This is a genomic window from Peribacillus frigoritolerans (assembly GCF_040250305.1).
Taxonomy (GTDB): domain Bacteria; phylum Bacillota; class Bacilli; order Bacillales; family DSM-1321; genus Peribacillus.
The window spans coordinates 2,591,444-2,822,129 of the sequence record NZ_CP158190.1; the positions used below are offsets into that span (position 1 = coordinate 2,591,444).

The following is a 230,686-nucleotide window of genomic DNA, read 5'->3' on the forward strand; positions in this document are numbered from 1 at the left end:
ATCATTGCGCTAACCAATAGAAAAAGCACAAATAATTATTGCCCTATTATTGAACAAGCAGGGAAGGAGAGCTTCGGAATCTCACCATTACCTTTGCAAAAGCCAATTCTAAACGGTTCCTAATTTGTTTCTTACCATTTCCATTACTTATTATTGAATGCAATACCCAATAATGCAGAAAGCCTTTTATTCTTTTTTAAATTTAATTTTGCACCAGACCTGAATTTGTCCATACGTATAATTCCCTTTTTGCATAAACTGGTAAATATATAATCGAAGGAGGAATATACTTGAGAAAGAAACTCTTAACGACGAGCTCGGACGGTTTGATGGAGGATTCATATCCCTACCAGTTGTATCAAAAGGCAAAAAAGTTTGGAATTTGGAATCCCCAAGATATCAATTTCTCACAGGATCAAGAGGACTGGAAAACACTATCTGTTAAAGATAAAGAATGGGTGCTGAAACTTCTCGCGCAATTTCAAGGAGGGGAAGAGGCGGTTACTCTCGACTTACTCCCATTGCTTAGGGTGATTGCGAGAGAAGGTAGATTGGAAGAGGAGATGTTCCTTACAACCTTTTTATGTGATGAAGCTAAACATACTGAATTCTTTCGGCTGGTGTTAAATGCTATTGGTGAAAAAGGCGATCTTGCTCACTTGCATTCTGAATCCTATCGTAAGTTTTTTTATGAAATTCTCCCCGAAACAATGGAACGGCTTTGGCATGGACAAACCCCTGAGGTAATAGCTGACGCAGCTACAGTGTACAATATGTTTGCTGAAGGAGTTTTGGCGGAAACTGGATATAAATCATTTTACGATGGACTGAAAATTATGGATAAAATGCCCGGACTTTTAGAGGGCATTGACCACTTAAAGAAAGATGAATCAAGACATATTGCATATGGAACATTTCTTCTTCAGCGCTTGATTTGTGAACATCCTCATCTTTTTGACAGGGTGGTTAAGAAGCTTGAGGAATTGGCACCACTTGCTATCTCCTTAAATGCAGAGGGCGTTATTGGAAATGGGGAAAAAGCAAAGGAATATCATTCTGATATTAAGAAATACTCAGAAAAACAGTTAATGGTAAGAATTGAAATCCTTGCACGGGCGAAGGGACAGACAATCGAAGAAATTTATCGATCTACTGGAGGAAACTCAAAACCATAAAAAGGATTAGAATAACAGAGTTAGAAGTCACCAGTCACTATGATTGGTGATTTTTTTAATAAAATTATCATTTTTTTACTTTTAATGAAAAAAATACAAAAACATTATTTTTTGTGCTATAATTTGTGTTTTTTCCCAATTAAAATTTGAAAGGGAGATGGACAAATCTGTTAATCGTTTTTTAGTTTAACTATTATTAGTAGGAGTGTTCACGTTTAGTAGTATTAATATTTCTTTTGCAGAAGAAGCAGATTGGGCAGAGTTTGAGAGCTTGAAATCATTAGATACCATTGAATTTTATGGATTAATTCAAGGAGAAGCCGCATTCGAAAAGGGTACAACAAGTGAAGTTATATATAATCCCATGTATGAAGATGGAACAACATTGGATGTAAAGTAGTGGACCACTAAAGACAAAGACTCTAATCAAGTTCAGGTTCATTATGCTAAGAGTTATGATTCAAATATTAGCACTAAGGATACATCAACAAAAAACCATAGGGTTGTAATTAACAAAACTAAATCATCTAGGAGTACTCAATATCCCTTATCCTTTAAAAACTAGGAGTGAAGAAAATGAATATAAAAAAAAACCAAAAGTTCGTACAGTTAGACGTAAGGAATTGGGATAATACTGAATTAGTAGAAAGTTTATATGAGATTTGCGAGACTAGTAAAGAGTATGAAAATGATGAAGTAGAGGTTCATCAGGTTGTGGACTTAGGAAAACTTAAAAACGAGTGGAGATATTTAATCATTCTAAATATTTCACAAGACTTGGATAACCTAGGTGCACCAGTAGACCATTATTAAAATTTAAATAGAAAATTATAGCTTAAGACCACCAGTCAGTTAAGATTGGTGGTTTTACTCTGTTTGAACTAATTCAAATTACATCTTCAATATTCAAGGTATTCACAAATGTTGATCAATATTGCTATACCGGAGCGTGAAGGAGTTTAACAATCAAGCGGTTAGTGGTGCAGATCAAGTCTATTACAAACATAGTGCTGATCCGGTTGGAGGCCCAAGATACACAAGATAACCTTAACTAGTATAAGAAAAATAAAAAATAGGCAGTCTCAAAGACCGCCATTTTCGGGATATTACACAAGTACAGTGTGACTCTATAGAGAGGTCCCGATTCACAAATGATCATATTTTCTTGTGACTCGGGCTATCATCAACTTTTATTAATGATTTTATCAATTAGTACTTGTAAATCATCCGGCCTGTGAAACTCAATCGGCGAGACACCTTTATCGAATTCTATTGTATTGGATTCTATCATCAATACATACTTCCCATTAATCTTTCCTAAATGGATGGTATCCCTGAAATCAGCAAGCCATCCTTTAACAGATGTACTGCCAAGCTTCATGCGCAGTTCAGCTTCAGGTGTATGCTCGACAATCTGGGCTGTGGCTTCGACGACTTGGTGGGTTTCAAGACTTTCCTGGATTTCGCGTTTATCGCTTGTTTCCCAGATTTCCAGGTCCTGTTCGAATTTTTGCAGTTCGTCACTGTTTTCTTGAATTGAGCGGATACATGTTCATGAACCATGTGGATGACTTGGTTTTTCATGATTTCAGGCATCGATTCGCCATATTCGACGAATTTCAAGAAGTCCTCGAAGTAGCGGGCATGTGAAGCCTGGTGGATTTTCAGTTCGCCTTCTTCGACCATACCTTCTTCGGGCATGTATGGGAGAGAAGTCTTCATACCGTGATATTATTGAGTTTTATTTTTTGCTGGTCACGAAATTGGTCACAGATTGAGCACTTTATCAATTTCAACTGCAACACTCTTCTGCATGTTAGAGGACGCATGACTGTATATGTCCAAAGTCGTTCCGATCTCAGCATGTCCGAGACGTTCGCTAATTAGCTAAACGTTCACATTTTGCTGAATAAGTAATGTAGCATGAGAGTGTCTTGTAGCTGAATGAAATTTTGTTTTAGGTAAACCAACTTTTTCGGTCAAATTATAAAACTATTTTCTAAAATTACGTGGGATAATCGGTTTTCCATTTCGGGTACAAATTACTAAATCATTATCGTGATATTTCTCACCTAGCAATCGAGCCGACGATGGACAATATGCGTTTCAATATGACACAACTGCATCGATGGCAAACCTGTTTAAATTAATTTCTTTTAATAAGGATATTTTCGGAATTAGTAAGGATAGCACGAAAGTTACATTGGAAGGAATGACGGATTTAGGTGTACAACTTAAATCCACAAATGGTTTTGCTTCCCTGTTTAGTGCAAATGGAAATGTGTCAATATTAGCACCAAATGGGAATGCAGATATATCTTCTAAAACTAGATTAACTGTTGATGCACCATACACGGAAATTAAAAATTGTATGAAACTCATTCCTGCACCAGCAGCTAGCGCGGTGAATAATTCTTTATATATTGATAGCACGTCTGGTTTACTGAAGTTCAAGGATATAAATGGAGTTATTAAGACAATTAATTTATCATGAAAGGAGTAAAAGAATGGTTAAAAAGAATAACAAAAATACCAAGGAAGTTGAAAAACTTTTACTTTTAAATGAAAAAATAAACCAAGATAATAAAATAGAGAACCAAAAAATATTTGTTGGAGGAACATTGAATAAAATGAAAAACAAGTGAAATATTTCCTGGGTGGAGTTAAAATATGTTATGAGTAATCACTTTGCCTAGGAGATGAATGAATGGAAAAGAAAGAAGAACTTATATATATTGCTACTAATCCTGATGCCTATCTTAACACAACAGGAAAAACACTGGATTCCAGGTTAGAAAAAATCGAAATGAATGAAAGCCAAGAAAAAGAAATAAAGAAAGAACAAAGTTTAAGAGTAATTAGGGAAAAAGGATTATCTTTATTTGGAGCTGTTGGAGATGTAGTATCTACTGTTCTAAATTGGAATGAAGAGGTCAATAAAAACTTAACTGAAGCAAAGCAAATGATTTTATTAGAGCAATATTTTAATAAAATGGACGAACAAGAAAAAGCCGTAAATATGCTTAAAGATTTTTTGAAAAACTCGCAAGGAAATACACTTTTTAATAAGATTCTGAGAATAATAGATGATTCTCCACCAGATCCAGAATTAACAGAGCATTTCTCAACAGTACTGAAACGAATTGTAGAAGAAGGCAATTTTGAGGAACTATTTGAGAAACATAGATATGCATTAGGACAACTAGAAAGATTAACTCCGCAAGCGATAACTATAATATCTGATTACGAAAATTGGCCACTATTACATTTAAGAACATCTATACAATTTGGTTCTAAAATTACATCAGATTTTTATTCAGAATTTACTCAGGCATATAGTCAATTAAGAGGGATTTCAGATGAAAATAAATTTAGAAGAATTCAACACTCAGTGATTGAAATACAAAGATTAGGTTTAATGGAAGCACATAGTATAGGGAATGAACAACATAAGTGTGAATTGACTATTATAGGAAGAGAATTATTAGTTTATATTACCTAACAGGAACATACCTCGAGGTTAAAGAACTTCCAAATTAGTTTTCTTTAGGTTTAGATAAATTTTAAAAATATATCTTAATAAAAAAACTATCTGGGTTTTTATGGTATGATAATTAAGTCACTCCTCCTTAGTTTTGTATTACCTTATACAATATAAAATATGGAGGTTTTATTATGAGTAATAATCATTTTGATCAAACTGTGGATCGGTTGCTTGTTGATCTTAGTCAAATAATGACGGAATATGACCAAAAAAATTTACGAATATTGATTGGAAGCTACATGAAATATATCAGTAAATTTCATGGTCAATCGTATAATTCTAGGTATTATTTTGACGCAATGAAAGTTGATCATATTAAGCATCGTATTCTAGCTGATTATTATATAATGAAATGAGTGACAAAGCTGACTATCTTTTAGGTAGTCAGCTTTTTTAAAATGTTTTAATTGCTGTCTAGTTGGAACAAAATGTGCGGTAGGAACTTACTTAGAAAATTCTTATAACAGATAAAGGGGTATCCGTTATAATGAAAATAAACTGTCGGAGGTGATAAAAATGATTGAAGTGATAGTTGATCATTCCTATGAAGATGATTACCATAGTATTGCTCAGATAAATGTAAATTTAGCAGATGATAACGAAAACAAAAGGGTTTCTAAAGTTCTGGCTGATAATAATAACTTTGGTAGAGAAATTTTCATCTCAGGTGGAGATGTAATGGGCTTTTTAAGTAATGCCTTAAACATTGACCAAAAATATATTGACATCGCGATCGAAGAAATAGATCTGTATTAAAGCTATTTGGAACGAAATTTGCGGTTAGCACTTCTTAAATGAAGTGCTTTTTTTATGGATAAACAGGGAAAAGGGTTTAAATGTAGAATATTAATTATAGTGAGGTGGAATTGTGGCAGAATTTTTGAGTACATTTGTATTTATTTTACCTGGTATTATGGCTTACTTCTGGTTGCAGGCATTCGGGCTTACCCCTTCTGTAAAACATACTGCACCAGAGCTATCAGGGATAGCAGCTTTATTATGGCTTCCTGTGAGTTTTGGTACACTGTTAGTATTAAATGTCTGGGGAGCGATATTTGAAAATGGTCCTTTATCAGTAAAAAGAGTATGGACAGTTGAAAATTTAAATACTGCAACATCAGATATTCAGTATTTAGTATTATTTTTATTTTTAAGTTTTATAGTAAGCTTTTTAATTTGTTCGTTTTGGAGTTTATGGGGAAACAATATACTCCATTGGGTGATTAATAAAGTTAGAAAGTCCAGAAAGATAGCACCATTATCTTCAAGTACATCAGTTTGGGAAGAATTTTTCATTAAAGTTAATGAGAATGAAAAAGAGAAAGAAGCTGTCTATATTGTTTATAAAATTGATAAACCTGAGGAAAAGATTATAGGTTCTATGGCGAAAGCTTCAAGACCCTTAGAAACCGATAAAGGACTTGTATTGGAGAAAACAAATGAATGGAAAGAATCAATTAACGAACATTATGATTATGAGGTTAAAAGAGTTTTTGTTGACACCAAATCAGGAATGGTTATTGAAGAGATAGATCATAGGAATCTAAAAGATAAAGCCATTCCTGAAGATAGTCAATGAAAGCCTATATCTTCTTAGGCGGTGGGGATACTATTTTGCCGTCTACAGATCCATTAATTCCTCCACCTGGAGCTTTTCCAGTTAGTTTAATTGGGGATGTAGATCCTACTTGTTTTTTACTCATGTGATTCATCCTTCCTGATTTCTTTTAAAAAAGAAAATTGAACAATTAGTGCTCACTGAAAATAATCATTAATTATTTTTTTGTTGTTGGAGGAGAAGGTGGGGATACAATCTTACCCTCTATAGATCTGGTTTCAGTAGATGATTTATTAATACCTATGATAATTTCCTCCTTTGAAAAAATTGATATGTAACCTTTATTTATAATTCGACAAAAGGAATGATTGTCCTTTTTTCTTTTTAGAAGGATACGAACAATGAGATAACTTGTGTGTTACTTAAAGCTAAATAGCAATACAATTCAAGTCGTCCCAAAAGGGCGGCTTTTTACTCTGGATTTAAGATACTAGACATACAGTTAGGTATTAGTGAGAGCACCTGCAGAATAGGAGGACTTGGGAATGGAAAGTTAGCATACTAAATAAAAGGAGGCATTTTTTAGACAAGGTTCTTTAAAAAAATTATATTTTTTGAGATGCCATGTTATAGTAAATTATAACTATATGGTAAAAGAGGTAAAGTATGAAAAATTGTCCATTTTGCGGAGCTGAAAAAATTACCGAAAACGCAGTTTATTGTTCTCAATGTGAAATTAAATTAAGGATGATTTAAATAACGATAGTCATCCTGTAATTAAATTTATAAAAATTAAACCGGAAAAATTAGATGAAATAATTCCTGTTAATTTTAGTGATCCACTTTTTAAAACTATTGATGAGATTAATGATCTTGCACAAACTTTTGAATTATTAAATGAGGATATCAAAGAGATTTTTATCGAATTATTAGAATTAGAAATGAAAAAAACTGATAAAGAATTGGATAGAAAAGTTATTTTCAATATTGATGAATACTTTTTATTATTGGTAAGATACGATAACTTGCAATATATAAAATGGGCCTTGATGAACGTTGACATTGAGTTACAGATTTATAAACATTATCAAGGCAGGCGTAAAGAATTATATCCACAACTTAGAACTACAAAAAATAATAATGAGAAAAAAGATACTTTTTCAAACAATATTTTAGAAATAGCAGATTTAGCTTTAAGTTTAACTTCACCTGTAGGAGCTATGAAATATATTGTGAAAAAAGCAAAAGAACGAAGTTAATAAGTAAGAAATTCCTAAGTCGTCCTATTTAAAGGGCGGCTTTTTATTATGCGATGAAAGGGGTGTATTGGATTGGAAACAGAAATATTTAATTTATTTTTAAAACAGGGTGGATACACAGTCTTATTCGTATGGTTACTATGGACAACGATGAAAACTAACAAAGAACGGGAAGCGAATTATCAATCTGTAATTGAAAAGAATCAGGACGTAATTGAAACACAAGCTCAAGCATTCTCAACATTGGCTCAAGATGTAAATGAAATTAAACAAATTATTGTACAGGATAATAAATAACCAGGGAGGAATACAAAATGAATGAATTCGTTATTTCAAGTGGACAAGCTAAAGTAGTCCGTGGTGCAAGTGGGTATCTAGACGAAGTATATGAAGCTAGGAAGGTAGTACCGAAAGTTGATGAATATCTGAAAGACCTAGAATGTAAAGTACATACATTTAATGATGATACGTCAAAAACTCAACGAGATAATATAAATACAATAGTTAAATATCACAATGGCAAAAGTCGGGATTTAGATGTATCTGTACATTTTAATGCGGGTACAAAGGAAACAGGAGGTACTGAGGTACTTTATTATGGTGACGGAAATAAGGCATTTGCTGCAAAAGTTTCAAAAGCTATTGCAGATGCACTTGGAATTAAAGATCGTGGTGCTAAAAAGAGAACTGATTTAGGATTTTTAAAAGGGACAACTAAACCTGCAATTTTGATTGAAGTGTGCTTTGTTGATACTAAGTCTAATGCAGATGCTTACAAAAAGAATTTCGATAAGGTGTGTAGGGCGATTGCAGAGACGTTATCAGGCAAGAAGTTGAATGAACAAGCTAAACCAGTTGAAAAGAAAAGTGTTTTACATAAGGTTCAAGTAGGTGCTTTTTCTGATGAGAAGAATTCTGCTAAGTTAGCCGCAGAGCTAAAGAAAAAAGGATATTCAGTAAATATCGTAAAAGGATAGAATTATAGCCCTTCTCATAATCGAGAGGGGCTTTTTGTTTCTTTATTAATAGGAAATTTAATACTAAGGTTCTATTAGTCTTCAATTACATTAATACTTAATTTAACTTTCTTTCCTTTAAACTCGTCTAACAATTCACTTAATATGTTTGTTGGAGTAATTCCCTGGATTGCATCTTTTTTATTTTCATACACTCCAAAATCATCCCTTTCTCCTCCCAACCATCCTATTATTTCTAAACGTGGAGCATATCTTCTAACAAGTTCTTGATAAGTTCTATCATAATTCTCTTTAAACTGCTCCATAGTTATTTCTTTCCTATAAGCTTGATCAATGAAAGGCTGCATGTCTTCTCTAAATTCATCCCAACCATTTAAAGGTATTTTCATTTTAATTACCCACTCCTTTTTAAAGCAACCAATTTATTTCTTTCTTTTCTGTTCAACAGCCATCTGACATTCTAATATTCTTTCCGGAGTTAAATCTTCAATAACGTCTACTAGATAATCGAAAAGCAAAATGACTTTCAGCGATATAGGTAAAGTGCCAAAATTTGTGTGACCGCCATGTAATATAGCATGGCGACTAATATCGTTACCTAATTCTTCTCCATGTCGGAAAGATACTAAAATATTTGAGTTATAATAATCAAATATTACCTTGTCAAAACCCAAACTGCTCATACTTTCATGTTTCAATAAATGCTCTAAAAGTATTTGTTGAATGTTTCCATTTACATACCCAGTAATTTTAAAAGCATCTACGATAAGTCCTTCATACTGAGAGATAATTCCCAGAACAGATAAATGATACATTCCTTGATTGTGAGATCTAACTACATTTCTTAAAATTTGAATTCTTTTATCAAGAAATGGTTTACCTTCCCACTTTATCAGCATTTCATAGACAGCAGTAGCATCATAATTCCATGCCATAAATTCATCAATATATTCCACTACTTGTTTCTTATCATCAATGAAATCTCTAATAATAATTCTCATCTGTCTAATATCAACATCATAGTGAGGGGGATATCCTAATTCAACAATTGTAGCCTGAAATATTTCCATATCTTCCTCAGTTTGTTTAATCCCTTTGCGTATCTTTTCAAAAGTATCTTGAATTTTATACTGTGGAATTACAGATTTCATAATTTGGTCAACATTTCCAACGGCTATTGCACTTTCTCGTATTTCTCTAAATACAGGAGGTATTATGTCTTTGGTTGAATACGCAAGATCTATAGAATGTTTAATTAATTTATTTTGTTTTTCAATTGCTGCAATTAGTGGATTTTTATATGGTTTAATTTTCACAATTTATCTCCTATTTTAATTTAGTTGAAATGAATTTAATTCCCTTTCTAGAATTTAAAGGTAAATAAATCTATACTTTTGAAGATTAACAGTTATAGATATGTTTTGTAAATCCATTTTATTTTTTCAGCTTCAACGATCCACCATTCGATTGAATTACATTGTTAATAGGTTTAGGTTTGATTTGTAGTGTCGATTCACCTGACTACTTTCTATGAATTCAGATATGGAAGGGGATTGATAAATTTCAAGCTTAGTACTTTTTACTGCATATCAAGTAGGGGTAATAATTAGGATAGAAGGGAATACCTTTTTATCTGGCTTTTGCCAAGGTTCATCTTTCCAATCGCCCGTATCATAATAATCTTCATAAAGATCAATTTTCTTTTGCATGACTTCTTTTGTATACACATTCCGTTGAACTTCGATAAATATGGGATTAAACCAAATAGAAAAAATGTCGGGTTCAATTGTTCCTTTGTCACCATATTTAGGCTCTATCATGAGGTTTTTGGTTTCCCTATGTGCTTTCATTTCAATAACTGTATCTACAAGTTCAAGGAAGTGGGGGATTTTAGTTGAGTCTGGTTTAATATTGCAGTCGAGTTGAAGTAAACGTATGGAGAGTGAAGAGTGCTGCATTTGATAAAGTTATCCCTTGTTAAACGCTTTAAAACGCTATTACATGAATTTATAGGATTCTTAAGGTGCTTAAAGTGTAATTCAACTATCTGGTTTCTGGACATCATTCTGAATTGTCTCAAGTCATTAATAATAGCTTTATCCCTTTGGTTCACTATCGAACACCTCATCTAATGAAAATTCATTTACCTTTCGATCTGCGACATCTTCAAGAGTGCTTGTACCTACGAGAAAGGGGAAATTTATTTACAATGGTAGAATATGTCGTATTTTTTGGACTTGTCATAACAGGGTTTGTCTTTCTAGGTTTGGACATGCGAAGAAGTAAAGGAGTTAAAGTGGATCATTACATCCCCCCATACTTTGTGGAATTAGATAAATGTCAAAGTCCAATTGAGAAGAGGGTATTAAAAGCTTTATGGATGAGGGATTATAAACCAACTACACAGTATCCAATAAGAAGATATAGAATTGATGTGGCATTTCCAGAATATCGATTAGCCATTGAATGTGATGGTAAAGAATTTCACTCAAGCAAAAAAGCTAAAGCACACGACAGGAAGCGAGATGCATACTTAAGATCAATTGGATGGAAAACGCTGCGATTTAGTGGAAGTGCCATCAATGGTAATATGAGCAAGGTGATAACTCGAATTGAATCTGAAATCCAAAAGAAATGCTCAAGTGGATGCCATTCGGAGGAGTAATATGACAAAAAGTAAAGTAGAAACAATTGAATACGTCAACAAAAACGGTGAGTTAGTTAAAGCAAAGATAAGTGATTATGATGAAATTGCATATTATAAAGACTTTAATGAAAAGGGTAAAATAGTTACTCGAAAGATTATTGATACTGAAGAATTCACATATATAGAAGGAATTGGAATAGCAACGGAAGAAGGTAGCTTGGATATGGAGAAGTTAATTAAAACACTGTTACAGGAAAAATACCTACGTTATCTTTAAAAGGGAAATTTTTCACTTCATTTTTTTGACTAAAGTAAGAACAAATGTTCTGTAATGTATTTATAGAATGAATGGAGATGTTCTTATGTCTATAAAAGATCGTGGAAAGCTTAAATGGCAACCTGCTTTGATGCTGCCTGAATACGTTAAATTATTAATTGACGTAAATAAGGATTATTACCGTCAAGTAAAGCCAATATTAGATGAGTACCAGTTAGAGGAGTTTGAGAACAAGATACATACCGCAATGGAGTTTGCTTCACCTGTAAAGTTTACTGTTTGGGAAGATGGTTTTGATTGGGAGTATGTTGGGATGATACATAGGTTAGATCCATTCACAAAGGCGATATATTTGGAGCTGGAAAATGAGAAGGGACATATTATTAAGGTGAAGTTTGAAGACCTTGTTGCGGTAGAAGTAATGGAGTGAAAAAATGGCTAAAGCAAAACCAAAAAGAAAACTGTGGATTAAGAGTAGAACATTCCTAAATGAATTTACAGTAGATGAATACTTGAAAAAAGAAGTGAAGTTAATCTTAGCTAAATATACAAAATGAATAAAACTCACCAGTCTATAACGATTGGTGAGTTTTTATTTTCTATAATTTTACTCGTTGCTATTTTCATAGAGAATTTAGTGAAATGTGAATAGAAGATGTTTGTTTGGAGATTATTATATAGGACGGGAGAGTGATAATTGGTTGGATAAAAAGTCAAAGAAAATAAATCTTAATGATGTTGATATGACCGATGTAGAAGTTGTCTCAACGGAGAATATCGATATCAATGAATATTTCAGAAAGAAGCTTCTCGAGTGTATAGCCAAAGAAGAAAGTAGGCTGTTTTTGTATAAGGAAAAGAATAAATAAAATAGTTTAATTGAAAGGACTATTCTAATGTGAAAAAGAGTAAACCAAGAAAAGAACTGCGAGGAAATGGCTATTTGTAAATGAACTTAACTACGTATTAATGGCTAAGGCGTATACGGAACTATACTTTAGTTTTACTAAAGGTGGATCTGGAGATGTAGAATTCGACAAATTAGGCACGATAGCTTTATTTTCTGCATTGGCAAATGATGAAGAAGGGAAACAAAAGGAATTAGATAAAATGAGAGCTCACGTTAAAAGACTTAAGAATGAAAAAAGAAATAGATAAAGTCTTGTCGTGGTCATCTAGTTTACCCTCTGCATGCAGAGTACCGATAAAAAGGGAAGCAAACAAAACATAGTCCCGAAATACACCATCCATGTAGTATTTGGGGACTACTTGACGTTTACCTTTATAGCGAATTTACTTAAAATAAGGAACCTTTTTCAAAGCCACACAAACTGGAACGGCAACGATAATTCCTAATATATTTTGAACGAGATCTCCAGGTATCGAAGCTAAAGGTGCAATCCAATTACCGTATAGAATCCCTTCACCAATATAATAAACAGCTATCATAAATGGAATGGAAACGATTGTTGCTATTACATTGAAAGCAATGCTAGTACCGTTGCGACCCTTTGACCAAGCGATTTTACCAACTATATATCCTTGCAAACCACGCGCCACAATGGTGATAGGAGCCCACAATGTCCACCCTCCAACTATATCAAATAACCCCATTCCTATCGCACCAGCAAGAGCTGCTTTTTTAGGACCAAATAAAATAGATGCAATAAAAAGCATAGCTGTTCCTAGATGAACTAACCCTCCATTTGCGGCAATTGGCAGTTTAATATTCAAAAAGAAAGTAGATAGGAACACAAGTGCAATCAACATTGCGGTAATAATTAAATCCATAGTTTTTTGACTTGACCTTGAATAACTTTGTGTATTTTGCATATCTGTAAACCTTCCTAACTAGAATTTTCCTATGATTTTAGCAAAAGACTGGTGTCTATAAAAGTGTCAATTTATTAAAAAACTATGAGGTCAGTTGATAAAAAATACAGATATTATACGTATTGAAAAGAGAGAGGAGATGACTGTTTTTAGCTGATTTATGATAAGATAAATAAAGTTTAAAGTGGATAGGCCATATGGAGGTTATTATGAAAAAAGTTGCTGTACTACAGGATTTATCATCTTTTGGAAAATGTTCATTAACAGCTGCAATTCCGGTTCTTTCGGTCATGGGCGTGCAGGCATGCCCTTTACCAACGGCCATATTGACTGCGCAAACCGGATATCCAAGTTTTTTTTGTGAAGATTTTACATCCAAAATGAAATACTTCATAGAAGAATGGAGCAAGCTTAATGTAACCTTTGATGGAATCTATACCGGCTTCGTTACTGGTGAAGAGCAAATTAATAATATTTTCCATTTTTTAGATAAATTTTATACAAAAGAAACCATTTTACTTGTTGATCCAGTAATGGGGGATATAGGAGAAGTCTATAAACTTTTTACCGATGAATTACTGGTACTTATGAGAGAACTGGTGAAGCGTGCAGATGTCATTACACCAAATGTTACAGAGTGCTGTTTATTAACCGGATTGTCTTATGAAAAGCTGCATAGCTATTCAAACAAAGAGGACTATATTAAAGCGATAGAAGAAGCAGGGAATATGTTGCAGCAAGAAACGGGAGCTCAGGTTATCATCACTGGAATGAATCCACCGTCAGCAGATTCAGAGAAGCAGTTTATCGGAAATATGTATTTGGACGGAAGTAGAACCTTTTATAGTGCGACGCAGTATAACGGTGAAAGCTATTCAGGTACTGGTGATTTATTTGCATCTGTGATTATGGGAAGCATGATGCGTGGAGAGAACCTAGAAAAATCCGTACAGCTCGCAGTGGCATTCCTGACAGAGGCTATCAATGATTCCTCCTTGGAGCAAATTCCTAAAGTAGAAGGAGTTAACTTCGAAAAATATTTACGAATGTTATTATGAATGCTTTAAAAAATGGAAAAAATAGAGTAACAAAAGCTCGGCTTTTTGACTAACCGAGCTTTTTGTATAAATCAAATAGTACTTATATTTTGCCGAGTATTGTAAAAAATCACTTAAATAATAAGGAAACTTTCTATTTACCTAACAACAGCCAGTATTTATGTTCGTTAAAGTTTGAAAATATTTAACTTCCATAGACCTTTACAAAGATGAAGAAAAATTACTTGAAGAAAAAACAATATTATCTACAATCGAGGAATTAGAAGCTCTATTTCCTGATAAGGATAGATCAGAAATAATAAAGAAAATGCGTCAAACAAATGCGAAAATATCTCAGTTTTCGATGAAGCAGATGACTACATGGATTACAGTTCAATGTTTTTATAAAAACATTGCGATCTCGTAACATTTAAAAGTAGGAGAAAAGATGAAAAGTTAGGACTCCATTCTAAACGAGTGGGGTTTTTATAATTTACAGAGAAAAAATAAACGCTTGCTTAAAATGAGAAAAAAATAAAACTACTAACGTAAGTTAGTAGCTAGATATAAGAGTATTAATAGTATTTTAAGGTCGAAAATTGATCACATAACTGCTCACATTTTTGCTCACAAATCATCAACTTTTATTTATGATTTTTTCAATTAGAACTTGCAAATCATCCGGCTTATGAAACTCAATCGGCGAGACACCTTTATCGAACTCTATCGTATCGGATTCTATCATCAATACATACTTCCCATTAATCTTTCCTAAATGGATGCTATCGCCAAAATCGGCTAACAGTCCTTTGACGGATGTACTGCCTAGCTTCATTCGCATTTCGGCTTCAGGTGTATGCTCGACAATCTGGGCTGTGGCTTCGACGACCTGGTGGGTTTCAAGGCGTTCCTGAATTTCCCGTTTATCACTCGTTTCCCAGATTTCCAGGTCCTGTTCGAATTTGTGCAGTTCGTCACTGTTATCTTCGAATTGAGCGGATACATGTTCATGGACCATATGGATGACCTGATTTTTCATGATTTCCGGCATCGATTCGCCATATTCGACGAACTTCAAGAAGTCCTCGAAGTAGCGGGCATGTGAGGCCTGATGGATTTTCAGTTCGCCTTCTTCGACCATTCCTTCTTCGGGCATGTATGGGTATTGAATGGATTTCATATTTTTAGTGGTGATTGCCATTTCAACGTGCCTAATCAAGGTCCGTTCATCCGAAATGGAAGCAACTTTCGGCTCGAAATCACATTTTAATAAGAAAACGAATGGTTCATCAAGATATTTCGTTAATTTTGCCGATGCGATTATGAAGACACCGCCACGGACAGCACTTGTATCAATATAAGAGCGCGTAAATTGTTCATTTTCCTCTTGGAATTCTTGTTTTGTTTTTGCATAACGAACACGGTTAAATACATTGTAATTAGGGTTGGAATCAAGTGCATGTCCTTCTTCGACAATAAAAGAACCGATTTTCGTCGGTATTTGTTCAGTTTTTGGATGACGGTCGACTTTCCGTTTGGAAATCTTCATCAATTCCCCATCCAAAAAATCCTTTAGAGGACTTTCTTCGTATTCTTCAGTATCAAGAGTTTGGAAATGTTTAAAACGCTTATCAGCCTGATCGCCTTTTCCTTCGACTTGGATTAAATAAAAAGACAGATAGGTAATCGCAAAATCCATCAATGTCACCTTCTTCAATTATTAAGCATGATTCCCGTACTTTTTTTAAGACTTAATAAGTATAGTTATGTACTTTGATTCCGTCAAACTATTGGTACATGAATGATTAGCATAATTTTGGTGTATTATTTCATAATAATACATAGAAGAAAATAAATAATGATTCTTTATAGAATTAAAAAATTAGAACGTTTACAAGATAAATTAATGGAATACTTCAGTAGCTCGCTTTATCAATATTAAAATAATGAATTGTTAATTATATATTGTTAATAATGTATAATTCTGTTGGGTAATAGAGATTTAATTCTAAAAAAGATTAAAAAAAACAGAATTTTACAATAATAAATCATTGACGATAAAAAGGTTAATACGTATAATTTAAAAATCAGATAATTCAGGAATTGCAGAAATTTGTCGAAATTTCTTCGATATAAATTGTAAGTGAAATTATTTGTCTATAGTTTTCAGAATAGTTTATGTAATTACGGAGGAGAGAACATGAGTATTTTTAGAAAGAAGTCCATTGAGGACTTGTTGAAAAACGCAGGTTCCGGCGGTAGGGGATTGAAACGGGAACTGGGAGCATGGGATTTAACGATGCTAGGAATTGGAGCGATTATTGGGACAGGCATTTTTGTTCTAACAGGCACTGGTGCAGTGAATGCTGGTCCTGCACTTTCATTATCGTTCGTCATTGCTGGTCTTGCCTGTTTATTCGCTGCACTTTCTTATGCAGAATTTGCAGCTTCCGTGCCGGTATCAGGTTCGACTTATACGTATGCTTATGCAACTTTAGGTGAATTCGCCGCTTGGATAATCGGCTGGGATTTAATCCTTGAATACTTATTGGCTGTCAGTGCCGTATCGGCGGGGTGGTCGGGCTATTTCCAATCATTTTTAAGTGGATTCGGAATTAACTTTCCGAAAGTATTGACGGCAGCACCGGGTTCGGTCGAAGGTATTACGACTTATATGAACTTACCAGCCTTTTTGATAGTCATGGCGATTACCTTTTTGATATCCATAGGTACGAAACAAACGACTAGAATCAATAATATAATGGTCGTTATTAAAGTGTTGGTAGTCTTGTTGTTCATCGTTTCTTCTATATATTATGTGAAACCGGAAAACTGGCAGCCATTCATGCCATTTGGAATCGATGGGGTATTTTCAACTGCCGCATTAATGTTCTTTGCCTTCATCGGCTTTGATGCAGTTGCATCAGCGGCTGAAGAAACAAGAAATCCAGGTAGGAATTTACCACGGGGAATTCTCGGTTCATTATTCATTTGTGTAGTGCTATATATGGCGGTAAGTTTGATCATGACAGGTGTGGTACCGTATGCACAATTCAGTAAGGCTCTTGACCACCCGATTTCTTTGGTCTTGCAAAGCGCAGGACAAAATTGGGTTGCAGGTATCATCGATCTAGGTGCCTTCCTCGGAATGACAACGGTAATCTTGGTTATGTTGTATGGACAAACCCGAATCATGTTTGCGATGTCACGAGATGGGCTGATGCCTAAATCCTTATCAAAACTTCATAAAAAATATAAAACACCATATGCGGCTTCATGGATATTCGGTTTGATAGCGGCCTTATTGGGGGCATTCATACCGCTTGGTGAATTGGCTGAGCTGGTCAACATTGGAACATTGACTGCGTTTACGATGATTTCCATTGCGGTCATCGTGTTACGGAAAACAAGACCTGATATGAAACGTGCTTTTTATTGTCCGGCTGTACCGCTCGTTCCAGGTCTGGCAATCGTTTTTTGCGTATTCTTGATGGTTCAGCTAGGGAGTCATACATGGATAAGGTTTTTGATCTGGATGGCTATCGGAGTAGTCATTTACTTCACTTATTCCCGTAAGCACTCGAATCTTAACCAGCAGGAAAATGAACATTGAAAAAGACACTCTCTGGAGTGTCTTTTTTTATTTGGACATAAATAGTTCATAAGTCTTGTGTTTAAGAAGAAAATTTATCAAAGTGAATTAAGATTAACAGACTTTATGTCGAAATAGTATATATGGGTAGAAAAAATTGGAGGCAATTCAATCATGAAAAGAATATGGAGAAGTAAACAAAAGATAGATTCGATAGACTATATGCAATATAAGGAGCACGTCGGTATCAATATCAGCGAATATCCGAGCGTATTGAATCAAGTGGAAATGATTCATTTGACGATGGGGGATTTGTGCATAATTCGTTCTTTACAGGAAGAAGTGAAGAAACATTTGACCCAAATAGTAGGGAATTTCTATAAAAATCTAGAAAATGAACCCTCATTAATGAAAATCATATCAGACAATAGTTCTGTTGATAGGTTGAAAAAGACACTGCATCGTCATATGTACGAAATGTTTAGCGGGAACATTGATGATACGTATATTAAACAACGTTATATTATCGCACAAGTACATGTGCGAATTGGATTGCAGCCAAAATGGTATATGAGTGCTTTTCAGGATTTATTGCAGTCATTAATCATTCATGTAATTTCGAATATAAAGAATATAGAGCAATATCAAGAAAACATTCTGGCTGTCACTAAAATTTTTAATCTGGAGCAGCAAATAGTTTTAGAGGCATATGAACTTGAAAATGAGAAGATTCGCCAAAAAAACCTAGCAGAAAAAGAAACGATTAAACTGCAGGTCAATCATAATGCAGAGGAATTGGCAGCAATCAGTGAAGAGACTAGTTCAGCAACTCAATTAATGGCAAATAAGGTAGTCGAAATTCACGATTTCACTCAAAAGGGCTCAGAGATTGCGATACATGCAGAGGGAAAATCAAAAGAGGGAGTCGAACTGTTACAGGGATTAGAGAAAAGATTGGTAAAAACGCAGGAGCAAATGACGATCATCTCAAAAGATATGGAACAGCTATCCAATACTTCAAAGGAAATTGAACGAATTGTCACAATCATCACTTCAATTGCAGAGCAAACGAATTTGTTGGCATTGAACGCAGCGATTGAAGCGGCAAGAGCTGGTGAAAATGGTAAAGGATTTGCGGTTGTGGCTGGTGAGGTAAGGAAGCTGTCGGAAAATACCAAGGACTCAGTTTCGGAAGTAGTGAAACTGGTTAATGGAATTGCTCATTTTACCAATGTCATGAACACGTCAATTTCCATGGTTAGCGGGGAAATTACTAAAGGAACGAAACAAGGAAAAGAAACTGGCATATTTTTTACTGATATAGCAAAGGCCATGCTTTCTGTTAAAGAGCAGAATATTAAGATCACCAAGGAAATGACAGAGCTGAATGATATATTCGACGAAATTAATGAAGCATTCAATCAAGTGGCCGTTTCCTCGGATCAATTGACTCAAATGACGATGAACTTGTAATGAAGTTCAACATTTTTGTAAGAACGGCTTTATGGGGCTTATTCGTATTTTAATAAACAACTCGATAGAATATTTCTGAATAAACCCCCAAGCGGTTTATAGAATAAGAACATGCTTTGAAAAGATTAGAATCAATTCCAAGGGATGCGGTTAATAGGCTGCTCAATAATTCACTTGATATAAAATAAGTTTAATGTTATATTAATAAAGCGATGAGCTAATTTGTGTAAGTCGAAGAACATGCTTTTAGCTAAACGTCGGGATGTGGCCTGACGGTTCTGCGCCACAAACGCATCAAAGACGCCTGCTGCGTGCAGGCGTCTTTTTCATTTTATCGATTCTTTTCTTGCAGCTTGTACGTCATCCTTGAATTCCTCTTGTATTTCTTCTGTTATTCCCTTGGTTGCATCCTTAAACTCCCTAAGCGAAGTGCCGACTGCCCGTCCGATTTGAGGTAGCTTGTTCGGTCCAAAAACAATTAAAGCTAAAAGAAGGATTAAAATTAAACCGGGAAAGCCAATGTTTGAAAGCATAACTAGTCACTCCAATCAATTCTATTATTTAATATTATAGACTCCTTCCATGTATTTGCAAATGTTATTTAGGATATATTATAGAGTTCAGCAACCGATGATTCGCACAAGACAACGCTTTCAATCCCGTCCAATTTTATCTTGCACATTCTATCTAAAAATATTACTTACCCGAGTATGCTATTACTTAATAAGATACCAATGAAAGTGGGGGACGGTAACAGAGATCAGAGTGCAGCAGTTAATTTTGACGTTTGGGCATGAATAATTTGGCTTCACCTGCTTAATGTGGAACATGAAATTTTTTTATTGTCCGGAATGATTAAACTTGCATGATTGAAGATATTTCGGTATTATAACTATACAAGCTGCGTTGTTCGTAATGATAATTAAGTTTTAACCTTTAAGCTGTAATAGGGAGTTTTATATCGAAACAGGAATGTTATGCCTCGTCACTGACTTGGACAACAGGATTGCTTCTGCAAACACCCACTTTGAGGAGTGGTGGTTTAAAACTTTCTTACTTGAATACGGCAATGGCGGCTTCCTACTTTACTAATTAGAAACCAGTTCCGATAAGGGACTGGTTTTTTGTTGTTTTTACGCATGTTCAAAACTTGTAATTAACGATAGCATTAGAAAACATATTAAGACTTTATGATAAATATGTGAAAGTTTTTATTGAAATATCAGATAATTAGCATTTATAATAACAATTAGATAACTAAGTTCACTATTTGTATAAAAATATGTGAGTCGAATATTTTTTAAATGATTACGTAAGCGCTATCATTTGGATGGAATTACTGCAGTCACCTAGAGAGGAGAAAATTTTATGGCTAAAATTAATACGACCGAGGTAATTAGCAACAGTAAATTTAACCGCTTTCATTTTGGATTGCTGGCATGGTGTTTTATCATTATCCTTTTTGACGGCTATGACCTTGTCGTTTACGGTACGGTCGTCCCGTTATTGACGGAGGAATGGAACCTTACTTCCGTGGAAGCGGGGGCTATGGGCAGCTACGGTCTATTTGGAATGTTGTTCGGGGCGATCTTCTTTGGTACATTAGCAGATCGGATTGGCAGAAAAAACGTAATCGCGATTACACTCATTTTATTTAGTTTATTTACGCTTTTATGTGGATTTGCGGATACGCCTACGATGTTTTCAACTTTCCGATTTCTAGCGGGATTAGGGCTTGGGGGCATCATGCCGAACGTCATTGCCTTATTGACTGATTATGCACCGAAAACGATGCGGAGCATGGTCGTTTCAATCGTATTATGCGGTTACTCATTCGGAGGGATGCTTGCTCCGATACTGGGTATCCTGGTTATGCCGACACTAGGTTGGGAATCAATATTCTGGTTTGCAGGAATACCATTGTTATTTTTACCCTTCATGATGAAGCGTTTACCAGAGGCTTCGACGCATCTGATCAGAATTAACAAAAAGGAAGAACTGATCAGAATATTATCCAAGGTAAGTCCGGAAAGTAAATTCGACATAAGGGACGAACTTGTGGAAGTGAAAAAAACAGAAGCCAATATGCCGATTATTGGATTGTTTAAGGATTCCCGTGCCCTAAGCACATTGATGTTCTGGATCGCCTTTTTCATGTGCCTATTGATGGTATATGGATTGAATACATGGCTTCCAAAGCTAATGATCGAGGCAGGGTATGCGCTGAATTCAAGCTTAGGTTTCTTGATCGTCCTTCAAGGGGGCGCTATCGTAGGCACGCTTATCATCGCTAAACTTTGTGATCGTTATGGATCCAAGAAAATGCTTGTACCGATGTATGCGCTTGGGGCTGTCAGTCTGACGCTATTGGGAATGGGCGGAAGCTCTTTTGTCATTTACACATTGGTAGCGATTGCAGGAGCCTGTACCATTGGTGCCCAAAACCTTGTACAAGCCTATGTTTCCCAGTACTATCCACCAAATATTAGATCGACTGCACTAGGGGTGGCATCTGGAATCGGAAGGATTGGCGGTATGCTCGGTCCCATACTCGGCGGATTTTTATTATCCATCTCGCTACCCATCCAATTGAATTTCATAGCCTTCGCCATTCCGGGTCTCATTGCTGCGGTTGCCTTATCATTCGTTCCAGTGAAAATGGCTTATTATAAACATGATCATTCCGAACCAACTGAAGAAATGACGGTAGAATCCAATAAAATGAACGTCTTGTGAACTAAATGCATGAAATGCAGTGCTGGGATACCAACGCTGTCATTTCATGCCTATTTGTTTTATTGGCCTTTTTTGTCATAGTAATGAAATTGCAAATTGACAAGAGATAGCGTAAAGATTTTCCAGGGCTTGACCTATTCTTGAGAAAAGTTGCTTAAATGTTCATAATTTCGCAATACGAGTCACTCTTAATATAAAGAATAAATGTTAGAATGATGATATGGATAATTAATTCCTCCTTGAAGTGGAGCGAACTATACATTAATCTCATCTTTTGTGAGGAGTCATTACTTTGAAAATTTTAAAACATGTAATTTTTTGGTTAAGCATTATAGGGACATTATTCTCTATGATTTATTTCTTTGTAGCGGACATTCCGTTATACGTTAAATTGTTAGGCGGAGCCATCATCCTTTATCTCGGTTATGATCTTATAACAGAATCAAGGAAAAGAAAGCGTAAAGAAGCCTTGGACGCTTAATCCTTATACTCATTAAAAGCCCTCTTTAATTAAGAGGTTTTTTTTGTTGATTAAAACGGCTAATCGACTTTGAATATTGACAATATTCTAAAAACTAAGTTAATATATAGTGAACTAAGTTCTATATACGTATAATTAGTATTTGTGATCTGTTGTCATTAAATGTTAGCTCGAACAAAAAAGAGAATTCCTTAAGACTATGTCAAAAGGAATAGCAGAAAGAGGGGAAGGAAATGCGCACGATCCAAGTGTCTGAAATGATGGATGAACAAAAATTTAACCGTTTTCATTTACAGATTTTATTATGCTGTATCTTTATCATCATCTGTGACGGGTATGATATGTTCATGCTTGGGACAATCCTGCCATCTTTGATGGCGGAGTGGAGGGTAACTGCTGTAGAGGCAGGGTTATTCAGCAGCTATGCTTTGTTTGGAATGATGATAGGAGCGTTGGTCTTTTGGACCGCTTGCCGATAAATCCGGCAGAAAGAAAGTCATATTGATTTGTACGATCATTTTTTCCGTATTTACATTTACTTCAGGTTTCGCCGATAATCCAACATCTTTTGGAATACAGCGTTTTATTGCAGGACTAGGCTTGGGAGGAGTCATGCCTAATCTAATTGCAATCATTACTGAATATGCCCCTAAAAAACTTAGAAGTACCCTGGTAGCAATCATGTTCAGCGGGCACGCTCTAGGGGGAGTTGTCGCATCACTGGGAGCGATGTACCTGATTCCGAACGTTGGTTGGCGGGCAGTGGTTTGGCTCGGTGCACTCCCATTAATAACCATGCCAATATTATATAAATTGTTGCCAGAGTCAATAAATTTTTTCATAACAAATAATAAAAAAAGCAAATTGGTGGACGTTCTGAATCAAGTGAATGTAGACGGGCAATACACGATGAAAGATCATTATGTCCTTCAGGAGCAACTCAAAAGTGAAATGAAAGGGTTTTCAGTTAAACAGTTATTCAAAAATGGGAGGACTTTAAGCACGCTCATGTTCTGGATCGCATTTTTCATGTGTTTGTTCGTAATGTATGGTTTGAGTACATGGCTTCCAAAGATCATGGGTGAGGCAGGATATGAATTAGGTTCAAGTCTGACATTCTTAGTCGTATTGAACCTTGGAGCGGTTTTGGGAGCGATCGTTGGAGGCAAGCTTGCAGACAGATATGGTTCCAAGAGGATTCTGGTTACTTTCTTGGTCATTGGATTCATTACCCTTACGATGCTGAGCTTCAAGCCAAGCATGATCATGCTTTATATACTGATTGCTATTGCAGGAGGTACGACAACAGGAACACAAATCGTAACGAATGCATATGTATCCCAGTATTATCCGAATGAAATCCGTTCTACAGGTGTCGGCTGGGCATTGGGTATCGGCAGAATTGGCGGAATACTCGCTCCTACTTTCTGTGGGGTTCTGCTAGATATGAAGTTGTCATTGCAAATCAATTTTTTAGCTTTTGCCATACCATGCATCATTGCAGCAATGGCGATTTGGTTCATACAGAATAACTTCAGCAATATGACGGCAAACAGGCAGGAAAAGAAATTGATAGAATGTAAATGTTCAAATAAAGACCCCAAACAACAAGTTGAGATCTTGGTAAAAGAATTAAAGGGCCTTATGCCCTTTAATTCTTTTACTGTCTAGGGCCCCATATAATGACTGAAACCCCGACCAAACAGATTAAAGCTCCAATCCAATCATATAAATCGGGGGTTTTCTTATCGATGCCCCATCCCCATAAAACCGATAAAACGATGAAAATCCCGCCATATGCAGCATATACACGTCCAAAGGTAGGGAACGTTTGGAAAGTTGCAATGATGCCATATAACACCAACCCAAAACCTCCGGCTAAACCTAGATAAATGGATTTACCTTCTCTTAACCAAAGCCAAATAAGGTAACCGCCGCCAATTTCAGCTAGACCAGCCATAAGGAATATTACGGTAGTAACTAACATATATGTATACCTCTCTTCCTGGTTGAAATTTTATCATATATGAAACTGTAAATGACATACTTTACAGAGTTATTACTAATTGAAAGTTAACTGGAGCATCACCGTTAAGGCATGAAAATGATCTTTAAAAAGTTATTATTAAAAGGTTGTTTGTGCTGATAGTTAAACAGTTTAGCTTAAAAAATGCCAAATTTATTTTTTGACTCTAACTTGGATTGCAATACAGATGCAAAGGGTACTATACCTAAATAGGAATATAGTAATTTAGTTGAGGAGTTGCAGCCATGAAAACCCGAACATTTGCATACATGTTAGCGCTATTTCATTCAAGTATTGTCGGCCTATCTTTCTTATTCACGAAAATGGCGATTGCAGAATCGAATCCGCTGGATACTTTGGCGTTCCGATTTTCCGTTTCTTTCGTCATCATTTTATTCCTGGTTGCCGTTAAAGTCATTAAGGTGAATTATTCCTGGGAGTCGGTTAAACATCTTGTTCCGTTATCTTTGTTATTCCCAACTCTTTTCTTTGCCTTTCAAACTTTCGGACTTAAGTATTCACAATCCACTGATGCTGGAATTCTGTCTGCCGTCACCCCGATTCTAACATTGATGATAGCTGGATATTTCCTTAAGGAAAAAACATCTTTATATCAAAAACTTTCGATTGTCTTGTCGGTAGTTGGGGTCATATTTATTTTTGTGATGAAAGGGAGTACAATCAATTTTTCCGACATGCTAGGGATGGTGTTGATCCTGCTATCCTGTATTGCAACTGCATGTTATACCACGATGACCCGTTCCCTTGCCAATGACTATACACCAGGTGAAATGACCTTTTTCATGATGGGAACAGGCTTTGTCATTTTTAACGTGGCTGCGCTCTTCACCCACTTAAAACAAGGAACGATGCCGGAATTCTTTACACCATGGTCGAGCATTGAATTCATCAGCTCCATTTTGTATTTGGGAATATTGGCTTCATTGGTCACTTCGTTATTATCCAATACGATCTTATCAAAAATCAAAGCGTCCCAAATGAGTGTGTTTGCAAATCTTTCCACTATAGTAACGATTGCAGCAGGAGCTCTCATACTAAATGAAAAGATTACAATCTACGATATATTGGGTTCGATACTAATCATTTTAGGTGTGGTAGGCACGAATTATTTTGGAGTGAAGAAAGAGCATTCAATAAAAGTGAAACTTGAGTATAATGAAGGGAAAATGTGAATGTATGAAAATGGTCCATCCCATTAGGAATGGACCATTTAGTTAAACTGAAATGAGTTGTCTACAGTTTTTTAATGGCTGTACAATTTAGCCGTTGATTTCCGCTCCAGGCACTCGCTTTCCGCGGTCGGGGAGCCTCCTCGGCTTTCACCTGCGGGGTCTCCCTTGGACGCGCTTTTTCCGCAGGAGTCTCGCACCTTCCTCTCCAATCAACTTAGATATAACATTTAGATAGCAACCATTCCTGAGGAAAGGTATGGTTTTGGGTCAGTTGGTTAGGGAACATTATTTGAAAAGATACGTTTTCCGCACCCTTTTTTTCTACAAATGGAATGGTCCATCCCATTTGGGATGGACCATTTCATTTCCACCATCTTGTTTGAGGGAAATCCGTTGAACCTATCACTACAGGTTCGCCTATTTGAGGTGTGCAGATCTCGACGCCAAGATCATTGGCCGCTTTTGTTACCCGTTCTATCGGATCTGTCCAGTCATGAAAAGACAATGTGAAACCAGCCCAATGAATGGGGAGCATCCGTTTTCCTTGTACATCGATATGTGCTTGAACAGTTTCTTCTGGAATCATATGGATGGTTGACCAGCGTTCATCATATTGGCCGCATTCCATTAAAGTCATATCAAAAGGCCCGAATTTTTCGCCGATTTCTTTAAAATGGCTGCCATATCCACTATCTCCGCTGAAAAATACCTTTTCTTGTTTGCCTTTAATTACCCAAGAACACCAAAGTGTCGTATTGCCATCTCGTAAACTTCTTCCAGAAAAATGCCTTGCAGGCGTACAGACAAATTGCAAATCCATGAATGAAACCTCATCCCACCAATTATGTTCCTGAATCAGCTCTTGTTTAACGCCCCATCTTTCTAGGTGTCCGCCGACACCGAGTGGGACAATGAACTGACTGACCTTATCTTTTAATTTCTTTATCGAGAAATAATCCAAATGATCGTAGTGATCATGTGAGAGCAGGACGGCATCGATAGGAGGCAGCATATCCATATCAATAGGCAGCTCCCCGCTAAAACGCTTGTTCCCGAACCATGGAAAGGGAGTGGGTGCTTTGCCAAACATGGGATCCACTAAAATGGTTTTCCCATCTATCTCCAACAGTAATGCAGAATGACCAAACCAGGTGATTTTATTGGAATTCATAGATCCAGGTTCTTTTGTTCCAATTACGATTGGCTGGTCTGGCCTCCTTTTTGGATTAGGTTTTATGAAATCACGTAAAATCGAACCAGTATGCTTAAGACTCATCGCTTGACTGGCTGGAATCTGATTTTGGAATTTACCCTTGGAAAAATTTTCTTTTGTAGTGAAACTTCTCACTTTTTCTTTGTTTGTCCGTCTTCCAAGTGGAGGATAGAGGTTTAGGAAAAGTAATAATATTATAAAAGAAGAAATGAGGATCTTAATAATTTTCATCATGATAGCTTCCTCCCATATTAATCATGCCTTTTTGTTAGAACATATCATATCACAGAATATATAAAGTTATTTACTATGATGTCCCACAAGAAAAATGATTAAAATATACCTTTCTGAAAAAAAGGGCAATGGATGCTGAAACATATGATTCATTTACTGTAAACCCACATTGGGAGGAGTGTTTTTCAGCTAGTGAAAACTTCTGGCAAGTGTTTAAGTTTCACCCGTCTTAGGCAGGGAATAGAGGTATATATAATGAATAATATAGAGAGCGGGATATGGAATGTAGCAGCTGAAGGGTAGGGTGATAAATCGATTGTTAATGTTTTTCAGAGTCTTTGTATGGGTAGTATTTATTGCTTTATTAGCTTATGTCATACTTTCTTGGAAATATAAGGACAAGGTAAGTAAAAGGATTGAAGCGATTCGAAAAACCTGGTATATCATTTTTATACTGGGAGCTTTGATTTACTGGAATTTCTATCCGATGAGCATTTTTAATGAGTGGAAAAATTTCTTGATTATGGCTATCGTATTCATCCTGATTGATATGTTTGTGTTCTTGAGCATGTATATATCGAAGATTGGCGATAACGAGCTGTCCTATGCAACAAAAGCGGTTGCGGAGAGTGACAAACTTTTAACGGATAATAGGGAAAAGGTCAAAAATATGTTTCATCTCCTAAAGAAAGAAGGAATACCTGAGTATTATCAATCAAATAAGGAATACTTGGCTTATTTGAGCATACTCCTTCAAGCGTATGCAGCTAAGGAAGGGATGAACGTGAAAATCCTTCCTTTCAAAACGGAACAGGACAAGCAATTGGTGATAAATGGGCATCCGAACTTGAATGGCAGTACCATCCGTGCTACATTGGAAAGAGAAGATACGTATTATAATGATGAAGAAAAAATGGCTTTGCAGCCTGTAAGCATTTTGATGGAACCCTATATCCTTGACGTTAAATCGGAAAGCTTCGTTTCAGAAGTCGATTGTTTATTAATAGCATTATTAATCATGATGTTCGATATGGTCATAAAACAAAAACCAGGTGGTGAGGATAAATGAGCATTTATGATAAAGCCGGCAATGATGTGTCAGTTGCTGTAATCAAACCACAGGTAAAAATACCCGATGTAGGTTTAAGTCCCCACACTAAAAAAGTGATGAAACAGAACGAACGCATTATCCTGAAACAAAAAGAAAAAGCTGCACGCTTCAGCCGGTTAAAAAATGTTTTATAAGAGGGAAGGGGTTTTTCCTTTCCTTATGATATTTAATGGAAAACCCGCATATACTATTCAAAATCAAAGTATAGGAAGGGTCTTTCAGAAAATGAACAAAAAACCCGAGAGAGTTAACATCCCGAACCCCTCCGCTTCACCATCCGAAAAACGGATACATAAGGGAAATGCTGATCTGCTCAAGCTTTTGCAAAGGCTGAAAGCTAAACGTTGGATTTTTTTAAGGTAAAAGAAAGCCAGTCTCTAAGGAGAACTGGTTTTTTTATTTTTAAGATAATCACTGCGGGTGGAAGTATTGAATATTCTTACGGCCGGATTTCTTAGCCATATACATGGAACGGTCCGCTTTTTTCAAAAGTGAGTCCATTTCCGTACCATGATGAGGATAAAAGCTTATCCCTATGCTGGCTGATACAAAATGATCAATTCCATTAATGGTAATCGGCATGGTGGATAAACGGTTCAATATTAATTCCGCGTTTTGCTGAGTGCTTTTCATTAAATCCTCACAATGAGCTGTATGTAACAATACAATGAATTCATCACCACCAATTCGAGCCACATGACTGCCTTCGGGAACGGTTTGCAAAAAACATTCGGCTGCCTTTTTAATAACGTCATCACCAGTATCATGACCATAGGAATCATTAAAAATTTTAAAATGATCAAGATCGATGTAAAGAAGGGCCATTTCATCGTTTGATTTATCTATATGATAATCAAAATAATTATAAATGAAGTTCCGATTATAAAGACCTGACAATGGATCCCTGATAATCCCTTTTTCAAGATTGATGGTATGACTAATCAAAGCTGCCAAAGACTTAATGAGGATCAGATCATATTCTTTAAATTCATGAGGTTTAATGTCGAATGCACATAATGTTCCAATGATTTCACCCTCATTAATAAGGGGAGCTCCCATAAAACACCCATTCCCTATAAACTTCGTTGCGGGGTGGACACTAGTCAATTCATGGTCCACTAAATTAGGAATAACGAGTGGTTCCAATCCATTCTCAGCAACTAATTTGCAATAAACCATATTATAAGGAAGGATGTCACCTTCACAAATTAACTTTGCATTTCTATTGAAGGATTTGATCATGAAACTATGTATGGGATTCAATATAGAAACGAAGAATGTATTGACCTCAATGGTTTGACCTAATAGAGCTAATACTTCTTTAGCGATGGAATCGAAATTCTTATAATAGTTGATATCTTGCTGAATCATTCTCAGGCTCCTCATTTATTAATAGTCTTTTTAGATTTCCGGATTAATTCTCATATTGAACGCCTAGGACACAAAAGCGGAATCTCAATACCGTGACAGTTGTCCGAATTTCCACTAAACTTAATTTAGGGGATGGATTCGTTTTATGGATGAATAATGTTATCGAGAAAGTTTAAAAATTGACCTTTACTTTATTTTCGGCTTTTTTTTAATATCATTAAATTTTTATTTGCCTGATTACAAAATAGCTAAACCTATGTATCCATTTCTGGATTACCGGGATGGGCATAAACCATAAAGTCCAAGTCAATGATCAGTCTATTCTTCATGGATTATACTGTAAATGAAATGGTAAGAGTAACTCTCGATGTACATATTTGATAGCTTTTTCATATTTACCTTGGAAGTAAAGCATCTTGGCATTTCTTCACCTTCTCATGATAACAGAACACTTGAATTTAAATAGATAAAACGAATGTACCCGCGCTCATTTTAAACAAAAATTTGGGGAGGATAAAAGGAAGTAATAAAGTACATATTGGATAATTCAAAAGGGGATCATTATGGGAAAATTAGAAAGTATATATCCTATTGCGATTGAGAATACAAAGGAAAAAATAATCCAGGATATGGATTTTTATTTAGAGAATCAAGAGACAATGCCTTCTTATTCAGCATATATATCAGACAGGACGACCTTTATTGAGCAAATTTGGATAAATGTTTGGATAAATAAAGCGTCAAATGATGTGCCAAGAAAGGAAAAAAAGGCGTTTTTAAGCGAAAGGGGTTTTGTAACGGAAGGTTCAGATCATAAGCTGATCAATAGCATGTTCCGGAACGAATTAAAGAAGTATCGCCCGTTTGATGGCTTAACATGGATTAAAAAAACCTTTGCTGACAATCAAGAAGAGTGGGAAAAGAGATATAAAAATGCAAGGGAAAAATTCTTTAGGCGACAAGAAGAACAGCGGCTTGCCAAGCAGCGTTGGAAGATACGCGCGAGGCTTCAAGAAGAGGCCAATACATTTTTCGAAAATAACTCCCTTTTATTATATTTACATGTCAGGTATTATATTGCCGGTATATTGACAAAAGATCTTAAGAATAAGCCTAAATTCCAATATGTCGATCCATACTTACTTGAAGAACAATTGGTGGAAGAGGGGGGCTTTCAAGCAGCCGAATACCTAATGGTCACTGATTTTTTTGAAGAGCTTACAGGAGATATTCACTCGTTAGTCGGTTGGGGAAGGAACCGTTATGAATATGAAAATTACTTCTTCAGGTATGAAAGATTAGTTTCGGATTTCATAATGAAATTAGCCCCTGACAAATACTTGAACCATCTATCTGCTGCACTGCATCATGATTTTTTGGAGTCATATGGGGAAAGGCTGACGGTTGATGCCCTTCAAGGTATACTAAGCGATGAATTGGCCGATTTGTCTCAGTCCTGTTTTGATGAACTTCAGGAAGAATACCTTTCTGATTTACTGAAGCTTGAAGGAATTCCTTTTAATGAAACATTGCACGAAGAAATATACGAAAAAGACGTGGAGAACAGAGAGAGAAGAAAAGCTGAAGTATTGGCAGAGCAAGCCAGGAAGCGGGCAGAAGAGCAAAGGATGATCGATGATATCATCGGTAAGGCGTATACTCCATCATTAGGGAAAAAAGTTCGATATGTTTTGCATATAGGAGAGACAAATACCGGGAAAACGCATAAGGCCCTGGAAAAAATGAAAGAAGCGGAAAGCGGTTTGTATTTAGCTCCCCTTAGACTGCTGGCCCTTGAAGTGTTTGATAAATTAAATGCTGACGGTGTACCTTGCTCATTAAAAACCGGTGAAGAAGAAAAGGCAGTGGTGGGTGCTAAACATGTCTCCAGCACCGTTGAAATGTTTCATGAAAAAGACTACCATGAAGTAATCGTCATAGATGAAGCCCAAATGATTGCCGATAAAGATCGAGGCTTTTCATGGTTTAGGGCAATCACGCAAGCTAATGCGAAAGAAGTACACATAATCGGGAGCAATAATATCAAAATGATGCTTCTGAACCTTCTGAATGAAGCTGATTTGGAACTCCACGAATACAGACGGGAAATACCGCTTGAGGTAGAACAAAAGGAGTTTGGACTGAAGTATACGAAAAAAGGGGATGCGCTTATTTGTTTTTCGAGAAGGCAGGTACTCGAAACCGCTTCCCGGCTAAAAGAGAGTGGACATAATGTCAGCATGATATACGGAAGTATGCCTCCTGAAAATAGGAAACGGCAAATAGAGCTATTCAATCGCGGTGAAACATCAGTTGTCGTTGCCACCGATGCAATTGGAATGGGATTGAACTTGCCAATACGCCGTATCGTCTTTCTTGAAAATGAAAAATTCGACGGGACACGAAGAAGAAGGTTGACTTCTCAAGAAATCAAACAAATCGCAGGCCGGGCGGGTAGAAAGGGTATTTATGACACTGGAAAGGTAGCATTTACAGCAGATATCAAAATCATGAATAAGTTGCTGGAACAAGTAGATGAGCCAGTTCAAACCTTCACAATCGCCCCAACCTCTGCTGTATTTGAACGTTTTCAAAAATATTACCGGAACCTAGGGACATTTTTCGAAATGTGGGAGAGGTTTGAGCCCCCTAAAGGCACGAAAAAGGCATCGCTATCCGAAGAAAGGGAGCTTTACGAACTAATACGGGATACTGAAATCGAAGCGCGTTTTTCTTTAATGGATTTATATGGTTTCCTGCATATTCCTTTTTCGGCAAAAGAACCAAGTCTTATCAGACAGTGGCTGGAAACGGTCGAAGCGATTGCCGAGAACAGTGACCTTCCTGAACCGGTCATCAAGACAAGGAATCTGGAGGAATTGGAGTTATCTTATAAAGCGATAGGTCTTCATCTATTATTTTTATATCGGATGGGTAAACGGACCGAAGCTGTTTATTGGGAGCGTATCCGTGAAGAAATCAGTGATGGCGTTCATGATCAGTTAAAAGACGAAATGTTGAATTATCAAAAAAAATGCAAGCGCTGTGGAAAAAGGCTGCCGGATGACTCGCGTTTTCAAATATGTGACGCTTGTTATCATAGAGGGCTTAGGAAGACGCACAGATTCAATTAAACGAATTCTTTCGATAGTAATAACCCGAATAAAATGCACCTTGGTGCTTCATTCGGGTTATTAGTGGTTGTCTAAATCACTTAGTCGTTTGTTTCGATTTAGAAATAATTGCTGTTTGCTGCTTCATTCGTTTATCAGCTTTCTTATCATGCACCACTAAGAGTGCATGAATTAAACCAGGGACATAAAAAAATAGTGTGAGGACCAAATTAAGCACAGACTGAACGGGTTTACCGGCTAATAATACGGCTAATGGAGGGAAAATAATCGCAATTAAATAAAGAATGGTGAACACTCTCCAATATATTGATTTTTATCTACTATTACGGTTTGACTTTTATTCTAAAACAAATGCTTGTTTTACTGATGATACCTCTTGCTATCGCCTTGATAAATATATGCTTGAAAGCCGGATTCATACCAACTGAGCCTTCCTCAAAGAAGCAGTCTTTTACCCCTCATAATGGCAGGAGAGGGCTATGGCTAATGATCGTTTTTCCCTGCAGCGGTCAATGTACCGCCACTTTTTGTGTTAGAATAATCAGAATACTAACTGATGAAGGCGGGAGATTTATGAAAAAAAAGATAGGCTGTTTGCATGCTCACTATACAAATATAGAATACATAGAAGCCGCATTCTCGAAATACGATATTGAATGGCTTCATTTTGTTGATCCGGGATTGATGCATCGGGTGTCATCTGATGCAACTTTTAACAATTCGGATGCTCAAAAAAGGGTAAAAGAACAGGTCGAATGGATTGCCGAATGTAAAGTGGATGCCATTCTTATAACTTGTACAAACTACATCGCCTTTTTAAACGAAGAACAACTATCCTTACCTATGCCTATCATTAAAATCGATGAACCATATTTTGAGCAAATTTGCCAATTACAGCAACCGCAAATGATTTTATTCACGAACCCAGCAACTGTTGAAGGAACAGTCAAACGATTAAAAGCCCATGCTGAAAAATATGGGGCTGTGGATTATGAAGTTATCATTATCGATAATGCCTTTGAATTGATTATGCAGGGATTGGGAGAGAGATATAACCAGGAAATCATGAACTGCCTATACCAGTTTAATAACGAAGAAAGACCGCTGTCGGTGGCTCAATTATCAATGGTCGAAGCAGCTATGAGATATGAGCTTGAGACAGGAAAGACAGTTTTAAATCCATTGCATGCATTAGTGGATTACATGATCGATCAACTGGAACTAAGGTCATTGAAAGTTGAATAAAGGATTTCTGGTATCACATATAACGTAAATTCAAAAATATGTGTTTGTATATAATAGGAAAGAAAAATTCCCTGCATGATCAGGTTAAATCCCGATGCAGGGATTTTTTTTATTATGCCTTTGTACGGATTTGTTCACGGATGTTTTCAAGCTCTTCAAGGGATAGATCCGTCAGGGAATTTTTTATTTCTTCTTCGACCCGTTTTCGATCAAGCTCCCTATATTCGCTCCACCAATCCCGAAGCCCTTCGGTGTTTTCGAGAAGATACTCTATATCAATTTCTTCTTGCTCATCATCTGATAAATATCGCATGACCGCACCTAATAATCGATTGAGTTTGTCTATTTCGCTTTCCTTATCAGGTGAAGCCGGGGTATCTTTCACTTCTAAATCATCTTTAGCAGGAACATTCCGAGGTGTCATAATATCCTCCTGTTTTTAATACTAGTGTGCCTAAAAAAAGGGGTTTCAATATATGCTTTTGGTATTTTAAAAATTTTATCTTTTAAAATATTTATTGCCATTAAAAAAATTTCAACATATACCTCGCTAGAATATATTTAATATATCATCATCCCTTAATAGATTTAATAGAAGAATGGGTAGGTAAGAGGGAAGATTAATCAAAGGAATAGCTTATTGCTATTCCCTACATCAAGCGACTAATTTTCTGCATTCTTCTGCGCATCTCAAGCATGCCTCAGCACATTTTTGACAATGTTCATGATCGTGTTTTTTACATTCGTTTCCGCAGCTTTCACAAATCTTGGCACACACTTCAGCCAACTCTGAAATAAACGGTGTTCCTCTTGCTATCGCCTGTTCTAAATAAGAGCAAATATCCGCACATTCCCGATCCAAGCGAATGCATTCCACCATCATGTTTACATGATCTTCTTTTAAGCATGCGTCGTAGCAATGATTACACGCGGACATACAATCATTTAAAGTTTGGATAACAGATGAATAATTCTCATGTGGCATGAACAAATTCCCTCCTAAATATGGTCTCTCCCTTACTATTAACCTTTAAACTTCTAGGAAAAAGGTTCTTTAAAACCGACCGGACAGAGTGATGTACTTTAGGGAATGATTGGAAGGGACAGTGCATAAATTTAAATGAAGGGAGTGGATATATGAAAATGTTTATTAAATTAAGTGTGGCCAGTGTCTCCGGAGCTGTCGTGTATTTGATATATAATGTCAACCAAACGCTGCGTAAAGGAATGGGAACACTTGAAGAAACAAATAAAACACTGGAAGAGGTAAGGAATGCAGTACATGGATTGACGCAAGAGTCCAAACAATTGATCCACTTTGCCAATCAAATTACTGCGGATGTAAAAGGGAAGATGGAAAATGTCGATCCATTGCTAGAATCCGCTCAAGATGTTGGGGAAATGATTCATAATGTAACCAATTCCATGAAAGAAGCCAGTTTGGAAGGCCGCCACAAGGAATTATCCGCTCCGACAGCTCCTTTGATTCGAACTGAAGCTGAGGGGGTTCAAATCAAAATCAAGTAGTACCATTTAACTTTAAAAACAGGCACCCCGGGATCCACTAACATATTTGAAGCAATTGATTCTACTATTTAATTTAGAGGGGGAGCTTTATCTTGATTATTGAATATAGTGTAGCTGCGATCGCCTTAGCCTTCATTTGGTTGGTCGTATTTTTAATCAGTACCCTTCAAAAGGGAATGGTCACGATAGGAGAAGCCAATCAAACCTTGGCTGAAGTGAGAAATGCCATCCACGATCTATCCGGCGAATCGAAACAACTATTGCAAACTGCAAATGAAATCACCGACGATGTAAAAACTAAAATGAAAACGGTTGAACCATTATTGGATTCTGCCCAGGATGTTGGTGAAGCGATACATTCAGTTACAGACTCTGTTAAAAAAGCCACTAACGGTTTTCGTACAGAGTTTTCCCCGAAAAAAATCAATGCCATCAAACCCAAAAGCCAATTTAGATAAAAAGAAAATATTAAAAATGCGAAAGACACTACCGGGAATTGGAGTGTCTTTTTTGATGGTATGTAAATGAGCCGTACTTCTTAAGCTTCATATGGATATCGTGCGTGGTTTATATCTATAACACCCATTTATCTCATACAGATATCTTAACACCCTGTATGAGAATATGGAACAAACATAAAATTTTTTGTGGGTTTTAGGACAAGCACTTATTTATCTGTCTTGTCGCCTGCAGCATGACCGGATGCTTTTGAGTCATTGGAATGTTTGACGCCTTTACTTACATATGGTTTGGCGCTTTTTTTCTTATTGGCACTTGTTTTCCAACGATTCCAGCCCTTCTTGCCCGTTCCTGTGCCGGTACCTTTACCAGTTCCGCTCTTAGCCTTAGCTTTACTCATGAAATCACTCCATTACTATTGTATGGTTAGTTTAAACCATTTTACTTGATTATTACCCAAGTATGTTGAAATATACAGTAACGAAGATGATATGTACAGGGAAAGGCTCAATTTTTTTAAACTAAATCTTTATATACTAATAACAGCAAGAGATTTTGCTTTGGTTTTGCCTCACTTTATCGATATCGATCTTGATTTCGTCAGTAAGATGCTTATGCCGATTTTTTTGCAAATGGTCAAGTAGTGCATGAAAGTTAATAATACAGCGCCTGTATTCATTCCTAAAATGATTCCTCCCATATTAAGAGAAGCCTGAGACCCTAGGATATACATCATTAAAAACGCAACAATATGGGACCATACGGTATGGATGAAAGCATCCTTCACTAAACCAAGGCCGATGAGATAGGCTTGCATGGGAATGACAAAAAAATGAAAAAGGAAATAAGGACATAATAACTTTAAATAGTATGCGGCAGATGTTGAAGAAAAAAAGAGGGAGGTCAAAGGTTCCGCAAAGAAATATATGAAGATCACAGCCGGAACTCCATACAGTACGGTGAAAGACATCGATTTTTGCAATAAAACCCTCAATTTTTCCTTATCCTGCCTCTTGTAAGCATTCGAAACATTCGGAATGAGCATGATCATTAAGGAATGTGCGATAAAGGCTGGGAAGAAGCCGATCGTCATCGCTACTCCAGTGAGCATTCCAAAATGCTCTGTAGCCACTACCGCACCGAATCCTGCAGATAGAAGGGCGGTGTGGATCAAAAAAGGTTGGATCGCATTTGTTATCGCATGAAAGATCCTTAACCCCATGGTGGGCAGCGAAACCGCCAATAACTTTTGCCGGGCATGTTTACCGGTTGTCCGTGAGTTTGTACCGCGCCTCATGATTCGCATTTGAAGAACCAAAAGGTTGATCAAGTATAGAAAAACGAGGAACTCACTGCCAATCAAAACAAAAAAGGCCATCAACAATGACTTTTCCTGGTTAAAATGAAATAAGTCAAAGATGAGGAAAAGCAAGCCGAATTGAATGATATCCTTTAAAAAGTTGGAAAAGGCAATTTTCCCCATTTGCTGAACACCCATGAAATAGCCTCTTGCAATCGACGAAAAGGCAACTATTGGGATCAATGTGATGAGCAGCCATTTAATATAGGGATGGTATTTGTCCATTATGGATGAGAAGGAAAGTATGAAAGGCATGACTACACACATTACCAATACGACGACTGCAGCCATTTTAAGTGCATGAATGATAAGATTATAATGCATTGCCTGTTTATTTTCCGCAACGAATTTTGAAATAGAAATATGTAATTCAAGGCTGGCGATCACATATATCAAAAAGAAAATTGGCAATATCGACATATAAAGCCCCATGCCCTCTTCGTGTAATTCCCTGGCTAGGAGCATGTTCACTAAAAATTCGATACATTCACCAAAAAACGCTGCAACAATCAAAATGAGCGTTCCTTTATAAAAAGACTTCATGTTGGTCCACTCCTAACAAGGTGTTTGTATAAAGATATGAGACATGCCATGGAATATTCATGAGGAACTGCATATCCTGGCGATACAAAATGCGGTTATGCCTAGGGCAATCCTTATTAATCGCTGTTGAAAGATAAAAAATTAAATCATGGTAAAGGTGGGAAAGTGGATGAAATCGATTGGTTACACTCATTTCTAATGGGGGATCCTTACCCAAACAATCTTCATCAAAAGGCTTCATACGGGTGATATTCCAAACAAGGGCAATTTTTTATGTCATTTTCCTCTTCAAAAGTGTCATATGAATCATGAATATATGAATGGGACATGAATTTCGCTTTGAAATTCATGCTTTATTTTGCTATCCTTTAGCAGAGGGGATGATCAATATGAAATTCACATCTATTAGTCAATCAAATATAGATGAATTGTGCATTGCGTTTGAAAGTTGTCTTACGAAACATGACATTGCATTTAAATATGTAGATATGAAGGAAGATAACGGAATCATATCGTTTATTTTTTGTGATGACCCGGAAAATGCGAGATCGGTCGACATGGAAAGTGAACGCTTCATTGGATTGGATACCGATTACATAGCCAAGGAAATTTTAGAGCCAATCCTGCCTAAATTAAAAGAATTTGCACAATATAAAATCATCGATTAAGATGATTTTTTTGTTTTGATATTTGTTTTTATTGCCTAGATGGAGCTGAAAATTTAGCTTCCTATTATATGCGTAATTTTACAGGGAATAGTTTGGGGAACTAAAAAGCTGGAAGGGAAAAGGAAGGTTTCTTACAGTGGATTACCATTACCTAGCTATTTAAGGAAATGGTGATTAAATAAAAGAAATACCCTGGGTGTGATAACATCCAGGGTATTTCTTCTTTGAAAAGCAATCTTAATGGATTGTAAAGATTGCTTTTCACCACTTACTCTACTCCGCGGAATTCTGGATCAAATGACCATTTTTTTACCGGCATTTAATTCAACTTCCTGCTTGGGAGTTTCTATTTTCTTGATTTTCTTCACTCTAAAGTGATAAACCGCATAACATCCAAGGAAGAATGCTCCCCCGCAATAAAGAGCCATTCGCTGCTCAGGAACAAATGCTAAACTGATCATGACGATGCAGTTTGTTATTAATGCAAGTATAGGGATGAATGGGTATAGCGGAACTTTAAATTTCAGATCTTCTATCTTTCCGCCTTGGCGGGTATAGGATCTTCTAAAAGCAAGAAGACTAGCCGATATGGCAATCCAGCCAATTTGTGCACCTAACCCTGCAAGGGAGAGAAGAAAGACAAATATTGTGTCTGCAGCTACTACACTTGAAAGTAATGATAAACCGGCAATCGCCAGGGTGATGAGCAGGGCATTGAGCGGAATCCCTCTCTTATTCACCAAACCGAGCTTCGGACTTGCCATACCTTCCCTTGAAAGCGAGTAGAGCATACGTGTCGCAGCATAAAGACCGGAGTTCGCCACTGACAATAGTGCTGTAAGAATGATGAAGTTCATGATGTCAGCTGCATACGGAACTCCGATACTATCAAGTACAACAACGAATGGACTTTCTGAGATACCGGCTTTTTCCCTTGGGATCATCGCCGAAAGTACAGTGACAGAAAGAACAAAGAAGAAAAGGGTTCTCCAAACGGTTTGTTTGATGGATTTTGGTATGACCTTTTCCGGGTTTTCACTTTCTCCAGCGGCTATTCCGATTAATTCAGTGCCCTGGAAGGAAAAGTTTACTGTAATCATTGTGATTAGCAGGGCCGATATCCCATTGGGGAAAAGACCCTCAGCGAAAAAGTTAGAGAAAAATGGAGCTTCTTGTCCACCTTTCATATCAATCATACCAAACATAGCAGCACCGCCAACGATGATGAAAAGAATGATGGCCAATACTTTTATGCTGGAAAAAACAAACTCCGATTCGCCAAATGCCTTTGCTGATAAGGCGTTCAGTGAAAAGATGAGAAAAGCAAAGATTGCGCACCACATCCAAACGGGTGATTCAGGAAACCATCTTTGCATTAGCTGTCCTGCTGCCAGAAACTCTAAGGCAACTGTAACGGCCCAACCTAACCAGTATAGCCATCCGATGGCAAATCCGGTTCCAGGACCGATGAACTTAGTCGCATATGTCTGAAACGAACCGGATACAGGCATGGCAACTGATAGTTCACCAAGGCAAAGCATCGTTAAATACATGATGAAGCCGCCGACTATGTAAGAGAGGATAGCACCGAAGGCTCCTGCTTCATGAATGGTATAGCCTGAACCGATGAAAAAGCCCGTACCAATACATCCCCCTATTGAAATCATAAATAAATGTCTTGCTTTCATGCTCCGTTTTAATTCATTTGGTTGATTTTCTGCTGTTTTCATTGAAAAACTCCTTTACCTGATGGGTGCAAACGGTTTCATTTATGTTGGGACGTTATTAGGGAATTTGTGTTTTTACAAGTCTAATAGCTTTGATTCTGATTCTTAGATGATGTCGAATTCCCTCCGAAAAGAGATTACTTCTGCATTAAAGAAGCATGAGTCAATGAACATAGGTACCTATGCAGAATTAATTTCGAAAGCGCCGCTTAATAAAGAAAGAGAAGCCAAGCGTCAGGAAACTAGGGATGTAAATTGATTCATGTCGATCATCCGCTAATGGGAAGAAGCTCATAAAAGAAGTATGGGCTTTTCCCATGGAGCATCACTTTAACGAACTCTCTATATTTCTATCAAAAACATAGAGTCCGATTATTTAACATGAGCCAATAAATCAGGAGAGATATGATCTTCCGCTCCATATAGTAATTTTTCCCCAAGCAATGAGCCCATTAATGCGACAGCAACTTCAGCCGTTTTATTATGCTCGTCCAATATTGGGTTTATCTCAACAAACTCTGCTGATGTAATGATATTAGCTTCAGCTAGCATTTCCATGGCAAGATGGCTTTCACGGTAACTAATGCCTCCCATTACAGGCGTTCCGACCCCTGGTGCATCATCTGGATCAAGACCATCAAGATCAAGTGATAAATGGACAAGGTCCGTACGTTCTTTCAGGTAGGCAATCGATTCTTCCATCACTTTTGTCATACCCATTCTATCAATCTCATGCATAGTATAGACTTTAATTCCTTTTTCCCTGATTAACTCTTTTTCACCTTGGTCTAAAGAACGGGCACCAATGATGACAATATTCTCTGGTTTGACTTTTGGAGAATATCCGCCAATTTTAGTCAGTGCAGGGTGGCCAAGGCCCAAACTTACTGCTAAGGACATACCATGTATGTTTCCTGATGGTGATGTTTCGGCAGTATTTAAATCTCCATGTGCATCATACCATATTACTCCTAAGTTTTCAGTATGCTTCGCTAAACCGGCTAATGTCCCGATAGCAATGCTGTGATCTCCCCCTAAAACTAAAGGAAAACGATTTGCTTGGATGACTTCATCCACTTTTTGACTCAATTTTTCATTACCTTCTGCTACGTCCTGCAGATTCTTCAAATTTGTGTCACTATCACTTTGTGCTCTTTCCTGTATTTCTACTTTAATATCACCTTCATCACGGACAGTATAGCCAATGTTTTCAAGTCTTTCACTCAATCCTGCATATCTGATGGCACTAGGCCCCATATCCACTCCTCTTCTAGTTTGACCAAGATCCATTGGCACACCAATGATTGAAATTTCCTTTTTCATATGTAATTCCTCCTTCGATTTTTCTACCCTAGTATAAGGGTAAAAGGAGTGATGACTCAACTCGACATTTTTTTGAATATTTATACGATTGAGAAAAGGGTGAAAGTCCTGGGGTAAAATTCCTATTATTGATTTTTTATGAACATAATATATTACCTTAAGGGGTATTAGTGACAATGGATGAATCCTTGTAAAAACTGCAATTGTTGAGATTTTTATCCCAGGAATGGAAGTGATAGCGCTACCAATCAGAATCTTTCGCTAAGGATGATTCAGAAGATATTGAATATAATTTACTAGATACATTTATTCAGGAAATGGGGCAGTTACACCTATAATGCATGGAAGGATTTTTCATTTTTATATGGAATATATAAAAAAAAACTAAAAATATTTAGTTGCATTTAAAATATCATGACTTTTTTTCATCTAAAACACTGAGTACTTTGTATTTAGACGCAGTTTTGAACTAGGAGGTATTCATGTTGAATAGCAATGAGAGACAGAGTGGAAAAATGGAATCGAACCAAAAAAATGAGAGCCTTAAGTATTTATCGTACCGCTGGTCAAGCAAAATTAATAATTTTTTGGTTCTTTGCATATATGAGCAAAACAATCAATATCATGATTTCAATAATAAATTCAAAACACACAAATTAAAAAATTCAAAGGGGTTTCTAACCTTTAAAGATGGATTGAACAATAAAAGTTTTGTTATTTGGGAACAAGCATATAAAGAGAATGAAGAGCTATTTGCCAAGCTGAGGTTAACGGCGAGAAACGAAACATTGTCACATATTGCCCAACATGTCGTATTCTATCTATTAAGTGAATATGAAAGGGTTTCTACAAAAAAACATGCTATTTTAAAAGATAAACATTTAATGGAAGATTCAATTTACCAAATGGAAAAAAAATTAAAAAATGAAACTTTTTTGGCTGAGAGATCGGTTTGGGAGGAATTTTACAGCTGGTTTAGACTGCTAGTAAAAGAATGGGTCCTTGAAGAAATAGCCTTATCAATAGGTGTTAATGAAATGGAAAGACTTGATGATCAAGCATTAAATAAGTTATTTTACGATCATCTCACAAAACATTTTACTGAAAACACTGGATTTTTATCGAGAGTAACAGATATCGTTAATGAATATATTAAAGAGTGGATCGATAAAATCATGATTGAATTTAATATTGAAAACAATACCATCGAAAAGATAGAAAACCTGCTATGTTTTAAGAGGGATTTTCAAACATCAGATTTATTATTATCCACAATGAGGGATTTCGCTTTCAACTTTACCGTCCAAGATCATTTGCTTGTTATGAATAGTGCTCCATATCAGTCGGTTAGAGATGCAATTTATAAAAAAAATTTCGAAATCATTGGAAACATTCCTTGGCCTGCAACACCAATATTAAAGGGGAATACAGAAGGTTTCATACAAATAATCCCTTTTGGTAACGATCATAAAACCTATGGGCAGACGAATGTGAAAGAAGCTTGGAACCGAGTCCACTCTTTATCTGATGTGGATGTAGATGTTTTTGATGCTCTTTGCAGCCTTTTCCTGTCAAAGGCTGCTCATAATGAGGAAACAGTGGAAATTTATTTAAATGACCTCCTTTCAATTCGAGGATTAAAGCCAAAACTTGGTGGGTTTGGGCGTCGGGGTGGTTACGAGGCCAAACAGCGTGCTCAAATTTTGAAATCGCTTACAAATATACAAAGCATATGGATTAACATTAACAAAGCTACCATCTATGATAAAGGTAAGCCTGTTCAGACAAAGCTACAAGGGAGGACGTTTATCTTTAAAGATCGTAATGGCGTGGAATATGATATATCAGAAGAAGCATGCAGGAAAAAGATAACGTTCACGATCGATAAGGTTTTCGCCAAATATCTTAATGGTTCTGCAAGACAAGTTGCCTTACTTTCAATAAAAGCACTTCAATATAATCCATATAGGCAAATTCGGGAAAAACGGCTTACAAGATATTTAAGCTGGCGTTGGAGGACCCAAGCAAGAAAAGGAGACTTTTTACAACCGAATAAAACCAGTACCCTATTGGAATCGATCGGTGAAAAATTAAATGACCGAACACCATCGCGTACTAGGGAACGTTTCGAGAAAGCTTTGGATGTTCTACTAGATGACGGCGTAATTGCATCATGGCATTATGAAAAGTGGGATGAATCCATAGCCGATTATAAAGGATGGGCCAGTATTTGGCTGAATTCGATGATATTAATAGAACCGCCTGATATCATAAAAGAGCAATATCGCTCCATAGAAAAAAAACAAAGATCTCACACTGACAATCGTCTTGCAAAGCAAGACCCAGCTAACCTGAAGAACAGTAATCATATTGGTGAGCAAATAAGAATCACAAGAAAAAAACTTAGCCTCTCCTTATATCAATTAGCAGAAGAGCTGGAGATATCAGCCCCATATGTCAGTAACATTGAGAGAGGGATGAAAATTCCATCCTCTAAAATTCAAACGAAAATGAAGAAATGGCTGGAAAAACAGAAACATATTAATTGATCATGAACAAATTAACCCTATTCCTTTATCAGGAAGAGGGTTGTTTGTGTTGCCATATACATAAAAAGCAGTGGCGTTTATCTTGTTCCAATGTCGGGGCTATCAATGTAAGAAGTCGGGGTCATCCAGAACACATATTTTTCATACTATTCTTTTGACCCTGCTGTATAAGAGAATTTTCGTCTATTAAAAATAATTAACTGCCTAATGTTTTAAATGAATTTAACAAACTATGATTTTTCAGGATATTAACGCCCTCCATGTAAGATTAGTTCAAAGATATCTTTTTAATGTAGGAGGGAAGATTCATGATAGAAAACCAACATTTAAACAATTCCCATGAAACTCTTGAGCCGTTATTCAATCCAAGATCCATCGCAATCCTAGGTGCCTCCAAGAGTGAATACAAAATCGGGAATTTACAGGTCAAAGCTCTTTTGGAGGGTCATTTTAAGGGAGAGATTTACCCGATCAATCGCAATGCAAAAGAGATTGAAGGGATAAAGTGCTATGAATCATTGTCAGATGTTCCGTATGAAATTGATTTAGCCATTTTTTGCCTTGGGGCGGAGCAAGTGCAGCAAGGTTTAGAGGAATGTGCTCAAAAGAAAGTGAAGGCAGCCATCATTTTTGCTGCTGGTTTTTCGGAAACAGGAAAAGAAGGCATTAAGCAACAGGAATTGCTAACCGATATTGCAAGAAAGAATGGAATACGGATAGTGGGCCCCAACTGTGTTGGATTAGTGAATTTGTCGAATGGTTTGATTGGCACTTTTTCCCCTGCCATTCTATCAGTGCCCTTTAATGACCAAAGAGGGGTAGGATATGTCTCCCAAAGCGGTGCATTTGGTGTTTTGACCTATATGGCAGCAGCTCAGAATGGATTGAGCTTCAACTACTTCGTGAGTGTAGGAAATGAAATGGAAACTGAATTCTCGGATGTAATTGAATATATGATCCATGATTCCAAAACAAGTGTGATAAGCGGCTACTTGGAAGGAGCAAAAAATCCGGATAAATTACGAAGCCTGGCAAAAGAGGCATTGGATAGTAATAAACCCATAATTGTAATGAAAACCGGGAGGAGTTTGGCCGGAAGCAGAGCTGCTGCTTCTCATACAGGATCACTTGCGGGATCGGATAAAGTATATGATGCCTTTTTTAAACAAGCTGGCATCGTAAGGGCCGACGATTATGAGGATATCATATCTTTTTCAAAGCTATTCCTATCAAAGAAGCTTCCAAATGGACGCAATACGGTAATCATCACTAGTTCTGGCGGGAGGGGGATAAATGAAGCGGATCGCTGTGAATCATACGGACTTACCATCAACCCACTCAGCTTAAAGACAACAACAGAAATCAAACGTAATATACCTGCATATGCAAGCGCTTCCAACCCTGTGGATTTAACAGCGGCCGCCTCTGTTTCCAATCCTGAGTTATTCCTTGCGCCATTGCGGGCACTTGTGGAAGATCCGGATGTCGATAACATCATTTTTACGGAATTTCCTTTTAATTGGACTGCCGAGCACCCTTTGCTTCAAGAGTTTATTGAAATTTGCAGAAGCTCAGATAAATTTGTATTCATTACAACTTTTCCATTAGATGGCATGACACTCCCGCCTGCTACCGCTGAGCTCGTGAAAAATGGCATACCAGTCATTCCAGGAAACCTTAATCCGATAAGAGGGTTGGCGAAACTAGTTGAATACAGTGAATTTTATCGAAAAAATCTTGAATCTCAAGTTTCTGATAGTACAAAGAAAATAGAGAAACAAAGCTTACAGGACATGCTGAAGCCCGGTGCTACATTAAGTGAATCAGAAGCCAGTCTGGTTTTGGAACGATACGGGATTGCTGCCACGAAGCGTTTTATAACTGAAAATGAAAACGATGCAGTACAATTCGCTAACAGTATCGGTTATCCGGTTGTGTTAAAGGTCGATTCGCCGGATATCCCACATAAGACGGAAGCGGATGCGATTCGATTGAATGTAAGGACTGAACTTGAGGTCAGGAAAGCTTTCACAGATATTAAGCGCAATGCACTAAATTATAAACCTGAGGCTACAATAAACGGCGTTTCCGTTCAGGAAATGTTACCTGATGGAGTGGAAATCATTGTTGGAGCAAGTGATGATCCCGTATTTGGACCGGTTATCATGTTTGGTCTTGGGGGAATATTTGTTGAGATTTACAAAGATATTTCGTTTAGAATTGCTCCGCTGTCAAGACAAGATGCACTTGAAATGATTGAAGAAATCAAGGGGAAGGACATTTTAACGGGAGCACGCGGGAAAGCACCAGTTGATATCGAAGCCATCATTGATGTGTTATTAAAGGTTTCCGCGCTAGTTACAGATTATAAAGATTCCATCGACGAATTGGATATTAATCCTTTGCTGGTATATGAAAACGGTATCAAGGCAGCTGATGCCATGATTGTTGTAAAAAATAATGTGAAAGATAATACCGTTATTAGGGGGTAGAGAGCAATGGAACTCGATCATTTGAATGGTTTAACTGGAGCTGAATTTATATTTGAAGTCGAAAAGAGGCATATCCGTCAATTTGCTGAGGCGATTGGTGATTTTAATCCCTTATATATGGATGAAGAATTTGCTGCGAAAACTTCATATGGTGGCATTATAGCACCGCCAACCTTCCCGATTGCCATTGGTCAGGATAGCGGCGAAAGCCTTGACTTGGGCCTGGAACAAAGGAGAATGCTGCATGGTGAACAGGAGTTTATTTATTCCCGCCCCATTAGACCAGGGGATAGGTTGTACTGTCAGATGAAAGTTGCAAATGTATACGAACGGGAAGGAAGAAAAGGAACGATGCAGTTCTTGGTACTTGATACAGAAATGAAAGATGAGTCAGGTGAAATGGTGGTCATAAGCCGAACAAATATCATTTATCGGCCCATCAAGAGTGATCATGCTCCTGTTTGAAAAAACATGCTCATAGTTCATGGCATTAAAGTATCAATATCAAATTCTAGCAAACTGCAAACAGGAGGAATCAGGGATGTTGAAATATGAAAATTTACATGAAGGGCAAAGACTTGAATCTTTCATCAAGCCACCTGTAACCAAGGTTCAACTTGTTAAATACGCCGGTGCTTCAGGAGATTTCAATCCATTGCATACAGATGATGCATTTGCACAAGAAATTGGCATGAATGGTGTGATTGCTCATGGAATGCTGGTAATGGGGTTTCTTGGTGAATATGTAATGAAACTGGCTGGTGATCATGCTGTACCAGCAAACTTTAAAATGAGATTTGGTGCTGTAACCGTACCAGGAGATCGACTCACGTGTTCTGCTTTTGTGAAAAGTTTATATGAAGAAAGAGGTCAACGCTTTGTAAGGCTGGACCTTATTGCTGAAAAGGAACCAGAGCAAATTGTGGGTTCAGGTGAAGTCGTTTTACAGATTAAATAAAGTTATCAAGTTATCAAATAGGAGGGTTTATTATGGAAAGCATTAAAAATCGCTATGCCATTGTCGGTGTAGGGGAAAGTGAGCGTTCTAAGAATTCCGGTACAACCCCGTTACATTTGGCGTTGGACGCTGCTCGAGCTGCATTGAATGATGCTGGGCTTCAAGCGAAAGAAATTGATGGGTTCATGAGCTATTCGGAAAACGATTCTTGTACATCTCATCAATTAGCAACATATTTAGGGGTCCGTCCCAAATATGTTAAGGATATTTTGGGCGGGGGAAGCAGTACCGAAATGCTGATAGCTGACGCTGTTGGATTAATCGAATCAGGTCAATTGAATACGGTGTTGATTTATCGTTCCATGAATGGACGCTCAGGGGTAAGGATGGGTGGAGGCGGATGGGATGTGAATATGCTTCAAACAGCCATAGAAGGCGGAAGCTTCATCATTCCTTACGGTGCTGGCAGTCCTGCTCAGTGGTTCGGACTTTTTGCGACGCGACATATGCATGAAACCGGGCTGACAGAGGAACATCTAGGGCATGTCTGTTTAGCTTTTTACGAACATGCTCAAAGGAATCCTAAAGCTTACTTTTATGGTAAACCACTAACGATGGAGGAATATCTTAAAACGCCCTATTTAAGCTATCCATTTAAAAAACATGATTTCTGCCTGGAGTCCGATGAAGCAAATGCAATCATTGTCACTTCAGCAGAACGAGCTGAAGGATGCAAGTCCAGACCGGTATACATCATGGGTTTATCTGCTAGGCAGTGTGTGTCCCATGCACATTATTGGAATGATTTAACCGAAGTGGCTGCTGACTATGTCGCGCCTGAGGTATATAAAATGGCTGGAGTAAAACCTGAAGATATTGACGTTGCATCCATATATGACTGTTATAGCTGGGTTGTACTTCGGCAGCTGGAGGCTTATGGATTTGCTCCGCGTGGAGAGGTCGGTAACTTTGTAGCCGAAGGAAACTTGCGGATCGGTGGGAAATTACCTTCGAATACCGCAGGAGGAATGTTATCGGAAGGATATACACATGGAATGAATAACGTATTGGAAATCGTTCGTCAAGTTCGCCATGAATACAAAGGAACCGTTCGTCAAGTTGAAAATTGTGAAATTGGAATCTGTACTGGCTGGGCTGGACCTGATATGGCCGGTGCCATGATTTTAAGAAATTAGGAGGGGACAAAATGGGATACCAAAAACCTATTCCGCTAAAAACACAGGATAATAGACCATATTGGGATGGCGCAGATCGTCATGAACTGATTCTTCAAAAATGCAATAGCTGTCATCAATATTCCCACCCTCCCGGTCCGAGCTGTGCAAAATGTGGCAGTTCTGAACTTAGCTGGGAAAGCCAAGGCAGCGATATTAACGGTAAAGTCTATTCATATATCGTTTCCTATCGACCCTTTTTACCTGGATTCCAGGATGATTTACCGCTCGTAATTGCCATAGTCGAATTAGAAATGTTGCCCCAGGTCAAGTTAATCGGAAATATTTTGCAATGTTCACCAGAGGATATTGAAGTGGGTATGCCAGTAAAGATGGTTTGGATGGAAATTGCGGATGAACGGTCACTGCCGCAATGGATTCAGTTATAGAAGTGTAATTTGCAAGCATTAAAGGAGGAAAGTATCTATGGATTTTTCGTTTACAACCAAGGAAGAAGAATTCCGTCTTGAATTGAGGGCGTGGCTTGAAGGAAATTTACCTGAAGGTTGGCTTGAAGGAATCAGTAATGTTTCAAAAGATGAAGGTGAGTATGCCGTTTCCCTCAGGAATTGGCAAAGGAAATTATATGAAGGTGGCTGGGCAGCGATTGCCTGGCCCAAAAAATACGGCGGACGAGAAGCGACGTTGATGGAGGAAATAGTTTATCAACAGGAAATGGTTAGAGTAAAGGCTCCGGCGCTTGTGAATTATGTAGGCATCCATATGGTGGGACCCACTCTAATGCAGATTGGAACGGACGAACAAAAAGCAAAATATATCCAAAAAATTCTCACAGGAGAGGAAGTATGGTGTCAAGGATATTCCGAACCGAATGCTGGATCTGATTTATCCGCCATTCAAACAAGTGCCGTAAAGGATGGAGATCGGTGGATCATTAATGGTCAGAAGGTTTGGACAAGCTTTGGACACTTAGCTGATCGATGCTTTTTACTGGCTCGGACGAATCGTTTTGATAAAAAGCATAAAGGGATAACGGTTTTCCTATTGGATATGAATCAGCCGGGGGTGGAAACAAGGCCCATCATTCAAATGGATGGTCAGCATGATTTTAATGAAGTCTATCTGAATGATGCGATTGCATACGATGCTGAAATAGTTGGGGAGGTAGATGAAGGCTGGAAAGTTACGATTGCATTGCTTATGCATGAAAGAACGGGAATCGGAGCGCAAGTTTTTACATTGGAGCAACAATTTAATGAACTTGTAGGGTTAGCTAAAGAATTGAAAGAAGATGATAAGCCATTGTTGGGCAATCCGCTTGTTCGTCATACAATGGTAGATTTATATACTCGCTCCCGGGGTTCACTTTTGAACTATTATCGTAATCTAACTAAGACATTAAAAAACGGTCATCCTGGTGCAGAAGGTTCAATGGATAAATTGATGGTAAGTGAACTTACCAAGGAGCTGTTGTCCCAATCTATTTCATTACAAGGACATAAGGGCGTTCTATGGAAAGAAGATGCAATCTCCTCCAACTCATATTGGCAGGATAATTATCTTTATTCTTTTGGACAAACAATTGGAGGTGGAACGAGCGAAATTCAAAAGAACACTATTGGGGAAAGAATTCTAGGTTTACCAAAAGATATGGGACGTTAAGATGAAACGGGGGGAATAAAGGTGGATTTTTCTTTAAATCAAGAACAAGAAATGTTTCGCGGATATGTCCGGAAATATTTAGATGGTGCCGGGCAAACAAAAACGGCCCGTGCATACATAGAGGGTGAAACTGGATCTCTAAGGGCCTTATTATCGGGGCTTGCCGAATTAGGATGTACAAGCATCAATATATCGGAAGACTACGGGGGAATGGGCTTGGGTCCCCTTGATTTAATACCTGTACTTGAAGAAACCGGCCGTTCTTTATTGCCGGGTTTATACTTAGAAACGAATGCACTAGCTGTGCCATTATTAGAGAAATTCGGTACGGAAGAACAAAAAGGTAGGTATTTAGCAGAAATTGCGGCCGGTACAAAAACATTCTCACTAGCTTGGTTAGAACCAGGTGGAAGTTACGGTCCTTTTGGGATTAACTTGGAGGCAAGATCCCTAAACGGTCAGTTGATATTAAGTGGAGTGAAAACAATGGTTCCCGATGCTGAGTTGGCTGATCATTATATAGTGTTAGTCCGCACAGGCAAAGGTAACCGAAATGAAGGGATTACATTAGTTATCGTCGATCGAAATGAAACGAATTTGACGCTTGAAAGCCAGAAAAACATTGATGAAACCCGACAATTGTCAGCATTGGCTTTCAATGATGTTGAAATTCCCATGGGTCAGGTACTTGGGGCAATGCATCAAGGATGGGATGCCCTCCAAGAAGGATTACTCTCTTTCAATGCAGCTCTCTCCGCAGTAATTGTCGGGTGTATGGAGAAAGTGGTAGAAATGGCAGCAGAGTATGCGAAGATTCGTGAACAATTTGGTCAGCCCATAGGAAGATTCCAAGCGATTAAACATAGAATCGTCGATATGAAAATGGATCTCGAAACAGCTAGATCTTTAGCTTATTATGCTAACTGGGCTTTGGAAAGCGGGGCAGAAGATCGTGTTCAAGCCATTTCCTGCGCACGAATATTTGCCACGAAAGCATTCGTACGAATTTCGTCAGACAATATTCAGATTCATGGTGGAATTGGGTTTACAGAAGAAATTGATTGTCACCTTTTTGTTAAGCGTGCAAGGTTCTATGAGAATTATTTGGGAAGTACTGAACAATATTACAAACAGGCCGCTACGGCATTAGGTTGGTAGAAAAGCAGAAAGGGCTACTCTCATGTATTACTAATCCGAAGGGTGGAGATGAACGTTGGAAATTTCATATAAAGTGAAAGAGTACCAGAATATGATTAATGGCGATCTGGTTCCAGCTTCTTCCGGGAAGCGGATTGAGAGCCACGATCCGTCAACAGGCAGGGTTTGGGCAACCATTCCTTGCAGTATGGCCCAGGATGCCGAAGCGGCGGTAGAAGCAGCCCGAAGTGCTTTTGCCGATTGGTCCTCGAGGCCAGCTATGGATCGGGCAGCTTACCTGAGGAAAATAGGTGACTTAGTCATAAAGCATGGTAAAGAGCTAGCTGAGTTGGAATCAAGAGACAATGGTTGGGTGATCAGGGAAACGAGCCACGGCCTCATTCCCAGCTTAGCAAGCCTTTGGTATGATGCAGCAGGTGCAACAATTATTGGAAGTAAGGGTGATACTGTCCAATTGGGACCTTCAAGTGTAGGTTATTCATTGAGGGAACCTTTAGGGGTAGTAGTAGGAATCCTTCCATGGAACTCACCGCTTTTCACTTTTACCATTAAAGCGGCTTATGCGATTGCAGCAGGAAATGCTGTCATTATCAAACCATCTGAATTGGCTTCTATCGCTTCACTACGATATGGAGACCTGATTAATGAAATCCTCCCGCCAGGAATCCTGAATGTCGTATCAGGAACTGGAGCGGAAGTGGGGGATACTCTAGTAAGCCATCCAGATGTGAACAAAATCAGCCTGACCGGTTCTGGAGGAACGGCAAGGGCGATAGCACAATCGACCGCACGAAACCCTAAGCCCATGATTTTGGAGCTTGGCGGGAAATCGCCAAACATAGTCTTTGCGGATGCAAACCTTGAAAAAGCAGCACAAGGAGTGACAAACTATGGGATATTTAGCGGCAACGCAGGCCAACTATGTGTAGGCGGATCGAGGATTCTAATTCAAAGGTCCATATTCGATGAAATGATCATTAGGATGAAAGAAGTGATAGAACAACAAATTCAACTGGGTGATCCAATGAATCCAGCCACTTCAATGGGACCGATCGCTAACGCTGTTCAATATGAAAAAGTCCTCTCATATATAGAATTAGGCCAAAAGGAAGGAGGGGAAATCATCATCGGTGGCCGTCATGGAGGTGTTAGCCTATTACCTGATGAACCCAATTTAGCTGATGGCTATTGGGTTGAGCCAACACTGATCAAGGTCAATAGTAATTCTCTCCGTATCTGTCAAGAAGAAATCTTCGGTCCGGTAGCGACCGTTATCCCCTTTGATACGGAAGAGGAAGCCCTCACCATAGCTAATGACAGTGATTTTGGTTTAGGAGCTGGAATATGGACCTCGAATTTGGATCGGGCACACCGGATGGTCCGTAAACTGGAATCGGGTAATGTGTGGGTGAACTTGTTTCGCAGGGTGGGACCTGAACTCCCATTCGGAGGCCAAAAAAGCAGTGGATTTGGAACGGATACCATTCTTGAATATACCCGTGAAAAGACCGTTTATATGGAAATAGGATGAGTTCTTATGAGATTAGCAGGGAATTCACTGTAAATAGTGGACTGGGGGTTCTGTAAATGGCACAAGATTCTAAAGGCATTTTTTATGGATGGTATGTTGTGTTGTGTGGCTTTTTCATAATGTTCGCAGGTTTCTCGATAATAAATTCCCTGCATAGTTTGTTCATGGTCCCGGTTACAGAGGATTTAGGAATAAGCAGAACCACTTTTTCCATTGCACTTTCCATTGCTGGCCTTGGAGTGGCTGTTGCTTCTCCGATCATGGGTAAATTACTCGCTAAAGGGAATATGAAATTGATCATGTCAATTTGCGTAGTAATTGCCGGAGCAGGATTCATGTCATACTCGCTTGCCAACTCAGCTGTATATTTTAGTATCATAGGCTTTGTAATTGGCATCTGTGTTGCAGGCTTTTCCAATATTCCCATATCAATCATGTTAACCAATTGGTTTTATGAGAAAAAAGGAAAGGCCATGGGTTTGGCATTTGCGGGATCGGGAATTGGGGCAGCAGTACTCAGTCCGATCATTACAAATTTAATCTCAAATTATGGTTGGAGAACGGCCTACGTAATAGCAGGGATACTGATAATTGTCTTAACATTACCCTTGGTTCTTCTATTTGCAAAGAAAAGTCCCGCAGAAAAGGGCCTTGTTCCATTGGGCTCTGACAAAATGGAAATGGCCGAAACTAATGTGGAATCTGAACAGAATGGCTTAACGATGGGGGAAGCAAAGAAGACAGCGATGTTTTGGATTTTCGTACTTGGAATCGTTTGTTTTGCATTAGTCGCTGGCGGGGTGCAAATGCATATCCCGGCATACTTGATCGATATAGGGCATCCAGCCATTTTTGCTGGCACCATTTTTGGAATACTATCTTTGGCAAATACGGTTGGAAAATTGATTTTAGGAGCTGTTTTGGATAAGTACGGTACGGCAGGAGGCGCCATTTATGTAGGCGCTTGCATGACGATTGCTATGGCAGCGCTATTGTTAGCTAAGACACAGGCATTCGCATTCTTATTCGCCATCGCCTTTGGCTTTAGCATTGTGATATCCACTCTAGGGCCTCCCTTCATGACAAATGATATCTTTGGAAAGAAGGACTTCGGCTCCATCTTTGGCATAGTGCAAGTTTTTTTTGTGGCGGCAGGCTCATTGGGTGTGATCGTTTCGGGTGTAATCTATGATTTGACAGAAAGCTATCGTGCAGCTTGGATCTTCTTTCTTTGCTTATTCATCTTCAGCATGGTTTGTGTACTAGCGGCAAATGGCATGAAAAAAAAGACGATCAGAAGAATCAAAAATATTTCCGACCAAAAAATTGGATAGTTTGCCAGAGATAAAAAACAAATGGAAGGGGGTATTTTCCGTAAATAAAACCGGGTAAAGAGCGGCAGTCTAGATTGCTGCTCTTTACCTTATTGTTAAAATTTTTCATTCCATTCTTCATCTTCAAGTGGCACACCATTGGTACTAATATATTCTACAATCATATTTCCATGTTTAAGAACTCTATCTTTTTTTAGTGAATTGATAATTTCGGTAAAGCGGTCTTCATCTGCGTCCTGTTTCTTACGTGAAAGGGTAATCCGTATGGTTGGGGAAACATCGTAATCTTTATAGCTGGCTGGTTTATTCGGATCAATTTTCAATTCTTTCCCGACACCCTCATCAAACACCAAGAGTAATTGATTATAATCGCCTATTTCTTCTTGAATCTCCTCCCAATCTTCCTTCTCTGTAATATCTCCCAGTTCCTTTGATATCAACACGTCACCCAGTTCCTTTTCAACATAAGGCCTGATTTCTTTTTCTGCATCATCTTGCCATTTATCAGATAGGAATGTATCCTCCATTTCCCCTGTTTCATCATTAAAGAAAACTAGAAAATGAGTCCCATATTTTTCATGTTTCACTTTAGCTGCGTATTCAAAATAGCCCCAATTCCCCATGTTATCGTATAAGACATCATATATTTCGGTTTCTTCATCAAAAGTTTTCTCTAAATATCGTTCAGCTTGATCCCGGACTTTCTTTTCTTCATCAGGATCTGCTTTCATACTCTGTGTGAATGAAAACATAAGGATCATCACACCGGCCAAGATGATTAAAAAAACACCTAGTAAAGTCAGTAAAACCTTTTTTGTTTTGCTCAAGTAACACCCTCCTGTTATCTCTTTTACATCTCAATAATTACCATATTATTCTAACATTTTTATCGCTTATTTTACTATGCGAAATCTAAATTACCTGACCTCCAAAATAGCGGGATACTTTGTTACAATATATAAATGGTTAGTACCCTAAAGGGAGAGATCAACTTGGAAACCTATCAAAGAAAAATGAATCATAATCGGGATGAATACAGAAAGTTGCGATGGAAACAGCATCGTCTACAAGTTACAGGGTTATTCGATGCCGTTTTTTCGAAAAAAGCGTTCGTTGATAAAGTGGCTATCGTTGGTGCAGGCAATTGCGATGATTTGGATTTAGAATATTTGGCAACTAAATGCAACTTCATATATTTATTTGATATTGATATGGAAAGTATGGAAAAGGGTACGGCGAATTTGCCTGAATGGACCCGGGAGAAAATTCAACTTGTTGCAATCGATGTAACAGGCCTCGATAAAGTGGATTTTGATCACCACCTATCTTCCATGCTGAATCGTGGTGAAACGGCAAAGGGAATTATCCAATATTTAAAGGAAACCGAAAATCGGTTAGGTCAGCTTTCTGAAAGGGTTTTTGCTAATTATTATAATGATTTTGATATCATGGCAACTTCCGCCATTTATACGCAACTATTTTATAATTGGGCCAAGGAACTGCTTTCTGATCATGCAAACCTCTATCAGAAAAAAGACGCAGAAGAGCTGAAAAATGGAATTTTAGATCTAAGGGATGAAATCGTTCGTACAATGAATCACTCTATATCTAAATGTACCAAGCAGAATGGATTCTGTATTACATGGTCTGATATCTTAAAAATCGAACCTGAGTATATGGATACCATTAATGAAGGGCTGAATGCCATCTTTGCCTTGGCCTCGAACGTGGGATATGGGGCTGCATTGATAGGGATGAAAACGTTTATTGAAAAAGTGGATAAAAGCGAATTAAGCCTTCGCTACTGGACATGGGATTTTAATGCAAACAAACAGTATTTGACCATTGGTATTATCGGGAGATTGAATGGGTTGTAAATTGAAAAATGGAAGGATAGATAAGCATATCAGCAGCTATCTATCCTTTTTTTGATCGGTTATAGTCCCTTATCCTTTAGGCGTGATAAAAAGGGGGCTTGGCCAGGAAACCATAGGAAATAAGACATAATTATATAAAAGGTATAAAAAAACGATGAAATTTTTGACTATTTGTCTAATGATTTCACTAACTGGTGTGGATATAATGAATCTGTTAAAAACAGAATATTCCGATTAGTAGAAGCGGGGAAAGCAAAGGTAGAGGAAGGTGTAATGAGGGTGACCAATAAAGAAAGGGGTGTTTTGTTTGAAAGCAGATATTGTGTTCATAAACGGCGAGGTCATAACCGTAAATCAAAAAAGTGAAGTCGCAGAAGCCCTGGCAATTAAAGGTGATCGTATTTCGGCAGTCGGAACGAATCAGGAAATCAAGGTATTTATCGGAGAGGAAACAAATGTGATTGATTTGCAGGGAAAGTCATTACTTCCTGGGTTTATAGATTCTCATATTCATCTAATATTGTACGGTGTCAATCAATTGGCAGTAAGTTGTAAAGCTGAACATATCAAATCTGTAGAAGATTTGTTAATCGATCTGAAGGAGAAAGCTTTGACGATCCCTAAAGGTGAATGGATTCGTGCCTGGGGCTTCAATGAGACTGCTGTGAAAGAAAAACGTTATCCTACAATAGCAGAATTGGATGCTATTTCAACAGACCATCCCATTATCGTAACCCGTACATGCAGCCATATTAGTGTGGTGAATAGCAGGGCCTTAGAGATTGCCGGAATAGATGAGAACTCAGAGAATCCAACTGGAGGGATCATTGAAAAGGATAGGGAGGGGAGAATTACAGGCAAACTCATTGAAACGGCAAATATGATAATGGCCGATAGAGCAAGTTATTCTGAGAGTGAACTGTTGAAAGCAGTGAAAATAGCATCTGAGCATTTCATCGCAGCAGGAATAACAAGCATTCATGAAGCAGGTGCTCATGGTCCTGAAAGTTTCCGTTTAATGCAGCAGGCCATAAAAAATAAGGATATTCGTGTCCGTATCTATGCGATGGTCGGTTCATTGAATAATTCTCATGAATTTGTAAATAAAATGATGGATTCGGGAATGATAACCGGAACTGGGGACGAAAGATTCAAAATCGGACCAGCCAAATTGTTTACGGATGGCAGCAGTACCGGTCCGACAATTGCTACCCGTGAGCCCTATTCGAGTGATCCAGGTTATTCCGGAATTCTTTATTATAAAGAAGAGGAAATCTATCAAGTATTAGGTCAAGCACATAAAAAAGGCTATCAGATCACAGTCCATGCCCAAGGGGACAAAGCGATAGAGATGTATTTAAATTGCGTGGAAAAGGCTTTGAACGAATCGCCAAGAAAAGATCATAGACATAGGATCGAGCATGCCGGAATATCTTCTCCAGATTTACAAATGAGGATGAAAGAACTTGAAATCATCCCAATCCCCAACCCCCCATTTCCTTATGAATTCGGTGATATATATATTGAACATTACGGCAATAGGGTCAACCACATGTACGCCGCCCGTGATTTTATTGATAATGGGATCTTGGCCGCAGGCGGTTCCGATGCTCCGGTTACTGATCACGACCCTTTATTAGGCATACACGTTGCTGTTAATAGAACAAGCAGGTCAGGTACGAAAATAGGTACGGTTCAATCTATTAGCGTTTTGGAAGCCATTAAACTATACACATGGAATGGCGCGTTTGCGAGTTTCGATGAAGATGTCAAAGGCAGCCTGGAGGCTGGTAAGCTGGCCGATCTAGTAGTTTTGAATGATAGTATATTGAAAGTGGATTCCCAAAATATCAAGGATTTGAAAGTTGAATCAACGATTCTGAATGGGGAGATTCTTTATCATAGGGAAACATTGGTAGAAATATAATCTAGTGTAACTACTCTAAAACATCAAGAACTTCACTTTCATTTTTTTGGCTTAAGCGAACGTAATTGGGATTTAGCAAGTTATTAAAAAAGGGGGATATTCGCTATGAAAAAGCAAAAATTATTAATTAATGGTGAGAGGCTGAGTCGTACGCTAGAGAAATTTGCTGATTTTGGACGAACAGAAAACAACGGAGTCACACGGCTATCCCTTTCCGAAGAAGATCGATTAGTCCGTGATTACTTTTGCGCTTGCTGTAAAGAATTGGGTATGACCATTAAGGTTGATGATATGGGGAATATTTACGCTACTTTGGCGGGACTTGAAAATAAACCTCCTATTGTAATGGGATCACATATGGATACCGTAAAAAAGGGCGGTCGGTTTGATGGTATCTTGGGTGTAGCTGCAGGCTTGGAAGTCGTGCGGACTCTGGTGGAAAATAATATCCAACCTAAAATTCCGGTAATGATCGTCAATTTTACGAACGAAGAGGGAGCCAGGTTTGAACCTTCCATGATGTCGTCGGGAGTTCTTTCAGGTAAATTCGAAAAATCCATCATGCTGCAAAAGACGGATAGTGAAGGAACCACTTTCAAGAGTGCTTTGAATGCCATTGGATATGCAGGGGATAAAGAGTCTCGTTTAAAAGAAGCGACTGCATTTCTAGAGTTGCATATTGAACAAGGGCCCATTCTTGAACGTGAATCACTCACGATCGGTGTCGTTGAATGTGTCCTTGGTATGGTGTGCTATGAGATAGAAGTTACAGGCGAATCCGATCATGCAGGAACCACTCCGATGAATATGAGAAAAGATGCTTTCTTCACTGCGAATAGCTTGATTATGGAGGCTCGTCAGAAGCTAGGCATGCTTGATGACGATTTGGTTTTTACGATGGGAAGGGTAAATGTGTTTCCTAATATCCATACGGTGATCCCTAATAAAGTGGTATTTTCGCTAGAAGCGAGACATAAGGATTCCAAAGTCATCGAAAAGGTGGAGGAAGTCATTAAAAGCCTTATAACTACAGGTTCAGAAGACGGCTGCGACATCCAAGCGAAAAAATTGTGGGACAGGGATACCGTTTGGTTCGACAAATCCATTTGCAATTTGATTGAGCAATCGACCAATTATCTAGGCCTACCTTATAAAAGAATGGTAAGCGGTGCAGGACATGATGCACAGTTTATTGCTAGTTATATACCTACTGCCATGGTTTTCGTCCCAAGCATCAACGGTAAAAGCCATTGTGAAGAGGAACTTACTAGTTGGGAAGATTGTGAAAAAGGCGTCAATGTAATACTGGAAACGGTCCTTGCCATCCAGTCATCTTAAGACAAATATATGGTTGGTTGAAAGCAGGTAATGAAAGTAAACAAAGGGTGCTATCAAACCATCAGTTTAGTATGAAAGTCAGCTTGACTGATGGTGATGCATCCGTGTAAGGAACCTAAAAGGGGGAGGGTATAATTTGGATGCTATTAAGCTATTACTTTTTGTTCCATTTATAGGGTTTTTAGGTTTTTTGCCATACGCAAATAAAATAGAACCGTACATATTGGGGATGCCTTTTTTGTTATTTTGGGTTGCATTTTGGATGGTGATGGCATCGATTATCTTAATGATTGTCTATAAGTTCGATCCTGATAATAAAGGGAGCGATTCTGAATGAATATCTCATTACTCATCATTTCCATCTTCTTGGTTCTAGCACTTTATTTAGGGATAAAAGCAAGAAAAGGGAAGGATATGGATATGGAGCAATTCGCCGTAGGGGGCAGGGGCTTCGGTACATTCTTCATTTTTCTCTTAATAGCAGGTGAAATTTATACAACTTTTACATTCCTGGGCGGAAGTGGGTGGGCTTACTCGAAAGGTGCCGCTGCTTATTATGTTCCCGCCTATATTTTCTTAGCTTACGTCCTATCATATTGGCTCGTCCCTAAAATATGGAGATATTCAAAACGTCATTCCATTATCTCTCAGCCAGAGTATTTTGCGTCTAAATATAAAAGCAGGTCAATGGGAATGATCGTTGCTGTATTGGGAAGCTTAGCCCTCGTGCCGTACATAGTCATTCAGCTCAAAGGATTAGGTATCATTGTTTCCGAAGCATCTTACGGAGCCATTTCACCAGTTGCTGCAAGTGTGATCGGTGCTGTGGTTGTAACTACCTATGTGATGATTTCAGGCATTCATGGTTCGGCATGGACAGCCATACTGAAAGATTTCATGATTTTGGTGGTTGTTATCTTTTTAGGGATTTACATTCCAGTTCATTACTTCGGAGGCATACAGCCAATGTTCGAGACCGTGCAGGCTGCTAAACCGGAAATGTTGGTTTTAGCAGATCAGGGATTGAGTCAGTCCTGGTTTGTGTCCACCGTTTTGCTCAATGCCCTAGGATTTTATTTGCTGCCACAAACATTCATGGTCGTTTTATCGTCCAATGGGGAAAGGACCCTTCGCAAAAATGCGATTGCGTTACCGTTATACACATTGTTATTGCTTTTCGTTTTTTTCATTGGGTTTACAGCCATCATGGGAATCCCGGGTTTGCAAGGAGCTGATGGGGATCTCTCACTTTTAAGGCTGGCGATTCAAACATTCGATCCATGGGTGATAGGGGTTATCGGAGCTGCAGGTTTATTGACGGCGCTTGTACCGGCTTCAGTCATGCTAATGGCTGCATCGGTAGGTCTGACAAATAGCTTTTTTAAAGTTTTGGTCCCTGCTGCGACTGAAACACATCAATTGATTGTCTCAAGGATCATTATTATTGGTATCTCAATCATTGCTTTAATTGTAACTGTTACAGGCGGCGAGGCTTTAGCCATCTTGAATATCATGTCATACAGTTTAATTACGCAACTGGCACCTTCCTTGTTTTGCAGTTTGCCAAAAACCAATATTATCAATAAGTATGGTGCGATGGCAGGTATATTGGCAGGTGTCCTGATTGTTTTATATTCGACAATTGCAGATGTGAAGGTTGCTACATTCCTGCCAAATACCCCGCATGTAATTAATGATATCAGTACAGGCGTCATAGCTTTGTTGATTAATATACTAGTAACATTCATTGTAAGTGCACTGACTAAACATATCTCCATGCAACAGACCGAAATGAATGATCTGGATAAGATATCCTGATTTCTTTAAAACAAGGCTTATGGAAGTACTGACTGGAAGAACAGATAAAGCATGATTTGGGAGGGCTTTTGTGAAAATTAAAATAACGGCTTGTCAATTTCGTGTAGAAAAGGTGTCAACTTTCAATGAATTTCAGGAACAAGTAGAAGACTTGATCAGCCAAGTTCCCGAAGACTCGGATTATATCATTTTTCCTGAACTGTTGACCATCGGGTTATCAGCGGCCTTTGGAGAACAGGATGCTTCGTCCGTTACCAGGATTGATGAATATACCAATCAATACAAAGATCTTTTCAAGTCACTTTCAAGAAAAAGAAAACAGGTCATCATTGCCGGCACGCATCTGGAACGACGCGGAAAAGAATACTTCAATATTGCATATATTTTTGATAAAGACGGATCAGTCGTAGAGCATAAAAAAACTCATATCTTTCCTGCTGAAGCGAATTGGCATACTTCTGAAGGTGATGAACTGAAAGTTTATTCCATCGGTCCGGTTAAGATAGGAATAGCGGTATGTTATGAAGCGGAGATACCTGAAATTTCAAGGATATTATCAGTGAACGGGGCCGATATCATTTTTTGCCCATCATACACATTTACAGAGGCTGGTTTTTGGCGAGTTCGCCATTGCGCTCATGCGCGTGCAATCGAGAATCAGGTATATTTTGTTCATTGCCCCACTGTTGGTGAACCAGGGTCACCCCTGCCGAACGGGTATGGGAGCGCCAGTATTCTTAGCCCCTGTGACAGCGCTTGGCCAGCAAATGGAATAATAGCCGAGGCGGTAATGAATGAACATACAATCATAACCGGTACAGTCGATATGGACGAGCTTTATGAGAATCGAAAAAGTGGTGCAGCAACCACTTTCAAGGATCGCAATCGCCGAAAAGAGTTGTATGCGAAATATAAGCCGTATGAAGGGCTGAAATGATCTGTTGGATCCCGAACCATAGTCCGAATAAAGTGCGAGGTAGGTCGAATAAATTCGTGAACGGCCGAATAAAGTGCGGGATAGGTCGAATAAATTCGTCAACGGTCGAATAAAGTGCGAGGTAGGTCGAATAAATTCATGACGGCCGAATAAAGTGCGGGGTAGGTCGAATTAATTCATGACGGCCGAATAAAGTGCGAGGTAGGTCGAATTAATTCATGACGGCCGAATAAAGTGCGGGGTAGGTCGAATAAATTCGTGAACGGCCGAATAAAGTGCGGGGTAGGTCGAATAAATTCATGAACGGCCGAATAAAGTGCGGGATAGGTCGAATTAATTCATGAACGGCCGAATAAAGTGCGGGGTAGGTCGAATTAATTCATGACGGCCGAATAAAGTGCGAGGTAGGTCGAATTAATTCATGAACGGCCGAATAAAGTGCGGGGTAGGTCGAATAAATTCATGAACGGTCGAATAAAGTGCGGGGTAGGTCGAAAAAGGACCCCTGAACATTAACAATACCTAGTATCTTTCGTGATTTTTCCCGTTAGATGGGCGTATTAGTTATAGAACTTATCTATTCTCTTGCCGAAGGAATCGAGAATTGACTTAATATACGAAATATATTGTCAAATGCTTGCTGTATATATTAAAATATATTTAACCATTTCATATTGTAATAATATAGATGTCACCCTATTTATACCTGTTATGATGTCTGTAATGGCAGGAGGCACAACAATCATGTTTGAACAGAATACAGTATATATAGTTGGCGAATCGAAGGCACCGTCCAATAATCCAATTACACAGCAATTCAACTGCTTTTTTATCGGGTTCGTCATTAATCGTGATACACATGAAATAGTGGATGCGGAATGCTCGACCACGATATCGATTACATCACGCTTCATTCAATCCATGTTAGTTGGTAAATCCATTCTTCGGCCCGATGAATTGGAGACAGAAATTGAGCAACGGTATTTTGGTTCATCTCAGAAAGCACTGACCGTCGCCCTAAGAAATGCCAGCATCAAATATCAGCAACTTTATAAGTTATAGCTGCTTCTTTTGTCAGTCGCAATTGAAATCCAGCTGTTAAAGAGTGTGTACGTGCTCTTTGGCAGCTGGATTTTTCTATTTAGCTCCATGCAATAGTTAATAGATGAGTGTGAATAAAATGGAAATTACCTTTTGTTATAAAATTTAAGGAGGTATGGAATATGATTCAAGATGGTGTGATGTTTGTCTGTTTTTTATTGGCATTTACTGCAGTGATTGCCGTAGCGGAAAAAAAGATAGGAGGAAAGTTCTTCAAGTATGTTCCTGGGATTGTCCTTATTTATATTGGAGCGGCTCTGATGAAAACATTCGGGGTCTTTTCAGATAGTGAGTCAGTTGAAAGTGCATATACCACCATACGGGGGCTCCTGCTGCCTGCCATGTTGATGCTTATGCTTTTGCAATGCGATATGCGGAAAATCATCAGGCTTGGACCAAAGATGCTGTTAACTTTTTTTGCGGCTTCATTCAGCATTATTGGAGGGTTCACTCTTACTTACGTTTTAATGAATGGCTTCTATGCGGAAGGAACTTGGAAGGCATTCTCGGCTTTAAGCGCAAGCTGGACAGGGGGCTCTGCCAATATGGTGATCTTGCAAGGCATACTCGATGTGCCGGAAAATATTTTTGGTTATGCGTTGATCATGGATACAGTCAATTATTCCATTTGGGTCATGTTCTTGTTTTGGCTGGTGCCTCTTGCTGGAAAATTCAATATTTGGACTAAAGCGGATACATCTTACATTGATCAAATGACTTCCGAGCTTGAAGCGGGGGAAACCGCCAAGACGGAATTTGGATTTGTGGAATTGATTGGTTTCTTGGCGCTGGCTTTAATTATTTCAGTAGGGGCAACCAAAATTGGGGAGAGACTGCCGGTACTCGGTGCCGCTGTGAATGGAACCACTTGGACGATCATCATCGCTTCGACCGTAGGATTAATTCTGGCTGTCACGAAGGTTGGACGTATTGCCGGTTCCATGGAAATTTCCAAAGTCATGCTTTATATCGTCATTGGTTTAATTGCTTCCCATGCCGATTTTTCACAGCTGTTTCAAGCACCTGTGTATATTATTTCCGGCTTTATGATTCTATTCTTTCATGGATTGATCATGGTCATTTTGGCCAAAATCTTTAAGTTGGATCTATTTACAATGGGAGTTGCTTCTTTGGCCAACATAGGGGGCGTGGCATCAGCCCCTATATTGGCAGGTGCATTCAACCGGGCGCTAATACCGGTCGGGATATTGATGGCAGTACTTGGCAGTCTTCTGGGCACCTATTTTGGAATTCTTACATCATATATACTCTCAAGCTTTTAAGGAAGGGTTGTTAATATGAAGATTGAAAGTTTACAAGTATCAGTGGATACCTTGCCACTTATCAAGCCATTCAAGACTGCATTACGCACCGCAATGGAAATTGAAAACATCATGGTTTCCGTAAAGTTGGAGGATGGAACGGAAGGCTTGGGGGCTGCAGCCCCTACGGTTGCCATCACAGGTGACTCTACAAAAGGAATCATGACGGTCATTGAGGAAGTGATCACACCACATCTAATTGGCCGTGACATCGAGAATATAAATGCATTGTCTCAACTGATCCAACAATCCTGTGTAGGTAACACAAGTGCAAAAGCTGCTGTTGAAATCGCTTTGTACGACGCAGTCAGCAAACGATGGCAGCTCCCTTTATATCAATATCTTGGCGGTAAATCGAATGTCCTTAAAAATGATATGACAATCAGCGTTGGTGAACCCGAAGAAATGGCAAAGGCGGCATTGTCTCTCATTGATTGCGGATTTACTACGATGAAGATAAAACTGGGGAAAGATTGGGAGAGTGATGTGGAGCGGGTTGCCTGCATTCGTGCTGCTGTTGGCAACCAGGTTATGATCAGGATTGATGCAAATCAAGGGTGGACAACAAAACAAGCGATTTCCATCATTCATGAACTCGAGGAAAGAAAGCTGAATGTTGATTTGGTGGAACAGCCCGTCAAAGCCCATGATATCGAAGGATTGAAAGAAATAAAGAGGTCTGTCCAAGTGCCGATCATGGCCGATGAAAGTTTGTTTTCCCCTCGTGACGCCATGAAACTCCTGAATGAACATGCTGTCGATCTCCTTAATATTAAATTAATGAAAACAGGTGGAATTAGACGTGCTCTCCAAATTGCCGATATGGCAGAAGCAGCCGGGGTGGAATGCATGATTGGGAGTATGATGGAATCATCCGTGAGTGTAGCGGCCGCGGCTCATCTGGCAACCGCCCATCCAAATATAACGAAGATTGATTTAGATGCCCCATTATGGATTAAGAATGAGCCATTTGAAGGTATTCAATTTATGAAAGATCAACTGCTAATTTCCGATAAACCTGGACTGGGAGTCAAGAGGAAATCCTCTTATACTCAATAAAAACAAATTTGAAAGGGTGATTATTTTGAAAAGGTTAACCGTTTTTGTGCTATCTTTATTTGCTATTGGTATTTTAGTATTCAGTCCCAATGAAGCTAGTTCAAGAGAGAAGCAGAGAAATGCCTATGTTGATGTAAGCGTGGCCACTCTTTGGACTGAGCCGGGATTATTAAGGGAAATCGATGCTCCTTCTGCATCGAATCCCGTTGATTTGAATGCATGGATCGGCTCGATGAAATATGAAGACAAGCTGTGGCTTGTAGGTAACCTGGAAACACAAGCTTTATATGGTTCTAAAGTGACGATTCTTGAAGGTCGGGGTGAATGGGTGAAAGTAGCCGTTGCCAATCAACCGACGCCCCGCAATGATATTGGTTATCCAGGATGGATGCCAAAGGCACAATTAAAAGACGGAAATTCTTTTGAGAAGCAATTTAAACGAGGATTCGCCCTTGTAAATGCCCCAAAGACTTGGCTTTATTCGGATTCGAAACTTCGGTCCGAATTCATGGAGGTCAGCTTCGATACCCGCCTCCCGTTATTGCAGGTGAAAAAAGATAAAGTGAAGGTGATGACACCGAGTAATGGAGCGAAATGGATAGAAAAGCAGGACGTATCAGTCTATCAAAATGACAATCAAATACCTGCTCCAACCGGAAAGGACATCGTTGAAACAGGAAAAGGATTTTTAGGGCTACCTTACCTATGGGCTGGAATGTCCGGTTTTGGATTTGACTGTTCTGGATTTACGTATACCATGTATCATGCTAATGGAATAACGATCCCAAGGGACTCTTCCGTTCAGGCGCAACATGGAAAAAAGGTGGAACAAGAAAATCTTCAACCAGGTGACTTACTATTTTTTGCCTATGATAAAGGGAAAGGAAGGGTCCATCATGTCGGAATGTATATTGGTGACGGCAAAATGATCCATTCGCCTAACAGCTCAACACATGTAAGGATAGATGAAATAAAAACATCGGGATACGGAGAGGAATATGCCGGAGCAAGAAGATATATCGATTGATGCTCAATAATATAAACTCCGATAAAAATAGTATCTGGTGGGTTATGGAAATAGATTATTGTTTTGATAGTAAAAGTTACAGGAGAATCCGAGGTGATGATTCTGACAATAATCGAAAAAAAGGAATTTTATTGATATAATAATTTTGGGGATTTAATTTGAAAAGGAGATTATTCAACCGCTTTTATTTATTTTCTAGCAGGTGGTTTAATTGGAGAATGTTTGATGATAAAGGTGGTTAAAAGAAAAGTTAACCATAAAAAACATCAGTAGGGGAAAATAATGATTGTCCCCACTGATGTTTCTAAATATAAGTTTTACTAAAAACTATTTTAATATAATATTTAAGTGGAAGAATTGTAACTTTTATTTGATGGTTTCAAAAAGACGTTCCAAATCCTTATCCATAATGAAAACTTCGATTCTTTCGCCTGTTTTAGTGCTAATATCACTGTGGGATGAAAGTACTTTACAACCGGTAAGATCTTCAACTATTTTTTCATAATCCTTAGTGTACATTTCACGAAGTAGTGAACGCATTTTTTTGACAAGTTTTTTGCCTGAATTGTGACTCACAAGGTGCTTTTCCTCTACAGTAAGGACACCCTTGAAACGGGTTATCAACATATCATTGATTATATATGTTTTAGTTTCCTGAGGTCCTCTTCCAATCAATTCACGCTGGAATTTAATGAATGCTTCGCTTATTTCAGCTTCGATCCTTTTCTTTGTAATTGACATAATGCCTCCAGTTAATCTGATGAATTTATGGGATTTATCATAATGCCACGTCGAAGTTCCTGTCAATAACTGTTTGTAAAACTTTAGAAAAAAGTGAAAAAGTTAGTAAATTGAAGAAATATAATATTCTTGCTGATAAATTGGGTGAATATCGTCTTAATTAATCAAATATGGAGGTTTTTAATGGTTTTTATTAGTTTACAAACCTTGAATGAGGAGCGTACAATAATCCTCATGAAAAACAATTAGATACCGGCCAAATCTCAAGTGATTGAGAACGGAGGACCCACTATTTTTGGGGTTAATTCTGCATTTGCAGAAGGGATGAGATACTCTTTCGCCATCCTACCCGTCAGCTAACTTCGTCGGCTAAAGCGAAGGAGGTCATAAGACCACCTTGATTCAGGAGGCTTTTTTGTTATGCTATAGCAAAATGGCAATCTGACATTTCCGTAGGTCTTTTTATTATGCCTATAATTGAAAAGGTTTCTTGGAAGACGGATCGTGGAGTAGGCGCTAATGCTTGCTGGGCGTTAAGTAGACCAATGATTACTTTTTCTCCAACAAAATGTTTGTTTCTGTATATCTTTCTTTTTCTGATGCGTCATGGTTCATGACGCTGTAGGAAGGAGATTGCATTTGTGCAGCGCTGCAAACTGGGGGAAAAGTAACATTGGTCTATTTTTTTTATGCCTTAAAGCACGTCTTTCTGAACAAAAAGAACAGTTTAATGAAACGTATCTTAAAGGAGGTGAAGGAGAAGGAGAAAATAGGCTTTATTATGCGGGAGGAGAGAAGAAAAAAATGGATAGTATAGCAATTTCATTAATGGCTATACCGTTAGTATTCTTTTTAGGATTCATTCATTTTTGTAATAAAGTCATTGCAAAGGGAGCGTAGGGAGATGTTCTTATTGATAATCGTCGGGGCGGTAACGTTGTATTTAATACATGCCCTCATATATCCGGAAAAATACTAAGGGTGACTTACGGAGGAGAAGTAAATGGAGCTATTGCAAATCGTTGTGGTATTGGCAATTGCGGTTGTATTGGCGATACCAATGGCTAAATATTTAACGGATGTTTATTCCCTTGAATTAACGAAACAAGATCGCGTGTTTGGAAGGATGGAAAGGTTTATCTTTAAGCTATCCGGCATTAAAACGGGAGATATGAAATGGCAGCAGTACGCCAAGGCACTGCTGATAAGTAATTTAGTGATGTTCATAATCTCTTATATTATCATTCGCTTCCAAGGGGAGTTACCTGGCAACCCCAGTAAGATTGACAACATGGAGCCATTGTTGGCACTGAATACAGCTGCAAGCTTTCTTACGAATACCAATTTACAGCATTATAGTGGAGAATCGGGACTTTCTTATTTATCTCAAATGGCAGTGATCATATTCTTGATGTTCACTACCCCGGCCACCGGCATTGCTTTATGTATGGCTTTTTTTAGGGGCTTAACAAGCCACCGGAGTCTAGGAAACTTCTATGTGGATGTAATCCGAACGATTACCCGGGTTCTGCTTCCCTTATCGATATTGATTGGTTTAGTCCTAGTATCCCAAGGCGTACCGCAAACATTTAGCCCAACGACAGTTGCGACAACATTGGAAGGAGACACCCAAAATATAGCAAGGGGACCTGTAGCGGCACTAGAATCCATAAAGCACATAGGCACAAATGGGGGAGGGTTCTTTGGGGTCAACTCAGCCCATCCATTTGAAAATCCTAATGGTTTCACGAATGTCTTGGAAATATTATCCATGTTTCTTATACCTTCTGCCCTTCCGTTGACTTTTGGATATATGGCGAGGAATAAGAAGCTAGGCTGGATCCTATTTTCGGCGATGGCATTCATGTTATTACTCTTCTTAAGCATTACGTATATTAATGAGAAAAATGGTAATCCAGCTTTGGAGCAAATTGGCCTCTCACAAACGGAGGGGAGCATGGAGGGGAAAGAGGTGCGCTTCGGGGTGGCTCAGAGTGCATTATTCACCAGTATAACTACAGCTGCAACTACAGGATCGGTAAATAATATGCATGATACCTTAACACCGCTGGGAAGTATAGCTCCACTTGCAATGATGATGGTGAACTGTGTATTTGGCGGCGATGGTGTGGGTACGGTCAATATTCTCATGTACTCAATATTGGCTGTATTTCTTGCCGGACTTATGGTGGGACGTACACCTGAGTTTTTGGGTAAGAAAATTGAAGGCCGGGAGATGAAGTTAATAGCTATAGCGATTCTGATCCACCCATTGATCATATTAGTTCCATCTGCCATCGCTTTAGCGACACAAATGGGTTCAGCAGCTATATCAAACCCGGGCTTTCATGGTATTACTCAAGTAGTTTATGAGTTTACCTCTTCAGCAGCAAATAATGGTTCGGGTTTTGAAGGATTAGGAGACAATACCCCTTTTTGGAATGTTTCCACTGGTTTAGTCATGTTATTCGGACGTTATTTTTCAATGATTGCCATGATTGCAGTCGCAGGATCATTACTGGTAAAGAAGCGTGTTCCTGAGACTATCGGAACATTCAAAACGGATAATGGTACGTTCTTTGTCATTCTTTTAGCTTCAGTTTTGATTATTGGAGCTTTGACTTTCTTTCCAATAATTGCACTTGGACCAGTTGCTGAGTGGCTTACGATAAGATAAATGTTGAAAAGGGGCATTTCAAATGAGCATAGAGCGAATAGCGAATGTAAATAAGAATATTGTTTACGAGGCTGGTAAAGATGCACTCAAAAAAATGAATCCAAGAGTTATGTCACGCAATCCAGTCATGTTTGTAGTGGAAGTGGGGTTTGCCATTACGCTTCTTCTATCAATATTTCCTGCGCTTCTTGGCGGAGTGTCTGATAGGGGGTATAACGTTGCAGTAACCATCATTTTATTCGTAACGATCATTTTTTCTAATTTCGCCGAAGCTCTAGCAGAGGGACGTGGAAAAGCACAAGCCAATAGTCTCAAAAAGACAAAGCAGGATGCTAAAGCTAGGTTGATTCAAAAAGATGGTTCCGTAATGATAGTCGATGCCTTGCAATTACGCAAAGGCGATATGGTTTTAGTGAAGGCAAACGATATAATACCGTCGGATGGAGAAATCATTGAAGGAGTGGCCGCTATCGATGAATCAGCGATCACGGGTGAATCGGCATCCGTAATAAAAGAACCTGGGGGAGATTTCAGTTCGGTAACAGGAGGTACAAAAGTCATCAGTGATTTTATCAAAGTTAAAGTCGGTGCAGACCCTGGTGAATCCTTCCTTGATCGCATGATCAATTTGGTCGAAGGAGCAAAAAGGCAAAAAACACCGAATGAAATCGCACTTGGTACATTACTGATTAGCTTAACCATCATCTTTTTACTTGTATGTACCACTCTGGTACCGATTGCGTCATATATTCAAGTTACCCTTCCAACCGCTACCCTGGTAGCTTTGCTGGTTTGCCTGATCCCCACAACAATCGGGGGCTTACTCTCGGCGATAGGAATAGCAGGTATGGATAGGGTAACTCAATTCAATGTAATTGCAAAGTCTGGAAAATCGGTGGAAGCCGCAGGTGATATCAATACGATCATCCTTGATAAAACAGGAACAATAACACATGGTAACCGGATGGCATCTGCCTTAATACCGGCTATCGGCATTAGTCAGGAAGAGCTTAACCAATATGCCGTATACGCATCTTTACATGATGAAACCCCTGAGGGCCGGTCTGTTTTGGAATTAGCCCAAAAAAATGGATTACCTGAAAAATGGCTGGATAAAAACGGTACGGAAGGTATTGAATTTACGGCGGAAACCAGAATGAGCGGAACGGACTTTCCTGACGGAAAAAGGATCAGAAAAGGTGCAGTTGATACGATAATGAAATATATAGTGCATCAGGGAGGGGAAGTGCCTTTCGGTTTGAAAGACACTTGTGATGAAGTGGCCAAAAAAGGCGGCACTCCATTGGTTGTCACAGAGGGAAGCCGTCTACTCGGCACAATATATTTGAAAGATACAGTGAAACCAGGCATGAAGGAACGTTTTGACGAATTAAGAAAAATGGGTATTAAAACCATAATGTGCACAGGAGATAACCCGTTAACAGCTGAAACAATCGCCAAAGAAGCAGGTGTCGATGATTTTATCGCCGAGGCTAAGCCAGAAGATAAAATCTCTGTCATCAAGCGGGAACAAGAGGATGGCAAGCTTGTTGCCATGACTGGAGACGGTACAAACGATGCGCCAGCATTGGCGCAGGCAGATGTGGGATTGGCGATGAATACAGGGACAAACGCGGCGAAGGAAGCCGCTAATATGGTGGATTTAGATTCAGATCCCACCAAAATCATTGAAGTGGTAGCCATTGGCAAACAGCTGCTCATGACCCGGGGGGCATTGACAACCTTTAGCATCGCTAATGATGTAGCTAAATATTTTGCGATAATCCCAGCCATGTTCATGCTGGCGATACCTCAAATGAAAGCCCTGAACATTATGGGATTGGCGACACCCCAAAGTTCCATATTATCAGCTTTAATATTTAACGCCATCATCATTCCATTGCTTATCCCTTTGGCAATGAAAGGTGTTAAATATCTTCCTATGAGCGCAACAAGATTATTGACCAGGAATTTGTTCTTGTATGGATTAGGAGGAGTGTTAGTCCCCTTCTTGGGAATTAAATTAATTGATTTGCTTCTTGTTGTCTTAAAAGTGGCTTGAAAATATAAATTATGGGTGGGTGGAAATCCATGTTGAAAAATATCAGATTGGTTTTGGTGCTTCTAATCATTTGTGGGATGGCATATCCGATTTTGATGACGGGAATGGCACAGTTGATGATGCCCGCAAAAGCAGAGGGCAGTTTAATTAAAAATGAATCTGGTGAATGGATCGGTTCGGAAATGATCGGTCAATCTTTTGAAGATCCTGGGTATTTTCATGGCCGTGTTTCTTCTATTGAGTATGATGCGGCTGGTTCAGGTACGCCGAACTTTGCTTCTTCAAATGAGGAATTCATAAATCGGACAAAAAAAGACATTTCAAAGTTTTTAAAAGAAAACCCTGCTATCGATAAGGCGGATATACCATCTGACTTAATGACGAATTCGGGTTCAGGACTTGATCCCAATATTTCCCCTAATGGTGCGAAGGTACAGGTTCCTCGTATTGCTCTCGAAAGGGGATTATCTGAAAAAACAGTATACCTTCTAGTGGAAAAACATACGAGCAGCCGATCACTCGGAATTTTTGGTGAACCCCGAATTAATGTTTTGGAGTTGAATATCGCATTGGATGAATTGAAATAACTATGTTCTGGAGAGTTTAGTAGACTCTCCTTTTAATATAATAATTGGAGGGCTAATATGTCGGAACAATTTCGAAGGAAAACACCAGATGAAATTCTAGAGTCGATTTCCAATATCAAAAGGGGAAGGCTCAAAATTATACTTGGTGCGGTAAGCGGTTCAGGCAAGACCTACCATATGCTGCTTGAAGGAAATGAATTAAAGAAACGTGGGATTGATGTAGTTGTCGGTGTGGTCAACAAGTTCTGTAGTCCTGGAACACTTAAACAATTAGGCAGTCTTGAACTTATTCCCACTATAGAATGGGAGCAAAATGGACACATAGAACAGGATATTGATTTAGATAAGATTTATAAACGGAATCCCGAAGTTGTTTTAATTGATCGATTGGCACATGAAAACCATATAAATGCAAAAAACGCCACCCGTTTGGATGATGTTAAGGAACTGATTAATCATGAAATCAGTGTCATTACGACCATAAATATTTATGAGTTGAAAGGAGTGAAGAAAGTCGCAGAGCAATTACTGAATCTTTCACTTCACGTAGAGTTTACGCTTCCAGAAGATACATTGACAAATGCTGATGAAGTACGTTTATTGGACGTCACACCTGAAGCCATATTAAAACGTCTGCAAAAAGGGGAAATAAGTGAAAAAGACGAAGGTCCATTACAGTTTTACAACAATGGTAATCTAGCCACTCTTAGGGAATTGTCACTTCGGTTTTTAGCGGAAGAAGTGAAAGAGGACCTGATTGAACAAAGGGAACAAGAAGGGCTATTGGGGCCTTCTGGTGCTACGGAACGAATATTGGTCTGTGTACAATATCATTGGAATGGCTCCATATTAATAAGAAGAGGAGATCAAATTGCCAAGCGGTTGGGCGGTGAATTTTTAATCGCCAGCTTTATCCCACTATCAAAAAAACTATCAAAAGAGGAAGAAATCTTTAAAAGCTCCATGCAAAAACTGGTCAATAAATTAAATGGGAGTTTTTTTGAGATTACAATGACTGGAGACGAAATAGCAGAAGAAATAGTCGGATTTTCCATGCAGCATCAAATAACACGAATTATCTTGGGTCAATCAAAAAAGCCAGTGTGGGAAGAAGTGGTCAACGGTTCAATAGTCAATAAAATAATGAGAAAGTCAAAAAGCATCGATGTATATATTATGGCAGACCGTGTAAAAGCATTTGGCGAGAGGATCATCCCCGCAATCAAGACGGAAAAAAAGAAGAAAAATCCTTATCGCAGACTCTCCCCTAATGAAATGCACGATAAAGTGGAACGGGTGAAAAAAGGGACATTTAAGATTTATCTCGGAGCTGCTCCTGGTGTTGGTAAAACCTATACAATGCTAAGGGAAGCAAATCAATTGAAGGAAAACGAAATTGATGTAGTGATTGGACTATTGGAGACCCACGGTCGAAAAGAGACAATTGCCCAAGTGGGAAATTTGGAAATCCTGCCTAAAAAACTAAGTCGATATAAAAACGTATTATTGGAGGAAATGGATCTAGATACCATTATCATTCGGAATCCTGAAGTGGTCTTAATAGATGAATTAGCACATACGAACGTACCGGGTAACAAAAATCAAAAAAGATATCAAGATGTAATGACCATTTTGGACGCTGGAATATCGGTTATTTCCACGATGAATATTCAACATATAGAAAGCTTGAAAGATAGTGTAAAGCAAATTACAGGTGTTTCTGTAAGAGAAACAGTACCTGACAACATTCTCCAATTATCGGATGAACTTGAGTTGATCGATATTTCACCAAATGCGCTTAGAAAAAGGATGGAGGAAGGTAATATATATGCCATGGATAAAGTGGAACAGTCCCTTGGCCATTTCTTCAAGACAAAGAATCTTATAGCGTTGAGAGAACTTGCGCTCCGTGAATTGGCGGATGATGTGGATGACAGATTAGAATCAATGAAACGTAAGGAAGGAGTAAGGGGGCCATGGAGAAAAGATGAAGTGATATTTGTCTGTGTCAATCTTAGAGAGGATTCTGATCGTTTAATCAGAAGGGGGTTCCGTATAGCCTACCGACTTAAAGCGGAGTGGTATGTTATTTTCGTCAAACATCAATATGAAATGCAATCTGATGAAAAGTTGATACTTGATAAACTGGTAAGCCTTACACATCGCTTAGGAGGCATTTTTGAAATATATACAACCAGGGATAGACGATCTGTGTTCAAGGAGATCAAGAAACAATTACAGACAAAAAAAGCAACACAAGTCATTTTAGGACAATCAGCAAGAACGAGATGGCAAGAAATTATGGGTGGATCTATTGTAGCTCGTCTTCTACGAGAAGTCAGACATCTTGATGTTTTGATCGTAGCTGATTAATTCATTTATCAGGCAGCAATTTTTTGCGGGAGTTTATTTACCTGTAGTTACAAGGAAAAATATGGTATAATTATTTACGGATATTTCTTAATATTATAAAAGTAAGGGGTTGCCAATGATGATCACTTTTCCAAAACCTGATGTTGAGCAATTTTTACGAACTTTTTCCATTGCTGATTTTGCCGTAAGTCCAGATGAAAAACATCTGGTTTTCAGCACCAATTTGAGCGGCAAGTATAATTTATGGGGAATGGATTTGCCAAACTCCTTTCCTTATCCGCTTACAACCATTGATCAAAGCTGCCAAGCACTGATATATGATAAGAAAAGCCGGTTCATAATTGCTGGATTCGACCAAGACGGTAATGAAAATACCCAGTTTTACGGTGTTCCTTTGAATGGCGGGACAATGAAGGAAATCGTTCATCATGAAAATACACGTAATTTCATGCCGAAATTATCCAATGACAGTAAAAAGCTTTATTACACGACATCCAGAGGAAATGCTTCCTTTCTAAATGCCTATTGTTTAGATTTAGAATCAGGACAGGAAAAGCTGGTATTGGAGGGGAAGGATGCAGCGACCTATTTATTTGGCTTCAGCCCTGATGAAGAAACCTTACTTTACTATAAACACTTTTCCAATACAAATACGCTTCTATATGCAAAACAAGGGAACGAAGATATCCTGCTCACTCCGCCCACTGAGAAACAGCATACAGTGAATGATGGTGTTTTTGTTTCGGATTCGATGATATATTTATTGACTGATTATGATTCGGACTTTACCTATTTGGCTTCATACAACCTTGAAACAAACAAATTCTGTAAAGTTAAAGAATTGGAGAATGAGAGTTTTACTGCCATTAATTATAGTAAAGAGAATCAACTTTTATATATAACCAGTCAAAAGGGTGTAGAGGATCAATTATATGAATTCAATCTGCAAAATGAAAATTGGAGAAACATCCCCGTACCATGCAGCGTCATTAATAAGCTTGAGGTTGCTGCATCAGGCACGCTTTACTTATTTGGCATGGGCGCAACAAAGCCTCATAATATCTATAAAAATACAGGTGATGAGTGGGTATCATTAACTAAATATACTGTTCCTGGCGTCGATTCTGATGAATTGGTTGAACCCGACATCATTACATACACTTCCTTTGATGGCCTGGAGATCGAGTCGTTATTTTTCAGGGCAAAAAAGGAAAATGACAATGGTGAAGTCATTTTTTGGCCTCATGGAGGACCTCAAGCGGCAGAACGGAAGTCCTTCAGAGCTTCATTTCAATTTTTCCTGAATCACGGTTACAGTATTTTTGCGCCAAACTTCCGCGGTTCTACTGGTTATGGCTTGGAATTCACGAAAATGGTAGAGGGAGATTGGGGAAATGGGCCACGACTTGATAATGTAGCCGGCCTTGATTGGCTAATAGACCAAGGATATGCACAAAAAGGTAATATCTTATTGATGGGCGGAAGCTTCGGAGGGTATATGGCACTTCTGCTGCACGGACGACATGCAGATTATTTTAAGGCAGTTGTCGATATTTTCGGTCCATCCAACCTCTTCTCATTTATCAATTCCGTTCCAGAAGACTGGAAGCCAATCATGGATCAGTGGGTAGGAAATCCGGAAAAAGATAAAGAAAAACTAATCGAGTATTCACCTATCACCTATTTAGAATCGATGATAAAGCCAATGCTTGTCATTCAAGGAGCAAACGATCCCCGTGTCGTCAAAGAGGAATCAGATCAAATCGTTCAAGCCTTGAAGGATAAAGGAAGAGATGTCGATTATATGCTTCTAGAAGATGAAGGACATGGATTTTCCAAAAAAGAAAATGAAATTGCCGTCTACCAAAAAATACTTTCATTCTTAAAGCGATTCACAGCAGTAACAGAGAAGGTATAATCAAGCATCTATATACTTCATTTATTTAAATTAGAAACCCTGCAACTCACGTTCAAAGTGATGAAGCAGGGTTTTTCTTGTTGTAAAACTGGATGTTTATTTTGTTCAGCGGTTTGGGGTGTATGTAAATAGGGGATTTAAAATTCAGAATTCCCCATTTTTAGAATAACACTCTCCCAGTCCAGCTTTCTGTGAAAGTAGATTACAAAAAGAAATTGCATCATTCCAAGAAATATTCACAACAGGTTTTAGATTCCGATCAAAAAAATTAGGTGATTTATTTGTAATGGCATAGTAGAAATCCACAGTAACAGGATAACGGGCAAGTAGGAACGGTCTTATTTCAGCTTTCCATTCGCTTTTAATTCTATCGTCCCTTAATTCTATTTCTCCTCCTGGAATTTTCTCCATTGGATAGTCAATGTAACTTATTAATTCTTTTGACAATCTACCTGCCTCCTACCGACTTTAATTTGAAAATTTCACTACTTTCAGAACGATTAAATCAATATAAATATAAGGTTGGTTTAAATTTGTATTAAGCAACTCCAATACCACATTAATTTGTTGGTGTGAGAGCAATCTGCTGGTATAGGATCAAGTTAAGGCTTCATTACTCCTTATATAATTTATATTAATATGTTTGTAGGTTTAGGAATATTATAAGTGAGTTTCTTATACTTTAAATTATGGGGGAGAGAAAATGAACGAGTTTTTGGAGAAAACAGCAAGATTCGAGCATCGGTTTTGGCTGCAAATCTTAGGAGACCATGCGAGGTTCATCCATGAGTCTTTAGCTCCAGTTGAAGTGGAAAACATTGAAATTGCCTCTGAATTCATTCAAGTTTTTGATGCTCTCCTTGGTAAAGCCAATTCGGAAGAGATTTCGCAACTTACTGCCATCGCAGAAGAAGAGACATTAAGATTTAGGGAGTTTAAGTTAAGCCTGATTAAAGAACATCTGGTAGGTAAAATAAAAATACATCTTTCACCCTCATTCCTTAATCATATGGTGAACGAATTAGAAGAATATTTAAGATTATTGAAATACTTCAATTCAGATCAAATGCCGCCGGTTTTTCATGAACTTCATCATCATTTAGTTTGGCTGTTAGATGCAGCAGGACATGCAGGTGCAATATCATCCAATATGGATGAAGTTGAAAAAAGATTAAAAGAGAAAAGTGACCAATATAAAAAACATTTTAATGATTTTTATTTTAAAGCTGTTGAAATGGCTGGATTTTTACGAACCAATCTGTCAACATTCCCAGCATTGGAAAAAATGAATGCGGACGTCACATTGGAAATTAAATTCTTCCAGCACTTCCTGCTTGAATTGGAGGAGCTTGACCTTAGTGCGCAGGCTCTTGGAACGCTTTCGCCATTAATGGCAGATCATATGTGGCGTGAAGAATGTTATTATTTAACGAAACTCGCTGAATCGACAGACACGGAAAAGCCAAACTGCGATCCAGCGAAACCGAGGCTAGTTGATTAGAAAGTACACATGGAGCCCTTTATATTAAAGGGGCTCTAGATCTGTTGCATTTTAACCCTAAAATCAGTAGGTTATGTATAACTCTTCGAACCAAGCGATTGGACATTAAGTCTTTTTGAGCTTTTCCATATAGGAAAATATGTTTTTCTTGGCTGGTTAGCATTAAGGATGTAATTTTTAAAGGAAGTTAATTCCTATCCTTATGTTATACTAAAACAACCACAATTAATTATAGAAGTATAGGAGTGCTGAAAGATGTTTGGAAATACTTCCAATTTAACAGATGGCATTTATTTTGGAGAATCGTTACCACAACAAATCGCTAAACATATTTTAAAAAAAATCATTGAAGGTGAAATAGAAGCTGGAGAGAAAATCGTCGAAGAAGACATTTCCAAAGAATTGAATACTAGCCGTGCACCAGTACGCGAAGCCCTTTATCTACTGCAGGTTGACGGTATTGTTGAGAGAATTCCGAGGCGGGGAACGATCGTCAAGCCATTTTCACAAAGGGAAATCATTGAATATAATGATGCTACGATCGGACTGATCCAGATGGGCATTGAATTTTCCCAAGGGAATTGGCACGCAGAAAATAAGCAATCATTACGAAAGCATTTGGAAAGCGCAACAGATGAGTGTGAAAAAGGTAATGTTATCGAGTATCAAAAAAGGGCTACACAGATATTTCGATATATTTTTTCAATCGCAAATAATAAAGCATTATCAAGATTTTTTGAAGAAGCCAGTCATATCCTCATGGTTTTTGCCCAAAGTCAATGGAATACAGAAACGATGGAAAGCTTCCATTTTAAATTAAAGATGTCCATTGAGGCCATTCTAGAAGATGATTTAGTTAAAGCAAAAAATGAAATTCATGAAGCCCTGAATCGTGGAGTGATGTAGAGTCTTTGACTCTAAAACCAAATTGTCGACAATCGACAAAAAGAATGTTATTATGTAATCGTATTCAAGCAAGAATATTATCACCAAGATCAATGGGAGAAAGGGAGAATAATATGCAAGCATTTGATTTTACAGAAAAAGTAGCAATTGTTACCGGCGGCGGCGGGGGTATCGGTCGGGCAGCGTCTATTACACTTTCAGAAAATGGTGCCAAAGTGGTTGTTGTAGACCTTTCCGAAGAGGCTGGCATGCTAACGGTAAATAAAATCAAAGAAAAAGGCGGCGAAGCGAAATTCGTTAAAGCTGATGTTACAAAGGAAGACGATATAAAAAATTATGTTCAAAAAACGATAGATTTCTATGGGAAAATCGATATTTTCTTGAATAATGCAGGTTGGGAAGGCAAAATAATGCCGCTTATCGACTATCCTGCTGAGGTTTTCGATCAATTAATGTCAATAAATGTACGCGGTGTTTTCTTGGGCATGAAACATGTATTGCCCCATATGATTGAACAAAAAAGCGGGGCGGTCGTGAATACAGCTTCTGGAGCTGGTTTACTGGCAACGCCAAACATGGTGGCGTATGGCGCTAGTAAACATGCGGTTCTAGGAATGACGAAAACAGCTGGTGTCGAAGTTGCTCCACATGGTGTCCGGGTGAATGCCGTCTGTCCAGGTGTCGTCAACACGGCTATGATGCGGTCGATTGAAAGCGGATTTGGTCAAGGAGATTCCGCGGCAGCTGAAACGGCTAGAAAACAGTTGGAAGCAACGACTCCGGATGGCAGGTATGCTGAGCCGCAGGAAATTGCAAATCTAATGATGTACTTAGTATCCGAACTTTCCAGCCACATTACGGGTCAAGAACTTGTAATCGACGGAGGGGCCATTTTAATCTAATAAGCAACGAACTTTGTTATAGGGGGACGAATACATGAGTTTACTAGGAAAGGTCATAATAATTACAGGAGCGGGCAGCGGAATTGGGAAGGAAACGGCATATAAATTAGCTGACCAGGGAGCTATCGTCGTAGCTGCAGATTATAATGATATTGCCGCTAAAGAAACGGCAGAATCTATTCAACAAAAGGGAGGCACGGCATCTTTTGTGAAAGTGGATGTAGCTAAAGCGGAAGAAGTGGAAGCGATGGTCGAAGCTGCAATTGCCAAACATGGCACCATCAATGGCATTTTCAACAACGCTGGAATTGGACTAGTAAAACCATTTTTGGAGATGGATCCAGAATCATACCACAGAGTAGTTGATGTTGATCAACACGGTGTTTATTATGGCATGTATTATGCAGCAAGGAAGATGGTCGAGCTTGGTGTAACAGGCGCAACGATTGTTAATACAGCCTCAATATATGGGACGATGGTTTCTATTGGCAGCTTTAATTACCATGCTGCAAAAGCAGCAGTCATCGCGATGACTAAATCCGGTGCAATTGAACTTGCGCAATATGGGATTCGCGTTGTCGGTGTTGCACCAGGTTTTATCGAAACGCCGATCATTGGTGAAGATCCAGAGTTCCTGGACAGTTTGGCACAACTTCATATGAGGAAAAAATTGATTCAGCCAGAAAAAGTTGCTGAAGTTGTAACGTTCTTGTTCTCTGAAAAAGCGGATGCCATTAATGGACAAGTCATTCCTGTTGATGATGGATTCTTAAGCTTTAAGGGCTAATCAATATAATCAAATACAATTTCGAGATAACTTAAAAAGGGAGTTTTGACATATGAGCAAACGATTCGATGGCAAAGTTGTAATCATTACTGGGGCAGGGTCAGGTTTAGGACAAGCAGCCGCATTGGAAATGGCTAAAGAAGGGGCAAAACTTGCATTAGTTGATTTAAACGATACATCTTTGGAATCGACAAAAAAATTAATCTTGGAAATTGCACCACAATCGGAAGTGCTCCTCGTCACTGCAGATGTATCGGATGAAGAAGCAGTAAAGAACTATGTAGACCAAACAGTCAGCAAATATGGCAGAGTCGATGGATTCTATAATAATGCGGGTATCGAAGGTAAACAGGCCCCTATGGCTGAATACGATAGCAACGTTTTCAACAAAGTAACGGACATCAATATCAATGGTGTATTCTATGGTATGAAATACATTCTGCCAATCATGAAAGAACAAGGCTCAGGGGCAGTCGTGAACGTGGCTTCTGTAGGCGGGATTCGTGCTGTGCTTAACCAAGCTGCATACGTTGCAAGTAAACATGCTGTAGCAGGCTTAACAAAGACTGCTGCCATAGAATATGGTCAATATGGTATCAGCATAAATGCCATTGCACCAGGAGTAATCTTAACAGCGATGGTAGAGGGATCATTCAGGCAAATAGGCGGAGAGAATTGGGAAGAAGCAATGGCGGATTTCGTCAGTGTGAATCCTAAGAAACGCTTCGGTAAACCTGAAGAAGTCGGCCGTTTAGTTGCCTTCCTATTATCAGGGGAATCAGAGTTCATCAACGGTGTAGTCATTCCGATTGATGGCGGACAATCTTCACAATACTAATTGAGCAAGGGAGTGACAGTAGGTCACTCCCTTTTAATCGTATCCTTTTAGTTAATGACCAAATGAGTTTAATTTGGACAAAACGAAGTCTTTCTCGGTTTTCGTTTTTTTGCATATTCAAAAATCAGTTCATATGAAACTATATACGAACTTTTAGAATATGAACACATAGAAAAACGCCATATAAAGCGATTTACAAATTTTCAAGAAACCCATCGTTACTTTTCTTTATCGTGTAGCTTATCTTCATATTCAGTTTCCAGCATACCATACAGACCATTCATTTCTTGTTCATCTGGATCTGCCCCAAACTCGTTTCTATATTTTTTCGTTTTATCATCAAGGATTTCTTCTTTTTCATTCTTCTTGTCCATACATATCACCTCCAACCAGTAGGGTGTCTCATAGTCAGATAAAATATGCACTGTGTGACTTTGTTCCTTTTAAGATTTTTGCGGTTAAGTTTAGAATTGAAGAAAATATATTAATTTCAATTACTGATAATCTCATTTGCAGAACATTTAATTGGGTATTCTAAATAGTTATTAGTCTTCCTATTTGTTAAGATATAAATATATTAACTTATAGATATCGGAGAGAGAATGTGAAGAAGAAGAAACGTAAGAAATCAAAGAAAGTTTTTACCATTTTTATCCTGGTTTTTGCATTTTTGCTCATTAAGGAGATTATGCAAACCCCCTATTCCGAAAATGTTACCACATCAGTAAATACGCTTGATTCTTTTGCGAACGTGAAAAAGTATAGTTCACTTCTGCGAGACGAGTTGGCTAAATACGGACTTGAGGAGCATACTTCGACATTGATTGCTTTGATGCAGCAGGAAAGCCGAGGACGGGGCGGTGACCCAATGCAGGCATCTGAGTCAGCGGGCCTTGATCCAAATACAATCACAGATCCAACGGAAAGCATTAAGTATGGAGTGAAACATTTTAAAAGGATCAATGAATATGGCAATGAAAAAGGCGTGGATTTTGCCACGATCCTTCAAGCATATAACATGGGAATTGGTTATATTGATTTCGTTGCGAATGAAGGGGGTAAGCATAATGAAGAGCTTGCAAAGAAGTTCTCCATGCTTCAGGTCGAAAAAAACCCCACGCTCTATGATTGCGGCGGTGACAAAGATAATTTTCGATACCCATATTGCTACGGTGACTACTCATACAGTGCGAAGGTATCCAAGAACATTGAGGATCTTGCCGACAGTATATCGGCTCAAGCTGATGGTGAGTGAGGGAGAACAAAAAGCCTACTGAATGAAGTAGGCTTTTTTTCATGTTGTCGAGTTTAAAGAATCAAAGCCAATGTCATTTGTTGTTCAGCAATGAAAGGAGGTCTTTATGTTTAAAGAGCTTCTCGGATTCTGAAATGGTTTGTGAAAGAAGAATATCAATGGAATCAAGTAAAGAGATTAGAACTTGTTTAACATAACCACTCTCAAATTGCTCTAATGGCACAGGTAACTCTTCCTCGTCTAAAATAAAATGTGCCCCACCCGGAAGCACCAAGATATCAATGATCAAATCCTCAAAGGATACCAAATTATCCGCCATATATGTATTTCTTACAATATTAAAATAGGATCCTAAATAGTTTCCGTCGTTATCTCTCCAAATGTATAAATTATAAGGACGATCTTTCCAATAATAAGCAATCGTATAACTGCCTATAGGAATGGTTAATTTTATAGGACCCGCTTTCATCGTGAACGAATCCATGATTTCATGAAAAAGCACGACATGTTTATTTTTTGCTTTTAACAGCAAACAGTTATGTTCTACAACTATGGAGTCGTAGCGGATTTTTCTTTCTATGATTTCATCGCCATGTTGTAGTGCTGTTATAAATATATTGTCCATTGTTTCTATTTCTCCCTTAAAACCATCTAGATCATTTATGATATTATACTTAAGAAAGTTTATCCTTTCTAATAGGGGCCATCGCCAGAAAAATCCGGATTTAAACTTTTAGGAAATTCAAATATCAAAACCTATTTTCACAGCTGTGAATACCGAGAAACTAGGCTTTAGTTACTTCAAAAGGAATGAATACAACTTACTAGTTAGATGTTTCTTAGGGACCTATCCTATATACGCCTGCTTTAAAGTTTTAATGTCGATTTTCTTCATTTGGAGCAGCGCTTTCATTACTCTTTCCGATTTTTCAGGGGCGGAGTCATTTACCATCTCGGTTAGATTTTCAGGGACAATTTGCCATGACACACCAAATCGATCTTTCAGCCAACCGCACACTTGCGCCTTTTCATCTCCGCCTTCGGATAGTTTTTCCCAATAATAATCCACATCTTCTTGGTCCTCGCAATTGATGATAAATGATATTGCCTCGGTGAATTTGAATTGCGGACCGCCATTTAATGCTACGAATGCTTGTCCGTCCAGTTTAAATTCCACGGTCATCACTGATCCCTCTGGCTTCCCGTGGATTTGATTTCCTGCATTTCCATAGCGAGTGATTCTTCCGATCTTAGAATTTTCGAATATGGAAGTGTAGAAATTCGCCGCCTCTTCAGCTTGTGTATCAAACCACAAGTTGGTCGTGATTTTTTGAATTTTATTTTTCATGATTTTTCTCCTTTATTGTTTTTCATGTTAGCCAGGAAAACGGTACCCTATTACTATATACCATTTATCATGACCCAAGAAAATTAAGTAAGGGTTAGTGTAACGTTTTGTGTATTCTAACCCATCATTTAACTAATCCCCTTAATCCTATGCGAGTTACAATATCCTTGCCTCACGGTGATTGAAACACACAAAAGGATATAGAAACTTCTCACCAGTGAAAAGTCCTATATCCAAATTTCGTTTCTCAGCTCTCGAAGTTAAATTGCCATTGGATCCCGAATTTATCGGTTAACTGACCGTAAATTTTACTCCAGAATGTTTCTTGGAGCTCTAGCCCAACCTTGCCGCCTTCACTTAATTTGTTAAAAATCGATTTAATTTCATCTAAATCATTACTGACATATGCCAGGCTGATATTGTTTCCTTCTACAAAAGGCATACCAGGAAAAGTATCTGAAAACATGATATTGCTTCCACTAATATTTAGCCTTGTATGCATGACTAGATCTTTCGCTTCTTCTGGAAGGGGAAATTCCGGATTAGGCGGTGTTTCCCCAAAGGTCATGATATTTGGTTGTTCCGTTCCAAAAACCTCTGCGTAGAACTCTACTGCTTGTCGACAATTCCCATTAAAATTAAGATATGCATCAACTGACATTTATCTCACTCCTATTTTCTTATTTCTTATTCATTGCTCCAAATTTATTACATGATGAATTATTACCTTACGAAAAATTCCGGTGGTTCAATTCCGAGTGTTCTGAGATAGATATACCCCTGTCCCCTATGGTGGATCTCATTTTCCAAGGCATATTGAAGTCTATCAAAGTGGCTTTGTGAGGGACCGAAAAAAGGATCCTTTTCAACCACTCCAAGCGTTTCCTCGGTCATTTCCTCCCAGAGTTTCCTTGTATCATCCCTTACTGCTTCGCATGCTGATACAAGTTCTTCTTTGGTAGAAATTCCGGCAAACGAATCTGGAAACTCCCAAACACCCAGTGCAATTCCACGCATATATGCAGTCTCAATGTTCATGATTTCTTTAACCATCTCTGCGAAAGGGCGAAGCTTCCCGGCCGGTGTATAATGAAACAATTCTTCTTCAGGGAAAGCTTCAACCACCCGCAACGTCAAGCTCCTGTTGCCTTCCAATATATTTAAGAAACCCTCTTTCGATAGAACCACCATTTCACTCTCCTTTGAGAAATACTCTGTATAGAAGTTCTGTGAAAAATCGAAAAGTCCTGCAAATTTCTGTATATAAAGATTGCATAGCTTTTTATATCTTCCGGTGTAGACTTATAATTAACACTTCCTTAAATAGAACAAAATTGATTAAAAATGATTTAAAAGGCATTGCGAAACTAATGTATCAGGATGTTTCAAAAGATACTTGGGATCAAGAGAACCTAACAAAGAGAAATTTAGATTTCACTATTGAAAGAATTCGCTATATAGATGCCTATACGAAAAGATTATGTACTACCCAAAGGGGCAGTGAACTTTTAAAGAATCATTTTGATAATTTTGTGATAAGAATAGGTGCCTATATTGGAGAATTTATAAAAAGGAATATAAATCAAGATTTTAAATGGTATGAATATGATTCTGTATATCATTTTTCTGCACTTGATGGGTGAATAGGGGCATTAAAACAGAAACGGTTCTTTCCTCCAAAAAGAGAGATAAAGTTATGGTTCCATTAACTGTGGTAGCGCAATATCTGGAAGAGAAGTCGACATATACAGATTTTTTGGAATATGTAGAAGAAACAACTAAGCAAAATTCGTAAGAGATAACAGCTTTTCTAAGCAATTGTATAGGTTTCAAAAACCTCCCTAAAAATTCAATTTTGGTAAATATTGATTAAATCTTGCATTTATAATACGATTTAATCAGCTATATATTTCCAACCAACAGGATGCTTATACATAAATGATTCAATTAAAAACAAAATCATCAGAAAGGGAGAGAAGCAAATGATTAATAAAGTCGGTCAAATTATGTTATATGTAAATAACCAAGACGAGTCATTGAAATTTTGGACGGAAAAATTCGGTTTTAGCGTAATTTCTGAAGAAGATAATGGCCAAGGGCTAAGATGGATTGAAATAGCCCCAACAAAGGAAGCAGAAACGAGTATCATCCTGCATAATAAGGAATTCATTGCTAAAATGCAGCCTGAATTAAATCTTAATACACCTTCGTTAATGTTTTACTCGGATAATCTTGATGAATTATATAAAGACTTTTCAGAGAAGAATATCAAAGTGGGAGAGCTTGTAAATATGCCATCTGGAAGAGTTTTCAATTTTGCTGATAATGAAGATAATTACTTTGCGGTCATGGAAAAGAAGTAATTCTTTTGGCTAAAGATTAAAAAAACATCAAAACAATTGTTTTGATGTTTTTTGATTAAACTGCGACACTTATGAAACTATTCAGTCAGCAGGCCTTGGCCCAGCAGGAATTCCAGAGTTTTCTACCGTCTTGATCGGCCGAACGGTAATGTCTCCATTCACGTAAATTTGACAAGATAAACGTAAATGATCTTCCATTCCTTTTTCCTCAAAGATTTTTTTTTCTTTATGTGTCACCTCCAAAAAATCACCTGCCAATATTTCAACTCTGCAAGTTGTACATTTAGCCTTCCCACCGCATCGGTGGAGAATATTTATACCGTTATCTTCCAATGCCAATACTAATTTTTTTCCCATTTCTACTTCAAACGTTCCTTGGTCAAATACTGTTACATTAGGCATCTAATACCACCTCTTATTATAGGATATCTATCAACAGGTCATTAATATATCTATTCTCTTACCTTGTCCATATGACATAAAAAAATGTGAAGTCACTACTGATTTCATAGTAAAGATGAATAATTAATTATCGTGAAGACAAACTTTAAGTACATTCATAATTATAAATTTAACAAAGCATATATAGAGCTAGGAAAAATAAGAAGGGTCTTTTAGAGGTAAATTAAGATTTATTGAAAAAAGAGAGTGAATAATAAAGGGGAGGTGCATGCCTGTGAATAATGGCAATTGTGATTTTTCACCAATGAAACAAATGTTAAAAGAGGATTTACGACAAGTAATATCAGCATTACAGGATAACTTAGAAGCAATGGGGGATGAAAATTATTGTCTTCTTGGGAATTTCGAGAAAATAAAAGATAAATTTATATACATCGATATGAAAGCAGCTACATTTTATTTGAACTGTTATTTGTCACCGTTTACGGACAAATATCCCGAGTTATCAACTTGCGTACAAAATTTGTCGAATTTGAGACATGGCGGCTTGATTGTGATTCAACGGGGAGACCCTATTGATTCATTGATTCAACCCGGTATTTCAATAGGAGCGGAGTTAACCCATTCTTTATTGGAATCAATTTTTTTCCCTGGAAATCCACTGCATGATGGTGCCGTTTTGGTTAATAAAAATCAGATTGTTTCCGCAGCAAATGTCCTTCCGCTTTCAGACAGATCAACAGGGGGAAAAAAACTTGGAACACGCCACCGCTCTGCATTAGGTTTATCTGAACGAAGTGATGCCCTGGTATTGGTAGTATCAGAAGAAACAGGAAGAGTTTCATTTGCGTTAGATGGAAATCTGTACCCGATTAATACACATGGACCTATATAAAATTTTTGAGACAATTAAGTCCAATCGTGATTATAAATACCAGGTAATTCTCACCTGGTATATTCAATTGTGTAAAAAACGTAAACGCTGGCTTCCATTTTTTATTTTTCTCGGAATTACAGGTACAAAAAAGGTCATGAATTAATTAACCCGGTGATTTTTACCGGGTTTTTGGTTGCTTTTTATATAAAAAAAGGCATATGATAAATAAGGAGTCTCAATCAGAAAAGTTATAAAACGAAAGAGGATTTTAAATGATAACCATTAAAAGTGAACGAGAAATAAATTTGATGCATGAAGCGGGCAAACTTCTTGCTGCGACGCATAGAGAAATTGCAAAAATGATAAAACCGGGCATCACGACTTGGGAAATCGAAGAATTTGTCGATAAGTACTTGGCTGAGCATGGTGCTACACCTGAACAAAAGGGCTATAACGGCTACAAATATGCAACGTGTGCGTCAGTGAATGATGTAATTTGTCACGGCTTTCCGCAAAAGAAAGCCCTAAAAGAGGGAGACATCGTAACGATTGATATGGTGGTGAACCTTAACGGCGGTTTGGCGGATTCCGCTTGGACATATGCGGTCGGTGAAGTTTCCGATGAGGCTCAGCGTTTAATGGATGTAACCAAGAATGCTTTATACAGGGGCATCGAAGTTGCACGTGCAGGAAATCGTCTCGGGGATATCGGGCATGCAATCCAGTCATATGCAGAAGGTGAGAAGTTTTCTGTAGTCCGCGATTTTACAGGTCACGGAATCGGTAAAACCATGCACGAGGACCCAACCGTCCTACATTATGGTAAGCCAGGTAAAGGTGCCCGTCTAAAAGAAGGTATGGTCATCACGATCGAGCCAATGCTGAATGCAGGAACATGGCATATGAAAATGGACCAAGACGGCTGGACGGCGAGAACGGCAGATGGAAAGCTTTCCGCGCAATATGAACATACCCTTGTCATTACAAAAGGTGAACCGATCATTTTAACGGAACAGTAAACCAAAAGAAGAAACGGCCTTATCATGGGCCGTTTCTTCTTTTTATTTTCAAACTATTTCATAATAAACCTCGACAGAATATTCAGAATCCAATCCATCCCACAATAGATCGAATCCGAAAATTAGCACTAGGCAGTTAGGCATTAAAAACTTTACTATTATGTGGCAGCACAGGATAATAAGGGGAAGGAAGAAATATTTAATGATGTGTTATATAAACAGTATATTAAGGGGGTTTTGACAGTGAAGAAAGGGGAGAAACTGTCTGCAACGGTTGAAACTGTTGGTTTGAGCCAGCGGGAATTTTTAACGATTTTCTTACTTCACTCTTTGAGGTTAAAAGCGAATTATCCAAGGGCGATTCATCAGGACCTGAAAAATACGTTCACTGGAAAAGTGCATAGCTATGACTATTTATGTAAAATATCCAATACGCTAGTCGAATCCAATCATTTATCCTTATATACGAATAAGGGAAGAAATTATTATCAAATAACGGAAAAAGGCAAAGAGCTTTACATATGGTACCAAGAAAATTTCCTGGAACGGTTTTCCGAAGTGAAAAAGGTCATTGATCGCTTCATGTTCGATTTAAGGGGATCTGGTGAAAACCCACCGGTTGTTAATGAGCTTCCTGAAGAATACAGGTCGTATTTCTCGAAAATAATATCGGTGAAGGATCTTGTCCGTTATGTAACCTTAAAAGCCGCTTTCACTAAGAAGCCCATATACATGGGGGAAATTGGCGATCTGCTTAAAAATCAGTTCGGTTGGATCGCTTCTAACGGTTATTTATACGATTTATCTCATGAAATGGAAGAGAACGGGCTACTTGTCGGCAGGTGGGAAAGTGAAAAACGAACTAAACGCTATTTACGAATCACCGACGAAGGACAGCATCATTACAAACAGATTGCGGATTCTGCCGCCTTTCAAGTCCAGGAAGTCCAAAAATACATGGCCAGTGTCATTATGTTCTTAAAAGAAAAGAGTTAAATGAATAAAAGAAATGGGCCCCTTAATTTTGCAAGGAGAATGAAGTTACATGCTTAAATTGAATCGTTCAAGGGTAAATGTTACTTAAAACACTTCTTAACAAGGGGGAATGAGTGATGGTGGAAAAACACGATGAAATGGGAAGCATATTCAGTTTCATTAAAGGCCAGGTAGATAAGCTGCCCATTTCACAATCGAAAAAGAACAAAATGCTCGACCAGCTCTTAAAGCTTAAAACGATGACAGTTGATGCAAGGGAACCGCGAATTGCTCTTGTCGGTAGGCGTGGTTCCGGAAAATCATCACTGATCAATGCGATGTTTGGTCAGGAACGGCAATATGTCAGTTCCGTTAAGTCCGGAACGGGAAAGGGAAAATGGCTATGGTACCCGAGTGATGCCGAGCCCAAAATTCGTTTGCTGGACTCCCGCGGGCTTGGTGAGAGTGAAGCTCCTACGGAACAGTTCGAAGAAGAAACACCATTGGATGAATTGATAAAAGCGGTAACAGAAGAACAGCCTGATGTGTTTCTTTTCTTGATTAAAGCAAAAGAAACGGATTCACGGATTGAAGAAGATTTACAAGAATTGAATAAGCTGCGCAAGATCGTTAAAGAGAATCACCATTATGATGTACCAGTCATATGTGTGGTCACCCAAGTGGATGAATTAGATCCGCCACATTATAAACAAACGCCTTTTGATGCCAATCCTAAGAAAAAACAGAATATTGATGAAGCCATCGCTTTGATGTCAAAAAGATTTAAAGAGAGTGAAATACCACTTTTGAACATCATTCCTACTTGTTCATATATTGATTTTGATGATAGTGGAAATATTGAATATGATATGCGTTGGAACATAGATTTGCTGTCTGATTACTTAATTGAGGCCTTACCCAGTGAAGCGAAGCTGAAGACAGCCAAAGCGATGCAGAGCCAATTCGTAAAGAAGAAATTCGCGCGGACGATAGTGGGAACGTTTACGGCAATCGCAAGTTTAATCGGTGCAGAGCCAATACCTTTTGCCGATTTTCCCATTTTGACCGGCATTCAAGGTTTGATGATTGTGGTGATTGGTTTTATCGCGGATAAAGAAATCAATACAAAAACGGCAAGTGAATTCATTGCAGCATTAGGGATCAATGTCGGAATCGGTCTCCTTGTCAGGGAAGGTGTCAGGGCTGCAGTCCGTTTCATCCCAGGAGCCGGCCTAGTCGTTTCGGGTGCGGTAGCGGGCGCAGTCACATATGGAATCGGGCAAGCAGCCATAGCTTACTTTCTCGAAAACAAAAATATTGATCAGGCTAAGGAAGCTTACAAGAACGCGAACAAAGAATATAAAAATGAAGACATCGACTCTTAATGGGCAGTTTCGAACCATAAACTACACTATGGTGATATGATAAAGTGGAGTTAGCAGTTCTGTTTCTGCTGCTGGATGGTTCAGGATTTTTGTTTACTACAGGGAGGGATGATCTTCATGTCGTTTTTTCAATCACAGAAGCAAAAAGAATATATCCAAAAATTAGAGGAAGCGATTCAGTCCTTTTCCGGCCGATCTGAGGCACTTGATGATTCTAAGGGATTTCCTTTTGAAAACATTCAGGAGTTAAAGGAATTCGGATATCCCCAATTAACGTTAGCAAAAGAGGATGGGGGGTACGGCGGTTCCTTATATGATTTTCTTCTATGCCAAGAAAAAATAGCTCAATATTGCGGCCCAACAGCCTTAGGAATAGGCTGGCATGTCGGAACCGTCCTCTCCTTAACGGAGAAGAGACCGTGGGAAAAAGATGTCATGAAAGAGTTGTTTGATGAAGTGTCTAAAGGTGCTCTAATCAATACGGCTGCATCTGAGGCTGGAACGGGGAGCCCGACGCGCGGAGGCCGACCGGAAACGATCGCTATCAAAAAGGGTAAACAATGGAATTTGAATGGCAGAAAGACTTTTACTACACTCTCTCCCATCCTTGATATTTTTCTTGTAACGGCATGGGTACCCGAGGATGAGTGTTTAGGCACTTTTTTAGTTCATCGTGATGTAACGGGTGTAAGTATAGAAGAAACTTGGGATATGATCTCCATGCAGGGGACAGGAAGTCATGATTTGGTGTTAACTGATGTCAGCCTGCCTGAAAAGTATTATGTCATGAAAAGCAATCCTGGTGAAAAAAGAAAACCTGAAGCGTGGCTATTACATATACCGGCTTGCTACTTGGGAATTGCAGTGGCTGCCAGAAATTATGCAGTCGAATTTGCGAAAACCTATTCTCCCAATAGCTTACCAGGACCAATCAGGGACCTTCCGAATGTTCAACGTACAATTGGGGAGATGGAACTGGAATTGGGGGAAGCACACCATTTCCTCTACTCTGTCGCAGAAAAATGGGTGCGGCAGCCTGAAGATCATGATGAATTATCGAAGCAATTGGGTGCTGTTAAGTTATCGGTCGTCAACAAATCGATTTCAATCGTCGATAAAGCGATGAGAGTCGTCGGGGCCAAAAGTTTACAACGAAACAATCCCCTGCAACGCTACTATAGGGATGTACGCGCAGGTCTCCATAATCCTCCGATGGATGATGCGACTATAACGATGCTCGCAAAATCCGCTCTTTATTAAGTTCGTATTCGAATATGGCACTGAAATGACTTCGTCGTTTTCAGTGTTTTTTTCTGTTCTTATTCTAACGTTATTTTGTATTTGCGTTTCAAGTTGATTTTTTTAGGAGGGGGCTAGTAGCTATTAGGTGTAGTCTTTTTTTTCGTACACATGTACGACTTCTAGAGTGTAGGGGAAATTAGAACTAAGCATTTATAAAGTAAGGGAGGAAAATCCAGGTATTCACAAACTTAAGAACAAACATCTGAACGAGTTAAATGGATACAAAAGCAAAATAAAAAGAGTCAGGAAAAATCAATGGGTAGGTGCCCTGCCACCCAAATATTGGTTAAAAGTAACCATAGGATAATTTTAAATATAATGTCCAGTATATTTGTTGGAGATATTCAAATTGCTTATTGTATGGATTATTTTCATAAGATATCCACAAATTTAAAGTTCTGTAATTAATTTTTAAATTTACTATAGACATATCAATTTCCGGAATATGTTTGGGGTATTATAGATATTTTGTAACTTCTGCACTAATCCTGCATAATTTTGTAATGATAATGTAAAATAAGGTGTCACTTAAGGATGATAAAATTATAAAAAAGAGATTTTATCGGGGGAATATAGTAAATGAAAAAAATTATAGCTTCAGTTGTAGTGACTGGATTGTTACTTTCAAATCCTTTGGTTAGTAATGCTGCATTAGGAGATCGTACGTTAAAAAGTGGAATGACTCATACAGAAGTAAAACAATTACAAGGGGTTTTAAAGAATAAAGGGTACTTCACTAATAAAAACACTACTACATATTTTGGAACAATCACTAAAAGTTCGGTAGTGAAATTTCAAAAAAGTAAGGGCTTGAAAGCTGACGGTATTGTAGGTCCGAATACATATAAGGCTTTGGGGGTTAGGAAAAACACTGCTCAAAAGTCAAACGGTAATTCATCTACTAATCTGGTAAATAACGCTAAAAAATATTTGGGTGTATCCTATGTATGGGGAGGGAGTACACCAAAAGGTTTTGATTGCAGCGGATTTTTAAAATATGTTTTCGAAAAAAGTACTGATGTGAATTTGCCTAGAACTGTTGCGGAAATATATAAGAAGGGGAATAAGGTTTCTTCGCCAAAAGTTGGGGATCTTGTTTTTTTTGAAACCTATAAAACTGGCGCCTCTCATGCGGGCATTTATATTGGAGGGAACCAATTCATTCATAGTTCCTCCTCAAAAGGTGTAAGTATTACTTCGATGAATAATAGCTATTGGTCAGAAAGATATTTAGGTGCAAAATCATATAATTGATAGAGTGACTTTTAACTTTTAAGACATTAAATCCAGTTCTTTTTCAAAGGACTGGCTTTTTTTCATTAATCTACAAATAGGTTATTATATCGAGAAAGTCCTATGATGATGATAACCACCAACCCATGCAACTAAAATAACTCCTATTAATAGAAAGTCTCTGAATCGGTGCTTGGCTTTTTTATGTCTAGTGGGCATTGCATTAAAGCGATTAAAGGTAGAGTAGAGAAATTACCTGGAGTTAACGCTGTGAAAGCAAACTTGGATTGAGGGACCGTTGAAGTGGAATTTAAACCAGATATGTACAATAACATTTAATAAAGAACGTGCGAATTGAAGCACGATTTCTTTTAGAACAACATATACTTTACCAGGGTATGGTTTATCATAACCGTGGTCGTTAATTCTTTCCTAACATCCTTTGGAAAAATGAAAATACAATTGAATTAAACTACAAATCTGGGAAAAACAAAGATAGAACGTTAAGTTGTGATACGAAAGGGGTTACTCCAGTTCCTTATCTGGGTGCTTAAGCCATGTTGTTATTTTGGATGATAAGGGTGAGAAATTTGTTCATGTGCACCCTACATCAGAAGAAAAGACTCTATTTGAAACAAAATTTGATAAACCAGGCATATACAAAGTGTGGGGAGAATTTAAATTTCATGATAAAGTCAATAGCTATCCATTTGTTATAGAGGTCAAAAAAAAGAAAAAAGGGGAATTTATATGAGCTTAGATGGGGTTAGCAAACATCTATTAATTTGCAACGGGAAAACATGCACGAAAAATGGAGCAGAAGAAGTAACAGAGACTATTAGGGCGGAATTGAAAAACCTAGAACTACAAAAGGAGATTCACACAACAAAAACATTATGCAACGGCCAATGCAAGCATGGGCCGATCGCTGTTCTATATCCACAAGGAACCTGGTATAAAGAAATGAATAAAACAAAAAGTAAAGAACTTATTCGTCAATTGAAAGAAAATGACAATGTTCATCTAGGCTCTGAACTTTATTACCATGATGGGAAAACATTCAAGAACCATGAGAGTGGATGAACTGTAACATCTTACTTCTATATCTAAAAAGGGTTTCTATACAGGGTCTTTCTGGAAGAAAAAAATTGCGATATTCAATGGACTGATCATTTTTACCAATCAGTCCATATTTCCAAAATAGGGTTTACTTCTCCCCATTAATACTAATTGAAAATTGTTCTCTTAGAAAAAATTGAAGTTTTGAAAGGGCATTAACGTCTATGTCGAAAATTCAATAAGGGGGAACAATACCTCAAATTCTTACCTGGATGGCGGAAGAGAAACTTTTAATCCCTCATGTTAATTACACTAGCTTATCATTCTCTATCTTGTTATGATTGATATACCTGTCTAAATCTTCGAAAAATATCGAAAGTTCGGTGTAAAAATGAATCTTATGACAAAAGATTTACTGATTAACTTTTTAATTATCCTTTTTCCGATCTTTTTATTGCAAATGAGCTATCTAGTGAAGTACGTATACCGTTTAGATGCATTAAAAAGATCCTTCCTATCGATTTTCCCTATTCTTTCACTTGTTCTATGCATGTTATTTCCCGTTGTTATAGAAGAGGATTTTGTTTGGGACCTTAGATGGATCCCTTTTCTATTAGGCGGTTTATATGGAGGCTACCGGTTAGGAATCATATTGATAGTCATCACTCTTGTTATCCGCTATTTATCAGGGGGTGATAATGGATTTTATATATCATGCATCACATTTCCACTAATGGGAATTTCCCTGTTTTTTATATCTAAGTACTACCTAAAAATGTCTGTCAGTAAAAAAATCCTTATTGGTATATCATTAATATTCATTGTCCATATTCTCACGCAGTTTATTTCAACAGTCGTATTTGAACTTACTATCGGCATAAGTCTATGGAAACAATACTTCACGATCCAAGTCATTGGAATCGTTGTTGTAATCTTACTATGGGAGGTCATCCTCACTAATTTTCAGGTTCTCGAAAAATTAGTGAAAGCGGAAAAATTGCAGATCGTTAGTCATCTTGCTGCAAGCATATCTCATGAAGTCAGAAATCCCCTTACAGTTACCAGGGGATATATTCAAATGTTAAGCGAAGACGTGTCTTCCCATACAAAGGTCAAATATGCAAATATTGCACTGAAGGAATTGGATCGGGCCACGGATGTCATTAATGATTATTTGACGTTTGCTGCCATAAGCCCTGAAAACACGGAGAGATTAAGGGTATCCGAAGAAATTCAGCATGTCGTGAACAGCATAAAACCCTTGGCTAGCAATAATGGAACAGAATTGAAATTATCCTTATTCGAAGATGGAGCTTATTATATCATGGGGGAAAGGAAGAAATTCCAGCAGTGCTTGTTCAATATCTTAAAGAATGGGATAGAATCGATGGACCATGCTGGCGAAATTTACATAGATTTACTTCGTGCTGCCTCCACCATCCAAATTAAGATCCAAGATCAGGGAATTGGAATGACACAGGAACAGATATACCGTTTAGGTGAGCCTTACTTCACGACAAAAAATAAAGGGACGGGATTAGGCATGATGGTTTCATATAGCGTTATCAAAAGCATGGAAGGAACGGTACATGTGTCAAGTGTACAAGGGAAAGGGACATGTTTCTCTATTAACCTGCCCATACATAAATACGAGCCTATTTAGTTTAGTGTAAATTGACGGTTTTACACTCATAGATTACAATTTAAGTAAACTACCAATATTATGAAATGATTCAATGACGCATTTGATACCTAAGGGAGATGATTGTATGAAATCGCTTACAGATGGACAAATCATTTGGGAACCGACAAAGGAACAAATCGAGCAAACGGTATTGACTCAATATGTGAAATGGTTAAAAGAAAAGAAAGGTATAACATTTCATGATTATCATGAATTATGGAAATGGTCGGTAGATGAACTGGAGGAATTTTGGGCTTCAATTTGGGATTATTGTGATGTAAAAGCAGCCAGGAAATATGACAGGGTTTTAGCGGAGCAATCAATGCCAGGTGCGAAATGGTTCGAGGGGGCAAGGCTTAATTATGCTGAAAATGCATTATGGAATGAGCAAGAAGAGAAAACTGCGATTTTTTTTCGTTCCGAACACATCAGGCAGCAGGAAGTCAGCTGGAAAGAGCTGAAAGAAAAAGTAGCTTCTGTCGCCCATTCATTAAGGAAACTTGGTGTGAAATCCGGTGACCGTGTTGTTGCCTATATGCCAAACATACCTGAAGCTGTCATAGCTTTCCTGGCAACAGCAAGCATAGGTGCCATTTGGTCCAGTTGTTCACCTGACTTTGGGGCAAGAAGCGTCATAGATCGTTTCAAACAGATTGAACCAGTTGTATTACTGGCGGTTGATGGATATCAGTACAATGGAAATGTATATGATAAAACATCAGTCGTCTCCCAGCTTAAACAGGAATTGGTCACTGTAAAGCATACCGTGCTGGTTCCTTACATAGAAAAAAAGATTTTGGATATGAATCTGGCAGATACGGTTCCTTGGGATGACCTTTTAAAAGAAAAGGCAGAATTATCTTTTGAAAATGTTCCGTTCGATCATCCGCTTTGGATTCTCTATTCATCCGGTACAACCGGAATGCCAAAACCAATTGTACAAGGGCATGGCGGTATATTATTGGAGCATTTAAAATCAACAAGAATCCATCAAGGCATGACTTCCGAGGATACTGTATTCTGGTTTACGACTACAGGCTGGATGATGTGGAATCTCCTTATGGGCGGTTTGCTTAATGAAGGGACCATCGTCCTTTATGACGGCAGTCCTTCTTTTCCGAATATGGATGCCCTTTGGGAATTGGCTGAAGATACAGGCATGACCTTCTTTGGAACAAGTGCACCATTCCTTACGAATTCCATGAAGTTAGGAAACAAGCCAATGGGAAAATATGATTTATCAAAATTGAAGGCTCTTTTTTCAACTGGGGCTCCATTGTCTGGCGACGGTTATAAATGGGTGTATGAGAATGTCAAGAAGGATATCTGGCTCAGTTCATCCAGTGGCGGAACCGATGTTTGTGCCGGGTTTGTAGGTGGCGTTCCAACATTGCCCGTAAGAATCGGAGAGATACAAGGAAGGGCATTGGGTGTTTGTGCAGAAGCTTTTGATGAGCATGGTCAAACATTGATTAATGTAGTCGGTGAATTGGTCATTACCAAACCGATGCCATCCATGCCGCTATACTTCTGGAATGATCATGATGGGACAAGATACTACGAGAGTTATTTCGATACGTATCCTGGCATATGGAAACATGGTGATTGGATAAAGATTGACGACAAGGGCAGCTGTATCATTTATGGTCGTTCCGACTCGACGATCAACCGTTCTGGTGTACGGATGGGAACTAGCGATATCTACCGGGTCGTCGAAGCGATCGACGAGGTGATGGAAAGCCTTGTCATTGATAGGGAAGTGCTTGGCCGCGGTTCCTCACTGCTGCTGTTTCTTGTCCTTAAGCCCGGTAATAGCCTGGATACAGCATTGACGGCAAAAATCAAGGAACAAATCAGAGGGCAAGTGTCCCCTCGCTTTATCCCTGACCAAATCCATGTCGTTGAACAAATTCCTAAAACGTTGAACGGAAAGAAAATGGAAGTCCCGATACGTAAAGTGTTATTAGGTTTCGAGTTTGATAAAGTAGTCAATGCAGACTCCATGGGAAATCCAGAATCGCTACAGTTCTTTAAAGAATTAGCTCTCGAGTTGAATGAGAAAAAAATATTCTAGCAATCAGGCGGAGCAAAATGCTCCGTCTTTTTTTAGACTGTTTAGTTTAGATTGTTATTTTTTTCACCTACTAACTGAACATTGATATAATCCGTTTTATAGGAGGCGTTTAGTGATGTGGGAAAATGTATACGAAGGTTTCAGCGAACTGCTAAGTCACAGCAAATGGCTTTATTTGAGGCCATAAAACAAGCTTTGTTTCCAGAGAATCTGATAGAATTGAAAAATTGTTCAGATCTATACGTGAAGCTCGATTGCTTCAAGTATAGGTTGCGTTCATTTTGGAAGTACACTGTAAAACGCAATGGGAGATTTCGTACAAGGCAACGCTATTTATGTAAGGACTGCAATAAATCCTTCAATAATATGCTAATACTACATTTTCAGTCTCTAAATATCCAGAAAAATGGGTCAAAAATATTGAGTTTATGATTGAGGGTGTTACTTTACGCAAGATAGCTAAAAATACATATCTCCACTGCATTCTATTGGAGACATAAAATCTTGAAAGCAATCTTCAAACAATTCGAAGGTATTGTCGAGAGTGATTAAACATTTTTTCGTGAGTCTTTAAAAGGCCGCCGCATGATCAATCATAGAAAAATGAAAAAAAGAAGAGAAAAGGATAAAAAAAGAGGAATTTCTAATCTAAAGATTGCCGTAGTAGTAGCTCAAGACCGCAATGGAAATATGGTTGCACGTAAAGCCTGTACTGGGCGGGTTAAAGCTGAAGAAATTGAAGCAGTTATAGGTGATTTTATTCACCCACCTGCTTTGTATGCACTGGTACCGCAACAAACTATAAAAAATTTGCTTAGGTAAAAGGCTTGCTGCACGAGACGATTAATGAACGTGAGAAGCAACGTGTAAAAAAAGCTTTATTTCATATACAGCACGTTAATAACTTTCACAACAGACTAGAGGGTTGGATGGAGCGTTTTTAAGGAGTCGGAACATATTATCTTAATTACCTTTACTGGTTTTCGCTGTCTAGAAATAGGGGAAAATATGGCAAATGATAAACGAGTTGAACAAATGCTTATTTCAGCTTGTCCTAAATCTAAATATTATACTGTTGAGACGTTCAGAAGTTAACCAGCTTTGGGGGTTCGGTGCACTAAAAAACGCTCAGAGTATTTTTCCTCTAAGCGTGATAATACAAGTGATCCGGTTACTCCATTAAAGCCCTCATTTTTTGAAAAGCTAATATTTAAAAATAAGCATTGTAGACTTTACCAATAATACCTTTTAATTGATGAACACCTAGATCGGTATTTATCATAATGACTATTCCCGTTTCTAAATAAGGATAAGCTACCATCATACATTGAAAACCAACGCCCCAACCAAGAGATGAAATCTCAATTCCCTTTTCGTTTTTATCTAGGAAAATTCCTAGCCCAGTCCACTCTTTACAACCTTGGGAATTTATAACTTCAATTGCTTTACTTACTGAAAGCTTAAGCTTACTTTCACCATTTAAAGAATTCATTAATTCAATGACCAAAAGAGCTAAATCTGTAGGCGTTGTCCATAACCCAGAAGCTGCTGGATATGGATATATTGGATATTTTCCATTTACTAATTCTCCACTTTTGTTATGACCGCAAGAGAAATATTTTTTGGTTGCTTCTGATGTTGGAAATTCAAATGTGCTATTTTCCATATTTAATGGTTGAAAAATATGTTCAATCATTACTTCCTTAAAAAGTTTTCCAGTAACGTCTTCTATCAAAAGCTGTATAATGCAAAAACCTGCGTCTGAATATTGAAAGGTGCTCCCAGGCTCATACTTAATTTCAATAGGAGCTTTACAATAGGGTGTTCTTCCTTCTAAAAGCTCGACCATTGTGGGGTTACCTAACCTCGAATCGAATTCAATAAAACTTCCTTCGGGGTCAATAACACCAGATTGGTGACTAAGTAAATTTCTTAATGTAACTTTTTTATTTTTATTTAGTTCATTATGAGGAACCTTCCACGATGAAAGTTTTTCATTTACATTCTCATCTAAATCAAGAATACTTTGTTCCGTCAATTTCATCACTAGAATTGAGGTTAAAAATTTACTGATTGAACAAGCATTAAATATAGAATTACTTTCCACTCTTTTATCTGTTTCTGCTTCAAGAAAACCATAGCATTCTGTACTTCTTATGTAACCACCATCAATTTCTGCAATGCTTAATCCAGAAACATTATAATCTTCCATGAGCTTTTGAATGTTGATATTTTGTGTTTTCATACTAACAACCCCCAAATTAACTCCTATGTACAAACGTTTAAAATAAAACTCATTTAAACTGCCCGTTTGTTGAATAAGAACCACTTATATTTTACCATAAAATTCAAGTGGTTAGTTTTTATCCTGAGAGCAACAATCTTTTAGAAAACAGCCTTTTTTATATAATTCTCTTGAATAATCTTGGTGATAATTCTAAAAGCGAGCAACTTGTCCATTTCTGGATATTGGTCTGGATTTTCGAACGTGATGCCAATCGGTCTCCCGTTATAATGGCCATCTATGACATGAAAGGCAACTCCTATGTTTGTGTAGGTAACTCTCGTATACAAGCAAGAAAATTGCTAACTGATAAAGCAATAAATGGTTGCCCCTTTTCCCGTTCTATCATTGGATCGGCCCACCATCTTAAAAAGAATATGTATTTCTGGAAATATTTTCTTGACATTTTTAAAACAGCTGAATAGAATAAAATACATGGTCAGTAAGTACTGACAGTCCATTCAGAGGAAGTGAGAGCATGAGCAGCAGTAATAAGCTAAGTACCGATGATAAGCTGCTGTTAGCGGCAATCGATCTAATCGCAGAGAAGGGGTACAATGGTGTTACTACTCAGGAAATTGCTGGTGCCGCAGGTTTGAGTGAAAAAACACTGTTTCGTCGGTTTGGAAGCAAGCTAAATCTTCTAGAAACAGCATTTGATCGATATCATTATGCCGAAGAGATGACAAGACTTTTTAATGAAGAGCAAATCGTGTGGGATTTACATTCAGACTTACAACTGATCAGTCGAACGTATCATGAAATCATGAATCGTAACCGGAAAATGATTATGATAAGTATCAAGGAGGAAGGCAATTTACCTGGGTTTCGAGAAAAAACACAAAAGCACCCTCGACAGTTACTGGAAATTTTGACAAACTATTTTAACACGATGTATGAAAAAGGAAAGCTTATCCACACAGACCCAGAGCTTCAGGCGTTGTCGTTCATGATGATGAATTTTGGTGCCTTTATGAACAATCTGGATGGTGATGGAAACTATCCAACCGTGTCCCTGGAGGCATTTATAATGGGGAGTGTACAAACATTTACTAGGGCTTTAACTCCCTAGTTTTTCATTGAAAAAATGACAGTCAGCACTGACGTACTTTGAGAATAAAAGGAAATGGCGATTATTAATTAATTGAAAAAAATATGTTAAATGACAGGAGATTATGAATATGAAATCAAGTAATACAATAGTATGGATTAATGTATTTACAGCTAAACCAGGCAAACTAGATGAATTGGTTGCTATCCAAGCTGAAGAACTACTCAATTTTAAGAAGGGATCACAAGGTGTTCCTGGTTGGATCAGTAGCCGTTGGCATCGTTCTGTGGATAATAATAAGGCAATTATGGTAACTACCTTTGAGAGTATTGATTTTCATGAAAATTGGTTAGAAAAAAGTGAATTTAGAGAACATCTTAACAAAATAAACCATCTCATTGAAGATACAGAAGGTGGGTACTACACGTTAGTGGAAGAGATTGAAAATATGTAAATCCATCAAATCATGAGGTTATATTCTTAAACAAATAATTTGCCAGTCAGTTATTACGAGGGGGAGAAAACATTGGAAAAATTAAAGATGGGAATTATCTTAGGAAGCACACGAATAGGACGCGTAAGTCCACAAGTGGGAAATTGGGTTAAAGAAATAGCTGATGAACGAGAAGATGCAAATTATGAAATCGTCGATATCGCAGATTTTAACTTGCCATTTGTTGGAGAAGGCACTGGTAAAGAACGTGGATTATTAGCTTGGTCAGAAAAACTTTCTAGCTTGGATGGTTTTGTGTTTATCGTACAAGAATACAATCACAGTATTACAGGGGCATTAAAAAACGCACTTGATTCCGCACGTGATGAATGGAACAACAAAGCTGCGGGCATCGTGAGCTATGGTTCAACTGGCGGAGCCCGAGCAGCCGAACATTTGCGCGGCATCTTAGGGGAATTACTAGTTGCGGACGTTCGGGTAAATCCAACATTATCGCTTTTTACAGACTTTGAAAACTTCAAAACGTTTAAACCAGCTGATTTACACCGTGGTAATGTCCATGCAATGTTAGATCAAACGATTGCATGGAGCGGTGCCTTAAAAAGATTACGATAAGCTTGATAGTTTACTAGCTATGTCCTTCCCCTCCAACTTTTTAACAATATTCATGTTAGCAAGCACTAACACCTAAGCAAATGGTGCATAAAGAGCATATTCCTTAGACAGGCTGCATTCACATTCAAACCATCCTTTCACTTCAGTGATAAGTGATATGAATAGTATAGTTTAAAAAAACGAGACAAAACGAGACAACAATCTCATTTTGTCTCGTTTTGTTTCGGCTGAAAATAGATACATTCCCAATTTTACCGCCCCACATTTTGGCACGGCAATTGCAATATATAAAATTGACTCATTATTAATGATTGGGGGCTGAAAAATGGAAACGGTACAATCGAATGAAATAAAGTTATCTCAGGACAAGGCTTATTGGATGTACAAAAAAATGCTGGAGATCAGAAAATTCGAAGACCAGGTTCATGAATCTTTTGCAAAGGGGATTTTACCAGGGTTTGTCCATTTGTATGCAGGGGAAGAAGCGGTTGCTGTCGGAGTATGTGCTCACCTATCCGAAAAGGACAGCATCACAAGCACCCACAGGGGGCATGGCCATTGTATTGCAAAAGAATGCGACCTTAACGGGATGATGGCTGAAATCTATGGGAAGGTGACAGGGCTTTGCAAAGGGAAAGGCGGTTCCATGCATATTGCCGATTTGGATAAAGGGATGTTAGGTGCGAACGGAATAGTCGGTGGTGGCTTTCCGCTCGCATGTGGGGCAGCATTAACTGCCAAATATAAAAAGACCGATCATGTTAGTGTTTGTTTTTTTGGTGATGGTGCCAACAATCATGGAACATTCCATGAAGGGGTAAATCTGGCGGCAATCTGGAAGCTGCCCGTTATATTCATCGCTGAAAATAATGGGTATGGGGAAGCCACGCCTTTCAACTATGCTTCAAGCTGTAAAACGATAGCCGATCGGGCGATAAGCTACAATATCCCGGGTGTCCGGGTTGATGGGAAAGATGTATTGGCTGTGTATAAGGCTGCTGAAGAAGCCGTTCAGAGGGCTCGCAGGGGAGAAGGCCCATCATTGATCGAATGCGTTACTTATCGTAATTATGGCCACTTCGAGGGAGATGCACAGAAGTACAAAAAAGAACAAGACAAAAAGGAGCATAAACAAGAGAAAGATGCGATTGCCCTATTTAGGAATTACTTGCTGAATCAGAATCTGCTGGCGGAAAAAGAACTGATTTCTCTTGAGAATGCCGTTGAGGAATCTATTAAACAAGCAGTCAAGTTCAGTGAAGATAGCTCGTATCCAGAGGCATCCGATTTATTAAACGATGTTTATGTATCCTATTAAACTATAAAAGGAGGAATTGAGATGAGTAGAAAAATCAGTATGTCACAAGCAATAAATGAAGCAATGGCCATGGCAATGAGAAAAGACGAAAATGTCATCCTTATGGGAGAAGATGTAGCCGGCGGTGCAGAAGTCGATCATTTGCAGGATGACGAAGCATGGGGTGGTGTTTTAGGTGTCACAAAAGGATTGGTTCAAGAGTTTGGCCGGGATAGAATCCTCGATACACCCATTGCGGAAGCAGGATATATGGGAGCGGCCATGGCAGCCGCTTCGACAGGCTTACGACCGATTGCCGAGTTAATGTTCAACGATTTCATTGGCAGCTGTTTGGATGAAGTATTGAATCAAGGTGCGAAGTTCCGCTATATGTTTGGCGGAAAAGCACAGGTTCCCGTGACGATCCGTACGATGCATGGTGCAGGGTTCAGGGCTGCAGCTCAGCATTCACAAAGCCTCTATGCTTTGTTCACCAGCATTCCTGGATTGAAGGTCGTCGTTCCCTCATCCCCCTATGACGCAAAAGGGCTCTTACTTTCAGCCATTGAAGATAATGACCCTGTCATCTTTTTTGAAGATAAAACGCTATACAACATGGTAGGGGAGGTTCCGGAAGGCTACTATACAATCCCAATCGGCAAAGCTGAAATTAAAAGGAAAGGCTCGGATTTGACGGTCGTTGCCATCGGTAAACAAGTTCACACCGCGATGGAGGCTGCTGAAAAACTCACAGCTAAAGGCATTGAAGTTGAGATTGTCGACCCGCGGAGCTTGTCACCACTGGATGAAGAATCGATACTCTCCTCTGTGGCAAAAACAAATCGTTTGATTGTGATCGATGAAGCGAACCCAAGATGCAGCGTCGCTACGGATATTGCCGCACTGGTGGCGGATAAAGGATTTGACACGCTCGATGCACCAATTAAGAGGATTACGGCACCACATACACCTGTTCCTTTTTCTCCACCGCTAGAAGATATTTACCTTCCAACATCGGAAAAAGTGATACAAGTCGTTTCAGAATTATTGGGGGAACCTTCCATTCTTGGGGTGTAATTAAATCAATATGATGCATGCTCCAGCTTTTTCGCATAGAACTGCAAAAGTTGGAGCAACAAAACCAAAGAGACACAGAAACCAATCTGAAGGGAGAAATAAGATATGGCTGTCGAAGTGGTAATGCCGAAATTGGGCATGGCAATGAAAGAAGGCACTGTTTCGTTATGGAGTAAGGCTGTTGGGGACCCAGTCGAAAAAGGTGAAGCAATTGCCAGCATCAATTCAGAGAAAATAGAAATGGAAATTGAATCTCCAGCTGAAGGTACGATTCTGAATATAGCTGTTCAAGAAGGACAAGGAGTACCTCCAGGAACCGTTATCTGTCATATCGGCAATCCGAATGAAAAAATAAAGATCGATGAACCTGTTGCAAAAGAAACACAGTCGAAAATTGCTGTACAAGAAAAGCCGAAAACAAAAGACTCACCCATTTTGCCAATGGGAGATCGATTGATGATCACCCCGGTTGCGCGAAAAATGGCACAGGCAGCGAATCTTGACATCGAGAAGATACAAGGTACGGGGCCAGGCGGAAGAATCACAAAAGAAGATGTACAGAAAGTAATTGAGAAAAGGGATTCCATGCCGGTAAATACAGAAAAAAGCATAGTTTCCCCACCCCAACCTGCTTTAGATAGTCCGCAGCAGATTCCTGTTACGGGCATGAGGAACATCATCGCTAAACGTATGAAGGAGAGCTTGCAAAGCAGTGCCCAATTAACTATAACGATGAAAGTGGATGTCACTGATCTAGTCATTTTGCAAAAACAGGCTGCTGAAGCACTGCAAAAACATGAATCAACTAAATTGACTATAACGGACTTTATTGCCAAGGCTGTCGTGATTTCACTTAAAGAGCATCCTAAAATGAATAGTGCTTATATTGAAGATAACATCATTTTGTATGAGCATATCCATCTTGGATTAGCGGTGGCCTTGGAGAATGGACTCGTTGTTCCCGTCATAAGAAATGCCGAAAATTATACCTTAAGGCAGTTATCGAATAAGGGGAAGGAATTGGCCCGATGTGCACGTGACTCTCAATTGCCTATTGAAGACATGCAAGGGTCCACTTTTACAATCAGTAACCTCGGGGCATTTGGAGTTGAGCACTTTACACCGATTCTCAATACACCGGAAACGGGGATACTCGGAATTGGATCTGCTTACGATACCCCGCTTTATATTGGCGAAGAACTGGAGAGGAGAACGATCCTGCCACTCAGTTTAACTTTTGATCACCGTGTACTCGACGGGGCACCCGCTGCTGCCTTTTTACAAACACTAAAACGGTATTTAGAAGAGCCGATCACCGTGATTTTATAGAATAGGAGGGAAAGGTCTTGAATCGTATAGCTATTATAGGCGGAGGTCCTGCAGGGTATGTAGCGGCAATCACTGCTGCCCAGCAGGATAAGGAGGTCATATTGGTAGTCGATGGGCCAATGGGGGGCACCTGTTTAAATGAAGGCTGCATGCCAACGAAGTCATTATTGAAAAGTGCCGATACGTATGACTTGGTGAAAAATGCCGGGCAAATGGGAATTCGCCTTCCCCCCAATTCGATAGAAGTCGATTGGGATACCGTACAGGAACGAAAGAGAGATGTCATATCTAAGCTAGTGAACGGCATTAGATATTTAATGAGTAAGAATAAAATAAAGGTCATTCAGGGAAGGGCTTCCATCCTTTCAAGCAATCTACTGCGGATCGAGAACGGAAATAAAAATGAAGTAATTGAAGCAAGTAAGATTATCATTTCAACGGGGTCAGAACCGATTCCACTACCTTATGCGCCGTTTGATGGTGAATGGATCATCCACAGTGGCCATGCCATGTCACTTCCTGCCATTCCCGATTCGCTGCTAATTGTCGGAGGCGGCGTCATCGGATGTGAATTTGCCAGTATTTATAGCAGGCTGGGCACCAAGGTCACCGTTATCGAAATGGGGGAAAAGCTGCTTCCAGGGGAAGATGATGATATCACAAGCATTCTCCATGACGAATTGAAAAACCAAGGCGTTACAGTCCATACCTCCACATCAGTCAAAAACATCAATACAACCAGTAAGACGGTATATTTAGAGAATAGCGAAGGCAAATTGGAAGAAATGATTGCTGATTACGTACTCGTATCAATAGGAAGAAAACCAAGAGTGAACGGAATAGGCTTAGAGGGAAACGATATTGATTTTTCCCGACTTGGCATTTCGGTGGATGATCGAATGCAAACAAGCAATCCATCGATTTATGCCTGCGGTGATGTGATAGGAGGCATACAACTTGCCCATGTTGCTTTTCATGAAGGGCGAGTGGCAGCTCTGAATGCCTGCGGTCAATTTGCACAAGTGAATTACCGGGCAATACCTCGCTGCATTTATACCTCCCCGGAGATTGCCAGTGTAGGCTTGACCGAAAAAGAAGCGCGTAGAAAATATGGAGAGATTAAAGTTGGTGAATTCGCTTTTTCGGCAAACGGGAAAGCTGTCCTTTCCAATAAACCGGTAGGAAAGGTCAAAGTCCTAGTGAACCCACAATATAATGAAATTCTAGGTTTTTCCATTGTTGGTCAGCACGCAACAGAATTGATTGGTCAAGGAACGGTCATGCTGCATGCAGAAATAACGGCAGATATGATGGAAGATTTAGTAGCGGCACATCCAACCTTGTCGGAATCCATACATGAAGCTCTTTTAAATGTTGTAGGTCAAGCTGTGCATTGCTAAAGCTGAAGGGGGAATTTGTATGGCTAGCGGTCAACGGACGGCGGTAGTCACTGGTGCAGGTCGTGGTATCGGACGTGCCATTGCATTAAGATTAGCTCAAGATGGATTGAATGTGGTCATTAATGACGTCAATCTGGATACGGCTGAATCGGTCGTGATTGAGATTAGGGAACTTGGACGTGAAAGCTTTGCCGTTAAAGCGGATGTAAGCAATAGACGGGAAGTATTCGAGATGGTGAAGCAAGTTGTGGAACGTTTTGGACAACTGGATGTTATGGTTTCAAATGCAGGAATTGCACAAATAAAGCCTCTGTTGGAAGTAACTCAAGAGGATCTGGAACAGATTTTCAATATAAATGTAAATGGTGTCCTCTTTTGTCTGCAAGCCGCGGCTGAACAAATGAAAAAGCAAGAAGGCGGGAAAATCATAAGTGCTGCCAGCATCGCCAGTTATAAAGGTTTTAGCTTACTAGGTACATACTCGGCCACGAAATTTGCCGTAAGAGGAATTACACAAGCGGCAGCACAGGAATTGGCCCAGTTTGGCATTACGGTGAATGCATATTGTCCAGGAATTGTCGGGACGCAAATGTGGGATTTAATCGATGAAAAAATGGGTCAATATATGAATCTTGCTAAAGGGGAAACATTTAAAAAGTTTACAGATTCCATAACCTTAGGACGCTCCGAAACCCCAGAAGATGTGGCGAAATTCGTCTCTTACCTCGCTTCACCGGATTCGGATTATATGACAGGGCAATCCATCATGATTGATGGAGGAGTTATTTTCTCATAAACTATATTTTTCAATGGAGAAGCATCATGTGAATGATCACATGATGCTTTTTTTTGCAAACTTAATCTATATATTGTAAGCGAATACATAATCTACTATAATTAAAAAGACCTCGATTAACATCCTAATTAATACTCCTTGGTATTTTTCCTCTAGATTGACTGGTCAAATGAAGGTATAAACCAAATGATTAGAGGAGGATTATATGCTATCCACTAGTTGTTATCTACGTACATGGGAACGCTTTGTCAGTGAAGGTGTTCTCGATTCAAATCGTCTGAACAAGCGAATAATGGAATCCTGGCATCGCTGCAAAAAAGATCAAGTCAATCCATACCTTAATAAAGGCAACCACATTTTGACGAATGAATTATTGGACATTCAAAGAGAAAGAAACTCCTTTCTATTAGAAGTGGCATCACCCCAATTATCCAGGATGAATCAATCGATAAAAGAATCGGGAATGATGGCCTTATTGGTCGATCCGGATGGATATGTCCTTTCACTTTCCGGAAACGAGAAAATCCTCGATGAGGCAGGCAAAATAAATTTTGTGGAAGGTGTATGCTGGACGGAGGGTGAGGTCGGAACGAACGCAATTGGAACAGCGTTGAAAACGGGTGAAGCCGTAATGATCCAAGGTACCGAGCACTATTCAATTGCCTCACACAAATGGAGTTGCTCTGCGATGCCCATTTTAAATGAAGACGGTAAGATATTGGGAGTTTTGGATATATCATGTCCAGTAGAATATTTCCATCCATCCATGCTGGGTATGGTAGCCAATCTGGCGTATACGATCGAACAGGAAATGGGGGTGCGTTCCTATAAAAAGGAGCTGGCACTGACCCAGCACTCGATAGAACTTGCAGAGACCTATCCAGATCTGCCTTTTATCGTCTGTAATCATAAAGAAATGATAATCTCCGCCAGTAAACAGGTTCGCAAAAAAATTCCTCAATCCATTGGTATGGCATTGGCCGATCTGTTAAATCATGGTTATCGAATAATAAAGGAAAATCCGCTTCTATCCAAAGAGGATAATAGGATTTCCGGTAAGTGTTTATTCTTATCAGAGAATTATGGTCATGAAACCAATAGGCTTTTTCCTGCTTCAATGCCTTCAGAAAGGTTTGCCTTCAAAGGAGAAAGAGGGATTAGCGAGTCCTTTAGTAACACATTACATAAAGTGAAGCTCGTTGCACCAACAGAAGCAAATGTGTATATATCCGGTGAAACAGGGGTCGGGAAAGAGCTTATTGCCAAGGCTATTCATGAAAATGGCATGCGCAAAAAAGGACCGTTCGTCACGATAAATTGTGGAGCCATACCTAAAGATTTAATGGAAAGTGAATTATTCGGGTATGTTGATGGCGCTTTTACTGGGGCTAAACGGCAAGGGCACAAAGGGAAGTTCGAGCAGGCAAATGGAGGTACCATTTTTCTCGATGAAATCGGTGAAATCCCATCAGCGATGCAGGTTGCCTTACTGCGAGTTCTTCAGGAAAGAAAAATCGTTCCGATCGGAGGGACAAAAAGCATTTCATTGGATATTCGCATTATCACTGCAACACACCGTAATCTTGAAGAGCTTGTCAATGAAGGGTCCTTTCGTAAGGATTTATACTATCGGTTGAACGTTTACCCGATTCATGTAACTCCATTAAGGGAAAGGATTGAAGACATTCCTTATCTAGTCAACTACTTGTGTTCGAAGAATAATTGGAATATTCCATTAACAGAAGAATTATTGAATCGTTTAAAGGAGTACAATTGGCCAGGCAATATTAGAGAGCTGCAGAATGTCCTTCAGCGATTGACCATCTCACTTGCAGAAGGACCTCTGGATTATGTTAAAGTGTTGAATTCCATGCATTCTCACCCCTTCACACGGCATGATGATTTCCCTGCATGGGAGGAACCGGGAAAAATGGGCATCAAGGGAAATGAACTGACGATCCGTGAAAAAATTCAACGGGATCTAATGATAGAGGCATTACAAAAATCAAGAGGAAATGTCACTGCTGCAGCAAAGCTGATGGATATACCAAGAAGTACATTTTACAAGCGGCTCCATAAGTATGGTATATAGACATGCGTGTGTAATTATGTTTAAGAAAAGCAGACTTATAGAAATTCTTGAAAAATGAAAGGGGTATGGCAAATGAAAACGAGAATTACTGAATTATTGGGGATTGAATATCCGATTATATGCGGCGGGATGTTTCAAGTTGGCCGAGCCCCGCTCGCAGCCGCTGTTTCAGAAGCGGGGGGACTTGGCATCATCACTTCGAAAACACAGGTGACACCAGAAGGTCTCCGTGATGAAATTCGCAAAGTGAAAACTTTGACCAAGAAACCCTTTGCTGTCAACCTGAACCTGTTCCCAAGTCAAACGGCAACCCCGAATGATGAGTTCATCGATATTTTAATTGACGAAGATGTAAAAATTGTTGAAACGAGTGGCCGAAGCCCAGAAAGTTTAATGCCCAGACTTAAAGAGCACGGCTTTACCGTGATACATAAGGTAGCGAACGTCAAAAACGCAATATCGGCAGAGAAATTAGGGGTCGATGCCATTATTATTGTAGGGAATGAAACAGGCGGCCATCCCGGCATGGGTGATGTAGGAACGCTTGTCATGCTCCCTAGAGCGGTTGACTCTGTTACTATACCAGTAATAGCAGGCGGGGGATTTTCGGATGGCAGAGGACTTATCAGTGCCTTGTCACTCGGTGCTGAAGGTATCGTCATGGGGACTCGCTTTATGGCAACGCAAGAAGCGCCGATTCATGATAACGTGAAGCAGTGGATGGTATCTGCCAATGAAACGGATACCGTTGTCATCCAACGGAATATAGGCAGTCCGTCGCGTGTAGCATTAAATGCCGTCAGTAAAGAAGTGGACAAACTTGAAAATGAAGGTGCCACTTTAGAGGAATTGATTCCGCTAATTACGGGACAAAGAAGCAAGAAAGTATACTTTGAAGGAAATTTAGACGGAGGCATCTGGTCATGCGGTCAATCCGTAGGACTGATAAAAGAAATATTGACCGTCAATGAACTAATAAAACAAATCGTCCAAGAAGCAAAAACCTCGTTCGAATTCATCCAAAGCCGTATCGAATCCGTTCGAACATAAATAACCTAACAGGAACATGAGATCAATTGTGATTTCGTGTTCCTTTTTTTATCTATTAGACATAAGGTTCCATAGGTGGTCAAGAAAGGTTTACCTTAAAACTCTTAGCTGCTACCTACTGATTCTCAGCATGTTGTTGCACTTATGAAAGCGGTCAAAGCTTGAACATCATTAAGCTTTAAACATTTATTAAATGTTATTCATGCTATAAGTTAAGCGGAACTTTCATGATAAAAACTTTTGAATTGTCAATCAATATAATTATATTTATATAACTTTCTAGGAGTGTTAACCCGTGATTTTTCTCATTTCGCCATTTAATTTATATATCAGAATAACAAAATTGATAAATCAAGTCAGTTAAGCAGGATTAATTCAGATTACTACAGAATTATTAGATAACGCTTTTTTAAATAGGTCTTTAGGAAAGGATAAGCAAATGAAGAAAAGGATTAGTGGGGCACTTACCATAGCTGCATTATTAATAATAGGCGGGGCAATCATTTATTACTTCATTTCTTCTTCATACACAACTACAGAAGATTTATACGAATTCCCTGTACCTAGAAATGCTGAGTTGGTTCAGATAAATGAACAAGGGAATAGATATGAATGGTCAAGGGCTTCTGAAGAAAATGGCATACCATATGGATATGACTTAGCCCTTAAAGCGAATGGATGGAAAAAGGGGAAAAGTGAAGGAGCTTCCGTTTTTTACACGAAGGGAAATAATAAAATAGATTTAATTACTTCAACAAAGCAATTAGAGATTCTTAGAGTGAATGACTAAGTATGATAAATAATAAGTGAATTAAAGTATATTAATTGAATAATCGAACCAATAACTATTTTGTGTGCTTTTAAAAATTTATAGTGAGTATATTGAAATAAGGTACATATACAATTCAACACTCAGAAGGATGTGGAAGTATGCAGAAGAGTATTCTGCTTATTGAGGATGATGTAGAAATTAGTCAATTAATAGCAAGCGCCCTATTGCAGGAGAATTATACAGTACATGCCGCATTTGACGGGGAAGAGGCTCTGGCTCTCTTTCATGATAAAGAACCTGACTTACTACTCCTTGATTTAATGATTCCTAAATTGACTGGTATGGATTTATTGAAAAAAATAAGAGAAACGAGCATGGTTCCTATATTAATTATTTCTGCAAAAGGAAGTGATTTCGACAAAGCGCTTGGGCTTGGATTTGGCGCCGATGATTATATAAGCAAGCCATTTTCGATGATTGAATTAACAGCTAGAGTTCATGCTGCCATTCGCAGGGCAACGCAATATCTTCCATCCGAAAGCAACTCCACCCAAAATATTCTTCATTATGAAGAGCTCACCCTTAACTTAAATTCATTTACTGTAAATGTTAGAGGGAGAACTGTCCAACTGACATCAAAGGAGTTTCACATATTAAAGTTGTTTATGACCAATCAAAGCAGAGTATTTACAAAGGAACAAATATACCACTTTATTTGGGAAGATGATTATTACGGGAATGAAAATGTCATTAACGTACATATAAGGAGACTTCGTGAAAAAATTGAAAAGGACCCATCCAACCCACAATATATTAGAACGATATGGGGGATTGGTTATAAATTAGGTGTGTAGCTCATGGTAATCATTCTTTGTGCAATGATTATTTTTTTAGTAATCATAAATGTCTTCCAGTATTTGTCCCGAAGAAAACTTAAGCAAAACCTTTATGAAATAAGTGGAAAATTAAGCGATATCATCAACTATGAAACATCTGAAAAAATATTGTTGCCGACCGATCAGCAAGCCATTCAGCAATTACTCATTCAAATAAACAGGCTATTGGATTTCAATCAAAAGGTTATTGCGGATTATGTAAAAACAAAAGATAGCTTAAGAAAATTAATATCCAATATGTCTCATGATTTAAAAACACCACTTACGGTTATTTTAGGTTATGTAGAAAAATTGAAACTGAATGAAACGATAACTGAAGAGGGAAAGAAGGTATTAATGGTAAGGCTGCATGAAAAAGTTTTGAACTTAACTGGTTTACTTAATCAGTTTTTTGATCTGGTAAAAATAGAATCAGATGATTATGTGATTCCTTTAAGTAAACTTTCACTCAATGAGGTTTGCAGAAAAAATGTATTGGAGTTTTATGATTTACTGCTCGCAAAAGGACTTCAGGTAGAAGTTGATATTCCAGATCAGCATCTTTACATCTTAGGTAATGAGGACGCCTTAAATCGTATATTTAATAACCTTATTTCAAATTCAATTCGATATGGCAGTGACGGAGGGGTCTTCGGATTAACACTTCGAGAGGGTGATGGAGCTGTTTCTGTAGAGATTTGGGATAGAGGTAAAGGTATTGCAGAAATCCATCAAGATCGGGTGTTTGATCGGTTATATACATTAGATGATGCCAGAAATCCCAAATTTCAAGGGAGCGGGTTGGGTCTAAGTATATCAAAACGCTTAACGGAAGAGATGAAGGGTACCATCCATTTATACAGTAAACCTTATGAAAAAACGAGCTTTACTTGTATTTTTAAACAAATTACATATTAAAACTTCTTTAAGAGATGTTCTAACGGAACAGCTCTTTTTTAGCTTCGGGATTGATATGAGCTCTAACGTCATTTTTCTAAACTTAAGGAACATGTAAGGATTGAGAAAGAAAAAAGATACTTTCTTTGACTAAGATAGAAGTAGATAGCAATAAGGGAGGCAAAGATGATGGATTATGTTGTTAAAACAAATAGCTTAACAAAAAAGGTAAAAGGGAAATTGCTCGTATCTTATGTGAATCTTCATATAAAAAAGGGTGAAATTTATGGTTTCCTTGGTCAAAATGGTGCAGGGAAAACGACAATCATGAAAATGCTGACAGGAATAATAAGTCCAACCACAGGAGAGATTGAATTGTTTGGCCAGAAGCTAACGAAAACCGAGAAGTCTGGTTTGAAACGGGTCGGAAGTATCATTGAGTACCCTATCTTTTTTGAACATTTAACTGCGATGGAAAATCTTCAGCTTCATTGCGAATACTTAGGCTTTTATGATAAAAAGGCAATTACACAAGCGTTGGAGATGGTTCATCTAACTGGGATTGAAGATAAAATTGTGAGCGATTTTTCTCTTGGGATGAAGCAGCGACTGGGAATTGTAAGAGCAATTATTACGAAGCCTGAACTGATTATATTAGATGAACCTACAAACGGACTTGATCCAATTGGTATAAAAGATATAAGAGATCTAATTCGAATGTTAAATAAGGAATATGGAATTACTTTCCTTCTATCCAGTCACATCTTAGGGGAAATTGAACAAGTAGCTGACAGAATTGGTGTCATTAAGGATGGAAAGCTCGTGAACGAAGTGACTTTAGCAGATATTAGTAAGCAACGAACAGACTATATTGAAATAGTCACAAAAGATGTGGAGAAATCAATCTATTTACTTGAGTATGAACTCCAAATTTCCAATATGAAAATTGTGCAGGACAATAGGATTCGAATATATGATCTCACTTTGCCGCAAAGTGAAATATCCAAAAAACTAATTATGCATGATGTAGATATCGAGGAAATACAAAAGCATACAAGTACTTTAGAAGATTATTTTTATCAACAAATTCATGGAGGTGGAAAAGTTGGTTAAATTAATGGAGTTGGAGTGGAGAAAGTTAAAGCAAAAAATGATCCTTAGTGAGCTGATCATATATTGGGGTATATTGATGTTTTTGCCCATGTTTTTTATTAAAATGGTCAGTGCGGAATTCGGTCAAAGTTATTCAACCATCATCCAGCTTATGATGTCAATGCAGCTGGGTTTTGTCCTTTTCGGAGCTTCTCTTATTAATCAGGTTGTAATCGATGAATATAAAAATAAAACAATATCTCTTTCATTCGGATATCCGATAAGTCGAAAAAAATTGGTTATGGCAAAGGTTCTTTTTATATCACTTTTTGTTTTCCTTTGTACGTTAGTATCCTTTTTGTTGTCTGGCATGACAACTTATTTACTTGATCAGGCATTTCATATCATTAACGGGCAACCGACTGCTGAAGATATTACCACATATTTTAGTAAGATGATTGTTCATTCTTTAATGGTTACGCTTATTAGTTTAATACCACTCTTTTTCTTTGGTATTTGGAAAAGAGAAACGATACCGACAGTTCTTTGTGCAATATTTCTAATGCAATTTCAAAATTTCTCTTTTCTACTGAATGTCAATCTTAATACTAATATTGTGAACATAGTGCTATGTTTATTAGGAGTAGTTAGTGTTTATCTCTCGATTAAAATGGTGGACAGAGTGGGGGACATTTAGTTTTGCCAATTCGTTACAAATTGATTAGAGCCCGGTATTATTCGGAATCATAGATTGCTGGAACATATATTAGTTAAGTGATTAAGAATGAGAATAAAGGAATGACTGGTTTTTTTGTTGAAAGTGGATTTTAAAGCAACATTTTAAAGGATAATACATATTAATAATCATTAATCATTAATATGTATTATCCAATATTATTTTTTAATCACACAAAGTAAGTATTGAATAAATCTTAAATCCAATAAAATCTTTGTGCCAATGTTTAACTTTAACTAATTGATCAAACATTTTTACTAAATAAATGTAACTGTAAAATGTAACTGTAATTAGATAAAAAGATTATAGATAAATAATAGCCATGATTAAATATTAAAATTTGCATTTCGTCTCACTAAGTTAAGTATTCTTAAGATATGAGACGAAATTAACATTAAAAATACGACTTCCTATAATATATATTATGTAAACTAGAATAAAAATTATACGAAATGTTCACAGTTTCATATTCCCCTTTTGTACGGAGACACAAAGATAAGTACATTGGGGACATGAATTTGAGTACATAGAGTTATTAATCCACTCAAAACCGCACCAATTTCAATCTCTAAACTGTTTTGAGATACAAAATCGAGTACATTATAAACAATATATTTTTAATCTTCTTGATTATTTTATAAAAAAGATTGATTATTTTTGTGATCCTTAATCAACTAACGCACCCGTTAGTGAAATAACTATAAACTCTCTGGTAAATGATGTTTATACATTTCTAATGTATCAGTATGTTCTTCTAACACAGCTATCGTTTTGGGATGTGGCTTTACATAAATAACTGAATAGTCCTTTTCATCAAATTCTTCATGAATAGGAAAAGCTAATTTTTCTTCATCAATTGAAAATTGGGCATCAATTCCCTTTTTATTTCCACGAGCATCTAATCTTATCCATTTATTAAGTGATTTTAAAAAAACAGCGTTTAAAGCGTGAATACAATACCCTTTTTCTGGTGTATCAAACAACATCAACCTTTGATAGCAGAAACCGGTTGGTATTCCTTGTGATCGTAATAAAGAAGCTAATAGATTTGATTTTGCATAGCAAATTCCCTCTTTATAGGCTAATACATCTGATGCATTACAAGTAACACGTTTCCCTTGAATATCCCAAGAATGAGATATTTCATCACGAACAAATTCAAAAGCTACTTTTGCTTTTTCAATTTCTGTTTGAGAAGGTTTGAAAAGTTCATCCACTTTTGCTCCAATTATAGGATTAGAATAATTAACTTCATTTAATTCAAGTAAATAATCATCCAATTTTTCAGACTCACAAATCATATTTATTAACCCCACTCCCTCCGTTTGTATAAATATGTATATACTAGTATTATTATACAGTAAGAGAAGATGAATTTATAGGTGTACTGTTGAACTAAACTGCCCCGTTAGTTGCATAAAGAAAAAGCTGCCTTAAGACAGCTCAAATCTTCAGCTAAAGCACATGTTAGTTGAAGTAATTTTTAATTTCTTTCTTATTTGTCACAACTAATATCTTATTATCGTATATCCCAAATTTATTATAGAAATTTGGTTTCCCTACTTCTTCAAAGTATCTATTCCACTTAAACATTTTAAAAAATATATTTAATGTGGGTTTATAGTTTGACCTTTCTAATCCAATTTTTTGTAAGATAAATCTTTTTATTATTCGATAGATTCTCACTGAATAATTTGTATCTAAGAAAATAATTAATTCCGCATTACGAAAACTATTAGACACCCATTCTTCATTATGAACCCCCTCTACGATCCATGTTTCAGAATGAATAATAGTATTAAAATGTTCTTCTCTTTCTTCTTCAGTTCTTCTAATATCTCCAGATTCATACCTTTTCCAAATAACATTATCCAATTCATAAAGTGGGATATTTAACTTAGAGGATAACTCTCTTGCTAAGGTTGTTTTTCCACTACCAACTGAACCAATAATATGTATTTTATTTGGAATATTTTTTTTCAATTTTGACCACCACCACCGTTATTAGAGTTCTCTATATCAAATTTATTCTATTTATTTATTGGAATGTCCTCTTCCAACTTCCACTATCCTGCCCCGTTAGTTCATTAAGAAAAGCGAAAATTCTTCAAGAATCGCGCCCGATTGCAGAGGATTAAAAAGAATAGAGTTCTAATATTTTTTCTAAGGGTAATTTATTCGGATTACACATGTCAACAAAATAGGGTAACTGCCATTTTTGAGTTTTCATCGCTTGATTACTACTCGGACTATCCCAGCTAGGATAAACTCTTATTGCCATTTTGCCCTTTGTTGAAGTAGACCTAAGAATGTTCTGTTTTAAAAGAATTTCTTTTGGGAAAATAAATTGACCAAACTCATTTTCATTTTTAAAGGTAGTTATAACTAATAAATCAGGGGCTTCCTCATATAAGTAGGGTTGATTTTTATTATTTTCGTCTTTTTCCCAAAATGCAACAAACTGCCCTACTTTGGTAGGGGTTATATTCGCAACTCTGAATCGAACTGTTTTAGAAGATAATTGAAATGTACCAGCACCATACTTAGAATTTTGCTTCTCTTCTTGAACTGACTTTACAGTTAAGTGATTCGACTCATAAATCATTTTATTTACATAAGTTAATGCTGTAAAAAAATTATTCATTTCTTCACTCCTAAATTTCAAACAAAATGGCCCAATTGTTGAATAAAGATCAAACAGTACTCTTCAACTATCCTGCCCCCTTAGTTCCATAAGAAAAGCTGCCTTAAAGACAGCTCCGATCTTCAGCTAACGCACCTGTTAGTTCATTAAGAAAAGATGGTAGTTAGGATTCAATAGTTGCCATTGATGTAATTCGTATATAATATCCATCTGGGTCAATTAATCTAAAATCCTCTAATCCCCACGATCTTTTTGTTAACTTAGTCTGTATAGAGTACCCTTTTTCAACTACTTTGTTATAAATATCGTTTATATCTTCAACTTCTAATACTATTTCAACCCCTAATCCTGTTCGTTGACTACTATTAGAAACTTTAAGAGGATGGCTTTCAGGTAAATTTTTCATTTCTCCCAACCCTAATGTAACACTTCCTTTTTTAACTGGAACGTAAGTATGTATAATCTCATTTGGTGCATTAAATTCTAGTATATCTCTATAAAATTCCACTGATTTTTCTATACTTTCAACAAATAATTCAAGTCTTAAATTCACTTGTACATCTCTCCTTTTAAGAATTATTACATAAATAATTCTTGTTTCTTATTCAACTATCCTGCCCCGTTAGTTCCATAATAAAAAGTTGCCTTAAAGACAGCTCCGATCTTCAGCTAACGCACCCGTTAGTTCATTAAGATATTATTACTTATTTCAATCCTTAACTAACATACCGTAAACAATATGGTCAACATAATGGTCATACAACCATTCTGCTTGTCTGATACAACCTTCATTAACAAAACCTAATCTTTCAGGAATTCCTCTACTTTTCTTATTCTCCACAGCAACCCTAATTTCAACTTTATCTAGTTTCAATTCTTTAAATGCATAATCAGTCAATGCCTTAGCTACTCTTGTCATAATTCCATTTCCTTGATATTCTTCTCCGAGCCAATAACCAATATATGCAGTTTTATTTGACCAATTTATTTGGTTATAGCCTGCTATACCAACAATTTGTCCCTTATACATTATAAGTGTATTGACACTCTTGTTTTCAGCAAAACCTTTTAAACAAATATTAATGAACCCTTTTGTATCTTCAAGTTTTGTTGTATTATCCAGCCAAGGAAGCCATACTCGTAGATATTCTCTGGATTGATTTGTTATTTCAAAAACTCTTTCTGCATCCTTTAATTCTAACAGTTTCAATGATAACTCCTCATCAATCTTATGTAAGAACATACTCATCCCCCTGATTTTTTTATTGGTTTATTTTGTATATTACCATATATGATTAATAGATAAATTACTTGTTTCTTATGGAGCTAACCTGCCCCGTTAGTTCCATAAGAAAAAGCTGTCTTAAAGACAGCTCCGATCTTCAGCTAACGCACCCGTTAGTTCAACAAGAAAAGTATTCAAATAGGTTAGTTTAACCTGTTACCACGGTTACTTTTGGTTCTTCACAAGAAATAACATCAATCGTGTGATTTAAGCAGGGAAACTGATAATGGATGTAATTTTCAGAGGGACATAAATCTTCTCGTTCATTCGTGGCTATTTTTATAAAATCCAAATACCTTGACTTGGTATATATCCGAAATAGCTCTCCCTTTGATATTTCAGAGTTATCTATAGAATATGAAAAACATTCATCGATAACAGAATATGAAATATATGATTCAAATTCTAATTGCACCATAGGGAACTCGATGTTGAACGTGCTTCTATTAATAAGCAATCGTAATGAATTTTCTTTGGGTTCTATTATTTTTTCCAAATAAATATATCCTTTCTCTTGCATCAATTCATTAAAATCCACTTTTATCACTCATTTCTTAATTTGACTATTTAAATTATACTTCATTTCCCAGTCGTCTTATTGAACTATCCTGCCCCGTTAGCCATCCATGAAGCGCAAAAATCAGCGCTTCACCACAGAGAATGAAAATGGTTCAGAACGGTCAATACTGATTCTACGGCTGGGAGAGGAAGGTCGATGAACTATGGTGCGTTAGAGCCCATCCGTTAGTCTGACTCCAACGACCAAGGTGCACCACTGACTGTCGCTCCCTTACGGGAAGCACACATGGTAGATTAATCCTATTCTGGTTTTTGCACCAGCCTCCAATTATATTGAGAGCCGTAGAAAGGATGTTTTCAATGGAAGTAGTCATTGAAAGAGCATGTGGTATGGATGTCCATAAGGACAATATTACTGCATGTATTATGACACCAGAAGGAAAGGAGATTCAAACGTTTTCAACAAAAACTGTTTTTCTAATTCAGTTAGTGGATTGGATTAAACAGAATAACTGTACTCATGTTGCCATGGAGAGTACCAGTGTATATTGGAAACCTATTGTTAATTTATTAGAAGCTGAAGAGATTGAGTTTTTAGTTGTGAATGCTCAACATATGAAAGCAGTGCCAGGGCGTAAAACAGATGTTAAAGATGCAGAATGGATTGCCAAACTTCTTCGTCATGGACTTCTAAAAGCTAGTTACATTCCAGATCGAAATCAACGGGAACTACGTGAACTAGTTCGGTACCGTAGAAGTATCATTGAAGAACGTGCTAGACAACATAATCGCATCCAAAAAGTGTTAGAGGGCGCAAATATTAAGCTAGGCTCAGTGGTTTCAGACGTTATGGGTGTTTCGGCTCGTGACATGCTTAACGCAATTGCCGAAGGTGAAGAAGACCCTGAAAAACTAGCAAACTTTGCTCGACGCACAATGAAAAAGAAGAAAGATGAACTAGAACTCGCCCTTAAAGGTTATATCAATTCGCATCAACGCCTCATGTTAAAAACCATTTTAAAGCATATTGATTTTTTAACAGAGCAAATCGAGATGCTCGACCAAGAGGTCGAGGAAAGAGTAAGCTCCTATCAAGAAGATGTGGAACGATTAGACTCTATTCCTGGCATAGCTACAAGAATGGCTGAGCAAATTTTATCTGAAATTGGGACTGATATTAAGAAACAGTTTCCAAGTGCAGCTCATATGTGTTCTTGGGCAGGACTAGTTCCTGGGCATAACGAAAGTGCGGGAAAAAGAAAATCGGCTAAAACAAAAAAAGGAAACAAGTATTTGAGATCAGCATTAACAGAAGCAGCTCATTCTGTAAGAGGATCTAAAAACTATCTCGGAGCACTGTATAGGCGTACAGCATCACGAAAAGGTAAGAAACGAGCAGGAATAGTAGTCGCTCATGCCATGTTACGTATCTCCTATTATCTCTTAACTCGAAAAGAAATGTATGTAGACTTAGGCGAAGACTACTTTGATAAGCAGAGACAACAATCAATTTTTCGGCACTCACTAAGAAGACTTGAAAGTTTAGGATACACAGTTACGTTACAAGAACCTGAAGCATCTTAAATTCAGTCCACTTACCTACAATAAATCAGTAAATTAGGCGCTCTCCCCTTTTTAAAAAAACAATGAGCTGCGTCTTCTTAAGTATTGCCTTTTCCCCTAAATTCCAGAAGTCTATTTTCATGGTAGTTGAACAAGCAAAAATCCACACTAGAGTCATTAAATGAATTAATAACACAATGCTACAATAACACAAATGTGTAATGTAAATTTTGAGTACACTCATAGTAGACAATTAAAAATGCTATTTTTTTCTTCATTTGTATTTTCTGTAGTTCCTTCTGCAGGAAACGATTCAATAGATGTTTCTAATAAATCAGAGCTAAATAATTTTCTTAAGAAAAAATACGCAGAAGAAGGAAAAACATTTAATGGGGGAGGGATTGAGGCTCCAGGGGAATTGCCTGGTGTAGTTACAGTGTACAACGCAGTTAAATAAACAAAAAATGAACTATGATAATCATAGTTCATTTTTTGTTTATTTAATGGAAGATATGGTGAATTCAATACATGCTCCCTGAGGTTTATTATTTCTAGCCTGAATTTCACCACCATGTTTTATAACCAACTCTTTTACAATATATAATCCCAATCCATGGTGAAGTTGGTCGTTCCTTGAAGGATCTCCTTGATAGAATTTACTAAATAAGAAAGGCAAATCTTTGGCGTCAAAACCTTTTCCTGTATCGGAAATAGAAAAAGACATCATATCTTTCTCTATTTGAACCTGAATATCAATACTTCCATTCATTGGGGTAAAACGAATACTATTAGAAATTAAATTAGTAAGAATTTGATGCAATCGTTTTGGATCTAATGCAAATTCGGAATTTCCCTCTCCAGACTTTCTATTCAAGCTGTAAGTGAACTTTATTTCTTCATCATCTGCCCATTTTTTAAATTCCTCTAGCATTTCTGGTAACATTTCTATAGGAATAAAACTTTCAATCTCAAGCGTAAAATCTGGATTATCTACCTCAGACACTCTTTTCATTTCCTCTGTCAAATGCAATACTCTTTGGGTATTATTTTTTATTGTTTGCAAATATTGTGGCAAACGTTTCTGTCCATTTAATGATGGATCCATTAAGACCTCTACATGGGATAATATAATTGTTAGAGGTGTTCTTAAATCATGGGCAATCGAGGCAACCATATCTCGACGCTCTTGCTCTAATTTCCATTGAAGATAAAGTGACGTTTTCAACTCTTCTTTCATACTGTTAAAAGAGTCAATTAATACACCTATTTCATTTTCACTCTCATATTTAATCTCAAAATCCAAATCTTGATTTTTAATTTTCTGAGAAGCAGCACTCAATTCTTTGATCGGCTTATTTAATTCTTTTCCTAAACGTCTCGCAAATATGTATGAGTAAAGTGTTAAAAATAAAAAAGGAATCAATAATATTATAAGAAATATGTATTTTATATAATAATCAATAGATGATGCTAACACATATCGTACAGCTAGAACGCCTACCATTTGATTTTTGTCGAGGATAGGAAGATATTTTGTAATGACCTTTCCTTTTTGAACAGATCTATTAACTTTTTCATATATACTTTTGTTATTTTCTATTAATTGATCATCTAATGTACCATATATTTTATTTCCTTGAAGATTTATAACCTGATATGTAATTCCTTCCATAGGAATAACTTTTTCTAGATTTTTCTGAAAAGCTACTTCTACGATCTTTTCCCCTTTTAACTCGACAAACTTTTCTATACTAGGAACTTTTTTCTCGTAATAATTAGCAGGTTGGACTGACTTTTCATTATAAACGGAGAGAAAATAATATACTAAAACTAAGGTACCAATTGTACTTATGAGGCTTAAAAAAATTACTGAAGCAAAGGTTAAGATAAACTGATTTTTTAAAGATAGCCTTTTAATCATCAGCGTTTTTCCAATTTATATCCTACTCCCCACACTGTTTTAATGTGATAAGTTGACATCCCTGAAGTTAGTTTAGCTCTTAAATTGTTAATATGAACTATGATAGTATTTAAGTCACCCATTGCATCAATACCCCAAATTTTCTCATAAATCTGTTCTTTAGAAAATATCTGTCCTAAGTTTACGGTTAAGAGTTCTAATATCTTAAACTCTTTACTTGTTAAGTCTATCTTCTTATCATCCAATAAAACGTCATGTTGTGAATAATTAATAGTTAAATTGCCTAAAAGGCGTTGATTTTGAGTGCTAACTCGATCCCTCTGTTCACGTCTTAAGTGCGCCTCGACGCGGGCAATAAGTTCTTTCACTTGGAAAGGCTTTGTTATATAATCATCTCCCCCTAAAGTTAATCCCTTTACTTTATCCATCTCTGAGTGCTTCGCGCTTAGAAACAGAATAGGACAATGAATTTGTTCCCTAATGACTTTACAGAGATCAAAGCCATCCATCTGAGGCATCATAACATCTAATATTATTAAATCTACCTTCGCCTTTAACTGATCTAATGCTTGTTCTCCATTATAAGCTTTAAGAACTCTATAACCTCGATCTTCAAAGATATCAGAGATTATATCTACAATCTCCAGCTCATCATCGACCACAAGAATACTTTCTTGCATAAGTATATACCTCCCCGTCCCCCTAATATTTGAATTATCTAGGAGAGATAAATTAGTTAGTACTCTCCTAGACAAAAATACCTTCTTTTCATAGCACCTTTTTAGAATAAAAATAACTAAAAATAAGATAGATAATAAATTGAGACACTCCGAATATTAAAAATATTACTATTATAGAATAAACTGTAATTCCTTCCAATATATTTTGCAAGGCATTAGTAGCTATAAATAAATTTAATCCCCCTAAAGATAAAGGAACAAAGAATATGACTGAAATTTGAATGTACAAAGTCCTTTTAACTTCTTTATCTGTAAGACCAACTTTTCGTAATGAGTGAAATACTTTTTTATCATCATTCATATCTTCATACAGTTTAAACCAAAGCAGACTAGCTAAAGCAAGAAACAAAACTAAGCATATAAACAGTCCTGTAAGTCTCAGTATTGAAGATAATTGCACTGTATTTTCATAATCGAGAAGTCGAACATTATGAAGATTATCTGATTTTAACAAGGCTGTATCTGATAATTTCTTAAAAAGGTTATAACTTTTTGCATCCTCTTTAAAATCTAGTTTATAAAGTGACAATTTCTTTTCAGAAATCGTTGTTCTATATATTTCACTAAAAGTATTTTTCGGTACAGAGATAATACCCTCAATTCCATCTATGGGATTAAGAACTCTTTTACCGTTCATATCTTTAACTTTTAGATCTCTCTCCCTTTTTTCAGATTTTAATTTTACGATTCCATTAGTGATATCATTCTTTTTTTTATTATTAAAAATATAATTGTTATTTTTTAATGCATCTTCATTTTTTATAAAAGATGGGTCATTCTGTATTATTAAAAATTCCTTTTTCCCACTCTTTGAAGAAATTTTTAGTCCTTCCCATTTCTTCGTTTGTAAATCCTTTATTCCTTGTCTCTTCAATTCATTTATACTATCTTCTATTTTGTTTTCCTTCCCCTTTGATGCAACAAATAATGCTCCTTGAGGGTGAGTGCTTTGCATTCTTTGATTGTTCTTTTCTATATATAACTGAATAGAACCTATTGATATCATAATTGCAGATAATAGAATAGATACGATAAAGATAATTTTTGAATTATAATATAATTTTTTTCTTAAACTTATAAGAGTTAACATCTTTATCCCATTTAACTGCCGTTTTTCTTTATTATTTAAGTAAGATATTACACCTACTAAACCATTTGAACAGAATAGGTATGTGCCTACTAGCACTAAGGCTAATAAGGGTAAAAAAGTAAATAATAGTATAGGTAAAGATGCGTAAGAGATAAATATATAAGAGGCTAAAAGAAAACAGATAGATAAAATGAATTTAACCCTAGAGAATTGAGCTGAAGGTTTAGGTTTTCTTTCTTCTTGAAATAACTCTAGAACTGCAATTCGTTTAATCTTTAAGTAACTTCGACACGAAACAAGTAAAAATACTATTCCAAATAAAATAACCGTAACAAAAACAGCCACGGGAGAAAAAGTATAAATGAACGATTGATTCAAAAATAGAATATCACTCATAAAATTAAAGAAAACCTTTGATAACAGCATTCCCAATAAAATACCCACTAAAATAGAAAACGTACCAACTACGGCGTTCTCTAAAACGATCACGTTAAACAATTGCCTTCTAGAGGCTCCAAATGTTTTCCAAATACCCATTTCTTTTTTTCTTTCTCTAAGGAAATGCTCATATGAATATGTAATAAAGAAACAAGAAAATAGCAAAATAATAATTTCACATGCAATTAATAACTGTTCTGTTCCTGAAATCTTTGGATATAAAAGAAAGGCTGCGTACATATAAAAAATTGCTACAGAAAGAATGCTACTAAGTATGTATACTGTATAATGAGAAAGATTACGGGTTATATTCTTAGTTATATATTTCCACATTGACATCATTATCCTCCACTTCCTTAGCGATAAAAGATAAGATTCTTTGATTGAACTTAGACGTATCTTCTAATTTAGAACGCTTCATCTCATGGACAATTTGGCCATCCTTTAAAAAAATGACCCTGTTACAAAAGCTAGCAGCCACCGAATCATGAGTTACCATTAAAATAGTTGTTTTGTACTTATCATTTAACATTTTTAAAGTATGTAGAACATTTTGAGCAGATTTAGAATCTAAATTCCCTGTAGGTTCATCAGCAAATAATAAAGCAGGATTGTTAATAAGAGCACGAATGATAGCAGCTCTTTGCTGCTGCCCCCCAGAGACTTCATAAGGATATTTAGTTAAAAATTTTGTCACTTCCAATTCTTTAGCAAATGTTTGAAGTTTATTCTGTACACCTTTCTTATCTCCTTTTTTTAAAGCAGCAGGTAATAAAATATTTTCTTCAATAGTCAAATGATCTAACAAGTTGTAATTTTGAAAGATGAAACCAATATGCTCACGTCGGTAAATACCTAATTGTTCTTCTTTCATACCTGTAAGAGTAGTTCCCCCGACCTTGATATCCCCATCTGAGGGGATATCAAGGGAAGAAAGCACATTTAATAAGGTAGACTTTCCACTTCCCGAAGGACCCATAATTGCTACAAAATCGCCTTCTTCAATATCTAAACTTATATTCTTTAAGACAGGGTGCGTTCTGTACTTAGTTTTATAAACTTTTGTAATTTCTCGTGCTTCCAATATAGCCATTTTAATTCTTCCTCCTATCTTTATTTAAGAAGTAAATTCTTTTTTACTCCAGATCCATACACAAGCACCAAAACCAACTAACATAATAATGAGTGCAAAAATATATAAAGAATTGCTAGTGGTACTCAGAGTATGAAAGATACTTTGAACTGATAATAAGAAAAATGAAAGTTGACTAGAAACATACAAACAACCTACATATAACCCAATTAATAAGAAAAAGCTAATAACCGCATTTGAAATAATTACACTAATTAAACTAGCAAGAGCTAAACAGCACATTTGAATGATGAAAAAGAGACCATACACTTGTACTGTATATAATATAGCTTCTATAGCATTCTTCTGTTGACCATAAAAAGTAAAATCATTATCTGGTTTTAAGAAGATAAAACCAAACGCTATACCAATCCCTAGAATAATTAATAAATGTACTAGTACCATTAAGGCAAGAGAGAACCATTTTGAAATTAGAAATGATTTTCTTTTAAAAGGTCTAATTAAAAAAAGACGATATGCCCCTGAATTATATTCTACATTAAGGCTATTTAGAAAAAAAACAGGCATAAAAATCAATGTAAGTAAGAATGAAGATTCTTTTAATAAAAACCATGGAAAATTCCAAGTATTTAGAGGTACTTGCTGATCGTTATTATAAATTCCAACTCCATAGTATCTTAAAAACCATGCTTGAAGAAGTACAATTACAGTAAAGATTCCAATCATCCACTTACTTTTTTTTTGACTCCAAAGTCTCTCCCATTCGCTTATAAATAATGCTTTCAATTAAAACCCTCCCTAATTCAAATAAAATAATCTCTTTTCACAAATGTCCAATAAGCAATTAAACCAAATAGAGCAATGTATACCGTTTGAACTAAAATGATATAGGAATTTAGATTGTTAGTTGATGAAAGTAAAAATGCTATTCCCGTGTGCTGAATTTTCACAATAGACATGTACATAAGGTGAATCACTGTGCTGTGCCCGATAATCGTTTGCGTCGAGAATTCTAAGAGCTGAGGAATGGCGATTGATAAGAAAATAAAGCCAACCCCTGCCCCAAGTGTAATCATTGTACTTCTGCTTATTGATCCCAATAATGTAAAGACTGACACAACGCTAATCATTGTCACAAAACAAGCAGAGAAGTATTTAACGTTATATAATAAAGCTGCTGTCAAAGATAATTTCTGCTCATCTAAAAATGTTATTAAGGTATCAACCTTGGGAAAAAAGATATAACCAGCAACAGTATTTAAAATCCAAAATAGAGTTAAATACAAGAACATGGTTGTTAAAATAGTAGCTAATTTTGCTAAAAAAAGTTGAGTTGTAGAAAAAGGACGAATGAGGATCATTCTTAACTGCCCATTTTCTATCTCATTAGCTATAACCGTAGAAATTAGTATTATAGCTATGATATTAAAAGAAACAACGAGATGTTCAGAAATGCTGATTATAGGAAAGTTTAAGGAAGTTACATAATCTGGTTGCCCTGGTGACACTCGTTCATTCCAACTCAAGTAATATTTAACTGAACCTATCGACATCAAGGGTATAAAAAATAGTATGATCCATGATATCTTTTGGGACCATAATCGTTCTAACTCTGAAGTGAAAAGTCCTTTCATGATGTCATCATCTCCACAAATATATCTTCTAGTCTCTTACTTGGATCTTTAATTAACTCCTCTTTGCTTCCTTGTGTAACAAGTTTACCGTTACGAATAATGACAAGACGATCACACATTTGTTGAATTTCGTCAAGTAAATGACTAGAGATGAAAAATGTTAGGTTTTTCTTTTCTCGAAGTTCAAGAATTAATTCCCTTAATTCTCTCATTCCCATAGGATCCAGACCGTTTGCTGGCTCATCTAATAAAATGACATCTGGTTCTCCTAAGAGGGCTTGAGCAATTCCCAGCCTTTGTCGCATACCTAATGAATAATTCTTGATTTTTACATCCGCATCCTCTGTTAGTCTTACAATGGATAATGCTGCCTCCACCTGTTCTAACTGTTCTTTTCTCGATAGGTCAGGATATAGTCTCGCTAGATTTTGTAACATCTTTCTTCCTGACATGTAAGGGAAAAAGATAGGGGATTCTATAATCGCTCCTACATTTCTTAAAGCCTGTTGTCTATCTTTATTTACATCTTTACCCCCTACCTTTATTGAGCCTTCAGTAGGACGAATAAGTCCTGTAAACATTCGCATAACAGTTGTTTTTCCTGCTCCATTGGGTCCCAAGAAGCCGCATATATCTCCTTTATACACCTTAGTTGAGAATTGGCTTACAATATTCTTTCCACTCACTGCTTTTGTGATGTTATTTGCTTCTAAAACAATTTCTTTTTTCATATTCAATCCCTCCTTATGGTTTAATATAAAAGACAAATATAAATAAAAAATAAAGAAAATAAAAAAACTCACATTTTTTTGAGTTTTTATTGAACTTCAACTTTTTCACAAACATTCAATAGTGTATTTCTTTCTTCTAATTGTTTAGAAATGATATTTAATATATTTTGCGGATTAGGTAACACGTAGTTAGGCCTCAATGACATAGTTGCAATTTCAAAAGCTGTTGTTTTTACAGGAGGTACAACAATATGATCATATTGTTGTAGTAGCTTAACATTATGCTGAACTACTTTCTTTTCCCACATTAATTTATTCATGTTTGGGGTACCGCCACATGCCCATCAAGCTAAGTTTAAACAATACCTTCAAAAATGAAAAAACGCTATGCTTATCGTAAGAAGTTTACGAGAAAGGATGGTGTTTTTTTATGAATCCTATCGTCTCTATTGTAAAATTGTTCAATCTCAAGTGGTCTTTCGCAATAAGTACTTATTTGTGGGTTTGTTTCAATCAGTACCCAAAAATCATATTCCAAATCACTAAATAAACGAACATTTCTTTTAACTTTTGGGCTATATGCTTCCCAATAGTTATTTCCAAACTTACTGCTTCTCTTTGTTGGAATGGGTGAATACATGATATTCCCCCCCCTCCTTAAACGTAGTATCTGAAGCGTTGTTTTAAAAAGTATATTATGTCAGATATTCTACATTACTTTACAGAAACCTTTGTCGAAATCTCGGTAATTTGTAGAAATATGCTGTTAAATGATAAAGAATTGCTTCATTCTACACTGCTTAAAATGATCACACTTTTGCCTTCCATATAAAGAATGTACTCACTTTTGGTTCCTACTGATTAGACACAAAAGTGAGTACATTAATTTGTGAAATAGTTGATTAATAAGCAATTATAGATACCTTAAATGTTCTTGCTTTTATGACCTTCTACACTTTTGTACACAGACACAAAAAGTTCAATACATTAGGGACATCCTCATCACATTCACTCTCTAACTGTTTTGATATACAAAATCGAGTTTATAAACATCAATCGTATAAATTTAACTGTAAACACACATACCACCGTTCTGAAATTTCAGAACGGTGGTATGTGTGTTGCCCTTTTAACCTATAACTCCTCGCTGGATAACACATTCCATTCTAGGAAAAAGATATAATGTTCAGAGGGGCGGTTTTTTCTGTGTTTTAAACCCTCACGGTGATGATTCATGTTCCATCTTGCTTGCTGGATCGATAAAAAGCTGGTTGAATGAACTGAGAACAACCAACAGATCCGTCTGTCCTGATAGATGTTTGTTGCCTTTACTCCTCTTCATAGAGCGTAAGAAAGGAATCCGGCTCGACACGACCCTCTGCAATCGCGTTTACCCTGTCGACGTATTCCGGAAGAATCAGATGACGCAGAGGCTGGTCTACTTGATTCAATCGTTTAAATGCCTCCCGAGCCAACTCATCCCATTCCTTGTAGCGATGCAGATAATCATCCGGCATCACTACGGTGCTAGACGTCCCTTCCTCCGGTTCACACTCAAACGGTTCGTCTAACCCGAGCGTAGCATAATCGCATGTGATTTGCTCTCCGGGGAGGATATCCCTCGACGCCAATTCAATTTCATAGACCGTCGATACCACATTTGGACTGAAGCTGTGATTCATGTATCTGGCATGATCCCAGCACAGCACATAGCGGTCGTCATCGTTGAGGTAGGCATATTTATAGACGATTTCCTTTCGCACTAGATCAAGCGATTCAATCTCATCTTCCTCTAGGATGATGTCCAAATCATCCAATGCCCAGATAATCGTTCCTTTGGGAATCATTTTTGTGGCAAAAACCCCCACACCAATCTTTTCATTGACAAACCGAATCTCGGTATCTGGATGTATCATCGATTCTGTTCACCCTTTCTCAAAACTTACTATTACAATATATAGCAGATTCGTTTAATTGACTGTTCATTCGCGTATTTTATCCAAGTTCAATTAGCGGAATTTTCCACTAGAAAAATGAAATTGGTCGCTTTAATGGAAAAACCACAGAAATTTAGAAATAAACAGAAAAGAGGATGCATGATAACTTTCATCAAAACTTCACCGGAAAATATTGATCTTCATAGAATAAGTGAAGAGTATAATTATTAATGAAGGTGCTTACGGAAACAAAAGAATTTCTAGCTATATTACTTGATAGGTGAAATTATTTTGTAATTCATCATCATAGATCATCTTTTGAAAAATTCGAGGATAAAAAGTTTGCAGTAAGCATCGACAAAAAAAGATGGTACTTAAATCTTAATTTAATAAGGAGAATTCTCTAATTTGGTGACCTTACAGGAGCTTACAAATTAATACCTAAATATGATCCCAAGCCAATAACTAGTGAATTGTGAATTAATGATGGGGAAAGTTAATTTAGCAAATCAAACGATTTTAGATCGAGGAAAAAGAGAAAAGAACGCCACCTCCCCCTTCATCTCATTGCCTTACCGATTTCATGACTATAAAGAAACACTTTTGGATCAGCAAAAACATTATAGTGAACCTTTTATAATCAGAAAAAATATGCCATTAAATCCTTGTGGACTGCACAAAATATTTAAAGAGATTTTAGAACCAGCTGATCTACCCCGCTCACCGATTTTCTCTGCATCATTTAAGGCATACTTTTGCTACCTTACTATTAAAAATTTGCAAATATCATATGTTTCAGTTGGTTCCTTATCTGTTTTTAACTCCAACAAGGACAAGTATTTTCATTCGATCACCTTAATTCCTACCTATCGTTCAATTAATATGCCCCTGTAGTTAAAGTAAAAAAGCCTTACTTCTTTTTGAAGTAAAGCACCCATTAGTTATATAAATTTTTGAAACAGTCAAATACAAATAAAGCTACACCCCTTATGTCCTATTAGGAGCATTGACTCGTATTTAGGACTATGTTTTATTTGTTTTCCTTTTTTCAATTTCTTTTTTTACCAAAGGGATTACCTTTTCTTTTACTGTTTTTTGTACTTTTGGATCACTTATTAATTTTTTAAATTTGTTTAACACATTCATACCTCCGATTTATTAAATTTAGGATTTAACTAATATGGCTGTGTACTAAAAGGAATAAACGATTCTTCTTCTTGTCAAACATTTCACAAATGTTAAAAGTGGCAGGCCACTCTTAAAGTAAATTACCCAAAAGAATAAAAAAATCTAAAGAATTCCACAGTGCATAAATATATAATCCTCTTCTAAGAGCTGTTTTTAGTCGTTAAATCTACCTTCGTTTAACAACCTCTTTATATACCATATATGCAATTACAATTATAGCTAGAATAAAAATTACTTTCATCCAAATCTACTCCCCATCTACTTTTTTCTATCCTCTCTTATACCCGTAATCTGTATTAAGAAACAATGAGATAAAGGAAAGGTTAATTAACCATAATTGATTTGTTATTAAATAAAACATAGTTTTCATAATAAATGTCTTGGTTGTAATAACCCAGGTAGAAAATGTATACGACGCTGAAAAAATAATGCGTTTAGCACCTTACTATACTCTTTGGACTTCTTACACCAATAATGAGATATCAATTTGCAATTTGTAATCAGGTAGTTCCCACATTTCCTATGGTCAATAGGCAAGATTACAGGATTTTCTTCTGTAAGAGCCAAGTTAATTCGAACATTGGCATACATTATGACTATCCGCAAGGTGATGCACCACTCCCCCTCCTTTAAGTTTCTTACAGTATCTCGTAATTGGATTCAAAAAAAGAAAAATAAATAAAAATATTGCTTTGGTGTACATAATATAAGGAATAACCAATGATAGTAAAAGTGTTATGAAAAGGGTGAACAAATGGAAAGAAATAGCGCGATTGACTTTATTAAATTTTTTGCAATTTTTTCTGTTGTAGTCATTCATGTATTCCCAAAGGATAGCCAAATTGGTCTATTTATTCTCGATAACATCTCAAGGTTTGCGGTGCCATTCTTCTTTACTGCCTCTGGTTATTTGTTCGGTAAAAAGATGATACATACAAGGGATTCCATTGATTATTTTAAAAGGTATATTATAAAAATCTTAAAACTGTATTTATGCTGGCTCTTCTTTTATATGATGTATGATGTTCTTATTCTTTATAAAGTTGCTACCGATGCAGCAAAGGAATTAGCGCAATACATTAATCATTTTTCCTTTCTTGACCTTATATATTACGGAACTGGGACTAGCGGATACCAATTGTGGTTTTTAACCGCATTAATTTGGAGTGTTATCATTCTTTTCGTTTTTTTTAAATTAAAAAAAGTAAGGCTTCTTTTAACCATCAGCCTAATATTAAACTTGATAGGTCTTTTCGGACAATCGTATTCTGTGTTCTATGATTTTCCTCAAAGTACACGGGATGCTTTATTTATTGGTCTTTTTTATACAACTTTGGGATTCTTCTTAGCGGATGATAAATTCTTTAAAAAGTCAAGAGCAATAACAGCCAAAACCTACCTATTATTAATTTTTATCTTCTTTACTTTCCAAGTGGTAGAAGGATACTTATTAGATAAGGTATTATCAGGAAGCCATGGAGAATATTTTATTTCTACTATCTTTTTAACTGCATTTCTTTTTTTATTTGCATTAAATAATAAAACATTGGGGAAGGATTTGTTCATTACTAAAGTAGGAGGAAGAGCCCTAGGTATATACATTGTTCATGTAGTCTTCATCGATATTTTTGATTTGATTTTATCGGCAGTAAAAATGGATCATATATCCGACAATTTATTGTTAAAACTATTTGAGACACTCCTTATAATTTCTATGTCGTACATTTCTTATGACCTCCTTCAATATTTCAAAAGGCGTTTAAGCAAAATGATAAAAACCTGTTAGTGGAGAGTTACAACGATAAAAGCGCATGAGACCTCAAGTCCCAATAATTCTTCTTAAAAATTACACTTAAAAAACCACAGGTCCAAGCGTTATTAATTCGATGTTCTCTCCTCTATAAATGAAAAAAATCTGTTTTTTGCTTTCAACTAAGTTTGAAAGAAATTTGTTGTCACTCCCTTTTTTTGAGAATTTTATCTTTATATTTGCAAACCCTGAATTAATTCAATTATGTTAAATCCTTTTTTGACACTTCGATTAAACTTAGTGCGACCAAGACTTTATGATGCCAATTAAACAGATTTGCGGTGATATGGTTTGTTCTCCCGCTTTCTCATATATAAGTAATGATAGGTTTGATACTACTTTGCCCATTAAAAAAGCGCCTTTCTCAAAGGGAGCTAAGCTGGTTCATTATAGTTAAAAAATTGATCCCCTATACAAGTAAATGTTGGTTTTATCCTTTTGACATAGTGAAGGAATCAACGTTACATTCTTTTAAAGCATCATTAATCAATGTAAGCTGATCATTAATCATTGATAAGTAGGAAATATGATAGTCATTTATTTGTTCCTTTAACTCCAACAGCAGCGTTTTTTCCCTAAGTACAAGGTAAATCTCGTCTGGATGTAACATATCACTTCTCCTTTTAGTCAAGATATTACCTTTTACCCAATTTATTACAATCATTAACTTGTAAATGGATGTTTTGTACCATATTTCACAAGGGATATTAAGAAGAAGTTGGACTATACGTTTTTTATTACAAACCATGACTTAGTTTCATAATGGGCTCAGTGACAGTTCCTCCTTTTAGTAAAGTTCCGTCAGTTGAGGTAGCACAACGATAAGTAAATAGAATATTTATTAAAAGGCTGTCGTATATTAGTCTTTAACGTCGAATATGCCCCCTTCTTACATTGTTATGTTAGACTTAATATATCAAACCATATTTTCTTAGGTTTGATAGACTTTTCTTAGTCACACTTGTATAAGGAAAGGAGTGTAGTAAATGGAGAAAATCAGCGTTTTTCTGGATGACTATCGGAAAGCACCCGATGGCTATGTGTTAGTCGAGACTATTGACGAATGTATAGAGCTATTGCAAAACTTTGATATTGAACATCTTTCTTTGGACCATGATTTATTAAATAAAACCAGGAATGGTTTTATGCTTGTTCAAAAGATGGTCAAAGAAAAACTATTTGCCAATCGCATTACTATTCACTCTGCCAATTCAGTTGGCGGTAAAGCAATGTACAACTGTTTAAAGCAAGCACAACGGAATTTAACTATGCCCCCTGCCATTATTGTATCCTTACGACCATTGCCTCTCAAATTCTTCCCGTCAAAGGTTCTGCAACATTATATAGATATACGGTAAACTCTTCTCAATCTCAATTACATTTCATCCATTGTAAATGTAAAATAAACTATATTGAAAAGGCAACTTTATTCATAGTTGCTTTTTTGTATTTTTATTTTGACTGTTGTACAGATAGAAGCAATCCTTAATAAAAAAAGATCACTCCCTGATCAGAATCTATCAGGGAGTGATCTTTTTTGGTCCAAAAGCTATAAGCACCTTCTGTAACCATTGATTTAAATCATGATTTCACTTCATTAAAAAATTGCGGCAGGTCTTCTTTATGCGCCTCGAGCATTTCATCCAGTATTTTTTTGGCGATAGTGTCTGATGGTACTAAAGGATTTATGGTCATCGCCACTAAAGCTTTATGATAATCTCCTGTGACAGCCGCTTCAGCAGCCATCCTTTCAAAAGATTTAATTTGCTGGACCAATCCCCGGACTGCTACAGGCAGGTCGCCAATGGCGATTGGTCTTGGCCCTTCTTTGGTGATCACACAGTTAATTTCAATGGCTGATTCATTTGGAATACTCGCTATCGCCCCGTTATTGCGTGTATTGACTGGCTGAATATCCCGCTTATCATTGTAAATCGAATTGATGAGACTGCATGCCGCTTCGCTGTAATACGCTCCACCGCGCTTTTCTAGTTGAGCCGGTTTAACATTCAGTTCAGGATCTCTATACAATTCAAATAGGTCCTTTTCCAGTTGTTGAACGACCTCGGCCCGCGTCCCATTTGTTGCTGAAGATTCCTTTTCTTCGGCAAGCATTTCATCGGTCTTGTAATAATAACGATGGTATCCGCAAGGAATAATGCCCATTCCTTTGATGAAATCACGATCCCAGGCAAAGCCTGCAATGTTTTTCATCGTCATTTCATTTTTTGGATCCCCAAGCGCATTTATTACTTTATCCTTCACGCTTTTTCCGTCCACATATACATCCAGTCCGAATACCATATGATTCAATCCTGCAAAATCGACTTGAACCCTGTCTGGCTCTACATCCAAAGCTTTTGCTATGCCCATTTTCATCCCGATGGGAACGTTGCATAAACCAACAACCTTTTTGATGGTGCTATACCTTAAGACTGCCTCCGTAACCATTCCAGCTGGGTTGGTGAAGTTCACAAGCCAGGCATCCGGACAAAGCTCCTCCATATCCCTGCAGATTTCAAGTATCACTGGTATGGTCCGAAGTCCTTTGAAGAGACCTCCAGGCCCATTTGTCTCCTGTCCGATTACATCATATTTTAATGGAATCCTTTCATCCTTAGCTCTTGCATCAAGTAATCCGACCCGGAATTGGGTCGTTACAAAATCTGCATCCTTCAATGCTTCGCGTCGGTTAAGTGTAAGGTGAATGTCAATTGGCAGACCTGCCTTTTCAACCATTCTCCTAGCAAGGTTTCCGACGATCTCCAGTTTTTCGTTACCTTTGTTTATGTCAACGAGCCAGATTTCACTTATAGGAAGTTCATCATACCGTTTGATAAAACCTTCAATCAGTTCCGGTGTATAGCTGGAACCGCCGCCTATTGTCACGATTTTTATCCCATTCTTCAAAATGACATCCCACCATTCTTATTTTTGTCTCATTTCCCGATACATTTTAATCATTTCTGCAACTAGGTCCCTTATCGTCTCAGCACTCATCATTTGATCCTCTGCATGCATAAGTAGAAGCGAGAATTCCACCTTTTGTCCTGATGCTTCCTGCTGGATGAGCCCTGAATGGGCATGGTGGCCTTCAACCATATGAATCTGGGATTTCTTCAGTTTTTCCTCGGCCGCTTCATATCGTCCTTCTCTTGCCTCATACAAGGCTTCCATGATCAAGCTCTTTGCGGTCCCTACATTGCTGATCATTTCAAAAGCTACAGCTTCCAATCCTTCCATGACTATTCCCTTCTTCCTTGGTTTACATATGTTTGCAGATGATGAAACAAGGCACCGAACATGCCTGCATCATTGTTCAAAAAACATGCTTCAATACAATCTCCATTTATATATCCATTTAATGATTCGACTCTTCTTCTGAGCTCTGGTATCAATTCTTGCCTGGCACTTACAGCTCCGCCAATCAAGATTTTGTTTGGATTGAACATGAAATACAAATTGTGGATTCCAATTGCAAGGCTATCATAGAACCTTTCCACTTCATCGCGAGCTATAGGGTCTCCAGTTTCATATGCATGAAAAACATCCTGTCCGGTTACTTCCTCAACCAAAATTCCTTTATGTTTTGCATACCGTTCCCTGATGCCTGAAATAGATCCATTCCAACTCAAAGTATTTTTAAAAGCTGATCCATCTTTGCTACCATGGGTGATCATGAATCCAAATTCACCGGCCCCAAAGGAAATGCCCCGGTATAATTGATTGTTAAGGAAAACCGCTCCGCCAACCCCTGTACCGACAGTCATGCAGAGAAAGTGTTCAGTGTCCTTTGCGTTCCCCTTCCATTTCTCGGCTAGAGCGACACAATTCACATCATTTTCCACCGTGACAGGCAGATTCGTCCGTTCCTCCATATATGTTTTAATGTTGAAACCATCAAAATCCTTGATGGCTCCACCCATTTCTATAAAACCTGTCTGGTCATTGACAAAGCCGGGAGCGCTAATGGCGATTCCTCGTAAACTGGGAAAAACGGAAACTTTAGCTAAGATCGCTTCAAGGATAGCTTCCCCATTGTTGCGAACCGTCGGAAATCTTCCTTTTTCCAAAATATCGCCTAATTCTGTCAGCAATCCGTATTTTATTTCCGTTCCCCCTATGTCAAAGGCTAGATAGTTGGACATGATATCCTGTCCCCCTTACTAAATTTTTTTGATAGTATAATATAGACCAGGGCCGAACTTGGATTGCTGAAAGACCTGTTTAAGGTGCTTCACCGCTTCCTCTCCTTTGAGGGCGGTCATTGCTTCAAATATTGCCTGAACCCGATTTGAGGATAGAAGAGTTGTTTTTATGCGTTCATCTTCATATTCCGAGAAGAAATCACAAAGATATGATATCTGTCCGCAATTCATTTGAATTTGATAAGTATTCATGCATTCTCCTTTCTAAGCAGGTAAATCGTTATTGCCGGCATCCGTTGGTTGCTGTATGGCTGCAGCCTTATTGGAAGCTAGCACGAACGGTAGATAGACAAGCGTTGAAACAGCCAGACAGACGAATCCAATAACCAAGGCCATCCAGTTTCCGCCAGTACCAAAGAATGCAATAAGCGGACCAGGCGTCGTCCACGGCACAGTATAGGCTATCGGCGGTATCAGCTCTGTTGTGATCGCGATATAGCCGATCAAGATGTTTACTGCCGGCACCAGGATGAAAGGGAAGATCAATATTGGATTAAGTACAACTGGCAATCCAAAGATGATCGGTTCATTGATATTGAAGATACCCGGTGCAATGGAAAGCTTTCCGATATCGTGATAATCCTTTCTTCTTGATGCGATGAAAATGGCAATGATCAATCCCAGGGTCATGCCTGATCCACCGTAATTGGCGAAAGCATCATTGATAGCCCAAGTAACAGGGTAGGGAGCTCCCCAGGCAGATCCATGTGAAGCGACATAGTTCAGGTTTTCAAGCGTTGCCTCCGCAAACATTCCTTCCCTGATTGCGGCAACTGTATTAGGACCATGAATCCCGAAGACCCAGAGGAGATTCGATACTATGGCCAGGATAATTAACGAGAATATATTGGTTCCCAAGTTTTTCAATGGGGTCTGGATCGCTGCATATATCAATTCATGGATCCCATTTGGGTAGATAGCTAGAATGATTGCATTACCAACTGAGAATAAAACTGTAATGATGACGATTGGAAAAAGAACCTTGAATGTTCTCGAGATGGCTGGCGGTACGGACGCAGGCATCGTGATTTGAAGACGTTTCGATTTGGATAAACGGCTGAAGATCTCGCCCACGAGCAAGCCGATGATCATGGCTACGAAGAGACCCTGTGCCCCCACCCATTGAGTGGAAAGGAAATTCGTCCCGTCAACCACCGTATAAGCGGGATATACAATGAAGAAAGTGGAAAGGGCAGTTAATCCGCAAAGAAGGTCATCCGCCTTCATGGCTAAGGCGATATTCCTGGCAATTAGAAAGACGATGAATATGGATAAAATACTGGTTGAACCATTCAATACTGGTGCGAATACCTGCTGGAAATCAGCCAAATTAGGAAATAGCTTATTCAAGAACAGCATCTTTGCAATGAATCCATCCGGAGCCAGTACAGCAAAATTCAGTAAAACGATCAATGAACCCGCAAGCGTGATTGGAAATGCTAATATAAAAGCGTCACGAATAGCAACAATATGCCTTTGAGAGTTCAGTTTAGCCGCGACAGGAACAAGGGCTTTTTCCATACCACGCTCAAAACTAGCCATGAATCCCATAAAATACCCCCCTGAATCATTCTTTTTTTTGTTTTATTGATCTTGACCAATAAGCTCTAATGCCCGATCGAGGATCGCGCTCCCGTTCATCGTTCCATATGCTCTCATTTCTATAACCTCTACTGGCACCCTTCCGTCTACAATGGCATCCACCTGTGCTTTTTGATATCTGACCTGAGGACCCAATAATACGACGTCCACTTCCTCAGCGGCTTTTGAGCATTCTGAAATGGGCAAGGCAACAATATCAATGGCGATGCCCTTATCCTTTGCAGCGTCATTCATTTTATTAACGAGCAAGCTGGTGGACATTCCAGCTGCACATACCAATAGGATTTTTTTCATTCATTATTCCTCCTTTTGAATAATAGATTGAATATTATGTAAATTATTTCCGTTATTTTCTATCAATTCTTTATACCAATAGAAACTTTTTTTCTTAATGCGCCTTAAATCCTTTTCACTATGTTCATCTCTGTTCACATAAACGAAGCCGTAGCGCTTCTTGTAGCCATTAAGCCAGCTAAGTATATCCGTGAATGACCAAGTGCAGTATCCAATTAGGTCCACACCGTCACTGATGGCATCCTGGCAGGCCGCTACATGACTTTTCAAATACTCAATGCGGTACTCATCATTCACCACATCCCCTTCAAGGAGCGTATCATATTCACCTAAGCCATTTTCAGTGATGAGGATAGGGAGCCTATATCTGCTGGTCAATCTGCGAAGTCCGATACGAAGGCCTGTAGGGTCGATTTCCCAATCCCAGTTCGTTGCATCCAAGTGAGGATTTCGCTTTGATTTGAAAAGTCCGGGAACACCGCTTTCCTCTGATGTTCCTTTCTTTCCGGTCGTATTCATGGTCCCCAGTTCAATGCCGTCAAGCGGGTTCATTTCGACAGTTCCCGATCTATAGTAATTGACTCCGATGAAGTCAGGCCTTCCAAAGGCCAGAAGTTCCATATCCCCATCCATGATGGTCGGAGCCAGACCATTTCTCTCTAAATACTTCATGCTTATCATAGGATAGGTTCCCCAGCAATAAACATCCAGCCACCAATGGTTATTGAGATCCTCGGCATTTTCATAAGCAAGGATATTATCCGGGGCACAAGTAAAAGGGTATGTCGGTCCAAAAGCAAAGCTGGGACCGATTTTGCCTTCAGGTACGAACCTTCTGAATGATTGGATGGCTTTAGCATTGGCCAAGTTTGCAATATGATTGGCTTCATACATCCTTTTTGCATCTTTCACACCCGGTGGATGCAGCCCTGTACGGTATCCTAATCCGATAAATACATTTTGCTCATTCAAAGTGACCCAGTACTTAACCCGTCCACCGAAGCGTTTGAACAGCGTGATGCAATATTCGTTGAAGTCATGAATGATTTCCCTTGATTCCCAGGCACCATATTCCTCCATTAATGCTTGGGGAACATCCCAGTGGTAAACCGTTAAAATGGGCTCAATGCCGTGTTTTAGCAATTCATTAATGAGGTCATCGTAAAATTTCAGGCCCGCTTCATTGATTTTTCCTTTCCCTTCAGGATAAATCCGGCTCCAGGCAACAGAAAAGCGGTATGCCTTCAATCCCATATCGGCCATCAAGGCAATGTCTTCCCTGAAACGATGATAATGGTCAACCGCCACATCACCGTTCGTACTTTCAAAAGTCGTACCATTCTTTTTTGCATAAATATCCCAGACAGAAAGACCCTTTCCATCCTCATTCCATGCTCCCTCCACTTGGTATGCTGCCGATGCAGAGCCCCATAAAAAGTTTTCTGGGAAGCGTTCACTCTTTTGATGAATCATTATCTCACCTCTTCCTAAGAAAATTGTATCCGCTTTCAATGTTGCGGTAAATACCATTCCCCCTTTCTGTTTTTTGTGACGTCAGTTGTCATCTGTTACATAAAAGAAACAGGATGTTTCTCGTGATCTATATCTTGTATATTTCTTTGGCAATCGCCTCTAACAGATAAACGACCGGAATTTGGGTGGTTATATTCGATTTACCGCTGTATTCCTCTGTCACGAAATAGGATATATTCAAATCTGATATCCTTGCAATCGTACTGACTTTATTATTGGTTATGCTGACGATGGTGCTTCCCTCTTCTTTTAAACATTTTATAAGGTCAATGATCTCTATCGTTTCTCCAGACACACTCAAGGCAATCGTTACACTGTTACTTGAATACTTTGAATGGATTGGAAAGAAAGGATCCTTAATATATAAGGAAGATTTCCCAAGGCTGGAAACATAGCGTGACCCATATTCAGCCATAATGCCCGAGCTTCCAATACCAAGAAAAATGACACTCTCCGCTTTGGCAATCAGCCTCGCCGTTTCTTGAATATATGACTCGAAGCTTCCCTTCAGTGTCCTCTCTACAAATTCCGACAAAGAATGTTGGGTACTCTTTAGCTTGACATGCTGTTTCTCACTTATATACATCTTAAGCTTCACTTTGAATTCAGAGTAACCAGCGCAATCAACCTTTCTGCAAAAACGAAGGATAGTGGAAGTAGAGACATGTGTCTCATCTGCGAGCTCCCTTATCCTCATATAAGAGACCTTTTCTGCGTTTTTGGTAATATAACCATATAACGAACATTCCAATTCATTAAAAGATGCAATGGCTTCTCTAGTAAACATATAAAAACTCCTTTTGAGTGTCAGTTAACGACCAAAGTCTCATTTTCATTTTCCATACTCGTATCTATATTTCGTTTTCTATGCCATTTCTCCTTTTATTACTTATAATACGTAGGTTATTTGGAAGATTGGTTCTGCTGGATAAGTTGAACAGTCTAAATAACGGCCTTTGAATAGCCAAATGTTGCATAATACTCGTAAAATACAAAAAAAGCAATTCACATGAAGTGTAATTGCTTTTTTTAGAAGTGTATAATTTCGAGCTTCGTCCACTCCATGGTAGATTATTAGTTTTTTTCGCCTAGTAATAATTAGCATCTGACATTACTTGTTTTTTACGATCGATAAAATCGTAATGGTGCTAATAATGCAGAGCGTGCCAAGCCACTCGGCAAAACCGAATGTTACATTCAGCCAGAAAACGGATATTAAGGTTGCGGATAATGGTTCAACCGAAGCAAATAAACTTACCTCAGAAGCCGAGATGAATTTGGTACTTTCCAAATAAAAATAAAAAGCAATGATCGTACCGAAAATGATGATGAATAAAACCGCTGAAAATGAAGGGAACGTCCAATTGCCTTCAAATGCCCATGGAGGATGGATTACGCTAAAGCATATGCCTCCAATCAGCATGCCCCAACCCACAACAATCATCGCTCCCCATCTAGAAAGGAGTTTATAAGGCTGCAATGTATAGAACGCCAATGCAAAGGCTGATGTTACTCCCCAAAATACTGCCCAGCCGGAAATGGATAGTGTACGAATGCTTCCTCCCGTCACAAGCAAAAAAGTGCCTAAAATCGCTATGATCACAGCTACACTCACAGTAATGCTTGGAAAACGTTTGGAGCGAATGGCTAAATAACAAGTGATAAGCGCCGGTGCCAAGTATTGAAGGACTGTGGCAGTGGCTGCGTTGCCATGTTCAATCGCTGCAAAATATGTGTATTGAACAGCGAGCATTCCTAGAATGGCAAAAAGGATAATTTGAAGCGCATCTTTTTTGGTTTTCCAAATCTCAAAAACTTTCAGCCTTTCATTCTTATAAGCGACACCCAATAAGATGATTCCAGAAAGCAACAAGCGTATAACAGTGAGCCACTCAGGACTGAATCCTTGCTGCTGAAACAGATATTGAGCTGCCGTCCCTGACACTCCCCATAACGCAGCACCAGTCAGTACTAGTGCAATCCCTTTGTTTCTTGTAGGTGATATAGCAACTAAAGTATCATTACTCATTTTTTTCTACCCCGCTTTTTACACGTTCCGTATGGGCTTGAATTCTTAAATAACTTTCTTTCCAATTCTTTTCTATCACCTTAAGCACCATAGTGAGATTTCCATTCCTTAATGCGTGTATGATCTGATCATGCTCATCAACGGAAAGATGAACATCACTTACCTGATTGAAATAAAACAGTTCCATTCGTATAAGTTTTTGTTTGAGTCCCGATAGGATCCGCTTCATTTCATCATTTGTAGAAAGATTGATGTAAATGGAATGAAAGTCATTATCTTTCTGAACGGCCACCATTTGATTTCCTTCGTCGATTGCTTTTTTCACTTCATGATTGATGGCTTCCATTTCTATTAAGTGTTTTTCTTCAATGAAATCAAAAGCCTGTTCCATAGCCAGCTTTTCCAGTGTCCAAACAATGGAGTATATGTCTAATACACCATCGAATCGAATAGGGGAAACAATTGTTGAACGGCTCGGCTTGGTCTCGACAAATCCTTCATCCTCAAGCCTTAATAGTGCTTCTCTTATTGGGGTTCTGCTTACACCCAATTGCTCGGCTAATTCTTTATCGCGTAATTGCTGGCCTGGCGTTAGGTTTCCCTGGACAATCCAATCCCGCAATATCATGTATGCTTCTTCACGTACAGAAGTACGTTTTATTTTTTGAGATGAATTTGAATGCTTCAACGGCTATACCTCCTTAAATTACCGATATATAATATGCAATATATCACATATTGCATGCCGTAAGAAAGAAATTATAGAAAATTTATATCTGGATCCTTTGTTAAAACATCAAGCACATTTTAATAAAAGGGAATACTTCCATAGTAAAAACATTTCTTTTCGAATGATGAAAGTAATCCTTCTACCATGAGTCCTCGAGCTTTAAGATTTACAACGATTCACTGAAAATAAGTTCTATTTTTTGTATATCCATAGTATGTATTTTTAAATTTTTAAAACACTAGACTGAGACTTACGACATTTGTAGTTTAGTGCTCCTGGAACTCACAAATATTGGATAGTTTTCGCGAATGAATTGGATACTTCTCACTTTATGACCATTTCAAGTGAAATTTGGTGTTTCTAAAAAAATGTCTTGAAAATGTCTTGGTGCTGACCGCACTCATTACATGAATATTCTATTTCCAATGCATCTTCAGTTACTGTATGAACTGTCTCTTTTTTACAAGTTTCACAAAATCTCTTTTCGGATATTTCTTTCATTTATCATTCACACTCCGTTTTATCATCTTTTTTGTAGTCTTGTTAATATTATTTTGCGAATATCCAACAGAAAAAATACCTTTTTCCTGAAGGACCTCAAAAAGAAGGTAAAGAATTCAGAGAAAAAGGTACTCAAATTGTTAATTTAACCTTGGATTCCAATACATCAAAGCTGCATGAAACGGATATTCGTATTCGAAAACTCCCTCTTTTTCCACCACATATTTATTTAGGATCGTTTTTACTTCATCGTAGGAAAAATGTTCATCAAGAATTTTTGTTGTATTATCTCGGATCACTTCTTCAAAGGTGGAATAGATTTTTTTACTTTTCAATTTAACGATCTTACAGTCCGCCAGTATCCCAAGTTGATACAAAACATTCAAGATGTGTATGTAATCCCGTTTTCTTAAATTGATTGTATATCCTTGTTGCTGCAATTCCATATAATGAGGTTTTTCAGGGCCGGTTGTCATACCTACTATCACTAAACGGGCTGCAGACTCATTCATTTTTAATAAGGTTTGACCGATTTCTGTCATACGGTAATAACAATTAAAACCAAATACTACGTCAAATTTGTTTCTTTTGGTCTCACTTTCCCACTTATCATGAATCAACTCCATGTTTTCGAAACCTTTTTCGTTCGCCTGGGATTCCAAAAAATTGATAATGCTTTTGGAACTATCTATACAAGTTAGCTTCCTGACTTCTTTTGCAATATCAAATGTATAATTTCCCCATCCAGGGCCGATTTCCAATACATGATCATCATGTTTTAATAATGCCAATAACTCTTGCTGTACAATTTTTGCATAAGGGTCCGCTTTATGTTGCTTTTTCGCTGCAACCTTGGAAGCCCAAAAAGCTTCTTCTGCAGCATCATCTTTTAGCCTGTTAGGTATATTCCCTGTATGATCCGCCATTGCCTGTTTCCAAAGTTCAATATAATCTGTCATCTTTTCTCCCCTGAATTCGTATGTATTTATCGGCTTTCACAGTGGTTTGGAGTTGCATATTAGTTTGTTTCAAATTAAAGCAAACAGCCAAATACTTCCTCTTTTAAATATATTAGCATACCATAGCAAAAACTTTGTTTTACACATAAGAAAAAGGAGCAAAAACTTTGCTCCTGCATCAAATATTGCTTATTATTCTTTACACTTTTATCTTTTCGATAAAGCTGACCACGTATTTTCAAGCCATTTATCAAAGTCTGCTCCTTTTTCACCCTCATATGTATCATATATATCCATTCTCATCTTCTGGAGTTTCTCTTTGAATTCAGTATATGTGTGATTTTCTGGTAAACTCTTCTTGATCCTGACTAAGATTTTGGTCAAACCTTTGACCAACTCTCCTTTTTTCCTTGCTGGCAATTGAACATCTTCACCTAAACTTTTCAATTGACGGTAGGCTGCCTCTTGAACTTTATATACAGAATCATTACTCATGATATGTGTGAGAATGTCGATTACTTGTTTACTTTTTGACTGACCTAATTCTTCGATCGCATCTAAACGTTCTCTCCAATTAGATTTGCGATTGGCAGATTTTTTTAATTCCTCATAGTTGGCAGGTAACTCGATACCCTTTGTTTCTTTGTTATTCAAATGAATCATTTCTCCTTCTGTCTTAGTATTCCGGATATCAAAATGTTAATCCGCTACTACAATAATCCCATTACCAGGAATGGTTTATTACATTCCTTATTATACCCTTTTCCATATTTTAATATAGTTAAATTCCTAAATCATCTGTTGTATCCTCAAATCAGTCGGGTGCCGGGGGTGCGATGCTTTGCTCTACAAACTTACTTGAACCTATAGCTCCAAAAGTAGCTTCAACAGTAAAAGGCATAAATCCTGCCTGGATTCATGCCCCTATAGTTGACTATGAAGTATGCAGACAATAATAGCAAATCTAGTCCACGTAATGTTTTTTATAATCTGGATGGATAGAAAACTTTTTACGTAAATTGGCGAGATTTACACCAAAGCTTTCTTCTAATAGTTCTCTATGCTTCTCCATGATTTCCATCAGATACAAATCATGAATCATGACTTCTGTAATGGGCATCACTAATCCTACATGCATGGTCCATGCTGCACGGCTATCTTTACCAAGCGAGACAATGCCTGCTACTACTTCTGAATCATCTCCACTGATAACAAGCCATCGTCCGCCATACTCTTCTGTAATTGCATAACCCATATAATGGAGGTAAACATTAGCAAAATCACATACGATTTCCCCATAGGCAATAATTGTTACATTGACCCCTTTATTTGCTGCCTGTCTTAGTTCATACTCTAATTCTTCGAATTCGTCTTCCCAAATCTCTAAGAGTATTCTTTTTTTAGCAGATAATATACAAGCTTTTACCTTATCGAGTATTTCATTGCGTCCCATGATATTCCAGATATTTTCACGGTCATTTGCAGAACGTTCAAACTCCGCTAATGATTTTTCTGCCCGTTCAAAATTCTCTTCTGCTTTTATCCGTCGGTTTTTTATTAGTTCCTTTGCAGGTACAGGCGTATATTGTGGTGTGTTTCCAGGACTAACCAGAATATCTCCTCTTATTGCGAGACTGTCCAGAATTTCATAGATTCTTGAACGTGGTACACCGGAGTTTTTTGCTACTGCATAGCCTGTTAATGGCGATTCTTCCAATAAGGTAAGATATGCTTTCGCTTCATATTCGGTAAAGTTTAGATTTTTTAATGTTTCTAAAATGTTTTCTTTCATAATCCCTCCAACACAACCTTAGTCGCTACCTTTGTAACTAATATTTTAACAAAATCTGTTGACGTTTTCCATTTTCATCTAATATACTTACATGAGTAGTTACTTTAGTAACCACTATTAAAGAGGAGAGGAGAAATAGTATGGATAGCTTACTTACATACATATCAATTGTTGCAATGATGGTTATTATACCAGGAGCAGATACTATGCTCTTAGTGAAAAACACGCTTAGCCATGGTACAAAAGCTGGACGGTATACGGTTCTCGGAATGGCAACGGGACTTTCTTTTTGGACGTTTATTGCAATTCTTGGATTATCTGTTGTGATTGCGAAATCTGTGATTCTTTTCAGTGCAATCAAATATTTGGGAGCCGCCTACTTAATTTATTTAGGGATAAAAAGTTTTTTTGCTAAAAGCGTTTTTTCTTTAAAAGAAATTCAAGCACAAGCAAATACACCTGCAAAGCATTCAAACCGGCATAATAAAGATTCCTTTATGCAAGCATTACTTAATAATATACTTAATCCAAAGACCGTTTTAGTTTATATTACAATCATGCCGCAATTTATCAATTTGAACGGAAATGTAAACCAGCAATTGATTATATTAGCCTTCATCTTAACCTTGCTCGCTGTAATGTGGTTTCTATTTCTTGTTTATCTAATTGATTACGCAAAAAAATGGATGAACAACTCCAAATTCCAGAAAGCATTCCAAAAATCAACTGGCTTAATTTTAATTGGTTTTGGGATAAAAACAGGAATATAAATTCATTTACTAACACATCTAATTTGATTCCATCCGTTCAGATAATTGAACGGTTTTTTTTATTTACGAACCGGCACCGATAATGGCATAAACTCAATCTTTTGTTCGTACATATGGCACTGCATTATTGGTCGGCAAAGATTTTTCCGCCTTCATCATTAAAAACAAAAACGTCAGTATTTTGCCATAAGAGCAGGAAATACTGACGGGTAATGTCCTATGAAGTTTGAAGTATCCCTTTTTGTCAATCCAAGCCGCAAACCTTGGCGAGTATTTCAACAAGGTGCAAACTTTTCATTTGGTTTGCCGCTCCCTCCCTTTGGATGCCAATGCTCATTTGCATTTGGCATCCAGGGTTAACCGTCACTACGGTTGTTGCTTTCGTTTCTTTTAAGTTCTTCATTTTCTCATCAAGAATTTTCATGGATTCATCAAAGTGGAGAAGATTGTAAATTCCTCCAGATGCACAGCAGCGGTCAAACCCTTCCATTTCCACATAGGTAACCCCTGGTATGGATTGCAATAATAAACGAGGTTCCTTTTGGACCTTTTGAACATTGCGTAAATGACATGAATCTTGATAAGATACGATGCCTTGCCATTCTTCAGTAAAAGGAAGCGGCCCCAATTGATGAAGAATTTGACTGATATCTTTTGATTTTTCCGAAAAGACCCTTGCCGCGCCAGCCCATTCGTGATCATCTGCCAATAGATGTCCATATTCAAGAAGTGAGGCGCCGCAGCCTCCTGCGTTATTTACAATGACATCAGCATCTGTTTGCATGAAGGCCTGGATATTCCTCTTTGCCAATGCTTTCGCTTGTTTTATTTCACCTTGATGGGAATGCAGGGCACCGCAGCAATTCTGATTTTCAGGGAGAATGACCTCACAACCCGCTAAGGTGAGCAACTCAATGGTAAGACGGTTTATTCGTGACATCATGGAATCCATGATACACCCAGTAAAAAATGCCACCTTTAATTTCGTTTCCCCTTTTGCCGGCATTATCGTACCTGTCCGGATTCGTTTGGAGGACGGCTCGATGGCTGGAAGTGCTTGTTCTAGATGTGCAAGGGCAGGGGAAACCTTTTGCAGTACATTTGATGAACGGATAAGCCTGGATAAGCCTGTTTTTTGATAGAGCTGTACTGCACTTCCAATCCTGTTCATTCGTTTTGGATATGGAAAAAGATGAACCAATGCCAGTTTTTTGATCTTTGTCATTTTGTTTTTTTGATTTGCTGACGGGGAGTTTTCAATGGCTTCTTTTGCCGCTTCCAGTATATGTCCGTATGGCACACCAACAGGACAAGCTGTTTCACAAGCACGACAGCCTAAGCATAGGTCGATCGGTTCAGCTAAATCTTTTTGGAAATCTATTTTTCCTTCGGCTGCCATTTTCACTAGATTGATACGACCGCGTGGAGAGGCGGATTCCACCCCCATTGATTCATATGTAGGGCATGCCGGTAAACAGTATCCGCATTTTACGCATTGGTTTGTCCAATCATAGGCATCTGAATGTAAATTTTGGACCGCAGCATTTGACTCGTTCGGTTTGGCGGGTAGATTCATGTAACCAACACGACCCTTGTCTGTCCTTTATCAGGAAAAATCTTCCCCGGATTCAGGATATTATTGGGATCCCATGCTTCTTTAATTTTTTTCATCATATTCACCCCTGTTATTCCTAATTCCATTTCCATATATGGTGACTTTAAAGTACCGATTCCATGTTCCCCCGAAAGTGTTCCGCCTAATTCGATTGCTGCTTCAAAAATTTCACTGACAGCAAGCTCCACTTTTTTCATTTCTGTAATATTTCGTTTATCAGTAATGATGTTCGGATGTAAATTGCCATCCCCTGCATGGCCGAATACGACCAAGTTCAATCCGTATTTCTCCCGGATATTGTTTAATCTCTCCATCATGGCCGGTATTTGACTGCGCGGAACGGTCGCGTCTTCAGAAATTTTTGTAGGGCCCATTTGTGTAATGGCCGGGGAAACCGATTTACGCGCACTCCAAATCGTTTGGCGCTCGTCCTCTGTCTCCGCTATCTTGACGTAGGAAGCACCCTCCGCCCTGCATATATCAGCGCATTTATTGATTTCTTCCTCAATCGCCAATGGGTGACCATCTATTTCTATGATCAGAATCGCTTCTGCCTGAAGAGGCAAACCGGAAGGCCGATAGCTTTCAACAGCACGGATGCACGCATTATCCATCAATTCCAAGGCAGATGGTAGAATTCCTGACGATAAAATGCTGGTAATGGCATGGCCAGAGTCTATCAAATGATTGAAGTGGGCGACAAATGTTTGTTTAGATTGAGGTTTTGGTATCAAGCGGATGATTGCTTCTGTAACGATGCCCAGAGTACCTTCCGATCCCACGATCAATCGGGTCAAATCATACCCTGTTACATTTTTAACGGTCTTTCCGCCAGTACGAATGATTTCTCCGGTCGGGGTGACCACCTCCAGACCTATCACGTATTCTTTTGTCGTTCCGTATTTCAATCCCTTTGGCCCGCTGGAGTTTTCTAATAGATTCCCGCCTATAGTGGCTACATTGGAGCTGCTTGGATCCGGCGGATAGAATAAGCCGGCTTCTTCAGCCTTTTTATGAATATCTGCCGTAATCACACCTGGAGAGACAATGGCAAGCATATTTTCCCGATCAATGATCAATTTATCACGCAAAAGGGTCATATCAAGAACCATCCCCCCTTTAACAGGTAAAGGGCCGCCACTTAGCGAAGTTCCTGATCCTCTAGGGTAAACAGGTATTTTGTGAGTATTAGCCAATTTAACCACTTCACTGATTTCCTCCGCGTTTTTTGGCTGTATAACGACTTCAGGTAAATATTCCCCAAAAGAAGCGTCATAGCTATAACAATACCTTTCTGCCAAATCAAGAAACATTCTGTCACCTGGAATTACCTGACAAAGATCGACCAGGGCTTCTTTCTCCATGCTTCTCACTTCCTTTCTTAATAGAAATACGGAAAAGGTCTATTCGTATGTAATATAATGGCATTTTAAGATTCTGCTAGATATAATGATGAAAGAAAAGGAGGATTATATTTGAAAATCGCCCTGATTCATGCAACCACAACTGCACTAAAACCAATTGAAGTTGCCTTTCAGACTGTTGCACCGAACATTGAACTTCTTCATTTCATGGACACGGGTCTTCTCGCCTTGATGGAAAAGAGCGGCAAGTTAACTCCGGAAATCATCCGCCGCTTTTCTGCATTAGTGAATATAGCCTATGATTCTAATGTTTCATGTATCCAACTTACTTGCTCTGCATTTAATGACATCACTGCAATTTTACAACCTTTATACCCTGTAAAGTTATTTCGTTCAGATGAGGCCATGCTTGATGAAGCACTTCGCTACACTAGCATCGGCCTGGTTTCAACCGTAAAAGAAACGCCGATCGCCCTTCAAAATTACTTATTAAATAAGAATCCGGACTGTATGATCGAGTCATTGGTGGATCCAGGAATCATCCATTTATTATCACAAGGAAAAAAAAAGGAACATGACGATCGGGTTAAAAAGATGGTGGAACAATTGGATGGAAAGACAGAAGTGATTTTGCTTTCACAATATAGTATGGATCATATTGCAAAGCAGGTTAATCCTTCTGTCCCTGTCCTAACGGCGCCGCTATTGGCTGCCAAAAGGTGTTTGGCTCATTTGAAGGGAACGTTTAAATAATTCTTTTCGTAATAAATCAGAGCTTAGCAAGAATGATCGTTTGTCACATCTTATATATCGTTTTTAACCGTTTGTATGATGCGAACCGCCAAAAACTTTCCCGACGCCTTGAATTTTTTCAAGTATGACGATCAGAAGGACTGATATGAAAATAACCACGCTTGACACGGATGCAACGATTGGATTGTAGGCATCCTGCATTTGCGAGAAAATCTCGATCGGCAGCGTTCTCATTTCCGGTGATACCATAAAGAGAGAGACCGTTACATTATCAAATGATGTCAAAAATGCGAATAATCCCCCTGAGATGGCCGCAGATCCAATTAGCGGCAGAGTCACTTTCATGAATACTGTTAGTGGATTCGCTCCTAGAATGGCAGCGGCCCGTTCGAGATTATAATCAAATCCACTTAAACCGGTCAATACGAGCCGCATGACATATGGTATGCAAATGACGATATGGGCAATTAAAAATCCTGTAGACGTACCGGCAAGCATCATTGGTGTAAAGTACATTAAGAGTGCAATCCCTAAGACTAATTGCGGCACACTTAATGGAGAAGTTAAAAGGGCCGTAATATACGATTTTCCCGGAATATCATACTTTGCGATGCCAAGGGCACCCAAAGTACCGAATATGACGGAGAAAAGGGCAGCTAATGCTGCGAACTTCGCACTGTTCAAAAATGCTTCCAAAAATTCAGGACGCTCCAAGATCTTGGCATACCATTGCAGTGAAAAGCCTTCAGCCGGAAAGCTTGGATAATTGGCACTTGTAAAAGAAGCGGGAATAACGACAATGAGCGGGATCAAGATATAGATAATGGCCAACACGGCAACGGCAATCCGCAGGCCGCCAAACGTTTTCATCATCGGAACACCTCCTTGAATTTCCCTTTTTCAAACGCTCTTGTAAAGACGGCTACCGATATGACAGTGGTTGCTAATAGAATATAAGAAAGAGCAGATCCGAATGTCCAATGCAGCAGGTTATTAATTTGATCATAAATGACGACAGGCATCACGGGCACGTTGGCTCCCCCCATTAGTGCAGGCGTAACATAAGCACTCATTGACAAACTGAATACGAGAATGCAGCCAGATACGATACCTGGGATGCTTAGCGGCAATGTAATGGAAAAGAACCTTCTGAATGGGCTTGCCCCAAGTATCGCTCCTGCCTTATCAAGAGAAGGATCGATATTATAAAGACTTGCAACGATGGATAAGATCATGAAAGGAAGATATGCATTGGAAAGCCCAATCACAACTCCGATTTCCGAAAACAATAGTTTCAATGGTGCATCTATTATGCCAAGGGCCATCAAGGTTTGATTAATCGTTCCATTAGGCAATAGCAGGAGGTACCAGCCAAAATTACGGACAACTATACTTACCAAAAGCGGTGACACGATCAAGAGCGTGATATACCCTCTTATGCGCGCTGAACTTTTGGCCATCGTCAAGGCTACCGGATATCCAAGAAATAAAGCAACCAAGACCGAATATAAACTGATCTTCACTGTCAGCCATAAAGAAGATAAGTAATAGCTATCGGAAAATAATTGTGTATAGTTTTTTAGGCTATAAACTGCCTCCGCTCCTCCCAGATTATCTGTGGATATGAAGCTTAAATATAAAATGTATAACATCGGTATGACAAAGAAACCAAATATGAAAAGCAAAATCGGCGTTAAAAGGAGTAATCCTGGCACCCAGACTTTCCTTTTCTTGATTTTAGGTTTCTTTTGCGGCTCAATAGGATCCGTTTCCTGTTCTATTTCTTGACTAGCATAACTTCTGATGGGCTCCATCCTATCAGCACCTCACTTCCATTTTGCCATGATGAATCAAAAGCGGAAGTCAATACTTGGATACTTTTCCCCTGTAATAGAACATTGATTTCCCAAGAAGTACCAAGATAGTTAATTTGGCTGATCTTAGCACGATGGAAATCCAAAGGAGCTGTAGATTTTTCATCAAGAGAAACAATTTGCAGTTTTTCCGGTCTAATATAAAGCTTCACCTCATCACCGGTTTTCAAATCACTATCATTTCCCATGATGTTATTTGCATCGACATGAGTGATATCAGGCCCTATCTTGACTGAAACTTTCCGCTTATCCACAGCAGACACATTCCCTTCAAAACAGTTCGATTTCCCGATGAATTGAAAGACGAATTCTGTCTTAGGATGATTGTAAATCTCTGTCGGTGTACTGATTTGTTCAATCTTCCCTGCATTCATGACCACGACCCGATCAGACATGGAAAGAGCTTCTTCTTGATCATGAGTCACAAAAATGGTCGTTACGCCAATTTCCTTTTGTAAACGTTTTATCTCGGCCCTGAGTTCATGGCGCAGCTTTGCATCAAGGTTTGAAAGCGGCTCGTCAAGCAATAGGAGCTCCGGTTCCACTACCAGTGCCCTGGAAATCGCAACGCGCTGACGCTGACCTCCAGATAATTCCCTTGGATAACGATTTTCCAATCCTGACATTTTCACTAATTCAAGAGCTTTACTTATTTTCTTTTTTTGCTCGGCTTTACCGACCTTGCGCAGTTTCAAGCCAAAACTAAGGTTTTCATAGACTGTCATGTGAGGAAAAAGCGAATAAGTTTGAAAAACCATTCCTAAATCTCGCTTATAAGGCGGAACCTTCGTAACATTATTGCCCTTAATATGAACCTCGCCCCGATCTGCATCGAGGAACCCTGCAATGAGGTTCAAGGTTGTTGACTTTCCGCACCCGGAAGGCCCAAGAAGAGTGAGTAACTCTCCTTGTTTCACCTCCAAATCAATGCCATTCAGGACAACATTCGCTCCAAATTGTTTAAACGCGCCTTTTATCTCTACATCATTTTTATTTGATCCAAACCCCTGAACTGACTCCAGGTGCTGCCTATTAATTTCCACATCTTTTTTTAATACTTCCATGTGATCAACACGCTCCTTTTATTTGAGTTTTTTCCCTAATTCAGGAGTAACCTCTTTCGCCCATTTGTCTGACACCTCGGCACGGATCTCGGCAAACTTGGCGAAATCAGGTTTAAATGTTTTATCACTTGCTTTAAGGCCGATTGACTCTTCATATTTCTCTGGGATTTTCATGCCTTCCACCGTCGGATAAAATCCTTTTTCGGAAATTAATGCTTGAGCTTCTTCACTGATTACATAGTTGATGAATTCAAGGGCTTCTTTGCTATTTGGCGTATTTTTCACTAGACCAGCGCTGAAAGCTTGAAGCGGCACACCTTCTTTAGGCACGGCCATCTTAATCGGAATACCTGAAACGGCTAGTTCACCTATGGAATAACTTCCCATGACCGTTACGTCAGCAGCTCCTTGCTGGATCGCTGGCATCATTTGCGTTGAGTTTTTATAAAATGTATTGGAATACGCTGCAAGATCTTTAGCCTTTTCTAGACCTGGCTCCATGTCTTCTGTACTGCCGCCGTTTGAAATCGCCAGACCATTAAGGGTATTGAAGCCCCAATCATTCGTAATATCTGAAAATGCCGTTTTACCCTCGTACTCAGGAGAGACAAGATCATTCCATGATTCAATTGATTTTAACCCTTTCTTTTTAAAGGTTTCCGTATTATAAGCTGGTGCAATGACTAAACCGAATGCTGGCGCGGCCGCCTTTTCAACCGGAATGAAACGTGAATCCACCAATTTCATATTGGGAACATTGGACTCATCAATTGGAACGATCAGTTCCTTCTCCTTAGCGCGAATTACATCAACCGGTACAAAAAGGGCAACATCTATTTGCGGAGCGTTTTTCTGTAATTCCACTTTGGATAAGATTTCACCTGATAAACCGGAAATATAATTGACAGTGATTCCCGTTTCTTCTTTGAACTTTGGTGCAATCACATCTCGGATGGCACTTTCAATGACACCGCCATTACCTGCTATTGTTATTTTCTTCTCTCCTTTTTCCCCTGTACTTGTTTGTACGGATTCCCCCGGCTTTTGCGGAGTGGGATTACCACACCCCGCAAGAGCGATCAATACTATTATCGATAAAATACACATCAGTTTTTTCATAGTCATTGCCTCCCGTTTTTCATTGATTTTCAATCATTCCTTGTTCGGTAAAATAATTCATGGCCCCTGAATGGAAATCCAGTGGAACTTGTTTGGTTGCTTCCTCTATTGAAATATCAGAAGCCGCCGGATGTGTATGCTGCAGTTCAGGGAGATGTTCATATAATGTTTTCACAAGATTGTATGCATGAGGGTCAGACATTTCCTTGTAGGTTACCAAGACATTTTTAATTGAAATCGTTTGGACATTTTTTTTCATTCCCCTGTATGTATCTCTGGGAATTTCATCATTAGTATAAACTTCATATTGTTTCTGAAGACGTTCAATGATGTCTCCCGGTATTGGAATGAAAGATAGTTCCATCTGCCTGGATATGAAAGCGATTTCATTATTCGGAATTCCCGAAGAAAAGAAAGCTGCATCAATGGTACCATTTCTTAATGCTTCTGCAGATTGAGAAAAAGAAAGATAGGATAAATTCAATTGATCAGTCGGTAAATCAGATTCTAACAGTATCCGCTCTGCAATAAGCCTTGTACCGCTTCCTGCCGTTCCCACACTAATGCGTTTACCAACTAAATCATCTAAGGAATCCAAATCATTTTGTTTAGTTGTAACAATTTGAACATAATTGGAATATAGGGCCGTTAAAGCTCTTAACTTGGATTTATCCGTCTCAGGCAAATCCAGTACATCCACTGTGGTAAAACCAATTTCTGCCCGATGGAGGCTAACCAATTCAGTATTTTCGATGGAAGCATCGGTTACCTGGGTTCCTGACACAGCTCCATTATATTTTTCATACATATTTGATAATCTTTGTCCTAATGAAAAATAAACACCTGTCATATCACCGGTTCCAATGATTAGCATCCTATTATTTAAATCCTGTCCTTCAGAGGTTAGTTGACTCTGAATCAAGGTAGAAGCAGGTTTAGATATTTCCTGCTGCTCATTCATAAAAGAACATCCTGTCATGAAACAAAATAACAAAGCGACTTTTATAAAGAGTGCTCCATTCTTCATCGTGGCCCTCCTTTCTTAATGAATTTAGATGCAAATATCATGCCAAGTCGATTTTCTGCTTTAATACGCAAATCCTGCCGATTTCTTGGATGTTATCCAAGTATAAATCGGCAATTTTTTCCGGTTACCCAGAAAAAATTGCCGGTTAACACAATAATCCTGTTATTCTCCATTTGAAATGAGCTTGATTTTATCACGAAGGCTTCTTTCAGAAATTTTTAAGATTTGAGCTGTTTTTTGCCGATGGTTTTTACAGTATTGAAGAGTGGCCGTTATGACCTTTTCTTCTATCTCTTTCATGGAAATGCCGATGGGAATCCTGAAACTGGTAAAATCGTCGTCATTGCCATCCGGCTGGAGAATGAACTTTTGTTCTTGTACATATTGCGGCAAGTCGGTTTCTTCCATTCTTTTCGAGTTTGATAGGGCAATAGCATATTCTATAATGTTACCAAGCTCACGGACATTCCCAGGGTAATGATAATCCAGTAAAATCCGACGTGCGGTTGCCGAGAACATCTTTTCTTCACGATTCATATCCTTAGCGTGTTTTTTTATAAAATAATCCATAAGGATCGGTAAATCTTCTTTTCTATCTCTTAAAGGCGGCATCAAGATGGGAATGACATTTAGCCTGAAAAACAAATCCTCCCTAAATTCCCCTTCCATCACCATTTGTTCCAGGTTTTTATTGGCTGCACTTATAATACGGACGTCCAATGAGATTTTTGTATTGGATCCCAGAGGCGTCACTTCCCGTTCCTGCAATACCCTTAATAATTTGGCTTGAAGTGGAAGGGGCATTTCACTAATCTCATCCAGAAAAAGGATGCCTCCATTAGCAGCAACGAATTTCCCTTCCTTCCTCTGAGTTGCACCGGAAAATGCTCCCTTCTCGTAACCGAACAATTCAGATTCCAGCAGCATCTCAGGAATTGCTGCACAATTGACAATCTGAATGGGATTGTTTTTCCTTCTTCCCAGCGTATGGATGTTTCGGGCTACAAGCTCCTTTCCAGTACCACTCTCACCCGTGATAAGAACACTGGAATCAATATCTTTCACTCTTTCGATCATTGAGAAAATACGCTGCATCGCCTTGCTGTTACCAAGGAAGTTACCAAATCCCTTTTGAATCTCTAATTCTTCATGTAATGTCTCCAATTGATTGGACATCTGTTTGAATTCGGCTGCCCTCATCAAGAGCAAAGAAAGCTCTTCTATATTAATTGGCTTTTCAATATAGTAGTAGGCGCCTTTTTTTATGGCCTCGATGGAAGTTTCAATGGAAGAATAGGCAGTCATCATGATGACTGTCACGTTAGGTGATATTTGTTTGATTTTCTGTAGGACATCAAGTCCACTTTTATTCCCTATTCTCAAATCAAGTAATACAATATCAAAGTGCTGATTCTCGATCTTCCGAAGACCCTCATCGGGGTCAGTAGTTGTTACGACTTGATAGGAATCTTCCAATGCAAAGCTAAGAGCGGTGCAAATAGCAGGTTCATCATCAATCACCAATACATGCATTTTCATATTACTCCTCCTCTTTCCAGGCTTCTATTCGATATATAAAGGTAGTAAAATGGTGAATTTCGTTCCTGAATTAGGATAACTTTTCACATGGATATCTCCGTAATTCTCTTTAATTAGCCTATACGATAACGTAAGTCCCAAACCGACTCCCTTTTCTTTATTTGTGAAAAAAGGTTCGAAAATATGGTTCAGTTCCTCCTGTTTCATCCCTTTTCCTGTATCGGATATGGTAATCCGCCCTGTCTTTTCGTTCTCTTTATCAATGGTGATATTAATGGTCTTTTCCTTTGTTTCTTCAACGGCATGAATCGAATTCAACACCAAGTTAAGAAGTACTTGTTGAATTTGTTGTAAATCTATATAAAAAATAAGGTCCTCCTCAATCGTTTGCTCGAAATTTATTTGGTTTTTTTCCATTGTCACCTTATGAAAAGCAAGTAATGATATAAGTTCATGAGCGTGGCAATTAGTAATATTGGGCGGACGCGGACGTGCATATTCAATTAAATCGGTAACAATTGCATTCAAACGATTAACTTCAGTAGGCAAGTGTTCCATTAGAACTTGTCGGAATTGAGGATTATCATATTTACTCGGAAGTAAATCAATGAATGTTTTTATCGATGTCAAAGGATTCCTTATTTCATGTGCGACACCTGCAACTAGTTGACCAAGAGCGTGCAGCTTTTCTTGTGTGACCAATTTTTTCTCCAATGTTTTCTTTTCCGTCTCATCACTCATGGAAAGCAAGTATCCGGTTTGCATATCTTCTGAATTGAACATCTTATGCATCGAATATGAAATCATCTTCTGTTCATTTCCCTCATTAAGTACCAAGATCCGAAAAGAACCCGTACGATTATTCTCATTTTGTTCTTGATGTAAAGCTTCGAAATTCTTCATTAATTGCGAATGATTCATAAAATTCAGAATCATTTCCTTGGAAATGTTGAGAATGTCCGATGCCTTTGCATTGCAGCTGGTAATCATGAAATCGAGATCGAATGTAATGATTCCATTATTGATATTGTTTAAGATTTGATCTTTGAATGCTTCAGCGTTAGCGATGTTTTGCCGTTGTTTCTCTAAATCCTTATTTAATAAATGTAATTTTAACGTCTGGTTATGAACGGATTTTTTTAGCTTTTGATTCCATATGTAAATGATTAAAAGGATAAGGGCTACCGCAGTTAAGCTGATAATCAACCAGAATATGAATTGCTCCAGCCTGGCAATTTTTTGATTGGATTGTGGCATGACCCATTTATCGATTATCCCATTGATATTTCGGTTTGCTTTAAGTTCTGTGAGTGTATTGTCCATCATGAAAAGAAGCGATTGATTCCCTTTTTTTACTGCAATCGTATAATCCGCGGGTTCAATGACTTCATCGAGAATGATGTAATTCTTTTCTTGGCGGAATTTTTTCAAATAGAAAGCTGCAGTCCATTTGTTTCCGATGAATACATCTGCACGGTTGTTCAATAATGTTAAAATACCCGAGTATTGATTCGAAACGGTCGTTAAATTTGTATTCCTCATATTGAGAAATGTACTGATTACTGGAGTGTTATGGTCAAGGACAACATGTGAATCACGTAAATCAGTTAACGTATGAATATCCTGTTTCCTATTACTGGGAATGATTATTGATTGGGACATTGTAAAATAGGATTGAGTGAAATCAAGTTGGTTATCTTTTTCGGTATTATAGGTACTTCCAACAATTGCATCGATTGTTCCGTTACTTAAGGCTTTTTCGGCATCTTCCATCCTCATCGGAATATATTTGAAATCTACACCATTATAATTTGCTATTTCCTCCATTAAATCAATATTGATGCCTGTCAGCTCACCAGCTTCATTTTCATATGAAAATGGTGGAAGAGCACTTTCTCCAGCAATTATAAAAGTCTTTTGGTCAGCAAAAACAGCGGGAGACCAAAGCGATTGAACAAAAACTATCAAGCAAAATATACTTAGTTTAAACAGCTGCTTTTTAATTAAAAGCCCTCCTTCTGTGTCAAAATCCTTGCAGTCAGTAATCCTCGGCTAAAAACATCATGATTATATACTTCTCCAATTAAGACTTGAACCCTTTAAAATGGAAAGAATTCTTGACACAATCTAACAATTATCTACAAAAAGGTATGTGATTCTGTCTTACCAAATAAATATAACCCCAGCAACCTGTGATGGGTTTTAAGATTAGAAATAGGTTTCTTATTTTAAATAGTAAGAAGATCCAGTTTGTTTTTTTAATAAATCCAGTTGATTTCATAAATTCGCCTCCTTTCCACTACCTGTCTGCTGAACCTCCTCGACGCATTCGTCTGTGGGGTCTCAGCTAGCCAGTTGAGCAGGGATGTCGCATATTTCTTCAATCTAATGAGGGTTTCATTCTAAAAACATTAAGGATAAACAAGTCTTTCTATAAAATCATGGTTTGTTTTCAGACCTTACGGAACATACAGATACATTGGCCAAATTTATGTTAAAGTATTTTCAATTTCAATGCTTTTTAACATTTGCCGTAACGCTCCAAGATGATGAGCCGAGTGGGCAATGGTCGCATTGACATTTGTCGGCCATTTTCCTATATAGAAATTTCAAAAAAAGCCCAATTTCTCAGTATTAAAATTGAGAAATTGGGCTTTTTGTTACTCGATAAAAGCACCCTATAATGGAATAACACTTTATTTTTATTAGGTAGTTTTGTTGAAGATCATTACTTTTTTTCTTATCGAATATACTAATCCTTTAATCCCTTTCCATTGAGAATATTCTGCATGCATTTTTCAACTCTTGACTCTCGAGTTTTGGATTGTTTTGGTTGAGAAAAATGAAGAATGTATGCTCTTTGCCGTCCCGGGGTCAATGCTTCAAATGCAGTTTTCAAGGCAGGGATTTCATCGAATTTGTTTTGAAGCTCTTCAGGAATTATGAATTCTGTCTTTTTAAAATTCACTTCCAAACCGGCTTTTTCAACTTCAATGGCTTCATGAATATAGGCTTTCAGAATGGATTCCGTTGCAACTATTTCTTGAAGATTGGTGAACCGAATCTGGCGCGCCCCCTGTACATTCTCCGTTTGTTGGATTAGAATCCCATGGGTATCCTTTAACAAGGCACCTTTGTGAAACAGAAGCGCACAATATTCTTTAAATCCATGTATTAAAACGATGTTTTTTTTCTCAAACGTAAAACAAGGATGCATCCACTTAAATTCTTCGGTCAGCTCACAGTCAAGAACGATATTTCTCAGCGTCTCATATTCTTCCTTCCACTTTGTAGCTTTACTTAAAAATTCATCAACCTTAGGATTCATACTATTTGTCATCACGGAACACTCCTCTTTCCGAGCAGTTTGCTTTTCTTATACGTTAGCTAAAAACTAAAAAACTTACATTTCCTCTAACAATTTATTAAGATCTTCGCCCATTTTCGCCCAACCATATTTCGCACCATTGAACGCTTGATCTTCTTTTTCAAATCCTGATTGTTCAAGATGTAAATAGGTTGTTCCATCCTCGTGCTTTAATGTCCATGTGACTGTAGTATTTATCCCGCCACCTACCCAAGTGTAAGATAACCTATAAGGCTCCTCAACTTCAAGAACTTCGGAATCGATAACTAAATTCCACTGTTCATTCCGGAACTGAAATTTATGTCCGAGGACAGGTTTAATATCATTAGCCATTACCCACTTCGCAAGAGTATTTGCATCCGTTAAGGAGTACCATACCTTCTCGATTGGGCTCTTAAAATTAAATTCTTGTGATACTGTTAAATTCATCTTTTGTTCCTCCTCTAATATTTGGTTTAAAAGTAGCATTCTTTCACTCCAGAATTTCCTGTAAAACGATACCCAATCCTCAATTTCCCTCAACGGGGCAGCATTCAGCCGATAACGCGTTTCCCTGCCGACCTTTCTGCTGATTACGAGACGAGCCTCTTTAAGGATTGCCAAATGCTTCGAAACCGCAGTTCGACCCATTTCAAAATGAACGGTCAACTCATTGAGTGGCAATTCTTCCACGTCCGCCAACAAACGTAGCAATTTACGTCTTGTTGGGTCAGCGATGGCCACATAAATATCACGCTCTTGATTTTGATTTTGCTCGTTCAAAATCACCCCCCCTTTATTGGACACCAATTAGTGTCTTTTATTATATGACACCAATTGGTGTCCTGTCAATTTTATTATTGACATCAAGGTATTTGTTTTATTCGCCTATCATCAAGTATATTGGTTCCTTCTTTAATAGTTGTTGAATCGAATAGGCTTCAAACTTATTAAATCCTTTTACAACTAAATTTCCCTGTTTGATAAACTACATTTCTTCACAAACTATCGCTTTTACATAAATGACCAGCTAATAGCCGCTTTGTTGCAAAAGATCACAAACGAAAACGGGCATCCTAAAAAATTTCGTAATCTTGGAATTGAGCAGCGATATATCCTCATTGATAAGCAAAGTGGAAAGAATTTAACCGGTCCTCAATATCAGGCAATGCTCTTAATCATTTGCGGAGGCGGAGATTTATTATTACTTGATTCACTAGCATAGGATAGAGATTATGCTGGTATCAATCGAGAATGGAAGTATATTACCCGAGATCCGAACGCAGATATTGTGGTACTAGAAAAAGAGACACTTTTGATAGGAAGAAATCCAGAGGGTGGGTGATAGCGGCAAATTAATGGAGGACCAAATTTTAACTCTGCTTTTATATGTTGCTGAGTAGGAACGTATAAAAATTAGCAACGACAGGCTTAAGGAATTGAAGTGGCAAAAGTAAAGACGTGAGATTGGGAAGACGTAAGTCTGAAATTAATAGACTTCATTCAAAAGGAATCAACGATCAGATTTTACAAACCCACAAATAAAAAGATCCAAGATTTTGCATCATATATAATAGTGAAAAAAATGAAGGATAATCAAGTTGTTTTAAAAATGAGGTAAAAATCCCCCTCGATAAAATCATGAGAGGGGTTGGGGATGAGTCCACTCCATTAGGTCGAGAAACTCACTGAAAAGCACCTGTTTTTTTTCATTTAAAAAACATTCAAGTTAATTGGAGAAGGTATACGAGACTCCTGTGGGGAGAGCGCGTACAGGGAGACCCTTTACGCGCAGGCGGAGTGCCCTCGGAAAGCGAGTGCCATACGTTCCAATCATTTTACAAACCCTCAATATGTTTCAAGGCTTTTTATCATTTGCCGTAACGCTCCAAGATGATAAGCCGAGTGGGCAATGGTCGCATTTACATTTGTAAGCCATTTTCCTAAATCGATTGTATCGATTTCTGCGAAAAGAGATACATATTCTTTATGTAATTCCTCTCTGATTTCAGCCCATTTCACCTCATCAACAGTAGCAATGGTCCAGCTTGCTTCCCAATCTTTTTCAAAGTCTGTGCCACTGATCATTGTTCGGATCACCCATAAATAATACCGTATGTGGTCTGAGTGAGCCGCAATTGTCGATCCGTTTATGAAATGTGAAGCATCTTCTGCGGTTAAATCATCAAGAGTACCAAAAATCCCTGTATTCGGTTTTGATTCAGTATAATAGCTCCCTTCATTTCCCGGTCCTTCAAACGTTTCTTTCAAAAGCATTTTTATGGAACTTGCCAACGTCTCGCTCATCTCAAATCCCCCCAATTAATTTAATCGACTTCATTACTTTATAATACAATAAGACAAACCATTAATCCTTTTTATTTTGTTAAATTAATCCAAAAATATCGCAAGTTTAAAGAATTACTCACTAAACTGGCATAAGGTAAGGGCTTCCTTTAACAGTTAACAACCTTATATGGTATTGACGCTGCTCTTAACATTGTAAATAAAATAAAAACACCTTAAAAAGGCCATTCCTTAAATAAACAGGAACGGCCTTCAGTTTGTAGACAAAAGGAGTTCGGAATTAAAAATTCAAAGAGAAGTCAATGGCAGCCTCAATTATACGAACCAAATGGTTCGCTGGCACCAGTCGATCTAAAGTAATCATTTCCTGTTGACTCGCTGAATAGAATCATGATTAGAAAGTATCCTCATCACCTCAAGTTTTTTGTAATTCTATTTTAAAACAATGAAGAATATAGGCAAATGGGTTCTATCTTAAAGGTAAAACAAAGTTGATTGGAGCGGGTGTGCGAGACTCCTGCGGGAGAAGCGAGTCCAGGGGAGACCCCGCAGGCGCAAGAGCGCCGAGGAGGCTCCCGGACCGCCCGCGGAAAGCGAGTGCCTGGAGAGGATATCAACGTTCAAATTGTACAAACCGTAAAAAAACTGTAGACAAACTCGATTTTTATCTAGTTTGTCTACAGTTTGAAGGCCATTCCTTAAATAAACAGGAACGGCCTTAATTATTTATTTAAAAAGTTTGAAAAGTATAGAATGCTAAAACTAAAGTTTTAGTAGCTTTTCAAACGCTCTTCCAGGGACACAATTCTAAACTTTAACTCTTGATTCGAGTCTAAGCCCCCTATTACAATTTGATTATCTTCCGTAATGGTGACATATCTGAAGGTTTCTTCTCCGTGAATCTTGATTTTTGTCTCCAATGTCGTTTCCATTTTTGCAAAAACTTGATCTGTGTATGTAAGCGGAAGAAGATCATCTAAACCTTCTTCGGGGCTGCCGAGCCACTTAAACATGAAATCTTTCAATGAATATTGTTCAATCATCGATAAATGATCTTTAAAAATTAATTTGTCAATTGTTATCTCTTTCAACTTAACCACTCCTCAATAGTATCTAAAGTTTATATGGATAAACTCCTAACATCAAGGGCATTACAATGACAAACCATTACATTTTGATTACTTGCTTACTAAATAAACCCTTCCCTTCCGTAAAATGGAGTTCTCTAACCTTGAAAACAGATTTTAGGTTTTATTTTTTCTTAAGAATACCCTTGGATTAACATGAGAGGGATTATTTTCTGTGATTTGCACGTTTTGGTATAGATGATTATCCATGAACCGAGGATGTTCATTTCAGTCAAAACAGCCCCATTTACATAGGAAAATGGAGGCTGTTTTTCTTATATGGATGTAAAACAACTTTCTGTTAAATGATAGTCCCTTAAATTACACATTATAATTCTTTTTTTCCTTTAACACCATTTATTGAATAGCTGATTTTGATGTCGGCATTTAATGAGTGATATACTGAACAGTACGTATTTTTGGATAATTGAATCGCACGGACCACTTTATCTTCAGGCAGATCACCCTCCAAAAAATAGTGAATATGAAAATCGGTAAACCGTTTAGGGTGATTTTCAGATCGTGCCCCTTCTATTTCTATTTGAAAAGCCTTTGTTTCAAATCGCATTTTTTTTAATATCATTACAATATCAATACCTGTGCACCCAGCAAGAGAATGTAAAAGTAACTCCGTGGGTCTGGCTCCGCTATTTTTTCCTCCTACTTCTTCGGCAGCATCCATCTTAATTTCATGTCCCGACGGAGTTGTGCCAGAAAAGGCCATTTCCCCTGTCCATGTAATCATTGTCTTCATATATTTCAATTCCTCCCTTTCTTGATGTTTTGTTCTAAAAATAGTCCGTATTTCTATTTAATGTAAATGCAGATCATTTAAGTATTAAAAAAATATTTCCGCAATGGGGTCAGAACGCAAATATACAGTGCACTTAACTTCTGGATTTTTTTGATGACTTTCCATAGCTTATATTCTTCCCACAAGTCCTGCTTAGTTAGTCATACTGTAAAATTTGAACGTTGATTACCTCTTCAGGCTTTAAAACATGATCTCAGAAATCCGCTCCCTTTCCACTGACTGTATGCCATGCCACTTCAAAGTAAGCGTCTGTGGGTCTCGGCTAGCCTGTTTTATTCGGCAGGAGTGTCGCAAATTTCTTAAATCTATTCAGGGTTTCATGCATATAAAGAAGTAAAAAAACCAGAAGGATATTAAGTTTACCTTTAGAAACATGGTTGTGAGAGCATTCCGAACCTCCTTTTGTCGACAAAATGGTTTCTATCTAAATTTTAATCTTAGCCCTATATATCCATCTACCATGAAGTTTTATAGTTTCCTTCTCCATTCAAAGGAGTTTTATAACTATTATTTTCCCTATCTTGCCAAATGATATTGCCATTTTCATCTTTCAGGACGAACTTGAATTCATAAAATCGATCTGCAGCTAAACGAAATGTTCCACTCCAGCTGCCTTCTGTGCTTTGAGTAAGTTTATATTCATAATCCTCAGGATTCCACCTGCCGATTTCCCCTCTATCCCCAATTAAGTAAACTCCCTGTGTGGCAGGTACATTTTCAACTGTGAATGTAACTGGAATCGACTTGCCTTCCAATTTATCAGCCATCATCTTGAATTCATTTGTTGGATTTCCTTCATCGTCGAATAAATAAGACATCCTTAGCAAGGTAAATCCCTCAAAACCATGGTTAAAAACCATTTCTGCTATATTGTCAAAGCCCGCTTCATTGTTGATCAGCGGGAGTGCATTTTCCCCGTTTAATGAAATTCCTTTTTCATTAGCCAAAGAGGCAATATGGGTCACCAACGTCTTAGGAGCGCTATAGGATGGGGCAGTATGTGCGTCTTGATCTCCCATTTCCAAACAGGTGAATGTGAGGGCCATATTCGATTTCTTAAATTGATTCAGTAATTGGGAGTAGTTATAATACCCGGCACTATACTCTGCAGAATGCGGCAGTACTGGATCATTCATTTTCCAATGGACTCCTGAGATTTTAGCTCCAATTGGAACGCCAAAGACTTCATCGAAATGTTTATGGGCAAATTTAGAGATTTTTGCAAGATGCTTTTCGAGTGCTCCTTGATACCACTGCATAAAGTCGTATCCAAATTGAGTGTCGATTGCTCCGCCCCTGGTGAAAAATTCATCCCCATTTCCTGGCGGCTGAATCTCATTCCAGTTTTTATACGTTTTGCCCCAAGCAGCATTTAATTTTTTTATCGTTGAATATTTTTCTCTCATGGTAAGTCTGAAATCACGTTTCGCTCCTTCTGTATAAGCTTGGAGCTGTCCTCTTTCAGGATAATCCCAGCCATCAGCATTTTGATAGGAGGGATATCTTAGTTCCCCAGCTGGTCCTGCACTTAAATATATTTTAGCTATTAAATCCTTCTTATCAGCAAAGTTCTTTGCAAAGGATTTATACAATTCGTTGTATTGATCGGCTGTACCTTCCCACCAAGGAGCAAGTACTTCCTTATTCCAGAAACCACTTTCACTCTTGAATGCCATGTTTTCAGAAGTGTCTTTATTCCAGAGCCAACTCGGGATGGGATAGTTGCAATCATCCCCCACATTACCGCCGCATTGGTGCGTAGACAAAATGGGCACCCATTTTAAACCGGAAGCTTTCACGGTTTCCGCATATTTTTTATAATAGGACCAATCAAACTGATTATCTTTTTTACTCTCGACCAATCCCCACCAGATATCTGTCGTAATTGCATATACTCCATTTTCCTTCAACTGGGTCAGCTCTGCTTTAAATGCCTCCCAATCTGTTATTTCACCCAATGGGGCCATCACATAAAGCTTGTAATCTGGTTGTACTTCTGCTATTCCAGGTGTATTTGATAAAGGAACAAAATACAGCATAAAGGTAAAAACGCCAACAGATAATTTGTTCATGAAACGCCAACCTTTCCCCTATAACTTTATTTGTTTAAATTTCGGTTCATCACCGAAACCGCTTACATTTTTTGTTTTTTAGTCATTCCTTTACTAGAATTATATTTGTTATGGAAATATTTATCAATTATTTCATCGGAGGAATTTAGTTCAAAAATCGACAAAGAAAAAATGGATAGTCTAAGAGACTATCCAGAGCAGCTGGTTATAAAACTATATAAACATTATCATCTTCTATTTCAACATGGAATGTCTTTACACAACCATTATCAGGTTTTTGGACTTCTCCATTCTTGACACTGATTTTCCAGTCATGCATCGGGCAAAATACGTGATCACCACTCACAATGCCTTCCACCAGAACCCCACCTTTGTGTGGGCAACGATTTTCAATAGCCCGGAATTCACCATTTGCTAAATGAAAAAGAGCAATTTCATGAGAGCCTATGGTTACTGTTTTCCCTAGGTTTTTTGGCATCTCATTTACTGTTGAAACCTTTATCTTTTGAAGCGTTTTCCCCATTTAGGCTGCCCCCATATTCATTTATTTGATATAGCTGGAATTTTCACTTTTTGAAATAAACCGGTTTTGATCGCATTGCTCTCAATGATTTCTTTCCACGGTTCTTGTAATACTGATAAGGCCTCATCCAAGTGTTGATTAAGCTCCATTCTTTTTTGCTTATCACCAATAATCGCCTTAATGGTATCGAACCCTACACGCTCAACCCAGACAGATGTTCTTTCTAAATAATTGGCAGTCTCTCGATAATGTTGGATGTATGCACCCGTAATTTCAATTACCTCATCACTAGTTTTCACTTTGCATAATAATTCAGCAGCTCTTAAATGGGTTCCGCCGTTGCCGCCAATATAAATTTCCCATGCACCGTCCACTCCGACAACACCAAGATCTTTGATGCCGGATTCAGCACAATTACGAGGACATGCCGACACAGCCATCTTAACCTTATGCGGTGTGCCTACACGTTCAAATTTCTTCTCCAGGGCAATGCCCAGCCCAATTGAATCTTGGGTGCCAAAGCGGCAAAAGTTTTCACCGACGCATGTTTTCACAGTTCGAAGGGTTTTTCCATAAGCATATCCAGAAGGCATATCCAGGTCAGCCCATACTTTTGGAAGGTCTTCTTTTTCAACGCCGAACATATCTATTCTTTGCCCGCCTGTAACCTTAAGTAACTTAACATTATACTTATCGGCAACATTTGCTATTTTCCGTAATTGATCAGGATTAGTGACGCCGCCATACATTCTTGGCACAACGGAAAATGTACCATCCTTTTGAATATTTGCATGAAGTCTTTCATTGACATAGCGGGATTCTTTTTCATCTTCATAGTCAACAGGATGGATCATGCCTAAGTAATAGTTCAGTGCCGGTTTACACTTCGAGCAACCATCACTTGTATTCCAGCCAAGAACATTCATGACTTCTCGAGTATGGGTCAGATTTTTTTCGCGTATTTCAGAAACAACCTCATCTCTGGATAATGTGGTGCACGTGCATATGGATTCCTTCTGGTTTGACTTACTGAATTCAGCGCCTAATGTCAGCTCTAGAATATCACCGACTAATGGCTTACACCCTCCGCATGATCTCGAAGCACTTGTGCAGCCTTTTACTTCCTCAATACTTGTTAACCCATTAGATTCGATAGCCGTCACAATATCGCCCTTGGTTACACCATTACAACCACAGATGATTTCTTCATTTAACATCGAAGTGACAAGGCTAACACTGGGTTCACTTGTTCCAGCATTTAAATACTCCGAAACGTCGGCATTTTTATTGATCATGCTCAATAGGTTATTGCTTTCCTTTGTATCCCCGAATAATACGGCACCAGAAATTTTCCCATTTCGAATCATTACTTTTTTGTAAGTGCCATTCCATTCATTAAATTCCTTGATTGATTTAGCTTGTTCATCCTCGAAAATTTCTCCAGCCGAAAATACATCAACACCAGATATTTTTAACTTAGTGGACAGCACTGAACCCTCGTAAGCTTTGTCTATCAACCCGCAAATCCTTTTGGCCAATACTTTGCCCTGTTCATATAGGGGAGCAACCAAACCATATACCATTTCACGGTGTTCCGCACATTCACCAACCGCAAAAATATTCGGGATTCTTGTCTCCATATAATCGTTCACGATAATTCCTCGATTGACAGGGATGCCGCAATTTTGGGCCATTGCAACATTTGGCTTAATCCCAACTGCCATGACCACTAAATCGGCGCTGATTTCCTCGCCATCACTAAAGCGTAATCCTTTGACATCAAATTCACCTAAAACCTCCTGGGTCTGTTTCCCAAGATAAAAATTCATTCCCTGACTTTCAAGTTCCCTTTGCAGCATTTTTCCTGCTGTTGGATCTAACTGCCTATCCATCAAATATTCAGAAAGGTGAATTACATCTACCTGCATACCTAGATTCAAAAGCCCCCTTGCTGCTTCAAGACCCAGCAATCCTCCACCAATGACTGCAGCCTTTTTATTGTTTTTGGAATATTCGATCATTTTTTCACAATCTTCAATATTTCGAAAGGCAGTCACTCCTTTTTTATCAGCCCCCTTTATCGGTAGAATGAATGGGATTGATCCGGTAGCTAAAATTAATCGATCATATGCGACTTCACGATTTGCATCTGAATATATGATTTGCTTAGTGGTGTCGATGTTCGTGACTGTTTCACCTGAAAAAAGTGTAATATTGTTTTCTTTGTACCAATTCCAATCATTTATTGTAATATCATCTATCGTCGTAGCCCCTTGCAATACATTCGATAGTTGGATTCGATCATAATTCGGATGCGGCTCACTTCCGAAGACAGTCACCTCAAACTTTTCCGGTTGAATTTTCAAAATTTCTTCTATACATCTTACTCCAGCCATACCATTCCCAATGAGTGCCAATTTCTGCTTAGCCATGTTTTGTCCTCCAATAAGATTTTTTTGAAAGGATGATATGATTGATTATAGGTGACGTCACTTTTTAATGCCATAAGTGTGTTATAAAATCTTACATAGTTTTTTAAAATTAATAATTAATGTTAGTTTTTATTACAAATATTCAGAAAATTAGGATATAATATCCTTATTGATTCAGCATAAATCCAAAATGAGGTGATTTTCATCGTCCAGCAAAAAGAATCTTATTTAGACAGAAAAGTAATTTCCATAGGGGTTGTCAGAGAATTAACCGGACTATCCGATAGACAAATCCGGTACTATGAAGAAAGAAAACTCGTTTTCCCCGAAAGATCTAAGGGGGGGAACCGTAAATACTCTTTTTCCGACGTCAAGGCATTAGTGGAAATTGCCGATAAAATAGAGGATGGAGTGCAAACCAATGAAATTAGGCAGGAAAAATTAAAAGAAAACAGAAAAATTGAACAGGAAAAAATGCGAAAAAAAATGCTGCAGGGCCAATTAAATGCACACTTCGGATTACGTAATTGATTTTCGCTAAGCAACCGCAATTATTAGCCGATTCACTTGTCCATATTTCATACTTCGATTAGCCAGGTAACAAATTCACCTTACATCTATAAAATAGCTGTTAACATTGTTAAACTGGACATGATGACTTTCATGTCCAGTTTTCCTTTTGCATTACAGTATAAGTATTCTAGCTAATCATTCCTTTTCTAAGCGAAATCCTTATCTTTTGACTTCTCTGAAAACCATGATAATTTCTTGGATAAATTCACCACTTCTCCTATTACGATCATGGCGGGATTGGCAACCTGCTCTCTTGTAACGATCCCCACTATTGAATCAAATGTTCCTGTAAAAGTTCGTTGAAAACCGGTCGTTCCTTGTTCAATGACAGCAATGGCAGTTTCAGGCTTCTTTCCGCAGGAACGTAATTGTTTACAGATATATGGAAGGTTTTTAATCCCCATATAAATAGCAATTGTGTCAACACCATGTGCCAAATGATGCCAGTTGATGTTATCAGGTTTGCCGGTCACGCAGTGTCCTGTGACAATTGCGAAGGAACTCCCCCATTCCCTGTGAGTCACGGGAATTCCAGCATAAGCTGGCGCAGCGATTCCAGATGTGATTCCAGGGACTATTTCAAATTGAATTCCGTGCTTTGCTAGCACTTCTGCTTCCTCGCCCCCTCGACCAAAGATGAAAGGATCTCCCCCTTTTAGACGAACAATCGTTTTTCTCTCCATTGATTTACTTATTAACAATTGATGAATGTCCTCTTGAGGGACACAATGTAGACCAGGCGCTTTACCGCAATAAATGTATTCAGCTTCAGGTTTACTGTACAAAAACAATTCACGATTTACCAATCGATCGTACAAGATGACATCCGCTTCCGCGATGCATTTGATTGCCTTGACAGTAATTAAGTCCGGATCACCAGGACCGGCACCAACAATATAGACCTTACCTTTTTCCATCCTTGATCCCCTTTTGTTGTTTAGTCATGATTAGATTATGGTTGAACCAAAAAAAATTATGGTGAATGGGAAGAAAAACTCCCCTTAATGAGACGTTAACTCGAATATAGGATGTACTTTTACAGCACTGACTTTAAATCCAGGCATTTTGCATGTCGGGTCTAAATCCTGTGAAACGAGGAGATTGACATTTTGGGAGTCTGCCCAATGAAAAGGAACGAATATAGTATCATGGCGAATGGTTGCTGACCATTTGCTCCTTATAACAATACTTCCCCGCCTTGATTCGATTTTCACCAAAGTATTGTCTGGAATATGATATTTCTTGGCTGTTTCCGGATGAATTTCCATATATGATTCAAAATTTCTTGCGGCTAATGATGAGCTTTTTCTCGTTTGTACTCCTGTTAAATAATGTGACATAATTCGTCCTGTTGTTAAATAAAGTGGAAAATCATTACATGGCTGTTCTTTTGGAACAAGAGGCACATTATTAACCACAACCATGGCCGCCTTTCCATCCGGGTGGGCAAAAGACGTTTCAAATAACCTTTTTGTCCCTTTATGGTCAATGGTTGGGCATGGCCACAATATGCCTCCTTCTTTTCTTAATCGATCATACGTTATACCATAATAATCAGCGGTCCCCCCGCGGCTTGCCACTCTTAATTCTTCGAAAATCTCATTCGCAGATTGAAAGGGAAAATGCTCTTCTTTTCCAAGAGCTTTTGCTATATCACAAATGATTTGCCAATCATGCTTCACTTCCCCAGGGGATGAAAAACTGGCTTCCCGCAGCGTTACCCGTCCTTCTAAATTCGTCATCGTTCCCTCATCCTCTAAATAAGACGAAGTAGGTAAAATCAAATCAGCCAATCTAGCAGTTTCAGAAACGAACATATCTACTGCGACTAGAAACTTTAATTTTTTCAAAGCCTTTTTGACAAAGTTAGCATTGGGATTCGAAACAATTGGATTGGAACACATTAAAAACATGCCGGTAATTTCACCTTCATTTATCTTCTCTATCATTTCGTATGCCGATACACCTTTACGCGGCAAATCAGCCTCTTCAATACCCCATATTCTTGCAATATGTAATCTATGTTCCTCATTTTCAATCATGCGATACCCCGGCAACTGGTCTGCCTTTTGGCCATGCTCTCTTGCTCCCTGTCCATTCCCCTGCCCAGTGATAGCTCCATAGCCCGAATTCACTTTTCCGATTTTCCCTGTAACAATAAGAATATTAAGAAAATTACGGACGGCCGCTGAACCATCTGTTTGCTGCTCAACTCCCCTTGCTGTAAAAATCATTCCTGATTCTTCTTTCCCGAACATTGCAGCCGCTTTTTGAATTTGGTCGCTAGGCACCCCTGTCATTTCTGCAATTTCCTCCAACTTTAAAGATGCAACATACTCTTTAACTTCGTTGTAGCCATTTGCACGTTCCCGGATAAATGCTTCATCAGTAAAATCCTCTTCAATGATCACTTTCAATAATCCGTTTGCCAAGGCGGCATCCATCCCTGGTTTTACTTTTAGATGTAAGTCGGCCATTTTCGTTGTTGCTGTTTCCCGTGGATCTACAGCAATGATATATGCCCCATTTTGTTTCGCTTTCTCAAAGTAAGGCATGATTGTCGGCTGGCATTCCGCAATATTTGTGCCCGCCAAGATAATGCACTTTGTGAACGGAATCTCTGATAAGCTGTTGGTAAGGCCCCTGTCCATACCAAATGTTTGGCTGGCTGCCGAAGCAGCTGCGGACATGCACAAACGGCCATTATAATCTATATACTTTGTTTTTAAAGCTACTCTTGCAAATTTCCCAAGCAAATATGCTTCTTCATTTGAAATGGATGCACTCCCATAAACAGATAATGCATTTACACCATCTTCCGCTTGAATTTTAGTGAAATTCTCCTTAATGTGGCTTAATGCTTCCTCCCATGATATTCGAATAAATTCCCCATTTTTTTTAAGTAATGGGTATTTAATTCGATCTTTATGCAAAGCATGTTGGTGTGCATTCATTCCTTTAATGCATAAGCGCCCCTCTGAGGTTGGATTATCTTTTCCGATCGTCATATACTTTTTTCTTGTCACGATTGTTTGTTCCAGCAGCTGCATCTTACATTGCATACTGCAAAATGGACATTGTGTTTCATATCGTTTTTCTGATTGGACCTCTTGTTGCTTCGTGCGGAAATACTTTAATAATAATTCGGTCAAGGCTCCTCACCCTTTACTCATTGATTTCTTATGTTACAAACATTTATCCGTTTATCTAAAGGTATTTCCTCTTAGTTCATTCTCTGATCTACGCCATTTCCAATCGTTGAGACAGTTGCTGACTAAGTTCATTATCAAACAAAACTTCTCTAACATGAATTAAACCCACTCGTTCCATCCATTGCCAAGTCCGTTCTAAGTAATTGGCTGTTTCACGATAATATTGAATAAAACCGATGATGATTTCAATCGCTTCATCATTTGTCCCGGCTACACATAACAGTTCACCGGCACGAACATTACGCCCGCTGCTTCCGCCCACATATATTTCCCAGCCCCTGTCAACGCCCATAACACCTATATCTTTCGTTGTTGATCCTGCACCGTTATGCATACAAGCAGATATGCCCATCTTAATACGATAAGGTGTTGATACATGCTCCAATCTTTTTTCCAAATCTACAGCAAGTAAAAAGGATTGCTGTTTATCACAAGAACAAACATGCTCACCGATACATGTTTTGACGTTTTGAACGGCGTTACCATATTTCGAACTTAACGGCATGTCTAAATCAGCCCACACACCTGGAAGGTCTTCTTTTTTCACACCCATTAAATGAATCCTTTGTTCACTTGTTACCGCTACCTGAGATATATCATATTTATCTGCAACATTTGCAATTTTTCGCAAGTCCTTCGCATTCGTCATCCCGCCGTACATTTGCGGGATAACAGAGTATCGATTATCACTTTGAACTGTTGCATTCTTTTTTTCATTAATGAAGAGGGTTTGCTGTCTGATCTCGTATTCTGGATGAATCATCCCTAAATAATAGCTAAGGGCCGGCCGGCATGTTGAACAACCTCCTGTATTTTCCCATCCAAGAATATCCATCGCTTCTTGGACGGATGTTAAATCCTGGAGCTGCATTTTATACACGACTTCATCTTCCGTTAATGTCGTACACGAGCAAAACGCAGTTTGTTTCTCATCATGAGTAGAAAGATTACTTTGAATATAGGTCAAAAGCTCGGTAACTGCCGGCTTACATCCACCGCAAGAACCGGAAGCCTTTGTGCATTGTTTAACTTGTTCCACAGTTGTTAATCCCTTTTTTTGAACCGCTTCAATGATTGCCCCTTTTGAAACAGCATTACAATTGCAAATGATTTCATGGTTTGCCATCGAAGCGATTATTCCCTCACCCGTACTTGGTGATTGGAACAGTGCACGCTTTTCCTCTGACGATACTTCTTTCCGCTTTAAAATCATTTCGAGTAATCGTGAACTGATGTTTGTATCTCCATAAAGAACAGCACCTATGATTTTTCTTCCTTGAAAAACCACCTTTTTATAAACACCATCTAATTCATCAATAGTTGTGATTGATTTCGATGTTTCATCACCAAGGAAATCTCCAACAGAGAATAACTCAACTCCTGATATTTTCAACTGGGTCGCCAGGACCGAACCTTGGTATCCGTTGCATTTCATCTCACAAATATGCTTTGCCAGCACTTCACCTTGTTCATATAGAGGTTTCACCAGTCCATAAACAATACCTTGATGTTCAGCGCATTCACCAACCGCATAAATATTTGGGATGCTGGTTTCTAAATAGTCGTTTACAATAATGGCACGATTTGTATCAATTCCGCTTTCTTTGGCCAACTGAATATTCGGTCTGACTCCCACAGCCATAACGACCAAATCTGCTTCCAGCTCCGTTCCATCTTTAAAACGGACGCACTCTACACGTTCGTTGCCGATTATCTCCTGAGTTTTCTTTTTTAAAAGAAAGTTCATTCCTTGGTTTTCCAACTCTTTTTGCAGCAAAAGTGATGCCTTTGAATCCAGCTGCCTTTCCATTAAATGGTCAGCAATATGAACGACATGCACTTCCATCCCAAGGTTTAACAGCCCTCTCGCTGCTTCTAAACCTAATAAACCGCCTCCGATGACGACTGCCTTTTTATGTTTGTGTGAAGTTTCAATCATCTTTTGGCAATCTTCAATCGTCCGAAATGCAATGACGCCCTCTTTATCAACACCGGTAACAGGAAGAATAAATGGGACAGAACCTGTGGCAATTATCAGCTTATCGTAGTAAACTTCCCGTTCTTTGTCCGTTTTTATCTTCCGGGTCTCATTATCAATTTTTACAACCGTTTCCCCTGTGAACAATTGGATATTATTCTTCGTATACCAGTTTCGATCATTTATCGTAATATCTTCAAAAGAAGTGTTGCCTTGGAGCACAGTCGACAATAAGATTCGGTTATAGTTGACGTGTGGTTCACTGCCGAAAATAGTAATCTCGAAAGCAGCCGGATCATTCCTGATAATTGACTCAACACAGCGTAATCCCGCCATTCCGTTCCCGATAAGGACCAGTTTTTGTTTAAACATTTTATCCCCCCAAACAAGTACTGTAACAAGCCGATGTAATTAGTTAACAAAGTTCTAAATCTTAACTGAATTCTTTCCGAGTACCCACGTTTTTCTCCATGAAAGCTGAGCTAGACCCAGGATAAGCAACGCCACGATTCCAACTGCGGAAAATACTAAAAATCCTGTAGAATATGTGCCAGTAATCTGTTTTAACGTTCCTAGTATGTTTGGAACCAAGAATCCGCCAACACCTCCGGCAGCTCCTACAATTCCTGTGATAAAACCAATTTCTTTAGAAAATCGCTGTGGAACTAACTGAAAGACAGCCCCGTTGCCCATACCGAGAAATAGCATTCCGATGAACAGCAGGATCGTAACGACAGTAAGGGAATAAAGAAAACTAATCCCAAACATGCATAATGTGAGTCCAATAAACAAAAACATAAGCAGCTTAACTCCACCTATTTTATCGGCAATAAATCCTCCGACAGGACGAAAGAAGCTTCCGGCGATGACACATAATGTAACAAATTCGCCAGCCCTTATTCGTGTTAACCCATACTCATCAACAAAAAAGATACTTAAAAAGCTAGTAAACCCGACAAACCCTCCAAAAGTCACACTGTAAAGAATACAGAAATACCACGTATCCGTTATTTTAAATACATTGAAATATTCATTGAGTGGTTTTGCAGGCGGTTGAGATGGTGCGTCTTTTGCGATTAAAATATAAATGACAAATACAATGGTTAAAGGAATCAAAGCTAATCCCATAACATTATGCCAGCCAAGAGACTCTGCAATACGCGGTCCAAACAATGTCGCAAAAAGAGTTCCGCTGTTACCGGCTCCCGCAATGCCCATCGCTAGACCCTGCAAATGCGGGGGGTACCAGCGGCTAGCCATAGGAAGTGCTGCAGCAAAACTTGCACCTGCCACTCCGAGCAAAATCCCAATTAAATAAAGCTCGGCTAAACTTTCGCCGAATAACCAACCCCAAAAAAGCGGTATCATCGTAACAAGCATCCCGCCGATCGCTGTTTTCCGCGGTCCGATGCGATCAGTCAATAAACCAAGGACGATTCGAAAAAACGAGCCTCCTAAAATCGGAATAGCTACTATCATGCCTTTTTCAGCTGGGGAAAGTCCGAAATCCTTGGTAATATAGACACCAAGTGCACCCAATAATACCCAAATCATAAAACTGATATCAAAATAAAGGAATGAAGCTAATAATGACGGAGCATGACCGCTTTTTTTCAATTCAGATATTTTCACTTTTCATCTCTCCAATACTTTATTAATTGAATATTCGTTTATTTTACTCTTATAAAAGCAAGATTTCTTTGTTTATGTCAGAAAACATTACACACTTTTTTTGTAAGTTATAAAATGTGAATACTTTGAAGTCGTTATTGGTCAAAATTTGATAATTTCATTTCTTTTTTCTTATATAAATTGAATGATAATGTGGTTTACTTAGGTGAGGTATAGTCCCAAGCTTGTTTAACTTTTCAGTTATGGCAGGAGATATACCAAGAATACCTCCAATAACTTTTCGAAATATCTCCATACAAAAAAAGAGAAGCCTAATGCTTAAGCTTCTCTTCCAGACTGTAGATAAACACGACTATAATAACTGAGTTTGTTTACAGTTGTAATATTTGTCCGTTAATTTCCACTCCAGGCACGCACTTTTCCCGCAGGAGTCTCGAACACCCGCTCCAATCATGTTTTAACATCAAGATAAAACTCCTTTTGCCTCCAGTCTTTTTTGTTTAAAATAGAAGAAATAAAACTTGAGGTGATATCTATTCAGCGAGATTAACTTTAAATGATGATTGCATCTTCATTAGAAGGCGGGTTCTTCCCACAGCACGAAACAAGGACCTTTTTCATATGATGTGTTATGAGCGGCATGAGATTTAATAATCTGATTATATCCGGAGAAAGGTTGGGTGCAATAATATGAAGCAATATCCATTTCATAACATCCCATTTCAAAATCTTCAGAAAAAAGACATGTCATTTGAAGAGGTATTCGTTCATATTGTTGAGTTCATGAAATTAAACCCTTCCGGTAACTATCGATTAATGGTCGGTACAGATTCGCAAGTACATAAAAAACATACTGTTTTCATCACAGGCATCGTGATACGGCAGGTCGGAAAAGGTGTATGGGGTTGTATAAGAAAAGTGATGATTCCTAGAAGGATGCTGCATTTACATGAACGTATTTCCCAAGAATTGTCGTTAACAGAGGAAATTGTATCACTGTTTACGGAAGAAAGAAAAAATCAATTAATTGATATTGTCCTGCCTGCTGTATACCAAGGGGCAACGTTCACAATGGAAGGGCATATTGATATCGGGATTGGAAAGCGGAACAAAACAAGTGAATTTGTAAAAGAAATGGTAGCCAGGATGGAATCAATGGGCGTGGAACCGAAAATTAAACCCAATGCTTTCGTCGCTTCTAGTTATGCCAACCGGTATACAAAACAAGAGTAAATGTCTTTAGAAAATGTAATAAGCCAAAGCAACCTACACTGGATTTGTTATAGGGCTGTGAAAATAAATCAAAACGGTACATAGAATTATTGTACGGTATTTGAAAATAGCAAAAAACCGGCCTCAGACCGAGACCGGCTTCAACATTTAAAGATATAAGCCGCCATTGCCGTATTCAGTAAGAAAGTTTTAAACCACCACTCCTCAAAGTGGGTGTTTGCAGAAATAATCCTGTTGTCCAAGTCAGTGACGAGGCATAACATTCCTGTTTCAATATAAAACTCCCTATTACAGCTTAAAGGTTAAAACTTTATTATCATTACGAACAGTGCAGCTTGTATTGTTATAATACCTGAATTCCTCATATGTTACAATGTTAATAATCACCATATTAATAACCTATGGCTGACTAAGGGAATGGACGTCGTATTAGCCCTTTATAATAGCATTCGTTAAAATCAAACTATTGATCAAAATAACCGATAAAATCCGCTTCGTCTTTATTTTGCAGATATAATACCGTTTCTTTGTCAGAAATAGTAGGCAGTCCGAAATTTTGTTCATACTTCTCAATTCCTTTTCCTGTAATGATAATCCAATCCCCTTCCTTTCCAGCTTGTATCGCCTCCTGGATAGCTAGTGTCCTATCTGGAATAACCTTCCCATTTCCAGCAGAGTAATCGCGTTGCAGTTTATTTAGTGACGATTCCATCCCCTCCATTCCCTCCGAATTCAGATCATCCATCGTCAAAATCGAAACATCACTATGTTCAGATGATACTTTAACCATTTCAGCCCTTTTGGTTGTATCTCGTCCACCCCGGAAACCAAAGATATGATAAATCTTTTTGGCCCCGCATTCTTTGGCAGTTTGAAGCATGTGATGTATGGCATCTGCAGTATGTGCATAATCGATGACGATTGTCGGCCCATATTCTTTCTTATACATTTCAAACCTTCCAGGCACACCGGAAAATTGTTTCAATGAAGTGAGAATGTCCTCTCTTGAAATTGGAAACATCTTCGCTACGGAATAGGCAGCAGTTGCGTTATATAAATTATGAAGTCCAGGTATAGGTAACTCAATTTTCACAAAGTCATGATTCTCATTCAATAAAATAAAGGGGTTTGTTGCAGTATTATAATTTGTGATGGTTAAATCGCAGCGATGGGATTTTCCAAATACAAAGGCACTGACATTCTTTTCCCGTAAGTATTCTTGTAGTTTTTCTCCCCAGAAATCATCTCCATTGATGATAGCAAGACCATTAGGTTTCAATTTTTCAAAAAGAAGTAATTTTGCCAGGAAATAATCCTCCATCGTACCGTGGAAGTCGAGATGGTCATGATACAAATTCGTGAAGACACAGAAATCAAATTCAATTCCTTCTAAACGATATTGAGCTAATCCATGTGAAGACACTTCCATTATGACAACCATGTCCCCACTTGCAGCCAGTAAGGAATTCAACTCCATGCTACCTGGAGTCGTATTATGGGAATCGACTTTGTTTCCATTGATAATATGCTGTATCGTACCAATGACGGAACAGGTTACCCCATTTTCTTTCAATATTTGCTGAAGCATATAACTCGTTGTGGTTTTTCCATTTGTACCCGTAATTCCGATCATTATTTTTTGCTTGCTTGGATCCCCATAAAACCTTTTGGCGATTAGCCCTAATGCTTTACGGCTGTTCTCCACTCGTAAATAAGGAACTTCCAACCCCTTAATATCGCGATCGCCAATCACAGCTGATGCCCCTAAACGAATTGCATCTTTAATGTAGTTATGGCCATCTGACTTATATCCGGTTACGGCAACAAAAAGGTATCCCTTTTTTATTTCTTTAGAGTTATCGGTTACACCTGTGATGGATATATGTTCAACGTTCTTCGGCAAATCCCAGTTTATCGCTTCTTTCAATATGTCTTTAAGGATCATTAACTTTTCTCCTTTTTCATTTAAGCTATTCACCTAACTTTTTTGAAAATGAAATGCATAAGTTCCAACAAGCCATTTTTAGTATTTACCAGTACTCTAAAAATAATTGTCAATCCAGAATTTGTTAGTTGAACAGTAAAAAGAAAAGCAGCCAATAAGGCTGCTTTTCTTGGCTATTGCTGTATAGAGGTGTGGGCACACCGCAGTATACTTACGATTGGATTTCCAGTGGTTTTGATTCGGCCTTTTGATTGTACAATGGCAAAATGAAAAACATCCCTAGAATAAAAAAGAAAGCGGCGGTTTCAAATATGGCGACGAGTGAAAATTGCTCTTTCAGCACGCCTGCCGCACTCATGGTCAAAACCATCGATCCAGTGAATAATGGGCTCAAGATTCCATTGACCCTTCCGATGAACTCGCCTTCGGTTCTCTGTAATATCAATGTATTGATCCCGATTTGGATACAAGGCAGCATTAGTCCATTAAAGAACTCGGCAGTAAGTGTAATCCAAAGATTTGTTGAAAGCCCCATTACCGCTAATCCTATGGCATTCACAAGCATTCCGAAAGCTAATAATCTCTGAGGTGCCACTTTTTTAGCAAAAATCATCACCCCAGCTCCGCCTAAAATCATACCAAACCCATTCACCATAAATAACCATTGCAGATTTTCCTTAGGAAGTTCCAGTTGTTCGGTAACAAGGAATATAGAAAGCGGCTGAATGAAACCCAGTCCAAGCCCGGCTGCCAGAAAACATAAACCAAGCAAACTTAGTTCTTTTTTTCGCAACACATAGCTCACTCCGCTTTTCATTTCCTGCCATAACGTTGTTTTTGCTGTCTCTTCATTCAGTTTACGATCTTTTGGAAGAAAGGCAAGTGCTCCAGCTGAAAGTAAAAACGCCAGACCAGTAATCGCAATAGAGATGTTTATCCCAAATGATTGGAAGGCAAATGTACCGAGAATCGGACCTAAAACCATAAATACTGCGAAGACGGTCTGATAAACAGACATCCCTGTCTGAATTTGACTTTCAGGCAAATGCATCTTAAATAGCTTCATGCCTGATGGCTGAGAAAATTGAGAAAGTATCGCCGAAATCAAAGTAGCGAAGAATACCATTTTCCAACTGCCAAAGATAAGCGAGATTAGCACAGCAAATACGGATATTGCACTTAATATATCACACCAAACCATCGTTTTTTTCGGACTCCAACGGTCCGCAAACGTCCCTCCAATGAATGAAAAAATAAAGATGGGAGCGAATTCCGCTACTGATATCATGGAAATGGCAAAAGCATCCCCGTTTGTCTTTTCCATGACGAATAACAAAACTGCAAAATTCCGTACCCATATCCCTATTTGTAAAAACAAGCCTGAAAAGATAATGGCCCGGAATACACGATTTTTAAAAATGTTAGGTTCTTTATTACTTAATGTTACGGACGTGTTTTTTTCCATATAAAAACCTCCTGTGAGATTTCTGGACAGGAGGCAGTACAATACAAAATTAACAAAACAAAAGATCCCAAATGGACGGAACACAATGATCTTTGTTTGTATTTTAGTACAGACTAATCCTATCCAGAAAAAAGTTCGTATTTAGCACGCATTTTTTCTTAAGAATAGGATTAAATGATCATTGTTTAAAGGTCACCCTTCCATTTTATGCTAATTTGATAATAATCTATTCAATCTTATAAATCAAGGTAAAATTTAAAAATAAAACCATTTTCCAGAAAAGTTTGTTCAATTTCCCGCATAAAAAATAGGCTTCCTTTAAAAGAAAGCCACAGACTGGAGACAAACCCAAAAAAAGCGAGTTTCACTCCAGATTTTTAACATTCGAATACTTTCTTTAAAAGAAGCCGTTTAATATCCTTAAGTTCCCGAGCACTGTCACTAATTTCGATCCTTTCTTACACTCACCATCATTAGTTCATGATAATTCCTGGAATACCTCAGGCATTGCGTTTCTTCTTTTCAGTTCTCCAATATACGTTCTTGATTAGGATTGCCCTGTAAAAGCAAATGGGAAGATGGCATTAGAATTTGATGCTCATGTAGAGCAGTCATCATTTCAAACCTTACGCTTCTCGATGTTTCAAAGTAATCATCAGGTTTCACAAGGCCGACTATGCATAGTTCATATCCAACATATTTAAGATTCGGATTTAAATCCGTAATGCCGATGTATCTAAAATCCTCTTCAGGTGTACCATCTTCTAGCCTTAGAAGGCTTTCACCATACTTATCATTACAGATAATACATATATCCTCCAACAGCCGTTTTACCTTTTCAGGATTTTCTTGGTAACTTACTGTAATGCGTTCAATGATCCGCATTCTCCCTTTATTAAAATTTTGAATCGTCCTGATTTCACTGTGTGGGATGGTCAGCAATTTCCCTGACCATTCCCTGATCTGCATGAACCGGATACCTATTTCTTCTATTGTCCCAGAGCTTGTCCCATTGAATGTAACGAAATTCCCCACCCGGAATTCATTATCTGAAAGCCTTACAAATCCCAATAAGATATCCTTAAGCATTTGCTGAGCGGCAAAACCGATCACGACCCCTAAAATACCAGCTCCAGCTAAGATTCCTTTTAGGTCTATAAACTGTCCAATCAAATATATAAGGAAAAGCCCGGAAATACCGTACCTAAGAGAAGAACGAGTAACCCCCTGTATTGTTTTTTCGACTTCTTCGTCGAAAAAATTGGATCTTCTAAAGAACCATTCAACCAGTTTATTCAAAATATAATAAACCGCCAATAACAGTAAAGCCAATATGAAAAGCCTCAATAATAAAAATTCTTCCCAGTAATCCATAGCAAGCTCAGAAAATTTCAAGATATTCATGTTTTCACCTCCATTTTCACGTTTATTCAGAATCGATTAAAATCCAGTCATCATCCTTTCCTATTATCCCTTTATCAAGGATAAGTCTCGTTTTAAGGCGATAGGATACCCCTCGCTTATAAGGCTCCTTCAATATAGGCAGACAAAAGTTGAAAGGAATTTCGTTGCTTTCTCCTGAATTTATCTCCCTTGTAGATAAAATGGTGCTCGTTTTAAGGATCTCTTCCATTCCCGTAGAATGAGTATCCATGATCAAATCACATTCAATCCTCCTTATTCTTTGCGCAAGAGTACCACCCTTAATCAAAAAATATCCATTTATGCATTCACCAGATTTATACGTATTTTTCGGAAGGATTAAATCTATTTGTGCAGAACCTATCCCTAAAAGTAACAAAGATTTTCTAAGTATCAACTAATACACTCCATTTATATTTATTTGTTTTTCTACTAAACCCACATGTTTATACATTTCCGTAAGGGCTGCATGATCTGGACTACAAAAAAACCTTTACCATTTTGGTAAAGGTTTACTAAAAGAAAATAGACCTTTACCAATAGGTAAGGTCTGGCTAACAACAATATGCTGCCAACAACACCGAGAGCAAGAGCTCCGTAATGACGACATTGTTGTATAAGCTACTCCCCTTTGGAGAATGTATTCAAGTATATAATTTATAATACGGTAGGATTAGAAAGTTTGTCAAACCTTTATATTTTATTTTTTTTAGGAGCTGCCCGGTTAATTCGAGGTCTTTGTACATATCTTGATATTAATGAAAATATAATGAATTAACATGTCCCGTTATTGAAAAAGAATTAACTGCTGGGTTTTAACTAGGCCAGTTCGTGGAATATGAAGTATGTAACAGTAGTGACCTTCTATTTACAACGCCGCTTTCAAAAAGAATAATATGAACAAATTATGTATATTTAATGGAAAACTAAAATTATATTTAAAAATTAACAAGATTTCTCTTTTACTTACGCCAATCATGTTGTAATATAAATGTAACAATTGTAATATTTATTAAACTTTCGTTACATAAGTATCCTATTAGGGATTGGGGAGATTAATTATGAAAAAATCTTTAGGTATGCTATTATCCATTATCATTTTATTTTTCACTCTAAGTGGTCAGGTTACCGCAAAAACGACATCACAGAATTTGTCTGATGCAAATGCATTAAAGATAGCCGATAATGCCAGCAAACATTTTTGGAATGCTTTACATGGATATAAAACCCGTTCATGTTCACAAAAAACTTTCAATTATAAAGGGACAGAGTATTCGTACCTTTGCAAAGAGTTTAATACAAAAGATAAATTGACTACCTACTTAGCAGAGACATTTACTAATAATGCAGTTGAAAAAGGGCTGACCAAATATAATTACATTACTCATAAAGGGAAATTAGCCCGTCCAGTCGGAGACGGCTTCAGCATGTTAGAGTGGAGAAAAGCAAAAATTAAATTGGTTTATCAAAAACTAAACGTTAGGTCCTACAACTTAACTGTACCTACCGTCGACGGTGAGTCAGTAAAAAGAACGGTTACCTTTTATAAATCCGGATCCACTTGGAAAGTCAATCAGTTCGATGCAGTTCAATAAAAAGTTGGTTTAAATGTAACACCTCATATGCCGTATAGTTCGTTAAAAACTATATTCCATATGAGGTGTTTTTCTGTTTTCCCTTTTATCTTGAGAAATCTTTTCACATCATGGAACTTTAAAAACAAAAAAACACAGCTAGGTTGCTGTGCCTTAACGGATTTTTGCCTTTCGAAAGCCTTGATAGGAATCATAGGCGGCAAAAAAGATTGTGATGAGTATGAGACCCCAGTAAATCGAGGTTTTCCAATCATCGATTGAAAATAGTGTTTTTTGGTATGCAATGAATTCGGGGTTCAATAAATTAGGATTACTGATGATGATGATGAAAGTCAAAGTGGACAACAGCTGGTATATAGCATGGAATATAGCTAATTTCAGGGTCCATTGTCTTAAAAATAATTTATAAATCGCCAAGAGAACCCCAATGATAACGACGCAAGATACCGGCAGCCAATAGGTATTCAATACCTCTTGATTAAAAGAGGGTGTCACGAAAATGAGACTGTCATTTCTTTTTTCATAGACGCCCAAGAGGTTTGCTGCATTGAAATAAAGGGCCGTGAATACAGAAAGACCTAACAAACTTGCAAATATCTCGATCATGGATATCGCTTTTTGCTTTGAAATGTTCTGAATATCTTTTAGGTTTTCCGGTGTCCATGGTTTCAAGTCTTTGGTTAAAGGCGACTGATCTTTTGAAGTATCCATGCGTTCTAAAATGGCAAATGAGAGCGTCAGCCAGAAAAACACTTGGATACCTGTACTGATGATACCGGAAATTCCTTTCCCGATTATTTTTAAAATTGCTTCCATAACCGTATTCCCCGTATCCTGAAGCGGATTATCCCCTAATAATGCGATCAGAGAAATGACTGCAGCGATTGGTAAAATCATTTTAAGCAGACTGATATAAACATCATAATAACGCGGTCCAATCAGATGCATTGGCCGATCGCGATAACCACTTGCCAGTGTAACCGGATCTCCTAATTTTAAAAGTACCGCTTTCACGTCTTGCTCCGTATGATCCTCCGGAAGCATATCTTCGATTGTAGATTGAAGCTCAAGCGCAATATCCGCGCGGTTTTTTTCTGGCAGCCTGCGGGTAACTTCCTGAATATAAAGTTCAATCAGCTCCATCTTCTCCCTCTCCTTTTAATAATATATAAAGCTCTTGAGAAGTTTTTTCCCATTCTTCCTTTAACTGAGTGTAGATTTCTCCCCCATAATCACTTAAAGAATAGTACTTGCGCGGCCTACTTTCAGAAGTATCCCAGCTGCTGGTCACCAATTCTTGTTTTTCCAGGCGGCGAAGTAAAGGATATAAAGTACTTTGATCAATGGTAATTCCCGACTTCTCTAAACGCTGGACAAGCGAGTACCCATACTGAGGGGTTTTGAGCTGACTCAGAACAGCTAAGGTCAAAGTGCCTCTGCGCAGCTCAGTGGTTAATGAATTCAGTAAAGTGCTCATCCAATCACCTCTTCCCTATACTATGTGACGTACACCATACCTTATACTATGCATCATACACTATTTTAGTTCTTATAACACCATAAAAATGAAAATATATTCTATTTAAAGCATAAAAAAGAGAAGCGTTTCACGCCTCACCCAGACTGCAGACAAACTTGATGATAATTGAGTTTGTCTGTCTTTTTTAGTTTTTTTAATAATTGGCCGTTGATTGGAACGTAAGGCACTCGCTTTTCGCAGGCGGTCCGGGAGCCTCCTCGGCGCCTTTACGCCTGCGGGGTCTCCCTTGGACACGCTTTTCCCGCAGGAGTCTCGCACACCCGCTCCAAAAATGATTATTTTGGTTAACTGGTGCCAATAACATTTGATTACCCTCTATATTTAATCGCTGCTAAAAAAGTCCGCATTACCTGTTCGGCTGAAACTTCCAACAATTCTGCTCCTCTTCCCATGGCTTCCTTTAAAGGCATAGGAGCGTTCACCAAACTATGAACACTAGTTATTCCATGGTCATATAAAACTTCAATACCTGTTCCGATCGACCCAGCTAAAACAAATACGGGAATACCATGCTTTTTAGCTTCTTGTGCAACTCCCATTGGTGTTTTGCCCGAAACAGTCTGGTAATCGATTTGGCCCTCACCCGTAAAGACACAATCGGCATCGGACAATTTTTCACCCAGTTTTGTGTACTCCATAACAATATCGATGCCCCTTTTTGTTTCTGCACGGAAAAAGGCTTGAAATGCACCACCAATTCCACCTGCAGCACCGGCGCCTGCTTTATCATGCAAGTGTATGCCTGTCTTGATTTCCACCAAATCAGCCCATGATGATAAAGCTTTATCAAGCATATCAACCATGTCAGGAGTCGCCCCTTTTTGAGGTCCGAATACACTTGATGCCCCATCGGGACCGACTAATGGATTTTGGACATCCGAGGCAATCAAAAACTCGGAATCTGCTATTCTGGAATCAAAATCCTCCATATTAATTTCTGATATCCGCGATAATTCGGCACCCCCGAACCCCAACGATTTACCATCTTCATCAAACACCTTCATTCCCAAAGCCTGGAGCATACCGACACCGCCATCATTGGTAGCGCTTCCGCCAACCGCTAAAATGAACTTTCGACAGCCATCATTCAATGCCATTTGAATAAGCTCCCCTGTTCCGTATGTTGTAGTGATCAATGGGTTCAACTCATCTGGATCGACTAGGCACAGACCGGATGCACTGGCCATTTCAATCACGCATGTTTCCTGATCGCCCAATATTCCATATGCTGCTTGAACTTCTTCAAGTAAAGGTCCCTTAACTGTCACTTCGACTTTTCGACCATTCGTAGCTGCAACAAGACTATCCATCGTACCTTCCCCGCCATCCGCTGCAGGAATTAATTCTGTCTTCGCATCCGGCAGTGCCTTCCTGACCCCTCGCTCGATTGCTTTGGAAGCTTCTAATGCTGACAAACTTCCTTTATAGGAATCTGGTGCAATAACAATTTTCATGCTTAATCCCCCTATGAATATATTTTTATATTAATTTAATTATAATCTTCGGAAATATTTTAATCATATACAAAAAATGATTTTACCTTCAAAAGTATAAGAATGCTAAAGGCGTAAACTAACGCCCCCCTTTAAAACGGGAAAGCCACTAATCATTCACGAAAATGATCGTCATCAATTGGGGGATCATTCACGGAAAAAATTTGCCCATTTTTTAAAATGTAATTATTGGCGTTATCGGCATCACCGGGGGAATCGGTGATAATGATTAGTGAAATGATGCTTCATCAAGTTTTTATTGCGAAACAGCTCGATGAAAAAAACACTAAAAATTATTGGTTGATGACTTACTAAAAGAGCATTCGATTGATGGGAGACTTGAACGGATTGGAATGAAATTAGGACATCCCTCTCAAGTGGAATGACGGATATGAAATTAAATCGGTTAAATAAGAGTGAAGTTGATCGAGTAACTGCAACAATTTATCCTTAGTAACTTAAATATCGGGGTGTGTACATCCAATAAAAATCAACTAATCACCGTTGCTGCATGATCCATAACGTTGCAGTTAACCAAGTTGGATATGCCAATCGAAAAGGAGAAGTTGAAAAATGTTGTGAGAACAAGACTGCTTACGTTCTATTCCTATTAAGACCATGCATTGGATTCTGTATAATTGATCGAGTTACCGAGTAGATTAACAATACATGATTTTTTTAACCAGGAGGGATTGAATGAGTGCTATCGCAAATCTTTTAATTATCCTTGGATTTACCGTTATCTTCATCATTATAATTGTCTTGGTTTTCCTATTACTTTATATGGTTTTCTTTGACCGAATGCAGAAGCATCATGCAATTTTAAGGAATTACCCCGTGCTTGGGAGAATTCGTTACTTTCTGGAAAAAATCGGGCCTGAAATGCGGCAATATTGGTTTAACAGTGATAACGAAGGAAAACCCTTCTCCCGGGATGACTATGAACATATGGTGAAAAGTTCAAAATATTTACGGGATGTCATAGGTTTTGGCTCAAAACGGGATTTTGATGAAGAAGGCTTCTTTGTTAAAAACAGCATGTTTCCAAAGTTAGCCGAAGAAGAAAAATACGATCGAGAAACAAAAGTGACGACTAAAAGATACATTCTATTAAAAGACCCACTTTTCTCACAGCGAGAGGAAAAATGGGGAGATGAAGTATCCTCTGCGTTCTTATTGGATGATGAAGATGCCGTGATCATCGGCCCAAACACCAAGAATCCCTTTCGATTAAAAGGGCTTATCGGCATGTCCGCCATGAGTTATGGTTCTTTAGGGAAGAACGCAATCACTGCCCTTTCTGAGGGATTGGCTGCAGCAAAAGGCACATGGATGAATACAGGGGAAGGCGGACTTTCTCCTTATCATTTAATCGGCGGTGTGGATATAATCATGCAAATCGGTCCAGCCATGTTTGGGGTTCGTGATAGTATCGGCGAAATGGATTGGGATGAGTTAAAAAGAAAAAGTGAAATACCCGAAATCAAAGCATTTGAAATCAAATTGGCTCAAGGTGCCAAAACTCGCGGAGGGCATATCGATGCTGAAAAAGTGAATCCGGAAATCGCTGATATCCGCAAGGTCGTACCGTTCAAAGCGATTGATAGTCCGAATCGGTTTCATCAATTCAATGACGTAAAATCCATGTGCGATTTTATCGAAAAAATCAGGGAACATACAGGTATCCCGGTCGGCATCAAAATGGTCATCGGTGGCAATGACAGTGTTGAAGAGCTTGCTAGCTACATGAAAGAAACCGGGAAAGGTCCGGATTTCATTTCATTGGATGGCGGTGAAGGCGGCACTGGTGCATCTTATCAGGAATTGATCGATAGCGTAGGATTACCGATAAAATCCGCTTTGCCGATTTTAGTATCTACTTTGGAAAAATACGGTGTCCGCAATCGCGTTAAAATCATTGCCTCCGGTAAATTGTTCACGCCTGATAGAATAGCGATAGCTCTAGCCATGGGAGCCGACCTTGTTAACATAGCTCGAGGTTTCATGATTGCGATAGGATGTATACAGACGATGAAATGTCAATCCAATGCTTGTCCTGTCGGGGTAGCAACCACTGATCCTGAATTGCAAAAGGCACTTGTCATTGATGAAAAGAAATACCGTGTGGTCAACTTTCTTGTTACGCTTAGAAAAGGATTATTTAGAATCTCAGCCGCTGCTGGTTTAGATTCGCCGATCCATTTTCAACCTAAGCACATTAGCTATAAGGACGATAAAGGAATTGTCACATCCCTTGAAGATATTATGAACGAAGTTAAGGGACAAATAGGTGTCAGGCAATGAACAATCCACCGCCCAGATTATTTGATGGGCGGTGGTTTTTTCTTAATATAGGATGCAAAAATGTATCAGGCGTGTAATCGAAATATCCCCCTGCCTCCCACTTTTCCCTTCCCATTAGCTCCCCATAGTGATAATAAACATAGGCTGCAGCAATAAAAGCCGTTTTAGACGACATGAGCTAAAATCTTTCGATACGTTAGCATTCAAAATATCAAATGGATTGATAATACCATTTGCCATCACGTTCAAACTTTCTGCATTGGTCATTTAAAAGAAGGTATTCTAGGTGTGCCAATGTTTCACCAACAGCAAACCTGGTCTCGTGAATGGACAGATTTCCAAATAAGATCTGGCAAGCACTATTTACTGTAATCGGCTCTTTCATGTTTTCATGAATAACATGCAACCGGTCCTGATGGTGATCCAACAATTCAACAATTCTTTTATTGGCATTTTGAAACGGTTTCCCATGTGAAGGGATGACATATTCAACGTCCAGCTTTTGTATTTTTTTCAAAGAATTAAAAAACTCTTCCAATGGGTTGCTGAAACCTTTAAACCAATAAGAAATATTTGGAGATATCCTGGGCAATATATGATCTGTAGAAAAAAGGACACTTTCTTCCTTATTGTATAAAGTAATCAGGCCATCAGAATGTCCCGGCGTGAAGATCACTTCATACTCATATTTGCCAAAATGCAGTTTCATTCCTTCTTCAAGATGATGATTTACGGCAGGATAGGGTTTTACTTGTGGCATGAATCCGCTTTCGTCACTGGATAAGGCCACGGATAAATCGTCTTCCATACCACATGCTTTATAATTTTCTTTAAGCAGATTCAGCGAATCCGCTTCCCAATACGTAGTTCCCGCATGTTCATCCACTTGTGTCATCCAAACATCCGCATCGGTTAATTGTTGTAATGTCCCTGCATACCCGAAATGATCTGGGTGATAATGGGTGATGATAATATCGGTAATATCGTGTTTTTCGATAATTGGGTTCCATAAATCCCTTGTCGTTTTGTTATTTAATCCCGCATCAATGATTGTCCACCCTTTTTCACCTTCCGCTAGGAAACTATGGACATGGTCCAACCTAAAAGGCAATGGAATGGTAACTTGAGTAACTTTCAGTTCATTCAGCAAGTATAACTTCCCCTTCCGATGTAACTTCATTTACATAAAACAAAAAATCGAAATTGCTAAAAACAAAACATTTAAGTTTATTAAATAAATGTATATCATTAATCAATTCGACGAATTCTTTCAAGTTCCTTTTATCAATATCCAGAAGCATCGATTAAAATCCAGAAGCAAAGCCTAGGGGCATTGGTTAAATCAAGAAATAAAAAAACCGCCATTAATATTTATGGCGGCACCTCGTTTTACATATTTTCCTCGATTCTTTGAACAAGGATAAAAAGAAAATGATAGATTAAATCAAAAGCTTCCTCTAATGTCATGTCTTCTCGGAATCCTTTTACGTTATCCAAGGCTAAATTCACATCCCATAGCCCGTCGCCCTGGTTAAACATTAAACTGAACGAACCAATTTCCGCTTGAAGTTCCTTAGTTAAATACGTTTTTAAAACTTCTCCCATTTTTTTCTGGAATTTCAATCCGAACATCGCGTTATACGTACCAAAAACATCATCGACTTCTAAAGAAAGTGCCTCAACACCGATTAATTCGAACCATTTTGATTCAAAGTAAAGGAACTCATCTTTGTTATTTTTCAAATACTCGATCGGTTGTGATAAAAATGCAGAGTTCTCTTCAGAGATTAATTCTTCGCTCTCTTTGTTACTACGCTCCATATAAGCATCTGTAAAACGGGATGCATTTTCTTTTTCCACTATAATGATATCATCGGCGATTAATTTATGCATTTCGACATAATTCTTTTCTTCTTTAAACAACTCAACCTTGTTTTCGATTACGGATTTTGATATGTATGATTCTATTTGTTTTTTTAGCATGATATGTCCTCCTAGTATCTTTTCAAGCTTTCGCAATATCAATCATAGCATATTCACTATAGATAAAATAACTTTGTGAAAGAAATTACAATATCAGTTGTGGCAATCATTTCGTGTCTTCGATATAGTAGTGGTAAGCGTTTATACATATGAGAGAAATGAGATGTTGAATCATGCAAAAAATCATTGTAGTTGGTGCAGGAATTTTGGGAGCTTCCACTGCCTATCAGTTGGCTAAAACTGGTGTTGAAGTGATCATTATTGACCGACAAGATATCGGTCAGGCAACATCTGCAGCTGCAGGAATCGTTTGCCCGTGGATTTCGCAAAGACGCAACCAAGCTTGGTATCTCCTTGCCAAAAATGGTGCGGCTTTTTATCCGGGTTTAATTGAAGAACTTGAACGGGACGGGGAAACCGAGACTGGGTATGCCCAGGTCGGGGCCATAAGCTTACATACCGATGAAGATAAACTGAATGCCATGAAGAACCGGGCGGCAAAACGGAAAGAAGAAGCACCGGAGATAGGGACGATCACAATACTTTCCGCAGAGGAAACACGTGCCTTATTCCCGCCTCTTTCCAGTGAATATGCAGCCGTTCACGTGAGTGGTGCAGCGCGGGTCGATGGACGCGCACTACGTGATTCCTTATTGCGGGCATCACAAAAAAACGGTGCAAAACTTATGTATGGTGAGGCCATACTTACATATAACGGTGCACAAGTGACAGGTGTAACACTTGGAGATGAATTCATATCTGCCGATAAAGTGATTGTTTGTGCTGGCGCTTGGGCACCGCAATTACTGAAGCCACTCGGCGTGAATTTTCAAGTCACCTTCCAAAAAGCTCAAATCATTCATCTGGAAACGCCAAATGACAATACAACTGACTGGCCTGTAGTCATGCCTCCCAGTGATCAATATCTTTTGGCTTTCGATAATAATAAAATCGTTGCTGGGGCGACTCACGAAAATACGGAAGTTTTCGATACCCGAATGACCGCAGGAGGACTCCAGGAGGTTTTCGATAAGGCCTTGCAAACCGCTCCCGGTTTGACAGATAGTACGTTTGTTGAAGCAAGGGTCGGATTTCGTCCATTCACGCCGGGATTCCTTCCGGTCATGGGTCCTTTGCCTGACTGGGAAGGAATAATCGTAGCCAATGGTCTTGGAGCTTCAGGTTTAACAATGGGCCCCTATATAGGCTCACTATTGGCAAATCTCGCACTTGATAGAAAAATCGAAATCGATATAGAAAATTATGATGTCAGAGGTGCGCTATAAATTTAGCTTCCCTTTAATTAACTTGCTGTATGAACTCGACTGATCAAGAATGATCAGTTCAGTTTTTTTTCCAATGGTCCTTTTCATAAAAAAAATCAAGGACCTTTAATGGGTCCTTGATTCAGACTGTAGACAAACTCGAGGAAAATCGAGTTTATCTATTTTTTATGACTTGTACAATTTGGACGTTGATTTACACTCCAGGCACTCGCTTTCCGCGGGCGGTCGGGGAGCCTCCTCGGCTTTCGCCTGCGGGGTCTCCCCTAGACGCGCTTTTCCCGCAGGAGTCTCGTACCTTCCGTTCCAATCAACTTTGCTTTAACTCTTAGATAGAACACTTTTGCCTAGGGTCATTTTTGTTTTAAAATAGAAGTATTAAAACATGAGGTGATGAAGATGCTTTCTAAACATGATTCTATTCAGCGAGATCAACTTGAAATGATTACTTTAGATCAACTGGTGCCGGCGAACCATTTGGTTCGTAAAATGGAGGCTTCCATTGAGTTCACTTTATGACTTAGTGAAAGATATGTACAGAGGTAGGACGCTCAAGTATTGATTCAGTTATTTTAGTTAAACTGACATCGTTCAATTTACCTTCTGTATTCGTTCCATGCGTAAAACGATTGAAGAAGCTGAAACAAATATGGCTTACCGTTGGTTCTAAGGCTATGGTTTTCATGATAAAGTACCTCCTACTCCACGTTCGGAAAAAATCATGCTGTTCTTTGAAATGAAAAAATAAGAATCTTCAATTTCAATTTATTTCATCTATTTATTAATATCAGCTTCACTTACTTCTTCATAAATAACTTTTAACTCTTCAATAGTGAGTGATTTTAAAAATTCCTCTAGTTCATCCATGTTAATGCCTCCTATAATAAAGAACATTTGTTCTTATTATAATCTCCAAAATATCACTAGTAAATAGTTTATTTTACTTTTAACACGAAAGATGAATAATAGAATTATTAATCAAATGTTTCCTATCCTTTAATATCTATATAAGTTTTTTTGAGCACTGTCCTTTAACCAACGGTCATTTCCTTTGAAAAATAGTGCTGAAACATCATTTTCATTTGCTCTTTATTTGCTGCAAATTGCTTATGACGATGACCATTTCCTCCAGATGGATGAGGAAATCCTAGAAGCATGTTGTTAGCATCCAAATAATTCTGACATGCTAAATAGTTTAAGACCTTGGATACATTAGCGTCTAAAGGAATAATAAGTGGGCTTTCGATCGTACCTATTTCGGCAGCAAAGCCACCCATTATATTTTTTTAAGCAACTCGGTCTTTAATATGTTCGGAGTTGTTCCATTGTAGTTTTTCCCGTTATAAAAAACTGGATAGGTTAAAACAGAGGTAGTATGAACGAGGTGACTTGCTTCGTTAAAAAGATCCAGTGCGGACGATATGTTTAAGTATGTGTGTAATCCAAGCTCATCCAACATTGAATTAAATTGTTTCTCATCGTTCCTTCAAAACTGGAATTCTTTTTTACTTCGTGCAGGATCTCTTCATCACTATGTATGTGCCTTTTTGCATTAATTACGGTAGAATAAGATTTTTTCATTTTATGTAATCCAGGACTGATTCAGACAATCACCACTTTGGCCCGTTCATTTACATATTCAAAAGGTGCGTAATAGATTTCGAGCTTTTTCTTTTCATCTCTTTCAAGCAAAAATTGTTCGCTCTGTATCATTTCATCTGTATAGGCAGCAGGTAAAGCATTATTTAGATTCTTAAATCGCGTAAAATTAGAAAAATTAGCAATCCCCATAAAATACTATCCCCTCTTTCTTCTATTTATTTTGGTCATATCAGTATATCAGAAATTTAGAATTGCCCCGAACATTGGGACATTAATAATCTTGTTGAATCCATTAGTAAAACTGAACCCTCTCAAAAAAAAGATAAATTGCTTTCCAACCCTTGGGTTGAAAAGAATTTATCTTAAAAATGGTAATTGGGGATGAAAAAATTTGGGTTTACAAAATGCAACTATTGATTGAATCTCCCTCGCTGGCGAAGTAATTCACGATTCAGGTTCGGATCTTTTTCAAATGCAGCGCGGCCGTGAAGCCAAAATATATTGTTGACGACAACTAAATCTCCAACTGGCAGTTCCAGTTCTAGTACACTTTCATCGTTCTCTAATGAATTGGATAAATCGCGTAAGTATTTGGCTTGTTCAATTGATTCAGGATAAACAAATTGGTCGATAAAACATATACCAGGTTTGTTATTATGATTGAAGAATGTCAATCTTTCAATTTCCTGATCAATGTTCTTGCTTTTCGGTGCCTTATACGTGAATTTGTGGCTTGATAATGAATGATTTACATACTTATCAAGCTCTTTCCAATCGTCTAAGTGCAATAAACGTGATTCTCCACCGCGGGCGTTTTGTTCGATCATCTTCATCATCAGTAACCAGTCCGTTGGTTCATCTACAAAGGTGCCGTCCGTATGAAGTGTAAATAAACGATAAGCTTGACGCAAATATGAATCACTGCTATCCGTGTCTTGAACACTAAAGCGGGCATAATATTTTCCTGACATGGCATCATGGTTCGGAGTTCCGAGCAAGTATGAAATGGCCGTTGCAAAAATGACATATTCATCTGTATTCTCCGTGACACCCTCCAAGCCAAGGGTGAAGCCTCCGGATTCCCGATCATGAACAATGTTCCGAAGCACTTCTCCAAAGTCTTCCCCCACTTGATCCAATAGATATGATGCAATGATGAGTCGGGCATATGGTGTATATTCCAAATGCTGAACAGACTGATTATCCTTCGATACCGTTTCTAAAAAAGCGGCAATTGCCTCTTTTGAAATTTCAATATGATATAAACGGCTGGATTGAGGGTGAACTTTCACCTCGTATTTTTCTGTTTTCCTTTCAAACTTCGCTCTCTTTTTTTCTGCAATGCTCATGAATAATTCCTCCTGTTATTTGTATTATAGGTGACAAAGTTAACGGGAAATATAAAAAGCCAGTCGCACATGATCCCTAAATAAAATAGGAATCCAACTGTACAACTGGCTTATATTCACTTCACTGCTCTATGCAAATAGAGTCACAGCGAATATGCAGTTTATGTATGATTTATTTTTCCTGTTTCCAATCATTAAGATCTTTACACGATTCTGAAAAGGTATTTTCCAAAAGGTGTTAATGTCATAATATTGGCTTAATTAAATTAAAACGTTTTTTCGTAAAATTGTCAACACTTTTTACAAATTATTCTGATAAATCATATTCCTAACTTGGTAGTTTCGTTTTTTCTCCTGCTTTAATTTGCTGAAAATGAAGATCCAGGTCCTTCAAGGCAGCAATCAACGCATTGGCCGCTTTCCCCCGATAATAAGATTGAATGGATTCTATCGCATCATCAACACCATCATTTAAACTGATTCCTTTTAATAAACGCCCAATGAATTCCCGGCCATGCTCTGTTGCCAGTGTACAGGAGGCTTCCAGTACAACCCCATATTTAGCATCGACTTCCGCGGTGATGGTCAATGTTTCAAAGACACTTTTCGCTGCCATCCCTTGAGGCAAACGTGCATGACCTGCAATGAAAATAGTTTTACCATTGAACATTATGCTTCTACCTCTCTCTATAACGAATTTTATTTTGTCAAAACAGCTTCCAATAAGTGCGATTGTTCCGGTATGCGGTTAACAATCTCTTTTCCAATTTCAATGGAGGCTGTTGCTGCAGGTGACGGTGCATTACAAACATGAATGGTCCGTTTCCCTATTATAATATGAAAATCATCCACCATATTACCATCATCCTGTAACGCCTGTGCCCGGACTCCGGCAGGTGCAGGGATTAAATCATCTTCTTGAATTTCCGGGATCAATTCCTGCAGGCTTTTCGTAAATTGCTTTTTACTAAAAGAACGAACATATTCATCCATCCCTTCCTTCATGAATTTACTGGCCAGTTTCCAAAAACCTTTATAGCTTAAAACTTCAGTTAAATCCTTCGCATTGAAGTCAGTTTTTTTATAACCTTCCCGTTTGAAACTTAGTACAGCATTTGGGCCGGCATCTACTTCGCCGCTAATCATCCGTGTGAAATGAACTCCTAAAAATGGAAATTTCGGGTTAGGTACCGGATAAATTAAATGATTGACAAGAAAGCGCTTTTCGGGCTTCAATTTAAAATATTCACCGCGAAACGGGACAATTTTCATATCAGTTTTATACCCCGCAGCTGCTGCGATACGGTCACTGTGCAATCCAGCGCAATTAATGACCACTCTTGCCTTTATTGTCCCGTTGTTCGTGTCGATGATGACTTCATCAAAATCTTCGTCAATCTTCTCCACCTTTGTATTCAGCTTGATTTCACCGCCGTTGCCTCGGATGATATCCGCCATCTTTTCACTTACCTGACGATAATTGACGATGCCGGCTTGCGGGACGCGAATCGCACCAAGTCCATTAACATGTGGTTCGATTTCCTTTAATTCATCCACACCGATTCTTTGGATAGCTAGTTCATTTTGCAAACCGCGTGAATATAAATCATCTAGAAGGGGCAACTCTTCTGGTTTTGTTGCAACGATGACCTTTCCGCAAATATCATGTTCAATTCCATGCATCTGGCAGAATTCCTTCATAGATTTGCTTCCTTGACGGGCAAACCGTGCTTTGAAGCTCCCTGGTTTATAATAAATTCCTGAATGGATGACGCCGCTGTTATGCCCCGTTTGATGATCTGCAACAACAGCCTCTTTTTCAATGACTACCACTTTAGCATTAGGAAAACGCTGATAAAGTGCCATTCCCGTCGATAAACCTACAATTCCCCCGCCAACAATTGCGAAATCATACACAATTAACACTCCTTTTATTGATGATTTTTAGTATTCAGCAACTCCATATACGTAATTAAATTGTTTTTAGTCCGCAAGATGTGAAATTCTACTGCAGCCCTTAGTTCTGCAGGATCCCCTCTTAGTGCCGCTTCATAAATCATCCGGTGTTCCCGTTGCGTTTCTGGGTAATAATCAATCAGCAAATTCGGCGCAATGGGTGAGATACCCAACGTTTCAACCATTTTTTGAACCCTTGGCCATGGGCACCCTTTTCGGAGGGTTTCATGAAAAGCCGCATTCAAAAGGATATAATGCTCATTGGTTTCGTCAGATAACTGAATCCCTTCCATTTCAATCAAAATACCCTTTAATTTTTCTTTGTCCTCCTTTGTTAAATAAGGAAGCGATTTTTCTACTGCAAGGCCTTCAAGCAGAGACCTGGTATGATAAATTTCTTCAATATCATCCCGGGTAATCGGTGTGACGATTGCTCCTTTATGAGGAACCATTTCCACCAACCCTTCCAATTGAAGCTGTGTAAGGGCTTCACGAATCGGCATCCTGCTTACTTCCAGGCGATCGGCCCACTCCTCTTGGATGAGTCGCTCCCCCTTTTTCAACGTCCCATTCAAAATCGCCTTCCTAAGACTTTTCGTTACGTTCTTAACGATAGTTGATTTATCTCTTTTAGAATTAGCATTATCCAATTCAGCGTCCACCTTTCGATATTGGATACAATTTTAACTATATCAACTATATAAAGCGATTACAATACTAAAAATTGAATATATTGTATCCAATTTAAATAACACTGGATACAATAAATAGGGTAAACAACTAATTCACATCTGGATATAAATTGGTTCCTCCATTTATATTTAACTTCAATTCACAAATCCAAACCAGGAACTAACGCCAAAACTTTCCAAAAAAATTCATCATTATGATATCATTATTGTGGTATCCAAATTTATTTAAATAAGGGGTTGCTAGTTAATGAGTAAAGAAGTCTACATGATTGGCGAAATAAGGACTAATAATTTCACCGATAAAAATCTTTTCGAGAAAATCGGATCCCTTTGGAGCAAAACAAATGATTATAATATTGAAAATGATATGAAATATGGGATATACCATCAGTACGAAAGTAACTATCGTGGAGATTATACATTAGCTATAGCCACCGAAACCCCCGTATCGAATGAAAATTTTGTCATTCCAGATCAAGAATACGCGGTGTTTGAGTGTTTACAAGATGAACATTCCATAGGTGAAACCTGGAAAAAGATATGGCAGCTGGAGGAAGAGAAAAAAATGAACAGGAAATATAGCCTGGATTTTGAAAAATATTATCCTGATGGAAAAGTGGAAATACATATTGCGGTTTTATAAAAAGAAGCTACTATGTGAAATAAATCCATAATGGCTATTCAATTTAGCTAGCCTTAAGGGCATGAATCGGTCCCCCACCGAGACTCATGCCTTTTTATTTCAGCTTTGTAACCTAGGGATTAATCACCTTATATTGTTCAGTTCATTATAGAGTAGTTTTTTCAGGAAGAACTTCCCTTTAAATCAAGTTTTTTGTATCAGGATGCATTAATATCTTATCTGAAGGCTTCAACCGTGATAAAATCAAACAAATATAGTTATCATAATTCATCTATAAAATAGGAAATTGGCAAAAAGTCATTAGAATAAAGGGGAAAATATGAATGGCAGAATTAATCGATTGGAAAAATAGTGCTCGCGGTCATAAGTTCATAGCTTCTTTTAGCGGAGGAAAGGATAGTGTCTTAGCCCTTTATAAAGCAATGAACATTGGAGAAGCTGTAGGACTGATCGTCATGCTGGAGGAAGAAGGAAAACGTTCCAGATCCCATGGAATGCCTCCGGAACTCATACATGCCCAAGCTGAATCAATAGGATTGCCTGTATATACTGCAGCTGCCAGTTGGACTGATTATGAAGAAGTATTTATGCGCCTTTTGGAAAATGCTAAAAATCAAGGAGCAGAAGTTCTAGTAACAGGAGACTTGGATATGCCTGCCCATGGCTGTTGGCATGATAAGGTTACGAAGAATGCCGGGTTGAAGCTTGGAATGCCTTTATGGGAAATGAATCATCGTGAAGCTGTCGAAGAGTTCATGAATCTAGGATTTGTAACGATCATCGTAACCGTTAATTTATCATTGGGAATGACAGAGGATGATTTAGGGCGAACGTTAACCCATGAATACGTGAAGGAACTTGAAGCTCGCGGCATTGACCCCTGCGGAGAAGGCGGAGAGTTCCATACGACAGTAATTGATGGGCCTATTTTTAAACAGCCAATCCACGTTCGTAAATGTGAGATTATTAAGGACGGAGAATATGCTTTTTTACCTTTGGAGCTGGATAAAATGAAGAATATAAGTACCTTATAACCGAACTAATAACCAATATTCCTGGCAACCACCCTGTGCTGCACCCCAATTATGAGATTTTCTCTAACGATTGAGGTGCAGTTCATTTGATGAGTCCTTTGACAGGAGCATAATATCGAGTAATAGTTGACATAACATTATTATAGTAACGTCATTTTGCAGCAACAATTCGTTACTGATACCTTTCTGTTTCATTATTTGTTAAACAGGAAAACAACAGAATTTTAGAAAAATAAATGTTTCTAATATACTAAATCGAGTGTTTCTTTTTAAAAATCAGTACGGTGTTATCAAGAAAAAAAGACTATATATTCTAGTCTTTTTTGAGAAGTCATACGGTTGATTTAAAACACTGTCCATTACCCGGCCAAAACTCTTATAATTTTCAAAAATCCTCAGTGAAGTCGATATTCCTAGCAAAAGGCGCGTATCCCATTCCGAAAGCCCTTTCACCTCTCCACACCAATGATACTAGTTTTATCTACCCATTCAGATATATCGAAATAATGTTTACTCTGAAATAACTCCCAATTGAAGGATTGTTATAGCCCTATAAAATACTGAGTAACAGGAGTTGTCTTCGTCCGTTCAGTTAATAATAGAAATCCATTAATGTTTCGTCCATTAAATCTTGTGTGAGTCCTATGTAAATCATCGTATCTTTTGGATTGGAATGATTAAGGATTTGCTGCAGTAAAGCGATATCCTTGAATTTTTGGTAATGCAAATAGCCGAAGGTTTTTCGAAGGGTATGTGTACCGACATCTGGAATGTCTGCCATTTCAGCCGCTTTGTTCAGAACCCGATAGGCCTGTACCCTAGTGATTGGACCATTACCTTTTCGACTTGGAAATAAATACTGTTCATTTTTCAGGTTCGATTTGCGGACATACTTCCTAACTTCCTTCCGAAGTTGAGGATTGACAAGGAACCGCTTAATTTTATCAGTTTTTTGCTCCACAATGACAATATGCGTACCCTCAAGAATGTCTTTCACTCGCAATTGTAAAAGATCCCCTATACGTAAGCCGATGTTTATTCCGATCGAAAACATCATATAATCCCTGTAGCTGCAATATTTTAATAGTGATTTTTTCATCTTTTCTATGTGATCCAACCTGCGTATCGGTTGGACATTTTTAATTCTTTGAGAGGTTGCTTGCATGAATGGCTCATTCCCCTTTCCCCTTCTTTCATTGTACGTGAACAGCTTAAAAAAAGGCAAGTTTTAAAAAATTTGATACGCTTATAAACCTTGATTTAATGCGTTTTCGAATGTATCAATAGAGGTCCTTTGTTACATTCAGAATATTCCGTTAGCATTAGTCATGCTAATACAAAAATATACCAACATCAAATGACCTTCCTAAAGGTTCAATTGAGACGTTTTAACGCAATCCAGACCAATTACTCTAGTAATTTAAAATAACCTCTTTAAAAGCCAAATATGAAGCTCGTATTTTTGTCTTTTCTACTTTTTTACGAAAACATGGCATATGAATATTCTCTATATTTATCTCATTATTTATAATGTTTGCATGTCCCATTTATTGAGGGGTCATATGAAATACGGAAAACATACACGAAGAGTTATTTCAATTTAAAAAAGCCGATATTCCCTGTGTTAAGGAATCATCGGCTTTTATTATTATTGAATGCAGCTAGTACCTTGATTCCAACAATTCATATTTTGAAAAATCCACAAAATATTAAAGAGCCAGAGCTATAAGTAAACTTATTAACAGACCATTACTTATAAGGGGACCAATAATACATAGGAAACGTATTGAACACTACAGATACCCCAAAAAATTTGGAGGGCAATTCTTTAAGTTATATTGAATACTTTGAATATTACGCAGAGCGTTTCCGGATAATTGTAAATTGCCCATAAATACGACATCACTTCCTATACTAACAGGAATTGTCGAAAATAAGCCTCCTAACACAGGCACAAGTCCGAGTAAAGTAAGTAGCGCTTCACTGATATTAAAAACTACTCGATCTATAATTTTTGTACTTTCCAAAAAGCCAATAGACGAAACCATTTTCCCCTTGTTTCTCATTTATGTTCGTTTATTTAAGCTTTTTCGTGAGAAGTGGTTTGCTTGCTGCACAAACCTTGAGCATCTTAATATTAAATATCCTTTGTTTTGTAGTCACCATTTATGGCTATATATTAATCCCTAATATGCAGGGCTTCTCTCTTTATTTATCAGTAACCACATATATAGTTTTCCAATGGCAAGTCCCGGCCAGGCAGTTGGATTTTTCTTTTATTTAAAATTATTATCTAGCAAAACCTATATTAACTGTATACCTTATCAATCCCAGGGATAGTTGTTGTATAAAACACGGATAATTCTTTACTTTTTGATTTCCTTTCTTTACGCATTCTAGCTCGCTCTGGTGCAGTTTCATTTAATTTTTTCTCTTCATCCGTTTCAGGAATGACTTCTGGAACACGAGTTGGACATTGTTCTTTATCTAATGCAACAAAAGTTAAAAGCGCAGTCGCTGCCATTTTACGCTCACCACTTTTTAAATCTTCGGCAATAACTTTAACAAACACTTCAATTGATGATGTACCTGCCCATGTTACATACGATTCAAAACAGACTGCATCTGTTGTTCGGATTGGATATAAAAAGTCTACCGAATCTGTTGAGGCAGTTACACAATCTGTGCGGCTATGTCGTAATGCGGTAATGGAAGCAACTTGATCTATATCGCTCATTAATCGACCACCAAATAATGTATTATGACTATTTACATCATTTTGAAATACGCGACTTGTTCGAACAACTCTTGATTCTCTACAATATTTTGCTTTCATGGTTACCTCCTTCTATCTTTACAAATCTGATATAACGGTTGTAGGCTACAAGTTAATATGAAGGAACTCGAAGTTAATAGGACAAACCCATTCAAAAGGACGTGGTGAGCGAAGCTCTTAAATCTATGTTTAAGAGTAAATTAGCTTTCAACAAGACGGTTTAATTAATGTAGTTTCGTCCCCGTTTCCTTCATACTAAACTATTAGAATCTCATTCTATTGCCGAATTATCGATTTCTCTAATATTTCTACGACATCCAACGTTTGTACTTTTTCCTCCACTTCCTTTGTCTTTGTCCCATCGCTGATCATCGTTAAGCAGTATGGACAACCTGTACTGATGATGGTTGGATTTGTTTTTAGAAGCTGTTCGGTTCTTGAAACATTGATACGGATTCCTGTATCTTCCTCCATCCACATTAGACCTCCTCCAGCACCGCAACACATAGCTGTTTCACGTTTCCGCTCAGGTTCTACAACCAAAACACCTGGAATAGCTTTTAAAATGTCACGAGGAGCATCATACCCATCATTGTAGCGTCCTAAATAGCAGGAATCATGGTAAGTAATGACTTCATTCACAGTATTCTTTGGTGTTAACTTTCCTTCTTTTATTAATGTTGCAAGCAATTCCGTATGATGATAAACTTTTGCTTCTAAACCAAATTCAGGGTATTCATTGTTTAGTGTGTTATACGCATGGGGATCTATTGTGACAATTTTCTTCACATCATACTTTTTAAAGACTTCAATATTAGCATTCACTAGTTCTTGGAATAAAAACTCATTTCCAAGACGTCGAGGTGTATCACCAGAGTTCTTTTCTTCATTCCCTAGTATCGCCATCTTCACTCCCGCATGATGCATTAAGCGCGTGAAGGATTTTGTGATTTTTTGACTGCGGTTATCATAAGAACCCATGGACCCGACAAAGAAAAGAAAATCAAATTCTTCTCCCGCTTTTTTCAGTTCTTTTGCTGTTGGAATCGTGATTTTCTCTAATTCATCACGCCAATTCGCCCGTTCCTTACGATTCATCCCCCATGGATTTCCTTGACGTTCAATATTCGTCATCGCACGTTGGGCATCCGGATTTATTTTTCCTTCTGTTAGGACAAGGTAACGGCGTAAGTCGATGATTTTGTCAACATGCTCATTCATTACAGGACATTGATCCTCACAGTTACGGCAAGTCGTACACGCCCAAATTTCTTCTTCTGTCACGACATCCCCTATTAAACTAACTTTTTCGATTGTTGCTGCTACTTCTTTGGAACCTGCCCCCGCTAGCGCTAATTGATTGTCCTTAGTATTTTTTATAACAAAGGAAGGCGCCCACGGCTGTCTGGAGGTTACCGCTTCTCCTTTTTCTGTCAAATGTTTTCTCATCTTGACAATGAGATCCATCGGGGATAACATTTTTCCAGTTCCTGAAGCAGGGCACATATTTGTGCATCGTCCGCATTCTACACATGCGTAAAGATCAATCAACTGATGTTGGGTAAAATCCTCAATTTTCCCGACACCGAATTCTTCAGCTGTTTCATCCTCAAAATCGATTTTCCTCAATTTTCCAACAGGGCCACTTTTCTTAAAGAAGATATTAACCATGGCAAATAACTCATGAAATTGCTTTGACTGTGGTACAAACACCAGAAAGGAGAATACCGTCAACATATGAACCCACCAAAATACGTAGTACAACACAGTTCCTGCCGTTGTTCCGATGCCGGAAAACATCAACGCAATGGCACCAGAGAATGGAGCATATATGAGATCTGGTTCATGACTTAGCATAATCGCTTCAAATCCCAATGTAAGCAGGATCGACAAAGTTAGAATGAATAAGGCGATAATGACGAAGGCCGATTTCCCATCACGCTTCCATTGCAACCGCTTAAGTTTTTCAATATAACGACGGTAAAATGCATATACTACTGCCAACATCATGAGGAACGTAGCCCATTCCTGTAGAAGAATGAAATATTTATGCGCTTCACCTAAGGGAAATTCATAACTTTTAATAAATCCCTTTATGATTAGTTCTATAAGTCCTATTTGGATGATAAAAAAGCCATAAAATAATACTAAATGCATCATACCGCTTTTCTTGTCTTTGAATAATTTTGACTGGCCGAAGCCGTTGATTAATAGCAGATTGATTCGTTCTTTAAGGTTTAGTTCAAACTCAGCTTTTTTGCCAAGCTTTATAAACAAATACCGGGTGTATACAAGATTGACAAACAAATATACTGCATATCCAGCCAAGGCTAGAAAAGCAAGTAAATTCAGCAATGATAACATCCTTTTCATCCCCTCATGGTTGTTTCTTAATTAGTTTCCTTTTGATGGGACCAAAAATATCGATAATATTATTTTCAATTATTTTGAAAACTTTTAAATAAATGGGAGAACATAAAAGTAGATTCCTCCCATTTAAACTCTAGACTCCCGCATCAATCATGCTTTTTTGTTAGCATTGGCACAACCTCGAAACTTATCGTAATTTAGTCCTCTGTATCAAAAGTTCGTATCATAATGACGAAAATACACATGCCCTTCCTCCTGTTATTAAAAACGTATTCTATTAACCTGTCATTACTAGTAAAGGTTTATATTATATCAATAGTTTTTTGCTTTATAGGTAGTGTTGTAAGTCCTTATCCTAACATACTATGCCCACCGTTTATCGAAATCACTTGTCCGGTAATCCAATCTGCTGAATCAGATAATAGAAATAAAACCATTCCCTTCACATCATCCGCTTTACCAATTCTATTTAAAGGATATTGCTTTATAACCTTTTCAAGTTCTACTTCACTAAAGCCTAATTCTCCTTGGTCAATTAATCCTAACGACACTGTGTTACATTGCACATTATTTCTACCAACATCAATAGCCAATGACTTTAAAAAACTGATCGCCCCACTCCTAGCAGCGGCTGAAACAATTAAATTCCGATCACCAGTCCTTGCTGAATCACCTACGATATTGATAAACTTACCTTGATTCTTGCCTATCATTTCAGGCATAAATGTATGAACGAGATTTAACACCCCGTAAAAACAAATATCTACTTCCCGTATCCATTCTTCCGGTTCATATTTAAAGAACGATTTCACTTGTGCCCAGCCAGCATTGTTTACAATAAAATTTACGCTTCCTAGTTCGTGATCAAGTGTTTCTTTCATCTGCTTGACATCTTTCAATCTTGCAATATCTCCTTTAATAAGGGCCACTTTCACACCATAATCACTAATTTCCTTTGCAACTTGTAATGCCGCCTCTTCAGATTCACGATAGTGCAATCCAATATTTGCTCCTTCAGCAGCAGCAGCTAATGCTATTCCTCTTCCGATTCCTTTTGCGGCGCCTGTAATTAGGATGTTTTTTCCTTTGAAACCGATATCCATCTAGTTACCTCCATGTAAATACAGAAAATTCAGAATAATCATCATGCAATTTGATTAAATTATTAACTTCCTGTAAACGATGCTTCTCTTTTTTCGAGAAAAGCCTGTGTTCCTTCCCTCTTGTCACTCGTTCCATATAAAACAGCTTGTGCCAAGCTTTCAATCAGCAATCCCGTATCCATATCCACATCAAATCCACGATTGACTACTAGCTTTGCCATTTGTACGGATAATGGTCCTTTAGCTAATATTTTTTCAGCCTTTTCTTGTACAGCAGTCCGTAAATTCTCTAAAGGAACGACAGATGACACTAAACCGATCTCTTTCGCCTCTTTCGCTGTCATGAGATCCCCACTTAATATCATATTCATGGCTCTGCCTTTACCGATGATTCGCGCTAATCGCTGCGTTCCACCAGCGCCGGGAATAACCGACAAATTTAATTCAGGGAGCCCGATTTTAGCATTTTCAGAAGCCATTCGTATATCACACGACATGGCCAGCTCACACCCACCTCCAAGTGCAAATCCATTAATGGCTGCAATAGTTGCTTTCTTACTTTTTTCTATACAGCGATACACATCAGACATATTTTTAGCAGCAAATGCATCAAGAGAGTTCCTGTTTGTTACCTGATTAATATCCGCTCCTGCGGCAAATGACTTCTCCCCTGCACCTGTAAATACAATTACGCCAATATCTTGATCATTTTCTAATTCTTCAAATGCTGACAGGATTTCGGATACAGTTAAATCATTTAACGCATTTCGCACTTCAGGACGGTTAATGGTGATAAAACCTATCCGGTCAACTCTTTCAAGCACAATATTTTGATAGTTCACTTATAACTCCCCCTTTATTGATATTTGCGATGCAACTGAGCAGCAATAATATTCTTCTGAATCTCAGAGGTTCCTTCGTAAATTCTTGTAATTCGGGCATCACGGTAAAATCTTTCAATTGGGTATTCTGATATATAACCAATTCCCCCATGAATTTGTACAGCTTTATCTGCAACCCGATTATACGTTTCAGAACCTAATAATTTAACCATGGCTGCTTCTTTAATCACTTTCATATTTTGATCCACCATCCATGCTATTCTGTAGGTCATAGACCGCAATGCTTCTATTTCCATTGCCATATCTGCCAAATAATGTTGAATAATTTGTTGCTCGAAAATCGGCTTTCCAAACTGGATTCTCATATGAGAAAAATCTAACGACATTTCGAGTAATTTATCACTTGATCCTAAGTTTCGCGCAGCCATTCCTGCACGTCCATTTGCCAGAATCTTTAATGCGTTTACATAGCCTTGTCCCTCTTCGCCTAAAACATTTTCAGCCGGAACTTCACAATCTTCTAAGAATATTTCCGATGAATGTGACCCGTGAAGGCCCATTTTTTTTTCAATGCTTCCAATTTGAAACCCTGGGAAATCCTTTTCAATTATAAAAGAAGTGATGCCTTTTGAGCCTTTAGAAGGGTCGGTCACCGCCATTACGGTAAAAATATCGGCAATCGGTGCGTTAGTAATATAATGCTTACTTCCATTCAGAATATATTTATCCCCTTTTTTTACGGCCGTTGTTTTCAGATTAGTAGCATGTGAGCCTGCACTTGGTTCTGTTAAGGCAAATGCACCAATTCTATCTCCGGTTGCCATGTCGGGTAAATATTTGCGTCTTTGTTCATCATTTCCCATTTCAACAATGCCGACACCCCCAATGCCGGTATGCCCACCAATGACTGTTGTATATCCATTATGTGTTCTTCCCAATTCTTCAAGTGCAGCACACTTCCCTACCATATCGAGTCCCAGTCCGCCATATTCTTCTGGAATATGAAGTCCAAATAATCCCATTTGCTTTGATTTTTCCATTATACTTCCTGGAATTTCATTACTTTCTTCAATTAACATCGCCTGCGGATCTACTTCATTATCAATAAAGTTCCGAATTCCTTGTTTTAATAATTTTACATCCTCAGTTAGTTCGAAATTCATACCTTCACGTCCTCTCGATTATAAGGCTAAAATCACTGCCCAGACTTCCTGACCAAACGCTGCTTTCACGTATTTAACAAGCTAATGCTTATAGTCGATACCTATCCCCTAAACTGTGAAAAAGATACTCCATATTTTGGAGACGGCTGTCTAAACCAACAAGTCCAGCCATTTCCAGGGGACCTATAGGATGATTTAACCAAGTTTAATCGCTATATCGATATCTTCAGCAAAATCACTTCATTATTCTCGTACTTCTTGATATATGATCGATCAACTACCGCTTGAATAACCTTTGCTGCTAGGTAGTCTACTGACACATCAGTTAAAGTACCACCCATTTTCCAATCGGCGCTCTGACTGAATATACCGGATTCATGATCTTCCTCCATATGATAAAACTTTTATCCTGGTTTAGCCCCAATAAGCAAAAATAGTATTGAAAATTCATTCGTGTTATTTGCCTGTAGAGGTTTTCTATTGATATTGATACAAGGCATTTTTGAAATGTTAATTGTAAAAAGACCTATACCTCTAGAAAGCTATTAACACATCGCTAATCCACCATTAACGGAGAGCGTTTGTCCTGTAATATAATCTGCTTCCTCTGAAGTGAAAAACGCTACCGCATTTGCAAGATCACTTGGTTCTGCCAATCGCCTGAATGGTATGGCTTTTTCTAACGCTGAAACAATGCCCTCATTATACGAGCCAATTTCCTGAATCAATGGTGTATTACTTGGGCCTGGTGAAATACAATTGACATTTAATTTATGTCTCGCCATTTCTCTAGCTAATGTTTTTGTTAAAGCAATCACCCCGCCTTTTGCGGCTGAATATACTCCTTCACCACTAGAACCGACTCTTCCTGAATCTGAAGCGATATTCACAACTTTCCCATAACCATTCTCAATCATGATCGGCAATATTTCTTTACATGTATGAATTTGACCCATCAAATTAATGTCAATAATTGTTTTCCATGTGCTTGGTTCGCTTTTTAAGAAAGGTTCAATCTTATCCCATCCTGCGTTATTCACCAAAATATCAATTCGTCCAAAACAATCAATAGATGCTTTGACTGCTTCATGTACGCTTTCTAACTTCGTGACGTCGCAATAGACAGCAAGTGCTTCCGCCCCTTCGCTTTCTAAAATAGAAACCGTTTCTCGAGCATTTTCAATGTTGATGTCTGTAACGATTATTTTATTGGACTTTGACGCTAATGTTAACGCGATCTCTTTTCCAATCCCTCTACCTGCACCGGTAATAAATGCTACTCGTTGACTCATCATTTTTCCTCCCGACTTATTCAATTTTGGTTCATTTCTGTCAATATCTTGTTTAAATCTTTTCTTTTAACTTCTCGTCCATCATTTTCCGGAGATGGAATTTCTGAATTTTCCCACTCATTGTACGAGGGAAATCCTCGAAAATTTCGAGATGTTCTGGCCAATATTGTTTTGCGATCCCTTTTTCTGAAAGGAATTCCTTCATGGTTTCCATTGTCAATTGCGTTTTCCCTGGTTTCATGGTGATGCATGCACATGCTTTTTCTTGAAGACGCGGATCCGGAACGGCAACAATTTGGGCATCAGATATATCTGGATGCTCATACAGGACATTTTCGATATACATGACGGGAATATTTTCCCCACCACGGATGATGATATCTTTACTCCGTCCACAAATTCGGATATAACCATCTTCATCCATCGCTGCACGGTCACCTGTCATAAACCAGCCCTCATGATATTCCGAAAGGGTTTCCTGTAATCGTTTTAAGTAGCCAACAAACAAGGAGGGACCTCTTGCAAGCAAATCGCCTTCTTCATGTGGTTCACAAATTTCCCCTTTTCTATCAACTACTTTTAACTCCATACCTGGAAAAGGAATACCATCCGTTTCAATCAGCTTTTCTTCTGGATCTTCAATTCTTGTCAAAGTGACCAAGCCATCTTCGGTTTGTCCCCAGCCAGACAAAATTTTAATGGACGTTTTTTCGGTCGCCTCTTTTACCAAATTTCGTGGTATCGGAGCTCCTAATGCAACAAAGATACGAAGTGAATCAATCTTGTAATGATCAAGATTCTTAAGTTGAACTGTATCTTGCAGGAATGGTGTAGCACCAGCTGTAAATGTAATATTCTCCTTTTCTATCAAATTAAGAAATTCACTTGGATTCCAAATATCCTGGTAAACCCCTGTTCCACCAATATGTGTCGGCAACCTCACGCCATAACCGAATCCAGTTTGATGGGCAAATGTCGACGCCATGAACATGATATCATCAGATGTTAAGCGTAAGCGATCAATCCAATAATTCGTGGAAACACAGAGCGTATTATGTGTATGCATCACTCCCTTTGGATTTCCAGTCGTTCCAGACGTAAAGATTATTTCCGTCACGTCATTCGGATCATGGGTGATTTTGTCTAGAATAGCAGGATCTTTTCTCTCTTCCCACGGTTGATCAATCAATTCAGAAAACGGTTTCATTTCTTTTGGTACGTTATCCCCAACCACATAAACATGTTGCATACTTGGCCACTGATGTTTTAACCTTTCAATCATCGCCGGGTAATCAAACCCACGAAATTCACCTGGAACAACAATCATTTTCGACTCTGCCATGCCGACCGTGTAGCCAATTTCCCGGTCACGGTAAATCGGAATGAGAGGATTGCTAATGGCACCAATTTTTGTTACCGCATAATGCAGAATAATGAACTCGCTCCAATTAGGCAGTTGGAACGAGATGACATCTCTTTTTTCTATACCAATTTCAAGCAGGCCTAATGCCACCCGATCCACAAGTTTACCAAGCTCCCTATACGTATAGCGGCTCTTTTTATCAATTATGGCCATTTTCTCTGGATCTTTTGCTATTGCATCATTTAAATAATCGATAATCGTTCTATTTGGCCAAATAGATTGATATTTTTCGATATACTCCTGACTCAAGATCGTTTCCAATTTCACAGCATCTAGCCCCCTCTTTATCTTCGGAACTTTTTAAAGTCTACTGGTCTTTTTTCAAGAAAAGCATTTTTTCCTTCTTCTGATTCTGCTGTGTTATAAAACATCGCTAAACTACCCATCGATAACTGTGAAATCCCTTGGATGTTGGCACTATCCGCATTAAATGAGTATTTAAGCATTTTAAGTGCAGTCGGACTTTTTTCGAGAATTTTTCCAGCCCATTCTTCTGCTGCTTGCTGCAATTGTTCAGCAGGAACGATTTTATTGACTAGACCCATTTCTTTTGCTTCATGTGCCGTATATTGTTCACATAAATACCAGATCTCCCTTGCTTTCTTTTCCCCAACAACCCTTGCTAGATAGGCAGAACCAAATCCAGCATCATAGCTGCCTACTTTCGGTCCGCTTTGTCCAAACTTTGCTGATTCTGAAGCAATAGTCAAATCGCAAATCACATGCAAGACATGTCCACCGCCAATCGCAAATCCATTAACAGCAGCAATAACTGGCTTCGGTATATTGCGAATCGTTTGATGTAATGTTTCAATTTCTAAGCCCATTCCACCGCCTAAACCTCCAGAATAATCGTATCCACCTTCATCTCCTTTTTCTTTTTGATCCCCACCGACACAAAATGCCTTTTCTCCTGCTCCAGTTAAGACAACCACACCAATTCGGTTATCGTCCCATGCATCACGGAACGACCAAATTAACTCTTTAATCGTTCTTCCCCGAAATGCATTATAAACGTTCGGTCGATTGATCGTAATCTTTGCAATTCCATTGCTTTTTTTGTAGATAACATCTGTCAATTTGCCAATTCCATCTGTTTTTTCAGATAGAGTATCTGTTTGTTTCATTTTGAATCCCTCCATTATTAAAGTAGTTTAAGAATAATTTTTCCTTTAATGACCTCATCACCCTGTTCATTTATGCAGCGAACCTTTTCCATGATCCACTTTTTTACAATAAACTCCATTTTTTACTTCAGCCCTTGTAAATTTCCTTTTTAGTCTTTGGAAGATAGAATTGCAATCTATTGTTTTTATCAAATAGGCGGCCCTAGATTAATAGGAACGGAATTCTTTTCCAATGATATCTTTTGCAATGACCATTTGATTAGCTTGTGCTGTTCCATCACCAATTTCTAGGCCAATTACATCACGCAAACGTTGCTCATGCGGCATCTCTTTCGTATAAGCATAATGTCCATTTAACAATAAACATTCATGAATTGCATCCGCACTATATTTTGGTCCTAACCATTTGACAGATGCTGATTCCTTTGAGTGATTTAACCCTTGATCACGAAGCCAGAGACCCCTATATGCCTGCCACTTTATTAGTTCTAATTGGGTAAAGTGCGTAACGATTGGAAATGATACCCCTTGGTAGGTTGCTAAAGGTTTGCCAAAAGAATGTCTCATTTTCACGTGTTCGATCGTCTCGTCTAAACTTTGGCTTGCAGCACCCACACATTGCAATCCGATTAACAACCGACTTAAATCAAATCCATTCATCACTTGAGAGAAACCTTTATTTTCCATACCGATTAAGTTTTCTTCGGGTACTTTAACTTCATTTAAATAAACAGATCCCCTGCCTATTGGAATATTCCCCATATCCTCATATGCTTTACATTCAACACCGGGAAGATCTGCTGGAATGATAAATGCACTAATTCCTCTGTTCCCTAGTTCAGGATTTGTTTTTGCAAAGGTAAGAAATGCATCACCAACAGTCGCAACGCTAATTCCAGATTTTTCTCCATTCAGAACATACACGCCGTCTTTATGTACTGCTGTTGTCTTTATTCCTCCAGCATCAGTACCTGCCGATGGTTCAGTTATAGCAATACCGACAATTTTTTCACCACTTGCAATTTTTGGAAGCCATTCTTGCTTAAGCTCTTCACGTGCATGATTATTGATAATTTCTCCAATTAATCCATTCAACATAACAGAATAGGTAAGGTTGAAATCACCTCTTCCAATTTCTTCGGCAGCTATTCCAGTTGTCACGCAATCTGCACCGGTTCCCCCATACTCTTCCGGAATTCGAAGACCATTGACACCTAACTCACCAAGCTTCTTCCATAAATGCCTTGGCGTAATCCCCTCTCTGTCCCACTTTGTATAATTAGGAAGCAGCTCCTCCTTTGCAAATTCTTTTAGCATCTTTCGAAAATAATCCTGTTCTTCTGTAAATGAAAAGTTTAACAATGTAATTCCTCCCTTTACTTTTATTATTGCAAGTTTCGTGCCAACTTGTTTCCCTGGAAAAATAGCATTCCTTCCTGGTTCGAATTCGCAAAAGTGATATCGTTCGCAAATTTGCGAAGTACATTTGCGAAAAGATACCAACAAGCACAAAAAAGAAGGTAACGTGACACTTCTATCATTATTAAGTTTTCATATCCCTCCACCCTTAGTAATTTAGAACATTCAGACATTTGCAGATTGTAAAAGCAAACTATTTATGGTCATAACTACAACCACAAAAGACTGTCCCATAAGACTCAAACCGATCACAAAAAAATGAAAAGAACCGTTACGAAATCCTTTGATTTTACTGGATTTCATACCAGGTCCTTTCAGGAGAATGAATAACGCATGTGTTTTTTATACCGTTTGCATCCTCTTAAACGTATTATTTTAGATTGTACTTTGCAATTTTACGGTAAAGGCTAGCAATATGTATTTTTAGTTTTTGTGCAGCCAAAGTTCGGTCACCATTCGCTTCTTGTAATGCACGTTGAATTGCGTTGATTTCCGTGCACTTTACTTCCTCTTCTAAACTTTGAATGGGAGTCGGCGTTCTTTTTATTACATCTGAAGACACATTAGGTGAAATGTGTAAATCGTCTATCGTGAGAGTATCTCCCAAGACCAAATTCATTCCGCGTTCAATATAGGCTTTTAATTCACGTACATTACCAGGCCACTCATAACTTAATAACCTCTCTTGTAGCTTAGAATCGATGAATTTTACGTGAACACCCAATTTCTCATTAAAATATTCGATGAAAAAGAGGGCTAATGGAATAATATCCTCTTTTCTTTGCCGAAGTGAAGGAATTTTCAAATCAAAGACGTATAATCGATAAAATAAATCTTGCCTGAACTTCCCTTCCTGAACAAGTGTTCTCAAATCCCGGTTCGTTGCAGCGATAATCCGAATATCGACATTTTTACTCCCTGTTCCACCGAGTCGTTCCACTTCTCTTTCCTGTAATACACGAAGAAGTTTTCCTTGCGCTTGGTAGGGGAGTTCTGATATTTCATCCAGAAAAAGAGTACCATGCTGGGCCATCTCGATTTTCCCTGGTTTGCCTTCCTTTTTCGCACCACTGAACGCTCCTGGCTCATATCCGAAAACTTCCGATTCAAATAATTCATCGGGGATAGCAGCACAATTCACCGCCACAAAAGGATTATTTTTTCTCGTGCTTAATCCGTGTATCGCTTGAGCAAACAATTCCTTCCCTGTTCCGCTTTCTCCCGTCAATAAAACAGTAGAATTACTTGTTGCGATACGGGCTGCCAACTCTTTAATCTCCTCAATCGCCGAACCTTTACCGATAATCTCTTCAAAACTATATCGATTCTGACCTGTTGACTTTTTCTTCCTTTTTAAGATATCCAGAGAATTCATAAACGAAGCCATTTCATAATGATTAACATCTTCTTGACGGACAATCACCCGATAAATCTTATGTTCTTTCATTTTCATTACTCTAATTAAACATGAATAGCCAAAAACGACTCCAAATAATACCTTCGCATGCTTACGGTAATGGGTTCCTTGGATAACTTCCTTTGCATAAGCTCCTAACCAGTCTTTTTTATCAATCAGAAAATTTTCACAAAAATCCGAACTAATATCGATCAATAATCCGCCCTCATCAACTTCAATAAAGCCCCAGTCTTCGGTTTGGTCTATCAGATTAAGTTTCTTCATTTTGATCACCTATCCATTTTCTCATTGGATAAAACAAAAATGACAACTTGTCCTTTGATTACTTCATTACCAGCCTGATTGTAACAGGTAACCTTTTGGGTAACCCAGTTCCTCTTTAAATTTAAATCAATAATCTCCAACTCCACAGTAATAACGTCTCCTACATACACGGGATGATAAAAAACCAATTCCTTTTGTAGCAAAATACAGGCACTTCCAGGGAGTTTTTCACTAATGACTTGAGTAATTAACCCTTCTGTCAACAAGCCCGGCACAATTGGTTGACTATAGTAACTTTTCCATATATCTTCATTCAGTCCGTATACTGGGCTATAGTCTCTAGTTAATTCCTTGCAAAATCTTACGTCCTGTTCAGTAAATGTTCGCTGCAAACGCGCAATTTGTCCTGTAAACAACTCCGTAATTGTATAACTCACGGTTCATACCCTCCCTCGTTTATATATTCCGAATTTTTTTATATTAAAGGTATAAATGCTAGAATACACTCACATGCAGAAAAAGACATACCGGGTGTCTTCGGCAAAGATCTATTCGATTTCATTTTATATCGAACTGTCCAATGCATCTTTCAGGGCACTTATATTAACGGCCTGCTTTCCCACGAACTATAATGATTCCGTACTTAAAGTCTAGTTCAAATGTAATTATTATGGGAGCTCATACATTTTTAGCTACCATACCTTGCTTGCCTGCAATTAAATATGTGTTCATAATTTGGTCTCCTCTGTTTTAACTAATATAAACTTACACAAAAGGCCATGAATCATGGTGATTTGCTGTCACCGAAATGACAACATAAGCACAAATTATTGATTGAATTTTGCGATAATTACTGACCGACTTCATTACTTCGTTTCGTAACCAATCACAGTTTAAATAGATTATCTTATAATAGTGATGGTGCTTATGCTAAGCTATATAAAGCTAATATTGAATGACCTTTCATTTTGTATTTTATAACATCTTTAATATATCATATAACATACAAACAATACCTATCAAGACGCGGAGGGCTATATATATGGAAAAAAAAACTTTATCAATTCAAATTGGTCAACGATTACGTTTTTATCGCCAACAACGTCAATTATCCTTGGACGACCTTGCTGGACTGACTGGTGTTAGTAAACCTATGCTAGGACAAATTGAACGGGGCAGCTCAAATCCAACTGTGGCTATACTGTGGAAAATAGCTGCTGGACTACAAATTCCATTCGGTTCATTTCTTGTAAGAAATCCTTCTATTAAAATTCTTCGAGAAGAGGAACAACCAAAGTTTCAAGAATATAACGATCTTTTTGAAGCTCATAATACATTTGCCTCACCAGGTGTGCCGTTTGAAACATATCGTATTCGCCTGCTACCAGGTTGTACACATTTGTCCTCTCCTATAGAAGGACTAAAATCAATAACAGTACATTCTGGCACTTTAACCATAGAAATAGGCGGGGAAATTTGCACCTTACAGAAAGGAGATGCCATCTCTTTCTCTCCTGATACTAATCAGGTATATCAAAATCTAGGTGATGAAGTGTGTGAATGTAATCAGGTAGTCTTTTATACCATCCACTGAATGATAAATAGAGTAACTTATACATACATTGAAATAAATTTTGAGGATTGTGGATGTAAACATCTTGTGAATAGGAATACAATAGTATTTAGTTTTTACGAGAAATTATTAATGCAAGATCATCTAACCCTTACTCCCACTTCCTTTGAGAAGTTACCTTTTTAACTCAACAATAATAACGTTATGTAAACAATAGATATTTGATAAAGAGAATCTTATTTTCCCTTTGTCAAATATTCCCCCAATCAATTAATGAATATAAAAACTGGCATCATTAATGATCTCTATGTCTTTGTGACTTTTCAGCTCATCCATCAACTGGAAAAGTGCTCCATCCTTCTGTTTTGCTTCAATCATGCAATCCAGCTGTGGTAAGCTTCCCTTTATTTGTTGTAAAAATTCCATGAACATTCCAGTATCCACAAAATCAGCATGTGCTCGAAATTCTTTATCGGACCTTGGACTTGAAATATGCATTTTAGGGGGTAGCTTGGAATTACTCCAGGTATTCAATATTCGGTCCCAATGATCTTTCCAATCTTCACTTGGTAACTGATGTGCGAGGTAATGATGATAATCAAAAACCATTGGTATGCCTAATTTTTCACACAAATAAAGGGTTTCCGACAACGTATAGGTAGTATCATCATTCTCAAGAATGACCATTCTTTGAATCGATTCCGGAATCAAACCCCAATTATGGATAAACTGCTCTAATGCCTGTACATGCTCGCCATAACCGCCGCCAACATGCAAAACACAGCGGTGCTCGGGATCCACCCCCATTTTTTTCAATAAAGTATAGTGCATCCTTAATGTTTTTAAGGATGTCTTCAGTATATCGATATTTGAACTATTCAAGATGACAAAATGGTCTGGATGAAAATCTATCCTCATTTTTGGGTGATTCTTTATGAATGTTTTTAATTTAGCCAGTTCTTCTGAAATAGGATCTATGTAATCCCATTCTGGAATTTCTGGATGATTGGCTAAAGGGATAAGTTTTGAAGAAAGCCTAAAGAACTGAATATCATTTGCTTCGTTATGAATCAGTAAACGCCAGCAATTATGAAGATTGGATATTGAAATGCGTTCAAGCTTCCTTATCGCTGCATCTCTGTCCTTAATTTTTGAAAACTGCGCAAAAGTCATCGTTTGGGATGGTGAACAGTTTGGCACATGATTACTCATGGCTACATAACCGAGGCGGATTAATGTCAAAGTGATAGCTCCTTTCACGTTGAATGTTTAATGGAAGTATTCCCCTATGTGACCAATATTATATATGTGAAAGAATCCATCAATACAAAAAAATGGCCTTTTCCGAATGAATACCGGGCAAAAACCATTTTTCTAAATTATTATTTTTAAGCTAGAATTTCATAATTTTTTTACTTACACTTCGGGGGTAGGAGTTGGTTTGGCATATCCGCTTTTATATTTTTCATCGACTTTATTCCGGATCTCTTTGACGCTCATACCGTCATTCAGGTCCAATATGGATTGCGCAGCAATTTCCAAGCAAACTCCGCATCTTGTCCCGTGGTCATCCCAAACCACTTCACCATTTTTTTTATTCTCATGGATAAAACAATCATAATTATTTTTATGGTTAGCTGACTCTCCGCAACCGCAGTAACAAGGTATTTTTTCTAGTAAATCTTTATTTTGCGCAACAGCTAAATAGATTGTCTTCATATCCTCTGGTTTTTCAGCTAAGAAATCCGGTGCTATTTCCTTACTGCTGGTCTCCTCCTGAAGATCTCCGGATGCCGTATGCTCTGAATGGCTTTCATGACCGCTTTCTTTTTGTAAAACACTTTCCTCTTCACTTGAACAGCCTGAGAGTATTAAAGAAGAACAGATCCCCAAAGTGACGGTCAATAATTTTAACTTCATTTATACACTCCTTGAACTTTTTTTATACTCCCATTTTATGGTACGAAAGGTATTTCTACAAGCATTAGGTTCCAAAATTTTAAGGATTAATGACAAGTATCCATGCTACATAGACTAAATTGCCATTCTGGTACGACTCCGTACATAATTTTAAAGTATTTACCACACTTTAAGATAAAAGAATGAGGTGATACTGTGATAAGAGCGCTACCATCATTGTTAATTTTGTTAGGCACGTATTTACTTATTATACTCCTCGACAACCTACAGGGCTTGAATATATGGCACTCTTTCTATAGCATTAAACAATATTTGATAGTAGGACGTGGAGAAGATTACTTTCTGCTCTTGTTATATACCATAATTTTTTTATATTTGTTTATATCCTCAGCGATCAAAAACCGGCAGCCTCCCTCTTCATGAAGCAGCTGGTTTAATTTTTTGTTTTATATATGCGGTTATCAATAACAAAATGGGGATTCCAATGAGTAAAGGAAGATGTAAAAGGTAAGGGACGACTTTTAACCCTTCATTTATATGAGCCTGATAGCTAGGAGCAATCATTATCGAAGAGAAGAAAATAACACCGCCAACCAGATAAATGAATATAGGTGATGGTTTCATTTGAAATAAGTCCCCTGCGCCAATAATGGCACAAAAGAAAAAGATCGAAATTTTAATGAAGCCTAAAATGATCATTAAAACAAGTATAAAGGTATCCAGTCTTTCAATAAAATCAGCGATATTAATATAACTCACGGCTGTTAGAGCTGGGAAATTAGACCTTAATACCGCCTCGGGACCTAATACAGACAAGAGAATGATCGAATTAAGAGTTAATGAAATCCCACCTATAATTATCGCAAAAAAGCCCACTTTAACGGCAGAACTCTTTTTATTCAAGTACGGAAGAATCATCGTAAACGTAATCAATTCTCCAAAAGGCACGGTGATACTTGTAGGAATCAACTCTTTCCATACCATTCCCCATCCGTTGCCTAATACAGGCTGAAGGTTTTCCAACTTTGTATATCCTCCTAATACAAACATAAAATTTAAAATCAAAAGGGTCACGATAATAATGGCAAAGCATAAGCATGCAACACGTGCAAATGCTTCCAATCCTAGATGAACTCCATAAATTAAAACAAGTATCATGCATATCCCCAGCGTTATAATGGAAGTGCGTCTATAAGTGGAGCTAATTAATAATTCTTCAAAATCGCGTAATACTCTTGAAGCAAGATAAACAAAATAGATGATATAGGAAAAACTCAATACGCTGCCGATATATTTACCCCAAATTTTCCGGACATAGCCGGTCATCGGTATGTCCGGATATTTTTTGAATAATGAAATATACACGAAATACAGTAAACATCCGAAAAGGGTTGATAAAAGGTTAACAATCCAGACATCCTGCTTGGCACCCTTTCCTATTATAAGCAGTAGATTACTGCCAAACATAAAAATGATCATCATACAAAATAACTGAAATCCATCAATTTTTATTTTAGGCAATGCATCCTCACCTCCCCATTCATTTATTTCGGTTCATAAGGTTCCATTAGCAATCCGGAATTGATAATCTCTACATGAACCTTCAATGATATCTGCGCATCTGAATATAGGTTATCCCAATTCTTTTTGTTTTGGCGCCAATAAACGGGATTTGTTCGAGACAGGGCATCACCAAAACCAAAAATATCTGACTTTTCTTTTTGAGTGATGCCAATCGTCTTTTTAATTTGCTTTTTTAATTCATTTTCCATCTTTTTTTCGAATTTTTTTAACACTCTCGGATCACTTAAATTAAGCTCACATGATGTTTCCAACAGTTCTCCCATCACGTTGATATCAGTATGAATGACAGGTTTTTCATGATGGATTTCGGTTAACATTTTACTTTTCACACCGATTGTGTTGATTGTTACATTTCCTCTTTCACAAGGTAACACAACGGGGGTATTTTTCACTTTCGATGTAACGAATTGAGCGGATCGGGCCGTTTCTCCATCCAACCATCTCACCAATTTGCCTTTTCTGAAAATGGCTAATCCTTTAACCTTAATAGTAGTCGGGTTCGTCGTCTCTAAATTTCCTGTTTGCTTCCCCTTCTGGGAAGCATTGCTTATACTGATTCCCGGAAGTGATACATCTTTGCCTTCACTCAACAGTGAAGCAATGATTTCATAAGCTAACACCTCACTAGATGATCCATACAACTTTTGATTATTTTGTGTTGTACTGATGATATTTTTACCTGGAGTAATCTCAAGAGGTTCAATTACTCCAAGTACATCCATCGCAGTCTTCCCGCGCGCAATAAAGATCGGGATACTTACCCGCGAATATTTACCTCTATCTAGACCATCGAATATTAAATCCAAATCATTTCGAGCTAACTTCTCGCCAATAATAATGAGCGAGAGATGTGTTGTATTATTTTCCCTCGGAATAACGGAAGCTGACTTACCTAAAGCCTCCAAAAGCGTTTTTCCTGTTATTGTATAGTTGATGACAGCGAGACCTTGTCCTCCTGTTGTGTTGGTTTGGGATAGGCCGCTAGGATTTATGACTTGATATGTTACTCGGTACGGTTGTTTTGGATCGTCATTTTGGTCAACTCCCATAGCAATTATGACACCTAGCTCGTTTAATTCCCGGTAATTCGAACAACCTGAAATCAATAAACAAAACGCTGCAATCCATAAAAGTGAAATATTAATTTTCATTTTTCATCCTCATTCTTTTTTAAACGAGTTTTATTTGTTTGTAGGTTTTTTCATTAGTGACTGTATGGGAAAACGAAAAAAACCATCTTTTTGCTCTTTGAAACGAAATGGAGCAAATGGGGCAAAATAGGGAACACCAAAAGACCTCAGGCTGCTCATATGAAGCCAGATACATAGAGTGAAAAGCAATATGCCATATAAGCCTATAAAAGCCGAAATAAAAATCAACATAAATCGAATTCCACGAGTAACATTGACTAGACTGGTATTTGGCAGTGTAAAACTGCTGATTGCAGAGATGGCTACAATGATGACAACTGCCGCTCCCACAAATCCCGCTTCAACAGCTGCCTGCCCTAAAATAAGTGCACCTACAATTGATACGGCTGGTCCGATCGCCCTTGGCATTCGAATTCCCGCCTCGCGTAAAATCTCGAAGGCCATTTCCATGACCAGTATTTCGACAATCGCTGGAAAAGGAACATTTTCTCTTTGAGCCATTAAACTGACAAGTAAAGTAGTAGGAATAAGCCCCTGGTGATGAGTAATTAGTGCCAAATATATAGCGGATGCATACATCGATAGAAAAAAGGCTCCAAATCTTAACATCCTTAAAAAAGAGCTGATATATTGATTTTGATAATAGTCCTCCGGGGATTGAAAAAATTGAGAAAAAATCGCCGGGACGATTAAAACAAATGGAGTTCCTTGGATAATGATGGCGACTCGACCTTCCAATAAATTTCCAACTACCGCATCAGGACGTTCTGTATTCAAAAGAAGCGGAAAAATCGTAGTTGAATCATCCCGGATTAATTCCTCAATGTAATTCGATTCAAGAACCCCATCAATATCAATGCCCTTTACTCGTTCTTTGACTTCCTTCACAATACTCTCATCCGCGATTCCCTGAATGTACATGATTCCAATATCCGTTTGAGTGACGTTTCCGACTTTCAAGCTCTCTAAGCGTACATTAGGATTTTGAATCCTAGCACGAATTAAAGACGTATTGGTTCTTAAATTTTCAGTAAAACTATCTTTTGGTCCTCTTATGACCGTTTGACTTGTCGGCTCAGTTATCGCACGGGATGGCTGACTTTTCGTACTGGCGATGAATGCTTTTGTACTGCCATTCAACAATACAACCGTATCTCCTGTCAAAACCGCTGATACGAATTCCTGCCAACTTTCTTTAACGGTTAATTGGGATACCGTTAGAATATGACTTGCTCGTTCTTCTATCTCTGTCGATATTTGTTTATTTTCTTTGAACCAATCTATTAATGGTTCAACTATGTTTTCATTAATGATGTTAGCATCAGCCAAACCGTCAAGGTGGATTACAGCTGCCTGTACCGATTTTTCGTGTGGAGACTCAATCATTCGAACAGACAAATCTGAACTGTTCCCGAGCTCGTTCTCCAATCTTTTTACATTTTCATTTACCTCGCAGGATAAGGTGCCATTGGTTGTAGATTTTTCTTTAGCTCTTTTCAGAGAACGTCCTATTCGCACTTTTCCGCCCCTTACTGATTAAGTGTGTGTATATGTTCGTTTCACTGATGATTGATTTTATTATTTGTATCTAATTTAAATATATGTAATAAAAGGATGGTGAGAAAAATTTTGATATCACTTCCCATCAAAAAAAGCCGATGTTTCCTTATAAGGGAATCATCGGCTTTAATATTTTGGTGGAATTATTCACATCACTCAAGTCAAAGTCATTTTCGCAGACGATTTTACGTCATTTCAATAATATTAACGAGCTACTTTATTTCTTACCTTTAGATAAGGTTAGCGGAATGGTTACGAGCGAAACTCCTGCAGCGATCCAAAACCAGCTGGTGTTTCGTTTTTTTTCGCTTCCGCTTTTACTGGGTATACTCGATCCGTATGATTTTCTGGAGGTCGGCCGTTCTATGTCCGCTGTTTCATTCGCCCTATGCAAATGCTGATTCTCTGGTAATTGGGTGGTTCTTTCTAAATCGCTTGTATCTTCTCCCATTCCTTTAAGAAAGGTCATCAGAAAAGTCATAGCTTGTTTGACTTCTTGGTCATTCAAGGAACGCAGCAATGCTAGGTAGCTTGGCTTTTCCGGCATTTTATTAGACTCTGCCACACGGGCAATCCCTGAATTAACCTTGAGGATAAGCGGTTCAAGCTGCTGAACATTAAGTGTACCTAACGTGCCAAGTATGAGAAGCAGATTTTTTAGCATATTTGCCGTTTCTGGGGTGTCTGCTGTCTTGACAAGAATGTTCAGCACTTTGTCCCCTTCCTGCAACAAGCTGTTAACCATTGATAAAATCCCACGATCCTGCATGCCCTTCATGACTTCAAACGTTTCTTTAATCACTTCTTTATTTTCCAAAAGGGTACGCTCGATATCCTCGAGTTCAATTCTTCTTCTTTCTTCATCGCTAATGGAGATTCGATTGATCACTTTTGTCGCTTTAGCCACGGTTCCTCTCCTCCTTTTTGATCTTCAAGAGGTCACCAGGGAAAATATAATCTTCGCGGGCCCATTTTTTTTGTACTTGTACACCTATCTGCGGTTGTGGATTACCATTACGATGGTTGATACTCGGCAACGGATTGTCTCCTTTAACCCTGAGCACTTCCATTTTTGCTTGAACTTCCTTATAAGCAGGAGTATCAGTATCTTTATCTGAATGGCTGCTTGTCAATTGGTTGATTGCCCCATCACCTGAATCGTTCATCGGCAGATAAACTTCTTTACCTTTTACACGATCCGTAATCAGGCATTGCACTTTTGCATTTCCATATGGTGAAGTAAGCCGAACAAGAGTGCCATCCTCAAGCCCTCTATCTTTTGCCAATTCCCGGGATACCTCAAGGAAGACTTTTGGCGTTTTGGAAGTAATGCCTTTTGATTTATAAGTCATGTTTCCTTCATGGAAGTGTTCCAATAAACGGCCATTATTCACATGGATATCAAACTCATCCCCAAAGTCAATCGGTTTGGTCCATTCGACTGGAAATAACCTTGCTTTTCCATCAGGGAAAGGAAAAGCTTCCGTGAATAACAGTGGCGTATCTTTACCATCTGGAGTCACTGGCCATTGAAGACTGTTATAACCCTCCAAGCGTTCATACGTTACTCCTGCATATAATGGTGATAGTTTGGCTGCTTCTTCCATAATTTCACTTGGATGCTCATAATTCCAGCCGGCTCCTAACGAATTAGCGACATTCTTTATGATTTGCCAATCAGGCTTTGAGTCGCCAAGCGGTTCAAAGACTTGATAAAGACGTTGAATACGGCGTTCCGTATTCGTGAAAGTACCTTCTTTTTCAAAGCTTGGGCTTGCGGGAAGGACGACATCCGCGAATTCAGCCGTTCTTGATAAGAAGATATCTTGTACCACAAAGAAGGCCAGTTTTTCAAATGCTTTATGGACATGATTGATATTCGAATCGACCAGACCCATATCTTCACCTTTTAAGTACATTGCTTTGATGGTACCTGCATGTATCCCTTCGACCATTTCATGATTATTCAGGCCAGGGTTTTCTGGTATTTTTGCTCCCCAGATGTTTTCATATTTCACGCGGACCTTTTCATCCGTTACTTTTTCATAACCTGGCAGGCGATCCGGCATACTGCCAAAATCGCTGGCTCCTTGAACATTATTATGGCCGCGTAAAGGGTAAGTACCTGTTCCGGGTTTACCATAGTTGCCTGTTATGAGCAATAAATTGGAAATTGCAGTACTTGTATCGCTTCCTCCTCCATGCTGGGTAACGCCCATGGCCCAAAGCGATGCAACGCTTTCCGCTTCATGAATGGCCTCTGCCAACGTAATTAAATCTTCCTTAGCTACGCCTGTTACTTTTTCAGCATATTCCAATGTGTAAGGTTCCAAAGTCTTGATGTATTCTTCCATTCCATTTACACGATTTTTGATGAAGTCTGTATCTGTCCAACCTTTGTCGACGATATATTTAGTCACGGCCGACAGCCATATGATATCCGATCCCGGTGCAGGCTGGATGAAGAGGTCGGAACGTTCAGCCATTTCATGCTTTCTGATGTCCGCCACTATCAGCTTCTGTTTACCCAGTTTATGGGAACGTTTGATTCTTGTAGCCAACACGGGGTGTGATTCGGATGTATTGGAGCCTATGATCAATACAAGTTCGGACTTTTCGATATCCTTTATGCCCCCTGTATCTCCGCCATATCCAACCGTTCTGAATAGTCCTAAAGTAGCCGGTGTCTGACAATACCGGGAACAGTTATCCACATTATTGGTGCCGATGATTCCCCTAGCCAGCTTTTGCATTAAATAGGACTCTTCATTAGTGCACTTGGAAGAAGTTATGAAAGCCATCGAATCCGGACCGTGAGAATCTTTGATTTCAGTGAATTTACGGGAAATCAATTCAAGGGCTTCTTCCCATTCAGCTTCCCTGAACGTATCCCCTTCCCTAATTAAAGGTTTTGTGAGTCTTTCTTTACTATTCACGAAATCCCATCCGAATTTCCCTTTTACACAAGTCGAAATTCCATTTGCAGGTGCCTCCACTTGCGGTTCGATCTTAAGGATTTTACGATCTTTGGTCCAAACGTCAAAGCTGCATCCTACCCCACAGTATGTACAAACCGTTTTTGTCTTCTTGATCCTTGCATCCCTCATGGCGGATTCCATATCTGAAATCGCTAAAATCGAACCATAACCCGTTTCAACATTTTTTGTAATTTCTATCATAGGTCTAAGTGTTTGTTTGGCAATGCCGGTTAAAAATCCGGCTTCCCCTTCCATTCCTTTTTCCATCATTGCATTACACGGACATACAGTAGAACAATGTCCACATGACACGCATGAAGATTCATTGATCGGAACATTATCATCCCAAATGACACGCGGGCGTTTTGCTTCCCAATCAATGGTCAATGTTTCAGTGACCTGTACATCTTGACATGCTTCAACACAACGGCCGCAAAGAATGCATTGATCCGGATCATATCGATAGAATGGATTTGACCGATCCACTTCATATGGTTTTTGATCAAAAGGAACACTTTGATGATTTACCTTCATTTCCTTAACCGTATTGTGTATTTCACAACCGCCATTGTTATAATCACAAACTGTACAATAAAGCTCATGGTTATACAATATCTTGTCCATCGCCATGACCTGTGCCTCTTTTACATCAGCTGCAACTGTATCAATTACATCACCATCCCTGATTATGGTGGAGCAAGATCTTACA

Annotated in this window: 218 protein-coding genes, 2 other RNA genes, 7 pseudogenes and 1 riboswitch (1 of these 228 only partly in view); of the genes and pseudogenes, 109 read left to right on the forward strand and 118 right to left on the reverse strand. The window is 38.1% G+C overall.

From position 1 onward, the window contains the following. Positions 1-290: 290 nt before the first annotated feature. From ABOA58_RS12740 to ABOA58_RS12750, 3 genes are all read left to right on the forward strand, one after another. Entirely contained in the window at positions 291-1,175 is an 885-nt protein-coding gene (locus tag ABOA58_RS12740; RefSeq protein WP_350302588.1) for a R2-like ligand-binding oxidase, read from the forward strand. 271 nt (positions 1,176-1,446) lie between these two features. Beyond that, positions 1,447-1,575, forward strand: a complete 129-nt coding sequence (locus tag ABOA58_RS12745) for a hypothetical protein (protein ID WP_350302589.1) — start codon at positions 1,447-1,449, stop codon at positions 1,573-1,575. A gap of 176 nt (positions 1,576-1,751) precedes the next feature. Then, positions 1,752-1,988 carry a hypothetical protein gene (locus tag ABOA58_RS12750; protein ID WP_350302590.1) on the forward strand — a complete coding sequence of 79 codons (237 nt, stop codon included), beginning with the start codon at positions 1,752-1,754 and terminating at the stop codon, positions 1,986-1,988. A 370-nt stretch (positions 1,989-2,358) separates the two neighbouring features. On the opposite strand, the pseudogene ABOA58_RS12755 reads toward ABOA58_RS12750, so the two are convergent. Next, a pseudogene (locus tag ABOA58_RS12755) lies at positions 2,359-2,882 on the reverse strand (DUF3898 domain-containing protein); the annotation flags it as partial. A gap of 60 nt (positions 2,883-2,942) precedes the next feature. Then, positions 2,943-3,248 (reverse strand): annotated as a pseudogene (locus tag ABOA58_RS12760) (tyrosine-type recombinase/integrase); the annotation flags it as partial. 55 nt (positions 3,249-3,303) lie between these two features. Here ABOA58_RS12760 and ABOA58_RS12765 point away from each other — a divergent pair. The 9 genes from ABOA58_RS12765 (at position 3,304) to ABOA58_RS12805 (ending at position 8,513) form a co-directional block, all read left to right on the forward strand. Beyond that, the gene (locus tag ABOA58_RS12765) at positions 3,304-3,669 is read left to right on the forward strand and encodes a hypothetical protein (RefSeq protein WP_350302591.1); all 366 of its coding nucleotides are present in this window, start codon (positions 3,304-3,306) and stop codon (positions 3,667-3,669) included. Positions 3,670-3,682: 13 nt separating this feature from the next. Then, positions 3,683-3,820, forward strand: coding sequence for a hypothetical protein (locus ABOA58_RS12770; protein WP_350302592.1), 138 nt, complete (start codon positions 3,683-3,685; stop codon positions 3,818-3,820). Positions 3,821-3,882: 62 nt separating this feature from the next. Beyond that, entirely contained in the window at positions 3,883-4,677 is a 795-nt protein-coding gene (locus ABOA58_RS12775; RefSeq protein WP_350302593.1) for a hypothetical protein, read from the forward strand. A 173-nt stretch (positions 4,678-4,850) separates the two neighbouring features. Further along, positions 4,851-5,075 (forward strand): hypothetical protein, encoded by a 225-nt coding sequence (locus tag ABOA58_RS12780; protein WP_350302594.1) that lies wholly within the window; start codon positions 4,851-4,853, stop codon positions 5,073-5,075. 160 nt (positions 5,076-5,235) lie between these two features. Further along, on the forward strand, positions 5,236-5,475 hold the full coding sequence (locus ABOA58_RS12785; protein ID WP_350302595.1) for a hypothetical protein: 240 nt from the start codon (positions 5,236-5,238) through the stop codon (positions 5,473-5,475). A gap of 112 nt (positions 5,476-5,587) precedes the next feature. After that, a complete protein-coding gene (locus tag ABOA58_RS12790) occupies positions 5,588-6,298 on the forward strand; it encodes a hypothetical protein (RefSeq protein ID WP_350302596.1) in 711 nt (236 codons plus the stop codon). A gap of 920 nt (positions 6,299-7,218) precedes the next feature. After that, a complete protein-coding gene (locus tag ABOA58_RS12795) occupies positions 7,219-7,536 on the forward strand; it encodes a hypothetical protein (protein WP_350302597.1) in 318 nt (105 codons plus the stop codon). A gap of 72 nt (positions 7,537-7,608) precedes the next feature. Further along, positions 7,609-7,833 carry a BhlA/UviB family holin-like peptide gene (locus ABOA58_RS12800; protein WP_350302598.1) on the forward strand — a complete coding sequence of 75 codons (225 nt, stop codon included), beginning with the start codon at positions 7,609-7,611 and terminating at the stop codon, positions 7,831-7,833. A gap of 17 nt (positions 7,834-7,850) precedes the next feature. Further along, positions 7,851-8,513, forward strand: a complete 663-nt coding sequence (locus ABOA58_RS12805) for an N-acetylmuramoyl-L-alanine amidase (protein ID WP_350302599.1) — start codon at positions 7,851-7,853, stop codon at positions 8,511-8,513. Between the two features lie 74 nt (positions 8,514-8,587). Here the strand turns inward: ABOA58_RS12805 and ABOA58_RS12810 are convergent, their stop codons facing one another. From ABOA58_RS12810 to ABOA58_RS12820, 3 genes are all read right to left on the reverse strand, one after another. Beyond that, positions 8,588-8,902 carry a hypothetical protein gene (locus tag ABOA58_RS12810; protein WP_350302600.1) on the reverse strand — a complete coding sequence of 105 codons (315 nt, stop codon included), beginning with the start codon at positions 8,900-8,902 and terminating at the stop codon, positions 8,588-8,590. A 33-nt stretch (positions 8,903-8,935) separates the two neighbouring features. Continuing rightward, positions 8,936-9,829, reverse strand: a complete 894-nt coding sequence (locus ABOA58_RS12815) for a hypothetical protein (protein ID WP_350302601.1) — start codon at positions 9,827-9,829, stop codon at positions 8,936-8,938. A gap of 273 nt (positions 9,830-10,102) precedes the next feature. Further along, a complete protein-coding gene (locus ABOA58_RS12820; protein WP_350302602.1) occupies positions 10,103-10,333 on the reverse strand; it encodes a hypothetical protein in 231 nt (76 codons plus the stop codon). Between the two features lie 389 nt (positions 10,334-10,722). On the opposite strand from ABOA58_RS12820, the gene ABOA58_RS12825 reads away from it, so the two are divergent. The 5 genes from ABOA58_RS12825 (at position 10,723) to ABOA58_RS12845 (ending at position 12,306) form a co-directional block, all read left to right on the forward strand. After that, the gene (locus ABOA58_RS12825) at positions 10,723-11,178 is read left to right on the forward strand and encodes an endonuclease domain-containing protein (protein ID WP_350302603.1); all 456 of its coding nucleotides are present in this window, start codon (positions 10,723-10,725) and stop codon (positions 11,176-11,178) included. Position 11,179: 1 nt separating this feature from the next. Continuing rightward, the gene (locus ABOA58_RS12830) at positions 11,180-11,437 is read left to right on the forward strand and encodes a hypothetical protein (RefSeq protein WP_095396085.1); all 258 of its coding nucleotides are present in this window, start codon (positions 11,180-11,182) and stop codon (positions 11,435-11,437) included. An 85-nt stretch (positions 11,438-11,522) separates the two neighbouring features. After that, a complete protein-coding gene (locus tag ABOA58_RS12835) occupies positions 11,523-11,867 on the forward strand; it encodes a YolD-like family protein (RefSeq protein ID WP_350302604.1) in 345 nt (114 codons plus the stop codon). 4 nt (positions 11,868-11,871) lie between these two features. Further along, a complete protein-coding gene (locus tag ABOA58_RS12840) occupies positions 11,872-11,994 on the forward strand; it encodes a hypothetical protein (protein WP_286676225.1) in 123 nt (40 codons plus the stop codon). A 144-nt stretch (positions 11,995-12,138) separates the two neighbouring features. Then, on the forward strand, positions 12,139-12,306 hold the full coding sequence (locus ABOA58_RS12845; RefSeq protein ID WP_176474949.1) for a hypothetical protein: 168 nt from the start codon (positions 12,139-12,141) through the stop codon (positions 12,304-12,306). Positions 12,307-12,730: 424 nt separating this feature from the next. Here the strand turns inward: ABOA58_RS12845 and ABOA58_RS12850 are convergent, their stop codons facing one another. Next, positions 12,731-13,270: an ECF transporter S component gene (locus tag ABOA58_RS12850; protein WP_096340597.1), complete on the reverse strand. Its 540-nt coding sequence runs from the start codon at positions 13,268-13,270 to the stop codon at positions 12,731-12,733. 209 nt (positions 13,271-13,479) lie between these two features. Here ABOA58_RS12850 and ABOA58_RS12855 point away from each other — a divergent pair, with 209 nt between their 5' ends. Continuing rightward, entirely contained in the window at positions 13,480-14,328 is an 849-nt protein-coding gene (locus ABOA58_RS12855) for a pyridoxamine kinase (protein ID WP_350302605.1), read from the forward strand. A 616-nt stretch (positions 14,329-14,944) separates the two neighbouring features. Here ABOA58_RS12855 and ABOA58_RS12860 read toward each other — a convergent pair. Then, positions 14,945-16,006, reverse strand: a complete 1,062-nt coding sequence (locus ABOA58_RS12860) for a DUF3900 domain-containing protein (RefSeq protein WP_350302606.1) — start codon at positions 16,004-16,006, stop codon at positions 14,945-14,947. Positions 16,007-16,507: 501 nt separating this feature from the next. Between ABOA58_RS12860 and ABOA58_RS12865 the strand changes: the two genes are divergently transcribed. Together ABOA58_RS12865 and ABOA58_RS12870 are read left to right on the forward strand one after the other, a co-directional pair. Then, the gene (locus ABOA58_RS12865; RefSeq protein ID WP_350302607.1) at positions 16,508-17,920 is read left to right on the forward strand and encodes an amino acid permease; all 1,413 of its coding nucleotides are present in this window, start codon (positions 16,508-16,510) and stop codon (positions 17,918-17,920) included. A 153-nt stretch (positions 17,921-18,073) separates the two neighbouring features. Further along, positions 18,074-19,372, forward strand: a complete 1,299-nt coding sequence (locus ABOA58_RS12870; protein ID WP_350302608.1) for a globin-coupled sensor protein — start codon at positions 18,074-18,076, stop codon at positions 19,370-19,372. 326 nt (positions 19,373-19,698) lie between these two features. On the opposite strand, the gene tatA is transcribed toward ABOA58_RS12870, so the two are convergent. Then, positions 19,699-19,905: a twin-arginine translocase TatA/TatE family subunit gene (gene tatA / locus ABOA58_RS12875; protein WP_101222064.1), complete on the reverse strand. Its 207-nt coding sequence runs from the start codon at positions 19,903-19,905 to the stop codon at positions 19,699-19,701. 362 nt (positions 19,906-20,267) lie between these two features. On the opposite strand from tatA, the gene ssrS (ABOA58_RS12880) reads away from it, so the two are divergent. The 5 genes from ssrS (ABOA58_RS12880) to ABOA58_RS12900 all read left to right on the forward strand — a co-directional run bounded on the left by ssrS (ABOA58_RS12880) (position 20,268) and on the right by ABOA58_RS12900 (position 24,260). Further along, a non-coding RNA gene (gene ssrS / locus ABOA58_RS12880) (6S RNA) lies at positions 20,268-20,455 on the forward strand. Between the two features lie 285 nt (positions 20,456-20,740). Then, entirely contained in the window at positions 20,741-22,108 is a 1,368-nt protein-coding gene (locus ABOA58_RS12885; RefSeq protein WP_350302609.1) for an MFS transporter, read from the forward strand. Positions 22,109-22,400: 292 nt separating this feature from the next. Further along, a complete protein-coding gene (locus ABOA58_RS12890; protein WP_063233876.1) occupies positions 22,401-22,589 on the forward strand; it encodes a hypothetical protein in 189 nt (62 codons plus the stop codon). A gap of 233 nt (positions 22,590-22,822) precedes the next feature. Further along, positions 22,823-23,068 carry a hypothetical protein gene (locus ABOA58_RS12895; RefSeq protein WP_350302610.1) on the forward strand — a complete coding sequence of 82 codons (246 nt, stop codon included), beginning with the start codon at positions 22,823-22,825 and terminating at the stop codon, positions 23,066-23,068. Positions 23,069-23,090: 22 nt separating this feature from the next. Further along, on the forward strand, positions 23,091-24,260 hold the full coding sequence (locus ABOA58_RS12900) for an MFS transporter (RefSeq protein WP_350302611.1): 1,170 nt from the start codon (positions 23,091-23,093) through the stop codon (positions 24,258-24,260). Here the strand turns inward: ABOA58_RS12900 and ABOA58_RS12905 are convergent. Continuing rightward, positions 24,250-24,576: a YnfA family protein gene (locus ABOA58_RS12905; RefSeq protein ID WP_350302612.1), complete on the reverse strand. Its 327-nt coding sequence runs from the start codon at positions 24,574-24,576 to the stop codon at positions 24,250-24,252. The genes ABOA58_RS12900 and ABOA58_RS12905 overlap by 11 nt on opposite strands. A gap of 284 nt (positions 24,577-24,860) precedes the next feature. On the opposite strand from ABOA58_RS12905, the gene ABOA58_RS12910 reads away from it, so the two are divergent. Next, positions 24,861-25,808 (forward strand): DMT family transporter, encoded by a 948-nt coding sequence (locus ABOA58_RS12910; RefSeq protein ID WP_350302613.1) that lies wholly within the window; start codon positions 24,861-24,863, stop codon positions 25,806-25,808. A 361-nt stretch (positions 25,809-26,169) separates the two neighbouring features. Here ABOA58_RS12910 and ABOA58_RS12915 read toward each other — a convergent pair whose 3' ends face one another. Continuing rightward, a complete protein-coding gene (locus ABOA58_RS12915) occupies positions 26,170-27,255 on the reverse strand; it encodes an MBL fold metallo-hydrolase (RefSeq protein WP_350302614.1) in 1,086 nt (361 codons plus the stop codon). Positions 27,256-27,577: 322 nt separating this feature from the next. Here ABOA58_RS12915 and ABOA58_RS12920 point away from each other — a divergent pair, with 322 nt between their 5' ends. Further along, complete coding sequence (locus tag ABOA58_RS12920) at positions 27,578-28,324, forward strand: type II toxin-antitoxin system SpoIISA family toxin (RefSeq protein ID WP_350302866.1); 747 nt, start codon at positions 27,578-27,580, stop codon at positions 28,322-28,324. After that, positions 28,321-28,500: a hypothetical protein gene (locus ABOA58_RS12925; protein WP_076369116.1), complete on the forward strand. Its 180-nt coding sequence runs from the start codon at positions 28,321-28,323 to the stop codon at positions 28,498-28,500. Before ABOA58_RS12920 ends, ABOA58_RS12925 begins: the two co-directional genes overlap by 4 nt. A gap of 277 nt (positions 28,501-28,777) precedes the next feature. Here ABOA58_RS12925 and ABOA58_RS12930 read toward each other — a convergent pair whose 3' ends face one another. After that, positions 28,778-29,737, reverse strand: coding sequence for a sensor domain-containing diguanylate cyclase (locus ABOA58_RS12930; RefSeq protein ID WP_350302615.1), 960 nt, complete (start codon positions 29,735-29,737; stop codon positions 28,778-28,780). A gap of 563 nt (positions 29,738-30,300) precedes the next feature. Here ABOA58_RS12930 and ABOA58_RS12935 point away from each other — a divergent pair. Further along, positions 30,301-32,871 carry a DEAD/DEAH box helicase gene (locus tag ABOA58_RS12935; RefSeq protein WP_350302616.1) on the forward strand — a complete coding sequence of 857 codons (2,571 nt, stop codon included), beginning with the start codon at positions 30,301-30,303 and terminating at the stop codon, positions 32,869-32,871. 76 nt (positions 32,872-32,947) lie between these two features. Here the strand turns inward: ABOA58_RS12935 and ABOA58_RS12940 are convergent, their stop codons facing one another. Beyond that, positions 32,948-33,157, reverse strand: a complete 210-nt coding sequence (locus ABOA58_RS12940) for a YqaE/Pmp3 family membrane protein (RefSeq protein WP_350302867.1) — start codon at positions 33,155-33,157, stop codon at positions 32,948-32,950. 287 nt (positions 33,158-33,444) lie between these two features. On the opposite strand from ABOA58_RS12940, the gene ABOA58_RS12945 reads away from it, so the two are divergent. Beyond that, positions 33,445-34,116, forward strand: coding sequence for a hypothetical protein (locus tag ABOA58_RS12945; RefSeq protein WP_350302617.1), 672 nt, complete (start codon positions 33,445-33,447; stop codon positions 34,114-34,116). Positions 34,117-34,228: 112 nt separating this feature from the next. Here the strand turns inward: ABOA58_RS12945 and ABOA58_RS12950 are convergent, their stop codons facing one another. Together ABOA58_RS12950 and ABOA58_RS12955 are read right to left on the reverse strand one after the other, a co-directional pair. Next, complete coding sequence (locus ABOA58_RS12950; protein ID WP_350302618.1) at positions 34,229-34,540, reverse strand: hypothetical protein; 312 nt, start codon at positions 34,538-34,540, stop codon at positions 34,229-34,231. Between the two features lie 231 nt (positions 34,541-34,771). Further along, positions 34,772-35,101 carry a four-helix bundle copper-binding protein gene (locus ABOA58_RS12955; protein ID WP_350302619.1) on the reverse strand — a complete coding sequence of 110 codons (330 nt, stop codon included), beginning with the start codon at positions 35,099-35,101 and terminating at the stop codon, positions 34,772-34,774. Between the two features lie 152 nt (positions 35,102-35,253). Between ABOA58_RS12955 and ABOA58_RS12960 the strand changes: the two genes are divergently transcribed. Both ABOA58_RS12960 and ABOA58_RS12965 read left to right on the forward strand, forming a co-directional pair. After that, entirely contained in the window at positions 35,254-35,643 is a 390-nt protein-coding gene (locus tag ABOA58_RS12960; protein WP_350302620.1) for a DUF948 domain-containing protein, read from the forward strand. 92 nt (positions 35,644-35,735) lie between these two features. Beyond that, entirely contained in the window at positions 35,736-36,101 is a 366-nt protein-coding gene (locus tag ABOA58_RS12965) for a DUF948 domain-containing protein (protein WP_350302621.1), read from the forward strand. A gap of 209 nt (positions 36,102-36,310) precedes the next feature. On the opposite strand, the gene ABOA58_RS12970 is transcribed toward ABOA58_RS12965, so the two are convergent. Both ABOA58_RS12970 and ABOA58_RS12975 read right to left on the reverse strand, forming a co-directional pair. Continuing rightward, positions 36,311-36,502, reverse strand: coding sequence for a DUF3934 family protein (locus tag ABOA58_RS12970; protein WP_137016732.1), 192 nt, complete (start codon positions 36,500-36,502; stop codon positions 36,311-36,313). A 171-nt stretch (positions 36,503-36,673) separates the two neighbouring features. Next, entirely contained in the window at positions 36,674-38,005 is a 1,332-nt protein-coding gene (locus tag ABOA58_RS12975) for an oligosaccharide flippase family protein (RefSeq protein WP_350302622.1), read from the reverse strand. 389 nt (positions 38,006-38,394) lie between these two features. On the opposite strand from ABOA58_RS12975, the gene ABOA58_RS12980 reads away from it, so the two are divergent. Next, positions 38,395-38,673, forward strand: coding sequence for a hypothetical protein (locus ABOA58_RS12980; RefSeq protein WP_350302623.1), 279 nt, complete (start codon positions 38,395-38,397; stop codon positions 38,671-38,673). Between the two features lie 293 nt (positions 38,674-38,966). Here ABOA58_RS12980 and ABOA58_RS12985 read toward each other — a convergent pair whose 3' ends face one another. Beyond that, positions 38,967-40,403, reverse strand: coding sequence for an amino acid permease (locus ABOA58_RS12985; RefSeq protein ID WP_350302624.1), 1,437 nt, complete (start codon positions 40,401-40,403; stop codon positions 38,967-38,969). A gap of 369 nt (positions 40,404-40,772) precedes the next feature. Then, positions 40,773-41,723, reverse strand: coding sequence for an arginase (gene rocF, locus ABOA58_RS12990; protein WP_350302625.1), 951 nt, complete (start codon positions 41,721-41,723; stop codon positions 40,773-40,775). Between the two features lie 482 nt (positions 41,724-42,205). On the opposite strand from rocF, the gene ABOA58_RS12995 reads away from it, so the two are divergent. The 10 genes from ABOA58_RS12995 to ABOA58_RS13040 all read left to right on the forward strand — a co-directional run bounded on the left by ABOA58_RS12995 (position 42,206) and on the right by ABOA58_RS13040 (position 54,603). After that, the gene (locus tag ABOA58_RS12995; protein WP_350302626.1) at positions 42,206-44,272 is read left to right on the forward strand and encodes a helix-turn-helix domain-containing protein; all 2,067 of its coding nucleotides are present in this window, start codon (positions 42,206-42,208) and stop codon (positions 44,270-44,272) included. A 308-nt stretch (positions 44,273-44,580) separates the two neighbouring features. Continuing rightward, entirely contained in the window at positions 44,581-46,764 is a 2,184-nt protein-coding gene (locus tag ABOA58_RS13000; RefSeq protein ID WP_350302627.1) for an acetate--CoA ligase family protein, read from the forward strand. Between the two features lie 6 nt (positions 46,765-46,770). Further along, the gene (locus tag ABOA58_RS13005; protein WP_350302628.1) at positions 46,771-47,229 is read left to right on the forward strand and encodes a MaoC family dehydratase N-terminal domain-containing protein; all 459 of its coding nucleotides are present in this window, start codon (positions 46,771-46,773) and stop codon (positions 47,227-47,229) included. 76 nt (positions 47,230-47,305) lie between these two features. Continuing rightward, entirely contained in the window at positions 47,306-47,722 is a 417-nt protein-coding gene (locus tag ABOA58_RS13010) for a MaoC/PaaZ C-terminal domain-containing protein (protein WP_350302629.1), read from the forward strand. Between the two features lie 32 nt (positions 47,723-47,754). After that, complete coding sequence (locus ABOA58_RS13015; RefSeq protein WP_350302630.1) at positions 47,755-48,918, forward strand: thiolase C-terminal domain-containing protein; 1,164 nt, start codon at positions 47,755-47,757, stop codon at positions 48,916-48,918. Between the two features lie 11 nt (positions 48,919-48,929). Continuing rightward, entirely contained in the window at positions 48,930-49,346 is a 417-nt protein-coding gene (locus tag ABOA58_RS13020) for a Zn-ribbon domain-containing OB-fold protein (RefSeq protein WP_350302631.1), read from the forward strand. Positions 49,347-49,383: 37 nt separating this feature from the next. Next, a complete protein-coding gene (locus ABOA58_RS13025; RefSeq protein ID WP_350302632.1) occupies positions 49,384-50,580 on the forward strand; it encodes an acyl-CoA dehydrogenase family protein in 1,197 nt (398 codons plus the stop codon). Positions 50,581-50,601: 21 nt separating this feature from the next. After that, positions 50,602-51,738, forward strand: a complete 1,137-nt coding sequence (locus tag ABOA58_RS13030; RefSeq protein ID WP_350302633.1) for an acyl-CoA dehydrogenase family protein — start codon at positions 50,602-50,604, stop codon at positions 51,736-51,738. Positions 51,739-51,793: 55 nt separating this feature from the next. Beyond that, positions 51,794-53,269, forward strand: a complete 1,476-nt coding sequence (locus ABOA58_RS13035) for an aldehyde dehydrogenase family protein (protein ID WP_350302634.1) — start codon at positions 51,794-51,796, stop codon at positions 53,267-53,269. Between the two features lie 56 nt (positions 53,270-53,325). After that, positions 53,326-54,603, forward strand: a complete 1,278-nt coding sequence (locus ABOA58_RS13040) for an MFS transporter (protein WP_350302635.1) — start codon at positions 53,326-53,328, stop codon at positions 54,601-54,603. A 95-nt stretch (positions 54,604-54,698) separates the two neighbouring features. On the opposite strand, the gene ABOA58_RS13045 is transcribed toward ABOA58_RS13040, so the two are convergent. After that, positions 54,699-55,430 carry a hypothetical protein gene (locus ABOA58_RS13045; RefSeq protein ID WP_350302636.1) on the reverse strand — a complete coding sequence of 244 codons (732 nt, stop codon included), beginning with the start codon at positions 55,428-55,430 and terminating at the stop codon, positions 54,699-54,701. A gap of 165 nt (positions 55,431-55,595) precedes the next feature. On the opposite strand from ABOA58_RS13045, the gene ABOA58_RS13050 reads away from it, so the two are divergent. From ABOA58_RS13050 to ABOA58_RS13095, 10 genes are all read left to right on the forward strand, one after another. Further along, the gene (locus tag ABOA58_RS13050) at positions 55,596-56,480 is read left to right on the forward strand and encodes a hypothetical protein (protein WP_350302637.1); all 885 of its coding nucleotides are present in this window, start codon (positions 55,596-55,598) and stop codon (positions 56,478-56,480) included. A gap of 307 nt (positions 56,481-56,787) precedes the next feature. Then, entirely contained in the window at positions 56,788-58,407 is a 1,620-nt protein-coding gene (locus tag ABOA58_RS13055) for an amidohydrolase (RefSeq protein WP_350302638.1), read from the forward strand. A 105-nt stretch (positions 58,408-58,512) separates the two neighbouring features. After that, positions 58,513-59,745 carry a Zn-dependent hydrolase gene (locus ABOA58_RS13060; protein WP_350302639.1) on the forward strand — a complete coding sequence of 411 codons (1,233 nt, stop codon included), beginning with the start codon at positions 58,513-58,515 and terminating at the stop codon, positions 59,743-59,745. A 136-nt stretch (positions 59,746-59,881) separates the two neighbouring features. Beyond that, on the forward strand, positions 59,882-60,082 hold the full coding sequence (locus ABOA58_RS13065) for a DUF3311 domain-containing protein (protein WP_348964932.1): 201 nt from the start codon (positions 59,882-59,884) through the stop codon (positions 60,080-60,082). Beyond that, complete coding sequence (locus ABOA58_RS13070) at positions 60,079-61,563, forward strand: sodium:solute symporter family protein (protein ID WP_350302640.1); 1,485 nt, start codon at positions 60,079-60,081, stop codon at positions 61,561-61,563. The genes ABOA58_RS13065 and ABOA58_RS13070 overlap by 4 nt, the downstream gene beginning before the upstream one ends. A gap of 70 nt (positions 61,564-61,633) precedes the next feature. Next, entirely contained in the window at positions 61,634-62,500 is an 867-nt protein-coding gene (locus ABOA58_RS13075) for a carbon-nitrogen hydrolase family protein (protein WP_350302641.1), read from the forward strand. A 744-nt stretch (positions 62,501-63,244) separates the two neighbouring features. Continuing rightward, complete coding sequence (locus ABOA58_RS13080) at positions 63,245-63,562, forward strand: DUF3870 domain-containing protein (protein ID WP_350302642.1); 318 nt, start codon at positions 63,245-63,247, stop codon at positions 63,560-63,562. Positions 63,563-63,723: 161 nt separating this feature from the next. Next, a complete protein-coding gene (locus tag ABOA58_RS13085) occupies positions 63,724-64,884 on the forward strand; it encodes a DUF819 domain-containing protein (RefSeq protein WP_350302643.1) in 1,161 nt (386 codons plus the stop codon). 15 nt (positions 64,885-64,899) lie between these two features. Next, positions 64,900-65,982 carry a dipeptide epimerase gene (locus ABOA58_RS13090; protein WP_350302644.1) on the forward strand — a complete coding sequence of 361 codons (1,083 nt, stop codon included), beginning with the start codon at positions 64,900-64,902 and terminating at the stop codon, positions 65,980-65,982. Between the two features lie 25 nt (positions 65,983-66,007). Beyond that, the gene (locus ABOA58_RS13095) at positions 66,008-67,009 is read left to right on the forward strand and encodes an NlpC/P60 family protein (RefSeq protein ID WP_413017729.1); all 1,002 of its coding nucleotides are present in this window, start codon (positions 66,008-66,010) and stop codon (positions 67,007-67,009) included. Between the two features lie 366 nt (positions 67,010-67,375). On the opposite strand, the gene ABOA58_RS13100 is transcribed toward ABOA58_RS13095, so the two are convergent. Further along, entirely contained in the window at positions 67,376-67,750 is a 375-nt protein-coding gene (locus ABOA58_RS13100; protein WP_350302645.1) for a DUF2294 domain-containing protein, read from the reverse strand. 244 nt (positions 67,751-67,994) lie between these two features. Next, positions 67,995-68,136: riboswitch (cyclic di-AMP (ydaO/yuaA leader) on the forward strand. A gap of 220 nt (positions 68,137-68,356) precedes the next feature. Between ABOA58_RS13100 and ABOA58_RS13105 the strand changes: the two genes are divergently transcribed. The 6 genes from ABOA58_RS13105 to ABOA58_RS13135 all read left to right on the forward strand — a co-directional run bounded on the left by ABOA58_RS13105 (position 68,357) and on the right by ABOA58_RS13135 (position 77,367). After that, entirely contained in the window at positions 68,357-68,650 is a 294-nt protein-coding gene (locus ABOA58_RS13105) for a hypothetical protein (protein ID WP_350302646.1), read from the forward strand. A gap of 103 nt (positions 68,651-68,753) precedes the next feature. After that, on the forward strand, positions 68,754-70,427 hold the full coding sequence (kdpA, locus tag ABOA58_RS13115; protein WP_350302647.1) for a potassium-transporting ATPase subunit KdpA: 1,674 nt from the start codon (positions 68,754-68,756) through the stop codon (positions 70,425-70,427). Between the two features lie 22 nt (positions 70,428-70,449). Beyond that, positions 70,450-72,489, forward strand: a complete 2,040-nt coding sequence (gene kdpB, locus ABOA58_RS13120; RefSeq protein WP_350302648.1) for a potassium-transporting ATPase subunit KdpB — start codon at positions 70,450-70,452, stop codon at positions 72,487-72,489. A gap of 29 nt (positions 72,490-72,518) precedes the next feature. After that, positions 72,519-73,076: a potassium-transporting ATPase subunit KdpC gene (gene kdpC / locus ABOA58_RS13125; protein ID WP_350302649.1), complete on the forward strand. Its 558-nt coding sequence runs from the start codon at positions 72,519-72,521 to the stop codon at positions 73,074-73,076. A 57-nt stretch (positions 73,077-73,133) separates the two neighbouring features. Continuing rightward, the gene (locus ABOA58_RS13130) at positions 73,134-75,449 is read left to right on the forward strand and encodes a histidine kinase (protein ID WP_350302650.1); all 2,316 of its coding nucleotides are present in this window, start codon (positions 73,134-73,136) and stop codon (positions 75,447-75,449) included. A gap of 118 nt (positions 75,450-75,567) precedes the next feature. Continuing rightward, positions 75,568-77,367: a S9 family peptidase gene (locus tag ABOA58_RS13135; RefSeq protein WP_350302870.1), complete on the forward strand. Its 1,800-nt coding sequence runs from the start codon at positions 75,568-75,570 to the stop codon at positions 77,365-77,367. Positions 77,368-77,529: 162 nt separating this feature from the next. On the opposite strand, the pseudogene ABOA58_RS13140 reads toward ABOA58_RS13135, so the two are convergent. Beyond that, positions 77,530-77,778: pseudogene (locus ABOA58_RS13140) on the reverse strand (formylglycine-generating enzyme family protein); the annotation flags it as partial. 292 nt (positions 77,779-78,070) lie between these two features. Here ABOA58_RS13140 and ABOA58_RS13145 point away from each other — a divergent pair. From ABOA58_RS13145 to ABOA58_RS13165, 5 genes are all read left to right on the forward strand, one after another. Continuing rightward, positions 78,071-78,868, forward strand: a complete 798-nt coding sequence (locus ABOA58_RS13145; RefSeq protein WP_350302651.1) for a DUF2935 domain-containing protein — start codon at positions 78,071-78,073, stop codon at positions 78,866-78,868. Positions 78,869-79,123: 255 nt separating this feature from the next. Next, positions 79,124-79,774: a GntR family transcriptional regulator gene (locus tag ABOA58_RS13150; RefSeq protein WP_350302652.1), complete on the forward strand. Its 651-nt coding sequence runs from the start codon at positions 79,124-79,126 to the stop codon at positions 79,772-79,774. A 113-nt stretch (positions 79,775-79,887) separates the two neighbouring features. Further along, positions 79,888-80,676, forward strand: coding sequence for an SDR family NAD(P)-dependent oxidoreductase (locus ABOA58_RS13155; RefSeq protein ID WP_350302653.1), 789 nt, complete (start codon positions 79,888-79,890; stop codon positions 80,674-80,676). A 34-nt stretch (positions 80,677-80,710) separates the two neighbouring features. Beyond that, positions 80,711-81,463, forward strand: coding sequence for an SDR family NAD(P)-dependent oxidoreductase (locus tag ABOA58_RS13160; RefSeq protein WP_350302654.1), 753 nt, complete (start codon positions 80,711-80,713; stop codon positions 81,461-81,463). 52 nt (positions 81,464-81,515) lie between these two features. Next, on the forward strand, positions 81,516-82,301 hold the full coding sequence (locus ABOA58_RS13165; protein WP_350302655.1) for a glucose 1-dehydrogenase: 786 nt from the start codon (positions 81,516-81,518) through the stop codon (positions 82,299-82,301). Positions 82,302-82,519: 218 nt separating this feature from the next. Here ABOA58_RS13165 and ABOA58_RS13170 read toward each other — a convergent pair whose 3' ends face one another. After that, complete coding sequence (locus ABOA58_RS13170) at positions 82,520-82,675, reverse strand: DUF4021 domain-containing protein (RefSeq protein ID WP_350302656.1); 156 nt, start codon at positions 82,673-82,675, stop codon at positions 82,520-82,522. Positions 82,676-82,905: 230 nt separating this feature from the next. On the opposite strand from ABOA58_RS13170, the gene ABOA58_RS13175 reads away from it, so the two are divergent. After that, positions 82,906-83,556 (forward strand): lysozyme family protein, encoded by a 651-nt coding sequence (locus ABOA58_RS13175; protein WP_350302657.1) that lies wholly within the window; start codon positions 82,906-82,908, stop codon positions 83,554-83,556. Between the two features lie 73 nt (positions 83,557-83,629). Here ABOA58_RS13175 and ABOA58_RS13180 read toward each other — a convergent pair whose 3' ends face one another. The 4 genes from ABOA58_RS13180 to ABOA58_RS13195 all read right to left on the reverse strand — a co-directional run bounded on the left by ABOA58_RS13180 (position 83,630) and on the right by ABOA58_RS13195 (position 86,095). Continuing rightward, entirely contained in the window at positions 83,630-84,181 is a 552-nt protein-coding gene (locus ABOA58_RS13180) for a DUF402 domain-containing protein (protein WP_350302658.1), read from the reverse strand. 222 nt (positions 84,182-84,403) lie between these two features. After that, positions 84,404-84,904, reverse strand: coding sequence for a VOC family protein (locus tag ABOA58_RS13185; RefSeq protein ID WP_350302659.1), 501 nt, complete (start codon positions 84,902-84,904; stop codon positions 84,404-84,406). Between the two features lie 247 nt (positions 84,905-85,151). Beyond that, positions 85,152-85,565 (reverse strand): VOC family protein, encoded by a 414-nt coding sequence (locus tag ABOA58_RS13190; RefSeq protein WP_350302660.1) that lies wholly within the window; start codon positions 85,563-85,565, stop codon positions 85,152-85,154. Between the two features lie 62 nt (positions 85,566-85,627). Then, positions 85,628-86,095: a DinB family protein gene (locus ABOA58_RS13195; RefSeq protein ID WP_350302661.1), complete on the reverse strand. Its 468-nt coding sequence runs from the start codon at positions 86,093-86,095 to the stop codon at positions 85,628-85,630. A gap of 143 nt (positions 86,096-86,238) precedes the next feature. Here ABOA58_RS13195 and ABOA58_RS13200 point away from each other — a divergent pair, with 143 nt between their 5' ends. Both ABOA58_RS13200 and ABOA58_RS13205 read left to right on the forward strand, forming a co-directional pair. After that, the gene (locus tag ABOA58_RS13200) at positions 86,239-86,547 is read left to right on the forward strand and encodes a hypothetical protein (protein ID WP_350302662.1); all 309 of its coding nucleotides are present in this window, start codon (positions 86,239-86,241) and stop codon (positions 86,545-86,547) included. A 339-nt stretch (positions 86,548-86,886) separates the two neighbouring features. Next, positions 86,887-87,267, forward strand: a complete 381-nt coding sequence (locus ABOA58_RS13205) for a VOC family protein (RefSeq protein ID WP_309518964.1) — start codon at positions 86,887-86,889, stop codon at positions 87,265-87,267. Between the two features lie 81 nt (positions 87,268-87,348). Here the strand turns inward: ABOA58_RS13205 and ABOA58_RS13210 are convergent, their stop codons facing one another. After that, a complete protein-coding gene (locus tag ABOA58_RS13210; protein ID WP_350302663.1) occupies positions 87,349-87,669 on the reverse strand; it encodes a 2Fe-2S iron-sulfur cluster-binding protein in 321 nt (106 codons plus the stop codon). A 274-nt stretch (positions 87,670-87,943) separates the two neighbouring features. On the opposite strand from ABOA58_RS13210, the gene cdaS reads away from it, so the two are divergent. The 11 genes and pseudogenes from cdaS (at position 87,944) to ABOA58_RS13265 (ending at position 100,372) form a co-directional block, all read left to right on the forward strand. After that, positions 87,944-88,564 carry a sporulation-specific diadenylate cyclase CdaS gene (gene cdaS, locus ABOA58_RS13215; RefSeq protein WP_350302664.1) on the forward strand — a complete coding sequence of 207 codons (621 nt, stop codon included), beginning with the start codon at positions 87,944-87,946 and terminating at the stop codon, positions 88,562-88,564. A 254-nt stretch (positions 88,565-88,818) separates the two neighbouring features. After that, positions 88,819-89,565 carry a type I methionyl aminopeptidase gene (gene map / locus ABOA58_RS13220; RefSeq protein WP_101222117.1) on the forward strand — a complete coding sequence of 249 codons (747 nt, stop codon included), beginning with the start codon at positions 88,819-88,821 and terminating at the stop codon, positions 89,563-89,565. A gap of 243 nt (positions 89,566-89,808) precedes the next feature. Further along, a complete protein-coding gene (locus ABOA58_RS13225) occupies positions 89,809-90,561 on the forward strand; it encodes a helix-turn-helix transcriptional regulator (RefSeq protein WP_350302665.1) in 753 nt (250 codons plus the stop codon). Positions 90,562-90,677: 116 nt separating this feature from the next. Beyond that, entirely contained in the window at positions 90,678-91,925 is a 1,248-nt protein-coding gene (locus ABOA58_RS13230) for a GTPase family protein (protein WP_350302666.1), read from the forward strand. Between the two features lie 117 nt (positions 91,926-92,042). Beyond that, complete coding sequence (locus ABOA58_RS13235; RefSeq protein WP_350302667.1) at positions 92,043-93,185, forward strand: acyl-CoA dehydrogenase family protein; 1,143 nt, start codon at positions 92,043-92,045, stop codon at positions 93,183-93,185. 621 nt (positions 93,186-93,806) lie between these two features. Next, a complete protein-coding gene (locus tag ABOA58_RS13240) occupies positions 93,807-94,481 on the forward strand; it encodes an NlpC/P60 family protein (protein ID WP_350302668.1) in 675 nt (224 codons plus the stop codon). 183 nt (positions 94,482-94,664) lie between these two features. Beyond that, the gene (locus ABOA58_RS13245) at positions 94,665-94,751 is read left to right on the forward strand and encodes a cation transporter (protein ID WP_350302871.1); all 87 of its coding nucleotides are present in this window, start codon (positions 94,665-94,667) and stop codon (positions 94,749-94,751) included. 459 nt (positions 94,752-95,210) lie between these two features. Further along, entirely contained in the window at positions 95,211-95,543 is a 333-nt protein-coding gene (locus ABOA58_RS13250; RefSeq protein ID WP_350302669.1) for a (2Fe-2S) ferredoxin domain-containing protein, read from the forward strand. Positions 95,544-95,910: 367 nt separating this feature from the next. Continuing rightward, positions 95,911-97,182, forward strand: coding sequence for a HAMP domain-containing sensor histidine kinase (locus ABOA58_RS13255; RefSeq protein WP_350302670.1), 1,272 nt, complete (start codon positions 95,911-95,913; stop codon positions 97,180-97,182). 106 nt (positions 97,183-97,288) lie between these two features. Next, entirely contained in the window at positions 97,289-99,277 is a 1,989-nt protein-coding gene (locus ABOA58_RS13260) for an acetoacetate--CoA ligase (protein WP_350302671.1), read from the forward strand. A 115-nt stretch (positions 99,278-99,392) separates the two neighbouring features. Next, positions 99,393-100,372 (forward strand): annotated as a pseudogene (locus ABOA58_RS13265) (IS1595 family transposase). A gap of 115 nt (positions 100,373-100,487) precedes the next feature. On the opposite strand, the gene ABOA58_RS13270 reads toward ABOA58_RS13265, so the two are convergent. Next, complete coding sequence (locus ABOA58_RS13270; protein WP_350302672.1) at positions 100,488-101,522, reverse strand: serine hydrolase domain-containing protein; 1,035 nt, start codon at positions 101,520-101,522, stop codon at positions 100,488-100,490. 517 nt (positions 101,523-102,039) lie between these two features. On the opposite strand from ABOA58_RS13270, the gene ABOA58_RS13275 reads away from it, so the two are divergent. The 15 genes from ABOA58_RS13275 (at position 102,040) to ABOA58_RS13345 (ending at position 117,055) form a co-directional block, all read left to right on the forward strand. Further along, positions 102,040-102,633 carry a TetR/AcrR family transcriptional regulator gene (locus ABOA58_RS13275; protein ID WP_350302673.1) on the forward strand — a complete coding sequence of 198 codons (594 nt, stop codon included), beginning with the start codon at positions 102,040-102,042 and terminating at the stop codon, positions 102,631-102,633. A 109-nt stretch (positions 102,634-102,742) separates the two neighbouring features. Beyond that, positions 102,743-103,066: an antibiotic biosynthesis monooxygenase family protein gene (locus ABOA58_RS13280; protein WP_350302674.1), complete on the forward strand. Its 324-nt coding sequence runs from the start codon at positions 102,743-102,745 to the stop codon at positions 103,064-103,066. An 87-nt stretch (positions 103,067-103,153) separates the two neighbouring features. Further along, positions 103,154-103,681, forward strand: a complete 528-nt coding sequence (locus ABOA58_RS13285) for an NADPH-dependent FMN reductase (RefSeq protein ID WP_434547793.1) — start codon at positions 103,154-103,156, stop codon at positions 103,679-103,681. Between the two features lie 325 nt (positions 103,682-104,006). Continuing rightward, the gene (locus ABOA58_RS13290) at positions 104,007-104,999 is read left to right on the forward strand and encodes a thiamine pyrophosphate-dependent dehydrogenase E1 component subunit alpha (RefSeq protein WP_350302676.1); all 993 of its coding nucleotides are present in this window, start codon (positions 104,007-104,009) and stop codon (positions 104,997-104,999) included. Between the two features lie 21 nt (positions 105,000-105,020). Next, positions 105,021-106,055, forward strand: a complete 1,035-nt coding sequence (locus ABOA58_RS13295; protein WP_101222150.1) for an alpha-ketoacid dehydrogenase subunit beta — start codon at positions 105,021-105,023, stop codon at positions 106,053-106,055. Positions 106,056-106,160: 105 nt separating this feature from the next. Next, a complete protein-coding gene (locus ABOA58_RS13300) occupies positions 106,161-107,384 on the forward strand; it encodes a dihydrolipoamide acetyltransferase family protein (protein ID WP_350302677.1) in 1,224 nt (407 codons plus the stop codon). A gap of 17 nt (positions 107,385-107,401) precedes the next feature. Further along, complete coding sequence (gene lpdA / locus ABOA58_RS13305) at positions 107,402-108,784, forward strand: dihydrolipoyl dehydrogenase (RefSeq protein WP_350302678.1); 1,383 nt, start codon at positions 107,402-107,404, stop codon at positions 108,782-108,784. Between the two features lie 19 nt (positions 108,785-108,803). Continuing rightward, positions 108,804-109,580: an acetoin reductase gene (locus ABOA58_RS13310; protein ID WP_350302679.1), complete on the forward strand. Its 777-nt coding sequence runs from the start codon at positions 108,804-108,806 to the stop codon at positions 109,578-109,580. Between the two features lie 205 nt (positions 109,581-109,785). After that, on the forward strand, positions 109,786-111,672 hold the full coding sequence (locus tag ABOA58_RS13315; protein ID WP_350302680.1) for a sigma-54-dependent Fis family transcriptional regulator: 1,887 nt from the start codon (positions 109,786-109,788) through the stop codon (positions 111,670-111,672). Between the two features lie 72 nt (positions 111,673-111,744). Then, the gene (locus ABOA58_RS13320; protein WP_350302681.1) at positions 111,745-112,722 is read left to right on the forward strand and encodes an NAD(P)H-dependent flavin oxidoreductase; all 978 of its coding nucleotides are present in this window, start codon (positions 111,745-111,747) and stop codon (positions 112,720-112,722) included. Between the two features lie 439 nt (positions 112,723-113,161). After that, a complete protein-coding gene (locus ABOA58_RS13325) occupies positions 113,162-113,512 on the forward strand; it encodes a hypothetical protein (protein WP_350302682.1) in 351 nt (116 codons plus the stop codon). Between the two features lie 140 nt (positions 113,513-113,652). Then, a complete protein-coding gene (locus ABOA58_RS13330; RefSeq protein ID WP_350302683.1) occupies positions 113,653-114,348 on the forward strand; it encodes a response regulator transcription factor in 696 nt (231 codons plus the stop codon). A gap of 3 nt (positions 114,349-114,351) precedes the next feature. Continuing rightward, positions 114,352-115,287, forward strand: coding sequence for a sensor histidine kinase (locus tag ABOA58_RS13335; protein ID WP_350302684.1), 936 nt, complete (start codon positions 114,352-114,354; stop codon positions 115,285-115,287). A 168-nt stretch (positions 115,288-115,455) separates the two neighbouring features. After that, positions 115,456-116,379, forward strand: a complete 924-nt coding sequence (locus ABOA58_RS13340) for an ABC transporter ATP-binding protein (protein ID WP_350302872.1) — start codon at positions 115,456-115,458, stop codon at positions 116,377-116,379. After that, a complete protein-coding gene (locus ABOA58_RS13345; RefSeq protein WP_350302685.1) occupies positions 116,363-117,055 on the forward strand; it encodes an ABC transporter permease in 693 nt (230 codons plus the stop codon). Before ABOA58_RS13340 ends, ABOA58_RS13345 begins: the two co-directional genes overlap by 17 nt. 737 nt (positions 117,056-117,792) lie before the next feature. On the opposite strand, the gene ABOA58_RS13350 is transcribed toward ABOA58_RS13345, so the two are convergent. The 6 genes from ABOA58_RS13350 to ABOA58_RS13375 form a co-directional block, all read right to left on the reverse strand. Next, on the reverse strand, positions 117,793-118,395 hold the full coding sequence (locus ABOA58_RS13350; protein WP_350302686.1) for a transglutaminase-like domain-containing protein: 603 nt from the start codon (positions 118,393-118,395) through the stop codon (positions 117,793-117,795). 166 nt (positions 118,396-118,561) lie between these two features. Then, positions 118,562-119,077, reverse strand: a complete 516-nt coding sequence (locus tag ABOA58_RS13355; RefSeq protein ID WP_323603851.1) for an AAA family ATPase — start codon at positions 119,075-119,077, stop codon at positions 118,562-118,564. Positions 119,078-119,228: 151 nt separating this feature from the next. Beyond that, entirely contained in the window at positions 119,229-119,738 is a 510-nt protein-coding gene (locus tag ABOA58_RS13360; RefSeq protein ID WP_350302687.1) for a MepB family protein, read from the reverse strand. Between the two features lie 163 nt (positions 119,739-119,901). Then, positions 119,902-120,291, reverse strand: a complete 390-nt coding sequence (locus ABOA58_RS13365; RefSeq protein WP_350302688.1) for a VOC family protein — start codon at positions 120,289-120,291, stop codon at positions 119,902-119,904. Positions 120,292-120,447: 156 nt separating this feature from the next. Continuing rightward, positions 120,448-120,981, reverse strand: coding sequence for a GNAT family N-acetyltransferase (locus ABOA58_RS13370; protein ID WP_350302689.1), 534 nt, complete (start codon positions 120,979-120,981; stop codon positions 120,448-120,450). 190 nt (positions 120,982-121,171) lie between these two features. Next, the gene (locus tag ABOA58_RS13375) at positions 121,172-121,561 is read right to left on the reverse strand and encodes a hypothetical protein (RefSeq protein ID WP_350302690.1); all 390 of its coding nucleotides are present in this window, start codon (positions 121,559-121,561) and stop codon (positions 121,172-121,174) included. Positions 121,562-121,902: 341 nt separating this feature from the next. On the opposite strand from ABOA58_RS13375, the gene ABOA58_RS13380 reads away from it, so the two are divergent. Further along, positions 121,903-123,126 carry an IS110 family transposase gene (locus ABOA58_RS13380; protein WP_350299195.1) on the forward strand — a complete coding sequence of 408 codons (1,224 nt, stop codon included), beginning with the start codon at positions 121,903-121,905 and terminating at the stop codon, positions 123,124-123,126. Between the two features lie 238 nt (positions 123,127-123,364). Then, positions 123,365-123,562, forward strand: coding sequence for a hypothetical protein (locus tag ABOA58_RS13385; protein ID WP_350302691.1), 198 nt, complete (start codon positions 123,365-123,367; stop codon positions 123,560-123,562). A 39-nt stretch (positions 123,563-123,601) separates the two neighbouring features. On the opposite strand, the gene ABOA58_RS13390 is transcribed toward ABOA58_RS13385, so the two are convergent. From ABOA58_RS13390 to ABOA58_RS13435, 10 genes are all read right to left on the reverse strand, one after another. Continuing rightward, positions 123,602-125,026, reverse strand: coding sequence for a HAMP domain-containing sensor histidine kinase (locus ABOA58_RS13390; protein WP_350302692.1), 1,425 nt, complete (start codon positions 125,024-125,026; stop codon positions 123,602-123,604). Continuing rightward, on the reverse strand, positions 125,026-125,706 hold the full coding sequence (locus tag ABOA58_RS13395) for a response regulator transcription factor (RefSeq protein ID WP_350302693.1): 681 nt from the start codon (positions 125,704-125,706) through the stop codon (positions 125,026-125,028). The genes ABOA58_RS13390 and ABOA58_RS13395 overlap by 1 nt, the downstream gene beginning before the upstream one ends. 88 nt (positions 125,707-125,794) lie before the next feature. Further along, a complete protein-coding gene (locus tag ABOA58_RS13400; RefSeq protein ID WP_350302694.1) occupies positions 125,795-127,636 on the reverse strand; it encodes an FtsX-like permease family protein in 1,842 nt (613 codons plus the stop codon). Next, positions 127,608-128,387 (reverse strand): ABC transporter ATP-binding protein, encoded by a 780-nt coding sequence (locus ABOA58_RS13405; RefSeq protein WP_350302695.1) that lies wholly within the window; start codon positions 128,385-128,387, stop codon positions 127,608-127,610. Before ABOA58_RS13405 ends, ABOA58_RS13400 begins: the two co-directional genes overlap by 29 nt. A 24-nt stretch (positions 128,388-128,411) precedes the next feature. Continuing rightward, positions 128,412-129,173 carry an ABC transporter permease gene (locus tag ABOA58_RS13410; protein WP_350302696.1) on the reverse strand — a complete coding sequence of 254 codons (762 nt, stop codon included), beginning with the start codon at positions 129,171-129,173 and terminating at the stop codon, positions 128,412-128,414. Positions 129,174-129,190: 17 nt separating this feature from the next. Then, on the reverse strand, positions 129,191-130,021 hold the full coding sequence (locus tag ABOA58_RS13415) for an ABC transporter permease (protein ID WP_350302697.1): 831 nt from the start codon (positions 130,019-130,021) through the stop codon (positions 129,191-129,193). Continuing rightward, entirely contained in the window at positions 130,018-130,752 is a 735-nt protein-coding gene (locus ABOA58_RS13420; RefSeq protein WP_350302698.1) for an ABC transporter ATP-binding protein, read from the reverse strand. Before ABOA58_RS13420 ends, ABOA58_RS13415 begins: the two co-directional genes overlap by 4 nt. A gap of 86 nt (positions 130,753-130,838) precedes the next feature. Continuing rightward, complete coding sequence (locus tag ABOA58_RS13425; RefSeq protein ID WP_252297654.1) at positions 130,839-131,072, reverse strand: hypothetical protein; 234 nt, start codon at positions 131,070-131,072, stop codon at positions 130,839-130,841. Between the two features lie 71 nt (positions 131,073-131,143). Then, positions 131,144-131,392: a hypothetical protein gene (locus ABOA58_RS13430; protein ID WP_350302699.1), complete on the reverse strand. Its 249-nt coding sequence runs from the start codon at positions 131,390-131,392 to the stop codon at positions 131,144-131,146. 688 nt (positions 131,393-132,080) lie between these two features. Next, complete coding sequence (locus ABOA58_RS13435; protein ID WP_350302700.1) at positions 132,081-132,668, reverse strand: SET domain-containing protein; 588 nt, start codon at positions 132,666-132,668, stop codon at positions 132,081-132,083. 504 nt (positions 132,669-133,172) lie between these two features. On the opposite strand from ABOA58_RS13435, the gene ABOA58_RS13440 reads away from it, so the two are divergent. Beyond that, on the forward strand, positions 133,173-133,583 hold the full coding sequence (locus ABOA58_RS13440; protein WP_350302701.1) for a hypothetical protein: 411 nt from the start codon (positions 133,173-133,175) through the stop codon (positions 133,581-133,583). A 1,048-nt stretch (positions 133,584-134,631) separates the two neighbouring features. Continuing rightward, positions 134,632-135,663, forward strand: a complete 1,032-nt coding sequence (locus ABOA58_RS13445; RefSeq protein ID WP_350302702.1) for an acyltransferase — start codon at positions 134,632-134,634, stop codon at positions 135,661-135,663. 454 nt (positions 135,664-136,117) lie between these two features. On the opposite strand, the gene ABOA58_RS13450 is transcribed toward ABOA58_RS13445, so the two are convergent. Continuing rightward, entirely contained in the window at positions 136,118-136,297 is a 180-nt protein-coding gene (locus ABOA58_RS13450) for a hypothetical protein (protein WP_350302703.1), read from the reverse strand. Positions 136,298-136,673: 376 nt separating this feature from the next. Between ABOA58_RS13450 and ABOA58_RS13455 the strand changes: the two genes are divergently transcribed. Beyond that, a complete protein-coding gene (locus ABOA58_RS13455) occupies positions 136,674-137,045 on the forward strand; it encodes a cyclic-phosphate processing receiver domain-containing protein (RefSeq protein WP_098372364.1) in 372 nt (123 codons plus the stop codon). A 223-nt stretch (positions 137,046-137,268) separates the two neighbouring features. On the opposite strand, the gene ABOA58_RS13460 is transcribed toward ABOA58_RS13455, so the two are convergent. The 13 genes from ABOA58_RS13460 to ABOA58_RS13520 form a co-directional block, all read right to left on the reverse strand. Further along, positions 137,269-138,597: a 6-phospho-beta-glucosidase gene (locus ABOA58_RS13460; RefSeq protein ID WP_350302704.1), complete on the reverse strand. Its 1,329-nt coding sequence runs from the start codon at positions 138,595-138,597 to the stop codon at positions 137,269-137,271. Positions 138,598-138,615: 18 nt separating this feature from the next. Further along, positions 138,616-138,930 carry a PTS lactose/cellobiose transporter subunit IIA gene (locus ABOA58_RS13465; protein WP_350302705.1) on the reverse strand — a complete coding sequence of 105 codons (315 nt, stop codon included), beginning with the start codon at positions 138,928-138,930 and terminating at the stop codon, positions 138,616-138,618. Between the two features lie 2 nt (positions 138,931-138,932). Further along, a complete protein-coding gene (locus tag ABOA58_RS13470) occupies positions 138,933-139,835 on the reverse strand; it encodes an ROK family protein (RefSeq protein WP_350302706.1) in 903 nt (300 codons plus the stop codon). An 18-nt stretch (positions 139,836-139,853) separates the two neighbouring features. Continuing rightward, a complete protein-coding gene (locus ABOA58_RS13475) occupies positions 139,854-140,087 on the reverse strand; it encodes a hypothetical protein (RefSeq protein ID WP_350302707.1) in 234 nt (77 codons plus the stop codon). A gap of 12 nt (positions 140,088-140,099) precedes the next feature. Further along, complete coding sequence (locus ABOA58_RS13480; RefSeq protein WP_350302708.1) at positions 140,100-141,446, reverse strand: PTS sugar transporter subunit IIC; 1,347 nt, start codon at positions 141,444-141,446, stop codon at positions 140,100-140,102. Between the two features lie 33 nt (positions 141,447-141,479). Next, a complete protein-coding gene (locus ABOA58_RS13485; RefSeq protein WP_350302709.1) occupies positions 141,480-141,791 on the reverse strand; it encodes a PTS sugar transporter subunit IIB in 312 nt (103 codons plus the stop codon). A 3-nt stretch (positions 141,792-141,794) separates the two neighbouring features. Next, entirely contained in the window at positions 141,795-143,264 is a 1,470-nt protein-coding gene (locus ABOA58_RS13490; protein ID WP_350302710.1) for a glycoside hydrolase family 1 protein, read from the reverse strand. Positions 143,265-143,391: 127 nt separating this feature from the next. After that, positions 143,392-144,111, reverse strand: coding sequence for a MurR/RpiR family transcriptional regulator (locus ABOA58_RS13495; protein ID WP_350302711.1), 720 nt, complete (start codon positions 144,109-144,111; stop codon positions 143,392-143,394). A gap of 324 nt (positions 144,112-144,435) precedes the next feature. Next, entirely contained in the window at positions 144,436-145,353 is a 918-nt protein-coding gene (locus ABOA58_RS13500; RefSeq protein ID WP_350302712.1) for a DMT family transporter, read from the reverse strand. Then, on the reverse strand, positions 145,346-146,041 hold the full coding sequence (locus tag ABOA58_RS13505) for a GntR family transcriptional regulator (RefSeq protein ID WP_350302713.1): 696 nt from the start codon (positions 146,039-146,041) through the stop codon (positions 145,346-145,348). Before ABOA58_RS13505 ends, ABOA58_RS13500 begins: the two co-directional genes overlap by 8 nt. 683 nt (positions 146,042-146,724) lie before the next feature. Then, on the reverse strand, positions 146,725-147,543 hold the full coding sequence (locus ABOA58_RS13510) for a methyltransferase domain-containing protein (RefSeq protein WP_350302714.1): 819 nt from the start codon (positions 147,541-147,543) through the stop codon (positions 146,725-146,727). Between the two features lie 207 nt (positions 147,544-147,750). Beyond that, complete coding sequence (locus ABOA58_RS13515; RefSeq protein ID WP_350302715.1) at positions 147,751-148,206, reverse strand: HEAT repeat domain-containing protein; 456 nt, start codon at positions 148,204-148,206, stop codon at positions 147,751-147,753. Between the two features lie 301 nt (positions 148,207-148,507). Beyond that, the gene (locus tag ABOA58_RS13520; RefSeq protein ID WP_350302716.1) at positions 148,508-149,335 is read right to left on the reverse strand and encodes a TrmB family transcriptional regulator; all 828 of its coding nucleotides are present in this window, start codon (positions 149,333-149,335) and stop codon (positions 148,508-148,510) included. Between the two features lie 140 nt (positions 149,336-149,475). Here ABOA58_RS13520 and ABOA58_RS13525 point away from each other — a divergent pair, with 140 nt between their 5' ends. Further along, positions 149,476-150,105 (forward strand): homoserine/threonine efflux transporter, encoded by a 630-nt coding sequence (locus ABOA58_RS13525; RefSeq protein WP_350302717.1) that lies wholly within the window; start codon positions 149,476-149,478, stop codon positions 150,103-150,105. A gap of 244 nt (positions 150,106-150,349) precedes the next feature. Here the strand turns inward: ABOA58_RS13525 and ABOA58_RS13530 are convergent, their stop codons facing one another. Together ABOA58_RS13530 and ABOA58_RS13535 are read right to left on the reverse strand one after the other, a co-directional pair. Continuing rightward, positions 150,350-151,681, reverse strand: coding sequence for a (Fe-S)-binding protein (locus ABOA58_RS13530; protein ID WP_350302718.1), 1,332 nt, complete (start codon positions 151,679-151,681; stop codon positions 150,350-150,352). Next, positions 151,678-153,084 (reverse strand): FAD-binding oxidoreductase, encoded by a 1,407-nt coding sequence (locus tag ABOA58_RS13535; RefSeq protein WP_350302719.1) that lies wholly within the window; start codon positions 153,082-153,084, stop codon positions 151,678-151,680. The genes ABOA58_RS13530 and ABOA58_RS13535 overlap by 4 nt, the downstream gene beginning before the upstream one ends. 111 nt (positions 153,085-153,195) lie before the next feature. Between ABOA58_RS13535 and ABOA58_RS13540 the strand changes: the two genes are divergently transcribed. Then, positions 153,196-153,837, forward strand: a complete 642-nt coding sequence (locus ABOA58_RS13540) for a hypothetical protein (RefSeq protein WP_350302720.1) — start codon at positions 153,196-153,198, stop codon at positions 153,835-153,837. Positions 153,838-153,900: 63 nt separating this feature from the next. Here ABOA58_RS13540 and ABOA58_RS13545 read toward each other — a convergent pair whose 3' ends face one another. From ABOA58_RS13545 to nirB (ABOA58_RS13615), 15 genes are all read right to left on the reverse strand, one after another. Continuing rightward, positions 153,901-154,707 (reverse strand): ABC transporter permease, encoded by an 807-nt coding sequence (locus ABOA58_RS13545; protein WP_094246734.1) that lies wholly within the window; start codon positions 154,705-154,707, stop codon positions 153,901-153,903. After that, positions 154,707-155,651 carry an ABC transporter permease gene (locus ABOA58_RS13550; protein WP_350302721.1) on the reverse strand — a complete coding sequence of 315 codons (945 nt, stop codon included), beginning with the start codon at positions 155,649-155,651 and terminating at the stop codon, positions 154,707-154,709. Before ABOA58_RS13550 ends, ABOA58_RS13545 begins: the two co-directional genes overlap by 1 nt. Then, positions 155,615-156,775, reverse strand: coding sequence for an ABC transporter ATP-binding protein (locus ABOA58_RS13555; RefSeq protein ID WP_350302722.1), 1,161 nt, complete (start codon positions 156,773-156,775; stop codon positions 155,615-155,617). Before ABOA58_RS13555 ends, ABOA58_RS13550 begins: the two co-directional genes overlap by 37 nt. An 18-nt stretch (positions 156,776-156,793) precedes the next feature. Continuing rightward, the gene (locus ABOA58_RS13560) at positions 156,794-157,894 is read right to left on the reverse strand and encodes an ABC transporter substrate-binding protein (protein ID WP_350302723.1); all 1,101 of its coding nucleotides are present in this window, start codon (positions 157,892-157,894) and stop codon (positions 156,794-156,796) included. Between the two features lie 19 nt (positions 157,895-157,913). Next, positions 157,914-158,921: a TAXI family TRAP transporter solute-binding subunit gene (locus ABOA58_RS13565; RefSeq protein WP_350302724.1), complete on the reverse strand. Its 1,008-nt coding sequence runs from the start codon at positions 158,919-158,921 to the stop codon at positions 157,914-157,916. A gap of 162 nt (positions 158,922-159,083) precedes the next feature. Beyond that, on the reverse strand, positions 159,084-160,460 hold the full coding sequence (locus ABOA58_RS13570) for a sigma-54-dependent transcriptional regulator (protein WP_350302725.1): 1,377 nt from the start codon (positions 160,458-160,460) through the stop codon (positions 159,084-159,086). Positions 160,461-160,484: 24 nt separating this feature from the next. Further along, entirely contained in the window at positions 160,485-162,428 is a 1,944-nt protein-coding gene (locus ABOA58_RS13575) for a transporter substrate-binding domain-containing protein (RefSeq protein ID WP_350302726.1), read from the reverse strand. A gap of 784 nt (positions 162,429-163,212) precedes the next feature. Then, positions 163,213-163,800 (reverse strand): YdeI/OmpD-associated family protein, encoded by a 588-nt coding sequence (locus ABOA58_RS13580; RefSeq protein WP_350302727.1) that lies wholly within the window; start codon positions 163,798-163,800, stop codon positions 163,213-163,215. A 63-nt stretch (positions 163,801-163,863) separates the two neighbouring features. After that, a complete protein-coding gene (locus ABOA58_RS13585) occupies positions 163,864-164,589 on the reverse strand; it encodes a metalloregulator ArsR/SmtB family transcription factor (RefSeq protein ID WP_350302728.1) in 726 nt (241 codons plus the stop codon). Positions 164,590-165,654: 1,065 nt separating this feature from the next. Next, complete coding sequence (locus tag ABOA58_RS13590) at positions 165,655-166,113, reverse strand: hypothetical protein (protein WP_350302729.1); 459 nt, start codon at positions 166,111-166,113, stop codon at positions 165,655-165,657. 770 nt (positions 166,114-166,883) lie between these two features. Further along, positions 166,884-167,204, reverse strand: a complete 321-nt coding sequence (locus tag ABOA58_RS13595) for a hypothetical protein (RefSeq protein ID WP_350302730.1) — start codon at positions 167,202-167,204, stop codon at positions 166,884-166,886. 364 nt (positions 167,205-167,568) lie between these two features. After that, entirely contained in the window at positions 167,569-167,994 is a 426-nt protein-coding gene (locus tag ABOA58_RS13600; protein WP_350302731.1) for an OsmC family protein, read from the reverse strand. Between the two features lie 515 nt (positions 167,995-168,509). Beyond that, positions 168,510-170,126, reverse strand: a complete 1,617-nt coding sequence (locus ABOA58_RS13605) for a family 14 glycosylhydrolase (RefSeq protein ID WP_350302732.1) — start codon at positions 170,124-170,126, stop codon at positions 168,510-168,512. Between the two features lie 205 nt (positions 170,127-170,331). Then, positions 170,332-170,649, reverse strand: coding sequence for a nitrite reductase small subunit NirD (gene nirD, locus ABOA58_RS13610; RefSeq protein WP_241591630.1), 318 nt, complete (start codon positions 170,647-170,649; stop codon positions 170,332-170,334). Positions 170,650-170,666: 17 nt separating this feature from the next. Continuing rightward, a complete protein-coding gene (gene nirB / locus ABOA58_RS13615; RefSeq protein WP_350302733.1) occupies positions 170,667-173,081 on the reverse strand; it encodes a nitrite reductase large subunit NirB in 2,415 nt (804 codons plus the stop codon). 204 nt (positions 173,082-173,285) lie between these two features. Between nirB (ABOA58_RS13615) and ABOA58_RS13620 the strand changes: the two genes are divergently transcribed. Further along, on the forward strand, positions 173,286-173,612 hold the full coding sequence (locus tag ABOA58_RS13620; RefSeq protein WP_137015855.1) for a MerR family transcriptional regulator: 327 nt from the start codon (positions 173,286-173,288) through the stop codon (positions 173,610-173,612). A gap of 188 nt (positions 173,613-173,800) precedes the next feature. On the opposite strand, the gene cobA is transcribed toward ABOA58_RS13620, so the two are convergent. The 4 genes from cobA to ABOA58_RS13640 all read right to left on the reverse strand — a co-directional run bounded on the left by cobA (position 173,801) and on the right by ABOA58_RS13640 (position 180,476). After that, complete coding sequence (cobA, locus tag ABOA58_RS13625) at positions 173,801-174,571, reverse strand: uroporphyrinogen-III C-methyltransferase (RefSeq protein WP_350302734.1); 771 nt, start codon at positions 174,569-174,571, stop codon at positions 173,801-173,803. Between the two features lie 84 nt (positions 174,572-174,655). After that, the gene (nasC, locus tag ABOA58_RS13630) at positions 174,656-176,806 is read right to left on the reverse strand and encodes an assimilatory nitrate reductase catalytic subunit NasC (protein ID WP_350302735.1); all 2,151 of its coding nucleotides are present in this window, start codon (positions 176,804-176,806) and stop codon (positions 174,656-174,658) included. Positions 176,807-176,894: 88 nt separating this feature from the next. After that, positions 176,895-179,216 carry a nitrite reductase large subunit NirB gene (gene nirB, locus ABOA58_RS13635; protein WP_350302736.1) on the reverse strand — a complete coding sequence of 774 codons (2,322 nt, stop codon included), beginning with the start codon at positions 179,214-179,216 and terminating at the stop codon, positions 176,895-176,897. A gap of 54 nt (positions 179,217-179,270) precedes the next feature. Continuing rightward, positions 179,271-180,476: a nitrate/nitrite transporter gene (locus ABOA58_RS13640; protein ID WP_350302737.1), complete on the reverse strand. Its 1,206-nt coding sequence runs from the start codon at positions 180,474-180,476 to the stop codon at positions 179,271-179,273. Positions 180,477-181,166: 690 nt separating this feature from the next. On the opposite strand from ABOA58_RS13640, the gene ABOA58_RS13645 reads away from it, so the two are divergent. Next, complete coding sequence (locus ABOA58_RS13645) at positions 181,167-181,709, forward strand: ribonuclease H-like YkuK family protein (RefSeq protein WP_230175939.1); 543 nt, start codon at positions 181,167-181,169, stop codon at positions 181,707-181,709. A gap of 153 nt (positions 181,710-181,862) precedes the next feature. On the opposite strand, the gene ssrS (ABOA58_RS13650) is transcribed toward ABOA58_RS13645, so the two are convergent. From ssrS (ABOA58_RS13650) to ABOA58_RS13670, 5 genes are all read right to left on the reverse strand, one after another. Continuing rightward, a non-coding RNA gene (gene ssrS, locus ABOA58_RS13650) (6S RNA) lies at positions 181,863-182,049 on the reverse strand. 123 nt (positions 182,050-182,172) lie between these two features. Continuing rightward, positions 182,173-183,654, reverse strand: a complete 1,482-nt coding sequence (locus ABOA58_RS13655; RefSeq protein ID WP_350302738.1) for a UDP-N-acetylmuramoyl-L-alanyl-D-glutamate--2,6-diaminopimelate ligase — start codon at positions 183,652-183,654, stop codon at positions 182,173-182,175. Positions 183,655-183,865: 211 nt separating this feature from the next. Further along, positions 183,866-185,119 (reverse strand): MFS transporter, encoded by a 1,254-nt coding sequence (locus ABOA58_RS13660; protein WP_350302739.1) that lies wholly within the window; start codon positions 185,117-185,119, stop codon positions 183,866-183,868. Positions 185,120-185,641: 522 nt separating this feature from the next. Further along, a complete protein-coding gene (locus tag ABOA58_RS13665) occupies positions 185,642-186,523 on the reverse strand; it encodes a mechanosensitive ion channel family protein (protein WP_350302740.1) in 882 nt (293 codons plus the stop codon). Between the two features lie 22 nt (positions 186,524-186,545). Then, positions 186,546-186,938, reverse strand: coding sequence for a sporulation protein (locus ABOA58_RS13670; protein WP_063594970.1), 393 nt, complete (start codon positions 186,936-186,938; stop codon positions 186,546-186,548). Between the two features lie 664 nt (positions 186,939-187,602). Between ABOA58_RS13670 and ABOA58_RS13675 the strand changes: the two genes are divergently transcribed. Continuing rightward, positions 187,603-188,136: an IseA DL-endopeptidase inhibitor family protein gene (locus ABOA58_RS13675; protein WP_350302741.1), complete on the forward strand. Its 534-nt coding sequence runs from the start codon at positions 187,603-187,605 to the stop codon at positions 188,134-188,136. Between the two features lie 153 nt (positions 188,137-188,289). Here the strand turns inward: ABOA58_RS13675 and ABOA58_RS13680 are convergent, their stop codons facing one another. The 3 genes from ABOA58_RS13680 to ABOA58_RS13690 form a co-directional block, all read right to left on the reverse strand. Next, on the reverse strand, positions 188,290-189,279 hold the full coding sequence (locus tag ABOA58_RS13680; RefSeq protein ID WP_350302742.1) for an HAAS signaling domain-containing protein: 990 nt from the start codon (positions 189,277-189,279) through the stop codon (positions 188,290-188,292). Further along, positions 189,266-189,613 (reverse strand): PadR family transcriptional regulator, encoded by a 348-nt coding sequence (locus tag ABOA58_RS13685; protein WP_125160783.1) that lies wholly within the window; start codon positions 189,611-189,613, stop codon positions 189,266-189,268. Before ABOA58_RS13685 ends, ABOA58_RS13680 begins: the two co-directional genes overlap by 14 nt. A gap of 371 nt (positions 189,614-189,984) precedes the next feature. Further along, the gene (locus tag ABOA58_RS13690) at positions 189,985-191,130 is read right to left on the reverse strand and encodes a glycerate kinase (protein WP_350302743.1); all 1,146 of its coding nucleotides are present in this window, start codon (positions 191,128-191,130) and stop codon (positions 189,985-189,987) included. A gap of 735 nt (positions 191,131-191,865) precedes the next feature. On the opposite strand from ABOA58_RS13690, the gene ABOA58_RS13695 reads away from it, so the two are divergent. Continuing rightward, entirely contained in the window at positions 191,866-193,473 is a 1,608-nt protein-coding gene (locus ABOA58_RS13695) for an FMN-binding glutamate synthase family protein (RefSeq protein WP_350302744.1), read from the forward strand. Here ABOA58_RS13695 and ABOA58_RS13700 read toward each other — a convergent pair. The 3 genes from ABOA58_RS13700 to ABOA58_RS13710 form a co-directional block, all read right to left on the reverse strand. Beyond that, entirely contained in the window at positions 193,463-193,648 is a 186-nt protein-coding gene (locus ABOA58_RS13700) for a hypothetical protein (RefSeq protein ID WP_350302745.1), read from the reverse strand. The two genes, ABOA58_RS13695 and ABOA58_RS13700, sit on opposite strands and share 11 nt — an antisense overlap. Before the next feature lie 36 nt (positions 193,649-193,684). Next, a complete protein-coding gene (locus ABOA58_RS13705; protein WP_350302746.1) occupies positions 193,685-194,623 on the reverse strand; it encodes an MBL fold metallo-hydrolase in 939 nt (312 codons plus the stop codon). Between the two features lie 239 nt (positions 194,624-194,862). Then, positions 194,863-195,456: a branched-chain amino acid aminotransferase gene (locus ABOA58_RS13710; protein WP_350302747.1), complete on the reverse strand. Its 594-nt coding sequence runs from the start codon at positions 195,454-195,456 to the stop codon at positions 194,863-194,865. Positions 195,457-195,629: 173 nt separating this feature from the next. On the opposite strand from ABOA58_RS13710, the gene ABOA58_RS13715 reads away from it, so the two are divergent. Both ABOA58_RS13715 and ABOA58_RS13720 read left to right on the forward strand, forming a co-directional pair. Next, on the forward strand, positions 195,630-196,742 hold the full coding sequence (locus tag ABOA58_RS13715) for an NAD(P)/FAD-dependent oxidoreductase (RefSeq protein WP_350302748.1): 1,113 nt from the start codon (positions 195,630-195,632) through the stop codon (positions 196,740-196,742). Between the two features lie 396 nt (positions 196,743-197,138). Further along, positions 197,139-197,406: pseudogene (locus ABOA58_RS13720) on the forward strand (transposase); the annotation flags it as partial. Positions 197,407-197,770: 364 nt separating this feature from the next. Here ABOA58_RS13720 and ABOA58_RS13725 read toward each other — a convergent pair. The 6 genes from ABOA58_RS13725 to ABOA58_RS13750 form a co-directional block, all read right to left on the reverse strand. Further along, entirely contained in the window at positions 197,771-197,896 is a 126-nt protein-coding gene (locus ABOA58_RS13725) for a hypothetical protein (protein WP_350302749.1), read from the reverse strand. A 445-nt stretch (positions 197,897-198,341) separates the two neighbouring features. Further along, positions 198,342-198,530 (reverse strand): hypothetical protein, encoded by a 189-nt coding sequence (locus tag ABOA58_RS13730; protein ID WP_350302750.1) that lies wholly within the window; start codon positions 198,528-198,530, stop codon positions 198,342-198,344. Positions 198,531-198,751: 221 nt separating this feature from the next. Continuing rightward, the gene (gene glaH, locus ABOA58_RS13735; RefSeq protein WP_350302751.1) at positions 198,752-199,690 is read right to left on the reverse strand and encodes a glutarate dioxygenase GlaH; all 939 of its coding nucleotides are present in this window, start codon (positions 199,688-199,690) and stop codon (positions 198,752-198,754) included. A 328-nt stretch (positions 199,691-200,018) separates the two neighbouring features. Further along, positions 200,019-200,360 carry a DUF3870 domain-containing protein gene (locus ABOA58_RS13740; protein ID WP_251438000.1) on the reverse strand — a complete coding sequence of 114 codons (342 nt, stop codon included), beginning with the start codon at positions 200,358-200,360 and terminating at the stop codon, positions 200,019-200,021. 29 nt (positions 200,361-200,389) lie between these two features. Next, the gene (gene lhgO / locus ABOA58_RS13745) at positions 200,390-201,607 is read right to left on the reverse strand and encodes an L-2-hydroxyglutarate oxidase (RefSeq protein ID WP_350302752.1); all 1,218 of its coding nucleotides are present in this window, start codon (positions 201,605-201,607) and stop codon (positions 200,390-200,392) included. A 14-nt stretch (positions 201,608-201,621) separates the two neighbouring features. Further along, positions 201,622-202,296, reverse strand: a complete 675-nt coding sequence (locus ABOA58_RS13750) for a GntR family transcriptional regulator (RefSeq protein WP_350302753.1) — start codon at positions 202,294-202,296, stop codon at positions 201,622-201,624. A 289-nt stretch (positions 202,297-202,585) separates the two neighbouring features. On the opposite strand from ABOA58_RS13750, the gene ABOA58_RS13755 reads away from it, so the two are divergent. Together ABOA58_RS13755 and ABOA58_RS13760 are read left to right on the forward strand one after the other, a co-directional pair. Continuing rightward, complete coding sequence (locus ABOA58_RS13755; RefSeq protein ID WP_260357710.1) at positions 202,586-202,981, forward strand: GyrI-like domain-containing protein; 396 nt, start codon at positions 202,586-202,588, stop codon at positions 202,979-202,981. A gap of 323 nt (positions 202,982-203,304) precedes the next feature. Beyond that, positions 203,305-204,015, forward strand: coding sequence for a diphthine--ammonia ligase (locus ABOA58_RS13760; RefSeq protein WP_350302754.1), 711 nt, complete (start codon positions 203,305-203,307; stop codon positions 204,013-204,015). A gap of 592 nt (positions 204,016-204,607) precedes the next feature. On the opposite strand, the gene ABOA58_RS13765 is transcribed toward ABOA58_RS13760, so the two are convergent. The 15 genes and pseudogenes from ABOA58_RS13765 to ABOA58_RS13835 all read right to left on the reverse strand — a co-directional run bounded on the left by ABOA58_RS13765 (position 204,608) and on the right by ABOA58_RS13835 (position 219,648). Then, positions 204,608-205,180 carry a site-specific integrase gene (locus tag ABOA58_RS13765; protein WP_194719377.1) on the reverse strand — a complete coding sequence of 191 codons (573 nt, stop codon included), beginning with the start codon at positions 205,178-205,180 and terminating at the stop codon, positions 204,608-204,610. Between the two features lie 628 nt (positions 205,181-205,808). After that, positions 205,809-206,081 carry a solute carrier family 23 protein gene (locus tag ABOA58_RS13770; RefSeq protein WP_350302755.1) on the reverse strand — a complete coding sequence of 91 codons (273 nt, stop codon included), beginning with the start codon at positions 206,079-206,081 and terminating at the stop codon, positions 205,809-205,811. A 242-nt stretch (positions 206,082-206,323) separates the two neighbouring features. Beyond that, positions 206,324-206,851: an acyl-CoA thioesterase gene (locus tag ABOA58_RS13775; protein ID WP_350302756.1), complete on the reverse strand. Its 528-nt coding sequence runs from the start codon at positions 206,849-206,851 to the stop codon at positions 206,324-206,326. Between the two features lie 216 nt (positions 206,852-207,067). Next, complete coding sequence (locus ABOA58_RS13780) at positions 207,068-209,155, reverse strand: heterodisulfide reductase-related iron-sulfur binding cluster (protein WP_350298836.1); 2,088 nt, start codon at positions 209,153-209,155, stop codon at positions 207,068-207,070. A gap of 356 nt (positions 209,156-209,511) precedes the next feature. Next, the gene (locus ABOA58_RS13785) at positions 209,512-210,264 is read right to left on the reverse strand and encodes an SDR family NAD(P)-dependent oxidoreductase (protein ID WP_350298837.1); all 753 of its coding nucleotides are present in this window, start codon (positions 210,262-210,264) and stop codon (positions 209,512-209,514) included. Between the two features lie 62 nt (positions 210,265-210,326). Further along, positions 210,327-211,106: an enoyl-CoA hydratase/isomerase family protein gene (locus ABOA58_RS13790; RefSeq protein WP_350298838.1), complete on the reverse strand. Its 780-nt coding sequence runs from the start codon at positions 211,104-211,106 to the stop codon at positions 210,327-210,329. A gap of 14 nt (positions 211,107-211,120) precedes the next feature. Continuing rightward, entirely contained in the window at positions 211,121-212,269 is a 1,149-nt protein-coding gene (locus ABOA58_RS13795) for an acyl-CoA dehydrogenase family protein (RefSeq protein WP_350298839.1), read from the reverse strand. A gap of 94 nt (positions 212,270-212,363) precedes the next feature. Then, positions 212,364-212,500: pseudogene (locus ABOA58_RS13800) on the reverse strand (3-hydroxyacyl-CoA dehydrogenase family protein); the annotation flags it as partial. Beyond that, on the reverse strand, positions 212,482-212,661 hold the full coding sequence (locus ABOA58_RS13805) for a hypothetical protein (RefSeq protein ID WP_350298840.1): 180 nt from the start codon (positions 212,659-212,661) through the stop codon (positions 212,482-212,484). The pseudogene ABOA58_RS13800 and the gene ABOA58_RS13805, both read right to left, overlap by 19 nt. 153 nt (positions 212,662-212,814) lie before the next feature. Beyond that, a complete protein-coding gene (locus ABOA58_RS13810; RefSeq protein ID WP_350298841.1) occupies positions 212,815-213,561 on the reverse strand; it encodes an SDR family NAD(P)-dependent oxidoreductase in 747 nt (248 codons plus the stop codon). A gap of 52 nt (positions 213,562-213,613) precedes the next feature. Beyond that, positions 213,614-215,251, reverse strand: a complete 1,638-nt coding sequence (locus tag ABOA58_RS13815) for an AMP-binding protein (RefSeq protein ID WP_350298842.1) — start codon at positions 215,249-215,251, stop codon at positions 213,614-213,616. A gap of 17 nt (positions 215,252-215,268) precedes the next feature. Further along, positions 215,269-216,111 (reverse strand): 1,4-dihydroxy-2-naphthoyl-CoA synthase, encoded by an 843-nt coding sequence (gene menB, locus ABOA58_RS13820; RefSeq protein WP_350298843.1) that lies wholly within the window; start codon positions 216,109-216,111, stop codon positions 215,269-215,271. Between the two features lie 207 nt (positions 216,112-216,318). Next, entirely contained in the window at positions 216,319-217,473 is a 1,155-nt protein-coding gene (locus ABOA58_RS13825; RefSeq protein ID WP_350298844.1) for an acyl-CoA dehydrogenase family protein, read from the reverse strand. Positions 217,474-217,900: 427 nt separating this feature from the next. Beyond that, positions 217,901-219,211, reverse strand: a complete 1,311-nt coding sequence (locus ABOA58_RS13830) for a sigma-54 interaction domain-containing protein (protein ID WP_350298845.1) — start codon at positions 219,209-219,211, stop codon at positions 217,901-217,903. Between the two features lie 5 nt (positions 219,212-219,216). Continuing rightward, entirely contained in the window at positions 219,217-219,648 is a 432-nt protein-coding gene (locus tag ABOA58_RS13835) for a hypothetical protein (protein ID WP_350298846.1), read from the reverse strand. 605 nt (positions 219,649-220,253) lie between these two features. On the opposite strand from ABOA58_RS13835, the gene ABOA58_RS13840 reads away from it, so the two are divergent. Continuing rightward, positions 220,254-220,805: a helix-turn-helix domain-containing protein gene (locus tag ABOA58_RS13840; RefSeq protein WP_350298847.1), complete on the forward strand. Its 552-nt coding sequence runs from the start codon at positions 220,254-220,256 to the stop codon at positions 220,803-220,805. A 249-nt stretch (positions 220,806-221,054) separates the two neighbouring features. Here ABOA58_RS13840 and uvsE read toward each other — a convergent pair whose 3' ends face one another. From uvsE to fdhF, 7 genes and pseudogenes are all read right to left on the reverse strand, one after another. Then, the gene (gene uvsE, locus ABOA58_RS13845; protein WP_350298848.1) at positions 221,055-222,026 is read right to left on the reverse strand and encodes a UV DNA damage repair endonuclease UvsE; all 972 of its coding nucleotides are present in this window, start codon (positions 222,024-222,026) and stop codon (positions 221,055-221,057) included. Between the two features lie 174 nt (positions 222,027-222,200). After that, complete coding sequence (locus ABOA58_RS13850; RefSeq protein ID WP_350298849.1) at positions 222,201-222,704, reverse strand: PCYCGC motif-containing (lipo)protein; 504 nt, start codon at positions 222,702-222,704, stop codon at positions 222,201-222,203. Positions 222,705-223,121: 417 nt separating this feature from the next. Further along, on the reverse strand, positions 223,122-224,225 hold the full coding sequence (locus ABOA58_RS13855; RefSeq protein ID WP_350298850.1) for a GerAB/ArcD/ProY family transporter: 1,104 nt from the start codon (positions 224,223-224,225) through the stop codon (positions 223,122-223,124). 23 nt (positions 224,226-224,248) lie between these two features. Beyond that, positions 224,249-225,439, reverse strand: coding sequence for a Ger(x)C family spore germination protein (locus tag ABOA58_RS13860; protein WP_350298851.1), 1,191 nt, complete (start codon positions 225,437-225,439; stop codon positions 224,249-224,251). Positions 225,440-225,469: 30 nt separating this feature from the next. Next, positions 225,470-226,957 carry a spore germination protein gene (locus tag ABOA58_RS13865; RefSeq protein ID WP_350298852.1) on the reverse strand — a complete coding sequence of 496 codons (1,488 nt, stop codon included), beginning with the start codon at positions 226,955-226,957 and terminating at the stop codon, positions 225,470-225,472. Positions 226,958-227,384: 427 nt separating this feature from the next. Next, positions 227,385-227,906, reverse strand: a pseudogene (locus tag ABOA58_RS13870) (DUF1641 domain-containing protein); the annotation flags it as partial. Further along, positions 227,899-230,686, reverse strand: partial view of a formate dehydrogenase subunit alpha gene (gene fdhF / locus ABOA58_RS13875; protein ID WP_350298853.1) — the 3' portion only. It continues 176 nt past the right edge of the window; 2,788 of the gene's 2,964 nt are visible here — the last part of the coding sequence; the start codon falls outside the window, past its right edge; its stop codon occupies positions 227,899-227,901. The pseudogene ABOA58_RS13870 and the gene fdhF, both read right to left, overlap by 8 nt.

Coding starts and splice junctions, on each gene's coding strand:
- ABOA58_RS12750 (WP_350302590.1), top strand. CDS start 1,752: ATGAATATAAAAAAAAACCAAAAGTTCGTACAGTTAGACGTAAGGAAT.
- ABOA58_RS12765 (WP_350302591.1), top strand. CDS start 3,304: ATGGCAAACCTGTTTAAATTAATTTCTTTTAATAAGGATATTTTCGGA.
- ABOA58_RS12770 (WP_350302592.1), top strand. CDS start 3,683: ATGGTTAAAAAGAATAACAAAAATACCAAGGAAGTTGAAAAACTTTTA.
- ABOA58_RS12775 (WP_350302593.1), top strand. CDS start 3,883: ATGGAAAAGAAAGAAGAACTTATATATATTGCTACTAATCCTGATGCC.
- ABOA58_RS12780 (WP_350302594.1), top strand. CDS start 4,851: ATGAGTAATAATCATTTTGATCAAACTGTGGATCGGTTGCTTGTTGAT.
- ABOA58_RS12785 (WP_350302595.1), top strand. CDS start 5,236: ATGATTGAAGTGATAGTTGATCATTCCTATGAAGATGATTACCATAGT.
- ABOA58_RS12795 (WP_350302597.1), top strand. CDS start 7,219: ATGAAAAAAACTGATAAAGAATTGGATAGAAAAGTTATTTTCAATATT.
- ABOA58_RS12805 (WP_350302599.1), top strand. CDS start 7,851: ATGAATGAATTCGTTATTTCAAGTGGACAAGCTAAAGTAGTCCGTGGT.
- ABOA58_RS12810 (WP_350302600.1), bottom strand. CDS start 8,902: ATGAAAATACCTTTAAATGGTTGGGATGAATTTAGAGAAGACATGCAG.
- ABOA58_RS12820 (WP_350302602.1), bottom strand. CDS start 10,333: ATGATAGAGCCTAAATATGGTGACAAAGGAACAATTGAACCCGACATT.
- ABOA58_RS12825 (WP_350302603.1), top strand. CDS start 10,723: ATGGTAGAATATGTCGTATTTTTTGGACTTGTCATAACAGGGTTTGTC.
- ABOA58_RS12830 (WP_095396085.1), top strand. CDS start 11,180: ATGACAAAAAGTAAAGTAGAAACAATTGAATACGTCAACAAAAACGGT.
- ABOA58_RS12835 (WP_350302604.1), top strand. CDS start 11,523: ATGTCTATAAAAGATCGTGGAAAGCTTAAATGGCAACCTGCTTTGATG.
- ABOA58_RS12840 (WP_286676225.1), top strand. CDS start 11,872: ATGGCTAAAGCAAAACCAAAAAGAAAACTGTGGATTAAGAGTAGAACA.
- ABOA58_RS12850 (WP_096340597.1), bottom strand. CDS start 13,270: ATGCAAAATACACAAAGTTATTCAAGGTCAAGTCAAAAAACTATGGAT.
- ABOA58_RS12855 (WP_350302605.1), top strand. CDS start 13,480: ATGAAAAAAGTTGCTGTACTACAGGATTTATCATCTTTTGGAAAATGT.
- ABOA58_RS12860 (WP_350302606.1), bottom strand. CDS start 16,006: ATGGATTTTGCGATTACCTATCTGTCTTTTTATTTAATCCAAGTCGAA.
- ABOA58_RS12865 (WP_350302607.1), top strand. CDS start 16,508: ATGAGTATTTTTAGAAAGAAGTCCATTGAGGACTTGTTGAAAAACGCA.
- ABOA58_RS12870 (WP_350302608.1), top strand. CDS start 18,074: ATGAAAAGAATATGGAGAAGTAAACAAAAGATAGATTCGATAGACTAT.
- tatA (WP_101222064.1), bottom strand. CDS start 19,905: ATGCTTTCAAACATTGGCTTTCCCGGTTTAATTTTAATCCTTCTTTTA.
- ABOA58_RS12885 (WP_350302609.1), top strand. CDS start 20,741: ATGGCTAAAATTAATACGACCGAGGTAATTAGCAACAGTAAATTTAAC.
- ABOA58_RS12895 (WP_350302610.1), top strand. CDS start 22,823: ATGCGCACGATCCAAGTGTCTGAAATGATGGATGAACAAAAATTTAAC.
- ABOA58_RS12905 (WP_350302612.1), bottom strand. CDS start 24,576: ATGTTAGTTACTACCGTAATATTCCTTATGGCTGGTCTAGCTGAAATT.
- ABOA58_RS12910 (WP_350302613.1), top strand. CDS start 24,861: ATGAAAACCCGAACATTTGCATACATGTTAGCGCTATTTCATTCAAGT.
- ABOA58_RS12915 (WP_350302614.1), bottom strand. CDS start 27,255: ATGATGAAAATTATTAAGATCCTCATTTCTTCTTTTATAATATTATTA.
- ABOA58_RS12920 (WP_350302866.1), top strand. CDS start 27,578: ATGTTTTTCAGAGTCTTTGTATGGGTAGTATTTATTGCTTTATTAGCT.
- ABOA58_RS12925 (WP_076369116.1), top strand. CDS start 28,321: ATGAGCATTTATGATAAAGCCGGCAATGATGTGTCAGTTGCTGTAATC.
- ABOA58_RS12930 (WP_350302615.1), bottom strand. CDS start 29,737: ATGATTCAGCAAGATATCAACTATTATAAGAATTTCGATTCCATCGCT.
- ABOA58_RS12935 (WP_350302616.1), top strand. CDS start 30,301: ATGGGAAAATTAGAAAGTATATATCCTATTGCGATTGAGAATACAAAG.
- ABOA58_RS12945 (WP_350302617.1), top strand. CDS start 33,445: ATGAAAAAAAAGATAGGCTGTTTGCATGCTCACTATACAAATATAGAA.
- ABOA58_RS12950 (WP_350302618.1), bottom strand. CDS start 34,540: ATGACACCTCGGAATGTTCCTGCTAAAGATGATTTAGAAGTGAAAGAT.
- ABOA58_RS12955 (WP_350302619.1), bottom strand. CDS start 35,101: ATGCCACATGAGAATTATTCATCTGTTATCCAAACTTTAAATGATTGT.
- ABOA58_RS12960 (WP_350302620.1), top strand. CDS start 35,254: ATGAAAATGTTTATTAAATTAAGTGTGGCCAGTGTCTCCGGAGCTGTC.
- ABOA58_RS12970 (WP_137016732.1), bottom strand. CDS start 36,502: ATGAGTAAAGCTAAGGCTAAGAGCGGAACTGGTAAAGGTACCGGCACA.
- ABOA58_RS12975 (WP_350302622.1), bottom strand. CDS start 38,005: ATGAAGTCTTTTTATAAAGGAACGCTCATTTTGATTGTTGCAGCGTTT.
- ABOA58_RS12980 (WP_350302623.1), top strand. CDS start 38,395: ATGAAATTCACATCTATTAGTCAATCAAATATAGATGAATTGTGCATT.
- ABOA58_RS12985 (WP_350302624.1), bottom strand. CDS start 40,403: ATGAAAACAGCAGAAAATCAACCAAATGAATTAAAACGGAGCATGAAA.
- rocF (WP_350302625.1), bottom strand. CDS start 41,723: ATGAAAAAGGAAATTTCAATCATTGGTGTGCCAATGGATCTTGGTCAA.
- ABOA58_RS12995 (WP_350302626.1), top strand. CDS start 42,206: ATGTTGAATAGCAATGAGAGACAGAGTGGAAAAATGGAATCGAACCAA.
- ABOA58_RS13000 (WP_350302627.1), top strand. CDS start 44,581: ATGATAGAAAACCAACATTTAAACAATTCCCATGAAACTCTTGAGCCG.
- ABOA58_RS13005 (WP_350302628.1), top strand. CDS start 46,771: ATGGAACTCGATCATTTGAATGGTTTAACTGGAGCTGAATTTATATTT.
- ABOA58_RS13010 (WP_350302629.1), top strand. CDS start 47,306: ATGTTGAAATATGAAAATTTACATGAAGGGCAAAGACTTGAATCTTTC.
- ABOA58_RS13015 (WP_350302630.1), top strand. CDS start 47,755: ATGGAAAGCATTAAAAATCGCTATGCCATTGTCGGTGTAGGGGAAAGT.
- ABOA58_RS13020 (WP_350302631.1), top strand. CDS start 48,930: ATGGGATACCAAAAACCTATTCCGCTAAAAACACAGGATAATAGACCA.
- ABOA58_RS13025 (WP_350302632.1), top strand. CDS start 49,384: ATGGATTTTTCGTTTACAACCAAGGAAGAAGAATTCCGTCTTGAATTG.
- ABOA58_RS13040 (WP_350302635.1), top strand. CDS start 53,326: ATGGCACAAGATTCTAAAGGCATTTTTTATGGATGGTATGTTGTGTTG.
- ABOA58_RS13060 (WP_350302639.1), top strand. CDS start 58,513: ATGAAAAAGCAAAAATTATTAATTAATGGTGAGAGGCTGAGTCGTACG.
- ABOA58_RS13070 (WP_350302640.1), top strand. CDS start 60,079: ATGAATATCTCATTACTCATCATTTCCATCTTCTTGGTTCTAGCACTT.
- ABOA58_RS13080 (WP_350302642.1), top strand. CDS start 63,245: ATGTTTGAACAGAATACAGTATATATAGTTGGCGAATCGAAGGCACCG.
- ABOA58_RS13085 (WP_350302643.1), top strand. CDS start 63,724: ATGATTCAAGATGGTGTGATGTTTGTCTGTTTTTTATTGGCATTTACT.
- ABOA58_RS13090 (WP_350302644.1), top strand. CDS start 64,900: ATGAAGATTGAAAGTTTACAAGTATCAGTGGATACCTTGCCACTTATC.
- ABOA58_RS13100 (WP_350302645.1), bottom strand. CDS start 67,750: ATGTCAATTACAAAGAAAAGGATCGAAGCTGAAATAAGCGAAGCATTC.
- ABOA58_RS13105 (WP_350302646.1), top strand. CDS start 68,357: ATGGTTCATGACGCTGTAGGAAGGAGATTGCATTTGTGCAGCGCTGCA.
- kdpA (WP_350302647.1), top strand. CDS start 68,754: ATGGAGCTATTGCAAATCGTTGTGGTATTGGCAATTGCGGTTGTATTG.
- kdpB (WP_350302648.1), top strand. CDS start 70,450: ATGAGCATAGAGCGAATAGCGAATGTAAATAAGAATATTGTTTACGAG.
- kdpC (WP_350302649.1), top strand. CDS start 72,519: ATGTTGAAAAATATCAGATTGGTTTTGGTGCTTCTAATCATTTGTGGG.
- ABOA58_RS13130 (WP_350302650.1), top strand. CDS start 73,134: ATGTCGGAACAATTTCGAAGGAAAACACCAGATGAAATTCTAGAGTCG.
- ABOA58_RS13135 (WP_350302870.1), top strand. CDS start 75,568: ATGATCACTTTTCCAAAACCTGATGTTGAGCAATTTTTACGAACTTTT.
- ABOA58_RS13145 (WP_350302651.1), top strand. CDS start 78,071: ATGAACGAGTTTTTGGAGAAAACAGCAAGATTCGAGCATCGGTTTTGG.
- ABOA58_RS13150 (WP_350302652.1), top strand. CDS start 79,124: ATGTTTGGAAATACTTCCAATTTAACAGATGGCATTTATTTTGGAGAA.
- ABOA58_RS13155 (WP_350302653.1), top strand. CDS start 79,888: ATGCAAGCATTTGATTTTACAGAAAAAGTAGCAATTGTTACCGGCGGC.
- ABOA58_RS13160 (WP_350302654.1), top strand. CDS start 80,711: ATGAGTTTACTAGGAAAGGTCATAATAATTACAGGAGCGGGCAGCGGA.
- ABOA58_RS13165 (WP_350302655.1), top strand. CDS start 81,516: ATGAGCAAACGATTCGATGGCAAAGTTGTAATCATTACTGGGGCAGGG.
- ABOA58_RS13170 (WP_350302656.1), bottom strand. CDS start 82,675: ATGGACAAGAAGAATGAAAAAGAAGAAATCCTTGATGATAAAACGAAA.
- ABOA58_RS13180 (WP_350302658.1), bottom strand. CDS start 84,181: ATGGACAATATATTTATAACAGCACTACAACATGGCGATGAAATCATA.
- ABOA58_RS13185 (WP_350302659.1), bottom strand. CDS start 84,904: ATGAAAAATAAAATTCAAAAAATCACGACCAACTTGTGGTTTGATACA.
- ABOA58_RS13190 (WP_350302660.1), bottom strand. CDS start 85,565: ATGTCAGTTGATGCATATCTTAATTTTAATGGGAATTGTCGACAAGCA.
- ABOA58_RS13195 (WP_350302661.1), bottom strand. CDS start 86,095: ATGGTGGTTCTATCGAAAGAGGGTTTCTTAAATATATTGGAAGGCAAC.
- ABOA58_RS13205 (WP_309518964.1), top strand. CDS start 86,887: ATGATTAATAAAGTCGGTCAAATTATGTTATATGTAAATAACCAAGAC.
- ABOA58_RS13210 (WP_350302663.1), bottom strand. CDS start 87,669: ATGCCTAATGTAACAGTATTTGACCAAGGAACGTTTGAAGTAGAAATG.
- map (WP_101222117.1), top strand. CDS start 88,819: ATGATAACCATTAAAAGTGAACGAGAAATAAATTTGATGCATGAAGCG.
- ABOA58_RS13230 (WP_350302666.1), top strand. CDS start 90,678: ATGGTGGAAAAACACGATGAAATGGGAAGCATATTCAGTTTCATTAAA.
- ABOA58_RS13235 (WP_350302667.1), top strand. CDS start 92,043: ATGTCGTTTTTTCAATCACAGAAGCAAAAAGAATATATCCAAAAATTA.
- ABOA58_RS13240 (WP_350302668.1), top strand. CDS start 93,807: ATGAAAAAAATTATAGCTTCAGTTGTAGTGACTGGATTGTTACTTTCA.
- ABOA58_RS13245 (WP_350302871.1), top strand. CDS start 94,665: ATGTCTAGTGGGCATTGCATTAAAGCGATTAAAGGTAGAGTAGAGAAA.
- ABOA58_RS13250 (WP_350302669.1), top strand. CDS start 95,211: ATGAGCTTAGATGGGGTTAGCAAACATCTATTAATTTGCAACGGGAAA.
- ABOA58_RS13255 (WP_350302670.1), top strand. CDS start 95,911: ATGAATCTTATGACAAAAGATTTACTGATTAACTTTTTAATTATCCTT.
- ABOA58_RS13260 (WP_350302671.1), top strand. CDS start 97,289: ATGAAATCGCTTACAGATGGACAAATCATTTGGGAACCGACAAAGGAA.
- ABOA58_RS13270 (WP_350302672.1), bottom strand. CDS start 101,522: ATGAAAACACAAAATATCAACATTCAAAAGCTCATGGAAGATTATAAT.
- ABOA58_RS13275 (WP_350302673.1), top strand. CDS start 102,040: ATGAGCAGCAGTAATAAGCTAAGTACCGATGATAAGCTGCTGTTAGCG.
- ABOA58_RS13280 (WP_350302674.1), top strand. CDS start 102,743: ATGAAATCAAGTAATACAATAGTATGGATTAATGTATTTACAGCTAAA.
- ABOA58_RS13285 (WP_434547793.1), top strand. CDS start 103,154: ATGGGAATTATCTTAGGAAGCACACGAATAGGACGCGTAAGTCCACAA.
- ABOA58_RS13290 (WP_350302676.1), top strand. CDS start 104,007: ATGGAAACGGTACAATCGAATGAAATAAAGTTATCTCAGGACAAGGCT.
- ABOA58_RS13295 (WP_101222150.1), top strand. CDS start 105,021: ATGAGTAGAAAAATCAGTATGTCACAAGCAATAAATGAAGCAATGGCC.
- ABOA58_RS13300 (WP_350302677.1), top strand. CDS start 106,161: ATGGCTGTCGAAGTGGTAATGCCGAAATTGGGCATGGCAATGAAAGAA.
- ABOA58_RS13310 (WP_350302679.1), top strand. CDS start 108,804: ATGGCTAGCGGTCAACGGACGGCGGTAGTCACTGGTGCAGGTCGTGGT.
- ABOA58_RS13315 (WP_350302680.1), top strand. CDS start 109,786: ATGCTATCCACTAGTTGTTATCTACGTACATGGGAACGCTTTGTCAGT.
- ABOA58_RS13320 (WP_350302681.1), top strand. CDS start 111,745: ATGAAAACGAGAATTACTGAATTATTGGGGATTGAATATCCGATTATA.
- ABOA58_RS13325 (WP_350302682.1), top strand. CDS start 113,162: ATGAAGAAAAGGATTAGTGGGGCACTTACCATAGCTGCATTATTAATA.
- ABOA58_RS13330 (WP_350302683.1), top strand. CDS start 113,653: ATGCAGAAGAGTATTCTGCTTATTGAGGATGATGTAGAAATTAGTCAA.
- ABOA58_RS13335 (WP_350302684.1), top strand. CDS start 114,352: ATGGTAATCATTCTTTGTGCAATGATTATTTTTTTAGTAATCATAAAT.
- ABOA58_RS13340 (WP_350302872.1), top strand. CDS start 115,456: ATGGATTATGTTGTTAAAACAAATAGCTTAACAAAAAAGGTAAAAGGG.
- ABOA58_RS13350 (WP_350302686.1), bottom strand. CDS start 118,395: ATGATTTGTGAGTCTGAAAAATTGGATGATTATTTACTTGAATTAAAT.
- ABOA58_RS13360 (WP_350302687.1), bottom strand. CDS start 119,738: ATGAATAATTTTTTTACAGCATTAACTTATGTAAATAAAATGATTTAT.
- ABOA58_RS13370 (WP_350302689.1), bottom strand. CDS start 120,981: ATGTTCTTACATAAGATTGATGAGGAGTTATCATTGAAACTGTTAGAA.
- ABOA58_RS13380 (WP_350299195.1), top strand. CDS start 121,903: ATGGAAGTAGTCATTGAAAGAGCATGTGGTATGGATGTCCATAAGGAC.
- ABOA58_RS13385 (WP_350302691.1), top strand. CDS start 123,365: ATGCTATTTTTTTCTTCATTTGTATTTTCTGTAGTTCCTTCTGCAGGA.
- ABOA58_RS13390 (WP_350302692.1), bottom strand. CDS start 125,026: ATGATTAAAAGGCTATCTTTAAAAAATCAGTTTATCTTAACCTTTGCT.
- ABOA58_RS13395 (WP_350302693.1), bottom strand. CDS start 125,706: ATGCAAGAAAGTATTCTTGTGGTCGATGATGAGCTGGAGATTGTAGAT.
- ABOA58_RS13400 (WP_350302694.1), bottom strand. CDS start 127,636: ATGATGTCAATGTGGAAATATATAACTAAGAATATAACCCGTAATCTT.
- ABOA58_RS13405 (WP_350302695.1), bottom strand. CDS start 128,387: ATGGCTATATTGGAAGCACGAGAAATTACAAAAGTTTATAAAACTAAG.
- ABOA58_RS13415 (WP_350302697.1), bottom strand. CDS start 130,021: ATGAAAGGACTTTTCACTTCAGAGTTAGAACGATTATGGTCCCAAAAG.
- ABOA58_RS13420 (WP_350302698.1), bottom strand. CDS start 130,752: ATGAAAAAAGAAATTGTTTTAGAAGCAAATAACATCACAAAAGCAGTG.
- ABOA58_RS13425 (WP_252297654.1), bottom strand. CDS start 131,072: ATGAATAAATTAATGTGGGAAAAGAAAGTAGTTCAGCATAATGTTAAG.
- ABOA58_RS13430 (WP_350302699.1), bottom strand. CDS start 131,392: ATGTATTCACCCATTCCAACAAAGAGAAGCAGTAAGTTTGGAAATAAC.
- ABOA58_RS13435 (WP_350302700.1), bottom strand. CDS start 132,668: ATGATACATCCAGATACCGAGATTCGGTTTGTCAATGAAAAGATTGGT.
- ABOA58_RS13440 (WP_350302701.1), top strand. CDS start 133,173: ATGATGGGGAAAGTTAATTTAGCAAATCAAACGATTTTAGATCGAGGA.
- ABOA58_RS13445 (WP_350302702.1), top strand. CDS start 134,632: ATGGAAAGAAATAGCGCGATTGACTTTATTAAATTTTTTGCAATTTTT.
- ABOA58_RS13450 (WP_350302703.1), bottom strand. CDS start 136,297: ATGTTACATCCAGACGAGATTTACCTTGTACTTAGGGAAAAAACGCTG.
- ABOA58_RS13455 (WP_098372364.1), top strand. CDS start 136,674: ATGGAGAAAATCAGCGTTTTTCTGGATGACTATCGGAAAGCACCCGAT.
- ABOA58_RS13465 (WP_350302705.1), bottom strand. CDS start 138,930: ATGGAAGGATTGGAAGCTGTAGCTTTTGAAATGATCAGCAATGTAGGG.
- ABOA58_RS13470 (WP_350302706.1), bottom strand. CDS start 139,835: ATGTCCAACTATCTAGCCTTTGACATAGGGGGAACGGAAATAAAATAC.
- ABOA58_RS13475 (WP_350302707.1), bottom strand. CDS start 140,087: ATGAATACTTATCAAATTCAAATGAATTGCGGACAGATATCATATCTT.
- ABOA58_RS13480 (WP_350302708.1), bottom strand. CDS start 141,446: ATGGGATTCATGGCTAGTTTTGAGCGTGGTATGGAAAAAGCCCTTGTT.
- ABOA58_RS13485 (WP_350302709.1), bottom strand. CDS start 141,791: ATGAAAAAAATCCTATTGGTATGTGCAGCTGGAATGTCCACCAGCTTG.
- ABOA58_RS13490 (WP_350302710.1), bottom strand. CDS start 143,264: ATGATTCATCAAAAGAGTGAACGCTTCCCAGAAAACTTTTTATGGGGC.
- ABOA58_RS13495 (WP_350302711.1), bottom strand. CDS start 144,111: ATGTTTACTAGAGAAGCCATTGCATCTTTTAATGAATTGGAATGTTCG.
- ABOA58_RS13500 (WP_350302712.1), bottom strand. CDS start 145,353: ATGAGTAATGATACTTTAGTTGCTATATCACCTACAAGAAACAAAGGG.
- ABOA58_RS13510 (WP_350302714.1), bottom strand. CDS start 147,543: ATGACAGATTATATTGAACTTTGGAAACAGGCAATGGCGGATCATACA.
- ABOA58_RS13515 (WP_350302715.1), bottom strand. CDS start 148,206: ATGATTCATTTGAATAACAAAGAAACAAAGGGTATCGAGTTACCTGCC.
- ABOA58_RS13520 (WP_350302716.1), bottom strand. CDS start 149,335: ATGAAAGAAAACATTTTAGAAACATTAAAAAATCTAAACTTTACCGAA.
- ABOA58_RS13525 (WP_350302717.1), top strand. CDS start 149,476: ATGGATAGCTTACTTACATACATATCAATTGTTGCAATGATGGTTATT.
- ABOA58_RS13530 (WP_350302718.1), bottom strand. CDS start 151,681: ATGAATCTACCCGCCAAACCGAACGAGTCAAATGCTGCGGTCCAAAAT.
- ABOA58_RS13535 (WP_350302719.1), bottom strand. CDS start 153,084: ATGGAGAAAGAAGCCCTGGTCGATCTTTGTCAGGTAATTCCAGGTGAC.
- ABOA58_RS13545 (WP_094246734.1), bottom strand. CDS start 154,707: ATGAAAACGTTTGGCGGCCTGCGGATTGCCGTTGCCGTGTTGGCCATT.
- ABOA58_RS13550 (WP_350302721.1), bottom strand. CDS start 155,651: ATGGAGCCCATCAGAAGTTATGCTAGTCAAGAAATAGAACAGGAAACG.
- ABOA58_RS13555 (WP_350302722.1), bottom strand. CDS start 156,775: ATGGAAGTATTAAAAAAAGATGTGGAAATTAATAGGCAGCACCTGGAG.
- ABOA58_RS13560 (WP_350302723.1), bottom strand. CDS start 157,894: ATGAAAAAACTGATGTGTATTTTATCGATAATAGTATTGATCGCTCTT.
- ABOA58_RS13565 (WP_350302724.1), bottom strand. CDS start 158,921: ATGAAGAATGGAGCACTCTTTATAAAAGTCGCTTTGTTATTTTGTTTC.
- ABOA58_RS13570 (WP_350302725.1), bottom strand. CDS start 160,460: ATGAAAATGCATGTATTGGTGATTGATGATGAACCTGCTATTTGCACC.
- ABOA58_RS13580 (WP_350302727.1), bottom strand. CDS start 163,800: ATGACAAATAGTATGAATCCTAAGGTTGATGAATTTTTAAGTAAAGCT.
- ABOA58_RS13590 (WP_350302729.1), bottom strand. CDS start 166,113: ATGAGCGAGACGTTGGCAAGTTCCATAAAAATGCTTTTGAAAGAAACG.
- ABOA58_RS13600 (WP_350302731.1), bottom strand. CDS start 167,994: ATGAAGACAATGATTACATGGACAGGGGAAATGGCCTTTTCTGGCACA.
- ABOA58_RS13605 (WP_350302732.1), bottom strand. CDS start 170,126: ATGAACAAATTATCTGTTGGCGTTTTTACCTTTATGCTGTATTTTGTT.
- nirD (WP_241591630.1), bottom strand. CDS start 170,649: ATGGGGAAAACGCTTCAAAAGATAAAGGTTTCAACAGTAAATGAGATG.
- nirB (WP_350302733.1), bottom strand. CDS start 173,081: ATGGCTAAGCAGAAATTGGCACTCATTGGGAATGGTATGGCTGGAGTA.
- cobA (WP_350302734.1), bottom strand. CDS start 174,571: ATGGAAAAAGGTAAGGTCTATATTGTTGGTGCCGGTCCTGGTGATCCG.
- nirB (WP_350302736.1), bottom strand. CDS start 179,216: ATGTTTAAACAAAAACTGGTCCTTATCGGGAACGGAATGGCGGGATTA.
- ABOA58_RS13645 (WP_230175939.1), top strand. CDS start 181,167: ATGAAGCAATATCCATTTCATAACATCCCATTTCAAAATCTTCAGAAA.
- ABOA58_RS13655 (WP_350302738.1), bottom strand. CDS start 183,654: ATGATCCTTAAAGACATATTGAAAGAAGCGATAAACTGGGATTTGCCG.
- ABOA58_RS13660 (WP_350302739.1), bottom strand. CDS start 185,119: ATGGAAAAAAACACGTCCGTAACATTAAGTAATAAAGAACCTAACATT.
- ABOA58_RS13665 (WP_350302740.1), bottom strand. CDS start 186,523: ATGAATATCTTGAAATTTTCTGAGCTTGCTATGGATTACTGGGAAGAA.
- ABOA58_RS13675 (WP_350302741.1), top strand. CDS start 187,603: ATGAAAAAATCTTTAGGTATGCTATTATCCATTATCATTTTATTTTTC.
- ABOA58_RS13680 (WP_350302742.1), bottom strand. CDS start 189,279: ATGGAGCTGATTGAACTTTATATTCAGGAAGTTACCCGCAGGCTGCCA.
- ABOA58_RS13685 (WP_125160783.1), bottom strand. CDS start 189,613: ATGAGCACTTTACTGAATTCATTAACCACTGAGCTGCGCAGAGGCACT.
- ABOA58_RS13690 (WP_350302743.1), bottom strand. CDS start 191,130: ATGAAAATTGTTATTGCACCAGATTCCTATAAAGGAAGTTTGTCAGCA.
- ABOA58_RS13695 (WP_350302744.1), top strand. CDS start 191,866: ATGAGTGCTATCGCAAATCTTTTAATTATCCTTGGATTTACCGTTATC.
- ABOA58_RS13700 (WP_350302745.1), bottom strand. CDS start 193,648: ATGTCGTCTAAAACGGCTTTTATTGCTGCAGCCTATGTTTATTATCAC.
- ABOA58_RS13710 (WP_350302747.1), bottom strand. CDS start 195,456: ATGCTAAAAAAACAAATAGAATCATACATATCAAAATCCGTAATCGAA.
- ABOA58_RS13715 (WP_350302748.1), top strand. CDS start 195,630: ATGCAAAAAATCATTGTAGTTGGTGCAGGAATTTTGGGAGCTTCCACT.
- ABOA58_RS13725 (WP_350302749.1), bottom strand. CDS start 197,896: ATGCTTCTAGGATTTCCTCATCCATCTGGAGGAAATGGTCATCGTCAT.
- ABOA58_RS13730 (WP_350302750.1), bottom strand. CDS start 198,530: ATGGGGATTGCTAATTTTTCTAATTTTACGCGATTTAAGAATCTAAAT.
- glaH (WP_350302751.1), bottom strand. CDS start 199,690: ATGAGCATTGCAGAAAAAAAGAGAGCGAAGTTTGAAAGGAAAACAGAA.
- ABOA58_RS13740 (WP_251438000.1), bottom strand. CDS start 200,360: ATGTTCAATGGTAAAACTATTTTCATTGCAGGTCATGCACGTTTGCCT.
- ABOA58_RS13755 (WP_260357710.1), top strand. CDS start 202,586: ATGAGTAAAGAAGTCTACATGATTGGCGAAATAAGGACTAATAATTTC.
- ABOA58_RS13760 (WP_350302754.1), top strand. CDS start 203,305: ATGGCAGAATTAATCGATTGGAAAAATAGTGCTCGCGGTCATAAGTTC.
- ABOA58_RS13765 (WP_194719377.1), bottom strand. CDS start 205,180: ATGCAAGCAACCTCTCAAAGAATTAAAAATGTCCAACCGATACGCAGG.
- ABOA58_RS13770 (WP_350302755.1), bottom strand. CDS start 206,081: ATGAGAAACAAGGGGAAAATGGTTTCGTCTATTGGCTTTTTGGAAAGT.
- ABOA58_RS13775 (WP_350302756.1), bottom strand. CDS start 206,851: ATGAAAGCAAAATATTGTAGAGAATCAAGAGTTGTTCGAACAAGTCGC.
- ABOA58_RS13780 (WP_350298836.1), bottom strand. CDS start 209,155: ATGTTATCATTGCTGAATTTACTTGCTTTTCTAGCCTTGGCTGGATAT.
- ABOA58_RS13785 (WP_350298837.1), bottom strand. CDS start 210,264: ATGGATATCGGTTTCAAAGGAAAAAACATCCTAATTACAGGCGCCGCA.
- ABOA58_RS13795 (WP_350298839.1), bottom strand. CDS start 212,269: ATGAATTTCGAACTAACTGAGGATGTAAAATTATTAAAACAAGGAATT.
- ABOA58_RS13805 (WP_350298840.1), bottom strand. CDS start 212,661: ATGGAGGAAGATCATGAATCCGGTATATTCAGTCAGAGCGCCGATTGG.
- ABOA58_RS13810 (WP_350298841.1), bottom strand. CDS start 213,561: ATGAGTCAACGAGTAGCATTTATTACCGGTGCAGGTAGAGGGATTGGA.
- menB (WP_350298843.1), bottom strand. CDS start 216,111: ATGAAACAAACAGATACTCTATCTGAAAAAACAGATGGAATTGGCAAA.
- ABOA58_RS13830 (WP_350298845.1), bottom strand. CDS start 219,211: ATGAAGAAACTTAATCTGATAGACCAAACCGAAGACTGGGGCTTTATT.
- ABOA58_RS13840 (WP_350298847.1), top strand. CDS start 220,254: ATGGAAAAAAAAACTTTATCAATTCAAATTGGTCAACGATTACGTTTT.
- ABOA58_RS13850 (WP_350298849.1), bottom strand. CDS start 222,704: ATGAAGTTAAAATTATTGACCGTCACTTTGGGGATCTGTTCTTCTTTA.
- ABOA58_RS13860 (WP_350298851.1), bottom strand. CDS start 225,439: ATGAAAATTAATATTTCACTTTTATGGATTGCAGCGTTTTGTTTATTG.